This window comes from Nocardiopsis algeriensis (genome assembly GCF_014203695.1).
GTDB classification, from domain to species: domain Bacteria; phylum Actinomycetota; class Actinomycetes; order Streptosporangiales; family Streptosporangiaceae; genus Nocardiopsis; species Nocardiopsis algeriensis.
Map to the genome: position 1 here is coordinate 97,745 of NZ_JACHJO010000010.1, position 164,014 is coordinate 261,758.

Consider the following 164,014-nt stretch of genomic DNA (forward strand, 5'->3'; position numbering starts at 1 on the left):
GCTCGTCGCCGCCGTCCCGCTCGGAACCGCCGTCCGGCTCGGACCCGTCCTCCGGCTCGTCCGCGGCCTCGGCGGCCGGCCCGGCCTTCCCGGAGTCTTCCTCGGCGTCGTCGTCCTCACGGCCCGGAATGCTGTAGGCGAAGGGCTCGTCGCCGCCGTCCCGCTCGGAACCGCCGTCCGGCTCGGACCCGTCCTCCGGCTCGTCCGCGGCCTCGGCGGCCGGCCCGGCCTTCCCGGAGCTTTCCTCGGCGTCGTCGTCCTCACGGATCTCGTCACCGGTGTTGCGTTCGGCTGCCAGGGGCAGCTCCGCCGTGTCCGGCTCCCCGCCCTCCTCGGACGCGCCGGCGTCCCGGAGCCCGTGCTCCTCGGTCTCCCCGCCGATGTCCTCGGGGCCCTCCACGTCGCGAAGGCTCTCGGAGGGCTCGCCGGCCTCCACCGCCGGTTCGGGGTCGGCGGGGGCGGCCGGGGCCGGGTCGTCACCGGAGGCATCGGCCTCCGCGTCGACGGGCTGTTCGGTCTCCTCCGCCTCACGCCGGGCGAACCAGTTCAACGGCTCCACCATCGCGGTCTCCACCACGGGAACCGCATCGGTGGACTCCCCGTCACCGGAGGCATCGGCCTCCGGCTCGGCGGACTCGTGTGCGGGAGCCACCGCGAGGACGGCGGGCTCCTCGTCGTGCTCGTCCCGGTCGGGAACGGCGGAGGCGGGCGGATCGGGCAGGGGATCCTCCTCGTCCGCGGCGGGGATCCGGTCCTCGGGCTCACGGGGCAAGGGCGGGGCGGGCGTCGCCGTGTCCGGTTCCGACCACTGCTGGGCCGTGGGCGTCTGCCAGCGCGGGCCGTCGTACTCGGGCTCCCCCTGCCCGGACTCCTCCGGGTCGCCCCAGCTCGGGCCCTCCCGCACCGGCGCGGGGGCCGGTGCGGGGGCGATGCGCACAGAATCCTGTTCCGGCACCGTGTACGCGCCCCCGGCCCCGGAAACGGACGACTTCCCCAAACCGTCCGTTCGGACCGGAGCGGTCCCGCCGCGCCTGCCCTGGACGACCGCGCCCAGGAGGAGGAGGACGCTCACACCTGCCAGCCCCAGTGCGATGTACACGAGAAGGGGTTCGGCGAGGACCAGGGCAGCCGCGATGACGGCGAGGGCCGCCAGCACCGCGACGGTTGCGAGAACGCTGAGGATCACGGAGGACCTTTACACGTGTTGTGCCGGAGTCTTCAGTTGTTCGGTGCCAGAGACCGCGGGGTCAGCGGCGCTCGTGCGGAGCTTCGCCGGGGTGGAAACCGCCGTGCTGGGCGGGCTCGGGCTGGCCGAACGGGTTGCCGGGGCCGTGCTGGAGAGAAGGGCCTCCGGCCTGGGGGGCCATCGTCTGGAAGCCGCCCGTGGTGTTCGGGTTGGGCTGGTCGATGCCCTTGGCGCCCTCCTCCAGCTCGCGCAGCTGGCGCTCGAAGTAGTCCTTGAGACGGCTGCGGTACTCGCGCTCGAAGTCCTTGAGCACGTTGACCTTGTGCTCCAGTTCCTCGCGCTGCTGGACGAGGCTGCCCATGACCTGGCGGTGGCGCTCCTGGGCGTCCCGGTCGAGGTTCTCGGAGCGGGCGCGGGCCTCACCGATGATCTGCTCGGCCTGGCGGCGGGCCTTGCCGAGGATGTCCTCGGACTCGTGGCGGGCGCGGCCGAGGGTCTCGTCGGCCTCGCGGCGGGCGTCGGAGATCGCCTGGTCGGCGGTCTGCTGGGCGAGGGCCAGGACGCGGGCGGCCGTGTCCATGTTCTCCTCGCCGCCCATGCCCATGCCGGGCGACATCATCGGGGCGGGCATGGGAGGCTGGGGCTGCTCGACGGCCTGGGGTGGTTGGACAGGCTCCGGACGCGGGGGTTCGGGCTGCTCCTGGGGCTGCTGGAAGTCCTGCATCCCCGCGTTGGGCACCTTGCCCCGCAGGCATTCGGCAAGTTTGCCGCGCAGTTCCTCGTTCTCCTGGATCAGCCGGTCCAGCTCCGATTCGACCTCGTCGAGGAAGGCGTCGACCTCCTCTTCGTCGTAACCGGGCCGAAGCCGGGTCGTACTGAACTGCTTGTTCCGCACATCAGCGGGTGTCAGCGGCATCTTCGTCTCCTTGGCGCGCTTGGAGTCTGTCCGTAGGGACGCTACCTGATCGTGACCTTACGGCAATGCCGTTCATGACCAAGACCACATAACGGAATCGGGGGCTTCTTCTTGCCCCCCATAGCCCTAGGCGACCGTTTGCATCAGGCTCCCGATGAGTCCTGTCAGAATGTAGATTCCGATGAACAGGATCAACACGCTCAGATCGAGCATGACGCTCCCCAGCCTCACCGGCTTGATGAACCGACGCAGGAACCTCAGCGGTGGGTCGGTGATCGTGTACACGATCTCTGCGATCACGAGCATGAACCCCGTGGGACGCCAGGTCCGGGAGAAGGACTGCACCATCTCCAGGACAACCCTCGCAATCAGCACGAAGACGAACAGCTGAAGCGCGATAAGCACCACGGACAGGACGAAACTCACGGTCGTTCCTCGACCCAATCTCTGGACAAATGTGATGGTCTAGCTCTGATTGAAGAACCCTCGCTCAGCGATCCGCGCCTTGTCTTCGGCGGTCACCTCGACGTTGGCCGGGGACAGCAGGAACACCTTGTTGGTCACGCGCTCGATACTGCCATGCAGACCGAAGATCAGGCCAGCCGCGAAGTCGACAAGACGCTTCGCGTCGCTGTCGACCATCTCGGTCAGGTTCATGATCACCGGTGTGCCTTCCCGGAAGTGTTCTCCGATGGTACGCGCCTCGTTGTAGGTGCGCGGATGGAGCGTGGTGATCCGTGCGAGGTCGGCGGTGGAGGGGGCCGTGGTGGTACCGTTTCGGCGATCACCCGCACCCGGGTGGTCGCCGGTGTCGGTCACTGCCTCGCCCCGCGCTCCCTCGCCGTGCGGAGCCCCGGCCTCGCGCTGCTCCTCCACGACCTCGTCGAATTCGTCGAACTCATCATATTCGTCCGCATAGCGGTGATCGTAACGGTCGTCCTCCACGAGGCCGAGGTAGACCGCCATCTTGCGCATCGCGCCGGCCATCTCATGTCCTCCGTCGTCCCCGCGGCCTTCAACGCAGCCGACTCCTCCGTACTCGGCCGCCTTGCCCGCTCTCACGGGGGAAGACGCCCATTCGGGCGAACTCCAACAGACAGGCCCCAAGGTCCATGTGGGGACATTACCCCACGATCGACCTACGGTTGCCGAGCAACGCCGCGCCGAGTCGCAGATGTGTCGCGCCTCGCTCCACAGCAGCTTCCAGATCACCGCTCATACCCGCGGAGATCGCTGTCGCCCGAGGATATCGATCACGGATCCTGCTCGCGACCCCGTAGAGGCGGGAAAAAGCGGTGTAGGGGTCTCCTTCCCGCGGCGCCACGGCCATGACGCCCCCCAGCTCCAGCGCGTCGTGCTCGTCGATCCGGGCCGCCAGGTCGAGGGCGTCGGAGGGGTCGACCCCTCCGCGCGGGCCGATGACCCCGGCCCGGGAGTCGTCGTCGAGGTTGACCTGGACCAGGCAGGTCAGACGGCGTCCGGCCGCCTCGGCCCGGTCCCCGAGCGCCCGGGCGAGCCTGTCCCGGTCCACCGAGTGCACGCAGTCGGCGTAGGAGGCCACCGATCTGGCCTTGTTGGTCTGCAACTGGCCGACGAAGTGCCATGTCAGCCCCAGGTCCGCGGTCTCGGCGGCCTTGGGCGCGGCCTCCTGGTCGCGGTTCTCCCCGACATCGGTGACACCGAGTGAGGCGAGGATTCTCACGTCCTCTGCCGGGTAGGTCTTGGTGACCGCGATCAGCGACACCTCCTCGGGGCTGCGGTCGGCCTTGCGGCAGGCCGCCTCGATGCGTGCGCGCACCGTCTCCAGGTTGGCCCGGATCTGCGCGGCGCGGTCGGATCGTGACACTGTGCTCCTCAACTCCTGTCGGCCGGCCCTGTTCACGGGCCCTCGGTTCCTGCGTCCGCCGGACCGCTTCCGGCGCCTTCGGTCCCCGGGGCGTCCTCACGCCAGATCAGGGAGGCGAACCTGCCTGTGGGCGCGCCCCTCCTGTGGGAGAAGAGCTCGGGGCTCTCCAGGGTGCAGCGGCCGTCGGAACGGATGTCGGACACCCCCGCCCGGCGCAGCTGGGCGGTGACGGCGGCGACCATGTCCACGCCTGCGGTCCCCTGCCGGGTGGTGGAGGCCGCCTCGGGCGTGTGCCGGGCCGTCTCGGCCTGGAGCTCCGGCGGCACCTCGTAGCACTTGCCGCAGATCGCGGGGCCCAGGTAGGCGGTGATGCGGTCGGGCCGGGCACCTTGCGCCACCATCTCGCCGACGAGGTTGGCGGCCACCCCGTGCGCGGTCCCCAACCGCCCGGAGTGGGCGGCCCCCACGACGCCGGCCTCACCGTCGGCCGCCAGGACCGGGAGGCAGTCGGCCGACAGGGAGGCCAGGACGAGTCCCTTCCTCGTGGTCACCACCCCGTCGCAGGTGCCGACCCCGCCGGGTGCGTCGGCGACCACGACGTCGGCGCTGTGCACCTGGTCCATCCAGACGAACCGGTCGGCGTCCAACCCCAGGAGCTCGGCCGCGATGCGCCGGTTGGCCAGGACCGCCTCCCTCTCGTCACCCACGCCCAGACCCATGTTGAGCGAGTCGCGGGGCGGGGCGCTGACACCGCCGCGGCGCTCGGTGACGGCGACGCGTACGCCGCGGCCCAGATCGATGACGTTGCCCATCGGTGTGTTCGCAGTCCTTCCAGAGCGTGTTCGGTGGGTGCCGCCCGTCGCGGTCGGGACTCCGGTGCGTACCGCACGGCAGGAGCCCTCCTACCGCGTCCGCCCCGCAGACCTCGCAGGGCAGGGACCCCGGCGGTTCCCCACCGACCGGGAAGAGCGCACCGGAGGACGTGCCGGGGCACCGCGCCCGGGAGCGGGGGCGGTGCCCCGCACCCCGAACGAGGCGACGGCCCCGCCGTGTGGGTCGGGGCCGCTGACTCGTCGATCGTACCGGGGGCACGGGAGGGCTACTTCAGGAAGTCGGGCACGTCCAGGTCGTCGGGCTCCTCGAAGACGACCCGCCGCCGGGGCGTCGGGATGTCCGCGCGCCGCTCGGCGGAGGCGTCGGAGACCATGTGGACGGAGCTCGGCTGCTCCTCCTCCCGCGGCTCCTCGCGGACGGCGGGGCGCTCCTCCGTACGGGGGGACTCCTCCGGCTCCGCCTGCCCGGTGGAAGGGGCGGGCGCCGCCGGCGTCGGGGACTCGGGCTCCGCGGGCTCCTCCGCCCGCACGGGCTCCTCGGAGCGGTGCGCCTCGGGGCGGGCGGCCGGCGGCCGGGGCTGGGCGGGCGGCTGCACGGGCGGCTGCGCGGGCGGCTGAACCGCCGACCGGGCCGGCTGCTGGGACAGCGGCGGTACCTGCGGGCGAGCGGGTTCCGCGGCGGGCCGGCGCGTCTGGCCGAACCACGAGAGGCTGCCGGCCGACGCCCCGTTCCCGTCGGCGGCGGTCGCGGCCGGGGCAGCCGGCCTCTCCCCCCCGCCGGACGCGATACCCGCAGAGGGGGCGGCGGCCTCAGGAGGGTCCACCGGCTCCCGCTTGTGCACACTGGGCCCGGTGACCTCGGGTTCGTCGAACCCTGCCGCTATGACGGTGACCCGCACCTCGTCGCCGAGGGCGTCGTCGATGACGGCACCGAAGATGATGTTGGCCTCGGGTGCCGCCGAGTTCGAGACGAGCTGGGCCGCCTCGTTGATCTCGAACAGGCCCAGGTCGGACCCGCCCTGGATGGACAGCAGCACCCCGTGGGCGCCGTCGATACTGGCCTCCAGGAGCGGTGAGGAGATGGCCATCTCCGCGGCTGCCACCGCCCGGTCGTCTCCTCTGGCCGAACCGATGCCCATGAGGGCCGACCCCGCACCGGACATGACGGACTTGACGTCCGCGAAGTCGAGGTTGATCAGGCCCGGGGTGGTGATCAGGTCGGTGATGCCCTGGACACCCGAGAGGAGGACCTGGTCGGCCGCCTTGAAGGCGTCCAGGACACTGACCTGGCGGTCGGAGATGGACAGGAGCCGGTCGTTGGGGATCACGATGAGCGTGTCGACCTCCTCACGGAGCATCGCGATGCCGGACTCGGCCTGGGTGGCCCGCCGCTTGCCCTCGAAGCCGAAGGGGCGTGTGACCACTCCGATGGTGAGGGCTCCGAGGGAGCGGGCGATGTTGGCGACCACGGGCGCCCCGCCCGTACCGGTGCCGCCGCCCTCTCCCGCGGTGACGAAGACCATGTCGGCCCCCTTGAGGACCTCCTCGATCTCCTCCCGGTGGTCCTCGGCCGCCCTGCGGCCGACGTCGGGGTTGGCCCCCGCTCCCAGGCCGCGCGTGAGTTCGCGTCCGACATCGAGCTTGACGTCGGCGTCACTCATCAGCAGCGCCTGGGCATCGGTGTTGATCGCGATGAACTCGACGCCCTTGAGCCCCTCTTCGATCATTCGGTTGACGGCGTTGACACCGCCGCCGCCGATGCCGACGACTTTGATGACCGCGAGGTAATTTTGCGGTGCTGCCACGACGAGGGGCCTTTCCGCTCGCATACGCCGGTCCGTCACCGCTTCCGGGTGGCTGTGGCCACCGGGAGCGCCTACCGGACCGGCATCCGGTTCTACAGTGTGCGTTTCGGGTGTCCCCGGAAAGGCTGGCGCCGGGACCGGGGGACCCGGGGCGGCGCGTACCGCGGGCACCGGCCCGGGGAGGGCCGGCGCCTCCCGCACGCATCGGCGGGAGGGAACGGTTGCTGCGCGCCCCGAAAAGCGTGTTGTGCTACTCGGCTGACGTTGGTTGTGCCTCCCGACAGTAGGCGGAGCACCGACCCCCGGCAACCGGTAACGGCCTCAGCCTAACGTCGCCCAACACGGGGAAGCGATGTGCAGGCCCGGCGCGTCGCGTCTGGAATGTCCCCGCCGGGTGTTCGGGAGCCCCTGCGGGGGTGTCGTGCCGGGGCCAGGGGGAAGGCGCGCCCCGCCGCTCCTCCTCCGCGCGGCACGGTCGCCGCTTCACCGGACGATGGCCAGATCGGGGTTCGACACGTCGTAGACGGTCTCCGCACCGGGCGGGTGCTCACGCAGGAGGACGCGCAGGATCTCGCCCTTGTCGGCGGCAGCCTCGGCCGATCCCCACTCCACCGTCGCGCCGTCGACGAGGTGGAGGACGACGGCGTCGGGATCGGCGGCGTCGACGAGCTGGATCTGGGCGATCAGGGCCCCCGGGGCACCCTCGACGATGTCGGCGGCGGCCCGCACCCCGTCGTTCCCCTCCAGCTCACCGGTGACCTGGACCAGGGGGTGGGTGCCGGGCCGGGTCGGCGAGTCCTCGATGCGGACGCCGTCCCCGTCGACGAGGCGGTACTCGTCCCCCACCTGGACGGCCAGCACGGGTCGGCGCTCGACCACCTCGACCCGCAGGGTCGCGGGCCACCCCCGTGTCACCGTGGCCGACTCCACCAGTTCCAGGGACTCGGCCCGCCCCTCGCTCCTGTCGAGGTCGACCCGGATCAGGGGTGTCCCGGTGGGCACGGCCACGGCGTCGATCACCGCCTGGTCGGAGACCCTGTCCGTCCCGGTGACGGAGACCTCGCGCACCACCAGCAGGCGCGAGCCCAGCAGGAGCCAGGCGACCGCGCAGAGCAGGGAGACCACGAGCAGCGCCATGAAGGTGAACTTCCAGGGGTCGGACCGGCGGCCCTGCGGGGCCGGCCGGTCCCGGCGCCGTTCCCGGACCGCCGTGCCTGTCCGGACTCCGGTCCCGGCCTCCCGGTCCTCACCCACCCGATCCTCCCTCTCTGTTACTCCCCGCCCAGCTCCGCGGCCTCGGCCAGGCGGTCCACGATCAGCGGTCCGAGCTCGGTGACGTCGCCCGCGCCCATGGTCAGGACGATGTCCCCCGGCCGGGCCAGGTCGGCGGCCAGACGCACGGCGTCGCCGCGGTCGGGCGTGTAGTACACGTTGCCGTGCCCCACCCGGGAGGTGATCAGCTCGCCGGTGACACCGGGCTCGGGGTCCTCGCGGGCGGCGTAGACCTCCAGCACCACGACCTCGTCGGCCAGGGTCAGGGCGGCTCCGAACTGCTCGGCGAAGATGCGGGTGCGGCTGAACAGGTGCGGCTGGAACACCGCGACGATCCGCCCCCCGGACTCCTCGCCGCCGTCCTCGCGCGCCTCCTCGGCGAAGGACTCCAGGGCCGCGCGCGTGGCGCTCAGGTCGGCCTCGATCTCGGTGGGGTGGTGGGCGTAGCTGTCGTAGACGGCGATTCCGCCCGCCACACCCTTGGGCTCGAAGCGGCGTGCCGCTCCGGCGAAGTCGGCGATGCCCTCGGCGGCGACCTCGATGTCGTGGCCGAGCTCGTCGGCGACGGCGATCGCGGCGGCGGCGTTGAGCACGTTGTGCCGGCCCGGTACCGCCACGGCCCCGTCCACGCTCACGCCCCCCGCCTTGCTCAGGGTGAACTCCGTGGTGAAGCCGCGGGCGCGGATGCGGGTGATCCGGTAGTCGGCGTCCTCGGCCTCGCCGTAGGTGAGCACCTTCTTGCCGCGCTCGCGGGCGGTCTCGGCGACCCTGCGGGCACCGGGGTCGTCGATCCCCACGACGAGGGTGCGCCCGACGCGGTCGACGAAGGCGTCGAAGTTGGCGTGGATCTCGTCGATGCCGCTGTAGTTGTCGAGGTGGTCGGCCTCGACGTTGGTGACCACGGCGATCGTCGGGGAGAGCATGAGGAAGGATCCGTCGCTCTCGTCGGCCTCCACCGCGATGGGCCCGCCGATCCCCGCGTCGGCGCCGAGACCGGTGGTGACCAGCTTGCCGCCGATCACGTAGCCGGGCTCCACGCCCAGGTGCTGGAGCACCACGGTGACCATCGACGTGGTGGTGGTCTTGCCGTGGGTACCGGCGACGGCGATGCCCTCGCGGCCGAGCAGCAGGGCGCCCAGGGCCGCGGCGCGGGGCAGAATGCGCAGGCCGCGGCGGCGTGCCTCGGCCAGCTCGGGATTGGTCTCGCGGATGGCGGAGGAGATGACGAGCGTCTCGGCGTCGCCCAGGTTCTCGGCGGCGTGGCCGACGTGCACCTCGGCGCCCATCTCCTCCAGTTCACGCAGGGTGTCGCTGTCGCGGGCGTCGCTGCCCGACACCTCCGCGCCGGACTGGAGGAGGACGCGGGCGATGCCGGACATCCCGGCGCCGCCCAGTCCGATGAAGTGGGTACGGCCCAGCTTGTCGACGGGGACCGGGTCGGTCGGCTGCACCAGGCTCATCGGAGGTCCTTCCCGTCGTCCTCGAAGGCGTCGTCGCCCTCGTCCGCGGGGATCGGCATGTCGGGTGTGGGGCGCTCGCCCCGGGCGATGGCCGCCACCTCGCGGGCCAGTTCCATGTCGGCGTCGCGCCGGCCCATCCGCGAGGCGGCCTCGGACATGGCCACGACCCGGTCGGTGTCGGTGAGCAGCGGGATGAGGCGGTCGGTGATCCACTCGACGGAGATGTCGGCGTTGTGCACCATCAGGCCGCCGCCCGCCTGGACGATGGGTTCGGCGTTGAGGGCCTGCTCACCGTTGCCGATGGCCAGGGGCACGAAGGCGCCGGGAAGGCCGACCGCGGTGAGCTCGGCGCAGGTCATGGCACCGGAGCGGCACATCGCCATGTCGGCGGCCGCGTAGGCCATGTCCATGCGGTCCACGTAGGGCACGGCGACGTAGGGGATGCCGTCCTGGGTGAGGTCCTGGGGCTCCTCGGCGTTCTTGGGGCCGACGACGTGCAGGACCTGGACGCCGTTGTCGCGGAAGGCGCCCCGGGCGGCGAAGGCGGTCTCGTTGATGCGCTGGGCGCCCTGCGACCCGCCGAAGATCAGCAGGGTGGGCAGGTCGTGGCGCAGCCCGAAGTAGGCGCGGGCCTTGTCACCCATGGCCAGCCGGTCCAGGGTGCTGATCTGCCGGCGCAGAGGAATGCCGACGAAGCGCCCGTTGCGGATCTGGGTGTGGGGGTGGCCGGTGTAGACGTGCGGGGTCAGCCGCGCGCCCAGGCGGTTGGCCAGGCCCGGCAGGGGGTTGGCCTCGTGCACGACGATGGGGATGCGCCGCCGGCGGGCCGCCAGGTACCCGGGGGTGGCGACGTAGCCGCCGAAGCCGACGACGACGTCGGCCTGGATCCGGTCCAGGTGGTCGCCCGCCGCGCTGAGCGCTCCGGCGAGCTTGCCGGGGACACTGAGCAGCTGGGGGGTGATCTTGCGGGGCAGGGGCACCGCGGGGATCAGACCCAGTTCGTACCCCCGCATGGGCACCAGCCGGGTCTCCAGGCCCCGTTCTGTCCCCAGACAGATGATCTCGGTACCGGGATCGATGCGCCGCAGTGCATCCGCAAGGGAAAGCGCGGGCTCGATGTGCCCGGCCGTGCCGCCTCCGGCGAGGGCTACCCTCATCGTCGCAGATTCCTCCTTGGCCGGTCTCCCGCCGGGACCGGGCCGTTCCTGTGCTTGCTCCTGTCACCGCGGGGACCCGGCTTGCGCGGGCGGCGCGCCGCGATGCGCCCGGAGGGGGTCGCGCCGCCCCGGTTCTGTGCCGGAGTGGCGAGGTTTTCCAGACCAAGCCAGCTTAGGGCCCTTTGTACCCGTCCGGGACCTCGGGCCGCCAGGGCCTTCCTCGCCTGCGGCTCCTCCTTCGCGAGGGAGAGCAGCACGCCGAGGGCGACCATGGTCGTGATCAGCGACGAGCCTCCGTAGGAGACCAGCGGCAGCGGAACCCCGGTGACGGGCAGCAGGCCGATGACGGCGCCGATGTTGATCATGGTCTGGGCCATGATCCAGGTCACGACGGCGAACGCGGTCAGGCGGGCGAAGGGTTCCTTGACCCGGCCCGCCACGCGCAGGCCCGCACCGCACAGGACACCGAACAGGGCGATGACCAGCAGAGTGCCGACCAGGCCGAACTCCTCGCCGATGATGGCGAAGACGAAGTCGGACTCGGCGAAGGGCAGGAACCCCCACTTCTCCCGGCTCGCGCCGATACCGACGCCGAAGATGCCGCCGGTGCCCAGGGCGTAGAGCCCGTGCACGGACTGCATGGCGGGGCCCTGGGGGTCGGCGTTGGGGTCGAAGAGGGTGGTGACGCGCGTCATCCGGTAGGGCTCCACGGCGATGGCCATGACCGCCAGGCCCAGGACCAGCCCGAACATGGCCACGAAGAGCTTGCCCGGGGCGCCGACGACCCACAGCAGGCCCAGGAAGGTCGTCAGAAAGACGAGCGCGGTGGAGAGGTTGGAACCCAGAAGCACCAGCATGACGAGCAGGCCGCAGCCGGGCAGCAGCGGAAAGAGCAGGTGCCGCCACTCGGTCAGCTCCTTGAGCTCCTCCTTGCGGGCCAGGATCGCGGCGCCCCACAGGACGAAGGCCAGCTTGGCGGGCTCCGAGGGCTGGACGACCAGGCCGCCGATGTCGAGCCAGCGGGTGGCGCCGTTGACCTCGACCCCCTGGAAGACGGTGAGCAGGAGCAGGGCCGCGGAGACGATCATGGCCGGGTAGCCCACCAGGCGGAAGACCTGCTGGGGCAGGTGGGAGGCCAGGATCATGAGGGGCAGGCCGACGATCGCCGACACCAGCTGCTTCTGGAAGAGGGAGAAGGAGGAGCCGGTCTCGGTGATGGACTTGACCATGGTGGAGGAGAGCACCATGACCAGGCCCAGGGCGATGAGCAGGACCGCCGTGCCCAGGATCAGGTAGTAGGAGGTGAGCGGGCGGTCCAGGGACCGGGCCCACTCGCGCCACAGGACGCGCTCACGAGAACCGGTCGCCGTTCTTGCCCTGGGCGGGGCCGCCGCCCCGGGAACCACTGTCGTCGCCATCCACACCCTCCGCACGTCGGCGCCTCAATAGTGGCGCACGGCAACGACGGGAAGCGCGGACATTTTCCGCGTGTTGGCCATCTTTGGCGTAGGGATGCGTGGTGAAGGGCACAACCGGGTGCGACCGCGCGCGCTTTCTCACGCGCGGTCGCACCTCAGGAGCTCACAGTGCCCGTCGGACGGCTTCGGCGAAGAGGCGTCCCCGTTCGGGATAGTTGGCGAACATGTCCATGGAGGCCGCGGCCGGGGCCAGCAGCACGGTGTCGCCCTCGCGCGCCGCGGCCGAGGCCTCGGCGACGACGGCGTCCATGACGGTGCGGCCCTCGGGAAGGCCTGCCGCGTCGACCTCGACGACGGGCACGTGGGGTGCGTGCTTCTCGAGGGCCTCGCGCAGACGGGCGCGGTCGGCGCCGATGAGTACCGCCGCACGCAGCCTGTCCGCTGACTCCCTGACCAGGTCGTCGACCTCGGCGCCCTTGAGCAGGCCGCCCGCGATCCAGACCACGGACCTGTAGGACCCCAGCGACGCGGCAGCCGCGTGCGGGTTGGTGGCCTTGGAGTCGTCCACGTAGTCGACCCCGCCCGACGAGGCGACGAAGGCGATGCGGTGGGGTTCGGGTGTGAAGTCCCGCAGCCCGGCGCGCACCGACTCCGGCCGGACGCCCGCGGCCCGGGCCAGGGCGGCGGCGGCCAGTGCGTTGGCGACGTTGTGCGGGGCGCGGGGCTGCACGTCGGTCAGACCCGCGAGTTCCTCGGCGCTGGTGCCGGGGTCGTCGACGAAGGCCCGGTCGACCAGCAGGTCCTCCACGACCCCGAGCTCCCCGGCGCGCGGGGTCCCCAGACCGAAGCCGACCAGCGGTGCGTGGGGGTCGCCCTCCTCCTCGGCCAGGCGCACCGACCAGGTGTCGGCGGTGTTGACCACGCGGATGGTGTCCCGGGCGAAGATCCGGCCCTTGGCGCGGGCGTAGGGCTCGAGCCCGCCGTGCCAGTCCAGGTGGTCGGGGGCGACGTTGAGGACTGCGGCGGCGAAGGGCCGCAGGCTTTCCGACCAGTGCAGCTGGAAGCTGGAGAGTTCCACGGCCAGGATGTCGTGCACGTGTCCGCCGGCGTCGGGCAGGACCGCCTCGACGACGGGGGTGCCGACGTTGCCGACGGCAAGCGCGTCGCGGCCGTCGGCCCGCAGGATCGCCTCCAGCATCCGGACCGTGGTGGTCTTGCCGTTGGTGCCGGTGATGGCCAGCCACATCTGGTCGGCGGGCTTGAGCCGCCATGCCAGCTCGACGTCGCCGACGACCTCGACCCCCGCCTCGGCGGCCCGCACCAGCAGCGGGGAGTCGGGGCGCCAGCCGGGCGAGGTGACGACGAGGTCGCAGTCCTGGGGCAGCGGTGTGGCGCCGAGGACGACCTCGGCGCCGGCCGCGGTGAGCTCCGCGGCCACGGAGCGGGAGGCCTCGTCGTCGCGCCCGTCGACGACGGTCACGCGGGCCCCGCGGGCCAGGAGCGCCCTGGCCACCGGGGGCCCGGACACCCCCAGCCCGGCAACGCACACGTTCCGGCCGGAGAGGTCGCCCGCTCCGGTCCCGGCGGTGCCGCCGCCGGCCGTCACCTCGGCATCCATTCCAGGTAGAACAGACCGATGGCGATCGCCACGAACAGGCCCTGGATGATCCAGAAGCGGATGACGATGGTCTGTTCGGCCCAGCCCTTGAGTTCGAAGTGGTGCTGGAGGGGCGCCATGCGGAACACGCGTTTGCCGGTGAGGCGGAACGACGTGATCTGGATCATCACCGACAGGGTGATGACGACGAACAGGCCGCCGATGAGCAGCAGCAGGAGCTGGGTGCGGGTGGTGATGGCCAGGCCGACGATGAGGCCGCCCAGGGCCAGGGAGCCGGTGTCGCCCATGAAGATCTTCGCGGGAGGGGCGTTGAACCACAGGAAGGCGATGCACGAGCCCAGCACGGCCGAGGCCACCACAGCCAGGTCCAGGGGGTCGCGGACCGTGTAGCAGCTGTTGGACAGGTAGGCCACGCAGGACTGGCGCAGCTGCCAGTTGCCGATGATCACGTAGGCGACCAGGGAGAGGATGGTCGCGCCGGTGGCCAGGCCGTCCAGGCCGTCGGTGAGGTTGACGGCGTTGGAGAAGCCGACGATGAGGAACAGCGCCCAGAGGACGAACAGTCCGATCATCAGCGGGGGGCCGAAGTCGCGGAGGAGGGAGAGACTGGGGGCGGCGGGGGTGTAGCCGTAGCCGTTGGGGAACTGGGTGACGCCGTAGGCGAATCCGACGCCGACGACGGCCTGTCCGACCATCTTGGCACCGCTGCGCAGGCCCAGGCTGCGGCGCTTGTAGATCTTGATGAAGTCGTCCAGGAAGCCGACGCATCCCATGCCGACGAAGAGGAACATCACCAGCAGGCCGGAGGCGGTAGGCCCGGTGGCCCCCGGCTGGACCAGCCACAGCACCAGGTGGGAGCCGAAGTAACCCAGCACCGCGCCGAGGATGATGACGATGCCGCCCATGGTGGGCGTGCCCTGCTTGGTCTTGTGGCCCTCGGGGCCGTCGTCGCGTACCTCCTGGCCGAACTTGAAGCGGTAGAGGAGTTTGATCAGCGGCGGCATCAGCGCCATCGAGATGATCAGCGACAAGGCCGCCGCGATGGAGATGCCGATCACTGGTCATCACCCTTGGTGATGAGGTCGATAACCCTTTCGAGTGCTGCCACCCGCGATCCCTTCACAATGACGACATCTCCTGCGCGCATCAGGCCGCGCAGCGCCGCGGCGGCCGCTTCCGCGTCCGCCACCCGGACGGTCTCGCCCGACCACCGGCCCTGCTGTGCGGCGCGCTCGGCGCCGACGGCGATTCCCTCGGCCCCGTCGCCGACCACCAGGAGGTGGGACACACCGGTGTCGGCGGCGAGTTCGCCGATCCCCTCGTGCTCCGAACGGCCGTCCTCGCCCAGCTCGGCCATGTGGCCGAGCACGGCGACGGCGCGGCGTTCCCGGGCGAGGGCGCCCAGGGTGGCCAGCGCGGCCCGCATGGACTCGGGGTTGGCGTTGTAGGCGTCGTTGACCAGCGTGACGCCGGCGTGCTCGGTGACCTCCATGCGCCACCGGCTGGCCGGTGTCGCGGCGCCGAGCGCCTCGGCGATGCCGTCGGCGTCCATACCGAGCTCGTCGGCGACGGCGGCCGCCGCCAACGCGTTGTGCACCTGGTGGGCGCCCACGAGTGCGAGCTGCACTCGGGCGCTCTCTCCGCCCAGGTGAAGTGTGAAGGAGGGCGCTCCGGTGTCGCCCAGGACCACGTCCGAGGCCCGTACCTGCGCGTCCTCCGCCAGACCGTAGGTGACCGTGCGTGCGCGGGTGCGCGAGGACATCGCGGACACCTTGGGGTCGTCGGCGTTGAGGATCGCGACGCCGCCGCTGCCCTTGGGCCCGCCCTCGGGGAGCGCCTCGACGAGTTCGCCCTTGGCCTTGGCGATGGCGTCGCGGTCGCCGAACTCCCCCATGTGGGCGCTGCCGACGTTGAGGACCACGCCGATCCGGGGCGGGGCCACACGGCACAGGTGGGCGATGTGCCCGATGCCGCGGGCGGCGACCTCCAGGACCAGGTGGCGGGTGTCCTCGTCGGCGCGCAGAACGGTGAGGGGGTGGCCGATCTCGTTGTTGAACGAGCCGGCGGGGGCGATCGTGGCGCCCAGCCGCCCGACGACCTGGGCGATGAGGTCCTTGGTGGTGGTCTTGCCCGAGGACCCGGTCACGCCGATGATCTCGGCGGCCCGGTCCCCGCGCTCGGGGGAACCGAGCTCCCGGGCCGCGTGGCGCGCCAGACGGGCCAGCGCCTCGACGACCGCGTCGTCGCCGCCCGGGGCCAGCAGGTGCGGCACGGGGACCGGTCGTGAGGCCAGGACAGCGACGGCTCCGGCCGCGACGGCCGCCTCCGCGTAGTCGTGGCCGTCGACCCGCTCCCCGTTCAGGGCGACGAACAGCGATCCGGGCGCCGCTTGCCGGGAGTCGATGACGACGGGTCCGTCGACGACGCTCTCGGGGCGCACCGGTCCGCCGACGGCGGCTCCGGTGATCTCGGCGATCCGATCGAGCGTGAGCGCGATCAAATCCACTCCTCAGGTAAGGCCCGACCCACGGCGACCACAGGAACGGCTGGCCACCCGGCCGGAAGTCTCTCGAAAGCAGGGGGTGGCACCGCGGACTGCCGTGCGCGCGGTGCCGCGCCGGGCATCACCACGGTCAACGGTTCGTGCCGTGTCCGTGGGTGCCACCGTGGGCGGCACGTATCGGGCTGCGATTGCCGGACCTACCTTAGAACATCTTGGGGCGTCCGGAGTCCCCGACAGGGCCCGTGCGGAGCAATATGCTCCACTTCGTGATCCTGGGTGCCGGCCGGAGAGCACGGCGCGCGGGGCACGGGGCTGTCCCCGCGTCCCGCGCGCCGGTTCTCCCGCTTCCGGGCATGTCGCAGGTGTTTCCCCTGGTCAGGGAGGAGGGGTCTGGCCTGTGACCCGGTGGACGTCGCGGAGGGCGTCGCCCAGGCGCTCGCGCATGCTCACCCGCAGGCGGTCCTCGATGGCGGCCCTGAGCACCTCGCGGTCGTCGAAGGGCAGCACCTCGCCCTTGACGTACTGGCCCGTCTCGTGGCCCTTGCCCGCGACCACGACCACACCGCCCGGGCTGATCCTCTCCACGGCCAGGCGGATGGCCTCGGCCCTGTCGAGCTCGACGCTGACGCGGGCGCGCTGGTCCTCGGGAACCTTGGCCACCCCCTCCAGCATCGCGGCCGCGATGGCCACGGGGTCCTCCGAGCGCGGGTTGTCGTTGGTGACGATGAGCTGGTCGGCCAGGCGGGCCGCGGCCTCGCCCATGAGCGGGCGCTTGCCCCGGTCCCGGTCGCCGCCGCATCCGACGACCATGGTCACCCCGCCCTCGGCGACGGTGCGCACGGCCTTGAGGACCGCCTCGATGGCGCCGGGTTTGTGGGAGTAGTCGACGAGCGCGGTGAAGTCCTGGCCGGGGACTCCGTCGGCGACGACCTTCTCCATGCGCCCGGGGACACCGGGGGCCGCGGCGACGCCGGCGATCGCGGTCTCCAGGGGCAGCCCGGCCTCGACCAGTCCGATGACGGCGGCCATGGCGTTGGAGACGTTGAAGGGACCGGGGAGGGCGACGGAGGCGTCGGCCTCCATACCGCCCGGGCCGACGATGCGGAAGGTGCTGCCGGAGGCGCCCAGGCGCACGTCGACGGCCTTCCAGTCGGCCTCCATGGCCGTGGCGGGGGCGGCGTCGGAGAAGCCCTCCACACCGTAGGTGGTGACGGGGACGCTTCCCTCGCCCTGGATCATGTCGACGAGGGCGCGGCCGAACCGGTCGTCGGCGTTGACGACCGCGATGTCGCAGTACTCGGGCGTGAACAGGCGCGCCTTGGTCTCGAAGTAGTCGCGCAGGTCGGAGTGGAAGTCCAGGTGGTCCTGGGACAGGTTGGTGAAGACCGCGACACCGTAGCGGGCACCGCCGACCCGGTTCAGGGCGAGGGCGTGGCTGGAGACCTCCATGGCGGCGGCGGTGACGCCCTGCTCGCGCATGAGTGCGAACAGGCCGTGCAGGTCGGTGGCCTCGGGTGTGGTGAGGGAGGAGGAGACGCGCTCGTCGCCCACGCGCATCTCGACGGTGCCGATCAGGCCCGTGGCCCTGCCGGCGTGCCGCAGGCCCGACTCGACCAGGTAGGTGACAGTAGTCTTGCCGCTGGTGCCGGTGGTGCCGATGAGCAGCAGGTCCTGGACGGGGTCCTCGAAGACCCAGGAGGCCGCGAAGCCCAGGACGGCGCGCGCGTCGGGGACCACGAGCACGGGCAGGCCCGCGGCAGCGGCCCGCTCGGCGCCGTCCCGGTCGGTGAGAACGGCGGCGGCCCCCGCCTCGGCCGCCTGTTCGGCGAATTGCGCCCCGTGCGCGCGGGTTCCGGGCAGGGCGGCGTAGAGGTCGCCCGGCCCGACCTTGCGGGAGTCGTGGGTGATGCCGCGCACCTGGACCTCGCCGGCCGGGACCGGGTGGTCCGGCGGCAGGTCGGGGCGCAGCAGTTCCGCGTCCGGACCGAGCAGCGCCGCGAGGTCGGACAAGGGGCGGAGAGGTGTGTGTTCAGGTCGCATTTCCGGTGGCACGTGTGGAGGTTAACCCTTGGAGTCGGCGGGCCGGTAATTTCCACGCGGTGCCCGCACCGGTCCGCCGCCGGGGACGCCCCCGGCGGATCGGGGAAGCGGCCGGAGCAGCAGGAGCAGCAGGAAGGGGAGAACCGTGGACCGGTGGGACAGGGCGCTCGCGGGCGGACGCCCGCTGGTGCTGGACGCGGGCCTGGCGACGGGCCTGGAGGCGTACGGGCACGACCTGTCGGGTGGACTGTGGTCGGCGCGGCTGCTGGCCGAGGCGCCGCAGGAGATCCGGCGGGTGCACCGCGACCACCTGCGGGCGGGGGCCGACGTGGTGATCGCCGCGGGATACCAGGCGAGCATTCCGGCGCTGGTCGCGCGGGGCCGGACGCGTGCCGGGGCCACGAGGCTGCTTGCCCTGTCGGTGGAGCTGGCCGCGGCCGAGCGCGACGCCTTCGGGTCGGGGCTGGTGGCGGCCGGCGTCGGCCCCTACGGCGCCTTCCTGGCCGACGGTTCGGAGTACACCGGTGACTACGGAACGGACGAGGAAGAGCTGTACGCCTGGCACCGGGAGCGCTGGGAGGTCCTCGCGGACAGCGGGGCCGACCTCATCGCCTGCGAGACGGTGCCCTCCGCGGCCGAGGCGCGGGCGCTGGCGCGCCTGCTGGAGGAGACGCCCGGCGCGCGGGCCTGGATCAGCTTCTCGTGCCGCGACGGCCGGAGGATCGCCGACGGCACGGCGCTGCGCGCGCTCGCGGCCGAGCTGGCGCCGCTGCACGTCTCCGGGCGTCTGGTGGCGGTCGGGGTCAACTGCGTCCCGCCCCGCCTCGTCCCCGAGCTGCTGGGCGAGATCGCGGCGGCCGGGGTCCCGGCGGTCGCCTACCCCAACTCCGGTGAGGTCTGGGACCCCGTGGGGCGGCGCTGGGGCGGCACCTCCGACCCCGAGGGGTTCGGAAGGGCCGCGGTGTCGTGGGTGCGTGCCGGCGCGGTGCTCGTGGGCGGCTGCTGCCGGACCGGCCCCGAGCACGTGCGCTCGGTACGCGCCCACCTGGACAGGGAGTTCCGGGTGCACTGACCGCGCGGGCCCGGGCGCCCGCTCCCGGTGACGCAGGGGCGGGAGGGGTCGCGGTCGTCGGTACCGACCGCCGCGGCCCGCTCCCGCCCCCGCGTCACCGGCGTCTCGGAGCAGTACATCCAGCTAGGGTGTGCTCCCGCTCTCCTGGAGGCGGATGGCGGGCGGGTCGGTCTCCGTCGGGGGGACCTTCAGGGTCTTGAGCACGAACGACATGATGTCGTTGAAGACGGGGCCGGCCGCCTCACCGCCGTAGTAGATCTCCTGGGGGTTGTGCAGGACGACCTGGACGACGACCTGCGGGTCGTCGGCAGGAGCGAACCCGGCGAAGGTCGCGGTGTATCCGCCGTCCTCGTAGGTACCGGTCTCGGGGTTGATCCGGTTGGCGGTGCCCGTCTTGCCCGCGACGCGGTAGCCGTCGATGCGGGCCTGCGGCGCGGTGCCCTCGTCGCTGGTGACCGCCTCCAGCATGAGGGCGAGGTCGGCGGCGGTCCCCTCGCTGAGCACGCGCCTGCGCTCGGGGGGATCGGCGCGGGTGAAGGCACCGTCGGCGTCCACCGTGCCCGCGATCACGTTGGGCTCCACCCGCACGCCTCCGTTGGCGACGGTGGCGTAGACCGACGCCATCTGCACGGCGTTCACCGAGACGCTGTGACCGATGGACACCGAGGGCAGCTGGGTGCCCCACCAGTCGTCGGGGTCGGTGAGGACGCCCGTCGCCTCCCCGGGGAGGTCCAGGCCCGTGGGGCCGCCCAGTCCGAAGTCGGCCATGTAGCCGTGCAGGACACCGGCACCCACCTGGTCGGCGATCTTGATCGTCCCGACGTTGCTGGACTGCGCCATGATGCCGTTGACGGTCAGGCGCTGGGTGCCGTCGTTGCTGGAATTGCGGAAGACCTGGTCGTAGTACTCGATCGAGTAGGGCACGGTGTAGACCGTCTCGGGGGTGGTCAGCCCCTCCTCCAGGGCCGCCCCGATCGTGATGACCTTGTTGGTGCTGCCCGGCTCGAAGGTCTCGGCGACCGCGCCGTTGGACCGCTGCTCGGCACTGCTGGCGTCGATGTCGTTGGGCGAGTAGCTGGGGAAGTCGGCCATGCCGAGGATCTCGCCGGTGTCGGGGCGCATGGCGATGGCGCTGCCGCCCTCGGCGTCGAGCTCCTCCACCCGCTCGGCCAGGACCTGGGACATGTACCACTGGATGTCCTGGTCCAGGGTCAGGCGCACGTCCTGGCCGGGTACGGGTTCCTTGGCCAGGCCGCCCGCCATGGGGATCTGGGTGCCGTCCAGGCCGACCTCGACCTGGTGCGCGCCGGCCTCCCCCGCGAGGGTCTCGTCCAGGTAGCCCTCCAGCCCCTCCAGGCCGTAGCCCTCGGAGCCGACGAAGCCGACCAGGTCGGCGGCACCGGTCTCCTCGGGGTAGACGCGCTTGTAGTCGACCTGTGCGCCCACACCGCGCAGACCGAGCTCGCGCAGGGACTGCCAGTCCTCGGGCGGGACGTCGTGGGCGACCACCTGGTAGCGGCTGGGTTCGGCGTCGACCTTCTCGGCGACCTCCTCCGCGTCCAGGCCGAAGCGGGCGGAGAGTTCGTCGACGACCTCCTGCCGCTGGTCCTCCTGGATCTCCTCGGGGTCGACGAAGACCGTCCGCACCTCCACCGACATGGCGAACGGGTTGCCCTCGGCGTCGGTGATCGCCCCGCGCAGGGTGGGGATGTCGATGCTGCGCAGGCGCAGGTCGGAAGCGGCCGCGGCGTAGCCCTCGGCCTCGACGCCCTGGATCTGGACGAGCCTGCCGGCGAAGAGCAGCAGGACGGCCAGCACCAGTGCGCCCCCGATGCGGATGCGCTTGGCCGGGTCACCCCGCCGGAAGGTCCGGCGCAGCAGGGGCGGGGGCGGCGGCGGGGACGCGGGACGGCGGCGGGGGGTCCTGCGGGTCTCGCGGGCGGCGCCCCCGCGGGCCTCACGCGGCGCGCGGCCGGCCCCGCCGCGGGCCGCCGGGGCGCCCTCGGGCCGGTTCGAGGCCCGCTGCGGCCTCCTGGCCGGTCGGGATCCCGAGCGCCCGGTGGCTCCCGGCCTGCGGGGGTCCCTGGGTCGTCTGTCGCGGGGAGTGCTCAACCATCGCTCCCTGCGTCTCCGGAGACCCTGCCCCTGTCCGGGTCGAGGAAGAGCGGCGCCTCCCCCTGCTCCATACCCATCGCCTCGGCCTCCTGGGCGATGCGCTCCGAGCTCTCCAGGTGGGAGACGCTGCTGCGCAGGCGCTGCTCCTCGTAGGACAGCTCGCGGTTCTGCGACTGGAGGCTGGTGATGGTGAACGCCTCCTCCGCGATGACGCTGCGCAGGAGGAGGAGGCCGACCAGCGCCCCGCCCAGCAGGCTCAGGACGAGGAGGACGAACGGAATCCTGGGAGCCCTGCCCTGGGTGCGCGCACGCGACGCGGGACGTTCGGCCGCCCGCTTCCCGGGGGCGGGCGGCCGGGCCGCCCTCGTCGCGGTGCCGCTGCGGGCGGGTGCTCCCCGCCTGTCCTTCGTGGTCGGGCTCATGTGGTCTCCCTACTGCCGCGCGGGCCGTACGCGTTCGGCCGCACGGAGGCGGGCCGACCGGGCGCGCGGGTTGCGTTCGTTCTCTTCGTCCGTGGGGACCTCGGCTCCCCGGGTGAGGAGGCGCAGTTCCGGCTGCCGGTCCGGGAGCGGTACGGGCAGGTCGGCGGGGGTGGTGTCGGCGGTCAGGGCCGCGAAGGCCTTCTTGGTCGCGCGGTCCTCCAGCGAGTGGTAGGACAGCACGGCCGCGCGCCCGCCCACGGCCAGGCGCGAGATCGCCGCGGGAAGGGCGCTCTCGAGGATGGACAGCTCGGCGTTGACCTCGATGCGCAGTCCCTGGAAGGTGCGTTTGGCGGGGTGGCCGCCGGTGCGGCGGGTGGCCGCGGGAATGGACTCGCGGACGAGCTCGGCCAGCTCGCGTGTGGAGGAGATGGGGCTTTGGGCACGGCGGCGCTCGATGGCGCGGGCGACCCGGGGGGCGAAGCGCTCCTCGCCGTAGGAGCGCAGGACGCGGGTCAGTTCGGCAACAGGGTAGGTGTTGACGACCTCGGCCGCGGTGAGGGACTGCGTGCGGTCCATCCGCATGTCCAGGGGAGCGTCGTGGGCGTAGGCGAAGCCGCGGTCGGTCTCGTCCAGCTGCGGGGAGGAGACGCCCAGGTCCAGCAGGACGGCGTCGGCCAGGTCCGCGCCGGCCTCGTCGAGGGCGCGCGGGATCTCGGAGTAGACCGCGTGGACCAGGTGGACGCGGTCGGCGTAGGGGGCCAGGCGGGCGGCGCTGCGCTCGAGGGCCGTGGTGTCGCGGTCGACGCCGACCAGGCGCATCTCCGGGCAGGCCTTGAGCAGGGCCTCCGAGTGGCCTCCCAGACCCAGGGTGCCGTCGACGAGCACCGCTCCCGGACGGTCGAGTGCGGGGGCGAGCAGCTCCACGATGCGGTCGAGCATGACCGGCACGTGGAGAGGGTCGAGTCCGGCGCGAGCCGCCGCGATCCGGTCCTGTGTGCTGCGGCCGGTGTCCCCGTCCCCGTTCCCTCTGGTGTCCCCCATGCTCTGCTGCCCCTCCACGCTCTCGCCTTCTCCCCCGAATCGCCGCGGGGCGCGCCCCGATGGTGCGCCCCCGGGTGTTCTCCGTGCGGGCCGCCGTTCTCCGGCGGGCCTCCGAACACGTTCGCCATTGTCCACCTTCCGGCGGGCTCACGTCTGGCACCGGGGAAGTCGCGCCAGCTCGTGTGCGTCGCGTTCGGAGGCCGTGGCCGGGCTCCGGCTGTCAAGGGTGTGGACTGTCGTGCCGATCGCGCCGGCGGCTGCCGGCCTCACGGCACCCCGGGCAGCACCTCCTCCGAGAGTTGCGCGAACACCTGCTCCTGCTCGGTCTCGTAGTCGGACCACGCCACGGAGTCCCAGATCTCCAGGCGGGTGTTGGCCCCGATCACCACGCAGTCGCGGGTGAGCCCCGCGTAGGAGCGCAGGTTGGGCGGGACGGTGACCCTGCCCTGCTTGTCGCAGGCCTGGTCGGAGGCGCCGGCGAAGAGGATGCGGCCGTAGTCGCGGACGGTGCGGTCGGTGACCGGGGCGTCGGCGAGGGCCTCGGTGAGGCGGACGAACTCCTTCACCGGGAAGACGTAAAGGCAGCGTTCCTGGCCCTTGGTGATCACCACGCCTCCCGCCAGCTCGTCGCGGTACTTCGCGGGAAGGAACAGTCGTCCCTTCTGGTCGAGGCGAGGCGTGTGGGTCCCGAGAAACAAAAGCCCGACCTCCTCGTCCCCGAAGTGGAGAATTCGCCCTCTCCACGGTGCTCCACCTTACTCCACTCTTCCCCACCGTCAACAGCTCCAATCCGTACGCGCGCCCCGAATACCGGGCAAATACGCAGGTCATGACAGGTGTGTCGAAGTGGGGGAAGCGAAGCACGCCTCGGCGTGCCGAAGGGGGAAGTGTGCGCGGGTCCGGGCCGGAGGCGGCAGAGGGGACGCGGTTTCCGCCTCCGCTCCGCAGGCGTTTCTCGGCGTGCGCACGAGGGAGGGTCGGAACAGTTCCAGCCATTTCCCCCTTTTCTGGCATCATCTCCTTCCGCGCGATCGATTCCGGCACTTCGGTTTGCAGCCGGTCTGATTGGCTCTAGCCTCGGATCCGAACACCGGAACACAGGAGCGGGGGGTCTCGTGTCACTCGACACACACCACGGCGACCGAGGGGACGACGTCCGGGCGGACGTCGGCGAGGTCGCCGCGGTCGCCGACCGCGTCCGCGGCGCCATCGAGTCGGTCATCGAGGGCAAGCCCGAGGTGCTGCGGGTGGCTCTCACCGTCCTGCTCGCCGAGGGGCACCTGCTGGTCGAGGACGTGCCCGGGGTCGGCAAGACCATGCTGGCCAAGGCCCTGGCCCGGGCGGTGGACTGCTCGGTGCAGCGCATCCAGTTCACGCCCGACCTGCTGCCCAGCGACATCACCGGTGTCAGCGTCTACCACCAGGAGCGGCGCGAGTTCGAGTTCAACCCCGGCCCGGTGTTCGCCAACATCGTGGTGGGGGACGAGATCAACCGCGCCTCCCCCAAGACCCAGGCCGCGCTCCTGGAGTGCATGGCCGAGCGCCAGGTCAGCGTCGACGGGCGCACCCTCGCGCTGGAGCGGCCCTTCATGGTCGTGGCCACGCAGAACCCCTCCGACATGGAGGGCACCTACACCCTCCCCGAGGCGCAGAGGGACCGCTTCATGGCCCGCGTCTCGGTGGGCTACCCCTCCCCCCAGGCCGAGCTCGACATGATCGACTCGCACAGCGCCGGCTCCCCGTTGGAGGACCTGGCCCCCGTCACCGGCGCCGCCCAGCTGCGCGACCTGTCCGACCGCGTGCGCGAGGTGCACGTCGCCCCCGGGGTGCGCCGCTACATCGTCGACCTGGTGGGGGCGACACGGGTCGCCCCCGAGCTGCGTCTGGGCGCCTCTCCCCGGGCGACACTGCACCTGGTGCGGGCGGCCAGGGCCCACGCCGCCCTGGAAGGGCGCCACTACGTGGTCCCCGACGACGTCCAGGCACTGGCGGTCCCCGTTCTGGCGCACCGCCTGCTGCTCCACCCCCAGGCCCGGATGGAACACCTGTCCCCCGAGCAGATCGTCGCCAGGGCGGTCGCCCGCCTGCCCGTGCCGGGTCCCCGATAGGGCTCTTCCCCGCCCCTGTCCGGCGCCGCCTCCGCGGCCCCGGTGACCGCCCCGCGAGTTCCCCGAGGAAAGGGTCCATGCACCCGCGACGAGCCCTCACCGCACGAGGTATCTGCATGCTGGCCCTGGGAGCGGCCGCGCTCACCTTCGGGTCTCTCGTGGGCCAGCGCGAGCTCGTGGGCCTGGGTGTGCTGCTGGTCGCGCTCCCCGCGCTGTCGGCCCTGTCCCTGTCCGGCTCGATCGGCCGGATCACGCACCACCGCTCCCTCTCCCCCGAGCGCGTCCCGGCCGGGCACGACGCACGGGTCGGCGTACGGATCGGCAACATGTCGGCGACCTGGCCGGTGTCCTCGGTGTCGGTCCAGGACACCCTGCCCACCCTGCTGGGCCACGAGCCGCGCTACGGCATCGGCTTCCTGAGACCGGGCGCCACGCGCGACGTCAGCTACCTGGTGCGTCCGGCGGTGCGCGGCGTCTACCCGATCGGTCCCCTGTGGGTCTCGGTGAGCGACCCGCTGGGCTGTGTCCGGGTCAGCCGCCTGCTGGGCGCACCGGCTCCCCTGCTGGTCACCCCCGTCGCCCTGCCGCTGACCCGGGCGGGGACCTCCGACAGCCCCCGGGGCGAGGAACCGCCCCGGCGGCCGGTGGGCGGGATCGGTGAGCAGGACCCGATTCCCCGCGAGTACCGCCACGGCGACGAGATGCGCCGGGTGCACTGGCGCTCCACGGCCAGGCACGGCGAACTGATGGTGCGCCGGGAGGAGCAGGACCGGCGCGACCTCGGTGCCGTCCTGCTGGACACCCGCGCCTCGGCCCACCGCGGCCGCGGGGCCGACCACTCCCTGGAGACCGCGGTGGCGGTGGCCGCCTCCGTCGCGGTGCACCTGCTCGGCAGCAGCCACGAACTGCACCTGCACACCGACCGCGCGCGGATGGACGCCTCCGGCACCGACGCGGTCCTGGACGACCTCGCCCTCCTCACGCCCTCCGGCGGTACCAGCCTGCTGCCGGGGATCGCCGGGCTCCGCGCCGCCCCCGGAAGCCCCGCACTGACGGTGGCCGTCCTGGGGGCGCTGAGCGCGGAGGAGGCGACCGAGCTGGCTCGCACGGGCCGCGGCCGCCGCCTGGCGCTTCTGTGTTCCGAGGCCGCCTGGGCCGCCCCCGGTGCCTTGGCGGGCGCCGCCGACATCCTGTCCTCCGGCGGGTGGCAGGTCGCCGCTCTGGCCTCGCCCACCGAACTGCCCCCGCTGTGGCACGGCGCCGTCCTGTCACACTCTTTCGGGAAGGGTCCGCGTTGAGAGCCCTGATGCCCCTGTCCACCCTGGTCTGCCTGCTGTCGGCGCTGCCGCTGCTCTCCGCCCTGGTGCACGGCGGCGGGTGGTGGTTCCCCGCGGCGGTCCTGATGTGCGCGGCCGCCGCGGTGTCCGCGCTGTACCGGCTCGTCGGCCGGAGTTCGCTGCCGGTGCCGTTCCTGCAGCTACTGGCGGTCACCCTCCTGATGGCCCCCCTGTTCGCCTCCCACGTGGCCCCGCTGGGCCTCCTGCCCTCGGGCGCGGTGCTGGAGCACGTGGCCGAGCTCCTCTTCCAGGGGGCGGTGACCATCGACCGCGGCCTTCCCCCGGTGCCGGCCACCGCGGGGGTGAAGCTGCTCATCGCGCTGCTCTTCACCCTCTTCCTCCTCTCCTCGGACTTCCTCGCCGTGACCGCGCGCTGCCCCGGCATGGTCGGCGGCCCCCTGCTGCTGCTGGCCGCGATCCCGCTGTTCGTGGGGGACGGCGGGCTGTCCTGGCTGCCCGTGGCGGTCTGCGTCCTGGGATTCCTCCAGCTGCTGGCGGTCGACATGTGGCTGCGCGGCCGCGAGTGGGGTATGCGTGTGCCCGACCGCGAGGGCGGGCGGTTCCTCGGAGCCGCCTACCGGGCCGGATGGGCCGGACTGGTGTCGGGCGCGGCGCTGCTCCTGGCGCTGGCGGTACCGCTCGCCGTGCCGTCGCTGCGCAGTGACGTGCTCCACTCGATGGGCCAGGGCACCTACACCGGTCGGAGCGAGGACGCCATCACGACCACACATCCGCTGGTGTCGATGCGCCGGGAGCTGATGTCCTCCCACGACCGCACGGTGCTGACCTACCGCACCGAGGCCGAGAACCCCGGCTACCTGCGGCGCCACGTGCTGAACGAGTTCGACGGCGAGAACTGGACCATGCTGCCGCTCGACGCCTCCGCCGACACCCGCGTCGCGGGAGAGCTGCCGCCTCCCGCCGGACAGGAACCGGCACCGGAGGGGCGGACCGTGTCCACGAGGATCTCGCTGGACTCCGACACGCCGAGCACGGAGTTCCTTCCGCTGCCCTACTGGGCGCGCTCGGTGGAGATCTCGGGCGAGTGGTACGTGGATCCCCAGAGTCTGATGGTGTTCACCACCGAGGCACCTCCGACGGGTCTCAGCTTCACGGTGGAGGCGCTGGATCCCAGGGTCTCCGCGGAGGACCTGGCCGGGTCCGGCGCGCCCCGGGCGCTGCGGGGCGACCACCTGTCGCTGCCCGGCGGCCTGGACCCGCAGGTACGGACCCTCACCGACGCCGTGACCGCGAACGCCGACTCGGACTACGCGCGCGCCCTCGCCCTCCAGAAGTTCTTCACCTCCGGGGAGTTCTCCTACAGCCTGGCGCCTCCGGCCGTGCCCCAGGGCAGCGACCCGCTCCTGCATTTCCTGACCGTCGACAAGGTGGGCTACTGCCAGCAGTTCGCCGGGGCGATGGCGGTGATGGCCCGCCAGGCCGGCATCCCCGCCCGGGTCGCGGTGGGCTACACGGCGGGCGAGCGCCTCAACGACGGGAGCTGGAAGGTCACGACCGGGGACGCGCACGCCTGGCCGGAGCTGTACTTCGAGGGCGCGGGGTGGGTGCGTTTCGAGCCGACGCCGGCCGGCTCCTCCGGCCAGGGTTCGGCCTCCGCACCGGAGTACACGGCCGACGGCCGGGCCCCGGAGGTGCCCGACGAACCCGGGGAGGAGGCGAGCGGCTCCCCCGGTGAACCGTCCCCGGAGGAATCGGGGCGGGAGAGTCCGCCGGAGGAGGACCGGCCGAGCTCGCCCTCCCAGGAGAGCGAGCGGCCCGAGGAGGAACCGACGGATCCGGCGGCCGCCTCCGATGCGGACACAGGCCCCGGCACAGGGGCGGGGATGCCGCGGTGGCTGCCGGTGTCAGGCGCTCTGGCCGCGGTGCTCCTGCTCGCGGCGGCACCCGCGCTGGTGCGCGCGGCACTGCGCCGGTCCCGGACCGCGGCGCTGCCGGGGCCGGCGGGGACGGGGGCGCACACCGCCTGGCGGGAACTGCACGACACCTGCCTGGACCTGGGGATCCTCTGGAGCGCGGCGGAGAGCCCGCGGGCGGTGGCCGAGCGGCTGGTGCAGGTCCGGGACCCGAAGGGCGCACCGCTGCCCGAGGAGGCCCGGGAGGCGCTGCGGCGGCTGGCCGCCGCGGAGGAGGAGGCGCGCTACGCGCCCGCCGCTCCCGGGGGCGAAGGGCTGCGCGCGGACCTGTGCACGGCGGTGGCCGCCCTGGAGGCCGCATCCCCCGCCGGGGTGAGGCTGCGGGCCCGGCTGCTGCCGCGGTCCCTTCTCGTCCGCCGCCCGGGCGCGGTACCGAGCCCGGCCTGAGAGGTGCCGGCCCCGCCGCCCGGGCACGCGGGGCCGTCTGCGGGTGCGGGGCAGCCGCCGGCGCCGGACAGGGGGCACCGCGTCCGGGAGCGGTACCCGCCGGGCACCTCTGGGGCGGCGGTCTCCGGGGCAGCACCCCCGACACGACTGCGGGGCCCGCACAGATGTGCGTGGCCCCGCGATGTCATGGCCGAGCGCCCGGTGCGGACGCCGTCGGAGACGGTGCTACTCCTCGCCCTCCTGGCGTCGGCGCCACCGCTCCTCGAAACGGTTCATCATGCCCGGGCGTCCGCCGTCCCTGCGTTTGGGACGGGGTTCGGCGATCACCACCTCGGGCCCCCCGGAGGCCCTGCGCCACGAGGCGGCACCCCACAGGAAGCAGGCGAGCATGACCAGGAATCCGCTGACGCTGACGACGACCTGACCGACCACGTTGCCGATCAGGAGCCCTGCCAGGAGCAGGACGACGCCGAGCACGAATCCGATTCCGGCCTTGACGATCCGGCGCTTGTGATGGACCACGGGGTTCGTCTGTCGAACGGTGTCGGCGAACTTCGGGTCCTCGGCATACAGCGCCCGCTCGATCTGGTCGAGCATACGCTGCTCGTGTTCAGAGAGCGGCACGGCGCCTCCCTACGGCAGTCCCCGGTTGGGGTGACGGGTACTGGTGATCGGTCTCTTGTTCAGTGATATGCCCAGAATACGTCGCACTAGCGCATGGTGGAAAGAAAAGCTGCGTGCGTACCGGGCCCACTGAGGCCACGATACCCCCGCCCTGTCTCGGAAACACCGGCTTCCATGCCTCTCTGCCGTCCGACTCCGGTCCTACTGCTGTGAACGCTTCCCGAACCCGGAAAGTTGCGGCATCATACGTCGCGTTCATCACGCTTTGCCAGTACTGCCGACTGTATCGCCCCGGGTCCGAATCGTTCCCTCACCCGGTCCATTACCCGTTCAACGTCCCGCCATCCGGAGTCCTCTTCCCCCAGGGCCATCTGGCGATGGACCCTGTCCGCGGGAAGGACCCCCTCCACGCGCACCCCGACCAGCCGCAGCGGTACCCCCACCAGCCCGGAAGCGGCGTAGAGCTCCCTGGCGACGGCGTTGATCTCACGTCCTACGTCCGTGGCATCGGGCAGGGTTCGCGAACGCGTGACCGTCGAGAAGTCGCCGCGGCGGAGCTTGACGCTCACCGTGCGCCCCGCCTGCCCCGAGGCGCGCAAGCGGTGCCCCACCTTCTCCGAGAGCCTCAGCAGCTCCCTGCGCACCGTCTCGGGGTCGCTGACGTCCTCGTCGAAGGTCTCCTCCGTACCGATGCTCTTGTCGGCACTCTCGGGCTCGACAGGACTCTCGTCGATCCCGCGGGCCAGTTCCGACAGGCGTGTGCCCGCCTTGTCACCGAGTTCGAGGCGCAGCAGGTCCGCGTCGTAGCGCGCCAGGGCGCCCACCGTGCGCAGCCCCATCCGGGCCAGGACGCGCTCGGTCTTGTCACCGACCCCCGGCAGCGCTCCCACCGGCAGGGGGTCCAGGAAGGCGCGGACGCTCGCGGTGGGTACCAGGAGCAGTCCGTCGGGCTTGCAGTGGGTGGAGCCGAGCTTGGCGGTGAAGCGGGTGGCCGCCACTCCCACGGAACAGGTCAGCCCCTGTTCCTGTCGGACCCGCTCGCGGATGCGCGCGGCGATCCGCACCGGGCCGCCCAGGCGGCGGCGGGCCCCCGACACGTCGAGGAAGGCCTCGTCGAGGGAGAGCGGCTGTACCAGCGGCGTCACCGACCGCAGGATCTCCATGACCGATTCCGAGACCCTGCGGTAGGCCGGCCCGTCGGGCGGGAACACCGCCGCGTCCGGGCACAGGCGCAGCGCCTGCGCCATGGGCATCGCGGAGTGGACGCCCTTGGCACGGGCGGCGTAGTTCGCCGCGGCGACGACGCTGCGCGGCCCGGTTCCGCCGATGACGACGGGGCGGCCCCGCGTCTCGGGATGGCGCAGCTGCTCCACACTGGCGAAGAACGCGTCCATGTCCAGGTGCAGGATGTCGCAGTCGGCGTCCGGCCCCGACCCGTCCGGCGGGAAGTCCGCGCCCAGCGGCACGATGCCCTCGGGCGAGACCATCCCCCGCAGCGCGGTCCCCCGCTCCAACTGACGTCGGCTCATGCACCCAGGCTAGGCCGTGTCGTGTGGACGCTCTCACCGCATCGGCGAAGCCCGTCCTCCGGCGAACGGCCGGCCGGGAGGCTCCGCCCGAGGCGGAGGGCGCGGCTCGGCCCGGCCGGCCCCGCACACTCCTCCGACGCGCCGAGGGGGCGCCTGGTGACCGTGCGACCCGAGACGATCCGAAAAACACGACCCAGGGGGAGCGCCCACCGGACACACCCCGGGCCGGACGCTTCCGCGGGCCGGGCAGAGGAAGCTTCCCGGTCACCGCCTCGGCACGCGTCCTGCGGGCGTTGCGTCCCGCTCCCGGTTCAGGAGCGGTGGGCGAGGACGTGCAGCTGAGAGGCGATGCCCAGCAGCTCGGGGTGTTCGGCGGCGGCCCGCTCCAGCTCCACCAGATGGCGGCCCGCCTGGGCGTCGCCCTCCCAGACCTGGCCGGGGACCAGGTCGGTGAACACCCGCACCCCGCGGATCGACGCGCCGGTCAGTCCCGAGCGCTCGACCAGTTCCAGAAGTCCGCTCCGGGTGAAGCGGCGCGGCATCGGGTCGGTCTCGCCCCAGCGCCCCCCGGCGTCGCCGAGCAGGGTGCGGGCATCGGTGAGGTGTCCGCCCAGGGCCCGGTGCAGGGCGCCGGCCACGGCGTTGGCGGCCAGCACGCTCACCGCGCCGCCGGGGCGGACGACGCCGACGACATCGCCCAGGGCGGCCGCCGGGTCGTCCACGTACTCCAGGACGTTGTGCACCAGGACCAGGTCGGTGCTGCCAGGAGCGAACAGCCCGGACAGGTCGCCGAGTTCCCCCTGCACACCGCGCACCCGGACGCCGCGTTCGGCGGCGCGGCGCTCCAGTGCGGCCAGAGAGTCGGGGCTCGGTTCGACCACGGTCACGCGGTGACCCAGCTCGGCGAGCGGAACCGCGGCACCGCCGGTGCCGCCTCCCGCGTCGACGACGTCCAGGGGGCCGCCCCGCCCCAGCTTCTCCAGCAGGCCGGAGAGGGCGTCCCAGACGACCGCGGTCCGCGCCGTGTTGGCCGCCCGGGCGGGGCCGTCCGACCCTGCCCTGCCGGCACCGCCGGCTGCGGCGCTGGTCCTGTCAGTCACCTGCGTCCCCTCCATCACGTTGCCCGCGGGGTCAGAGCGCGAGCGTCGTCTTGTTCTCCATCAGCCTGGACAGGAGCCCGTTGACGAAGTTGGGAGATTCGTCGGTGGAGAGCTCCTTGGCCACCCCGACCGCCTCGGCGATCGCCACGGCGTCGGGGATGTCCTCCGCCCAGAGCAGCTCATAGGCCCCCATGCGCAGGATGTTGCGGTCCACGACCGGCATGCGCTCCAGGGTCCAGCCGATGGCGTACTCGTCCAGGAGCTCGTCGATGCGCGGGCGGCGCCCGTCGACGGAGCGGGCGAGGTTCTCGGTGAATTCGTTGATCGGCGGTTCGGGCTGGGCCCTGCGGCGCCTGATGACCTCCTCGACCGAGATACCGCGCACCTCGGCCTCGTAGAGGACCTCGACCGCTCTGCGCCGCGCCTTGCGCCGTGCTCCGCTCATCAGTTGACTCGGCCGAGGTAGTCGCCCGTGCGGGTGTCGACCTTGACGCGCTCGCCGGTGGAGATGAACAGGGGCACCTGGATGGTGGCGCCGGTCTGGACGGTGGCGGGCTTGGTCCCACCGGTGGAGCGGTCGCCCTGGACGCCCGGGTCGGTGTGGGTGATCTCCAGCTCGACCGCGGCGGGAAGCTCGATGTAGAGCGGGTTGCCCTCGTTGGTGGCCACCGTGACCTTGGTGTTCTCCAGGAGGAAGTCCTTGTCGTCGCCGACGACGGCCTCGGAGACCGGGATCTGGTCGTAGGTCTGGGTGTCCATGAAGATGTAGGACTCGCCGTCGTTGTACAGGTACTCCATGTCGCGGCGGTCGACGTTGGCGAACTCGACCTTGGTACCCGCGTTGAAGGTCTTGTCGACGATCTTTCCGGTGATGACGTTCTTCAGCTTGGTACGGACGAACGCGCCGCCCTTGCCCGGCTTGACGTGCTGGAACTCCAGGACGTTCCACAGAACGCCGTCCAGGCGCAGGGTCGAGCCGTTCTTGATGTCGTTCGTCGTGGCCACTTCGGTCGTCTCTCCCAGGGGTCTGACACGGCGGTACCGGACGCCAGGGACCGGTCCGGATTCGGTGGGGCCGGGCCCGCGGGTGCACCGGAAGCCTTCTCGGATGCACCGGCGCGCAGGCCGCCAGGGTGCAAGTCTAGTGGCTCCCCGGGCCCCGGGTGCCGTGTGTGAGCGCACGGTAGGCGTCGCCGAGCAGTTCCGGGGAGGGGCCGCTGAGGACGCCGGTCCTGCCCAGGCCCTCCAGGACGACGAAGCGCAGGGTGGTCCCGCGGGCCTTCTTGTCCACGCTCATGGCCGCGTGCAGCTCCGGCCAGGCCTCGGGGGCGTAGGAGACGGGAAGGCCGACCGAGGCGAGCAGGGAGCGGTGCCGCCCCACCAGGGCGTCGTCGATCCTGCCGTCGAGGCGGGCGAGCTCCGCGGCGAAGACCATGCCGATGGAGACGGCGTACCCGTGCCGGAAGGTGTAGTTCTCGGCCCGCTCGATGGCGTGGCCGAGGGTGTGTCCGTAGTTGAGGATCTCGCGGCGCCCGCTCTCCCGGAGGTCACCGGAGACCACGTCGGCCTTGACACGGACGGCGCGCTCGATGAGCTCGCGGGTGTGCCTGCCCTCAGGGGCGGCGGCGCCCTCGGGGTCGTCCTCGACGAGGTCGCAGATGGCGGGGTCGGCGATGAAGCCGGCCTTGACGACCTCGGCGAGGCCGCCGATGTAGTCGGCGCGGGGCATGCCCGCCAGGGTGTCCAGGTCGCACAGGACACCGGCCGGGGGGTGGAAGGCACCGACGAGGTTCTTGCCCTCGGGGGTGTTGATGCCGGTCTTGCCGCCGACAGCGGCGTCGACCATGCCGAGCAGGGTGGTGGGGACCAGGACCGCGCGCACGCCGCGCAGCCAAGTGGCGGCGACGAACCCGGCCAGGTCGGTGGTGGCGCCTCCTCCGAGCCCGACCACGGCGTCGCTGCGGGTGAAGGCGAGCCGGCCCAGGCGCGACCACAGGTCGGTGGCCACAGCCGCGCTCTTGGCGGCCTCTCCGTCGGGCACGGGCATGGGGTGGACCCGGTGTCCGGCGGCCTCCAGGGCCTCGACGGCGGGGCGGGCGAGCCTCTCCAGGCCTTCGGGGTGGACGACCGCGACCTGGGCAGCCCCTTCGACGAGGGAGGGAAGTTCGGAGAGGATTCCACTGCCGATCACGACGTCGTAGCGGTCGGCGGGGCCTCCCACCCCGATGCGGGTGACGGTCACGTGTCGGCCTTTCCGGAGTCGTCGGCGAGTTCGGGGAGGATCGCGTCGACGACCTCCTCGGGATGCATGCCGGTGGTGGGGACCGTGGTGTCCGCCAGGCGCTCGTAGACGGGAAGGCGCTCGTTCAGCAGCCGGCGCAGCTGGGTGCGGGGGTTGCCCAGCAGCAGCGGCCGCGCGGTGTCCATGCCCACGCGCCGGGCGGCCTCGGCGAACTCCACCTGGAGGTAGACCACGTGGTGCCCGGCGAGGTCGGCCTGGGTGTCCTCGTCCAGGACGGCTCCACCGCCGACGGCCACGACCCCCTCCCAGGAACGCAGCCCCTCGGCGACGACCTGGCGCTCGAGGGCGCGGAAGTGCGCCTCGCCGTCCTCCACGAAGATGTCGCCGATGGGTTTGCCCGCGCGCTTCTCGATCTCGGTGTCGGTGCACAGCAGGTCGACGCCCAGCCGCCTGGCCAGGGCCTCCCCCACCGTGGACTTGCCCGACCCCGGCGCACCGATGAGCACCGCGACCGCTCGTGCCGCGTCCGGCCTGTCCGGGGCGTGTTCTCCGGGCACCCGCTCTGCTGCTCGGTGTCCCGGCGCGCCACCCGCCGCGTTCTCGTCGGTCGACTGGGGAACCACTCTGACTCCTTCTTCGGCGTTGCGGGGACGCATCGGGACACCGGTGGCCGCGGGCGGCGCCCGCCGGACACGCCCCGGGGTCCCGCGGCGCGCCCCGCGGCGCGGGGTGTGCCGCTGTGTGCCTGCGCCCACCTGTCTGGCAGGGAAGTGCTCCCCGCCCCCGGTCCAAGCGGGCGGGGAGCCGGGTGTCAGCGGACGGCGAGGGAGTCCATGTAGCCGCGGAGGTTGCGGGCGGTCTCCTCGACGGAGTCGCCGCCGAACTTCTCGATCGCGGCCTCGGCGACGACCAGGGCGACCATCGCCTCGGCGACCACGCCCGCGGCCGGAACCGCGGTGACGTCGCTGCGCTGGTGATGGGCCTGGGCGGGTTCGCCGGTCCCGGTGTCGATTGTGTCCAGGGCACGGGGCACGGTGGCGATCGGCTTCATGGCGGCGCGCACACGCAGCGGGTCGCCGGTGCTCATACCGCCCTCGACGCCGCCGGCGCGGTTGGTGCGGCGGCGCACGCCGTCGGGGCCCGGCTCGATCTCGTCGTGGGCGACCGAGCCGCGGCGGGCGGCGGTGCGGAAGCCGTCGCCGACCTCGACGCCCTTGATCGCCTGGATGCCCATGAGCGCGGCGGCCAGGCGCGCGTCCAGGCGCCGGTCCCAGTGCACGTGGGTGCCCAGGCCCGGGGGAAGCCCGTAGGCGAGGACCTCGACCACGCCGCCGAGCGTGTCCCCGGACTTCTTGGTGTCGTCGACCTCCTCGACCATGCGGGCACTGGTGTCGGGGTCGAAGCAGCGGACGGGGTCGGCGTCGACGGCGGCCAGGTCCTCCGGGCGGGGCGCGGGTGCGTCCTCGGGCACGGCGACGGGTCCCATGGACACCACGTGGCTGAGGATCTCCACGCCGAGCGCCTGGCGGCAGAACCGGCGGGCGACCTCCCCGAGGGCGACGCGGGCCGCGGTCTCGCGGGCGCTGGCGCGTTCGAGGATCGGGCGGGCCTCGGAGTGCCCGTACTTCTGCATGCCGACCAGGTCCGCGTGCCCGGGCCGGGGACGGGTGAGCGGCGCGTTGCGGGCGAGGCGCTCCAGTTCCTCGGCGGGCACCGGGTCGGGGGACATCACCTGCTCCCACTTGGGCCACTCGGTGTTCCCGACCTCGACGGCGACGGGACCGCCGAGGGTCCGGCCGTGGCGGATGCCTCCGATGACGGAGACCTGGTCCTGTTCGAACTTCATCCGGGCGCCACGGCCGTACCCGGCGCGGCGGCGGAGCAGCGCGGCGGCGATGTCGTCAGAGGTGACGGACACACCGGCCGGGAGGCCCTCCAGAATCGCGACGAGTGCAGGTCCGTGGGACTCCCCTGCGGTCAGCCAACGCAACATGTGCACGATCTTTTCACGGATGGGTCCCCGGGGTGGAATCCGGGCCCGGATGGTGAGACGGGGCGGAGCCGCGGTCAGGGCAGGAGCGGCTGCCCGGCCAGAACGGTGGCCAGTGTGGCGGCGAGCATGAACGGCCCCAGGGGGAAGGGGTCGCGGCGGGTGAGGCGGCGCAGGGCCAGAAGGACCAGGCCGACGGCGGAGAAGGCGGCGAAGGCCCAGAACACGGAGACCAGGGCGCCGACCGGGCCGGCCGCCCAGCCGGCGTACAGGCCGGTGAGGCCGGAGAGCTTGACGTCCCCGAAGCCGAGCCCCCCGGGTTGGACGCGCCACAGCAGCCAGTAGAGAAGTGTGACCAGGACCATCGCGACGAGGGCGTCGGCACCGCGCCCCGGGTCGGGGCCGCCGGGCGGGAGCAGCACCGAGCCGGCGAGGAGCAGCGCGGCGACCGGGTAGGAGGGGGCGACGACGGCGTCGGGAAGGCGCATGACCCGCACGTCCACGACCGACAGCACGGCCCCGACGGCGGCCAGCCACAGGCAGGCCAGGGTTCCGAAGACGTCCCACTCGGGCTGGCGGACCGCGGCCAGGCCGACGGCCGCGAACAGCAGCGCGGTGATGGCGGACACTGCCGGGTGGGAGCGGACGGCCTGCTCGCAGTGCGGACAGGTCCCCCGCCTGTGGAAGGCGCGCGCCGCGACGGCGGGAAGCCGGCGCAGGAAGACCAGCTCCGCCCGGCAGTGGGGGCAGCGCGGCGGAGGAGGCCCCTCGTCGTCGTCCTCCCGGTCGCACACGGCGTCGCAGCCCCCCGGACCGGGAAGGGCCGCCGCGGGACCGTCCCGACCCGAGGAACCGAGACCGCTACTGTGCGTGTTGGCCGCCGTACGCGCGTCGGGGCGCGCGGGGCCGAAGAGGGGGACGAGGCGGCCGCTCAGCCGACCGACGGCCAGTCCGAGCAGGGCCAGGGAGATGACGACAGCGGATGTCCAGAGCTGCGGAGGCATCGCTGCGGCCGAGGGGGTGGGCATAGTGTGAAGTTACCGCCCACCGCACCCCGGCGACAGTTCCGGGTTCGGGCTGTGGAAAACTTCCGGCCTGTCACTCACCGTCACGGTGCGCACGCACGACCGCGCTCAGCTCGATGCCTCCCGGCAGGACGTGGCGCAGTTCGGCGGCGAGGCGCTCGGCCAGTCGGCGCAGCTGCGCGTCGTCGCGCTCGTCGAGCTCGAGGCGGATGCCGATGTCGGCGCGCTCGGACGTGTGGATGCGCACGCGCTCGATCCCGAACTCGGTGTGGGTGACCCGGTAGACGAGCGCGAGGACCTGGGGGTCGTCCTTGGGCTCGGGAACGGTCCCCTGCTCGGCGAGCATGGTGAGGAAGCGGCCCTGGATGGTGTAGGGCACGGGCCCGGAGACGTCGACGACGAGGGCGTCGGCACCCTCCTCCAGCGCGGCCTGGCAGGCGTCCCGGGTGGTGAAGGGCACCGGCCGGGCGTCGGACCGCCAGAGGCGGACGGAGTCGACGGAGGTGAAGGCGAGGACCCCGCGCCGCCCGTCCTTGCCGGTCATGACGGGGACCGCGACCTCGCTGTTCTTGTCCTTGGTGAGCCCGTCCGCACCCTGCTCGGTCTCCGTGGCCACCGCGACCACGGGGATGAGGACACGCGAGCCGCCCAACGCGGCCAGTACCTGGCGGTCGCCGATCTCACCGGAGGCGTGTGCACGCAGACGGGAGGCGACCTCCGGGTCGGCGCTGCCGTCGTCGTCGCGGAAGTTCTGGGCACCGATGATCGTTGGTCTGCTCACGACCTCCGACTCTACCGCCGCGCGGCCCCGGACTCGGCCCGGTCCGGCGGGAGCGGGCAGGAACGGCGCTCGGGCTCCCCCTTCCTCCTCGCGGCTCCGCGCGTCCGCCCTCGGGGCGCCGGCGGATCGGCCGCTCCCCCGCGTCCGGCCCCGCCGCGCCCTCCACGGCTGCCGTTCCGGGGCTTGTGCCGCCGGGAGGAGGCGTGTATTTTCCTTCCCAGGAAGAAATTTCCCATCCCGGGAAGATACTTCCAAAGAGCTTTGTTCTACATCAGTGAAAGCGGGCCCGGATCACGGGTCCACAGGATCCGAACCAGGGAGACATCCATGGCAGCGCAGGAACTGAAGACCGGCACCTGGACCATCGACGCGTCCCACTCCACCGTCGCCTTCTCCGTGCGGCACATGATGGTCAGCAAGGTCCGCGGCCGCTTCGAGAAGTTCGACGCGACCCTGACCGTTCCCGAGGACCCGATGCAGTCCTCCGTCACCGCGACCATCGACGCCGCCTCGATCAACACCGACAACGCCGACCGCGACAACCACGTCCGCTCGGCCGACTTCTTCGGTGTCGAGGACCACCCCGAGTTCTCCTTCCGCTCCACCGGTCTGGCCGTCGACGGCGAGGACTTCGTCCTCAAGGGCGACCTGACCGTCAAGGGCAACACCAAGCCGGTCGAGCTGAAGCTGGAGTTCAACGGCTCCACCCTGGACCCCTACGGCCTCGACCGCGCCGGCTTCTCCGCCACCACCCAGATCAGCCGCAAGGCCTTCGGCGTCGACATCGAGATGCCGATGGACGGCGGCGGCGTGGTCATCGGCGACAAGATCACCATCGAGATCGACGCCGAGTTCACCCGCCAGGCCTGACCCCCGGGACACGGCCCGATCCGGTGACCCACCACCGGCGGGGACCGCGTTCGGCTATCGTCGGCGGGGGAGGGCACGTGCCCTCCCCCGCTCTCGTGTGCCCGGACCCGCCGCAGGAGGAACCGTGCCCAACCCCTTCTCCCCCGAGGTCGTCACCGCCGTCACCGCCCACATGAACGGCGACCACCCGGAGGACACCCTTCTCATCTGCCGCGCCCTGGGCGGCGTACCGGAGGCCACCGCCGCCCGCATGACCGGCCTCGACGGCGAGGGCGGCGACTACGCGGCCACCGTCGACGGGGCCGAGCGCACCGTACGCATCCCCTGGGGCCGACCGCTCACCGAGCGCGCCCAGATCCGCCAGGAGGTCGTGCGCATGTACGAGGCGGCCTGCGCCGAGCTCGGCGTGGTCCCCCGCGGCAGGCACTGAGGCACCGGGAACCCCGAGCCGCTCCCGGGAGTCCCACCAGGGTGAAGGGGAAACTTTCCGCCACCGGTGGCCCGCACGGGCGCCCGGTCCGAAGGTCCTCCCCCCCGCACACGACACCGACTCCTACCCGAAGGACGGCCCAGGCCTCCATGGTCACGCCCGACCCCGGTGACGACAGCGCGCCGACACAGCGGATCGATCCCGACACGACCCGGAGCGGCCCCGCAGCGGGTGCCACCCGGTGGGTGACACGTGTGCTCCGCCCGGGTCCGACCGGCGGCGGAACCGCACCGACCCGTGTCACCGGCGCCGACCGGACCGAGGTCCTCGCCCCGGAGGACACCCGCGGAGAAGGGCCCGCCACCCCGACCGCCCGGGCGCCGGGGGCCGCGGCCCCCGGCGCGGGGCCGCACGCACCGTGGTGGCGGACCCTGTTCGGCCCCCTCCTGGACTGGCTGTCCCGCGTGCTCTTCCGCGTGGTCGTGGGTCCGGCCAGCGACCTCGACCACGCGGTCCCGGCCGAGCTGCGCCGCCGCTACCAGGTCCTGGACCGCATCGGCGCGGGCGGTGAGGCCGTCGTCTACCTCGTCGAGCCCACCGACTCCCCCGGGCGCAGACTGGCCCTGAAGGTCTACCGGCCCGGCCACGACATCAACCGCGAACTCCTGGACCGGCTGCGCGCCCGGGGCACCGCCTCCCCCCACGTGCCCGCCATCCAGGGCTACGGCACCGCTGCCAGCTCCTGGGGCGAGGACGTGGCCTGGGAGGCGCAGGAGTACTTCGCGCACGGATCGCTGCGCAGCCTGATCGACCGGGCACCGCTGGACGACGAGCGGGCCCGGCAGGTCGTCGCAGCCGTCGCCGAGTGCCTGCACCACTGGCAGGCCGAGCTCCAGCACAACCACACCGACGTCAAGCCCGAGAACCTCCTGATCCGCTCGCTCGACCCGCCGGTGCTGGCCCTCACCGACTTCGGCGGCGCGGTCCGCGCCACCATGAGCCGTGTCTACGGCGGCCTGGCCATCACCGAGGACTACGCCGCGCCCGAGGTCGTCGAAGGCCGCCGCGAGGCCCCCGCCGCCTGGTGGTCCCTGGGTGTGATGGCCCACGAGCTCGTGGCGGGGCGCCGTCCCGAGCGCGGCGGCAACTGGCTCACCGCGCGCAACACCGAGGTGGACATCTCCGCCGTCACCGACGAGCGCTGGCGCCTGCTCGTGCGCGGCCTGCTCACCCCGGCCCCCTCCGCCCGCTGGGGCCACGAGGAGGTCGTCCAGTGGCTGGCCGGGGAGCGGCCGCAGATCCGCACCGCCGGCCGCCGGCGCCCCATCACCTTCGCGGGGACCAGCCACGAGGACCCGCCCAGTCTGGCCTTCGACCTGCTCGACCGCTCCGAGGCCGGCGCGGTGTGGCTGCGCAGCCACTGGACGGAACTGCGCACGTGGCTGGACCGCGAGATCAAGGACCACACCTTCGACCGGGCCCACCTCACCGGTCTGGAGGCCCGTCCCGACCGTGCGCACGTGGCCATCAGCGCCCTGGCTGCCCGCTACGTCCCGGGGATGCCGCCGCGCTACCGGGGCCACGAGATCAGCGCCGACGGCCTGCTGGCACTGGCCACCGGCGAGGCGAGCCGCCACGCGGTGGTGCACGAGGCCGTGGAGACGGGGGCCGTCGGCCTGGCCGCCCAGCACTGGTGCCCGCACCCGGGCTGCCGAGCGGGGGGCTCGGGCCGCTGCGCCCTGCTCGAACGCGTCCAGCACGAGGTCCCGCTGCTGATGGGCCGGGTCACCGAGACCGTCGACCGCCTGTGCGGCGCGGGCGGGCACGCACCGCAGCGGCCCGCCGGGCACGAGACGGACACCACGTGGGCGCGCGCCGTCGAGCTCGTCCTGGAACCCGAGGCCGCCTCCCGGCACCGCGCCCTGCTGCGCCGCCAGTCCTGGCACCCGACCCAGCGCAGTTCCGCACCGCAGGCGACCTGGTGGGCGGAACTGCGCCGCGCAGCCCTGCGCGACGGCGGCGCCGATCCCCTGGCCGCCCCGGCCGCCCTGCTCACCGCCGTCCTGCTGCTGCCCGAGGCCGCCAGGATCGGTGCCGGCATCGCCGAACGCGAGCGCGCCGACGGCCGGGCCCGCCGCCAGGACCGCTGGGCGTCGCTGGCCGGGTCGGCACGCGAGCGCTGGGACGGTGCCAGGGACAGGATGGCCGACGCCCGCCGCAGGCGCGCCGAGGCCGCGGCCGGCGATCCCGCCGTACGCGGGCCGCAGGAGTCTCCCGGCCTCCGGTGGGGACGGCGCCGCCAGGACCCGGGGGCGCGGGGCTCCGACCGTAGCCGCCGTCTGGAGGAGCGGTCCCGGCGCCGGGTCGAGCGCACCATGCAGCAGATCCAGAAGGCGATGAGGGCCGGCCGGTGCCGCCGCTTCGCCTATCCGGCAGCGCTGCTGGGCATGGTCGACGGGCTCGGCAGGGCACTGCGGCCCGCCGAAGGCTTCTATCCCGAGAGCGACGTCGTCCTGGACGCCTACACAGGGCTCCTGGAGACCGCCCGGGGACCGGTCCTGAGCTGGACCTCCGAGATCGCCGGCGCGCTGACCGGTCTGGTTCCGGGCGGGGACGGCTGGTGGTTCCCGGTCCTGCTGTCGGTGGTCCTGGTGCTGCTGGGCCGCACCGCCGCCTCGACGAGGAACACCTCGCGGGCACGCCGCCGCCTGGCCGCGTTCCGTCTGGCCGTGGCCGGGTCCCTCCTGATGGTGGTGGTGCTGCTGTCCACGGGCCTGATCGCGCTGGGCTCGGGTGTGCTCATTCCGCTGGACGGGCTGCTGGGCTGATCCCGGGCCGCCTCCTCAGGCAGCCGAGCGTGTGTCCCTCACCGTCCGGGTCCAGGCTGCGGGTGGCCTGTTTGAACAGGTACTCGGCCCGCTCGTAGGAGAGCCGGCGCCGCCCCGTCTCGGGGCACAGGTCCTGGGGTGCCGGGGTACGGGCCGGTCCGGGGCGGCGGTCGGACAGGAACAGCGGGCCGCGTGTGCGCCCCTCCACCAGTGCGGGCAGGAGCCGGGCGGTCTCCGGCCCCCACGCCACCGGGACCGCGCCGGGAAAGGTGCGGCGCGCCCGCAGGTCCAGATCCTCCACGTTCAGGCCCAGAACGGCGGACACCGGGGCACCCGACTCGTGCAGGAGCCTCCACAGGGCGCGCTCGCGCGGGGAGGTCGCGGTGTCCTCCCACAGACGTGCCGGCAACGCGGGGGCGGTCCCGCGGTCGGCGCGCACGGGTTCGGCCCGCCGCTCCAGCCCCGCGTCCAGGCCTTCGAGGCCGGCCCAGGTCCCGAAGGAGCGCACGGCGGCGCGGTGGCGGTTCCAGGTGCGGGGCGCGGCCCCGGACCAGGCCGCGGTGAACACGCCCTCCACGTGCTCGGCGGTCAGGTCCGCCAGCGGCAGCCCCTCCCCGAGGGATCGGCACAGGCGCTCCAGCGTCTGGCGGTAGGAGCGGACGGTGGCCGCGCCCAGGCCGCTCCCGGCGAGGAACGCACGCGTCCTCTCGCCCAGGGCGGGCCCGGTCCCGGCCCCGGCCGCGGCCTCGGCCCGGCGCAGCAGGAAGGCCCGCTCGGCGGCGTTGCCGGTGAGCGCGGCGGCGCGCTCGAAATCCCGGCGCGCCTCCTCCCGCCGTTCCAGCCGCAGCAGCAGGTCACCGCGCACGCCGGGCAGCAGGTGGTAGTCGCGCAGGGCCGGATCGGCGACCAGCTCGTCCACCAGCTCCAGTGCCTCGGCGGGGCCCCGTGCGCGGCCGACCGCCACAGCCCGGTTGAGCCGCACCACGGGGGTGGGCAGGCGGACGGCCAGCAGGTCGTACAGCGCGGCGATCTGCGTCCAGTCGGTCTCCTCCTCGCTCCGCGCCCGGGCGTGGCACACCGCGATCGCCGCCTGGAGGACGTAGGGGCCCGGAGGGCCGCTCGCGCCGCGGGCGCGCAGCATCGAGGCGAAGCCGCGCCGGACGAGGAGGGGGTCCCAGCGTCCGCGGTTCTGCTCGTGCAGGGGCAGGAGCTCGCCACCGGGTCCGGTACGCGCCCCCGCACGGGACTGCTGGAGCTCCATGAGCGCCACCAGGCCGTGGACCTCGGGATCGTCGGGCACCAGCTGCGCCAGCGTCCGGCCCAGACGCAGTGCCTCCAGGCACAGGCCCGGCCGCAGGAGGTCCTCCCCCGAGGTGGCCGTGTAGCCCTCGTTGAAGACGAGGTAGACGACACCGAGCACCGAGGAGAGCCGTTCGGCGAGCTCGGCCCCGGCAGGCAGCTCGAATCCGACACCGTTCTCGGCGAGTGTCCTCCTGGCCGAGGCGACGAGCCGGACGACGCCCTGCTCACCGGTGAGCAGGGCGCGGGCGATCTCCGCGGCGGTGAGCCCGGCCACCAGCCGCAGGGTGAGGGCGACCCGCTGCGCCTCGGGCAGCACCGGGTGGCAGGTGACGAAGAGCAGGCGCAGGACGTCGTCGGGGTCGGGCTCCCCGTCCCCGCTGCGCCGCTCCGCGTCGCGGGCGGCCTGCTCGTGCCTGAGGTCCAGGCGCTGCTCCCGGCGCAGCCGGTCCAGGGCCCGGCGCCGGGCCGCGGTCGTGAGCCAGGCCCCGGGGTTGTCCGGCACCCCCTCGCGCGGCCACTGCTCCAGCGCGGCGACCAGAGCGTCCTGGGCGCATTCCTCGGCGGCCCCCACGTCGTGCGTGATCCGGGTGAGGGCGGCGATGATGCGGGCCGACTCCAGTTTCCAGACCGCGTCGACGGTGCTGTGCACATCGATCACCCGACGATGACAGCACCGCCCCGGGGTCGTCGGCAAGCCGGGGCGGTGCGGGCGGATCCGGCGGGGAGGTCAGAAGACCTGCTGGATGACGCCCTCGCCCTCGCCGATGATGCGGTAGAAGCGGCGGGCGATCTCGATCGCCTCCTCGCGGGAGGAGACCTCCACCAGGGCGAATCCGGCAACCGCCTCCTTGGCCTCGGTGAAGGGGCCGTCGGTGAAGGTGATCTCCCCGCCCTTGGCGTCGATGTGCACCCCGCCGGGCTCCAGGCCCCCGGTGGCCAGCAGGATGCCGGCGGCGGTCGTCTCCTCGACGAACCTGCCCATCTCGGCGAACATCTCCTCGTCGTTGCGGGCGTTCTCGGACGGGCGGGTCGTCATCAGGAAGCGCATGGTGGATCGTCCTCTCGGCGTGTTCTGTGCTGCTTTCACCCTTACGTCGTCCGGGGTGATGTGACAGGGAACGCGCTGCCGTTCCCTGCCACATCGCCCCGGACGACGTGGAGGTGGAAGGCAAGGAAGAACACCGGAAGGACATCTGCCGTGAAGCACACCACCGTCACCGACTACGTCGCAGGCCTGCCCGAGACCCAGCGCGAGATCGCCGGCCTGCTGCTCCCCCTGGTCGAGGAGGCCCTGCCCGGGACGGGGGCCGTCTGGCACGGCCACCCCGTGTGGAGCCTGGGCGACAGGCCGGGCATGTCTCCCGTCTGCTACCTCCGAGCCCACAGGTCCCACGTCTCGTTCGGCTTCTGGCAGGGGCAGGAGCTGTCCGACCCGTCGGGCCGCCTGGACGCCGGGGCCCGTTCCATGGCCCAGGTCAGGCTCCGCTCGCCGGAGGACGTCGACGCCGAGCTGTTCGCCGACTGGCTGTCCCAGGCGCGCGGGCTCCACGGGTGATCCCGGCGGAGGCCCCGCCAGGACCGGTGGGCTATGATCTCCCGGTTCGGCGCGGGGCCGGGCACCGGTCGAAGGGCGGCAAGGTGGGGAAGACGATCGAACTGCACTCGGGGGAGTTCCGGGCGCGGATCGGCCTCGTGGGCGCGGCACTGCAGGCGCTCACCTGGCAGGGGCGCGACGTGGTGTGGCCCTACACCGACGCCCCGATCGCCTTCCAGGGCCAGGTGCTCGCACCGTGGCCCAACCGCCTGAGCGGGGGCCGCTACCGCTTCGAGGGCACCGAGCACCGGCTTCCGGTCGACGAGCCCGCGACCGGCTCCGCGATCCACGGCCTGGTCCACGACCGCGTGTGGACACCCGAGGAGGTCTCCGGGGACACGGCCGTGCTGCGGCTGGACTTCGAGGGCGTCCCCGGCTACCCCTTCCCCCTGGCGCTCACGGTCTCCTACCGGCTGGACGGCGACGGCCTGACCGTGACCACCCTCGCACGCAACACCGGCGGCTCCCCCGCACCGTTCGGCCTGGGTTTCCACCCCTACCTCGCCTTCGGCGAGCCCCTGGGAGAACTGGCCGAACGGGGAGAGCTGCTCCTGGAGGTCCCCGCGTCCCTGCGCCAGCCGGTCGACGACCGCCTGCTGCCCTCCGGCGACCCCGTGCCCGTGGAGGGCGAGTACGACTTCCGCTCCCCCGGCCGCCGACCGGGCGGGACGGTGCTGGACACCGCCTTCACCGGGCTGGAGCGCGACGGCGACGGCCGCGCGTGGGTGCGGGTGAGCTGCCCCGACCGCCGCGTCTCGCTGTGGTGCGACAACAGCTTCGGCTGGCTCCAGCTGTTCAGCGCCGACACCCTGGGGGGCGAGGCCCGGCGCGCCCACCTCGCCGTAGAGCCGATGACCTGCCCGCCCGACGCCCTGTCCACCGGTACCGACCTCATCGTGCTGGCCCCCGGCTCCTCCACCCGCCACACCTTCGGCATCACCGCCGAGCCCACCCGCCCCGAGCCGAAGTAAAGCAGGAGCCCCACCCCCGCCCCAGCAAGGGGGCTGCGGCCGTAGGCCGTCCGTCGAGGGCGGTGGCGGGCGACGGGTGGGACGAAGCACCGACCACCCGCAAGCACACCTCAGCCCCAGGGGGTGTGCCGTGAGGGCGCCGGCGGGGTTCTGCAGGAGTGGAGCGAACATCCGAGGAACGAGGATGTGAGCGCAGCGACGAAGAACCGCGCCCGAAAGGCGCCCGAGCAGGGGCCGAAGCGAAGCGGAGGCCCCCGAAGGAGCAGGGGAGGGCGCCGGCGGGGTTCTGCAGGAGTGGAGCGAACATCCGAGGTACGAGGATGTGAGCGCAGTGACGAAGAACCGCGCCCTGAAGGCGCCCGAACCGGGGCCGAAGCGAAACGGAGGCCCCAAGCAAACACAGCGGAGGCCTCAGGCGGAAGGGCTGCCCAGGAGGCCGGCCAGGCGGGCCAGGTCCTCGGCGGTGTCGATGTCCTCGGGGCTGGCGACGTCGTCGCACTCCACCGGGGTCACCAGGTGGGAGTAGGCGCGCAGGAAGGGGCGCGCCCCCACGTCGTCGTGGGCCATCGCGTGCACCGCCGACCAGTGCTCGCGGCCCAGCAGGACGGGGTTGCGCTGGTTGCCGTGGTAGGTGGCCACCGCCGCCCGGGCGCCCTGCCGGTGGGCCTCCAGCAGGCGCTGCACGGCCTGGGGCGTGACCAGGGGCTGGTCGGCCAGGGCGACGATGACGGCGTCGAACTCGTCGGGAACCGCGTCGATTCCCGCCCGCACCGACGAGCCCAGGCCCGTGGCCCAGTCGGGGTTGATCACCGCGCAGGCGTCCGTGACATCGGTGTCCGCCGCCCCGAGCACCACCAGGACCTGCTCGCAGCCTCCCTCTCGCAGGGTGCGCACTCCCCGGTCGACCAGACGCTCACCGCCCACCTCGACCAGGGCCTTGGGCCGTCCGAGCCTGCTGCCGGCCCCCGCCGCGAGCAGAAGTCCCGCCACCGGCTCCCGGATGTCCTCAGTGTCCCCACTTCCCATGACGCGATGATGCCACGGGGACATGCCTCCGGTGTGCCACCCCGAAAAGTGTGTGCGACGACCTTTCCCGAAACCCCTGCCGCGTGCGGGATGACCTGCCGCTCCTCCGATGATCCCTTTTCGGTTCACACATCAGGCTGGCCGGAACCGGCCGAAACGAGAGGCCGGTCCCGGTGGATCCTCCCCGAGGTCTCGCGCAGCTCCCGTCCGGTGCCGCCCCACCGCGAGCGCACCAGCTCGGCCGCGATCGAGACCGCCGTCTCCTCCGGGGTGCGCGCGCCCAGGTCGAGGCCGATCGGCGAGTGCAGGCGCGCCAGCGCCTCCTCCCCCACCCCGGCCTCGCGCAGCCGCGCCATCCGGTCGTCGTGGGTGCGGCGAGAACCCATCGCGCCGACGTACCCGGCCCGGGTCGCCAGAGCGGCCTTGAGCACCGGCACGTCGAACTTGGGGTCGTGGGTGAGCACGCAGATCGCGGTCCGCTCGTCGATCTGGTCGGTGACCTCGTCCAGGTACACGTGCGGCCACTTGACCACCACCTCCTCGGCGGTGGGGAACCGCCTCGGGGTGGCGAACACCGGGCGGGCGTCGCACACCGTCACCCGGTAACCGAGGTAGGAACCCAGGTCGGCCACGGCGGCGGCAAAGTCGATCGCCCCGAACACCAGCATCCGCGGCGCCGGGGCGAAGCTCTGGACGAACACCTCCAGCCCGTCACCCCGCCGCTGGCCCTCCGTGCCGTAGCGCAGCAGCCCGGTCCTGCCCTGCGCCAGCATCCCGCGTACGTCGTCGTCCAGGGCCGCGGCCAGCCGCTCGCTCCCCGGGTCGCCCTCGGCACGGCCGCGCCACACCACGCGGCGGCGCCCCGCACGGTCGGCCGAGGAGGGGTCCGACACGACCGTGGCCACCGCCACCGGCCGGTGCTCCTCGATCGCGCCGAGGACCGCGCCCAGGTGGGGGTGGCTCTCCCGGTCGACCGGCTCGATGAACATGTGGAGGGTGCCTCCGCAGGTCAGGCCGACACTGAAGGCGTCCTCGTCGCTGACCCCGTAGGTGCGGCGCACCGGGACGCCCGTGCGGATGACCGCCACGGCCTCCTCGTAGACCGCTCCCTCGACGCATCCCCCCGACACGCTGCCGAACACCTCTCCCGAGGCACTGACCGCCATGGCCGCGCCGGCCTCGCGGGGTGCGCTCCGGTAGGTGTCGACCACCGTGGCCAGGGCGAATCTCTCACCTGAGGAGTACAGGTCCGACACGGCCGCTCGGATGTCGCGCACGTAATACCTCCCGGGGCGCCAGAGGGCCAGGGGGTGTTCGGCGCACACGCCCTGATGGCTTCGGACACCAAACTACGTGCCCCCGCGCCCGGGCGTGAAATCCCTTGTACGGCAGGGCCTGGAGCCGCCTTCTCAGGGGCGGTCGGGCTCCTGCGCCTCGCCGCGCTCGCGCAGCAGGTCGCGGAACTCCTCCACCCCGCGCCGGGCCGTCTCTCCGTCGGCGCTCTGGATACCCATCACCGCCAGGGTGGTGCCGTCGGACAGGTCGACCGACGGCCAGGGCTCTCCCACCGGCATGCGGATGTCCACGATCTCCGCCCACGACAGCACGTGCGTGCGGATGCTGTTGACCACCGTCACCGAGTCCTCGCCGGCGACCAGGCGGGGCCGGGCCATGAGGTGCAGCCCGGCCGCGATCAGCAGGCCCATGCCCACGAGCATGACCCGGTCCGTGGCCGACCAGTTCTCCGGGAGGAGCGCCGCGAGCACCGCCAGGGTGGCCACGATCAGCAGAGCCAGACCGTAGGCGACCCATCTCATCGCCCGGGGCCGCCAGGTCCTGGGCGGAACCGGTCGCTTCGACGCATCGTCCACGGGCTGTTCCCTCGTCCGCACAACTGCTCCTTCACAGAACGCCTGGCCGCGCGGCGGCGTTCACCGGCGCAGCCTCCTCAGGGCGAGCGCAGCGTCCAGGGCGGCCAGCGCCGCCTCGGCGCCCTTGTCCTCGGCGCTTCCCGGCAGGCCGGCGCGGTCGCGCGCCTGCTCCAGGGTGTCACACGTGAGCACACCGTTGCCCACAGGGGTGGACTCGCGGAGGGCCACCTCGGTGAGCCCGTGCGTCACCGACCGGCACACGTAGTCGAAGTGCGGGGTGCCGCCCCGGATCACGGCGCCCAGGGCGATCACCGCGTCGTGCCTGCGGGCCAGCTCCTGGGCGACCACCGGGATCTCGACCGCCCCGGCGACCATGACCACGACCGGATCCGCCGCGCCGGCGGCCTTCACCGCCTCCAGGGCGTTGGCCAGCATCGGTTCGACGACCTCCGCGTTCCAGCGGGTGGCCACGATGCCCACCGACAGGCCGGAGGCGTCCGTCTCCTGCTGCTCGGGACGTCCTTCACCGCTCATGGGTCCTGCTCCCTCTCGTCTCGTCCTCGTACCCGGCCGCCGCGCTCACTCGGCGGCCACGGCCAGGTCGTGGCCCATGCGGTCGCGCTTGGTCCGCAGATAGGCGATGTTGTCGGGGGTGGCGAACACGGGCATGGGCAGCCGCTCCTTGACCTGGATGCCGTACCGCTCCAGCGACTCGGCCTTGGCCGGGTTGTTGGACAGCAGCCGCACCGAGGTCACCCCCAGGTCGGCGAGGATCTGCGCCCCGGCGCCGAACTCGCGGGCGTCGGCGGGCAGGCCCAGGTCGAGGTTGGCGTCGACGGTGTCCGCGCCGCGGTCCTGGAGGCTGTAGGCGCGCAGCTTGTGCAGGAGGCCGATGCCGCGCCCCTCGTGGCCGCCGAGGTAGACGACCACGCCGCGGCCCTCCCGAGCGATGTCGGCCATGGCCGCGTCCAGCTGGGCACCGCAGTCGCAGCGGTGGGAGCCGAAGGCGTCGCCGGTGAGGCACTCCGAGTGCAGGCGGGCCAGCACTCCGGTGCCGTCGCCGAGGTCGCCGTGGACGAGTGCGACGTGCTCGGCCCCGTCCTCGGTGCCCTTGAACCCGACCGCGCGCCACTCGCCGTGCCGGTTGGGCATGCGCGTCTCGACCATGCGTGCGACCAGCGGCGGGCGACCCTGCTCCTCGGTGAGGCGCTCGCCGCGGGCGGCACGGTAGGCGGCCAGCTGCTCGACCGACACCAGCTTCAGGCCGTGCTCGTCGGCGAACTCGCGCAGACGGGGCAGGCGGGCCATCGTTCCGTCGTCGTTGACCACCTCGGCGAGCACCCCCGCCGGACGCAGGCCCGCCAGGCGGGCGAGGTCCACCGAGGCCTCGGTGTGTCCGCGGCGGGCGAGCACACCGCCCGGGCGGGCGCGCAGCGGCAGGATGTGGCCGGGTCGGACGAAGTCGGAGGGCCGGCTCCCCTCCGAGGCCAGCAGGCGGATCGTGCGGGCGCGGTCGGCGGCGGAGATACCGGTGCTGACCCCCTCGCGGGCGTCCACGGTCACCGTGTAGGCGGTGCGCAGGCTCTCCTCGTTGCGTGCGGTCATCAGCGGCAGGTCGAGGCGATCCAGGTCCCCGCCCTCCATCGGCACGCACACCACACCCGAGGTGTAGCGGATCATGAACGCCAGGAGCTCGGGAGTGGCGAGCTCGGCGGCGAAGATGATGTCGCCCTCGTTCTCCCGGTCCTCGTCGTCCACCACCACGACGGCGCGGCCGGCGGCGAAGTCGGCGACGGCCTCCTCGATCGGGTCGAGGACCACGGGCGCGGCGGTCTCTTCGGGGGTGGTGTCGATGGCGGTCATGACGGCTCCAGGTCGGTCTGCGGGTGGGATGGTGTCGGTGGCGGTGTGTCAGGCGCGCTCGGCCGCGGACACGGCGGCGATGCGCTCGACGTACTTGGCGACGACGTCCACCTCGAGGTTCACGGTGGCGCCGGTGGTGAGAGCTCCCAGGGTGGTGGCCCGCAGGGTCTCGGGGATGAGGCTGACCTCGAAGAACTCCTCGGTCGCGCCGGGCTCGCTGACGGCGGACACGGTGAGGCTGGTGCCGTCGACGGTGATCGAGCCCTTCTCCACGACGTAGCGGGAGAGCTCCGCGGGCAGGCTGAACCGTAGAACGTCCCAGTTGTCACCGGGATTCCGGGACAGGAGCCGCGCGGTGCCGTCGACGTGGCCCTGCACGATGTGGCCGCCCAGCCGGCCGTCGGCGGGGGTGGCGCGTTCCAGGTTGACGGGGGAGCCGGGGGCGAGGGAGCCGAGGGAGGAGCGGTCGAGCGATTCCTTCATGACGTCGGCGGTGAAGGTGCCCTCGCCGCGGCCGACGACGGTCAGGCACACGCCGTTGACCGCGATGGAGTCGCCGTGTCCGGCGTCGGAGCTGACCAGGGGGCCGCGCACGGTGAGCAGCACGGCCTCGCCCGCGGTACCCGCCGGTTCGAGGGAAACGACCTCGCCGAGCTCTTCCACGATTCCGGTGAACATGCCCTCGTCCTTCCGATGCCTCTGAGGGCTCCGGGGCGAGGGTGTGGAGAAGCCTCCACGGCAGGACCGGGCCTACGCCGGAGGCAGGGCGCGCGCCACGGCGGACGGACCGGTCCGACGCGTACTGCCTCCCATCCGGACTTTCACCGTCGGTACCGGAATTTCACCGGTTCAACCGGCCGATGGATCCGGCCGGGTCGCGGACTGTAACCGCCGGTTCGGACTTTCACCGACCCCGGAGCACGCGTATGACTGTCGTCTGAGGGCCGATCCTAGCCCTGCGGGGCCCCGGCGTACAGCCGGGGTGATGCGAATCACCCGCGCTCCGTGTTCTCGTCCGCGCCCTGACCAGCGGCTTCGGGGCGCTCGGCCAGGCCGCTGCGGACGAACAGCTCGGGTGCGCCGAACGACGCCCAGAACGCGATCAGCGCGTAGGCGGCGAACGACGCGACCGCCTCCGCCAGGCCGTCGGCACGCACGGTGAGGACGTCGAGGACCACCTGGACACACAGGACCCCGGAGATGCCCAGGGCGAAGCGGGCCGCGCGGGAGAGCAGGGTGCCGTCCGCGCCGTACCAGCCGCGGCCGGCCAGGAGGGTGAAGCCGACGAGGCCGCCCAGCAGCGCTCCGCAGACCCCGTAGAGGTCGGTGAGGGTGGCGCCGGCCGGATCGGTGGGCACGGCCCCGATCCACTCGGCGGGAACTGTCCAGTCACCGCGCACCAGGTGGTGCCACAGGGTCGCGGCCACGCAGGGCAGCACGGACGCCGCGACCGCCAGACCCGCCCAGCGGGGGGTGTCGAGGCCGCGCCACCAGGCCAGGATCCTGTCCTCCCAGCGCAGGGCCGCCCAGAGCAGGGCCGCACCCAGCAGCACCCCGACCAGGACGTCGCTGGGGAAGTGGGCACCCAGGTGGATCCGGGACAGGCAGATGAGGAGGACGAGCCCGGCGGCGGCCCACAGCCACGCGCGGCGGCCCGAGCGCACACCGAGGTAGCCCCACAGGACGGTGGAGTTCTGGGCGTGGCCGGAGGGCATCCCGAAGCTGGACTCGGCGACGTGGCGGGTCACGTGCGCGCTGTACCAGGAGGGGCGGGCACCGTAGAAAAGGGCCTTGAGAAGGAAGTTCAGCACCCCCGAGGTGACGACGACCGCGAAGAGCCGGGCTCCGGTGCCCGGATGCACGCACCAGAAGACGACGGCCATCAGGAGGATGGTGAAGGTCAGGGAGCCCAGCTCCGTGATCGCCCCGAAGGGGTGGGCGAGCCAGTCGCCCAGGCCCTGGAACCACAGGATGGGGCCGATCTCGGCCTCCCACACGGCGTCCATGGCCAGGTGCCCGGCGTTCCAAGCGTTCAACGCGCAACTCCACGTGTCCGCGCCTGGCAACGCGCTCACGCCGCGCCGCTCCCCCGGCCCGCGCCCACGCGCAGGGGAAGACGGAGCCGCGACCAAGCGAAATCAACGACTACGGTGCGCCAGCATAGGGGTGGGGCACCCGCGTGGCCAGGGGCACACGGGTGCCGTCCGCGATCGTTATGCGAGGGGCGAGGCCTTCGCCGCCAGGGCGCGCAGGGAGTCGACGGCCTTGGCCGGGTCCTGGGCGCCGTAGACGGCGGATCCGGCGACGAAGACGTCGGCACCCGCCTCGGCGGCGCGCTCGATGGTCTCGGTGCTGACGCCGCCGTCGACCTGGAGCCAGACGGAGGCCTGGCGGCTGTCGAGGATCTCGCGGGCACGGCGGATCTTGGGCAGGACCACGTCGAGGAAGCTCTGACCGCCGAAACCGGGCTCGACCGTCATGAGCAGGAGCATGTCCATCTCACCGACGAGGTCGGCATAGGGCTCGACGGGTTCGGCGGGGTTGAGGGCGAGCCCGGCGCGGGCTCCCTGGCGGCGGATCTCGCGCAGTGTGCGCACGGGAGCGCCGGCGGCCTTGGCATGGATGGTGACGCTGCCCGCCCCGGCCTCGGCGTAGGCGGGTGCCCAGCGGTCGGGGTCCTCGATCATGAGATGGCAGTCCAAGGGGGTGTCGGTGGCCTTGAGCAGGCTCTCGACGATGGGCAGCCCCAGAGTGAGGTTGGGGACGAAGTGCCCGTCCATGACGTCGACGTGGAGCCAGTCGGCGGACGGTGAGACGGCGTCCGCCTCGTCGGCGAGGCGCGCGAAGTCGGCGCTGAGGATGCTGGGTGAGATCTGGATTGCCACGTCAGGCAGTGTAGCCACGGGAGGGGGAGCCACCGCGGTCAGCACGGCGGAAATCGCACACGACCCGCCACCCTGACGGCGTAGATTCCGATTTGCGGGCTTTGTCCCCGATGTCGCGCCACGACATCGGGGAGCGCCCTGTCCGGTTCAGGACTCCTTGCGCAGAAGGGCGAGGAACATCGCGTCCGTGCCGTGCCGGTGCGGCCAGAACTGGACGTAGCGCCCCTCCGGCCCGGCGGCCAGGTCGGGGACCCCGTCCAGGTGGTCGGCGGCCCGCAGCAGGGTGAGGTCGTCCCGCTCGGACAGGACCCGGCCCACGATGCCGCCGGTCTCGTCCAGGTGCGGCGAGCACGTCACGTAGGCCACCACGCCTCCGGGCCGGACGGCCTCCGCGGCACTCGTCAGCAGGTCGTGCTGGAGGGAGGCGAGCTCGGACGCCGTGTGCTCGGTGCGGCGCCAGCGCGACTCGGGGCGGCGGCGCAGGGCACCCAGCCCGGTGCAGGGGGCGTCGACCAGGACGCGGTCGAACACACCCGGGCGCCAGGCGGGCCTGGTGCCGTCGGCCGCGATCGCGCGGCCGGCGTCGCGCGGTGCCCGCCGGACCGCCCTGGCGACCAGGCCGGCGCGGGCGGGCTGCACCTCGGAGGCCACCAGGCGGGCTCCCCGCTTTCCGGCCAGGGAGGCCAGCAGTCCCGCCTTCCCGCCCGGACCGGCGCACATGTCCAGCCAGAGGGTGTCGTCCCCGGGGACCTCCGGCCGGGTCAGGGCGAGCGCGACCAGTTGGCTGGCCTCGTCCTGGACCGCGGCGCGGCCCTGGTGGACCTCGCGGATCGCGGCCGGGTCGCCTTCGTTCAGGTAGGCGCCGAACGGCGAGTAGCGGGCCTCGACGGCACCGGCGGCCACCAGGTCGGCGACGGTGGCGCGGCCCGGCTTGGCCACGAGCGTCACCTTGGGGCGTTCGTTGTGGGCGCGCAGCAGGCGCTCGGTCTCGGGCAGGCCCTGGGCGGAGCGCTCCCCGAGGGCGCGGGCGAGCTCCTTGACCATCCAGCGGGGGTGGCTGTGCACCACCGACAGGTACCCGCTGGGATCGCGGTCGCGGTCGGGGGCCACCACGGCCGTCCAGGCGTCCAGGTCGCGCGCCGCCACCTTGCGCAGGACGGCGTTGACGAACCGGGAGCGGTGCTGCCCGACCACGCGCCGGGCCAGGTCCACGGTGGCGCTGACCGCGGCGTGCGGCGGGATCTTGGTGGACAGCAGCTGGTGGGCGCCCAGGCGCAGCAGGGGCAGCACCTCGGCGTCCACGGAGGCCAGTGTGCGGTCCACGCAGGTTTCCAGCACGGCGTCGTAGGTGCCCTGGTGCCGCAGGGTGCCGTAGGTGAGCTCCGTGGCCAGGGCGGCGTCGCGGCCGCTGATGCCGCGCTCGCCCAGCAGGGAGGGGAGGAGCAGGTTGGCGTAGGCGTCGCGCTGGTCGACCGCCCGCAGGACGTCGTAGGCGACGCGGCGGGACGGGTCGCGCGGCGCGGGCGGCTGCCCGGGCCCTCCCCGCGCACCGCCGCCGGGTTTCCTTCCCCGCCGGGGACCGCGGTAGGGGGATCGGGACTGCTCGCTCAACGTGGACTGCCTCACGGGAACCGGGGATCTGGACGGGCGGGGCGGAAAGAGAAACGCCCCGCCAGTGTGAGACTACGGCAGCTCAGCGGCCCATGCGGTCGTCCTCGGCGGGACGCACGCCGCGGGCCCAGTCGACGGCGGCCATCGCCCGCTTGCCCTGAGGCTGCACCTCGCCGAGCCGGACGGGGTGGGTGCTGGTGCCGACGAGGACGCGCTTCTTGTCGGCGTGCACCTGGCCCGGTTCGAGCGCCGGGGTGTCGGCGTCGGTGACGGGGGTGACCGGGCCGAGTTTGAGACGCGCTCCGCGGAACGTGGTCCAGGCGCCGGGTGCGGGCGTGCAGGCCCGGACGAGGCGGTCCACGCGCATGGCCGGGGCGGTGAGGTCGACCTCGGCGTCCTCGGAGTCGATCTTGGCGGCGTAGGAGACCTCGGCCTCGGGCTGGGGGACGGGGGTGAGCTGCCCGGAGGCGATGCCGTCGAGCGTGCGCACCAGCAGCTCGGCGCCGGAGACGGAGAGGCGGTCGAGCAGCTCGCCGCTGGTGTCGGTGGGGCGCACCGTCTCGGTGAGGGTGCCGAAGACCGGGCCGGCGTCGAGCTTCTCGACGATGCGGAAGGTGGAGGCCCCGGTGACGTCGTCGCCGTGCATGATCGCGTGCTGGACGGGGGCGGCGCCGCGCCAGGCCGGCAGCAGGGAGAAGTGCAGGTTGACCCAGCCGTGGCGGGGGATGTCCAGGGCCTCCCGGGGCAGGAGGGCGCCGTAGGCGACCACGGGGCAGCAGTCGGGGGCGATCTCGGTGAGGCGCTCCAGGAACTCGGGGTCGGAGGCCTTGGCGGGCTTGAGGACCTCGATGCCCTCGCTCTCGGCGAGTTCGGCGACGGGGCTCGCCGAGACCTTGCGGCCCCGCCCGGAGCGGGCGTCGGGACGGGTGACGACGGCGGCGACCTCGTGGTCGGAGTCGAGCAGCGCCCGCAGGGACGCCACCGCCACCTGCGGTGTTCCGGCAAAGACGAGTTTCATGGTCCCCTCCTCATCGCCCCGAGGACCCCCCGGCCCGCGGGGAGCGCGTGCCCGTCGGCCGCGGCCCTCTCTGTGGGCACTGGGTCTCCAGTTCTACCAGCCGCCGGGCGGCGCGGGCGCCGCGGCGCGGGAAAGGTGTCGGGGGGTTCTGGTAGACCTGGGACCGATGACAGCACAGCCCGGTGAACCCGGAGGGGCCCTGTTCGACCTGCCCGCACAGGCTCCGGAGAAGAAGGGGTCCGAGCGCCCGTCCCCGCGCCGGCCCGCCGAGCACCTGCCCGTCGCCCGCGTGGTCGTGGACACGCCGCTGCCCCACCTGGACCGGCCCTTCGACTACCGCGTACCCGCCGACATGGACGAGGCGGCGGTGCCGGGATGCCGGGTGCGGGTGCGGTTCAACAACCGCAAGCTGAACGGCTTTCTCGTCGAGCGGGTGGAGAGCTCGGAGTTCTCGGGCCGGCTGGCCTACCTGGACGCGGTGGTCTCCCCCGAGCCGGTCCTGACCCCCGAGGTCCTGGGCCTGGCCCGAGCGGTGGCCGACCGCTACGCCGGCACGCTCAGCGACGTCCTGCGCCTGGCGATCCCGCCGCGCCACGCCCGCGTGGAGAAGGAGGAGCCGGGGGAGGCCGCTGCCGGGCCTCCCGGCGACGAGGGGCCCGGGCCGTGGTCGGACTACCCCGAGGGCGAGGCGTTCCTGGAGGCGCTGCGCGAGGGCCGCCCCGCCCGGGCGGTGTGGAACGCGCTGCCGGGCGGCGGATGGGCCGACGCCGTGGCCGCCGCGGCGCACGCGGCCCTGGCCGCCGGTCGCGGAACCGTGGCGGTGGTGCCCGGCGGACGTGACGTCGAGGCCGTGGACGCCGCACTCACCGCGCGGCTCGGCGAGGGACGGCACGTGGCGCTGACGGCCGGGCTGGGTCCGGCGGAGCGCTACCGGCGGTGGCTGTCGGTGCTGCGCGGCCGCGTCCGGGTCGTGGTGGGCACCCGGGCGGCGGTCTTCGCGCCGGTGCGCGACCTGGGCCTGGCGGTGCTCTGGGACGACGGCGACGACGTCCACGCCGAACCGCACGCCCCTTACCCGCACGCGCGCACCGTGCTGTCGATGCGCGCCCACAGGGCCGGGGCCGGGATGCTGATCGGCGGCCACACCCGCACGACCGACGCGCAGATGCTGGTGGAGTCGGGCTGGGCGCTGCCGCTCTCAGCCGACCGGGCGACCCTGCGCCGGCGCGCACCGATCGTGCGGGCCGCGGGTGACGACCGCGAACTGGCCCGGGACGGGGCCGCCCGGACCGCGCGGATACCCAGCCTGGCACTACGGGTGGCCCGGGAGGCGTCCCGGACCGGTCCCGTGCTCTTCCAGGTGCCGCGCCGGGGCTACCTCAACACGCTGGCGTGCGCCCGGTGCCGCGAGCCGGCGCGCTGCGGCACCTGCCGCGGCCCGCTGGCCGTGCGCGGTGCCCATGCCCTGCCCTCGTGCGGCTGGTGCGGCCGGATGGCGGGGCAGTGGGCGTGCCCCGAGTGCGGTGCCGCGCGGATGCGCGCGACCGTGGTGGGCGCCCGGCGCACCGCGGAGGAACTGGGACGGGCGTTCCCGTCGCTGGCCGTGCGCACCTCCGGCCGGGACGAGGTCCTGGACCGGGTTCCGGACTCCCCCTCGCTGGTGGTGTCCACGCCGGGCGCCGAACCCTCGGCCGAGGGCGGGTTCGCCGCGGCGGTGCTGCTGGACGGCTGGGCGCTGCTCAACCGCGCGGACCTGCGCGCCTCGGAGGAGGCACTGCGGCGGTGGCTGAACGCGTCGGCGCTGGTGCGGCCCGGTGGCACGGTGGTGGTGTGTGCGGAGGCAACGCTGCCGGTGGTGCAGTCGCTCGTGCGCTGGGACCCGGCGGGGTTCGCCGAGCGGGAGCTGGCCGAGCGCCGGGAGCTGGGCTTTCCGCCGGCGGTGTCGATGGCCTCGGTCACCGGGGCTCCCGAGCACGTGCGCGAGCTGCTCGACCAGATCGACCTTCCGGAGGGTGTCGAGCTCCTGGGGCCGGTGCCGGTCGAGGGCCGCGCCGAGGGCCCTGGCGAGACCCGGCCGGTGGAGCGGGCCCTGCTGCGGGTACCGCGCGGCGGGGTGGGCGCCCTGACACGGGCGCTGAAGGCCGCCGCCTCCGCGCGCAGCGCGCGGCGCGACGAGCACCTGGCCCAGGTCCGGGTCGACCCCCTGCACGTGGTCTGAGGAAGGCGGTTCCGCACCGGGTCAGCGGGGGCGGCGGGCCGGGGCGCGGCCGAGCGCGCCCAGGGTCCCGCTCCCCCGGGCGGAGACGTCCTCGTCGGGGTAGGGCCACCAGGTGATGTCGGCGGCACCGGGGTCGACGGGGGCGAAGGGGCCCAGCGCCCGGACGAGCTCCCGGTGCGGGACCGCGGCGGACAGGACGAGGTAGCCGCCCCCGCGCATGGCCCGGTACAGGTCGGCGATCCCCTCGGGCGGCTCGCCTGCGGCGAAGGGGCGGGTCATGAGGACGGCGACGGGCTCGTCGAGGTCCAGGAGCCCGCGGGCGGTGAGCTCGTCCAGCTGGGCGGGGACACCGGCCCCGTCGGCGGCGACCACGGCGGTGTCGGCCGCGGAGAGCACCCCCGAGGTGCCTGCCGGGGCGATGTGGACGACGGAGGCCTCGGGTGCGGCCGCGCGGATGCGCTCGGCGGTTCCCGGGACGGGGCAGCCCCAGTCGACGAACTGGCGGATGCCCGCGTCGGCGCACAGGTAGGCGACGACCCGGCCGAGGAAGGCCTGGTGCACGCGGGTGCGCTCGGCGGAGGCGGGATCGGGCTCTGCCGAGTTCCTCAGGCCGACGACGCGGGTCCGCCGTCCCCGGAGCCCGAACCGGCCTCTGCTCACGGCCGCGAGCAGTCCCGCCTTGGTTCCTCGGACGTCCGTCACGTTGTCGCTCCCCCAGCCGGTTCGCTCGCGGGAGGCAGAGCGCGCCCCCGGGGACCGGTCGGATCCGCGGCACGCGCCTTGCCGTCAACGGCTGATGGTACAGCCAGGGAAAGTGATTCCCAGCACATGGGTGTGCCATATGTGCCACATTTCATCTTTTGCCGGGCACTGCGCCACCACTTTTCCCAGCCTTTGGCTGCAAACCGCCATAAAGAACACAAAAAAGAAGAAAGGCGAAAAACAAGACAACTCGCCCCCGAGTACCGGTCCTTCCTCCTCGTCCGGTACCACTGTCTCGGGGGCACCCGAGGCCGCCGCGGGCGGCGGAGGAGGACATACTTGGTCCCCGGTCGCCCTCGCGTCGCGGGTGTTCGGCTTCCCCGGCCGCCCGCCGGGCATGGAACTCCTGGTGCGGGGTCCCCGCGGCGGCGACCCGGCACGGAGGAGGAGGCGCACCAGTGACCGAGACCGACAGCCCCCTGCCGCTGGCGGGCGTGCGGATCGCCGACCTGTCCCGGATCCTGGCGGGGCCCTACGCCACCATGCTCCTGGCCGACATGGGCGCGGAGGTGGTCAAGGTGGAGCAGCCCGGCCGCGGCGACGACACCCGCGCCTGGGGGCCGCCCTGGGCGGGCTCCTCGGGGGAGGCCGCCTATTTCCTGTCGGTGAACAGGAACAAACGCAGCCTGGCCGTGGACCTGAAGGACCCCGACGGGCTGGCCGCCGTCCAGGAGCTGTGCGCGCGCTCCGACGTGGTCGTCCAGAACTTCCGGCCCGGCGTGGCCGAGCGCCTCGGCCTGGGCTATCCGGCGGTGAGCGCCCGCAACCCCGCGGTCGTCTACTGCTCGGTGAGCGGGTTCGGCCCCGAGCACGAGCCGCCCACGCGTCCGGGGTTCGACATCGTCGTGCAGGCCGAGAGCGGGCTGATGGCGTCCACCGGTCCGGCCGAGGGGCCCGCGAGCAAGGTGGGCGTGGCCGTCACCGACGTGCTGACCGGGCTCAACGCCGCCGTGGGCATCCTGGGCGCGCTCATGCGGGCCCGCGCCACGGGTCAGGGCGGGCAGGTCGACGTCTCCCTGATCAACTCCAGCCTCTCGGGCCTGGTCAACCTCACCCAGCAGGCGCTCGTGACCGGCACGGAGCCGGCCCGGGCCGGCAACGCCCACACCACGATCGTCCCCTACCAGGCCTTCCCCACCTCCGACGGCGAGATCGTCGTCGCCGCCGGCAACGACGGCCTCTACCAGAGGCTGTGCCGGGCCCTGGAGCGGCCCGACCTGGCCGAGGACCCGCGCTACGCCACCAACCCCGGCCGGGTGGCCCACCGGGAGGAGCTGGTCGGCGAGATCGGGGCGACCCTGCGCACCCGGCCCGCCGAGCACTGGCTAGCGCTGCTGGTGGAGGCCGGGGTCCCCGTGGGCCGGGTGCGCGGGGTGCTGGACGCGCTGCGCAGCTCCGACGCCGCCGGCGACGACGTCCTGCGAACCGTCGAGCACCCCACGGCCGGCCTGATCGAGCAGGTGCGCGCCGGATTCCGCCTGAAGGGCTCTCCCGCCCCGATGACCGCCCCGCCTCTGCTGGGACAGCACTCGCGCGAGGTGCTCACCGAGCTGGACCTGGCACCGGACATGATCGAGGCGATGGTCGGGCGCGGTGCCGCCCAGCAGGCCGACCTGCCTCCCCACCGACCGAAGCACGAAGGGAAACACCGCCCATGAGCGACCACCGCAAGCCTCCCGCACCGGACCCGCACGACTTCCTGGCCGTGGACTCGGATCTGTCCGACACCGAGCGCGACGTGCGCGACGCCGTGCGCACCTTCGCCCGGCGCGAGCTCCTGCCGAACGTGGCCGACTGGTTCGAGGCCGGGACGCTGCCCGACCCGCGCGGCCTCGCCAAGGCCTTCGGGGACCTCGGTGTGCTCGGCATGCACCTGGAGGGATACGGTTGCGGCGGGTCCGGCGCCGTCGCCTACGGCCTGGCCTGCCGCGAGCTGGAGGCCGTCGACTCCGGCCTGCGCAGCTTCGTGTCCGTGCAGGGATCCCTGGCGATGGCGGCGATCCACAAGTTCGGCTCCGAGGAGCAGAAGGGCGAGTGGCTCCCGAGGATGGCCGCCGGCGAGGCGATCGGCTGCTTCGGCCTGACCGAGCCCGACTCGGGCTCCGACCCCGGTTCCATGCGCACCCGGGCCCGCCGGGACGGCTCCGACTGGGTCCTCGACGGCACCAAGATGTGGATCACCAACGGCTCGGTGGCCGACGTGGCCGTGGTCTGGGCCGCCACCGACGAGGGGATCCGCGGCTTCGTCGTGCCCGCCGGGACGCCGGGGTTCTCGGCCAACACCGTCCACAAGAAGCTGTCCCTGCGCGCCTCCATCACCTCCGAACTGGTCCTGGAGGGAGTGCGGCTGCCCGCCGACGCGGTCCTGCCCGGCTCCCGGGGGCTGGGATCACCGCTGTCCTGCCTCAACGAGGCCCGCTACGGCATCGTGTGGGGGGCGGCGGGCGCGGCCCGCGCCTGCTACGAGGCCGCGCTGGAGTACGCGCTGAGCCGCGAGCAGTTCGGCCGGCCGATCGCGGGCTTCCAGCTGACCCAGCGCAAGCTCGCCGACATGGTCGTGGACGTCAACCACGCAGGTATGACGGCGCTGCGGATCGGCCGGCTCAAGGACGAGGGCAGGGCGCACCACAACCACGTGAGCTTCGGCAAGTTCGCGAACGTGGCGGCCGCCCAGCGGGTGGCGGCCGCGGCGCGGTCGGTGCACGGCGCCAACGGCATCACCCTGGAGTACCCCGTGATGCGGCACATGGTGAACCTGGAGACGGTGGCCACCTACGAGGGCACCGAGGAGATCCACGCGCTGAGCATCGGCCAGGCCGTGACGGGCGTCTCCGCCTTCAGGTAGGCCTTTTCGGGCGGGCCCCGTGCCGCCGGGGCCCGGGAGCCACCACAATGGGGGCATCCGACCAAGGGAGTAGCCAGATGGTGGACGAACCGACCAAGCGGTTCGAGATGACGCGGCTGCGGCGGGTGGCCAACGCCGTGATCGGCGGCTTCGTCAAGTACGGCGTGTGCCCGTCCGAGGTGCACCTGCTCACGACGCGCGGGCGCAAGTCGGGCTTCCTGCGCACCACTCCCGTCAGCGTGCTGGACAGCGACCGCGGCCGCTTCCTGGTCTCCCCCTACGGGGAGGTCGGCTGGGTGCGCAACATCCGCGCGGACGGCTTCGCCACCCTGCGCCAGGGCGGCTGGATCGAACTGGTCAGTGTGCGCGAGCTGGCACCCGAGGAGGCCGGCCCGGTCCTGCGGGAGTACGTCGCCTTTCCGCGGACCGCCGTGGTCGCGCCCTACTTCGAGGCACCGCCCGAGGCACCGGAGGAGGCCTTCACGGCCGAGGCCGACCGCCACCCGGTGTTCGAGATCGTGCGCTCGACCACCGTCCGCATCTGACCGGCGCCGCGGCCCCGGTCCCCGCGCGGGGGCCGGGGCCGCGGCGCGGCGGGACCCGGGTCAGTTGCGGACCCGGTAGACGTCGTAGACGCCGTCGACGTTGCGGACGGCGCGCAGGACGCTGCCCAGGTGGGCGGGGTCGGCCATCTCGAAGGTGAAGCGGCTCTGCGCGACGCGGTCGCGGCTGGTCTGAACGGTGGCCGACAGGATGTTGACGTGCTGGTCCGACAGCACCCGGGTGATGTCCGACAGCAGCCGGGAGCGGTCCAGGGCCTCGATCTGCAGCGCCACGAGGAACAAGGAGTCCTCCGTGGGCGACCATTCCACCCGGATCTTGCGGTCGTCGTCGAGAGTCGCGGCGTTGACGCAGTCGGCCCGGTGCACCGACACCCCGTGGCCCCGGGTCACGAAACCGACGATGTCGTCGCCGGGGACGGGGGTGCAGCACTTGGACAGGCGCGCCCACACGTCGGCGTCGCCCTCCACGGACACACCGGGGTTGCCCGGCTGGCGGCTGCGGGTCTGGGTCGGCAGCGCGGACTCGGCGATGTCCTCGGTGTGGCTCTCCAGCCCGCCCATCGACTCGACGAGCTTGCTCACCACGCTCTGCGCGCTGATCTGGCGCTCGCCGACGGCCGCGTAGAGGGCGTCGAGGTCGGGATAGCGCAGGTCGCCGGCCAGGCCGATGAGGGCCTCTCCGCTGAACAGGCGCTTGACCGGCAGCTCCTGCTTGCGCATGACCTTGGCGATCTCGTCCTTGCCCAGCTCGATCGCGGCCTCGCGGCGCTCCTTGGTGAACCAGTGCCGGATCTTGTTGCGGGCGCGGGCGCTCTTGACGAAACCCAGCCAGTCGCGGCTGGGCCCGGCGTCGGGGTCCTTGGAGGTGATGATCTCGACGGTCTCGCCGTTGTGCAGCTCGCTCTCCAGCGGCACCAGGCGCGCGTTGACGCGGGCGCCGACAGTCCGGTGTCCGACCTCGGTGTGCACGGCGTAGGCGAAGTCGACCGCGGTGGCGCCCTGGGGCAGGGAGATGACGTCACCCCGGGGGGTGAAGACGAACACCTCCTGCACCGACAGGTCGAAGCGCAGCGACTCCAGGAACTCGCCCGGGTCCTTGGTCTCCTGCTGCCAGTCGATGAGCTGGCGCAGCCAGGCCATGTCGGAGGTGCCCTTGGGCTTCTCGGCGCCCTTGCTGTTGCGGTCCTCCTTGTACTTCCAGTGCGCGGCGATGCCGTACTCGGCGCGCCGGTGCATGGCCCGGGTGCGGATCTGCAGCTCGACCGGGTTGCCCGAGGGACCGATGACCGTCGTGTGCAGCGACTGGTACATGTTGAACTTGGGCATCGCGATGTAGTCCTTGAACCGCCCCGGCACCGGGTTCCACCGGGCGTGGATACTGCCCAGGGCCGCGTAGCAGTCGCGGACGCTGTCCACCAGGACCCGCACGGCGATGAGGTCGTAGATCTCCTCGAAGCCGCAGTTGCGGGCGATCATCTTCTGGTAGATCGAGTAGTAGTGCTTGGGCCGGCCCTTGACCGTCGCCTTGATCTTGGCCTCGCGCAGGTCGTCGGAGACCGCCTCGACGACCTCCTGGAGGTAGACGTCGCGGCGGGGCGCGCGCTCGGACACCAGGCGGGCGATCTCGTCGAAGCGCTTGGGGTAGAGGGTGGCGAAGGCCAGGTCCTCCAGCTCCCACTTGATGGTGTTCATGCCCAGGCGGTGTGCGAGGGGGGCGTAGATCTCCAGGGTCTCGCGGGCCTTCTTCTCTCGTTTGGCCTTGGCGGGCAGGTAGCGCAGGGTGCGCATGTTGTGCAGGCGGTCGCACAGCTTGATGACCAGGACGCGGATGTCGCGGGCCATGGCCACGACCATCTTGCGGACCGTCTCTGCCTGGGTGGCCTCGCCGTACTTGACCTTGTCGAGCTTGGTGACACCGTCGACCAGTTCGGCGATCTCGTCGCCGAAGTCGGCGCGCAGCTCGTCCAGGGAGTACTCGGTGTCCTCGACGGTGTCGTGGAGGAGGGCGGCGGCGAGGGTGGCCTCCTGCATGCCCAGCTCGGCGAGGATGGTGGCCACCGCCAGGGGGTGGGTGATGTAGGGGTCGCCGCTCTTGCGCTTCTGGTGGCGATGGTGGTGGGCGGCCACCTCGTAGGCGCGCTCGATGAGCCGTACGTCCACCTTCGGATGGGTGGCGCGCACGGTCTTGATCAGTGGTTCGAGCACCGGGTTCATCGTCACTCCCCGCTGGGCGCCGAGTCGGGCGAGCCTCCTGCGTACTCGCACGGTGGAGGGCGTGGTGGAGAGGGCGTCCGCACGCGTCGCACCCGTCCCGGAGACGTCGGAGGGCGCCGCCAGGACAGCGGCGCCCTCCTCGTTCCCGGTCCGGGCGGCGGGCGTGCCGGGCCGGCCGCCCTCGTGCGCGGCCGGTGTCTCGGCACGGGAGGCCTCGGAGGCGTCCCGGTGTGTCACGCGCGTCGCCCCGGTCGAGACCACTTCGCCTGGCATGCCTACCTCCCGCGGTTCCTCCCGGCCGGCGCGGGCGTCGTCAGCGCCGCCCGTCCGCACCGGTACACGTGCGTCTGTCAGGGCCGGTCCTCGATGTGGCCGCCGCGGTCCCCCGTCCCGAATTCTTCCCCCTCGCCCCGGGAACAGTCAGGTGTCCGCGCCGTGCCCCGGACCGCGGAAGCGCCTGTGACGTAAGTCACATGCACGTCACGCCTTGTACGGGATCACTTCAACGGCGAGGCGCCCCCGCGCATTCCTGGGAACGGCGGCGGTGCGGATCGGCAAGGGACTCAGACCGAGAGGAGAGCGTGCAGCTCCACGTCGGACAGCTTCTCCCGCCCCGGGAGCGCGGAGAGCTCCATCAGGACGGAGAATCCAACGACCGTACCACCCGCTCTGCGCACCAGGTCCACCGCCGCCCTGCCGGTGCCGCCGGTGGCCAGCACGTCGTCGAGCACGAGTACGCGGCTGCCGGGTGTGATCGCGTCCGCATGGATCTCCAGGACCGCGGTCCCGTACTCCAGATCATAGGCCTGGCCGAGGGTGTCCGCGGGCAGTTTCCCGGCCTTGCGTGCCGGGACGAAGCCGGCGTCCAGCGCCAGGGCGGCCGGCGCCCCGAAGATGAACCCCCGGGCCTCCAGGCCGACGACGTGGTCCACTCCCCCGGCCCGGAAGGGGTCGACGAGTCCGGCCACGGCCGCTGCGAAGGCCTGCGGGTGGTTGAGCAGCGGCGTGATGTCCTTGAACAGGACACCCGGCCGGGGAAAGTCGGGGACGTCGCGGATGTGGGCCTGGATCAGCTCCAGGGCCGCGGCGCCGTCCGCGATCGTGGTGTCGTGGGCCATGTGTGGATCGGACCTTCTGATGTCATGGCGGTACCGGCCCCGCCGGGGCCGGTACCGAAACCTGTGGTGGGACGCCGTTCCCGCCCCGGAGAGGCGCTGCGGTCGCGGCCGTCCTCCGAAGGCGGCGGCCGGAGGCCGCGGACCGCCCCTGGGAAATCCGGCCGGGTCAGTCCTTGCCGGGCTTGTCGTCGTCGCCGAAGTCGGGCCGGTCCTCGACCGGGGTGTCGTCGGCCTGCGGGGTGAGGACGTCGCCCACACCGGCCTTGAGCATGCGGATGCGGGTGCCCGGAGAGATCTCCAGGACGATGTCCGTGTCCTGCACCTCGATCACGGTGGCGTAGATCCCGGCCTTGGTCATGACCTCGACCCCGGGGACCAGGGCGTTCTGCATCTGCGCCTCCTGCTGGCGGCGCTTCTGGGCCGGGCGCCAGAAGAGGAGCCAGAACACGAGAAGCATCAGCAGGAACGGGAACAGCATGCCGAAGATCCCGCCGCCGGCGGCGGGGTCGGCCTCGGCGGCGAAGTGGTAAAGGCCCTGCACGGGGGCGTCCTTCCTGACGACGTGGTCGGTGGCCGACCGCCCGGACGGGGCAGCGGCCACGCTCTTGGTACCGGGTGCCGACCTGCTCGGAGCGGTACCCGCAGGTACAACGCAGCGGGGGCCCAACTCGTTCCGCCGGTGCCCGATAACACTCCTGGGACTGCTGACCGGTTCGTGCCAGACTACGTGGCGGCGGTCACCGATTCCCCACCGCCCGGGATCGGAGTGTTAACGGTTCGGCCCCCTCACGGAGAGGCCGGCGCGCCTCCCCCGGCCGCCGCTGCCGCACCGAAGGCCGCGTCCGGCGGAGGTGTGAGGCCCATGTGCTGCCAGGCCATCGGCGTGGCGACCCGGCCGCGCGGGGTGCGGGCCAGGAAGCCCGACCGGACCAGGAAGGGTTCGGCGACGACCTCGACCGTCTCGGCCTCCTCCCCCACCGACACCGCCAGGGTGGACAGGCCCACGGGGCCGCCCCGGAAGCGGTGGAGGAGGACGTCGAGGATGGCCCGGTCCAGGCGGTCCAGGCCGAGCGCGTCGACCTCGTACAGGTCCAGCGCGGCCCGCGCGTTCTCCAGGTCCATGGCACCGCCCCCGCGCACCTCCGCGTAGTCGCGGACCCGGCGCAGCAGCCGGTTGGCGATGCGGGGCGTGCCGCGCGAGCGGCCGGCGATCTCGCGGGCGGCGTCGTCGTCCAGGGGTGCGCCGAGCAGGCCCGCCGAGCGGTGCAGGATCCGCTCCAGCTCCTCGGGGGTGTAGAAGTCCATGTGCGCAGTGAAGCCGAAGCGGTCGCGCAGGGGCGCGGGCAGCATGCCCGCCCGGGTCGTGGCCCCCACCAGTGTGAACGGCGCGATGTCCAGGGGGATGGCGGTGGCACCGGGCCCCTTGCCGACGACGACGTCGACGCGGAAATCCTCCATGGCGACGTAGAGCATCTCCTCCGCGGGGCGGGCCATCCGGTGGATCTCGTCGAGGAAGAGGACCTCTCCCTCCTGGAGGGTGGAGAGCACGGCGGCCAGGTCTCCGGAGCGCTCGATGGCCGGACCGGAGGTGATGCGCAGAGGCGCACCGAGCTCGGCGGCGATGATCATGGCCAGAGTGGTCTTGCCCAGACCGGGCCCGCCGGACATGAGGATGTGATCGGGGGCGCGGCCGCGGCGGCGCGCGCTGTCGAGCACGAGGGAGAGCTGTTCGCGCACCCGCTCCTGGCCGACGAACTCGTCGAGGGCGCGCGGGCGCAGCGCCCCCTCGATCTGGTGCTCGTCGATCCCGGCCTCGGGCGAGACGGCCTCGCGCCGGTGGTGGGGCCCGTCGTCGGGGTCGTACACGGTCCTCCTCCTTTCCTAGGCGCGGCTGAGCCTGCGCAGGGCGCTGCGCAGGAGGACGGCGACGTCGGTGGTCTCCTCGGCCTCATCGGCGACGGCGGCGGCCGCCGCCTCGGCGTCCTTGGCCGACCAGCCCAGGTTGACCAGGCCGGAGACGACCTGGGTGCGCCAGGCCCCGACCGGTCCGGCCGCCGCGGCGGAGCCGCCCGCGGGCGGGAGGGTGCCGTCGGTGAGCACGGGGGCGTCGAGCTTGCCGCGCAGTTCGAGGACGATCCGCTGGGCGCCCTTCTTGCCGATGCCGGGGACCCGGGTCAGGGCCGCGGTGTCCTCGGTGGCGACGGCCTGGCGCAGGGCGGCGGGGCTGTGCACGGAGAGCATGGCCAGGGCGAGGCGGGGTCCGACCCCGGAGGCCGTCTGGAGCTGCTCGAACAGGTGCTTCTCGTCGTCGTCGGCGAACCCGAAGAGGGTGAGGGACTCCTCGCGCACGACGAGGCTGGTGGAGAGGGTGCCGGTCTCGCCCACGTGCAGGCGCGAGAGCGCGCTGGGGGTGCACTGCACGGACATGCCGACCCCGCCCACGTCGAGGACGGCGCTGCCCGCGCCGCGGGCGGCCACCCGGCCGGTGAGGAACGCGATCATCTTGTACGGGCACCGGCGGTGCCCTTCTCCTTCCTGGGGGCGGAGGTCACCGGCCGCGGGCGCGCCGGGCCAGTTCCACCTTGCGGGCGAAGTCCTGCTGGGCCTGGGCGACGCGGGCCTGGGCCCCGCCGCGCCAGATGTGGCAGATGGCCAGGGCGACGGCGTCGGCCGCGTCGGCGGGCCGGGGAGGGCTGTCCAGTCCGAGGATACGCGCCACCATGGTGCCCACCTGCGCCTTGTCGGCGCGCCCGCTGCCGGTGATGGCGGCCTTGGCCTCGCTGGGGGTGTGCAGGGCGACGGGCAGGCCGCGGCGGGCGGCGCAGACCAGGGCGATCCCGCTGGCCTGGGCGGTGCCCATGACGGTGCTGAGGTTGTGCTGGGCGAAGACGCGCTCGACCGCGACGGCGTCGGGGCGGACCCGGTCGATCCACTCCTCGATGCCCCGCTCGATGCCCAGGAGCCGCTGGGGCAGGTCGGCGTCGGGGCTGGTGCGCAGGGCGTCGGCCCCCACGAGGGAGAGCGGCCTCCCGATCGACCCGTCGACCGCGGCGATGCCGCAGCGGGTGAGTCCCGGGTCGATCCCCAGCACGCGCAACGCTCCACACCCCATCGCTCTCGAACGCCAGTTCGCACCATGCTAGTGGAACCGGGCCGCGAAAAGGCGGTGGACGCGAGGGCGAACCCGCGCTAAGTTGCACTCATTCAGAGAAACACTCAGCTTGAGAAAAACGGAGGCGGACATGGCGACCGAGGACGGCGGAGCGGCGGGCGGGGACGAGGGCAGCTTCCTCGCCGGCTACGACCCGCACGCCTTCGCACCCGTGGCGGTCACCGTCGACGTCGCCGCGCTCACGATCCGACCCGGGACCGCCGGACGGGGCAGGGAGCCGCACGTGCTGCTCGTCCGCCGCGGCGAGCACCCCCAGCGCGGCCGGTGGGCCCTGCCCGGAGGGTTCGTCCGGGCGGAGGACACCCCGCAGGGGCCCGCCGACGACGACCTCCCCGACGCCGCCCTGCGCGTCCTGTCGGAGAAGACCCTGCTGCCCGGCCCCCTCCATCTGGAGCAGCTGGCCACCTACGGCGCACGCGGACGCGACCCGCGCATGCGCGTGGTCTCGGTGGCCTACCTGCTCATGGCTCCCGACCTGCCCGAACCGCACCGCGGACGCGGCATCGAGGAGGCCGCCTGGGTCCCCTTGCGCGAACTCGGCCACGGCATCGGCGGACGGTCCCGGCACGCACTGGCCTTCGACCACGACCGCGTGCTCGCCGACGCCGTCGAGCGCGCCCGCTCCAAGCTGGAGTACACCTCCCTGGCGACGGCCTTCCTCCCGCCGGTGTTCACCATCACCGAGCTGCGCGGGGTGTACGAGTCCGTCTGGGGCCGGGAGCTGCACGCCGCCAACTTCCACCGCAAGATCCTCGCGACCCCCGGCTTCGTCGAGGACACCGGCGAGCTCGCCGAGCGCGGCGGCACGGGCGGCGGACGCCGCCCCCGCCTCTACCGGGCGGGCGGCGCCGCCACCCTCCACCCTCCCCTGCTGCGCAGTACGCAGTGAACCGGAAGGAGGTCCCCGTGACCGCCCCCGTCCACGGCCGCGAGGACGCCCTGCGCGCGCTGTCCGCGGCCACCGCCCCCACCGACCTGTTCGGCCCCCTCCCCGCGGACGGCCGGACCGTCCCCCCGGAGGCGACCGCCCGCTACCGCAGGCTCGCCCTGCTGCTGCACCCCGACACCGCGCGAGGGGACGGCCGGGGCGCGGAGGCCTTCCTCCGCCTGGCGGAGCTGTGGGCGCGGTACCGCGCCGCCGCCACCGGGAGGGCGGGCGTCGCCGAGCAGACCCTCGTCACCCGGGAGCGCACCTACCGCACGAGCGGGGAGCCGCCCCTCTCCGGGCACGTCGCCGACCTCCACCCCGCGCACCACGAGAGGAACGGCGTCCGGCACGAGGTCCTGCTCAAGGTGCCCCGCTCCCCCCGGGACAACGACCTCATGGAGGCCGAGGCCGCCTCCCTGCGCCGGATCCGCGAGCACGGGCCCGAACGCGCCCGCGCCTTCTTCCCCGAACTGGTGGAGAGCTTCCGCCACCGCGACCCCGGGACCGGGACCGAGCGGCGGGTCAACGTCCTGGACCGGTTGGAGGGCTTCCGCGGCCTCGACGAGGTACGCCGCGCCTTTCCCGGCGGCATCGACCCGCGCGACGCCGCCTGGATGTGGCGCCGCCTGCTGGTCGCGCTGGGCGCCGCGGCGGCGGCCGGGGTCGTGCACGGCGCGGTCGTGCCCGAGCACGTGCTCATCCACCCCGAGAAGCACGGACTGGTCCTCGTCGGCTGGTGCTGCTCGGTGGCCGCGGGCGCACCGGGGAGCACCCCGCACATCCCCGCGACGGTGCCCGGCCGGGAGGAGTTCTACCCGCCCGAGGTGGCCGCGCGCCGCCCCGCCCGCCCCGAGACCGACATCTTCATGGCGACCCGGTGCATCGAGCACGTCACCGCCGGCCGCCTGCCCCGCGCACTGCGCGCCTTCGCCCGCGGCTGCACCCTGCCCGCACCCGAACGGCGCCCCTCCGACGGATTCGCCGTGCTCGGCGAACTCGACGAGGCCCTGGAGCGGCTCTACGGCCCGCGCCGGTTCCGCCCCTTCCACATGCCCTCCCCCGTCCGACCCCCGAAACCCCGCACCTGAGAGGACGTCTCCGAGAAGACGTCCCCGGCGAAGAAGGAGAAACCATGGGAAGCAGCCACTGGTCCACCGACGCCTACCGCGCCCGCCGCGCCTACAACGCCTCGGCCGGACGCAGCGACTTCGGCTACACCGACGACGTCCTGTCGGGCGTCCCCCGCTCGTCCTGGAAGGCCCACCCCACCCTCGACCCCCGGGGGGTGGCCTTCCGCGAGAGCCGCGACTCCGACGCGCACCCCGAGTCGCTGGCGGTCTCCGTCCTGTTCGACGTCACCGGCTCGATGGGTCGCGTTCCGCGCACCCTCCAGCGCAAGCTGCCCGACCTGTTCGGCCTGCTCCTGCGCAAGGGCTACGTCGAGCACCCCCAGATCCTGTTCGGCGCCGTCGGCGACGCCACCTGCGACCGCGTCCCCCTCCAGGTGGGGCAGTTCGAGTCCGGCAACGAGCTGGAGGACGACCTGGGCAACATCGTGCTCGAGGGCGGAGGAGGCGGCCAGAACACCGAGTCCTACGAGCTGGCCATGTACTTCATGGCCCGGCACACCTCCATGGACTGCCTGGAGAAGCGCGGCCGCCGCGGCTACCTGTTCCTCATCGGCGACGAGAGGGCCTACGGCGCCGTCAAGGCCCGGGAGGTGCGCTCGGTGATCGGCGACGACCTCACCGAGGACATCCCCTTCCCGGTGATCCTCGCCGAGCTGCGGAGCAGGTTCGAGGTGTACTTCGTCATGCCGAGCGGCAGCGCCCACTACCTCAGCGACGAGATCCGCGGCTTCTGGGACACCCACCTGGGCCAGAACGTCATCCACCTGGAGGACCTGGACGCGGTGTCGGAGACCATCGCGGTCACCATCGGGATGGCCGAGGAGGCCGTGGACCTGGACCGGGGGCTGGCCGACCTGGCCGACGCCGGCTCGGAGGCGGGCGACGTCGTCGGCAGGGCGCTTCGGCCCCTGGCCGAGGCGCGCGGGTCGGTGGTGCGCTCGGGCCGGCTGCCCGGTACGCCCGGCGGCGCGGGGGTCGAGCGGCTGTGAGCACCGCTGCCGAACGACGGGCCGACCAGCACGTCGTCGTCACCGACCTGGGTTTCGGCGACGCCGGCAAGGGCGTGACGGTCGACCTGCTGTGCGCACGACGGCGCTACGGTGCCGTCGTGCGCGCCAACGGGGGCGCCCAGGCCGCGCACAACGTGGTGACCCCCGACGGCCGCCACCACACCTTCGCCCAGTTCGGCGCGGGTACCCTGGCCCCGGGCGGGCCGGTGCCCACCCATCTGTCGCGGTTCGCGGTGGTGGATCCGTTCGCCCTGGCCGCCGAGGCCGTCCACCTGGCCTCGCTCGGCGTCGCCGACCCCTTCTCCCTGGTGACGGTGGACCGGCGGGCCCTGATCGCCACCCCGTGGCACCAGGCCGCCAACCGGGCGCGGGAGCGGGCCCGGGGCCGCGGACGCCACGGCTCGTGCGGCATGGGCGTGGGCGAGGCGGTCGCCTACTCGCTGGCCCGGCCGGAGGACGCGCCCACGGTCGGCGACTGCGCCGACCCCGCCGTGCTGCGCCGCAAGCTGCGCCGTCTGGCCGACCACCTCGACGCGGTGCGCCGCACGCTCGGCGACGCGGGGGACGAGGAGGACCCCGACCCGCAGGAGTGCCTGGAGGCCTATCTGGCGTTCGCCCGGCGGGTGCGGCTGGTGGACGAGGAGTACCTGCCCCGGCTGCTCGCCCGCGACCCCGTGGTGTTCGAAGGGGCGCAGGGCGTACTGCTGGACGAGTGGCACGGCTTCCACCCGTACACCACGTGGTCCACCACGACCACCGCCAACCCGCTGGCGCTGCTGGCCGAGGCGGGGCGGCCGGGCGACGCCCGCCGGATCGGGGTGCTGCGCACCTACACCACCCGGCACGGCGCGGGCCCGTTCGTGAGCGAGGACCCGGAGCTGGCGCCGCTGCTCACCGAGCGGCACAACGGGACGCACCCGTGGCAGGGCGCCTTCCGGGTGGGCCACCTGGACCTGGTGGCCCACCGGTACGCGCTGGAGGCCACCGGCGGGGTGGACGCACTGGTGGTGACGCACGCCGACGCCCCCGCGCGGGCACACGGGCGGCTGCGGTGGTGCACGGCCTACACCGGCGCCGACGGCACCCCGCTCGCCCTCTCCCCCGGCACCTCCCCCGACCTGGACCGCCAGGCCCGGCTCACCGCCGCCCTGGAAGGGGCCCGGCCGGTGCTGTCCGCGGCCCCCGACGATCCCGCGTCCGCGCTCGCCGGCGCGTTGGGCCTCCCCCTGGAGGCGGTGTTCTCGGGACCGACCCGCGCCGACGCCCGGATCCCCGCCGCTCCGTGAGGCCGCGGTGCCGCCGGCGTCCGGGGAGGTCACCGATCCGGGCGGGCCGCCCGCAGTTCGGCGCGGACCAGCTCCAGGAGCCGGCCCAGCCAGTTGCGTCCGCCCCCGCCCCAGAACGGGGAGTCGCCCTCGTTGTAGAGCAGCGTGGCGTTCCCTGTGGCCAGCAGCACCTCGGCCAGTTCCGGGTGCTGGTCGAACTTGGCCCTGAGCAGGCGGGTCATCACGGCGAGCCGGACGTCGGCCCAGTCCCCGCGCCGCGGGGACTCCCGGCCCAGCCGCTGCGCCTGGTACCCGTTCGGGGCCAGCCGGATCTGCTCGCGCCGCCGCTCGTCGTCGGTGGCCAGCGCCCAGTAGGCGTGCCACACGGTGCGGTGGACCGCGCCGTCGACCTCGATCGGCGCCGGGCACTCGTTGCGCAGCACCAGGACACCGGCATCGTCGGGCCATACGTCGGGGAAGAAACGCTGCTCCAGCGTGATCGCGGCGGCACGCCGCTCACGGGGTTCGTCGACCCCGTCCCGGCGCCGGATCTCCGCCGCTCCCCTCTTCCGCTCGGCGAAGTACTCCAGCGCCCCCTCGTAGTACTCCTCCGTGATCACCCGGCCCCCCAGCGGGTCGGTGCCGCCGGGGCCGTGGACCAGCGCCCGCAGAGGGCCGTCCTTGAGGTCCATGTCCCCCAGCACGTAGCGCCGCTGTGTCGGGGGGATCTCCAGATAGGCCTTGCGGAGCGCGGCCCGGTTCGGTTCGGTCGGATCGGCGAGAAAGGCGTCCAGGGCCTCCAGGCAGCGCCCGGAGGAGTCGGGGCGCCCGTTGAGCTCCTCGACCGTGTCCCGGACCTCGGCCAGCAGGGACTCGGCGTCGATGTAGGAGTCCGGCTCGGAGAACCGCCAGGCGACGATCCCGTGGAGGGAGCCCTCCGCGCCCTCCTCGAACTCGGTGGCCACCCAACCGCTCTCCAGCTTGGCCGCGAACTCCTCCAGGGTCATCAGTCCCCAGCAGTCCACCAGCCCGTCGGCGTACACCACCAGGTCCGTGAGGAAGTAGGTGCCCATGTTGCAAATGAACACGTTCCGCACGCTTCCGGGGATGCGCTCGCCGTCGGAGGTGCGGTAGGTCGGTCTGAGCAGCGTCATCGGGACAGGGTAGCGATGCCTTCCCGAGCCCCGTCCGCCCAGCTTGTATGCGCGACACAGAAACGCTCGGATCGATTGTGGCGTGTCGACAAGACCCCCGGCGCGGGAAGGAAGCATGGTGGTGGGCGGACCGGCGTACACAGACTAGGGAGACCAGGGGCGATGGCGAATACGGGACGTGCGGGCGAGGTCCGGCACGTACTGGTCGTGGGCGCGGGTGTGGTCGGACTGTCGACGGCCTGGTTCCTCCAGGAGCACGGTGTCCGCGTCACCGTGGTCGACCGCGACGAGCCGGCCGCCGGAGCCTCCTGGGGCAACGCCGGATGGGTCTCCCCCGGCCTGGCCATCCCCCTCAACGAACCCGGGGTGCTGCGCTACGGCATGCGCGCCCTGCTGGACCCCAACGCGCCGCTGTCGGTACCGGCCACCGCGTCGCCGGGGCTGTGGATGTTCCTGCTGCGCTTCGCCGCGCACTGCCGCTGGGACGCCTGGGAGCGCGCCGTGCGCGCCAACCTGCCGCTGAACACCGACTCCCTGGACGCCTTCGACGCCTTGTACAAGGGCGGGGTGGAGACCACGGCCACGTCCAGTCCCATCACCGCCCTCTTCCGCTCCCCGCGCGCGGCCGTGGGCCTGCTGCGCGAGTTGGAGCGGATCAGCGCCTCGGGCCTGACCATCGAGCACGCCGCCCTCAGCGGCGAGGACGCACGTGCCTTCCTGCCCCACGCCTCCACCGGTGTGGAGGCCGCGGTCCGCCTGGACGGACAGCGCTACGTGGACCCCGGCACGCTGGTGCGCAACCTGGCCGAGGCGGTGCGCGAGCGCGGCGGCGAGATCCGCTCCGGCTTCGAGGTCACCGACATCCACCGGGCCGACAACGCGGTCGTCACCACCTCCTCCGCCGACGAGCCGCTGTGCTCGGACGCGGTCGTGGTGGCCACCGGCTCCTGGTTCGACGGCCTGGTCGCCGGGCACGGGGTGCGCGCCGGCGTACGCGCCGGCCGCGGCTACTCCTTCACCGTCCCCACCGAGGAGCCGGTGACCGGCCCCGTCTACCTGCCCGAGGTCCGCGTGGCCTGCACCCCCTACCAGGGGGCGCTGCGGGTGGCGGGGACCATGGAGTTCCGCGGTCCCGACGACGAGATCGTCCCCCGGCGGGTGGAGGCCATCGAACGCTCGGCCCGCCCCTACCTGTCGGGGGTGCGCTGGGAGGAGCGCACCGACACCTGGGTGGGGCCCCGTCCGGTCACCGCGGACGGCATCCCCCTGGTGGGGGCCACCCGCACCCCCGGCGTCTACGTCGCCGGAGGCCACGGGATGTGGGGGCTCACCCACGGCCCCGCCACCGGAAGCCTGCTCGCCGAGCACATCGTCACGGGTGTGCGCCCGCGTGCCCTGGAGGCCCTCGACCCTCTGCGCTGACATCCTTGTTCCCGCCTGCCGGTGCCCCCCTGGGGTACCGGCCCTTTCGGTGCCCGACCCGCACCTCTTCCAGCGTCCCCGGCCCGGCCGGGGGCGTCCCTGTTTTCCAAGAAGGTGAACGATGCCGACGCTGTCCCCCGCCCGTGTCTACCGGTCCGATGCCGGTGAGATCGCGGTGCGTTCGTGGTGCGAGCAGGAACTGGGCCGTGCCCGTGACCTGAGCTCGCTGGGCGCGGTGGTGGCCGACGGCCGCCCCACGCGCGTCCACACCATGCCGGGCGGCCCCGCGACGCCGGTCCTGCTGCTGTCCGGCGCCTTCCTGGGATCGGCGAACCTGATCGGGGCCGCGCGCGTGCTCGCCGCCGACCGGCCCGTGCTCATGGCCGACCTTCCCGGGCTGCCGGGCACGAGCGACTCCCGTCGGCCCTCCCGTCCGATCGGCTACGGGGACTGGCTCGACGCCCTCTTACCCCTGGTCACGTCCGATCCCGTGATCGTGCTCGGACACTCCACCGGTGCGGCCGCCGCCCTGACCGCCCTGCCCTCGCCGCTCGTGGCGGGAATGCTCCTGGTCAACCCGGCGGGCCTGGCCGCTCCCGCCTCGGACGCCGAGTACATGCGCGCCTCCCTGGCCTGGCGGATCTCGCCCACCTGGCGGGCCGGGTCCCGCCTGCTCGACACGCTGAGCGCGCCCCGTCCCGCCGGCTCGGGCTCCCATCCGCTCACGGGATGGGCCACGCTGGTGGGCCGCCACTGCCGCTCCTGCCCGGTCCCGGGTCTGCTGCGCGGCGAGGACTTCCGCGACTGGACGGGCAAGCCGGTGGTCGTGGCCACAGGCGCCCACGACCGCCTCATGACACCGGCGCTGCTGGGCAGCCCCGCGCGCCGGCTCCTGGGCACGGACGTGCACGTGATCGAGGACGCCGGGCACCTGGCCCCCTACGAGGCGCCCGAGCGCGTACGCGACCTGCTGCGCGAGGTGGACCGCGGATGAGAACGCCGGCGGCCGCACCCCGGGGGGGTGCGGCCGCCGGCGCCGACGCGGACGGGTCAGCCGATCTCGGCCAGGACCTCGTCGGGGATGTCGGCGTTGGTGTAGACGTTCTGCACGTCGTCGGAGTCCTCCAGCGCGTCGACCACGCGCATGACCTTCTTGGCGGTCTCGGCGTCCACCGGAACCTCCATGGTCGGCAGCCAGCTGGAGTCGGCCGACTCGTAGTCGATGCCCGCCTCCTGCAGCGCGGTGCGGACCGGGACCAGGTCGGTGGCCTCGCAGACGATCTCGAAGGCCTCGCCGATGTCCTCGACCTCCTCGGCGCCCGCCTCCAGGACCGCCAGGGTGACGTCGTCCTCGCTCGTGCCCTCCTTGGGCACGATGACGACGCCCTTGCGGTTGAACAGGTAGGACACCGAGCCGGCGTCGGCCATGCTGCCGCCGTTGCGGGAGACCGCCACACGCACCTCGGAGGCGGCGCGGTTGCGGTTGTCGGTCAGGCACTCCACCAGCAGCGCCACACCACCGGGGGCGTAGCCCTCGTACATGATGGTCTCCCAGGCGGCGCCGCCGGCCTCCTCACCCGAACCGCGCTTGCGGGCGCGCTCGATGTTGTCGAGCGGCACCGAGTTCTTCTTCGCCTTCTGGATGGCGTCGTAGAGCGTCGGGTTGCCCTCGGGGTCACCTCCCCCGGTGCGGGCTGCCACCTCGACGTTCTTTACCAGCTTGGCGAAGAGCTTGCCTCGCTTGGCGTCGATGACGGCCTTCTTGTGCTTGGTGGTGGCCCACTTGGAGTGGCCGGCCATGGGAGTCCTTTCACGATGTCGACGAAAAGTCGGTGGATGCGCGCGTCTCCGGTGAGTTCGGGATGGAAGGAGGTGGCCATCAGGCCGCCCTGCCGTACGGCGACGATCCTACCGGCCCCGTCACCGCCCGGAACGCGGCCGAGGACGGAGACACCCGGCCCGACCTCCTCCACCCAGGGGGCCCGGATGAACAGCGCGTCGAAGGCGCCGCCCTCCAGGCCGTCGATGGGAACGGCCGCCTCGAACGACGCACTCTGGCGGCCGAAGGCGTTGCGGCGCACCGTCATGTCGATCCCGCCGACGGTCCGCTGCCCGTCGGCACCTCCCAGGATACGGTCGGCGAGCATGACCATCCCGGCGCAGGTTCCGTAGGCGGGCATCCCGGCGCGGACGCGCTCCCGCAGCGGCTCCAGCAGGCCCTGCCGGACGGCAATCCGGGACATGGCGGTGGACTCGCCGCCGGGGATCACGAGGGCGTCGACCGCGTCGAGGTGCCCGGGGGACACCACCTCGGCGGTGCGCACTTCCAACTCCTCCAGGACGCGCATGTGCTCGGCGACGTCGCCCTGCAGGGCCAGTACGCCGATGGTGGGTCGGGTCATCCGCATCTCGCTCGGGTCGGTCCGTGAAAGGGCGGAGCGGCGGGTCAGGGCCGCCCGGGTGGCGCTACCAGCCGCGGCCCGCGTAGCGCGGGCTCTCGGGGAGCTCGTCCAGGTTGATGCCGACCATGGCCTCGCCCAGGCCGCGGGACACTCGGGCGAGGACGGCGGGGTCGTCGTGGTGGAGGGTGGCCTGCACGATGGCCTCGGCACGCTTGGCGGGGTCACCGGACTTGAAGATGCCCGACCCCACGAAGACGCTCTCGGCACCGAGTTGGCGCATGAGCGCGGCATCGGCGGGGGTGGCCACGCCGCCGGCGGAGAACAGCGGGACGGGGAGCCTGCCCAGCTGGGCGACCTCCTTGACGATCTCGTAGGGGGCGCGCAGCTCCTTGGCGGCGCCGAACAGCTCGGCCTCGTCCAGGGTGCTCAGGCGCCGGATCCCCGCGCGGATGGAGCGCATGTGCCGGGTCGCCTCGACCACGTTGCCGGTACCGGCCTCGCCCTTGGAGCGGATCATCGCCGCCCCCTCGGCAATGCGGCGCAGTGCCTCGCCCAGTTCGGTGGCCCCGCACACGAAGGGAACGGTGAAGGCCCACTTGTCGATGTGGTGCACCTCGTCGGCGGGGGTGAGGACCTCCGACTCGTCGACGAAGTCGACACCCAGGGACTCCAGGATCTGGGCCTCGACGAAGTGGCCGATGCGGACCTTGGCCATGACGGGGATCGAGACCGCGTCGATGATGCCGTCGATCATGTCGGGGTCGGACATGCGGGCGACGCCTCCGTCGCGGCGGATGTCGGCGGGGACGCGCTCCAGCGCCATGACGGCGACGGCGCCGGCGTCCTCGGCGATCCTGGCCTGCTCGGGCGTGACGACGTCCATGATGACGCCGTTCTTGAGCTGTTCGGCCATGCCCCGCTTGACACGCTGGGTACCGACGGCGGCGTCGGAAGTGGTGTTGTCGGCCACGGTGATGGACTCCTGTCCCGCTGGGTGCTTCCGGTGGCGGCGGTCCCGGGCCGGCGGCCGAGGCCGTACGCGCGAGGGGTGCGCGGACGCCGTCGGCTCAGCGCACCCGGGGTCTACCGGGCCACCATGCTAGTTCCCGCCCTTTCGGGACTTTCGGCCAGACCGGTGTTCCCCGGGGCGGGCCTGTCGCTGCGCGGTCCGACACGGTCCGCGCAGCGCTTCCTCACGAGGCCTCGGAGCGCGCCGGGGCAACAGGGGCGCGGGGCGGCTGGTCGTCGATCTCGTAGAAGTCGGGAAGAGGCGCTCCGCCCGCCAGCCGCAGCAGCCGCACGGTCCGGGAGCGGCGGGCCCGGCGGGTGTCGGCGACGGCGTCGTTGTAGAAGGTGCGGGCCATGTGCAGGGACCTGGCCGTGTCTCCGGCCGCGGCCACCAGGGCGCGCCGGCGGGGGGTGCTGCTCCCGGCGCTTCCGGCAGCGGCACGGCGCAGCGCACGCGAGAGCCTGCTCTCGGCCAGGTCGCCGTCGGCACCGGCGAGCGTCTCCTCGACCGCGGCCGCCAGTTCCCGGCCCGCCTCGGGGCCGAGCGCCTCCGCCAGGTCGCGGGCGGCCCGGCGGCGGCGTTCCAGGGCGGTCTCCAGCGCGGTCCGGGACAGCTCGACCCTCTGGTGCAGCCGGTGCAGCCGGGTGGCCCTCCACCACAGGTAGACCCCGTAGAGCAGCAGGGCCGGAAGGAGCACGAAGGCGGAGGACAAGGCGGAGGACACCGTCAGACACCCCTCCTCGTACCGAGCCCGGGCAGGGCCCCGGTCCGCAGGCCCGGGTCCAGGCGGACGCCGGCCGGGCGTCCGTGCCGGATGCCGTCCCACAGCAGGACCGTCTCGTAGACGCGGACGACGTCGGCGGCGACGGTCTCCCAGTCGTAGGCGCGTACGGCCCGGGAAGCGGCCCGCGACAGCTCGGCGCGCCGAGCGGGGTCGTCCAGCAGGTCGGCCGCCTGCGCCGCCAGGTCGGCGGCGTCGCCGGCGGCGAAGAGCCGGCCGGCGCGGCCTCCGTCCAGGACGGCGGTGAAGGCGGGGATGTCGCTGGCCAGGACCGCGGCCCCGGCCGCCATCGCCTCGGCCACGACGATGCCGAAGCTCTCCCCGCCCAGGTTGGGGGCGCAGAAGACGTCGGCGGAGTGGTAGGCGCGCACCCTGTCGGCGTCGTCGAGGCGGCCCAGGAGCGAGATCCGTTCCCTGAGTCCCTCGGGGACGGCCGAGAGCGCGGGTCCGGGATCTCCGGGGCCGGCCACCAGCAGCCGCAGCCCCGGGCGGCGGGGTGCCAGGAGCGTGAACGCCTCCAGGAGGAGGGCCAGGCCCTTGCGGGGCTCGTCCAGCCGCCCCAGGAAGCCGATGGATCCGCCCTCCCCGGGCCAGCCGGGCAGCGGCTCGGCCTCGGCGAAGGAGCGTACCGACACCCCGTTGGGGATGAGGACGGCATCGCCTCCCATGTGCTCGACCAGGGTCCGGCGGGCCGCCTCGGACACCGCGATACGGGCGTCGAACTTCTCCAGGGCCGAGCGCAGCGCCCTCGATCCGGCCGCCATCGCCCGCGACCGCGGGTTGGAGGTGTGGAAGGTCGCCACCATCGGGCCGTCGGCGGCCCAGCAGGACAGCAGCGAGACGCTGGGCGCCGCGGGCTCGTGGACGTGCAGGACGTCGAACCCGCCCTCGGCGATCCAGCGGCGCACGCGGGCGGCGGTGCGCGGCCCGAAGCTGAGCCGGGCGACCGACCCGTTGTAGGGCACGGGGATCGGCCGCCCCGCCGGGACGAGGTGGTCGGGAACCGGTGCGGTGCCGCCGAAGGGCGCGAGGACGGACACCTCGTGGCCCATGCCGGTGAGGGCCTCGGCGAGGTCACCGACGTGCTGCTGGACCCCGCCGGGCACGTCCCAGGCATAGGGGCAGACCAGACCGACCCGGATACCCACGGCTCACACCCGCCCGTGGTCCGGGGAACCCGGCTCCGCGGCTTCCTCCCGTCCGCGCAGGCGGGCCCGGTCCTCCTCGATGTCGCGGCTGAACACCGGCTGGAGCATGTGCCAGTCCTCGGGATGCTCGGCGATGGCCCCCTCGAACACGCGCACGAGCTGCTGCGTGGTGCGCAGGATCCGCTCGGAGCGCGTGGCGCCGTCGGCGACGGGGATCTCGTCGTGGATCCGGATGTTCCAGTACGGGCCGTCGTACCAGAGGGAGACCGGCATGAGGGCGGCACCGGTGTTCAGGGCCAGGGCTGCCGGCCCCGGGGGCACGCGCGCCGGCTCGCCGAAGAGGTCGACCTCGATCCCGGCGCCGTGGATGTCCCGGTCGGCGAGCAGGCACACCAGCCCGCCTGCGCGCAGGCGCCGCGACAGCGTCCTGACGGTGTCGGTGGAGCCGCCGGTCAGCGGCAGCACCTCCATCCCCAGGGAGGCGCGGTAGGAGGTGAACCGCTGGTAGAGGCTCTCGGGCCGCAACCGCTGGGCGACCGTGGTCAGCGGAGTCCCGCGCAGGGTGATCCACGCCCCGGCGTGGTCCCAGTTGCCCATGTGCGGCAGGGCGGCGATCACGCCGCGCCCGTCGCGGACGTGCTTCTCCAGGACCTCCTCGCCGCTGGAGCGGGTGCGGCCGAGGATGTACTCCCGGTCCATGGCCGGCAGTCGGAACATCTCGTAGAAGTAGCGCATGTAGGAGCGCATGCCCGCGCGGGACAGGGCGCGCAGTTCGGCGTCGGTGGCGGCGGGCCCGACCAGGCGGCGCAGGTTGCGCTCCAGGCCGCGCGTACCGCTGTCATGGGCGCGCCACGAGCGGTCCGCGATGTGCCGGAACACCGCCCTGCCCGCACCCTCGGGTGCACGGCGGACCGCCGCCCATCCGGCGGCGTAGGCCAGTGCGGCTGTGCGTTCGTCCACGTCGTGTCCCGACTCCTCGTCCGTCTCGTGTGCCTGTCGTCAGTTCTCCGCCGCGGGCTCGTCGACCCCCGGGCCGTCGGCCGTGGCGACCTCGTCCAGGCGGGCGCGGGTCTCCAGGAGCCTCTGGAGGACGGTCACCAGGTTCATCGCGGCGAGCACCCACAGGCCTCCGGCCAGGATGTAGGGAACCCCGAGCTCGCCAAGGCCGACGGAGACCAGGAGCACCACCAGGCGTTCGGTGCGCTCGGCAACGCCCACGTCGCAGTTGACACCCAGTCCCTCGGCGCGGGCCTTGAGGTAGGACACCATGAAACCGCTGACGAGGCAGAACAGGGTGAGCCCGGCGAGGAGGGGATCCTCCCCTCCGCTGACGAACCACCACATGAGCCCTGCCAGGATCGCGGCGTCGGCGATGCGGTCGAGGCTGGAATCGAGGAAGGCACCGAAGGCGCTGGCGCGGTCACTCGCGCGGGCGACGGCTCCGTCGAGCATGTCGAAGAGCACGAAGACGGTGACGACCACCGACCCCGCGTACAGCTCTCCCCGGGGGTAGAAGTAGAGGGCGCCGGCCACGACTCCGACCGTGCCGATGACGGTGACGGCGTTGGGCGTCAGTCCGATCCGGGCCAGGCTCCTGCCGAGCGGAGCGGTGACCCGGGAGACCAGGGGGCGAAGAGTTCTCAGCATGGCTTCTTGTGATCGTAGGACGGGACCGGCCGCGGTGGTGGGAGCCGCGCCCGGAGGAATGCCTGTGGTGCGAACGAACGGCGAGGGTCGGGGGTTCCGGCCGCCGGTCAGCCCGTCGGCCAGTGCTCGGCCACTCTGGCCCTGGTCTGCTCCAGGAGCTCGGGCAGCACCTTGGTGCGGCCGATGACCGGCATGAAGTTGGCGTCGCCGCCCCAGCGCGGGACCACGTGCTGGTGCAGATGCGCGGCGATGCCGGCGCCCGCCGCGTCGCCCAGGTTCATCCCCACGTTGAAGCCCTGGGGGCCGTAGGCGGCGGCCAGCGCGCGGATCGCGGCCTGGGTGAGCGCGGCGACCTCCGCGGTCTCGGTGGCGTCCAGGTCGGTGTAGGAGGACACGTGGCGATAGGGGCACACCAGGAGGTGGCCGCTGTTGTAGGGGTAGAGGTTGAGCAGCACGAAGGCGCTCTCGCCGCGGACGACCACGAGGCCCTCCGGGTCCTCCAGGCCGGGGGCCCGGCAGAACGGGCAGTCGTCCTGCGCCCGGACTCCGGTGGGCCTGTCCTCCCCTTCGACATAGGCCATCCGGTGGGGTGTCCACAGACGCTCCAGCCCGTCGGGGGTCCCGACCACCGCCCGGGGGAGGTGCGGTCGGCCGGCCTGTCCCCCGCCCGCCCCGTTCTCGGCACCGATCATGGCCCGTCCGTTCCCGTCGCCCGCCCTGTCCCCTCAAGCATAGAAGCGCCCCGCCGTACCCGCGCCGGACACCGCGTACCGGGACGGGTGTCCGCCGGACAGACCCCAGGTGTCCCCGGCACACGCATCGACGGCGCCCACCCCACCCCCGCGGGCCGCCTCCCTCGCCACAACCCCCGTGGGCGGTCCGGTCCGTGTTCTACGGTCCACACAACAGGGCCTAGAGGCCCAGGAGGGTGCGCAGATGGCGCGGCGGCGGGGAGCCGTGGGCGAGCATCGCGTCGTGGCGCTCGCGTTCGCCCAGGGAGGGCCGGGCCTCGGCCAGGTCACGGGCGATGTCGGCGACCTCGACGGCTCCCACGTAGTAGGTGGACAGCTGGGCGCTGGTCAACTGGGCGCGGCGCCACTTGCCCGCCGCCTCCCCCTCCTCCTGGTGGCCGCGTCCGGTGAGCAGGGCGACGGCCTCGGTCTCGGTCAGGTCGCCGGCGTGCAGACGCACGTCCAGGACGGCGTTGAGGACGACGCGCAGGCGGGTCTTGAGCTGGAACAGGCGCAGCCGCAGGTTCTCGCGGGGGTTCTCGGACCAGCCGTGGCGGGCCATGAGCTCCTCTGCGTGGACCGCCCAGCCCTCGGTGAACGTCCCGCTGGACAGGACCCGCCCGACCCGGGTCCCGCCGCTGTGGCGGGCCGCGTGGGCGAGCTGGAGCGCATGTCCCGGCAGGGCCTCGTGAACCATGAGGTTGCGCAGCATGTGGGAGTTGTACTCGCGGAAGAAGGAGTCGCGGCGCTCGGCGGGCCAGTCTTCGGGAGGCGGCGCCACGGCGATCAGGGTGTCCTGGCCGTACGCCCGGGGGCCGAGCGGCCCGGGCGGGTCGCAGTAGGCGACGGCGACGCCGCGCCTGGCCTCGGGCATGGGGATGATCCGTACCGGGTCGTCGTGCACGGTGACCAGGTCCAGTTCCCGTACGCGGCGGTCCAGGGCGGTGAGGGCGTCGGCGCAGACCTGGCGGACGGTGTCCGGGCCGGTGGCGCCCTCCCTGGCCAGCCGGTCCAGGACCTCTGCCGCCTGGCCCGGGCGGCGGGGCCCGCCCTCGTACTCGGCGGCGGCCTCGGCGAGGGCCTCCTCTGTGGCGATCAGGTCGCTCTCCGCGCGGACCAGCAGGGAGGCCGGGGACAGCTCGGAGTCGAGGGTGTACCACAGCTGGGCGGCGTAGGTGCGCTCACCGAGGCGGGGGTCGGCGGTCGCCCCCGGCAGCTGCCCGCGCAGCCAGGCCCCGTACTCCTCGACGGCGGCCAGGGCAGCCAGGCGCGCGCTCTCCAGGACACCGGGGGCGGAGGGCTCTCCGGCGGCGAGCGCGGGCAGCGTGTCGGCCAGGAGGGTGCGGGCCCCGTCGATCTGGGCCAGGGCCGTCTCGACGTGCACGCGGGGCATGCCGGGGCCGTCCGCCAGGCGGGCACGCGCGTTGGCCAGGTGGTCCGGAAGTGCGGAGCAGCGCGCCGCCAGGGCACGCAGCCGCTCGGGCATCGGCAGGGTGTCGCGCTCCAGGAGCGCGTACACGGCCTCGCCCGGCGAGTACAGAAGGGGGTCCCACGACTGCGGGCGCAGCTCGGAGACGCGCCACAGGTCGGCGCTCACCCGGGTGCGCAGCACCTCGAGGTCGACGCGGTCCCCCTCGGGAAGGAGGTCGTCGTCGATGTCGTCGAGGGAGGCCAGGGCGTCACCGAGCATCCCCGCCCGGCGCACGTCCGCCTCCGGGGAGCGGTCCGTCAGGCGTGAGGCCCCGCGGGCGTCGCCGAGGTCCAGGGCCCACTCCGGGGAATCGTCGAGAAGCGCGTCGATCACCCGTTCGGCCACCTCGCGGAAGCGGCGGGTCATGTCGGTCCGGGAGGAAGAGCTCATCCCGCCATGATGCCAGCACGGACGCCCGGTTCCCGCAGTGCGGGAACCGGGCCGTGCTTTGTGCGGGACCCCGGCCCGGAACCGGATCCTAGCGCCAGGAGTTCTGGCCTCCGGTGGAGGTGGGCTGCTGTCCTGCGGCGCCCTCGGGGTCCCCCACCGTAATGGCGTGCTCGACGAGGGTGATGAGCGTCGACTTGGTGGAGGCCCGGTCACGGGCGTCCACCTGGACGATCGGGATCTCCGGGCTCAGCGTGAGAGCGTCCCGGACCTCGTCCGCGGCGTGCGGGTAGTACCCGTCGAACCCGTTGATCGCCACGATGAAGGGCAGACGCGCCTCTTCGAAGTAGTCGATCGCGGGGAAGCAGTCCGCGAGACGGCGGGTGTCGACCAGGACCACGGCGCCGATGGCGCCTTTGACCAGGTCGTCCCACATGAACCAGAACCGGTGCTGACCGGGGGTACCGAACAGGTACAGGATCAGGTCCGAGTCGAGGGAGACACGGCCGAAGTCCATCGCGACGGTCGTGGTCTGCTTGTCCGGCGTCTTGGCGAGGTCGTCGACCCCGACGCTGGCGCTGGTCATGACCGCCTCGGTGGTCAGCGGCACGATCTCGGAGACAGAGCCAACGAATGTCGTCTTTCCGACACCGAAGCCCCCCGCGACGACGATCTTGACAGATGTCATCGCGTTGCCCCCAGCACCGCCTTCCTCGGCTGGGCTAGAGCTTGCGAAGTCCACTGAGCACCCTTTCAAGCAGGTTGGTGTTCGGGCGGGCGTCGTTGTTGAGCGAAGACCTGATTTGGACCAGTCCCTGCTCGGACATGTCCGCCACAAGCACCCGCGCCACACCGAGCGGCATCCGCAGAAGCGCGGAGATCTCCGCCACGGAACGCCATTCCCGGCACAGGTCACTGATCGCCTGCCATTCGGGCGTCAGCGTCCCTGACTCGTTTCGGGCCGCCGGGGTCGCCGAGATCAGAGCTTCCAGGGGAAGCTGCGACTTCGGCTTGGTACGGCCCTTGGTCACCGCGTAGGGGCGGACCAGAGAACTGGGCGCGCTACCTGCCGCGGAACGTTGATCGTACGGTTGTTGGATTGGTCGGGGAACATCTCCGCCGCCCGGAAGCGCCGGCATCCCCCCGGTGGGGGGACCGCCCGGCTGCTGTCCGAACCACGAGGCGCTCCCGGCATCTCTACTGTGAGGTGCCACCACTTCCTCCTGTCGGTGTGGTGGATCAGTGGATTCCCGAGGTGCGGGCCGCTGGTGTCAGCGCCCGCCCCGCCCGCTCGACGAGCAGGGTCATCTCGTACGCGACCAGGCCGAGGTCGCTCTCCGCCGCCGCCAGTACCGCCAGGCAGGAGCCGTCGCTGATGGCCATGATGAGCATCAGCCCCCGCTCCATCTCCACGACGGTCTGCGCGACCGCGCCGCCCTCGAACACCCGGGCCGCGCCCTGCGTGAGGCTGGACAGACCGGAGGCGATGGCCGCCAGCTGGTCGGCCCGGTCCGTGGGGAACCCCGCGGAGGACGCCAGGGGAAGGCCGTCCGAGGAGACGACGATCGCATGCGCGACATCGGGAACCCGATCGGCAAAGTCAGTGATCAACCAGTTGAGCTCATTGATCTGTCGACTCATCTGATCTCCTGTCCAAGTTCACCGGCTGGTCTTTCGGCACTGCTACCGCCGGCACGGCATGTGACAGCACTGCCTCTGCGAACTGCCCGGTCCCCCTCATGGCGACCGGGAATCTGGTGCTCCGCTCTCGTCATGCGACGGGTGTGGCGCGTCCGAGAAGCTCGGTAGATGCTATTGCATCCCGCGCCCAGGGATAAGGGGGACCCTGTCCCACCGGTTTCCACTGAGATCTCACTCCTCCGTCGAGCCTTCGCCAAGCCTGCTGCGGCCTTCCCTGACGCCCTTCTGGAACCCGGAGAACCGGTTGCGGACGCGGTCCGCGCTGCGCACGGGCATCTGCTTGAAGTTCTCCGGCTTGGGGGCGGTCCCCGGCACAAGGTTTGCCTTGGGAACTCGTTTTGGCAAGCCCGAGGTGGTCAGGCCGCCGGCGGTGGGCTCCACCACGGAGCGCGCCGCCTTCCAGCCGCGGTCGGCGGCGGAGTTCCACTCCGACTCCGAGGCGGCGGAGGTGCGGGAGCTCTGCTGCGGCTCGGGGCGCTGGGCCTCCGGACGCTGCTTCGGCTCCGGGGAGACCTGCTTGATCGGGCCGGTCTCGGTGGTGTCCACGGTGGGGCTGCCGCTGCGCCGCTTGAACCAGTTGGACTCGATCGCGTCGAAGATCGGCAGCGAGTCGTTGTCCTCACCCGCCGGGCTCGGCGGGACGACCGTGTTGCTCGGTCCCTGGGCCGCGCCGTAGCGGCGCGAGAGGTAGGCGGTGGAGCCGTAGCCCTCGCGGGTCTCTCCCAGACCCGAGCGCCAGTTGCCCGCGCTGCCGCCCGTACCGCCGGTGCTGTCGGAGGCGTTGCCCGCCACCGGACGCTCCGGCTTGCGGGAGTCGGTACCCCAGCTGTCGGAGGACGACGGGGAGACGGCCGGGAAGGTCTCGGTCTCGTCCCCGCGGTAGGCGTCGCCGCCGGAGAGGACGTCCGAGGAGGAGTCGCGGCCGGACTCCGAGCCGCCGAAGGCGTCGTCGGCCCCGACCGGGCGGCGGAACGCCCCCGTTTCGGTGGTGGGACGGCGGAACGCTCCCGTGTCCGAGGTCCGGCTGAAGGAGCCGGTGTCGGAGGGACGGCTGAAGGAACCGGTGTCCGAGGTCCGGCTGAAGGAGCCGGTGTCGGTGGAGCGCTCGGCGGGGCGGTCGAAGAGCGACCCGCCGCTGTCCTGGCGCGGGGCCGGGTCGAAGAGGCTCCGACCGGTGCTCTCCTGCTGCTCCTCCTGGGAGTCGTAGGAGTCGGCGACCGGGGAGGGGCCGGCGGACGGGCGCTCGGGCTTGTCCCACACCGAGGTGGAGCCGGAGGAGCCGCTGCTCCACAGGTCCTGGCCGCTGGGCGGGTGCTCGTCGGCGCGCGAGGTTCCGGGGTTGCGCTTGGGTAGGCCGCTCATGTCGCCCACGCCGCCCTCCTGGCTCTGCCAGGGGTCGGAGGGGTCGGCCGGAGCCGAGCTGGAGGCGAAGGCCGCCTCGGCGTCGGCGTAGGTGGAGGGTCCGCCGGAGGCCAGCTCCAGGCGGCTGTCGGCACCGCCCAGCGCGTGCTGGCCCTCGACCGGGGTGATGAGCAGGTCCGGGGGCACGATGGCGACCGCGGTGGTGCCGCCGCCGTGCGCCTCCTTCAGGTTGACCTTGATGCCGTGGCGGTGGGCCAGGCGCGAGACCACGAAGAGGCCCATGCGGCGCGAGACCGCGACGTCGATGACCGGCGGCGAGGCCAGGCGGGCGTTGATCGCCGCCAGGTCCTCGGCGGCCATGCCGATACCGCTGTCGGTGATCTCGACCTGGACGCTGCCGTTGTCGAGGGCCTTGGCGCTGACCAGCACCTCGGTGTCGTGCGGGGAGAACGAGGTGGCGTTCTCCACCAGCTCGGCGACGAGGTGGATGACGTCGTTGACCGGGCGGCCGAGCACCGAGATGTGGGAGGGGGCGCGCACGTTGACGCGCTCGTACTGCTCGACCTCGGAGACGGCGCCGCGGAGGACGTCGACCAGCGGGACGGGCTGGGCCCACTTGCGGGTGTTGTCCTGGCCGGAGAGGACCAGGAGGTTCTCGTTGTTGCGGCGCATACGCGTCGCGAGGTGGTCCAGCTGGAACAGGTCGGAGAGGCGGTCCGAGTCCTGCTCGGACTGCTCCAGACCGTCGATGAGGCGCAGCTGCCGTTCCACCAGGGTCTGGCTTCGGCGGGACAGGTTGACGAACATCGCGTTGACGTTGCTGCGCAGCGCGGCCTCGTCGGAGGCCAGCGTGAGGGCGACGCGGTGGACGTCGTCGAAGGCGTGCGCCACCTCGCTGATCTCGTCGTTGGTGTCGACCTCGATCGGGGTGATCTTGACCTGGTCCGGGACCGCTCCCTCCTCCTGCATCCGGGCGATGGCGTCCGGCAGGTCGCGCTCGGCGACGCGGCGGGCACCGTCCTCCAGGGTGCGCAGGGGGCGCACCAGGGAGCGGACCACGAGGGAGGTGAGCAGGAAGACGGCCAGGAGGACGGCCGCGACGACGACGAGGTCGATGAGGGCGCGGACCAGAGCGGCACCGCGCAGGTCCTCGGCCTCGGCCGCGATGCCCTCGGCGATCTGCTCCTCGACCGTCTGGAGGCGTTCCAGGGCCGTGTCGGCGACCTTCTGGTAGTCCTCGGGACCGTCGTTGGAGGTGACGCCGCTCAGGTCGGCGTCCCGCTCCGCGCGGTACATGACGCGCATGCGCATCGTGGAGACCTGGCTGACCTCGAGACCGGTGAAGTGGGTGTCGAAGATCGTCCGCTGCTCCGGCGACGCGGACTCCACGAAGTTGGAGATCTCGTTGTCGTAGCGCGCGCGGCTGGAGTCGATGGCCTCGGAGATACCGCCGGTCATGGTGTTGCGGACCAGGGCGTGGCTCATGAGGGCGGTCTCGTAGGACAGCTGGTCACGGGCGTTGGACAGCGCGTCGAGGGTGTTCACGCTCTCGCGCAGGTCCGGGTCGTCGGTCGCGTCGGCGATCGTCTGGTTGAACTCGGCGAGCGAGCGCGTGACCGTGCGGTACTTGGTGACGACCGGAAGGACCGTGATGCGGGTCTCGTCGACCTCGGTGCGCAGCGCCTCCAAGGTGCTGAGCTGGGTACGCACGCTCTGGAGCCGGCTGTTGGCCAGGTCGCCGTCGACCTCGCCCAGGTCGTCCAGACGTGCGGTGAGGGACTGCTGGAGGCTGCGGCTCTCGGACCGCTCCTCCTCCAGTGTCTGCCTCAGTTCGTCCGAGCGCCGGGTGGGGTCGGCGTCGTCGGAGATGTAGATGGCGCTGGCGCTGCGCTCACGACCGAGCTGGTTGGCCAGCTTCACGATGAGGACGCCGACCTCGGCACGGTCCTGGATCTGGGAGTGGGTGACCGTGGAGACCGAAGCCTCGTAGACCCGTAGACCGCCGAGCGCGAGCGCGACGGCAGTGGGGATGACGATGAGTGCCACCAGTCGGGAACGCACCCGCCAGTTACGTGGCCGCCACCAGTCGGGTCTGCGCTGAGGCGTGGCATCGGCGTGTTCGGCCTGCGCTGCCTCGCTCTGCGCGCTGGCCCCGTTTTTTGTCGCTCGTGTCGACACGGACCCTCGCAACCTTTCGTGTCACCGCTGGGAACGGCTGTCGGTACCCAGGAACGATCGCTTCGGGCCGCGGGGACCCGTAGAAGCGGTGCGCCACCGGGCCGCCTGGCAGAGAAGCGGTGGGAGTGTGGGGAATGTGAAGACTGTCCGCCGGACTCGCCTGGGAAGAGAAGAGCCGCCCACCCGACGAAACATTCCAGCGGGTGCGCGTGCGGTGCATAGCGTATCAATGGGTGCGAAGGGTTCGCTTCGGTCCATCGGCGGAGCACCGGCAGGATCATCCTCGCCCGCCCTGCCCCATAGTGCCTACCTTGTCAGCATTATGACCAATTTTCCTGGTCAGGTACAGGGACCGAAATCCCGTCCGGGAGGTAGGTAACTTTTTGAGCACACGATCGGTGCCCCACCACGGCCCCTCCGACACGGGATTGTGATCCTACGTATACGCAGGTCCCGGGGAAGAGGAGGAAGGGATGCTCGCACGGCACCTCCGCAGGCACTCTCCGTGATGACCGAAAAGCGGGGCGCTCCGGCCGGGCAGAACCGCGGTGACTCTTGTTTCGGACACCGCCTTCCCCCGGCCCGAAACGGGGCCCGCCCCGGGTCTCCGGGTTCCCGCGACCCCCGCGACACCTCAGACCTGTGATCCGACCCTGACCTCGAACGAGCCCAGTTCCCCCGCGTCCACGAACAACTCGTCCCCCTGCTCCAGCGGCGGAGTGGCCACCGGGAGCAGGGCGCGCACCTCGCCCGGCCCGGGGGCCAGCCACGAATGCGCGAGGTCGACCGTGCCGCGCCCCAGCTCCCGCTCGTCGTCCTCGGCTCCGACCGGCAGCGGGCCCGACACCTCGTCGGCGGTGGTCAGGACCGGCCCCAGGCACAGCTGGAGGGGGCGGCCCCCGCCGTCCAGCCACAGGCAGGCGGGTGTGTAGGCGGCGGTCCCGTCCGCTCCTCCGACCGCGGCCGCGCCCACACGGGCCGAGCGGGTCCCGGCCGGGACCGGGTCGTCCACGGCGCGTACCAGTCCGGGGGCGATCTCCCACGCGTCGTCACCCGAGCGGACCGGTACCGGCAGTGCGGGAGACACGGGCGCGCACATCCGCGCCTCGGGTTCGACGATGATCTCCACCGGCTCCGCGACCGCCCGGTCGAACGCCTCGGCCAGCGCGTCGCCGCCGGCGGCCACCAGGTCGGCCAGTGCCCTGCGGTCCGGGCTGCCGAGCACGTCGCCGTCGTCCAGGGCCCCGGCGCGCTCGCCGCCGCCGCTCGGGGACAGGTAGGTCACCCAGCGCATCGTCGTCCTCCCTCGTTCGGAGCGGGAGCGGGAAGGCCCCGCACACACCTCAGAGGGCGGCGACCGGGCTGTGCTCCTTGCCCGTGCCCGCGCAACCGCGGCAGGGTTCGTCGACCCTGAGCCAGACGATCACCCCGCTGCCGTCCCGGTGCGGCCGCTCGGGACGCCACCAGCCGGTTCCCGAGCAGAAGCGGCACTCCATGCCGTCCCTGTCGCACCAGGTGCACGAAGAGATCGCACACCGCGTGTGCGTCGGTTCCCGCATCGGCTCCATGCGCCCCCACCGTCTCCCGCGAATCGCGACCAGATTCGCACATGCACGTGCACACGTCCACCCGGGGGCCCGTGTTCGGGAGGGGCGGCCGGATCAGGCCGACTCGCGCACCACCAGCCCGGTCTCCAGGATGACCGTCTCGGAGTCGGAGGTGCGCGGAATGGCGACGTCCACGAGCAGGCGGGCCATCTCCCGCCCCATCTGGACCGTGGGCTGGTGGACGGTGGTGAGGGCGGGATCGCTGTGCCGGGCCATGATCGTGTCGTCGTAGCCGACCAGGGCGACGTCCTCGGGCACCCGCAGGCCGCGGGACCGCAGGACGCGCAGGCCGCCGATGGCCATCATGTCGGAGGCGGCGAAGACGGCGTCGGGGCGGGATCCTCCGTCCAGCAACTCCTCCATGGCCCGGGCGCCGCCCTCGGAGCTGAAGTCACCCTGGACGACGAGGCGCTCGTCGAAGCCGATCCCGGCCTCCTCCAGCACCTTCCGGTAACCGCGCAGGCGCTCCACCCCGGCGTTCATGTCGAGGGGGCCGGTGATGGTCGCCACCCGCCGGCGGCCGCTCTCCAGCAGGTAGCGGACCGCCTCCTCGGCACCGCCGGCGTTGTCCGTGTCCACGCAGTAGGGGGCGGGCTGGTCGGGCGAGTGGGGCCGGCCTCCGTGCACGACCGGCACGCCGGCCGCCGACAGCCGGGCGGAGAGCGGGTCGTCGCTGTGCAGCGAGACCAGCAGCGCGCCGTCGACGTGGAACCCGGTGAGGTAGTCGCCGACCCTCTTGTGCTCGCTCTCCCCCCGGGCGGTGGTGAGCATGAGCTGGAGGTCGCGCTCGTGCAGCACCGAGCTGACGCCGCGGATGATGTCGGCGAAGAACGGGTCGGCGAACAGCCGGTCACGGGGTTCGGAGACCACCAGGGCGATCGTGTCGGTACGGCGGGTGACGAGGGTGCGCGCGGCCTGGTTGGGGCTGTAGCCCAGCTCGGCGATCGCGTTGTGCACGGCCTCCCTGGTGCGCGGGCTCACCTGGGCGGATCCGTTGATCACCCGGGAGACGGTACCGCGGCCGACTCCGGCGCGCTCCGCCACCATCTCCAGGGTCGGGCGCTGCCGACCGCCTCCGTTCTTGGCCACTTCTGGTCTCCCTCTGGGAAGTCGTGTTCCGCCGCGCCGGCACTCCTCCGGAAGCGGCGGTGGAATCGACGGGCCACACCCCCGCCGCGACGGCGCGGGGCGCCCCGGAGGGACGCCCCGACCGTCGGTGCAGAAGGGTGTGTCTAGCGCTCCGGGAACCGTCCCGTCGCGGCCAGCTGGGAGTACCAGAGCCCGCTGTCCTTGACCGTGCGGACCTGGCTCTCGTAGTCCACGTGCACGATCCCGAACCGGCGGGAGTATCCCCATGCCCACTCGAAATTATCCAGAAGCGACCACGCGAAGTACCCGCGCAGCGGCACACCCGACAGCAGGGCCTCCTTTGCGGCCCGCAGGTGGCCCTCGTAGTAGTCGAGGCGGTCGGTGTCGTGGACGCGCCCCTCGGGGGTGACGGTGTCCTCGAAGGCGCAGCCGTTCTCGGTGACGTAGATGTCGATGCCGCCGCTCTCGGCGGCCATCCTCGTCAGGACGTCGTACATGCCGGTGGGGTCGATCTCCCAGCCCATGTGGGTGACGGGCAGGCCCTGGGAGACGTGGACCTCCTCGGGCTCGGCGCCCAGCCAGGCACCGCCCTCGCCGCTGACCAGCGCCGGGTCCAGGCCCTTGGCGGAGGCGGCCACGAACTCGGGCGAGTAGTAGTTGATGCCCAGGAAGTCCAGCGGCGCGGAGATGGTCTCCAGGTCCCCCTCCCGGACGAAGGAGAAGTCGCTGATCTCGGCGAGGTCGGCCACGACGTCGGCCGGGTAGCGGCCCTTGAACAGGGGGTCGGTGAAGATGCGGTTGCGCACCCCGTCGGCCCTGCGCGCGGCGCGCGCGTCGGCGGCGCTGGGGCCGTGGGGGCGGATGACCGCCTGGTTGTGGGCGAGGCCGACCCGGGCGGGGTGCCCGGTGGAGCGCAGCGCCTCGACCGCCAGGCCGTGGCCCAGGAGCAGGTGGTGGGTCGCGGCCAGGGCGGCGGCCGGGTCCTGGTGGCCGGGCGCGTGGTGGCCGTCGTAGTAGCCCAGGAAGGCCGAGCACCAGGGCTCGTTGATGGTCATCCAGTCGTTGACGCGGTCGCCGAGGGCCTCGGCCACCACGCGCGCGTACTCCTGGAAGCGGTAGGCGGTGTCGCGGGCGGGCCAGCCGCCGGCGTCCTCCAGGGGCTGGGGCAGGTCCCAGTGGTAGAGGGTGGCCCAGGGCCGGATCCCGGCCTCGAGCAGTGTGTCCACGAGGCGGTCGTAGAAGTCGATGCCGGCCTGGTTGACCTTGCCGCTGCCCTCGGGGAGGATCCGGGGCCAGGCGATCGAGAAGCGGTAGGCGTCGAGGTTGAGGCTCTTCATGAGCTCGACGTCCTCGGCGTAGCGGTTGTAGTGGTCGTCGGCGGGGTCACCGGTGTCGCCGCCGAGGACCTTGCCGGGGGTCTCGGCGAAGGTGTCCCAGATACTGCGGCCGCGGCCGTCCGCCGTGGTCGCGCCTTCGATCTGGAACGAGGCGGTCGCCGCCCCCCAGAGGAAGCCCTCAGGGAAATCGTTGCGGTTGCTCACTGCTTCGGTAGCACCTTCCAGGACGAGGGGGAATCTTTATGGGAGCGCTCCCATAAAAGAAGCAGAGAAGCACCCCGGGTGTCAATCGGCTCGGTGTACCCCGAAACCCAACCGTTACGACTCCGGAACGGGCGGCCCTGCCGCCGGGCCGCCCGTCGGGAAGAACCGGCTACTCCCCCGGCCGCGCGGACGGAGGAGCGCCTTCCGGGCCCCCGAGGGGAATGACCACTCCCTCCCAGCGCTCCTCCATGAAGCGCTGGACCTCCGCGCTGTGCAGCAGCTCGTCCAGGCGGACGACGTCCTCGGCCTCCGCGTCCTCCGAGCGCACCACCAGGCCGTTCGCGTACGGGTTGTCCTCGGTCTCCTCCCAGGCCAGCACGTCCGCCGACGAGGGCAGGTCCGCCTCCAGGGCGTAGTTGCCGTTGACCACGGCGGCGTCCAGGTCCTCGAGCGAACGCGGCAGCTGGGCCGCCTCCACCGGTGTGACGGTGATGCCGAGCGGGTTCTCCTCCACGTCGTCCTCCGTGGGCGAGTCCCCCGCGTCCTCGGCCAGCACGACCAGGCCGGACTCGGCCAGCAGGTTCAGCGCCCGCCCCATGTTCGAGGCGTCGTTGGGGACCCCGATCTCCGCTCCCTCCGGCAGATCGTCCAGTTCCGCGGCGGTACGGGAGTACAGCCCGAACGCCTCCAGGTGCACGTCCGACACGTAGGTGAGATCGGCACCGGTGTTGCCCTCGAGGTACTCCTCCAGGAACGGCGCCGTCTGGTAGTAGTTGGCGTCCAGCTCCCCCTCGGCCAGGGCCGCGTTGGGCTGGTTGTAGTCGGTGTACTCCACGATCTCCAGCCGCAGACCCGCGTCCTCGGCCATGTTCTCCGCGACGAACTCCAGGATCTCGGCGTGGGGGGTCGGCGTGGCACCCACGCGCAGCGGGGTGAGCCCGTCCTCCCCGGTCCCCTCGCCCGCCCGCTCGCTGGGACTGCCGCACGCCGCCAGCAGGACCGCCGCGCCCGTCACAGCGGCGGCCCGCGCCGCGCGCACCCTCGTTCTCCCTGTCATCCCTGTCTCCTTCCGGTTCGGTCTCGGACGGCATCGGCGGGGTGGGGGGAGGGAGGAGGGGGTCAGTCAGCGGCGGGAGAGCCTGCGCACCAGCAGGTCGCCCAGGCTCTGGACGGCCTGCACGATGACCACGAGCAGGATGACGGTGGCCCACAGGTAGTGGTCGTTGAAGCGCTGGTAGCCCTCGCGGATGGCCAGGTCGCCCAGTCCCCCGCCGCCGATGGCGCCGGCCATCGCCGAGTAGGAGATGAGGGTGACCACGGTCATGACCAGGCTCGCGATGAGCCCGGGCAGCGCCTCGGGGAGCATCACCTTGCCCACGATGGTGGCGCGGCGGGTGCCCATGGCGTGCGCGGCCTCGATCACGCCGCGGTCCACCTCGCGCAGGGCCGTCTCCACCAGGCGCGCGAAGAAGGGGATGGCGCCGATGCTCAGCGGGACGATCGCGGCGGTCGGCCCCAGGGTGGTGCCGACCAGGAACCGCGTCAGCGACAGCACGGCCACCATCAGCACGATGAAGGGAAGCGAGCGGCCGATGTTGACGATCGCGCCCAGCACCGCCCGGACGGCGGGGGCCGGAGTGAGTCCGCCCTTGTCGGTGGTGACCAGCAGCACGCCCAGCGGCAGGCCGACCAGGAGGCTGACGAGGGTCGCCCACACCACCATGTAGACGGTGTCCAGGGTGGACAGCCACAGGTCGGGCCACATGTTCGGCCACTCGCGGAGGAAGTCGGTGACGGCGCCCACGGGTCCGGCCCCGGCGGCAAGGAGGAGATCGGCAGGGAGGGTGTTCACTTTCCGACCTCCTCGACCAGCAGGCCGCTGGTGGACAGGTAGCTGAGGGCCTCGGCCCGGCGGTCGCCGCGGATGGCCACGCCCAGGCGGCCGACCGACTGGCCGGCGACCTGCTCCACGCCGCCGCCGAGGATGTTGACGTCCACGTCGAAGCGGCGGGTGAGCTCGGACATGACCGGCATGTCGAAGGAGCGCGGGTAGGTCACGACCACCGTGTCGGATCCGCCGAGTTCGGGCAGGGGGAAGAGCGAGCGCGCCAGCAGGGAGCCGGGGGTGCCGATGAGGTCCAGCACCCGGCCCGACTCCAGGAAGGCGCCGTCCTCCATGATCGCGGCGGAGTCGCAGATCTTCTTGATCACGTCCATCTCGTGGGTGATCAGCAGGATGGTCAGGCCCAGCTCGTCGCGCAGCCTGCGCAGCAGGGACAGGATGGAGTCGGTGGTGGCGGGGTCGAGCGCGGAGGTGGCCTCGTCGCTCAGCAGCACCTTGGGGCGTGAGGCCAGGGCACGGGCGATGCCGACCCGCTGCTTCTGGCCGCCGGAGAGCTGCGAGGGGTAGGCGCGGGCCTTGTCGGCCAGGCCGACCAGCTCCAGGAGCTCTCCCACGCGCGCACGGCGTTCGGCGCGCCCGACCCCGGAGACCTCCAGGGGGAAGCCGACGTTGCCCGCGACGGTGCGCGAGGACAGCAGCGCGAAGTGCTGGTGGACCATACCGATGCCGCGGCGGGCGGCGCGCAGCCGGGCACCGCGCAGGGCGGTGAGCTCCTCGCCGTCCACGGTGACGGTGCCCGTGTCGGGGCGCTCCAGGAGGTTGACGGAGCGCAGGAGGGTGCTCTTGCCCGCACCGCTCTGACCCACGACCCCGAAGATCTCACCGGGTTCCACGCGCAGGTCGACCCCGCGCAACGCGGCCACCCGGCTCTTCTTCAACCTGTAGACCTTGTGCAGGCCCACTGCGTCAATCACGGTCTTCCCATCGACGTCTCGGCGGTGGTCACGGCGCCTCTCGGAGGAGCGGGCGGCGGGATTCGGCGTGGGCTCGTGTCCGAGCGTACGGAGCGTGCTCGGCGCGGGCGGTGGCGACGCGCCGGGCGCGGTGCCGTGCACGGGAGCCCGGAATATTACATGCAGGCCGGTGTCGGCCAGGGCCGGGAGGCGGGGGCGGCGCGCCGCCTCGCGGCGGCGGACGCTTCCCGACCGGAGCCGTTCGCGCTGATGGCGGCGGACGTACCGTCAGAGACCTCCACGATTTCCACCCAACCACGGAGCGCGGGCCTTCCCGACGAAATTCCCCGGCCAAAGATGGTTATTTGCGCCACATCGACCTCTTCGTCCGTTATGAAGCTGTGCCGTCTCCCCCACCGCTCTCCGGGAGTGCCTACACTCATGACCGTCCCCGTTGTCATCGCCCCCGGTCCGTGGTGTGTGCGAGGCCCGGGGCCCGACGATCAGCTGTCGCGCCGGGGTCCGGGTCCCGTCAGAGAAGAACGAAGAGCAGTGCCCGCTCCGTCCCTCCTCCCTCGAGGGTCCGCGCGGGCTCGAGGAGCGACCACACCGTGCAGTCCGACGATCTGAGCCGAGTGGACGATTTCGCCGACTTCTGGGCGCCCGACCCGCCGGCCCTCACGTGGCAGGAGGCCGCGGCCTCGGCCGGAGCTGCCGTCGTCCGCCCGCGCGGCACCTGGAAGCGCGTGCGCGCGGCGGCCCTCACCCTGTCCCTGGGCGCGATGCTCACCGCCGTTCCCCAGGCGCCCGCCCTGGCCGCACCGATGCAGCCCGAGGACCTGGACTCCCTGCGGCAGCAGGCCGAGACGCTGAGCGAGGAGTACCAGGGCGAGCTTCGCGACATGGAGGGCGTGATCCAGGAGGCCGAACGGGCCGAGGAGCGCGCCGACGGCACACGCGAAGAGGTGGAGAAGGCCCGGGAACAGGTGCGCGCCCTCGCCGTCGCCACCTACACCAGCAGCGGCATCGACCCGTCCATGTCGCTGTTCGTCGAGTCCGACCCCGACGAGATCATCGAGCGCGCGGTGGTGGTCAACTACCTGTCCACGAGCAACCAGGACAAGATCGACCAGCTGACCGAGGCCCTGGAGCGCGACGAGAAGGCGCAGGAGAGCGCCGACGAGAAGCTCCAGGAGGCCAAGGAGGACCTGGAGGAGCTGGAGGGGCGCCGCAGCGAGGTCCAGGAGATGATCGCGGACCACCCGGTCCAGACGATGCAGCCGCCGGACAACCTCACCCCCCGCACCCGCCAGATGCGCGACCTGGTCATCGAGGAGTTCGGCCGCGGCGACGAGGTCGGCGGTGTCGGCTGCTACCGCGCCGTCGGCGGCTGGGTGGTCGGCGAGCACCCCCTGGGCCGGGCCTGCGACTTCATGGTCGACCCCAACGGCAGCATGCCCTCGCAGGAGCAGGTCGACCGGGGCTGGGCGATCGCCGAGTGGGCCCAGGAGAACGCCGACCGCCTGGGCATCATGTACATCATCTACCGCCAGCAGATCTGGGACGTGCGGCGCGGCGGCGAGGGATGGCGGCAGATGGCCGACCGCGGCAGCGTCACCGAGAACCACTTCGACCACGTCCACATCTCCATGTTCTGACCGCTCTCCGCCCGGCACGGCGCGGAGATCACGGTCAGATCACGCGACGTGGCGGATTCTGCGCAGGCGACACGAAACAGTGACGATTCGCCTCGTTATCCCTGGTCCTGCCTGTCTTCGGACAAGAGGGCACGGTTAGGATGCTGGGAGTCCCGTCCGGGATGGGGGCGCCCCCCGCTCCCGGCGGTCGGCGCCCCGGAGCCGCCCGGGCCTCCCGGCGGCACAGGGGACGCCCTGCTCCGCGGTCTTGTCCTTCTCCGGACCATGGCAGGCGCGCCCCGGCGTCGGCGTCTCCCCTGTCCCGGCACGCGCCCGAGGCACAGGACACACGGAAACCCGCACGAACCCGGGGGCGCGCACGCGCGTCTCAGACAACAGCCAGTACAGCAGCGGGCGAGGGAAGCCATGAGTGAAAACGGACCTTACAACCAGCCACCGCACAATCCCTACGGCGGTGGCGACGGGACCGGCGGCCAGCCGCCCTACGGTCCTCCCCCGGGGGGCGGCCCCTACGGCGGCGACCCGGGCACCGGCGGGCAGCCGGGGTACGGCGCCCCGATGGGTCCGGGCGCTCCCGGCGGCCCCTACCCGGGCCACGAGCAGCAGATGTACGCGGGCGGCCAGCCCGGCTACGGGCAGCCCGGCGCCTATCCGCCGCCGCAGCAGCCCAAGAACGGGAGCAAGGCCGGTCTGTGGTTCGTGATCGCCGGCAGCGTGGTGATCGTCGTCCTGGTGATCGCGGTCGTCGTCATGCTCGCGACCAACGGAAACCGCGGCGGCGACGTGGCGGTCGGGGACCCGACCCCGTCCACCCCGGCCGAGGAGACCACCGAGCCCGGAGGGGACGAGACCGAGGCACCCGCCGGCGGCGGCACGACCCCCTCGGGTGAGCCCCCGTACGCGGTGCCCACCGAGCCCTGCGACGCCTTCACCGAGCAGGTGCGCGCGGACTTCCACATCGAGGACGAGCCCAGCAAGTCGGTCCAGAACGAGACCTCCTACTGCGACCTCATCATGGCCGGCGCGCCCGAGGGCAACCCGGACGGCGCCTACGGCTCCTTCTCGATCGAGTACAGCGTCCCCTACTCGGCCGCCGACTCCGTCGACGCCGCCAGCTCCGACTACCACGACGAGCTGTCCTACGTCCGGGGCGAGGGCAGCTACACCCTCTACTTCGCCGACGGCCTGAAGGACGACAAGGAGGTCGACCTCGGGGACGAGGCCCAGTACATCACCACCGAGTACGACTTCGTCGGAAGCCGCATCCCCGTCTCCATCCTGCTCATCCGCACGGCCAACCTCAACATCCTCATCGAGTACCAGCTGCACGAGGGGTACGAGGGCGGCGAGGCCGAGGACCTGAAGCTTCCCGACAACACCGAGGAGATCATGCTCGGTGCCGGTGAGGCCGCCCTGTCCATCGTCGGCCAGTAGCACCCGGCACCGCGACAGCGGGACGAGGGGGCCGCGGCACACGCCGCGGCCCCCTCTCGCGTCACCGCCCCAGAGCCGCGCGGACCCGGCGGGCCGCCTCGACCATGTTGCGCAGGGCCTGCCCGACCTCCTCGTAGCCGCGTGTCTTCAGACCGCAGTCGGGGTTGACCCACAGGCGCTCCGGGCCGACGTGCCGCACGGCCAGCCGCAGCGCGGCCTCGATCTCCTCCACCGAAGGCACACGCGGCGAGTGGATGTCGTACACACCGGGGCCGATGCCCCTCTTGTAGCCCCGGCGCCCCAGCTCCTCCACCAGCTCCATGCGGGAGCGCGCGGCCTCGATGCTGGTGACGTCGGCGTCGAGGGCCTCGACGGCCCCCACGACGGCCCCGAACTCCGAGTAGCACATGTGCGTGTGGACGGTGGTGGACGGCGAGAGCCCGGACGTGGCCAGGCGGAAGGCCCCCACGGCCCACTCCAGGTACCGCGCACGGTGCTCCTCGCGCAGGGGCAGCAGCTCCCGCAGCGCCGCCTCGTCCACCTGGATGTGCCGGATGCCCGCGCGCTCCAGGTCGGCCGCCTCGTCCCGCAGGGCCAGGGCCACCTGCCGGGCCGTGTCCCCCAGCGGCTGGTCCGTCCGCACGAACGACCACGCGAGCATCGTGACCGGTCCGGTCAGCATGCCCTTCACCGGCTTGTCGGTGCGCGACTGGGCGTAGGAGGTCCACTCGACGGTCATCGCCCGGGGCCGGGAGACGTCCCCGAACAGGATCGGCGGGCGCACGCACCGGGAGCCGTAGGACTGCACCCAGCCGTTCTCGGTGGTGGCGAAGCCCTCCAACTGCTCGGCGAAGTACTGCACCATGTCGTTGCGCTCGGGCTCCCCGTGGACCAGTACGTCCAGGCCGATGTCCTCCTGCAGCGCGATGACGCGGTCGATCTCCCTGCGCAGGACCTCGTCGTACTCCTCGCGGGTCGTCTCCCCCCTCCGGTGCGCGGCACGGGCCCGGCGCAGCTCGGAGGTCTGCGGGAACGACCCGATGGTGGTCGTGGCAAGGGGGCCGACCGCGGGCACGTCCCGGTCCGCCGGGCGTTCGAGGGCCTCGGGACGCAGGGCGTCCAGGCGGGCGCGCACCCGCGCGTCGGTGAAGGAGGGAGCGGGCGGTGGGCTCCCGGCACCTTCCTCCGCGGCCTGTCCCGACAGCATGCGCCCGAGCAGGACCACTTCCCGCGCCTTCTGCTCCGCGAAGGCCAGGGCGCCGCGCAGCTCGGGCGGGAGGGAGGTCTCGGCGTCCAGGTCCAGGGGCACGTGCATCAGCGAGCACGAGGTGCTCACGGTGAGCTCGTCGGTGAGGGCGAGCAAGGTGCCCAGTGTGGCGCTCGCCGCCGGGACGTCGGTGCGCCACACGTTGCGGCCGTCGACGACCCCGGCCACGAGGCCGGTTCCGCCCAGCCCCGAGACCGCCGCCAGGTCGGCGATGCCCTCGGCGTCGGTGACCAGGTCCAGGCCGACCGCCTCGACCGGGGACTCCTTGAGCACGCGCAGGGCCTCGGCCCCGATCGAGCCGAAGTAGGAGGAGACCAGGATGCGGGGGCGGCCGGTGAGGGCGCCCAGGGTCCGGTAGGCGTGCCCGAGGCGGTCGGTGGCGCGGCGCCCGGCATCGGTGGCCAGGATCGGCTCGTCGAACCGGACCTGCTCGGCCCCGACCTCCCCCAGCCGCACCAGCAGCTGACCGTAGGCGTCCAGGAGCTGGTCGAGCAGCTCGACCGGCTCCCAGCCCGGAGGCGCCTCGTCGGCGGGCTTGGAGAGCATGAGGAACGTGAGCGGTCCGACCAGGACGGGCCGGGTGCGGTATCCGGCTTCGGCCGCCTCGAGGAACTCGGCGACGGGCTTGTCCCCGACGAGCCGGGGGCGGGTCCCCGGAGCCAGTTCGGGGACCAGGTAGTGGTAGTTGGTGTCGAACCACTTGGTCATCTCCAGGGGCGGGGCCCCCTGGAGCCCGCGGGCGAGGGCGAAGTAGCGGCGCAGTTCCTCGTCGCGGTCCCCCGCGGCCGCGGGAGACGCGAAACGCGCGGGAACCAGGTCGAACATGACCGCGGTGTCCAGCACGTGGTCGTAGTGGGAGAACGTGTTGGAGGGGATGTCGTCGACACCGGCCGCGCGCAGCCGGGCGTAGACGTCCTTGCGCAGGCGGGCCGAGACCTCGTCGAGCTCGGCCGCGGTGGTCTCGCCCTTCCAATAGGACTCGCAGGCGCGTTTGAGCTCGCGGTCCGGGCCGATCCTGGGGTAGCCGTGCACCGCGGTGCGCACGGTGGGGCCGGGGGTGGTCATGAAAGCTTCTCTCCCTCGTCGAAAGCCGGGTACCGGGCCCGGGGACGGGGAGGAGGGCGCGGCCTCGCGCAAGACGCGGGGCGACGCCCTTCCTCGCACCCTCCCTCGGGGCACGGGACCGCCGCGGGCGCGGTGCGCCTGCGGGTGGAGGCAGGTCTTCGGACTCACGGGCCCTGCCGGTGGGGTTTCCACCGACCGCCTACTGGTCGCCGCTTCCCGGCCTCCGACCTTCTCCGTCGGGTGGGCCAGTGCTTCTGGCGACGTTCGTTCCCGTTCACCGCTGCGGGGCAGTCCCGGACTCGCACCGGGTTCCCTCTTGCGACACACGCCCTCCCCGCCGGGACACTCCCGGCGCGGAAAGGCGCATGAACCTTCCACTGCTGCGAGTATAGGGAGCGGCCGGCCGCTCCGCGCCGAGCACTTCCCCGTTTTCCTCCGAGTGCGCGCGGACCCGCCGGAACCCCCGCCGCGAAGGCGGCATCACAGAGAGCACAAAGCGTTGCGGGAACGAGCCTCCCTCGGCTCCCCCGCATGCGTTCACCTGCATATGGAATGCGGAGAACCCCTGGTGAACAAGCAGAGCAAACCCACCACCGCACCCGACCGCCCCCTGGTCACAGCCGCAGCGGCGATGGTGGTCCTGGCCGGCATGGTGCTGTTCACCGTCCGGCCCCCCGGTGACACCGAACCCGTCTCGGCGGACGGTGTCTCCCACAGCGCCGAACCCGCCTCGACGCACCTGCCCGCCTCCGGAGAGCCCGACGGTCTGACCGTGGTGGACGCCTCCGCCCTGACCGGGCTGGAGGAGGCCGAGATCACCCACGAGGGTGTCCCGACGGCGGTGTCCTACCCGGTCGTGCCCAACGCCGAGCCCCTGTCCTCCTTCCTGGAGGAGGAGCTGGGCGCACGGGTCCGCGCCTTCGAGGCGGCCAACCCGGGTGCGAGCTCCTACGAGGCGGAGTGGAACGTCACCGCTGCCGCCGAAGGGCTGCTCGGCATACGCGTGACCAGCGTCGAGACCGACTCCGAAGGCCCTCGGGAGGGATACACGACCTACTGGTACGACACCGAGACCGGGCAGACCCACGGCTCGCAGTCGCTGCTGGCCGACCAGGGGGCACTCGAGGCCCTCAACGGGCTCGTCGGGGAGCAGCTCTCCGGCGACGCCGACCCCGGCGCGGTCCTGCCGGTCGCGGCGCTGTACGACTCGGTGGGCTTCAACCCCGGGGGCGACCTGGTGGTGGAGTTCGACGCCGGCCAGGTGGGGCAGGGAGGCGAGCGCGTGTCCGCCGTCGTGGACCGCGCCGAGGCCGAGCCCCTGCTGTCGGAACTGGGCCTGCGGGCGCGCGAGGCGGCCACCGTCGGCGTGGCGGAGTTCTCGGTCCCCGAGGCGCCCGAGGCGCCGTCGGAGGCCTCCGGCGGGCCCGTGCCGGGCGTGCTGCCCCCGGTGGACCCGTCCGTGGACTGCTCGGCCCCCGAGGTCAGGTGCGTGGCCCTGACCTACGACGACGGGCCCGGCGGACGCACCCCCGAGCTGCTCGACATGCTCGCGGAGCACGACGCGCGCGCGACGTTCTTCCTCACCGGGGTCCCGGTGATGGAGCACCCCGGTACGGTGCGGCGCGCCTACGCCGAGGGGCACGAGCTGGCCAACCACACCCTGGGCCATCCCGATCTGGCCGGCCTGAGCGCCGAGGGGGTCCGAGCCGAGCTGGAGACCGTACAGGCCCTGGTGTACCGCGAGACCGGCTACACCATGGACCTGATGCGCCCGCCGTACGGATCGACCAACGGCAACGTGGCGGCGGTGACCGAGGAGATGGGCCTGGCCCAGATCCTGTGGAACCTGGACACCAACGACTGGCGCGACCGCGACGCCTCGCTGGTGGCCGACCGGGCGGTCGAGGCCGGCCACGGGACGATCGTCCTCATGCACGACATCCACAGCAGCACCGTCGACGCCTCGCGGGAGATCATCCGTGAGCTGGACTCCCGCGGCTACACGATGGTGACGGTCTCCCAGCTGCTGGGCACCACGGTCCCCGGCCAGGTCTACACCGACGGGATCCCCGACGCCCCCTCCGCGGAGGCCGAGGAGGCTCCGGAGGTCTAGGCCCTGGCCTCGGCCCTGCTCCCCGCATCGTCTCGGGCCGCACGGCCGGGCGGGTCCGGCGGAAGCCGCCCTGGACGGACAAAACGCCCGGGCCCTGTTCCGAGGAACAGGGCCCGGGCGCGTTCGTGCCCGGCCGTCTCAGACCCGGGTCGGGTCCGGGGCCGGGACATCGGTGCCGACGGCCTCGCCGACGGAGCGGTGCCCCGAGGCGCGGACCAGGCGGGCCAGGCCGCGGTGGATACGGCGCGGCCAGAGAGGTCCGCCGTAGATCAGACCCGTGTAGCCCTGGACGAGGGTGGCGCCCGCGCGGATGCGGGCCCAGGCGTCCTCGGGTGTCTCGATACCGCCCACCGCGATCAGGGTGACGCGGTCGCCGACCCTGGCGCGCAGGCGGCGCAGGACCTGGAGGGAGCGTTCCTTGAGCGGGGCGCCCGACAGGCCGCCGGCCCCCGCGGCCGCGACCTCCTCGGCCGGGGTGGACAGGCCCTCGCGGGAGATGGTGGTGTTCGTGGCGATGATGCCGTCCAGTCCCTCGGAGAGGGCCAGGTCGGCGACGGCGTCCACGTCCTCGTCGGCCAGATCGGGGGCGATCTTGACCAGCAGCGGCAGATCGGGGCGCCCGGCCTCGGCCAGCGCGCCGCGCACCGCCGCCAGGAGCGGGCGGAGCCGCTCGACGCTCTGGAGGTCGCGCAGGCCCGGGGTGTTGGGCGAACTGACGTTGACCACCATGTAGTCGGCGTACCCCGCCAGGCGGCGGGCGCTGAGGGCGTAGTCGGCCGGGGCCTCCTCCTCCGGGGTGACCTTGGTCTTGCCGATGTTGATGCCCAGCACCGGCCGGCGGGTGCCGCGGCTGCGGTGGAGGCGTTCGGCGACCAGGGCCGAGCCCTCGTTGTTGAAGCCCATGCGGTTGACGATCGCGCGGTCCCGGACCAGGCGGAACAGCCGCGGTGCGGGGTTGCCCTGCTGCGGCTGGGCGGTGACCGTGCCGACCTCGACGAACCCGAACCCGAGGGCGGCCAGGGCCTCGGGGGCCTCGGCGTTCTTGTCGAACCCGGCGGCGAGCCCGAGCGGACCGGGGAACTCGCGGCCCAGGGCGCGTACCTTCAGCTCGGGCTCGCGCGGGCCCAGGGCCTTGCCCACCGCGGCGGCGACACCGGGCACGGCGGTCGCACCGCGCAGCCCGGCGAAGGCCAGGCGGTGGACGGTCTCGGCGTCCATGTGGCGCAGGATCGAGCTGAACAGGATCTGGTAGAACACGGTCATCCGTTTCCGTCGCCCTCGCGCTCTGCGAGGAAGCGTTCGAGTTCCGCGCCGAGTTCGTCGGCGGTGGGCAGGGCGGCCTCGTCGTCGGCCAGGGGGAGCACCGTGCGCTCTTGCGGGTCGGTCCTGGAGGACATGATGTCGTCGTACTGGCGCTCCAGGTTGACCACGACGCGCTGGATCTCCTCCGAGGCGGCCACCTGCTCGGCGATGTCGACGTCGGTGGAACGGGCGGCCTCCTCCAGTTCCCCGAGGGGCAGGGCCAGCCCGGTGGCGCCGGCGACGTACCCCAGGGCGGCCAGGGCCGCGCGCGGGTACTGCGACTGGGCGAGGTAGCTGGGGACGTGGACGGCGTAGCCGAGGAAGTCGTGGCCCGCCTCCCCCATGCGGTACTCCAGGAGCGCGGCGGCGCTGCCCGGGACCTCCACCCTGCCGATCCACGGGGTGTGCCCCTCGACCAGCTCGGGCCGGGTGGCGTGCGGGGTGGAGGTGACCGGCCGCGTGTGCGGCACCGACATGGGCACGCCGTGGACGCTGACGGCCAGCGACACCGAGAAGCGTTCGACCAGCGCGATGACGGCGGCGGTGAAGGCCTCCCACTCCCGGTCCGGTTCGGGGCCGTGCAGGAGCAGGAAGGGCTGCCCCTCCTGGTCGTGCATCCGGTAGAGGGCCAGCTTGGGGGCCCGGTAGTCGGTCCAGGTGTTCTCGACGAAGGTCATCGTCGGCCTGCGTGCGCGGTAGTCCACGAGGCGGTCGGCGTCGAAGGTCGCGACCTCCTCCGCGGAGAAGCGCTCGAACAACTCCTCGGCCATCTGGCGTCCGGTGTGCCCGGCGTCCATGTAGCCGTCCAGGCAGACCAGCATCACCAGGCCGGCGACGCCGTCGAAACCGGGATGGAGTTCGTACAGATCTGCTGGGTCACGCACCGGTGTCTCGTCTCCAAGAAGGGTCGGGGTCGCGGGGGGCGGCTCTGCTGTCCGAACAACGGGAGGGGGCGCTGTGTTCCGCCCGCAGCAGCTCCGGGGCCGTCCTCCCCCGCCCGGGAAAAGGTCCGGATGGTCGGGTTCGGGGCCGCTCTGTCCTGCTTTTCCACAATACCGACCCGCGGCCGGGGAAACCCGGCCTCGTCCCTCAGCGCTGTCCGGCGACGGCGAGGGTGCGCAGCCGGTTGAGGACGGCGGCGACCTCGTGGCGGCGCGGCAGGACGTAGTCCCCCGCGAAGTCGGTGCCGAGGAGGAGGACGCCCTTCTCCGCCAGGGCCCGGTCCAGGCGGTCCAGGGCCTCGGCGAGGGTCCGGCTGCCGTCGAGGTGGCCGCCGCGGACGAGTTCGCGCAGGGCGAGCCCGGCCCCGACGATCTGCCCGGGGTCGGCGAACTGCTCGACGGAGCGGACGTCGATGTCGCTGTCGCCGAACACCAGCACGTCGGTGTCGCGGCGCTTGACCCTGCCCCGCCCCCGGTTTCCGGTGCCGTCCACGGAGGCGGGGTCGACGATCCGCGCCCGGGGCGGGGAGAAGGCGGCGTCGGTGCGCTCACGGGCGAGGGTGCGGGCCCGCCCGGTGACGTCGTACGGACGGTAGGAGTCCATCATGACGACGTGGTCGGCGACGTCGAAGTAGTCGCCGCTGCCGCCCATGACCAGGACGGTGGAGACGCCGTGCTCGCGGTACAGGGGCCGGACGAGGTCGACGAACGGGACGAGGGGCTCCCGTTCGCCGTGGACGAGGGCCTGCATGCGCTCGTCGCGGATCATCAGGTTGGTGGCGGTGGAGTCCTCGTCGACCAGGAGGGTGCGCGATCCGGCCTCCACAGCCTCGCAGATGTTGGCGGCCTGCGAGGTGGACCCCGAGGCGTTCTCTGTGCGGAAGTCGGCCGTGTCGGCGCCGGTGGGCAGGTTGCGCACGAAGGGGCTGACGTCGACGCGTTCGACGCGGCGGCCCTCCTCCGCGCGGATCTTGACGGCGTCGGCCCGGGTGACCACGAGCTCGCGGCCGTCGCCGGGGACGTGGTCGTAGACGCCGCGCTCCAAGGCGTGCAGCAGGGTGGACTTGCCGTGGAAGCCGCCTCCGACGACGAGGGTGATGCCCTCGGGGATGCCCATGCCGGTGACGGTGCCCCGATGCGGCAGGTCGACGCTCACACGCAGGCTCTCGGGCGACGAGAAGGGGACCGCGCCCTCGGCCAGGGGTTCGTCGCTGACACCGCTGCGCCGGGGCAGGATCGCGCCGTCGGCGACGAAGGCGACCAGTCCCAGGTCCTCGAGGGCGGCGCGCAGGGCGACCGTGTCGGCGACGCCGTCGGCGAAGGCGACGGCCTCCTTCCGGTCGACGGCGTCCCAGTCGAGGCCGTCGACGAGCCTCGGGACGGTCTCGCACAGCTCGCGCTCGGCGGTGCGGCCGTCGATGCGCCTGCCCCGTCCGGGCAGGTCGACACCCAGGCGCAGTTCGATTCCGCCGCCCTCGGTGATCCGGCACGAGGAGCGCTCGATCACCTCCTGGCCGCCCGCGTCGATGCGCAGCAGCGACCCCCTGAGCAGCCGCCGCGCCCGCCGGCAGAGGTGGTCGGCGGTGGCGCGGCGCCGGACCGGATCGCCCCAGGCACTCTCGGGGACGCCGAGGTCGGCCACGGTGATCCGCACGCGCGAGGGCGGCGCGAACGGGTCGGCCTGGACCCGTTCCACGGTGAGGGTGAAGTCGCCGAAGTCCCAGTCCCCCCGCAGGGACTTGTAGCGGCCGTAGGACTCGCCGTCCATCCGCAGCAGCTCCTGCGACAGGCGCGCGTCGTCGCGCACCCCGCGGATGGGCTCGGGCTCGGGCCTGCGGCCCCCTCCGCCGCCTCCGCCGCGGCGCCCTCCCCCGTACCGTCCCGACATCGCTCCCCCTGTTCTCCGGTCGGCCGTCCAGGCCAGCGTAGGCGCTCCCCGCCGCGCCCGGCGGATCCGCCGGGCGGGGCGGGCGGGGCGGAGGAGGTCAGCGCCGCAGTGCCTCGCGCAGGGCGCGGTCGTGTCGGTCGACCGGTTCGTCGGTGATGTCGCCGACGAACACCGCGACCAGTTGCCCGCCCTTCTCCCCGATCTCTTCCAGCAGGTCCCGCCAGTGGTGGAGGTTGGGGTGCGCGTAGTCGGTGCAGGCCTCGGCCGGGGCGAGCCCCTCGATCGCCGTCCTGAGCTGCTCGGCCGACATCGGGTAGGTGGCGGTGCCGGAGGTGTGTCCCAGCGTGCGGGCGAGGACGATCGCGGGCAGGTGGTTGGCGGCCTCGTTGACCAGGCCGAACCCCGTCCTCCCGTCGCGGTCGACACCGACGGCGTAGGCCGCCGGGCGCCGCCAGCCCTCGTGTCCGGACTCCAGCCGCTCCCGCGCGGCGGCGATCTCTTCCTTGGTGGCCCACTGCTCCACGGGTCCTCCCTCACGTCGGATGCGCCTCGCACGATAGCGGGACGCGCCCCGCCGCGTCAGAGGTCGAGCTGCCCGCGGGCCACCGAGACGGCGCGGCCGCCGATGAGCACCCTCTGCCCCCGGTTCTCCAGGAGGAGGTCGCCGCCGCGGGCCGACGCCTGGTGGGCGGTCAGCCGGGTGCGGCCGAGCCGTTCGGACCAGAAGGGTGCGAGGACGGTGTGGGCGCGGCCGGTGACGGGGTCCTCGGGGACGCCGACGCGGGGGGCGAACACGCGGGAGACGAAGTCGGGGCCCGTCCGTGCCCGCGCGGTGGGGACGACCAGGTGGTAGGGCAGGCGCGCGACCGCCGCGAGGTCGGGCTCCAGGGCGCGCAGCACCGCCTCGTCGGCGACCTCCACGAGCAGGTCGTCCTGTCCGCCGACACCGGTCCACAGGGGCTCGGTTCCCAGGGCGTCGGCCAGGCTCTCGGGGGTGTCGATCCGCCGGGGCGGCTTGGCGGGGAAGTCCATCCACAGGAGGCCGTCGCGCTGCTCGACGGTGAGCACGCCGCTGAGGGTGGTGAAGCGGTAGGGCCCCGGCACACCCGCCTCGGTGAGGGCGTGTGCGGTGGCGAGTGTGGCGTGACCGCACAGGTCGATCTCGACGGTCGGGGTGAACCAGCGCAGTTCGTAGTCGGCGTCGGGGGAGTCGACGGGGCGGGCGAAGGCGGTCTCGGACAGGTTGAACTCGGCGGCCACCGCCTGTGCCCACGCGTCGGGGTAGGCGTCGTCCATGACGAGGACGGCTGCGGGGTTCCCTGCCAGGGGGCGGTCGGTGAAGGCGTCGATCACGCGGTACTCGGGCATGGACACATTCTCGCCTGCCGGGGCGGGCCGGGGCGGGGTGCCGGGCGGACCGGGCCTCACAGGGGCGGCTCGTCCAGGATGAACATGGTCTGGGTGCTCTTGACCTCGGGCAGGCGCTGGAGGCGTTCGAGGACGAAGGTCCGCAGCGCGGCGGCGTCGGCCACCCGGACCAGGAGCAGCAGGTCGACGTCGCCGGAGACCAGGGCGGCGTGGTCGACCTCGGGGATGTCGCGCAGATAGCCCCGGAAGCGTTCCCAGGAATGCTGTTCGATACGCACCGACACGTAGGCCGACAGTCCGGTGCCGTACTTCTCGGGGTCGATCACGGCGGTGAAGCCGCGGATGACACCCTCCTCGCGGAGGCGTTCCAAACGGGAGTAGGCGTTGGCGCGGGAGATGTGCGCCTGCTGTGCGACCGCGCGGATGGACATCCGCCCGTCCTCGCGCAGCAGGGAGATGATCCGGCGGTCGGTCTCGTCCAGCGGCACAGCCATGTGTCTTCCCTCATACCGCTCATGTGGCGGCCGGTCGGGAGCATAGAGACCGCTGTGTGGCCTTACTGAGCAGTTCGTCCAGTATCAGCATGGAAGCATCGACACTATGGGGTATTTCACTTCCGGTTCAAGGCAGGAAGCGCATCGATGCGCGATCTCTACCCGGGCCCCGGCCCGGACACGGCAGGGGGCCGCGGCCGGATCCGGCCGCGGCCCCCTGTGCGGGAGAACCCTTGCCTACTTGTCGTCCTCGCCGTCCTTCTTTCCGCGCACGCGGTCGATCAGGGAGCCGAGGCTGTGGTCACCCGCGCTCGCGGCCAGCAGGCCGCGGCCCTGGTCGTCGGCCTCACCCGCGTGGGCGCCGGCCGGGCGGCGGCTCCAGGCGAAGAAGAGGGCGACGAGGATGGCCGGAACGAGGGCCAGGGCGAGCAGGCCGGTGCTGCTCAGGACACCGCTGTCGGCACCGGTGAGCCCGACGCCGGACAGGTCGTTCACGGCCGTCTCGGCGGTCACTCCGCCCTCGCCCCCGTCGTCGGAGGCGGCCGCGGCCTGCTCCTCGGCGTCCTCGGAGTCCTTGTCCTCGGACTTCTCCCCGCCCTCGGAGTCCTTGCCCCCGGACTCCTTCTTGTCGTCCTTCTTGTCTTCCTTCTCGTCCGCCTGGGAGGTGTCGAGCGCCTCCTCGGGGATGGGGGAGACCGCGTTCTCGCACTTGTTCTCGGGCTGCATGAAGGGGTGGGGAGCGCCTTCTGTACCCGCGCCGTCGCCCCATTCGGTGATGTAGTACTCGACGTCGTAGAGGTGGCCGTTGCCGCCGCTCACGGTGTAGTTGGTGTCGTTCCAGGTCTCACCGGTCAGCTCGGCGAAGGTCTTGCCGTCCATGTCGAGCAGGACGTCGCAGTCGTGGGAGGGGACACCGGGACCGCGGTCACCGATGAAGAACTCCGCCTTCTTGCCCTCGTGGACCACGTAGCCCTCGGTGCCGAGGGGCCAGCTCGGGCTGGAGAAGAGGCCCTTCTGCATCGGCTCGCCGCTCGCGGGCGCGCCGGTGTCACCGTTGATGCCGGAACCGTCGTCCCAGAAATAGGTGGCGGTGACCTTGCCGTACTGAATGGGAGTGTCGTTGCTCATGAGAGAAATAGCCAGGTAGGCGACAGGGCCGAGAAGACCGTGGACACGGCTGGGCCGGGTTCCGAGGCGTCCTCGGGGCACACCCCGGTCCGGGTGTCGTGCAGGGATCTCCCGCGTCGCTGGCTGCGAGGTGCGGGGTGGGAACGGGTCGCGCCGATGGACTTCGGCACTCCTCTGGCTCGGGCGCTCGAACGCGCACGGCTCAGTTCCCGGGAAGGGTCTCGATTCCCCTGCGGCACTCTGGCCGATCAAGGGCTCGGCACCGGTTCGTCAAAGACCAATAACGAACCGGTCACGAAGGACACTAACCCACGCTCAGGCAAAAAAGGCAAGCCCGCCAGGTAAAATGACAGAAAGACACTTGACCGGCACTCTTCGGAGTTCCCCCGCCCACCCCCGAAAATGCCGAAAGCCCCTGCACACAGGGGCTCGGCGCGTTCGCCCGGTGACGGCGGACGCGCCCGTCCGTGGCGCGGCTCACGGTGTGGCGGGCGCACCGGGGTCGGGCGGAGGGCCGTGACCGGGGCCACGGTCAAGCCCGGGTCACGTCACCTCGGACCGCAGGGAAAAACGCTCCTGGCGCCACTCCCCTGTCTCCACGACCTCGCGCAGCGCCTCGGCGGCGTCCCACACGTCCACGTGGCGCAGGTACAGCGGGGTGAAGCCGAAGCGCATGACGTCGGGGGCCCGGAAGTCCCCGACCACCCCGCGGGCGATGAGCGCCTGCACGATCGGGTAGCCGGCGCCCTCCTCGGGCTCCACCAGCGCCACCTGGCTCCCGCGCCGCCCGTGCTCGGCCGGGGTGATCGAGGAGATCCCCGCCGCGGCGGCGCGGTCCAGGAAGAGGTCGGTCATCGCCAGGCTCTTGGCCCGCACCAGCGCCATGTCGGCCCTGGCCCACACGTCCAGGCTCGCCTCCAGGGCGGCGGCGGCCAGCAGGGGCTGCGAACCGCTGAGGAAGCGGGACACCCCCGGAGCGGGCTCGTAGTCGGCGCTGAACTCGAAGGGCCGGGCGTGCCCGTGCCAGCCGCTCAGCGGCTGCTCGGCCGCGGCGTGGTGGCGCCGGGCCGCGTACAGGAACGAGGGAGAGCCCGGACCGGCGTTGAGGTACTTGTAGGTGCACCCCACCGCGAAGTCGGCTCCGCTGCCGGACAGGTCGACCGGGACCGCGCCGGCGCTGTGGCACAGGTCCCAGACCACCAGGGCGCCGTGCTCGTGCGCCAGGCGGGTGATGCCGGCCATGTCGCGCATCGTGCCGCTGCGGTAGTCGACGTGGCTGAGCAGCAGCACGGCGACGTCGCCGGCCGCCAGCGCCTCGGCCAGGCCGGGGCCGTCGGGGTCCACGCGCCGCTGCACGGCGCCCGTCAGCGAGGCCGCTCCCTCGGCGACGTAGAGGTCGGTGGGGAAGTTGCCCGCCTCACCCAGCACGACCGACCGGTCGGACATGCGCAGCGCGGCGACCAGTGTCTTGAACAGGTTGGCGGAGGTGCCGTCGCCGACGACGACCTCGTCGGGGCCGGCCCCGACCAGGGGGGCGATCCGGGCGCCCAGAGTGCGCGGCTTGTCCCACCATCCGGCGTCGTTCCAGCTGCGGACGAGGCCTTGGCCCCACTCCCGCTCGACCATGTCGGCGATCCGCCCGGGGGTGGCGCGCGGCAGCGCGCCCAGCGAGTTCCCGTCGAGGTAGACCATGCCCTCGGGGAGGACGAACTCGTCGCGGAGCGGGGCGAGGGGGTCGGCCGCGTCGAGCGCGGCGCATTCCTCACGGGTGGTGGGTGTCATCGGTGCCTCGTTCTTCCTTCTCGGGTGGCGGGTGCGGCAGGCTCCTCGGGGAGCTCGCCTCAGAGGGAGCTGCGCAGCGACCACAGCTCGGGGAACACGTCCTGTTCGACGATGCGGGCCAGCCAGGTGAGGCCGTTGGAGCCGCCGCTGCCCGTCTTGCCCCCCATCGCGCGCTTGACCGCCGTGTAGTGGAGGTGGCGCCACCTGGTCATCCTCTCGGCGACGTCGACCAGGGCCTCGGCCAGGAGGTAGAGCTCGTTGCCGGGCCTGTCGTCGGCGTACACCAGCGCCCAGGCCCGTTCGACCTCCGGGCTCGCCTCGTAGCCGGCGGTCCAGTCCCGCTCGACGCGGTCGGCGGGGACGGGCAGGCCGCGGCGGTACAGCAGCCGCAGCGCCGCGTCGTACAGGCTCGGCCGCTCCAGGAGACCGGTGAGCTCCTCCGCGACGCGGTCCATGGCCTTGTGCGGGCGGACCATGGCCGCGGACTTGTTCCCCAGCACGAACTCCAGTTTCCGGTAGCCGTAGGACTGGAAGCCCGAGGCCTGGCCGAAGGCGTCCCGGAACCGGTTGAACTCCGTGGGGCTCATGTCGGAGATCAGCTTCCAGGAGTCGTTGAGCACGTCCTGGGCGGCGGCCGCGCGGCGCAGCCAGGCCAGGGCCCCGGGCACGTCGTCCGCTTCCAGGCGGTCGCGGGCCTCCTCCCAGCGCTCCCGTACGAGCACGAACACCAGCTCCATCACCTGGGTGGCGATGATGAAAGCGGACTCGGCGGGCTCGTCCGTGCGCGGGTTCTGGAGCCGCAGCAGGGTGTCGACACCCACGTAGTCGACGTAGGGGGTGGTGCGCTCGAAGGAGAGCGTGGGCCGCCCCTCGTCCTCCGGGTCGCCGGGGAGGTAGGGGCACTGCTGGGCGGTGGTCGTGGAGAGCATCGGAAGGACCCCTCGTGGTACGGAACTGCTGCGGCGGTCAAGTGCCATGTGGTCACATGATCGGACAGTCCGACTCGGAAAGGAATGGACGTCGGCCCCTCCCACGGGGTTCGAACCTAGTGTTCGTTGTGTATCCAGCAACATTGCTTTGCAGACGAAAGGCGCGGCCTTGCACCTGACAACTCCCCTCGACGGGGTGGACCGACGTATTCTCACCGAGCTCCAGCGCGACGGCCGGCTGTCCTTCAACGAGCTGTCGCGCCGGGTGAACCTCTCGGCCCCGGCCGTCGCCGACCGCGTACGCCGCCTCACCGACCGGGGCGTGATCACCGGCTACCACGCACACGTGGACCCGGCCGCGGCGGGCCTGCCGGTGACCGCGCTGGTGCGCATGCAGTGCTTCGGCGCACATTGCCTGCTGCGCGAACCGGAGTCGCTGGAGCTTCCGGAGATCCTGCAGGTCCACCGGGTGACCGGTGACGACTGCTGCGTGCTGCTCATCGCGGTGCGCTCCATGGAGCACTTCGAGGAGGTCATCGACCGCCTCGCGGCGCACGGCCGCCCCTCCAGCACCATGATCCTGTCCAGCCCGGTGCCCTGGCGCCCGGTCACCGCGCCGGAGGCCCCCTGAACCCCGACGGCTCGGACCGGCCGTCCGCCTCCAGGCGTTCGAGCTCGGCGGACATGTTGGCCCGCGCCCGGGGCTCCCAGTGGAGACGGCCGAAACCGGTGGAGTACAGGTGCGGGGAATCCAGCAGCCGCCTCAGCACGCCGGCCCTGCCCCGCCGGAACTCCTCGTCCGAGAAGCGGCCGTACTCGGCGCGCACCGCGGCGTTGTAGGTCAGGTACTCGTCGGCGGGACCGGCCAGGACCGACAGGTCGGCGTCGCAGAGCACCGCGGCGTCGGCGTCGCCCGGCTCGGGGCGGTGGTCGCGGGTGACCAGGACCAGGCGCGCCACCTCCAGGGTCCGTGCCGGGTCGGTGCCCGTCATGGGCAACCGGTCCAGGGCCAGTGCCGCGCTCTGCTCCTCGTCGTCGGAGGAGCCCTGGTGGACCGCGTCGTGGAACCAGGCCGCCAGGCGGACCAGATCGGGATCCGCGGCCTCCTCCGCCAGCACGTCGACCGCGCAGAGCACCTGCCACAGATGCCGGACCGTGTGGTGGCGCCGGTGCGGTTCCCCCCACCGGTCCAGGAGCTCCTCCCCCACCGCCCTGGCCTCCGGTCCGGACCCGACGAGACGTTCCCAGGCCGCCCGGAGCAGGGGCGCCTCCTCGTTCCGCATCCTTCCGCCCTTCCTGTCGGGGTGCACCGCTTCCTCTCCCCTCGGTCTTCCCGGGCAGGCCGCCCGCCGCACGGGCCGGGGTGTGTTCGGGGCCGACGGCAGAAGAAGCGCCATATCATGGGACGAATTTGGTCCCTCCTCGATCGATCCGCCGACCGCCGTGCCGACGTCCTGGAAGGACCGGCACGGAACAGACACGAACGAGGGCGGATGTCACCACTGCAGACCCTGCGGCGCATGCACGAGATCGCCGGATGGCCCCTTCTTCTCGCGACCTTCATGGCCCGCCTGCCCGTCTCCATGTCCCTGATCGGGCTCCTCACCCTGGTGACGGTCACCACCGGGAGCGTGGCCACGGCCGGAATGGTGACCGGCGCCTTCGCGGTCGGCGAGGCGGTCGGCGGACCGGTCATCGCCCGCTTCGCCGACCGCCACGGCCAGCGCCTCCCCGTCCTGGTCATGTCGCTCGTGGACACCGTCCTCATCGCCCTGCTCGTGGCGGCGGTCCTGACCGGCCGACCGACGCCGGTCCTGGCCGTCCTGGCCGCGGTGGCGGGCGCGTGCCTGCCCCAGATCGCCCCGATGGCGCGCACCCGGTGGGTGGTGCTCATCCGCAAGGGTCCGCACACCGGCCTGGAGCGGGAGCGGTCCCTGTCCGCGGCGATGTCGGTGGAGGGCGTGCTCGACGAGGCCGCGTTCGTGCTCGGGCCGGCGCTGGTGGGCCTGCTCACCGTCGCGGTCTCCCCTGCCGCGAGCGTGCTCGGCGCGTCCGTGCTCATCGGTGTGTTCGGCACCGTCTTCGCCCTGCACCCCACCGCCCCGCCCGGATCTCTTCCGGTGCACGGCGAGAACAGCCGGATCGCCACACCCGCCCTGCTGGTACTGGCCGTGCCCATGTTCTGCCAGGGGATGTTCTTCGGCGCGATGTCCACCGCCGTGACCGCCTTCGCCGACGAGGCGGGCCACAGCGAGCTGTCGGGCCTGATGTACGCGGTGATGGGTATCAGCAGTGCCACCGCAGGGCTGCTGATGGCCTCGCTGCCTGTGGGATTCGGCCTGACCGCACGCGCGCGGGTCGCGGCGGGAGGCCTCTTCCTGCTCACCCTGCCGCTGTACCTGGACCACAGCGCCGCCACGCTCGCGGGGGTGATCTTCGTCCTGGGCGCCGCCGTGGGGCCGCACATCGTCACCCTGTTCGCACTCACCGAACGCGCGGCGCCGCCCAGCCGCCTGTCCCAGTCGATGGCGATCATCCTGAGCTGCCTCATCCTGGGCCAGGCAGCGGGTTCGGCCCTGTCGGGGCCGCTCGCCGAGAGCTCCGGGCACATGGCGGCGTTCGTACCGGCCACGATCGGCGGCCTGGTGTCGCTGGCGGTGTCGACCGCGGTGATGCGCAGCCGCTGGTACACCCTCGACCGGGACCGCGGTCCCCGACGTGAGACGGGGAACATATCGCGTTAAGCACACGTTAAAGAGCGGCCGACAGTTACTCCTCCGCCCCTAGGCTCGTGGACCGTGCTCGAACTTCTGACCAGTCTCCATCAGAGAAGCCCGCGCCGTCGAAGAGAGGCAGAAGTGCCCCAGCTCACCGGACTCGCCCGCATCACCCTGTCGGTGCGCGACAGGGACGCGAGCGTGGCGTTCTACCGCGACGTCCTCGGGTTCAAGGTGCGTGCCAGACGCGATCAGGACGGAACGCTGCGCACGGAGTGCCGCCACCAGGCCTCGGGGGTGCTCCTGGCCCTGATCCAGCACAGGGACAACTTCAAGAACCGCTTCGACCGCCGCCACTGCGGCCTGGACCGCCTCACCCTGGGGGTGGCCAACCTGGGCGAGCTGGAGGCGTGGGAGGAGCGGTTCGGCGAGATGGACGTGGACCACCTGCCGATCGTGCACAGGGAGGAGGGCTCCACCCTCCTCTTCTACGATCCCGACGGCACCGAGCTCGCCCTGTTCGCCCCGGCCGAGCTGGACGAGGAGGGGTAGGGGCCGGTCAGCCCTCGCACTCGACGAGTTCGAGGCGCACGTCGCGCTCGGCCAGCTCGTCCACGGCCGAGCGCGGCAGCCTGTCGTCGGTGATGATCAGGTCGAACTCCTCCAGGCGGGCCACCCTGAAGGTGCCGAACTTGCCGTACTTGGTGCTGTCGACGGTGAGCACGCTCTTGGAGGAGATCCGCAGCAGTTCCTGCTTCGCGATCACCTTGGCCTCGGAGGGGGTGGTCGAGCCGCGCTCGGCGTCCCAGGAGCTGCTGGCGATGAAGGCCAGGTCGACGTTCACCTGGCGCAGGAACTCCGCGGTGAACCGCCCCACCGAGGAGTGGTCGGAGTGCGACACCAGGCCGCCGGTGTGGATGAGCTCGATACCGGGGTACTCCATGAGGTGGCCGACGACGTTGAAGTCACTGGTGATGACGGTGAGCCCCACCTTGTCGGTCAGCAGCGGCACCATCTGGAGCGTGGTGGTGCCCGCGTCCAGGTAGATGGTGAAGTTCTCCCGCACCAGGTCGGCCGCGGCCCGCGCGATCGCGCGCTTGGCCGGCACCTCCAGCTGGGCCTTGGCCAGGTAGGACGGCTCGCTCTTGAGCCGCGCCGCGAGCCGCACCCCTCCGGTGACCGACAGGACCTTGCCGTCGTTCTCCAGTGCCTGGATGTCGCGCCGGACCGTCATGTGGGAGACCGACAGCATCGACGTGAGCTCGTTGATACTCAGCACGTGGCGCTCCTGGAGGAGCTTGAGGATGTGCTCTCGCCGCTGGTCCGGGATCATCGTTCGCCTCACACTAGGGGCCGGGGCGGGCACCGTGCAGCCACGGCGCCTTGTAACAAAGTTTCCCAGCTCGGCGCCCCGGTTCGGTGCTCAGGGGACGTGAATCCTCTCGCACTCGGCCGACGGCCCCGGACGGGCAGGGCGGCGGAGGAGCGGACGACTCACTCAAAAGGGCGTTTTCGCTGTTCGCGCCACATGGGACGGGGATCTTTGCCACCCTGGTCACCATGACGCTGTCCATCGCCCTGCGCGGAGACACCGCCCGCTTCCCCGGGAACACGCTTCCGGCCCTGCGCGCGGCCTGGCGTGCCGGGGCCGACCTGGTCAAGGTCGACGTCCACCTGACCCGTGACGGCTACCCCGTCCTGGCCGGTGAGAGAACCGCGGAGCTCCGGAACCGGCCGCCGCGCCCGCTGGCCGACCTCAGCCTCGCCGAGCTGGCCGCCGCCCGCGACGACGTGGAGCACCGCATCCCCACACTGCTGGAGGTGCTCTCCGAGTTCCGGGACGGGGACGTGCCCGCCCTCGTGCTCGACTCGGCCTCCGCCGAGGCCGCCCTGGCCTCGGACGCGCTGCTGCGCGAGCGGGGGTTCGCCGAACACGTGCTGCACACCGGTTCCGTGGAGGCCCTGGGCAGCCTGAGCGCCCAGAACCCCTCGGCCCGCCTCCTGCTGCCCTGGGACCAGGAGGTGCTGCCCTCGGCCGCGGCCCTGCACGGGCTGCGGCCCACCTACCTGGGAATGCGCTCCCCGCTGCTGACCCGCGAGGGGATCGTCGAGGCCCACCGCTCGGGGTACCTGGTCGCGGCCTGGGACGTGGAGGACTTCTCGGAGATGGCGCGCCTGGTCGGCACGGGCGTGGACGCCATCGCCGCCGAGAGGTTGGACGACCTGGTCGCGGTGGTGAGCGGCCGGGCCCAGGACGAGGTGCAGGTGTCCGGGGTCTGACCCCGGTCAGCCGACGAGCTGGTACAGGTTCACCGACTCGGCCAGTGCCCGCAGCCCGGCGTCGCCGGGGTGCAGGTGGTCGCCCGAGTCGTAGGCCGGCAGCAGGCGTTCGGGTGCCTCGGGGTCGCGCAGGACCGCGTCGAAGTCCCACACGCCGTCGAAGGGGGATCCGGGGTCCTCGGCCGCGGCGCGCAGACGGGCGTTGACCTGCTGACGGCCCCGCTCCACCTCCTCGGTGCAGCGTGCCTCGCCCCCGCAGGGGGCCAGCGTGGCGACGAACACCCGCAGGCCGCGCTCCCGGGCCCGGCGGCCCAGCTCCTCCAGACCGGCGGCCACCGTCTCGGCCGGCACGCCCGAGCGCAGGTCGTTGATCCCGGCGAAGACCACGACGGCCCGCACCCCGTTGTGGGCGAACACGTCGCGCGGAGCCCGGTGGAGCATGGAGACCCCGCCCACATGGGGGGCCACCCCCTCCCCCGGGTAGAGGTCGCGGGTCACGCGGTTGCCCGCGATCCCGGCGTTGAGCACGCCCATGGTCGGCAGGCCGGCCCCGGCGTCCAGGCGCGCGGCGAGCACGTCGGGCCAGCGGGCGTGGGCGTCGCGGGTGGATCCCGCGCCGTCGGTGATGGAGTCCCCGAGGGCGACGACGGCCCCGGGCCCGCCGAGCACCTCGACACCGGTGAGGAAGGGCCACGTGTACAGGCGGCCGGTGAAGGGGGCGCCCGTGGCGTCCAGGGTCCGGTCGCCGCTGCCGGCCTCGCTGGTGTAGCTGGTGTCCCCCGCGGCGGAGTGGACCGGGGCCGCGTGCACGGGTTCGGGCAGGTGGAGGCTCACCAGGACGTCGCTCCGCGGCGGCAGGAGGATCTCGACAGGGTCGCTGAAAACCTGTCCGCCCGCAGGCAGGGAAACGTCCGCGCGGCCCTCGAAGGTGAGCGGCACGGGCTCCCCGAGGGGAGCGGCGCCGGTGCCGCGCAGGGCCAGCGAGGCGGCACCGATCATGACCGGCTCGGCGGCGAAGGTGTTCTCCAGCCGGATGCGGACCCTGTGCCCGCCGGCGGTGGTGCGCACCGCCAGACGCAGGGTCTGGTCCTGCCAGGGGCCGACCTCCGTGTAGCCGGAGACCGCCCGCGCCCAGGTCCCGGTCCACTGCCGGTCGGCGGCGCGGCCGCCCACGGCGAAGACGTGGAGGGAACCCTGACCGGTACGGGGCAGCACGACGTGGTCGACCTCCCGCCCGGGGTCGGCGGGCACACTGCGGGCGTACAGGCGGGCCGACCCCAGCAGCAGACTCGGACCGCCCTCGGCCGCGGAGTTGACGCCGGGCAGCACGAGGGCGGCGTCGCCCGCGGGGCCCTCGAGCCAGTCGTGGACGGTGAGGCGGAACTCCTCCTCCGTGCCGTCCGTGTAGACGATCCGGCCGGTGCCCGTGACGGCGGCGCCGCCGGCGCCGGTGGCGGTGGCGAGGACGACGACCGCGTCGTGGCGCCCCCGCAGTCCCACCCGCTGGCCGTCGGAGACCACGTGGTCGGGGCGGCCGAGCGCGTAGTCGGGGAGCTCGATCGGGGCACCCAGCAGCACGACCTCGCGGCCGGGGGTCCAGCCGGCGGCGGCCAGGTGCTGCGCGGACAGGCTGTTGCCCCGGCCGTCGAGGTCGGCGCCGGCCCGGGAGCCGTCCCGGGAGATGCCGATCCGGTCGAGGAGGACGGCGAGAGGAGGCACCGGAGGAGCTGCCGCACCGTCCGTCGGCTCTTCGGTTCCGCCCGACCGCAGGACCCAGGTCAGGCCCGCGGCGACGCAGACCGCGAGCACGGCCGCGGCGACCGCCAGGGGTCCGCGCGTCCGGCCGCCCCCGTGCCGCCCCCGTGTGCGTTCCGCGCCCACCGCCGCCTCTTCCGCTCTCCGTCTCCCGCAGAACTTCAACGTGTATTCCCCGCAGCCACCCGGCCGGGGCCCTGGAAAGCCGTACACGCCACCACGCACAACAGAAGCGCCGTCGGCCTGTATCCGCAGGTCGGCGGCGCTTTTCGCGTACGTGGAGGGGGTAGGCCGGGCAGGACTCGAACCCGCGACCCAGGGATTATGAGTCCCCTGCTCTGACCAACTGAGCTACCGGCCCGCCGTCATCGGCCAGGCCATCCTAACAGGGTGTGTCCGGCGCCATTACTCCGAATACCCGACGGCACGGGGGTTCCCGGCACCGTGCCGGCCGGGGGCGTGTTGAACCGCCCCTGGGGCTCGGTCGGCGGAGCGAGGAGGTCTAGGGTGTGTTCGGTGGATGCCGCCCCTCGCGAGCGGTGTCCCGGGGCGGCCGTCGCAAGGGCCGGAGAAGAGGTCGCGGCGGTTCCCCTGCCGACCGGTGGGGACGCAGCGGGGAACGCGTCCGGGCGCCGCGCGGTCCCGGACCGGGGCCACCCCTACCCGTTGGTAACATCTCGGGTCGCACATCGTCGTCAGGAGAGTTCACGCATGTCCACAGCACCTGTCAACGTCACCGTCACCGGCGCGGCCGGCCAGATCGGCTACGCCCTGCTGTTCCGCATCGCCTCGGGTCAGCTCCTGGGTGCCGACACCCCGGTGAAGCTGCGCCTGCTCGAGATCCCCCAGGGCGTCAAGGCCGCCGAGGGCACCGCGATGGAGCTCGACGACTGCGCCTTCCCCCTGCTCCGGGGCATCGACATCTTCGACGACCCCCGCCAGGGCTTCGAGGGCGCCAACATCGCCCTGCTCGTCGGTGCCCGCCCCCGCGGCAAGGGTATGGAGCGCGGCGACCTGCTGGAGGCCAACGGCGGCATCTTCAAGCCCCAGGGCGAGGCCATCAACGCCGGCGCCGCCGACGACATCCGCGTCCTCGTGGTCGGCAACCCCGCCAACACCAACGCCCTCATCGCGCAGAACCACGCCCCGGACGTCCCGGCCGAGCGCTTCACCGCGATGACCCGCCTCGACCACAACCGCGCGCTCACCCAGCTCGCCAAGAAGCTGGACGTGTCGATCAACGACATCAAGAAGCTGACGATCTGGGGCAACCACTCCGCCACCCAGTACCCCGACCTGTTCCACGCCGAGGTGAACGGCGCCAACGCCGCCCAGGCCGTGAACGACCAGGCCTGGCTGGAGAACGACTTCATCCCGACCGTCGCCAAGCGCGGCGCCGCCATCATCGAGGCCCGCGGCGCCTCCTCGGCCGCCTCGGCCGCCAACGCCGCCATCGACCACGTCCACGACTGGGTCAACGGCACCCCCGAGGGCGACTGGACTTCCGCCGCCATCCCCTCCGACGGCTCCTACGGCGTGCCCGAGGGCCTCATCTCCTCCTTCCCGGTCGTCTCCCGCAACGGCAGGTGGGAGATCGTCCAGGGCCTGGAGATCGACGAGTTCTCCCGCAGCCGCATCGACGCCTCCGTCCAGGAGCTCGTCGAGGAGCGCGACACCGTCCGCAAGCTCGGCCTCGTGAAGTAGCGGGCAGGCTCACGAAGGAGCGGACAGGGCTCCCGAGGAGGAGCGGTCCGGGGCACGTCCCTTCCGGGGCGTGCCCCTTCGCGTCCCGAAGGGGGTGGGGGAGCAGGCAGTATAGAGACCGTGAGTCTCATAGATGCGCTTCCGGCCGAACCAGAACCCGATGCCCTCTTCGAGGCGTTCGCCTCCTGGGCCGAAGAGCGGGGCCTCACGCTCTACCCCCACCAGGAGGAAGCCCTCATCGAGGTCGTCTCCGGGTCCAACGTCATCCTCAACACCCCCACCGGATCGGGCAAGAGCATGGTCGCCACCGGCGCCCTGTTCGCCGCTCTGGCCCGGAACGAGTGCGCGTTCTACACCGCGCCCATCAAGGCCCTGGTGTCGGAGAAGTTCTTCGACCTGTGCAAGATCTTCGGCACGGAGAACGTCGGCATGATGACCGGCGACGCCAGCGTCAACGCCGACGCCCCCATCGTGTGCTGCACCGCGGAGGTCCTGGCCCAGATCGCGCTGGCCGAGGGCGAGCACGCGGACATCAACACCGTCGTCATGGACGAGTTCCACTTCTACGCCGAGCCCGACCGCGGCTGGGCCTGGCAGGTGCCGCTGCTGGAGATGCCGCAGGCGCAGTTCCTGCTGATGTCGGCCACGCTGGGCGACGTCAGCCGTTTCGAGGAGGACCTGGAGAAGCGCACCGGCCGCTCCACCGCCGTGGTCGTCTCCGCCGAGCGCCCCGTCCCCCTCTACTACGACTACCGGGTCACGGCGCTGCACGAGACGCTCGAACAGCTGCTGGAGACCGGCGACGCCCCCGTGTACATCGTCCACTTCACCCAGGCGCAGGCCGTGGAGCGCGCCCAGTCGCTCACGAGCATCAACATGTGCACCAAGGAGGAGAAGGCGGCGATCGCGGCGGAGATCGGCAATTTCCGCTTCACCACCAAGTTCGGCCGCAACCTGTCCCGGTACGTGCGTCACGGCATCGGCGTCCACCACGCGGGCATGCTGCCCAAGTACCGGCGCCTGGTCGAGCGCCTGGCCCAGGCCGGCCTGCTCAAGGTCATCTGCGGCACCGACACCCTGGGGGTCGGCGTCAACGTCCCCATCCGCACGGTGCTGTTCACCGCCCTGAGCAAGTACGACGGCATCCGCGTGCGCCGGCTGCGCGCCCGCGAGTTCCACCAGATCGCCGGCCGCGCGGGCCGGGCCGGCTTCGACACCGTCGGCAACGTGGTCGCCCTCGCCCCCGAGCACGTCATCGAGAACGAGAAGGCACTGGCCAAGGCGGGCGAGGACCCCAAGAAGCGGCGCAAGGTCGTCCGGAAGAAGGCGCCCGAGGGATTCGTGTCGTGGGACAAGTCCACGTTCGACAAGCTCATCGAGGCCGAGCCCGAACCGCTGACCTCCCGCTTCCGGGTGAGCAACGCGATGCTGCTGAGCGTGATCGCCCGGCCCGGCAACTGCTTCAAGGCCATGAAGCACCTGCTCACCGAGAACCACGACGACCGCAAGCAGCAGCGCCGCCACATCCGCGAGGCGATCGCGATCTACCGCTCGCTGCTGGACGGCGGAATCGTCGAGACCCTGCCCGAGCCCGACGCGCAGGGGCGCACCGCGCGCCTGACCGTGGACCTGCAGTCGGACTTCGCGCTCAACCAGCCGCTGTCCACCTTCGCGCTGGCGTGCCTGGAGCTGCTGGACAAGGACTCCCCCACCTACCCGCTGGACGTGCTCACCGTCGTGGAGTCGACCCTGGACGACCCGCGCCAGATCCTGGGTGCCCAGCTCAACAAGGCGCGCGGCGAGGCCGTCCAGCGGATGAAGGAGGAGGGGATCGAGTACGAGGAGCGCATGGAGCTCCTGGAGGACGTCGACTACCCCAAGCCGCTGGAGGACCTGCTCACCCACGCCTACGAGACCTACCGGCGCGGGCACCCGTGGGTGGGCGACCACCCGCTGCGGCCCAAGACGGTGGCCCGCGACATGTACGAGCGGGCGATGACCTTCACCGAGTACGTGGGGCACTACGAGCTGGCCCGCTCCGAGGGGCTGGTGCTGCGCTACCTGGCCAGCGCCTACAAGGCGCTCAACCAGACCGTGCCCGACGACGCCAAGACCGAGGAGCTGCGCGACCTCGTCGAGTGGCTGGGCGAGCTGGTCCGCCAGGTCGACTCCAGCCTGCTGGACGAGTGGGAGCAGCTGACCAACCCGGAGGAGGAGGTCCCCGACCAGGAACCGGTCGAGGAGAGGGTCCGCCCGGTCACCGCCAACGCCCGCGCCTTCCGCGTGCTGGTGCGCAACGAGATGTTCCGCCGCGTGGAGCTTGCCGCCCGGCGCCGCTACAGCGAGCTCGCCGCCCTCGGGGAGGGCGACGACTGGGACGCCGAGGACTGGGAGGAGGCACTGGAGGCCTACTTCGAGGAGCACGACGAGATCGGCATCGGTCCCGACGCCCGCAGCCCCAAGATGCTCCTCATCGAGGAGGAGACCGGGCTCTGGCGGGTCCGGCAGGTGTTCGCCGACCCCGCGGGCGACCACGACTGGGGCATCGGCGCCGAGGTGGACCTGGCCGCCTCCGACGCCGAGGGCCGCGCGGTCGTACGCGTGGTGGACGTCGACCGGCTCTAGACCCTGAACAGGGCCTAGCCGACCCGTGGCGGCTGCGCCCCGCCGCACGCTCCCGGTCCCCGGAGGAGATGCGCGTTGGCCTCGCGGGCGGCGTCCGCGAGGTCGGGGCGCTCCACCACGGTGCGGCCCGCCGCGCGCAGGCGCTCGGCGCCGTCGCAGTCGACGAAGACGGCGGGCTCGCGCCAGGCGAAGACCACGCGCGGCACGGGCGTGGACAGCACGAGGGCCGAGCAGGAGCGCGGACGCGAGGAGCGGGAGCTGCACGGCTCCAGGGACGAGTACAGCGTGGCCCCGGCCAAGCGGGGATCGTCCGGGTCGACGCCGCGCAGAGCGGCCTCCTCGGCGTGGTCGCGGGGGTCGTCGCGGCGCGAGTACCCCTCACCGAGCACGGTGCCGTCGGCGGCGACCACGACGGCGCCGACGGAGAAGGCCGTGTCCGAGGGCGGGCACAGCCGGGACAGCTCGGCGGTGCGGCGCAGCCAGGAGGTGTCGGCGGCGCCCTCGGCGGGCACGGGCCCCTTCATCTCCGCTCTCCCAGGCGGTAGCGCAGGACGGCCACGTCGCCCAGCGCACGGGCCTCCAGCAGGCGCATGGGGGCAGCGGGGCCGTGCGGATAGGCGCCGGGCAGGACGAAGCGCGGTGCGCCCTCCTCTCCCACGAAGAACGGCGCGACGGCCAGCCGCAGCTCGTCGGCCAGCCCCGAGGTGAGGAACATGGTGTGGATGTGGCCGCCGCCCTCCACCAGGAGGCGCTCCACCCCGCGGGCGGCCAGGTCGGCCAGGATCGCAGCCGCCGAGGGCGGGTCCCCGGCGTCCACGACGTCGGCGGGCGGGTCTCCGGCGGGCCTGGCGGCCAACCTGCTCCGTGCGACGGCGGTTCCGTCCCCTCCCGTGTAGACGACCGCCCCCGCGTCTCCGGTGGCGAAGAGGCGGGCGCCGGGGTCGACATCACCACTGCGGGTGACCACGGCCTTGAGCAGGTGGGCGGTCCGGCCCCGGGCGCGGCGGCGCTCCTGCCGCTCGGGTGAGCGCACCAGAAGCCGGGGGTCGTCGGCGCGCAGGGTGCCCGCTCCGACGAGGATGGCGTCGCACGTGGCGCGCAGCTCGTCGATCTCGTCGAAGTCGGCCTCGTTGGACAGACGCAACCGCTCGGGGCCCGTGTCGTCGATACGGCCGTCGACCGACACTGCGCAGCTCAGGATGGTGTAGGGGCGGTCCATCCCTCCAGGTTAGGCCGTGTCGGTGGATGTCGCCCGTCGCGGGCACCGCCCCGGGGCGCGTCCGGCCGTTCTCCGGGTGTTCCCCTTGCGGGAACAGCGCATTCACAACACCATTGCCGCAGGAAGCAGGCACACCCGGAATTCACCGGCCGCATCCCTGTATTCGGCATGAACATATTTCGGCGCACTCCGGAGGACACGTCCCGCTGTCGGAGCACACAGAAAACATAGGAGACCCCAAGGTCACCACATGTTTCACATGAGCCACATAAGACGTCTACAGTCACACGAACCGACGGCGGCACACAGGGTTTCGCCACCTGGTCACCCTTGACAGAATTCCTCACAAAAAGAACATCGGGTATATAAGAGCCAGGCACCCCAAGAAGGCCTCAACATGCAGCCAAGTGCACTTCGAACACACACGCGTCCTCTTTTCCGACCGAAGTGCCGAGTGTGGTCAACAACACTCCGAACGATGAATAGAATCCTGGTGTCGAGCACCTTCCCCACCTCCGACAGAGGACGTCGATGTCGCGATTCACTTCCCCCGATTTCCTGAGGCGGGCGGGGGCCAAGGGCACCCGGGCCAATCCCCCGCCGGCCGTCGACCTCACCAGGCCGAGCCTGGCCCGGCTGCACTCCTTCCACCTCAAGGGCAAGGACCACTTCGAGGCCGATCGCGAACTGGCGTTCAAGGCGGAACACGCCGTCCCCGGTTTCCAGGACCTCGTCCTCGGCGAGCGCGCCTTCCTCCAACGGGCGGTCCGCCACCTCGTCGAGGAGGTCGGCATCCGCCAGTTCGTCCAGATCGGCTGCGGGCTGCCCGCCCCCGGCGACCCGCACGAGATCGCACACGAGGCGGAGCATCCCACCGCCGGGGACACCCGTGTGGTCTACGCGACCGACGACCTCATGGTGCTGGCCCACCACCGCGCCCTGCTGCGCGACGAGCGCACCATCGCGGTGGAGGGCCGCCTCACCGAACCCCGCGCGCTGCTGTCCGCCGCCGAGCTCCGCGGCTTCCTGGACCTGGAGCGCCCCGTGGGGCTCCTGCTCGCCGGCACGCTCTCCCACGTCCCCGATCTGGACGCTCCCGGGGAGCACCTGGCCGCACTGCGCGATCTCCTCGCCCCGGGCAGCCATCTGGTCCTCAGCCACTACTGCCGCCCCGACGCCGGCCCCTTCCCCCGCGACGCGGCGCGCGCCGACAAGCTGGAGCGGGTCTTCCGCGAACACCGGCTGACCGGTTACTGGCGCACGAAGGACCGGATCCAGGGCTTCCTCGACGGCTGGGACGTCACCGCGCCGGGCCTGATCGAGGTCCAGTCCTGGCGAACCCTCCCTGTGGCCCCGCCGGTCCCCGGCAGCTACCAGATGCCGCACCGCAACCGCCGCCTGCTCGTCGGGGCCCTCGCCCGTATCTGACCCGCCCGTCCCCTCTCTCCGCCCCGCGCCGGGGCCCTCGCGGCCCGGCAGCGGGAGGCGGACCGCTCCTCCGTGAGGACAGCGGACAGACTTGTGCGCAGACACGGAAAAGGCCCGCCGCGAACGACGGGCCCTGCTCTGCTCCCGCGATTGGACTCGAACCAATAACCTGCCGGTTAACAGCCGGCTGCTCTGCCGATTGAGCTACGCGGGATCGCGTTGTCCCGATCGAGGACCGGGGTTCACGAGACAGCCTAGCGCCTCCGAAGAGTGACCGCCACGGCCTTTCGTGGCTCCCGCGATTGGACTCGAACCAATAACCTGCCGGTTAACAGCCGGCTGCTCTGCCGATTGAGCTACGCGGGATCGCGTTGTCCCCCGGGCGCTTCGCTCCGGGGCGACACCCATAGACTAGCGCTCTTCCGGAGTGCTCGTGACCAGTGATGCCCCGTGTGGGCGGGAACGCTTCGGGGTAGCGTGCGAGGCGAAAGCCTCCGACCGACATCTGAAGAGGGACCCATGCGCCACCGGATCACATTCGCAGCCGGACTCGCCGTCGGATACGTCCTGGGAGCCAAGGCGGGCAGGGCCCGCTACGAGCAGCTCGTCCGCTCCGCCCGCAAGGTGGCCGACAACCCCGTCGTCCAGGAGGTCGCCGGTCTCGTCGGCGCCCAGGTGGGCAACGCCGGCCGCCTCGTCTACGACAAGACCGTGGAGAAGATGCCGGTCACGTCGCTGCGCGACTTCCTCGCCCGGCCGACGGCGGAGGAGGAGGCCGAGATCGTCGGCTGGGACGCCTCCGCCAACGGCAGCGCATCGCATCGGAACGGATCGGCGGAGCGGTAGTGGCCTTCCTCCGCAGGGGTGTCCCCGACTCCGTACGCTCCCGGCTGGAGCGGGGCGAGCGCGTTCTGGCACACGCACCCGTGGCCGGGCAGGAAGCGGCCCTGGTGGCCACCACCCGCGCCCTGCACCTGCCCGGCGGACGGGCCGTGGCGTGGCAGGACATCGGTCAGGCCCGGTGGTCGCAGCAGGAGTTCACCTTCACCGAGGAGGGCGCCGGGGAGCGCACGGTGCGCCTGCGCCCGGCCGGCGCGCAGGGAGCGGTGGACTACCGCCGCCTGGCCGAGACCGTCTCCGAGCGCGTCACCGCGACCATTCTGGTGAACCGCTTCGTGCCCTTCCCCTCCCCCGAGGCGTCCACGGGGTTCCGGCTCGTGGCACGCCGCGCCCCCGGCGGCACCGAGGTCGCCTGGCGCGTCCACCTGGGCGAAGGTGTGGACCAGGGGGACCCGCGCCTGTCCGGCGCCGTCTCGCGGGCCCTGGACGTCCTCCGCGACCAGATGGGCGTCTGACCGCTCCCGCGGACCGTTCGGGAGCCGGCCCCGTTCGCCCGCGCCTCCCGAGCGGTCGCGGGCGCGCCGGCTCCCGGACGGTGGCGCACGGTCCGCACACCGGCCACCGCCGCCCCGCGTCCCCGGGCGCCCGTACGCACCCGTACGCACTCAGCGGTCGGCGGTTCCCGCCTCCTGCCGTCGCCCCCGGTCCAGACCCCGGGCCAGCAGCTCCGCCAGGTGCAGGGGCCTGCGGCCCGCGCCTTGGAGGATCTGGGTCCGGCAGCTGTAGCCGTCGGCCAGGACCACCGTGCCGGCGTCCGCCTCACGCACCCGGGGCAGCAGTTCGCGCTCGCCGATCGCGGCGGACACCTCGTAGTGCCCCTCGGTGAATCCGAAGTCGCCCGCCAGCCCGCAGCAGCCCGCGTCCAGCACCTCGCCGTCCACGCCCGCCCGGGCGAGCACCTCGCGGTCGTCGCCGAAGCCCATGACGGCGTGCTGGTGGCAGTGCACCTGGGTCAGCGCGGCACCCGCGACCCGCGGCACCTCCCAGTCGGGCGCGTACCGGTTGAGGAAGCCCGCGAGGGTGTGCACGGCGGCCGCGACCCGCTCGCTCTCCTCCCCGGGCAGCAGCTCCAGCAGGTCGTGGCGCAGCGCGGCGGTGCAGCTGGGCTCCAGACCCACCACGGGCAGCCCCTGTTCGACCAGGGGCGCCAGCGCCCGCACCGCGCGGCGCATCACCGCCCGCGCGATGTCGAGCTGGCCGGTGGACACCCACGTCAGGCCGCAGCACACCTGTCCCTCCGGCAGGACCACGGTGAACCCCGCGTCCTCCAGCACGCGGACCGCGGCGGCGGGGATCTGCGGGTCGAAGTGGTTGCCGAAGGTGTCGGGCCACAGCACCACACGCGGCCCGCCGGTGCGCGCGCGGCCCCGGGCCGCGCGCCGCCGGAAGGCCCTGGTGAACGTCGTACGGGCGAACAGGGGCAGGTCGCGCCGGGCGGCCACCCCCGCGGCCTTCTTGGCCAGGCGCGAGAGGCCCGGCAGGCGGGTCGCGCGGTTGACCTCGGACGGCGCCGCCGAGGCCAGGCGCGCCCACAGCGGCAGCCACCCCATCGAATAGTGCGCCGCGGGGCGTACCCTGCCCCGGTAGTGCCGGTGCAGGAACTCGGCCTTGTAGGAGGCCATGTCCACGTTGACCGGGCAGTCGCTCAGGCAGCCCTTGCAGGACAGGCACAGGTCGAGGCTCTCGCGGACCTCCTCCGAGCGCCACCCGTCGGTGATCACCTCCCCGTTGGCCATCTCGAACAGCAGGTGGGCCCGCCCCCGGGTGGAGTGCCTCTCCTCCTGGGTGACCTGGTAGCTGGGGCACATGACGCCGGTCCCGCTCTGGCGCCGGCACTTGCCCACCCCTGAGCAGCGGCGCAGTGCCCGCGCGACATCACCGTGGTCGTCGCGGTAGGCCAGGGACGTCTGCGACAGCAGAGGCAGATTCATGCGGGCGCCCACCCGGACGTCGTCGTCCAGCGGCAGCGGGTCGACGATGATGCCGGGGTTCATGATCCCTGCGGGGTCCCACAGCTTCTTGAACTCGCCGAAGGCCCGCAGCAGGCCCGCCGGGTACATGCGGGCGAGCAGCTCGGACCGGGCCCGGCCGTCCCCGTGCTCCCCCGACGGGGACCCGCCGTGCCGCACGACGAGCTCGGCCGCCTCCTCCAGGAACGCCCGGTACTCGGCACGGCCCCGCTCGTGGGTGAGGGCGAAGTCGATGCGCACGTGCAGGCAGCCGTCGCCGAAGTGGCCGTAGACGACCCCGGAGCGGCCGTGGCGCTCCATCAGGTCCTCGAAGTCGCGCAGATAGCCGCCGAGGTTCTCCGGTGGCACCGCGGCGTCCTCCCAGCCCGACCACGCCTCCTCGCCGCCGGGGGTGCGCTGGGTCAGTCCGGCGCCGTCCTCGCGGATGCGCCACAGGGCCTTGCGGTGGGCGGGGTCGGCGACCACGACCGCGTCGGTCGGCCGGGACGCTCCCTCCAGGTCGGCGAGCATGCGCTCGGCCGCAGCGGCGGCCTCCTCCGGATCCGGGCCGGCGACCTCCACCAGGAGCCAGGCGCCGCCGTCGGGCAGCGGCACGCGCGACCGCGTCCCCGCCCGGTCCAGGGCGGCGACCATCCGGTCGTTGATGCCCTCGACGGTGAGCGGGGAGTGCCCCAGCAGGTCGGGGACCGCGTCGGCGGCGGACGGGGCGTCGGGATACCCCAGGACGGCCAGGGCCCGGGCAGGCGGCGACTCGACCAGCCGCACGGTGGCGCCCAGCACGAACGCGCACGTGCCCTCCGTGCCCACGAGCGCGGCGGCGACGTTGCGCCCCTTCTCGGGCAGGAGCCGGTCCAGTGCGTAGCCCGAGACACGGCGCCGGAAGTCGGGCATGGCGGTGCGCAGTTCGGCGCGGTGCTCCGCCACCAGGCGCGCCAGGCCCCTGTAGATCTCTCCCTCGCGTCCGGGGCGGCGGGTGAGCGCCTCGAACTCCTCCGCGGTGTGGGAGGAGCCGACGGTGATCCGGGTGCCGTCGCCGAGCAGCAGGTCGAGGGAGACGATGTTGTCGGCGGTGGTGCCCCAGGCCACCGAGTGGGATCCGCAGGCGTTGTTGCCGACCATGCCGCCGATCGTGCAGCGGCTGTGGGTCGAGGGGTCGGGGGCGAAGGTGAGTCCGTGCTCGGCCGCCGCCGCCTGCAGGTCGTCGAGGATCACGCCGGGCTGCACGGTCGCCGTGCGGGCGACGGGGTCGACGGCCTCCACGGCACGCAGGTGGCGTGAGGTGTCGATGACCACGCCGGTTCCGATGGCGTTGCCGGCGATGGAGGTGCCGCCGCCGCGCGGCACCACGGGGACCCCGTGTCCGGCGCAGACGCGGACGGCCGCCACGCAGTCCTCGACGGTCCGCGGAACGACGACCATGAGGGGGACGCAGCGGTAGTTGGAGGCGTCGGAGGTGTAGAGGGCCAGGGTGCCGGGGTCCGAGGAGACCGTGCCCTGTACCACGGCCTCCAGGTCGCGGTACAGATCGGCGGTGCGGGACGGAGCGGAGTGCGGGTCGGCCATGCTGCACAGACTGTCCTCGCGCCGCCGGTGCCGCAACCGTCCGCGCGGACCCGGCCCGGATCCGGTCCCGCCGCCCGCTCCCCGTCTCCCCGGGGAACGCCCGGCCGGCCGTTCGCCGGAGGATCGGCTCCGCCGCTGCGGCGAGAGGGTCCGAAGAACACGGCCTAGCCGTTCAGGGAGCGGTCCATGGCGCGGACGAGCTCCCCGTCGGCGTCCATGTCCAGGTTCCACACCATGAGGCCGCCGAGACCGTGATCCAGCACGTACTCGCCCTTGAGGGCGACGACGTCGGGGTTGTCGTAGGCCCACCAGTGGTCGCCGTCGCGGATCCAGTAGGCGCCCGCCTCCTCGTCGAGATGGCGCTCGCCGTCGAGCTCCTCGAGGTCGGAGAAGGCCATGGTCGCCCCGTCGTAGACGTCGTCCGCGGGATCGGCGGGCACGCCCAGGCCGTCACCGCCGCCCTCGACCCCCTGCCAGCCGCGGCCGAAGGCGGGCAGGCCCAGCACCAGCTTGTGCGGGGGCGCGCCCAGGTCGAGGTAGCGCCGGACGGCCGCGTCGGCGCTGTTGGCGTCGGGGTCGCTCGCCGTCGGGTAGAGGTTGGAGTGGGGAGCGGTCTCGTCGCTCCAGGACCCGGCGAAGTCGTAGCCCTGGACGGAGACGAAATCGGCGTACTCGAACATCTCGTCGGTGTGCGCCTCGGTCTGCGACGCCGACCCCGAGACGGAGACGGACAGGGTGTACTCCCGTCCGGTCTCGTCGGAGAGCTCGTCGAGCCCGCGGCGGAACTCGGCCAGCAGGAGGTCGAAGTTGGCCGGATCGTCCGGATGCTCGACGTTGTGCGAGTTCCCGCCTCCCCCCGGCCACTCCCAGTCCAGGTCGATGCCGTCGAAGACCCCTTCGGCGCTGCCCTCTCCCCCCTGGGGTTCGTCATCGGTCTCGGGCAGGTCGCCGCGCAGCCAGAGATCGATGCAGGAGTCGACGAAGGCCCGCCGGGACTCCTCGGTACGGGCCGCGACGGAGAAGTGGCGCGACCAGTTCCATCCGCCGAGGGAGATGCTCGCCCCCAGGTCGGGGTGGCGCTCCCGGAGCTGGCGGAGCTGGTTGAGGCTTCCCGCGAGCGGCTGGTCGTAGGCGTCCTCCTCGCCGCTGACGCTCCCGTCCGCCTCGTAGCGGCGCTGGTACAGCTCCCAGCGCTGCCCGTCGGGGACGTGGCACAGGCCGTCGCCGCTGACGTCGCCGAAGGCCCACAGGAGGCGGGTCAGACGCCGAGCCGCCCCGCTGTCGTCCACGTCCTTGATCGTGTACCCGCGGTTGGCGACGTTCCAGTCGGCGAAGTAGCCGATGCGCTGGGGCCTGTGCGTGTCCACCGCCGCGAACACACCGATCATCAGCACCCCGGCGGCGGCCGCCGCCCCTGCGGCGAGCAGGGGGCGCCGGCCTGCGCGCGGTCCGTGGTGTCCTGAACGGCTGGGTCTCACAGCACGACCGTAGGCTCGGCAGATCACGAAAACGCGGCGCCCACGCCGAAGCGGCCACATGAGGCCGCGTTCGCCGCGTACGGGAACCCCTGCCCCTGCCCGCACGTTGGACAGAGGCCCGGAAGGCATCCCCTAGAGGTAGTCCCGCAGGGTTCCGGCGCGGGAGGGGTGCCGGAGCTTGGCCAAGGTCTTGGCCTCGATCTGGCGGATGCGCTCGCGGGTCACCCCGAACTCCCGGCCCACCTCCTCCAGGGTGTGCTGGTGGCCGTCGGCCATCCCGAAGCGCAGCCCGATGACCCGTCTCTCCCTCTCGGACAGGCCCTCCAGGACGGCCCGCAGCTCTTCCTGGAGAAGGGTGAACGCCGCCGCTTCGAGCGGCACGACCGCGTCGGTGTCCTCGATGAAGTCACCGAGGTCGGATTCCTCCTCGCCGATGGGCGCCTGGAGGGAGACGGGATCGCGGGAGACCCGCTGGATCTCCAGGACCCGGTCGCGGTCCAGGCCGGCGGCGTGCGCGATCTCCTCCACATCCGGTTCACGGCCGAGTTCCTGGTGGAGCAGGCGCCGTACGCGGACGACCTTGTTGACGGCCTCGACCATGTGCACCGGGATGCGGATGGTGCGGGCCTGGTCGGCGATGGCCCGGGTGATGGCCTGGCGGATCCACCACGTGGCGTAGGTGGAGAACTTGAAGCCCTTGGTGTAGTCGAACTTCTCCACCGCGCGGATCAGCCCCAGGTTGCCCTCCTGGACGAGGTCGAGGATCAGCAGTCCCCTGCCCATGTACCGCTTGGCGACCGACACCACCAGGCGCAGGTTCGACTCGATGAGGCTCCGCCGGGCCCTGCGTCCCTCCTCCACGAGGGCGGCGAGTTCCTCGGCGGTGCACTCGCCCTCCTTCGGACGGCGGTGGCGGGCGTACAGCCCCGCCTCGATCGCCTTGGCCAGGTCGACCTCCTGCTCGGCCGTGAGCAGGGGGACCCGACCGATCTCGCGGAGGTAGAGGCGCACCAGGTCCGAGCCCGGACGCCGTCCCGATTCCAGGACCGGCTCGGTCTCCTGCGGCTCGTCCGGCCAGACGGGGACGTTCTCCGAAATCGGGGTGCGAACTGCTGGAATTCGTTTGGTTGCAGCGGAGGGAGGCACGCACCCATTGTGCCTTTCACGGCACCGGAAAGGGGAGGGCTATTATTGTCACCCCTTCGCTACATGCCGCGGTAGGACTCTTCCTGAAGTGCTCGTTTCTGCTGTTGAAGAGCGATGAGCTCGGTCAGCAACCGCTGCTGTTCCTCCATCTGGCCGGCACCCTCCAGCCGCGAGAGCTCCGATTTCAGGTTTGCCTCGCGCCGGTTGATGGAATGAGTTCTGACTGTGCCCAGAATTTGCCGGGCAGAATGTTCGTCGAGTTCTCCGTAGAACTCCAGCTCCTCCACCGCCAAACGGGTCAGGAAATCGCGCTGCACCTCATTGGGGGCGGCCTCGCGCAGGGCGCTCACCCACGCGGCCGGGTCCTGGGCCGAGGCCGTTCCGCCCTGCTCGGCGACGAGCCGCACCACCGCCTTGTGCTGGGGAACGGTGAAGTCGTCCTCGGTGAAGGCGTCGAACCCGGCGGCCAGGGAGGGGAACTGCACGGCGATCTTGAGGGCCTGCCGTTCGCGCGCCACCGACGGGTCGCGCAGGTCGTAGGGTGCCTCTCGGGCGTCGGGGGTGGGTGCCGGGCGCGCCGGGGCCGCCCTGCCGCGCGAGGGCCCCTGGCGCATGTGCCGGGCGACCCGGTTGAGCACGAAGGACTCGTCCAGGATTCCCAGCCAGCGGTCCAGGTTGATGCCGTAGAGCTTGCGCACCCCGGCGTTGCGGATGCCGGCGACCACGGGGGCAGCGGCGTCGAGCGCGGCGATGCGCCCCTCGGGGGTGGACAGGTCGTAACCCTCGATGACGTTGCGGATCATGAACTCGTACAGCGGCACGGGATGGTCCACCAGGTCGGCCACGGCCTGGTCGCCGCGTTGGATGCGCAGGTCGCACGGGTCGAGCCCGTCGGGCTGGACGGCGACGAAGGTCTCGGAGGCGAAGCCGTGCTCCTCGGCGAAGGCGCGCACGGCGGCCTTCTGTCCGGCGGCGTCGCCGTCGAAGGTGAACACCACCCGGCCGCCCTGGTTGGACCGCCCCAGCAGCAGGCGGCGCAGGATCTTCAGGTGGTCCTCACCGAAGGCCGTGCCGCAGGTGGCGACCGCCGTGGTCACCCCGGCCAGATGGCAGGCCATGACGTCGGTGTACCCCTCGACGATGACCGCCTGGCTCTTCTGGGAGATGTCGCGCTTGGCGAGGTCGAGCCCGTACAACAAGCGCCCCTTGTGGAAGATGGGGCTCTCGGGTGAGTTGAGGTACTTGGGCCCGTCCTCGTCGGGGTCGAGCTTGCGGGCGCCGAACCCCACGACCTCGCCGGTCACCTCGCGCACCGGCCACAGCAGCCGGTTGCGGAAGCGGTCGTAGGCACCGCGGCGACCCTGGCTGGCCAGTCCGGCCGTGACGAGCTCCTGGTCGGTGAATCCCTTGCGGCGCAGGTGGGAGGTGAGGTTCTCCCATCCCGCAGGGGCGTAGCCGAGCCCGAAGTGCTCGGCGTGGACGCGGTTGAACCCGCGCTCGGACAGGAAGCGCCGCGCCTCGACCGCCCCCGGTGAGAGCAGCTGCTCGGCGTAGAACTCGGCAGCCGCACGGTGCGCGTCCAGCAGCCGCCGGCGCTGCCCCTCGTCGCGGCGGGTGCTGCGCCCGCCCTCCTCGTAGCGCAGCGTCACCCCGATCTGCCGCGCCAGTGACTCGACGGCCTCGGCGAAACTCAGCCCGTCGATCTGCTGCACGAAGGAGATGACGTCCCCGCCCTCTCCGCAGCCGAAGCAGTTCCCGGTGAGGATGTTGTCCTCGAGGACGAAGGCGTGCCCGTCGTCGACGACGGCGCAGTACACCTCCTCGAACCGCTCGGTCTCCTCCACCGAGAGCACGGTCCAGCCCCGGTGCGCGCGCCTCCCTGTCGACGAGGCGAAGAGCACGCGGTGTTCCTCGCGGAGGAACGCCTCCTCGGTGAGGTCGCCGTCGGCGAGGTCCAGGCGGAAGGTCGTCGAGGGTTCTCCGGCAGGGGGTTCCTCCCGCACCTGTTCGGTGATGCCGTAGGTGCCGATCCCCAGGCGGGCGCAGACCGCTCCGACGTGCTCCAGGACGTCCCGGTCCGGGCGGTGCAGCGCCACGGCGCCGTCCTCGGCCACGTGTCCGTCCACGGCGAGCAGGCCGGCGAGCCACCCGTACAGATAGGACGCGGGCTCCTCCGGGGAGGGCGGGTCCCCGAAGGACGCCGGAAGGTCGTGCACCAGGACCTGGCGCCCGCTCCGGTCGGCCCTGCTGCGGGGAAACCACCTCAGCAGCGCGGCGTCCTCCTCCGCGTCGAACCGGACCGTGCCGCCGGGTCCCTGTCCCGTACCGCGGCCGAAGGCGATGCCGTGGCAGACACCGGAGGGCGAGGGCGCGGTGATCTGCCGGGGAGGAGAGACGTGGGCCAGCCTGTGCTCCGGTTCCAGATCCCGGGTGACGACCTCCCGCAGTTCGTGCCGGTCTCCGCCGGAATGGACGAACCAGCGGTGCTCGGGGGTCGCGTGGATCACCTTGGTCCGGTCGTTGCGGCTCAGGGTGATCCGCATGAGCGCCTGCTCGCCGAACGAGTGGAACGGGGCCTCCACCCACGTGGCCCTCCTGGTGAGGACCGTGTGTCTGCCTCCGGCCAGCTCCCGGATGGGACGCACCCCCTCACGGGTGAGGACCCCGGTCTCCCCCGCCAGGCAGTAGTAGAGGTTCTTCGAAGGGGTGACGTTGAAGGAGGGGGACTTCTCGTCGTGGAAGGGGCACAGTCCCTTCAGCGAGCCTCCTCCGGCGCTGCGCAGCTGGAGGTACTCGCCGACCACGTCCGCGATGGGGGTGCGCTCGCGCACCAGGGCGATGTCTTCGTCTCTGATCCGGCCTGCCACGGTCCTCAGGGTAGTTCTTCCCGTGGACGGACACCGCCGGGGCCGTGGCGTCGCACCCGCGCAGGAGTTCCGGCGCAAGGCCCGGGGCCGCCGGCGGCCCCGGGCACCCGGCCTCAGGAGGGGGCGGCCCGGGCGGGACCGGGCACGGACCCGGCGCCGTCCCGCCCTCCCCCGGCCTCTCCCCCGCCGCGCCGCCGCGCACGGGCCGGGCGGACAGGGCGCCCGGAGGTGGCGCGGCGCTTGTTGTAGATGTCGAAGGCCACGGCGAGCAGCAGCACGAGCCCCTTGATGAGCTGCTGCCAGTCCACGCCCAGGCCGATCAGCGACATGCCGTTGTTGAGCACGCCCATGACCAGGGCGCCGATGACGGCTCCCACGACGGTGCCCACTCCCCCGAAGGCGGAGGCGCCGCCGATGAAGGCGGCCGCGATCGCGTCGAGCTCGAACATGGTCCCGGCACCGGGTGTGGCCGCGTTGAGCCGGGCGGTGAACACCAGTCCGGCCAGCGCGGAGAGCACGCCCATGTTGACGAACACCCAGAACGCGGTGCGCCGGGTGCGGATGCCCGACAGCGCGGCGGCCTGTTCGCTGCCGCCGACGGCGTACACGCGCCGACCCATGGTGGTGGAGCGCATGAGGAACGAGTACCCGGCGATGAGCACGACCAGCAGCACGCCCACGACGGGAAGCCCGTTGTACCGGGCCAGGACGTAGGTGAAGGCGAGCACGGCCGCGACCACGACCGCCGAGGTGGCGGCGGTGGCCCCCGCGGACGGGACCGGCAGCCCGTACCCGAGCGAGCGCGACCGCGCGCGCCACCGGATCCACACGATGGCGGCGGCGCCTGCCGCGCCCAGCAGCAGGGTGGGCAGGTGGAGGCCCTCGCCCTGACCGGGCAGGAAGCCGCTGGACAGGGAGCGCAGGGCCTCGGGCAGGGGGGCGATGGACTCGCCGCCCAGCACCGCCAGGGTCGCGCCGCGGAACACGAGCATCCCCGCGAGGGTGACGATGAAGGAGGGCACGCGCACATAGGCGACCCAGAAGCCCTGCCAGGCGCCGATGAGGGCGCCCAGGAGCAGGGCCAGGGGCACGACCGCGAGGGTCGGCAGGCCCCAGGAGGTGAGCATGACCGCCGACACCGCGCCGGTGAACGCCACCACCGAGCCGACCGACAGGTCGATGTGCCCGGTGATGATGACCAGCATCATCCCGATCGCCAGGATCAGGATGTAGGAGTTCTGCATGATCAGGTTGGTGACGTTGAGCGGGGTGAGCAGCAGTCCCCCGGTCAGGATCTGGAACAGCACGACGATGGCCACCAGGGCGATGACCATGCCGTACTGGCGGACGTTGTCCCGCATCAGGGCCGCTCCGAGCCGGGACAGGCGCGAGCTGGCGGTCGACTCTTTCACGGGTGGCCCCCGGTTCGTGTCATCAGTCTCATGAGGGTCTCCTGGTCGGCCTCCGCCCGGGGGACCTCTCCGGTGATGCGCCCTTCGCACATCGTGTAGATCCGGTCGCACATGCCGAGGATCTCGGGCAGTTCGGAGGAGATGAGCAGCACACAGGCGCCCGCGGCGGCGAGCCGGCGCACGATGAGGTAGATCTCGTACTTGGCACCCACGTCGATGCCCCGGGTGGGCTCGTCGAGGATCAGCAGGTCGGGCTCGGTGAACATCCACTTGCCGAGGACGACCTTCTGCTGGTTGCCGCCGCTGAGGGTGCGCACGATCTGCGTGGTGCCGTGGCTCCTGACCCGCATCCGCTCGCTCATCCGCGCGGCCTCCACGGCCTCCAGCCCGGGATCCAGGACCCCGTGCCGCGAGACCCTGCCCAGCGCCGCCATCGTGGTGTTGTGGCGGATGTCGCCGTCGAGCAGCAGGCCGAGTGTCTTGCGGTCCTCGGGCACGTAGGCGATGCCGCCGCGGACGGCCGCGGCGACGTCGCCGGTGTCGAGTTCCCTCCCGTCCTTGAGCACGCTGCCGCGGACGTGGCGGCCGTAGGAGCGGCCGAACAGGCTCATGGCGAACTCGGTGCGCCCGGCGCCCATGAGGCCCGCCATCCCCACCACCTCCCCCGCGCGGACGGTGAGGGAGGCCCCGTCCACCACACGCCGCCCGAGCTGGGTGGGGTGGTCCACGGTCCAGTCCCGCACCTCGAAGCGCACCGGACCGATCTCCCCGCTCCGGCCGGGGTGGCGCTGGTCGAGTGCGCGGCCGACCATGCCCCGGATGACGCGGTCCTCGTCCACGGAGGGTGTCCCGTCCGCGTCGCGCTCCACCTCCAGGGTCTCGATGGTGCGCCCGTCGCGCAGGATGGTGACCTCGTCGCACACCCGCATGACCTCGCCGAGCTTGTGCGAGATGAGGATGCAGGTCACACCCTGTTCGCGCAGGTCCAGGAGCAGTTCCAGCAGGCGGGCGCTCTCCGCCTCGTTCAGCGCCGAGGTCGGTTCGTCCAGGATGAGCAGCCGCACCCGTTTGGCCAGGGCCTTGGCGATCTCCACGAGCTGGCGTGCGCCCACGCTGAGCGCGGAGACGGGTGTGGCCGGGTTCTCGTCCAGTCCGACCCGGCGCAGCAGTTCCCGGGCCCGGGCGTGGGTGGAGCCCCAGTCGACGATGCCGAAGCGCGACCGCTCGTGGCCGAGGAAGATGTTCTCGCTGACGGACAGCTGCGGAATGAGCGCCAGTTCCTGGTGGATGATGGCGATTCCGGCGCGTTCGCTGTCGGCGACCCCGGAGAAGGCGCAGGGACGTCCGTCCACGAGGATCTCCCCGGTGTAGGAACCCGCCGGGTGGACGCCGCTGAGCACCTTCATCAGGGTGGACTTGCCGGCGCCGTTCTCCCCCATGAGGGCGTGGATGCGGCCGTGCCCCACGCTCAGGGACACCCCGTCCAGGGCGCGTACCCCGGGGAACTCCTTCTGGATGCCGCGCATCAGCAGGAGCGGCCCGCCCGGGGAGGCGGGCCGCCTCTCCCGTTCTGTCATCGGAGGTCGGACTCCTCGTAGTAGCCGCTGCCGATCAGCACGTCGCTGTAGTTGCCGGCGTCGACCGAGACGGGCTCGAGCAGGTAGGCGGGGACGACCTTGACACCGTTGTCGTAGGTCTCGGTGTCGTTGACCGGGACCTCCTCGCCCTCGACGAGTGCCTCGACCATGTCGACCGTCTGTTCGGCCAGGGCCCGGGTGTCCTTGAACACCGTCTGGGTCTGCTCCCCGGCGATGATCGACTTGACCGAGGCGAGTTCGGCGTCCTGGCCGGTGATCACCGGCAGGGGCTTGTCCTCCGTGCCGTAGCCGACCGCGCGCAGGGACTCGATGACACCGAGGCTGATGCCGTCGTAGGGCGAGAGCACCGCGTCCACGTCCTCGTCGGAGTAGTGGGCGCTGAGCAGGTTGTCCATGCGGTCCTGGGCGAGGGCGCCGTCCCAGCGCTGGGTGGCGATCTGCTCCATGGAGGTCTGGCCGCTGCGGACCTCCAGGGTGCCGTCGTCGATGTAGGGCTGCAGGACCGACATCGAGCCGTCGTTGAAGAAGTAGGCGTTGTTGTCGTCGGGCGAGCCGCCGAACAGCTCGATGTCGAAGGGGCCCTCCTCGTTCTCCAGGTCCAGGGCGTCGGCGATGTACCGGCCTTGGAGGACGCCCACCTCGAAGTTGTCGAAGGTGGCGTAGTAGTCGACGTTCTCGCTGCCCCGGATGAGGCGGTCGTAGGCGATGACCGGGATGTCACCGGCCGCTGCCATGTCCAGGACGTCGCCGAGCGCCTCGCCGTCGACGGCGGCGATGACCAGGACGTCGGCGCCCCGGGTGATCATGTTCTCGATCTGGGCGACCTGGTCCTCCACGACGTCCTCGGCGTACTGCAGGTCGGCGCCGAAGCCGCGGGCCTCGAACTCGGCGACCATGTTCCGGCCGTCGCTGATCCAGCGTTCGGAGGACTGGGTGGGCATGGAGATGCCGACGATGCCGGCCTCGCCCTCGGGGCGGGCGGCGTCGCCGACGCCGCCGCAGCCGGTGAGCAGGAGCGCGGCACCGAGCAGCGCCGTCGCCTTGGTGGTACGGGGGGTCATGGGGGGTGCCTTTCGTTCGTCGCGGGGGTGGCTCGGAAACATCGGGTCCGGTCGGTGAGGCCTCGGGCCCCTCATGCGGTCGCCTGCGATACTGCCCGCCGGCGGCCCGGTTCTCCCCGACCGCCACGGGATGTGGCCGGACCCGGACAGGGCGTGCGGAAGCGCCGCGTGCGTTCAGACACGGACGTACTCGACACCGGTGAGCTCGCACAGGACCCGCCAGTCCTCGGCGCGGGCCCCGGTGTTCATCGCCATGTGGTGGGTGCCGCCCGCGCGCAGCCAGGCGTCCATGCACGCGCGCAGGCCGTTCTCGGGGCGGAACTGGCCGTAGGGCATCTCCAGGGAGGGCAGTTCGGGGGCGTCGATGACCTCGCCCTCGGTCACGACCAGGCGGAAGCGGTCACCTCCCAGGGCCACCAGGGAGGCCAGGGTGGCCGGCCCCGGCCGGTAGCGGAACAGGATCGTGGGCGGGTCGTCCAGTCCGCCGATGCCCAGGGGCCGTTTGATGAGGCGGACCGGTTCGTCCTCGCGCGCGATGCGCCAGTTGCCCTCGCCCATGTGGCTCATGAGGACGGAGTCGCTGGGGAAGTCCATGGCGTACATCTCGGTGAAGTGGCCGTCCCCGGCGAGCTGGTGTGCGGCGTAGACCGCGGAGGCGGCCAGGACGTCGCCCTCGCCGGCGAACCCGTACCCCTTGGCCATGAGGGTGGAGGCGGCGGCCATCGGCAGGCGGGCGAAGCGGCCGTCCTCCCCGATCGCGTCGAAATGAGTGGAGTAGGCGCCGCACCCCGACTCCTCCAGGAGCTGTTCGATGCCCAGCTGCATGCGGGCGTGGTCGGTGCGCTCCTCCGCGGACAGGCGTCCGTCGACCTCGAAGACACCATCCTCCCACTCCATGAGGTCCGCCACCGCCCTCTCGGGCAGACCTGCCATCGTCCGGTGCAGGGTGCCCGGTGCGATGACGTGGACCTCGGGGCCGAGCACGCGCATCAGGGCGGTCTCGTCCACGCGGGCGTCTCCCATGCCGTTCATGGGGTAGCCGAAGACACCGACGCGCAGGGAGCGCAGCGAGGTGACGGCGCGGGCGGCACGGGCCCAGCGGTCGATGCGGACGGCGAACGCGGGGTCCTGCCAGTCCCCGGTGACGACCTCGAAGGGCAGGCCCGCGCGCACCATGGCGTTGGCGGTGTCCTGGGCTCCGTGGATGCCCTGGTTGTAGGTCATGTCGGCCATGTCCCAGGAGGCCCCGACCCGGGGGTCGGGCTGGATGTTGGCCAGGGCCACGGGCAGGCGCATCCGGCTGAGTACCGGGGTGAGCCGCAGGGAGGGACCGTAGGTGAGCATGACGACCAGGACGCCGTCGAGCCCGGCGGCCTCGAAGCCGCGCACGGTGTCCTCGGCGTCGGCGCGACCGCGCACCGGCGGGCCGACGGTCCAGTCGGCGACCTCGGAGAGCTGTTCGGCGACCCTGGCGGCATAGGCCGCCTGGTGCTCGGTGATACCGGGGATCATGTCGTCGTAGAGGGGCTGCATGACGCCGAGCAGTCCGATGCGGGGTCTGGCGACCCGCACGGGCGGGTGCTCGGTGGCCGGGGCTGCGGGTACGGGCACGGTGCGCGCTCCTTATTGGCCGTAGGCGTTCTGGTACCGGTCGTGGAGCGCGTCGATGTGCTCCTGGGGCAGGCGTTCGAGGGGACCGCCCTGACGGGCGATGTGGACGGTGCGGGCGACGTCCTCGCACATCACCGCGGCCTTGACCGCGGCCTCGGCGCCGGCACCGACCGTGAAGACGCCGTGGCCGCGCATGAGGACGGCGGGCGAGCGCAGGCCCTCCAGGGCGGCGACCACCCCCCTGCCGATGTCGTCGCCCCCGATGAGGGCGAAGGGGCCGACGGGGATGTCACCGCCGAACTCGTCGGCCATCGCGGTGAGGACGCAGGGGATGGCCTCGCCTCGGGCAGCCCAGGCGGTGGCATAGGGGCTGTGGGTGTGTGCGACCCCGCCGATGTCGGGTCGGGCCCGGTAGACGTAGGCGTGCGAGCCGGTGTCGCTGGAGGGTGTGCGGTGCCCCTCCACGACCTGTCCGTACAGGTCGCACACCACCATGTCCTGCGGGGACAGGTCACCGTAGGGGACACCGCTGGGCTTGATCACCATCAGGTCCGCCCCGGGGACCCGGGCCGAGACGTTGCCGCTGGTCCAGGCGACCAGGTTCCAGCGGGGCAGCTCCGCGTGCAGGCCGCACACCCGTGCGCGCAGGCGGTCCACCTCCTCGCGGAGCTCCTCGGGGACTGCCCGGGGGGTCGGGGTGCTCATCGGTCTCCCTTCTCGGTGCCGCCCCCGGCGAGGGCGGCGTTGCGCAGGGCGCGCAGCCGGTGCAGGCTCCGGCTGCCGCCCCGGCCGAAGTGGTCGTGGAGCTCGCGGTAGAGGGCGTAGAGCTCCTCGTAGGCGGCGGCCCGGACGGGATCGGGGTCGACGGTCTCCTCGCGGACCCGGCCCATGGCCGCGGAGGCGGTGTGGATGTCGGGGTGGGCACCCGCGGCGACGGCGGCGTGGACGGCGGCTCCGACCGCGCAGCCGTGTTCGGAGGCCACGACGCGCAGCGGCCGGTTCAGGACGTCGGCGTAGACCTGCAGGACGAAGGGGTTGCGGACCATACCGCCGCCGACGGTGAGGTCGCGCACCGGGACGCCGGAGGCGGAAAAGGCCTCGACGACGGTCCGGGTGCCGAACGCGGTGGCCTCGACGAGGGCCCGGTAGACCTCCTCGGGCCGGGTCGCCAGGGTCATGCCGGCCAGGACGCCGGACAGGTCGTGGTCCACCAGGACGGAGCGGTTGCCGCTGTGCCAGTCCAGGGCGACCAGTCCGTGGGCGCCCACGGGTGCGACGGCGGCCTTGGCGGAGAGCAGTTCGTGCAGGCCCGTGCCCTGTGCGCGGGCCTCGTCGTGGTAGGCGGGAGGCACGTAGTTGTCGGCGAACCATCCGAAGATGTCGCCGACACCGCTCTGTCCGGCCTCGTAGCCCCACGCGCCGGGGGTGATGCCGCCCAGGACCAGCCCGCACATGCCGGGCACCTCGGCCCGGACGTCGGAGTTCATGACGTGGCAGGTGCTGGTGCCCATGATGGCGAGCATCCGGCCGGGCCCGGTGGTCCGCGCGGCGGCGGCGGTGACGTGGGCGTCGATGTTCCCGACGGCCACGGGCAGGCCCTCGGGCAGGCCGGTCCAGGCCGCCGCCTCGGCGGTCAGGCCGCCCGCGCGTTCGCCGAGCTGGGACAGGGGGTGGTCGATCTTCCGGACGAAATCCGAGAAGCCGGGGTCCAGCGCGGCGAGGAAGTCCTCCGAGGGCCAGGCCCCGTCCTGGTGGAGGCCCTTGTAGCCGGCGGTGGCGACGTTGCGGGTCTCACGCCCGCACAGCTGCCACACGATCCAGTCGGCCGCCTCGATCCAGCGGTCGGTGCGCCGGTAGACCTCCGGGTCGTCGCGCAGGACCTGCAGGGCCTTGGCGAACTGCCACTCGGAGGAGACCCTGCCGCCGTAGCGGGCGAGCCACTTCTCACCGCGCTCGGCTGCCAGCGCGTTGATCTCGTCGGCCTCGGGCTGGGCGGCGTGGTGGCGCCAGAGTTTGGGCCAGGCGTGCGGGCGCCGGGCCTGCCCGGGCAGCTCGCACAGGGGGGTGCCGTCCGCCGTGACCGGAAGGACGGTGCAGGCCGTGAAGTCGGTACCGATGCCGACGACCTGCTCGGGGGAGGCTCCCGAGGCACGCAGCGCCTCGGGGACGGCGGTGCGCAGGACCTCGCGGTAGTCCTCGGGAGACTGCAGCGCGGTCTCCGGTTCCAGGTCGATGTCCGTTCCGGGAAGGCGGTCGGTGATGACGCCGTGCCGGTAGGTGTGGGCGGCGCAGGCGAGTTCGGCGCCGTCGCTCACGCGCACCACGACGGCGCGGCCGGACAGGGTTCCGAAGTCGACCCCGACGGCCACGGCGTCGCGCGGGAGCTTCCGCTCGGCCGGAGGCGAATTGTTAGCGTTAACATCTTGGTCCACGGCAAGGTCCCTTTCGGCGGGTCGGGGGTCGGCGAGAGGGCGGAGGTCGTCGGGGGCCGGAGGGGGTCGGGGTCGGGGCCGGGGTCGGACGGGGGTCGGGAGTGATCGGGTTCACGGGGGCGGGGGGCCGCTGCTGCCCCGGATCCGCAGCCGTGCCGGGACGACCCGGCGCACGTCCCCGGGGGGCGGCGCCGAACCGCCGCGCTCCGCGCCGATCCGGCCCAGCAGCAGCGCCAGGCTCTCCTTTCCCACCTGGGCGAAGTCCTGGAAGACGGTGGTCAGCGAGGGAGTGAGGAACTCCGCCTCGGGCACGTCGTCGAAACCGGCCACACTGACGTCCCCCGGCACGTCCAGCCCCGCCTCGTGAAGGGCGCGCAGCACCCCGACGGCCATCTGGTCGTTGGCCACGAAGACCGCGGTGACGCGCTCCCCCGCGGCACGCCGCTGCACCAGGCGGCGGCCGAGGTCGTAGCCCGAGCGGGGGCTCCAGTCGCCCTGGAGCGGTTCGGGAACCGGCGCTCCGGCCCGCTCCAGCTCCCGGCGCCACCCGGAGGCCCGGGCCTCCGACTCCAGCCAGGAGGGAGGGCCCTCGATGTGGTGGACGGTCGCGTGTCCGAGGTCGAGCAGGTGGCGGACGGCCTCGCGGGCGCCCTGGACCTGGTCCACGCACACCACGGGCAGCCCCGACCCCTCCCCGCCCTCCACCGCGACCAGGGGGCGCGGGCCGGGCAGGCCCGCCAGCGCCTCGACCAGGCTGCGCTGGGGGGCGATGGCCACGCAGCCCTCCACCGACTGCTCGACGAGGTACTCGGCCGCCGCGACGACGCCGCCCGGGGAGACGTCGTCGAGGCTGACGATGCTGACGAAGTAGCCCGCCTCGCGTGCCGCACGCTCGATCCCGGACAGGGTCCGGGCCGGGCCGAAGAGAGTGGTGTCGAAGGCGATGACGCCGAGCACGTTGGTCCGGCGGGTGACCAGGGCACGCGCGGTGGAGTTGCGGTGGTAGCCCAGCTCCTCGATGGCGCGCCGCACCCGCAGCACCGTCTCCTCACGGACGTTGGGGTGTCCGTTGACGACCCGGGACACCGTCTGGTGGGAGACTCCGGCCAGCCGGGCCACGTCCGCCATGACCGGGGTACGGCCGCCTGGGGGGCTCATGCGGAGGGCACCTCCGTTCCGCGCGGGGCGCATCTGTGACGCAGACAACAGTGTTAGCGCTCACATCACACATGTCAACCCCCGTCCGGATGAAGGGCGGCGGCCTCCTCAGTCCACCAGGCGGGCGTGCAGGGCGGTGGCGGAGGTGTCGGTGAGGGAGGCCACCTGGTCGACGACCACGCGCAGGGCGGCCGCGTCGTCGGCCGCCTCCAGGAAGGGGCCGCGGAACTGGGGATCGAGGGCCCCCGGCGCCTCCCTCCACAGGGCGTCGACGAGTTCGGTGACCGTGCGGCGTTCCTCGGCCTGGTAGGCCAGTGCCTCCTCGCGCGACATGACGAAGTGGGCGGCAACGGCCTTGAGCAGGGCGCATTCGAGCAGGGTGCGGCGGGGGACGATGAGGTCGGCGCCGTAGCGGGTGAGGCGCCCCGGACCGGAGGCGGCACGGGTGGCGTGCTCGGCGGCCCGGCAGAAGCGGCCGATGAGCTCGCTGGTGAGGTTCTTCAGGGCGGCGAGCGAGGCGAGGTCGCCGGTGAACTCGTCGGGCCAGACCGGCTGGGCCAGCAGATCGGCGAAGACCTGTTCGAGTTCGGCGGGGTCGGCGTCGCAGTAGCGCTCGGCAGCCGTGCGCACCACCTCGGCGCGCTCCGCGGGGCTGCGGAGCGCGGCCATGCTCACGAGTCCGGCGTGCAGGGCGTCCTCGACGTCGTGCACGGAATAGGCGACGTCGTCGGACCAGTCCATCACCTGCGCCTCGAAGCAGGTGCGCCCCGGAGGTGCGTCCCGGCGCAGCCAGTCGAAGACCTCGGTGTCGTCGGGGTAGCAGTTGAACTTGCCGGTGCGGCCGCCTTCGCCCCGGCGCCACGGATACTTGACGGTGGCGTCGAGCGTGGCGCGGGTGAGGTTGAGGCCGGCGCTGCGCCCGTCGGGGCCGACGATCTTGCCCTCGAGGCGCACCAGCAGCCGCAGGCTCTGGGCGTTGCCCTCGAAGCCGCCGCACGCGGCGGCGGCCTCGTCCAGAGCGCGTTCGCCGTTGTGCCCGAAGGGCGGGTGGCCCAGGTCGTGGGAGAGGCAGGCGGCCTCCACCAGGTCGGGGTCGCAGCCGAGGGCCTGGCCGAGTTCGCGACCGATCTGGGCGCACTCCAGGGAGTGGGTGAGGCGGGTCCGGGGGAAGTCGCTGACACCGGGCTGGACGACCTGGGTCTTGGCGGCCAGGCGGCGCAGGGCGGAGCTGTGCAGGACGCGGGCCCGGTCGCGCTCGAAGGGGCCGCGGGCCCGGTTCTTGCGGTTCTCCCGGGTCCTGCGTTCGGTGTCGGCACGGGTGTAGCCGGGAACGGTGCCCTCGGCCGGCGGGGTGGTCTGCATCGTCGTGGCCCCTGTTGCGCAGCGGAACTGCTTCTCGTCCGGACGCCGGTCAGGCGGCGTTGACCCGGATGTCGCTGCTGTCGTTGAAGATCCAGTAGTACCAGAGCGAGGCGGTCTCCCTCGTGATGTACCAGAGCTGGGTGCGCCGTTCGATGACGGCCGGTCCCGAGCGTGCGGGCGAGGTGGTGGCGTCGATGCCGTGGTCGGAGGCCATCACGCTCGAGCGCAGGCTGTGCCAGGGGTCGGAGACCACGGTGGCGGTGTCCCAGCCGTTGGCCTCGAAGACCTCGGAGACCGCGCGGAAGCTCTGGAGGGTGTCGCTCCCCTCCTCGACGGCGACCACCTGTTCGGCGGGGACGCCGACCTCGATCAGCCAGTTGCGTCCGGCGGCGGCCTCGGTGTAGTTGTCACCGGGCTGCTTGCCGCCGACGGTGACGATGACGGGGGCCACACCCTCCAGGTAGAGGACCTGGGCATGGCGCAGGCGTGCCTCGAAGACGGGTGAGGGCGTGCCGTTGTACTGGCTGGCCCCGAGGACGACGAGGGCGTCGGTGGGGACGCGCTCGTCCTGGCGGGCGACGTACCAGACCGTGCCCCAGGTCCCCGCGGGCAGTGCCAGGGCGAGGACCAGGAGGAGGGCGACGGCCCAGCGCAGGCGGAAGCGGCGCCTGCGCGGGCGGGGAACGGTGGTGCGACGACCGGGCGGAGGCGCGGGGCGGCGCCCTCCGGGGCGGGAACCGCGCGGACGCGCCCCCTCGGGCCGGGAGCGGCGGGGCCGGGGGTTGCCGGGCTCGTCGGTGCCGAGACTGCGCGGCAGGGGCCGGTCGCGCACGAACTCGCGGGTGAGGGAGGCGGAGGCGCCCGGGCCGGGGTCGCCCTCCGGATCGGGGCGGGAGAACTCGCGGGTGGCCGCCGGGTCCGCGGCCTCCCCGCGTCCCATCACCCGGGTGGCGTCGGGGTCGGCAGGGCAGTGGTCCTTCCTGGTGAAGACACGGGTGGCCTCGTCATCGGGGGAGGCCCCGGCGGCGAAACCGCTCCGCGGCTCGTTTCCGCCTCCGTCATTCGCCGTTCGCACCGGCCCACCTCCGCACTGCTTCCTGACCTGGGTCATCACGCGACTGGGACGGCACCGGCCCGCTGCTGGTTCCGGGGACTTCCGGACCGCGCGGGCCCGGTGATGCGGAAACGACGCCCGTGATCGGCGCCGGAAGGGGGAGAGCGGGGGACGGTGGCCGTATCGACCCCCAGAACAATATCACGAAAAGGTCACAGGGGATTTTTCCACCGGGACCTGCGCGGGCCACGGGGGCGGAGCCCCCGCACGGCGGCAGGTCTCCCGCCGGGTGCGAGGGGCGGCGGCCCCCGCCGCCGCCCCTCCGGCCCCTCCCCCGGTGTCAGCCCGCAGTGCGGCCGGCGGCGCGGCCCGCCTCCAGGCGGGCGACCGGGACACGGAACGGCGAGCAGGACACGTAGTCCAGACCGACCTCGTGGAAGAAGTGCACCGAGGCCGGGTCGCCGCCGTGCTCGCCGCACACGCCGAGCTTGATGTCCGGGCGGGCGGCCCGGCCCTCCTCGGCGGCGATGCGGACGAGTCGGCCCACGCCGTCCACGTCCAGCGACTCGAACGGGGACACCCCGAACACGCCCTTCTCCAGGTAGGCGGAGAAGAAGGAGGCCTCGACGTCGTCGCGGGAGAATCCCCACACCGTCTGGGTGAGGTCGTTGGTGCCGAAGGAGAAGAACTCGGCGTTCTCCGCGATCTGCCCGGCGGTGAGCGCGGCCCGGGGCAGCTCGATCATGGTGCCGACGGGGAGGTCGAGCTCCACACCGTGCTCCCGGCCCACCTCGCGCAGCACGCGCTGGGCCTCGTCGCGGATGATCTCCAGCTCCTGGACCGTGCCCACCAGCGGAATCATGATCTCGGGGCGGGGGCGTCCGCCCTCCCGGATCCGGTCCACCGCGGCCAGGGCGACGGCCCGCACCTGCATGGTGAACAGGCCGGGCACCACGAGGCCGAGACGCACTCCGCGCAGGCCCAGCATCGGGTTCTGCTCGTGGAGCTTGTGCACGGCCTGGAGCAGGCGCAGATCGTTCTCGTGGCTCTCGCCGCGGGCCTCGGCCACGGCGACGCGCACCGACAGTTCGGTGATGTCGGGCAGGAACTCGTGCAGCGGCGGGTCGAGCAGGCGCACCGTGACGGGCAGGCCGTCCATGGACTCCAGGATGCCGGTGAAGTCGGCGCGCTGCATCGGGAGCAGCGCGTCGAGGGCCTCGACCTGCTCCGCCTCGGTGTCGGCGAGGATGAGCCTCTCCACGAGCTGGCGCCGGTCGCCCAGGAACATGTGCTCGGTACGGCACAGGCCGATGCCCTGGGCTCCCATGCGCCGGGCGCGGGCGGCGTCCTCGGGGGTGTCGGCGTTGGCGCGCACGCGCATGCGGCGGGCGGCGTCCACGTAGTGCATGAGCCGGTCGACGGCGCACACCAGGTCGTCGGCCTCATCGGAGGCGGGGTCGATCTCGCCCTCGAAGTAGCGCACGACCGGGGAGTCGACCACGGGTACCTCGCCGAGGAAGACCTCGCCGCTGGCCCCGTCGATGGAGATGACGTCGCCTTCCTCGATCACCTGGCCGCCGGGGGCGGTCAGGCGCCGGTTCTTGGTGTCGACGTCGAGCTCCTCGGCTCCGCAGACGCAGGTCTTGCCCATGCCGCGGGCGACGACGGCGGCGTGGGAGGTCTTGCCTCCGCGGCTGGTGAGGATGCCCTCGGCGGCGATCATGCCCTCGAGGTCGTCGGGGTTGGTCTCGCGGCGGCAGAGGATGACCTTCTCGCCGCTGCGCGACCACTTGACGGCGGTGTAGGAGTCGAAGACGGCCTTTCCGACGGCCGCGCCCGGGGAGGCGTTCATGCCGCGGCCGAGGCGCCGCACACCGCCCGACGCGACGGCCTTCTCGTCGAAGCGGGGGAACATCAGCTGGGCGAGCTGGTCGCCGGTGACGCGCTGGACCGCCTCGTCGAGGGTGATCATGCCCTGGTCGACGAGCTGGTCGGCGATGCGGAAGGCCGCGGCGGCGGTGCGCTTGCCCACACGTGTCTGGAGCATCCACAGCTTGCCGCGCTCGATCGTGAACTCGATGTCGCACAGGTCGCGGTAGTGGTTCTCCAGGGTCTCCATGATCCCCATCAGCTCGCGGTAGCTGTCGGGGTCGATGTCCTCCAGGTCGGCGAGGGGGACGGTGTTGCGGATGCCCGCCACCACGTCCTCGCCCTGGGCGTTCTGGAGGTAGTCGCCGTAGACGCCCTGCCGGCCCGAGGCGGGGTCGCGGGTGAAGGCGACACCGGTGCCGGAGTCCATCCCGAGGTTGCCGAAGACCATGGAGCAGATGTTGACGGCGGTGCCGAGGTCGGCGGGGATGCGCTCCTGCCGGCGGTAGAGGACGGCGCGGGGCGCGTTCCAGGAGTCGAACACGGCCTTGACGGCCAGGTCCATCTGCTCGCGGGGGTCGGTGGGGAAGGGCCGGCCGGTCTGCTCCCGTACGACGTCCTTGAAGCGGTCGACAAGGCCGCGGAAGTCGTCGGCGTCCAGGTCGAGGTCGCTGGTGACGCCCTTGGCTGCCTTGCGCTCGTCGATGGCGTCCTCGAACAGTTCGCCGTCGATGCCCAGGACGGTCTTGCCGAACATCTGCACCAGGCGCCGGTAGGAGTCCCAGGCGAAGCGCTCGTCACCGCCCTGGCGGGCCAGGCCGACCACGGACTCGTCGTTGAGGCCGATGTTGAGGACGGTCTCCATCATGCCCGGCATGGAGAAGCGCGCACCCGAGCGTACGCTCACCAGCAGGGGGTCGTCGGGCTGACCGAGGCGGCGCCCCATGGCCTTCTCGAGTTCCGCGAGGTGCTCCTCGATCTCGGTGTCCAGTCCGTCGGGGACGCTTCCGCTGTCGAGGTAGTGGCGGCAGGCCTCGGTGGTGATGGTGAATCCGGGCGGTACCGGCAGGCCGAGATTGGTCATCTCCGCCAGGTTCGCGCCCTTGCCGCCGAGAAGGTCCTTGAGGTCCTTGTTGCCCTCGGTGAACTTGTAGACGTACTTGGCCACGGGGGCTCTCCTCCTCGACTCGTCGGAGCCGTGCGGTCCGACCCCTGTCCGAATGGGCGAGACTCTACTCATTCTCTGCGGGCAAGAAGCCCCATGAACTCCCCCTTCCGAGCATATTCCCAGTTCAGAAGCATCGTAGAGGTCTATACCAATGGTCCAGCGGGAAAAGCGCGTGCGACGCGCGCCCTCCCGAGCACCCCGCGCATCGGGACACCGGCTTCTGCGCAGGTCACCAGGGGGAAAGGACGGCAAACCCCACGGTCCCCACCGCTCCGGGGAAGGCTTCCTCGGGCCGTCCGACCAATTTTCCGACAACCCCTCCGGCGGAGTCCGTTGTGCGGGGGGACACACCTCTACCGTCAAGTAACCTACGGTTGCGTAAGTTAGGCTTCTCGCAAGGTCCGCAGCGGCGCGGACCCCGGCAGGGAAGGACGTGACGTGTCAGGGGAAGATGCCGGATACGCGAACGAGGAGAGGCCGGGGCGCGGCAGCGTGTCGGCGCCCGAACGCGCCGCCGCCGCGGCCGGGGAGTTCCTGGACGCGGTCAAACCGCGATTGCGCGGCTGGCTGCACCTGGGTACGGCGCCGCTGGCCCTGGCCGCGGGCATCGTCCTGGTGTGCCTGTCCCCCACACCGCCGGCGTTCTTCGCCAGCGCGGTGTACGCGCTCAGCTCGGTGATGCTCTTCAGCACCTCGGCGATCTACCACGTGGGGCGCTGGTCCCCGCGCGCGCAGAAGGTACTGCGCCGCATGGACCACTCGAACATCTACCTCATCATCGCGGGAACCTACACGCCCTTCGTGGTGCTGGTCCTGGAGGGCGGCCTGCGCACGGCCATGCTCGTGCTGATCTGGGGCGGGGCGATCGCCGGGGTCGGGTTCAAGCTCCTGTGGCTGGGTGCGCCGCGCTGGCTGTCCACGGCCCTGTACCTGGCGATCGGCTGGGTGGCCGTGCTGTTCATCCCCGACCTGGTCGGCGGCACGCACCCTGCGACGTGGATCCTCGTCCTGGTCGGCGGTGTGCTCTACAGCGTGGGCGCCGTGGTCTACGGCCTCAAGCGGCCCGACCCGGCACCGCGCTGGTTCGGCTTCCACGAGATCTTCCACTCGCTGACCATCGCGGCCTTCGTGTGCCACTACATCGCGGTGTCGTTCGTGGTCTACACCGCGGGCTGACCGCTCCGGGGCGGAACGGACGCGGCGCGCCACCGACGCACGGGGGCCGGCTCCCGCACCGGGAAACGGCAGCGGCCGCCCGCCCCTTCGCCGGGGCGGGCGGCCGTGCGGCCCGAGATGATCCCGGGAACAGGCCCTAGCAGCCGGGCAGACGCTCGAAGAGGTAGGTCTCCACCCGGTCGAGGGAGACGCGCTCCTGGGACATGGTGTCGCGCTCGCGCACGGTGACCGCGCCGTCCTCCAGGGTGTCGAAGTCCACCGTCACGCAGAACGGGGTGCCGATCTCGTCCTGGCGGCGGTAGCGGCGGCCGATCGCGCCGGCGTCGTCGAACTCCACGTTCCAGCGGCGGCGCAGCTGGGCGGCGAGGTCGCGGGCCTTGGGCGACAGGTCGGTGTTGCGCGACAGCGGCAGCACCGCGACCTTGACCGGGGCCAGGCGCGGGTCCAGGCGCATGACGGCGCGCTTTTCCAGCTTGCCCTTGGCATTGGGTGCCTCGTCGACGTTGTAGGCGTCCAGCATGAACGTCAGGACCGCCCGGTCGACACCCGCCGCGGGCTCGATGACGTACGGGAAGTAGCGCTCGTTGTTGACCTGGTCGAAGTAGGACAGGTCGACGCCGGAGGCCTCGGAGTGCGTCTTCAGGTCGTAGTCGGTGCGGTTGGCGATGCCTTCCAGCTCGCCCCACTCACTGCCCACGAAGTTGAAGCGGTACTCGATGTCCACCGTGCGCTTGGAGTAGTGGGACAGCTTCTCCTGCGGGTGCTCGTACAGGCGAAGGTCGTCCTTGGCGATGCCCAGGTCGACGTACCACTGCATGCGGGTGTCGATCCAGTACTCGTGCCACTCCTCGTCGCTGCCCGGCTTGCAGAAGAACTCCATCTCCATCTGCTCGAACTCGCGGGTGCGGAAGATGAAGTTGCCGGGCGTGATCTCGTTGCGGAACGACTTGCCGATCTGGCCGATGCCGAAGGGGATCTTGCGGCGGGAGCTCTGCTCGACGTTCTTGTAGTTGACGAAGATGCCCTGCGCGGTTTCGGGGCGCAGGTAGGCCAGGCCCTTCTCGTCCTGGACCGGGCCCAGGAAGGTGCGCAGCAGGCCGTTGAACATGCGCGGCTCGGTGAAGGAATCCTTCGCGCCGCAGCTGGGGCAGGCGAGCGCGGACAGGCCGCCCTCGGGCTCCTTGCCGTGCTTCTCCTCGTAGGCCTCGACGAGGTGGTCGGCTCGGAAGCGCTTGTGGCAGGACTGGCACTCGGTGAGGGGGTCGACGAACGCCGTCACGTGGCCGGAGGCCTCCCAGACCTCGCGGGCCAGGATGACACTGGAGTCGAGGCCCACGACGTCCTCGCGCTCCTGCACCATCGCGCGCCACCACTGGCGCTTGACGTTGTTCTTCAGCTCCACACCCAGGGGGCCGTAGTCCCAGGCGGCGCGCAGGCCACCGTAGATCTCGCTCGAGGGGTAGACCAGTCCTCGGCGCTTGGCGAGGTTGACCAGTGCGTCGACTGCCTCTGACTTGACGGCCATGGCGTGACTCTCCATCCGGCTGGCGGTCGGTGGATCGCGGTGCGCGATACATCGCTCGGTTAAGGGAACGGGAGGGCGGTACGCCACCGCAGGAAGCGGCGGCGATCGCCCGTGTTCCCCCAGGCTAGGGCAAGAACCGGATGCCCGGGCCCCGGCGGCCCGGCCGCAGGGGGGTTTCAGGCCGGTTCGCGCCCGTCGAGGACCTCGAACGCGGTCGGCTCGTCGACGGCGCGCGACAGCAGCGGCACGGCGGTCACCTTGACCTCGAAGTCGGACAGCGCCCTGCGGTAGAACCCGGCGCCGTCCCACTCCGTGACCACGGTCCACAGCGAGGGGTCGTCGGCGGCCCGGCCGATCCGGTGGCCCCGGTAGCCGGGTCGCCGGGAGAGCACCTCCACCGCCGCCGCGGCGTCGCTTCGGAAGGCCTCGGTCTCGGCCTCGGGCACGGAGTAGCGGGTGATGACGATCACGCCGCCCATTCTCCCCTATCCGCCGAAGACCCTCTCCACGACCCTGGTGGCGGCGCCTCCGTCGTCGAGGGGACAGAACCGCTCGACGAAGGAGCGGTAGGCGCCGCGGCTGCGCTCGGCCACCGCGTCGATGTCGAGCAGGGCGGAGACGACGTCGTCGGACTCGGTCAGCAGCGGCCCCGGCGCGGTCTCCTCGAAGTCGAAGTAGAACCCGCGCAGGTTGTCCCGGTAGCTCTCCAGGTCGTAGGTGAAGAAGAGCATCGGACGGCCGGTGTTGGCGAAGTCGAACATCATCGACGAGTAGTCGGTGACGAGCACGTCGGTGACGAGGAACAGCTCCATGACCTCGGGGTAGAGGGACACGTCGCGGACGAAGTCCCGGCCCACGACGGGGACGCTGTCGACCACGCGCGGGTGGCGGCGCACGAGCAGCACGTGGTCCCGGCCGAGCTTGTCGTACATGTGCTGCAGGTCGAGGTGGAGGTCGAGCTTGTGCTTGCCCCGCGTGTAGTACTTGTCGTCGCGCCAGGTGGGCGCGTACAGCACGACCCTCTTGCCCTGGGGCAGGCCGAGCCTGCGCCGGGTGCGCTCGGCGATCGCGTCGCGCTCGGGTGAGTGGAAGACGTCGTTGCGCGGGTAGCCGGTCTCCAGGATCTCGCCCTCGAAGCGGAAGGCGCTGCGCAGGATGGGGGTCGCCCACGGGCTGGGCGAGACCAGGTAGTCCCACTGCCGGGTCTCCCAGGCGAGCTTGTCGAAGTAGTCGCGGGACTTGCCCCGGATGTTCTCCACGTCGAAGCCGATGCGCTTGAGCATCGACCCGTGCCAGGTCTGGACGACCACCTGGCCGGGGCGGCGGTGGAACCAGGCGGGCTGGCGGGAGTTGGTGACCAGGTAGCGGCTGCGCGCGAGCGCCTCGTAGTACTCCCGTCCCCGGTGGCGTACCGGCCTCAGGTCCGCGGGCGGGCGCACCTGCCCGTCGGCGACCAGCCACGACATCGGGTACTCGGCCCAGCGCTCCCGCTTGCGCAGCTCGGCGTGGATGCTGCTGGGGCTGTCGGAGTACTGGCGGCCGGTGTAGCTGTCGAACAGGACGTCCTCGATGATCGGTTCCCCGCGCCGGGCCGGGTAGAACGTCTCGCGCAGTTCCCGCTGGGCGAAGGTGCCGCGCTCGGAGGCCCGCAGGTCGCTCGCGACCTGGAGCACCGGGATGCCCGCCCCGTGGTAGGAGAGCGTGTAGGCGCGCTCGGAGGTCCGCATCTCCAGGGGCATGCCGCTGATCACGGTGTCGGTGAAGTCCACGCCCGCGTCGATGTCGGCTGCGCCCGTGGGAGGGCCGATCCGCGCGCACAGCTGATAGGTGCCCGCGGGCAGGGAGAGGACCCCCGAGAGCGTCGGGACGTCCGCGGGGGCGAAGCGGGCGGTGAAGCGGTCCCCCGAGCGCTCGACGGTGAGCGGGTGCTCGGCGTCGCGGCCCCGGGCCCGGAGCACCATCTCCATCCCGCTGTCCGCGCGGAAGCTCCCCGACAGCAGGAGGGCCCGGCCTTCCCAGGCCGCGCTGTCCACGACGGGACGGGCGTGTCCGGCGCGCAGCTTCATGCGGCCGGTGACCGTACGCAGCACCGCCAGCTCCTGCCTGCTGCCGACCCCGGTGTAGGAGGCGGTTCCGGCGTCCCCAGCCAGGATCAGGTCGACGGTCTCCCTCGCCGGGGTGAGGAGGTGCACGTCCCACTCCTCCTGGCGGATGACACCGCCGCACTCGCTGACGCCGAGGGCGAAGAGCTCATCGGCCCCGACACGGGCGGTGAAGCGGTCGCCGTCGACCGTGAGCGGGCGGACCAGGACGGCGGTCCCCGGGCGGCGGACGAGCCGCAGCTCGACCGCCTCACCGGCGGGGGGCGAGAGCAGGTCTCCCTCGATCTCCAGGGTCCGGGACGCGGCGTCGAGGCGGTGGGCGGTGACGCGGGCACGGGTGTGCTCGACGCTCACGGCCAGGTGGTGGTCGCGGTCCCAGTGGGGGCGGATCCACACCCCGTCGCCGACATGGAGGGCCTCGGGGCGCTCCGGCGGCCCCGGGACGGGGTTGGAGACGAACCGGCGGCGGGTCAGGCCGCGGTTGCGGACGACCAGTTCGATCTTCCATGCGCCCTCCGCCCACCGGCCGGAGGAGCGCAGCCTGCGGGGGTCGAGGACGACGGTGAAGCCGCCGAGGTCGTGGCGGGCGGCATCGGCGACGTCGGGCAGGCGGTACTCCGCGGCACGGCGCACGCGCACGGGCAGGCGGAGGCGGCGGCCTCCGGGTCCGACGGCGAAGGCGGCCACGTGCTGGTGCCAGCGGCGGTGGGCGCGCAGGTGGCGGATGCCGAGTCTGCCGCTGACGTGCAGGCGCCCCTCCTCCCAGTGGATCCGCTCCGTCTTCTGGCGGACCTTGATCTCCTCGTCGACCCGGTAGATCTCGCGGGGCACCGCCTTGGCGGGGTCGCGGGACTCGAAGAAGGGGTAGCGGAGGTAGTAGGACAGGCCGCGGCGGGCGAGTGTGGCCTTGGTGATCTCCACGCTGCGGGCAAAGGTGGCGACCTCCATCAGGTCGTCGACGCGGTGCCTGCGGACGAGGTGGTAGAGGAGCCGGTCCAGAGTGCCCAGACCACGCAGGAGGGAGTCCGGGACGTGGTCGAGGTAGGCGTTGACCTGGACGACCGCGGCGGCGCGCGCCTCCTCGTCCGCGTCGCCGAGCCGCAGCAGGAGGTGGTGGATCTCCCCCTTCAGGAGGGTGCGGTCCCACAGTTCGCGGTCGGCTCCGGGAAGGGTGGCCGCGAGCCGGGTCATCGCGGTGAGGCGCCGGGTGAGGGCCCTCGCCTCCAACCGGGGCCCGGACGCCTGCCGTTCGCGCCGCAGCAGGACGGGGCCGGGCAGGACGTCGACGGAGCGGGCGGCCATGGCGGCGCGCCGCAGGGCGAGGTCGGCGTCCTCGGGGGCCAGTCCGTGATCCGGAAGGGACTCCCAGAAGTCCCGGCGCCACAGCTTGTTGCCGACGGCTCGGTCGGCGGCCAGCCCGGGGACGTGGCGCGGGTCCTCGGCGACGCGGTGCCTCCCGTAGTACCTGCGGTGCCGCTTGGAGGGCGCGGCACCCAGCTCGTTGAACTTGTGGACATTGCCGACGACGAGGTCGGAGCGGGTGTCGGCGGCGCTGCCCGCGAGGTAGGAGAGGGCGTAGCCGGTGAGCGCGTCGCAGCCTTCGAGGAAGAGCAGGTGGGTGCCGTGCGCGGCGGCGGCCCCCAGGGCCCGGGCGGCGGCGTGGTCGGAGGCGGGGCCGTCGGCCAGGAGGACGGCGAGGACGCCGGGCGGCGGCGTCCCGGCCCAGGCCTCGGCGGCCGCGAGCCCGTTCTCACGGGCGGTGTCGGTCGTCTCGTCCCCGTGTTCGTCCTCCCCGCCCCCCGGATCCTCCTCCGCGTCGGTGCGTACCGGTACGAGGACGACCTCCGTCCTCTCCCCCGGACGGGGGCTTCCGCCGGAGGCTCCCGCGGCCGCGCTCTGGCGGGCCAGGGAGTCGAGGCAGTACTGCAGGTGCGGCTCGGTGACGTCGAACGTCACGATGGCTGTCGGGGTCACGAAAGTTGGCACTCTCCGGGCGGCCGCCGCGGGGGGCATGCGAGGCGGGCTGATGTGGTCTGACAGGCTATGACAACCGACTGTAGAGGATTACCTACTTCGCGTGAGCGAAATGCGCATGAAAGACCGGTAGGTTCTGGGTAGGACGGACCTGGACCGGCCCGAGGCACGGGCCCCCTGAGCGGAACGGACAGCATGGCCCTTCCTGAGCACGGCGACGAGCAGCAGAGTCAGGACCCGGGAAGCGCCCCGCCCTCGGGGAGCGCCCCCAGGGGCGCGGTGCGCCGGATGGTGGAGCGCCGCAGCGCGGTGCCGCTCGTGTGGCTGACGCGGGGCCCGCGCCGACTGGTGCTGCCGGCCATGGGTCTCCTCTTCATCGCGGGGCTGGCGGCCCCCGGGCCCGCGAGCGCGCTCTGCCTCGTGCTGGTCGCCGCCTTCCTCGGGTGGCTGGCGTTCCTGGCATGGCCCTCCCTCGACCGGCGGCAGCGGCTTCCCCGGGTCCTCGTCGTCGTGGTCGTGCTGTTCCTCGCACTGGCACGGGCGCTCGGCCACTGAGCCTCCGACCTGCGCGGAGGACGTCGTTCCACCTCGCGCGTATTTTGACAACCATTTTCGTTTTCGCGATACTGAGGGTGTGTCTGTCCAGTCCAGCGGCGCTCCCGCACCCCTCGCCTTCCAAACCGTCGACGCCCGCGTCGCCTACGACGGTGACCTCGTTCTCGACGGGGTGAGCGTCGACATACCGGCGGGTCAGACCGTCGCGGTGCTGGGCGCCAACGGCTCGGGCAAGTCCACCCTGATGCGCGCGATGCTCGGCATCGTGCCGCTCGCCTCCGGCGAGATCCGCCTCCACGGCACACCGCTGCGGCGCTTCCGCGACTGGAGGCGCATCGGCTACGTCCCCCAGAGGCTCACCGCCGGAGGCGGTGTGCCCGCGACCGTGCGCGAGGTCGTCTCCTCGGGGCGGGTCGCCGCGCGCCGCCGCCTCTCCCTCCCCGGCCGCGCCGACCGGGTCGCCGTCGACGAGGCCCTGGAGGCCGTCGGCCTGGCCGACCGGGCCGGGGCCTCGGTGCGCGAACTGTCGGGCGGGCAGCAGCAGCGTGTGCTCATCGCCCGCGCCCTGGCCGGGCGGCCCGACACCTTCGTCATGGACGAGCCGATGGCCGGCGTGGACGCCGAGAGCCAGGGCGCGCTCGCCCGCAGCCTCTCCCGCCTGCGCGCCTCCGGTTCCACCGTCGTCCTGGTCCTGCACGAGCTGGGGCCGCTGGAGGACGTCATCGAGCGCGCCGTGGTGCTGGAAGGCGGCCGTGTCGTGCACGACGGCATCCCGCCGAAGCCCTCCGGGGAGTGCGCCCGGCCCGGGCACGAGCACCAACACCCCCATCCCGATCCCAACGCCCCGGAGGCGGCCGAGAGCCAGAGCCCCGCGGACCTGATCAGACTCGAGGTACCCGGCCGTGACTGAACTGCTCCAGTACGACTTCATGCGGCGGGCGCTCGTCGCCGCGGTGCTGGTCGGCCTGGCCACCCCGGTCATCGGCACCTACCTCGTCCAGCGCCGCCTCTCCCTGCTGGGAGACGGCATCGGTCACGTCGCCCTGACCGGTGTGGCACTGGGAGTGCTCACCAACACCTCCCCCGTCCTGACCGCCGCCGTGGTGGCCACGCTCGGGGCCGTCCTCATCGAGGTGGTGCGCGAGCACACCCGTGCCAGCGGCGACGTCGCACTGGCCCTGCTGTTCTACGGCGGTATCGCGGGAGGCGTGCTGCTCATCGGCCTGGCCCCGGGTGCCGGCAGCGCCACCCTGACGTCGTTCCTCTTCGGTTCGGTGAGCACCGTGAGCGAGGAGGAGGTCTGGATCGTGGGCGGACTCGCCGTCTGCGTCGCCCTGGTCGTGGCGGTGTTCGGCCGCGAGCTGTTCGTGCTGTGCCACGACGAGGAGGTCGCCAAGGCACACGGGCTGCCGGTGCGCTTCCTGAGCATCCTCCTGGCGGTGACCGCGGCGCTGACCGTCGTCATCGCGATGCGGGTGGTGGGTGTGCTCATGGTCAGCGCACTGATGATCATCCCCGTCGCCGCGGCCCAGCAGCTCACCCGCAGCTTCCGGGTGACCATGGGGCTGGCCGTCCTGATCGGACTGCTGTCCTCACTGGGCGGCCTGACCACGGCGTTCCACTCCGATCTCTCCCCGGGTGCCACGATCGTGCTCCTGGCCCTGGCCGTGTTCTGCGTCTGCGTGGCGGTCGGCCGCGTGCTGCGCCGCACACTGGGGCGCCGCCCCCCGACGGCCCCGCCGAGGGGGGACGGGGAGACTGTCGGTACGATGCCCGCAACAACTGGGGGAGGGTGAGGAAATGAGTGCACGACGTGAGGCCGTCCGTGAGGCCCTGAGCGCTTCCCCGGAGTTCCGCAGCGCCCAGGAGCTGTACGCCGCCCTTCGCGCCGGCGGCTCCAAGATCGGCCTGACCACCGTCTACAGGGCGCTCCAGGCCCTGAGTGACTCCGGTGAGGTCGACGTGCTGCGCACCGACGACGGCGAGGCCGTCTACCGCGCCTGCGACACGGAGAGCCACCACCACCACCTCGTGTGCCGGGTGTGCTCCACCGCTGTCGAGATCGAGGGGCCGACCGTGGAGCGCTGGGCCGCGGAGATGGGTGACAAGCACGGCTTCACCGGCGTCACCCATACCGTGGAGGTCTTCGGTACCTGCGCCCGCTGCTCCCGCTCCTGAGCCCCGTCAGGCCGTGATCCCGTGCCTGCGGCCCCTTCCACCGCGCGAGACGCGGTGAGGACGGCCGCAGGTACGGGACCAGCGGATCAGTTGCGGCGGAGCGGTTCCAGGACCGGGCGCTTGGGCCGGACGTTGTCGCCGGAGGAGCGGCCGGTCAGCCGGCGGCCGATCCACGGGACCAGGAACTCGCGGGCCCAGTACAGGTCGTCCTGGCGAGCGGCACGCCAGGGACGCGCGGCGACCGGCGGCCAGGGCTCGTTCCAGTCCCCTTCGACCGGTACGCCGAGCACCTCGGCCACCCTCAGGGCCATCCGGCGGTGGCCCTCCGAGGACAGGTGGAGCCGGTCCCAGCTCCAGGCGCGCTGGTCGTCGAGGATGCGCATGCTCCACAGGTCGACGACGTCGCAGCCGTACGTGTCGGCGACGGCGCGCACGTTCATGTTGTAGGTGGCGATCTTGCCGCGCATGTGGCGCATGACCGGCTGCCAGTTGGTGTCGAACCCGGTGAAGACGACGACGTGCGCGCCGGTGCGGCTCAGTTCGCGTACGGCGCCCTCGAAGACGGAGGCCACCGCGTCGGGGTCGCTGCCGGGGCGGATGATGTCGTTGCCGCCCGCGCACAGGGTGACCAGGTCCGGAGCGAGCTCGACGGCCCGGGGAAGCTGCTCGTCGACGATCTGCCCGACGAGCTTGCCGCGCACGGCCAGGTTGGCGTAGCGCACCTCCGCGACGTGGTCGGCGAGATGCTCCGCGAGCCGGTCCGCCCACCCCCGGTAGCGCCCGTTCGGAACGGTGTCGCTGTCGGGGTAGGGGTCACTCATGCCCTCGGTGAAGCTGTCACCGAGGGCCACGTAGGAGACGATGTCCTCTTTCACCAGATGCGCACCAAAACCGCTCATGGCACCCGATCATGCAACTCAAAGCCCTGGTTACGCGACAGTAGGTTGATGCCCCGAGCATTTTTGAGCTCCAGCTCACAGTGAGAACCCCGCCCTCAAGACTCCCGAACCGGGGCCGAGGCGAAGCGCCGGTTCCCCGCACGCCCACCCGCGCCCCAGGGGGTGTGCCGTGAGGGCG

Annotated in this window: 137 protein-coding genes, 3 tRNA genes, 1 pseudogene and 2 riboswitches; of the genes and pseudogenes, 36 read left to right on the top strand and 105 right to left on the bottom strand. The window is 72.6% G+C overall.

All coding sequences use genetic code 11. From position 1 onward, the window contains the following. The 15 genes and pseudogenes from FHS13_RS16810 to FHS13_RS16880 all read right to left on the bottom strand — a co-directional run. A pseudogene (locus tag FHS13_RS16810) lies at window positions 1-1,186 on the bottom strand (hypothetical protein); the annotation flags it as partial. Between the two features lie 61 nt (window positions 1,187-1,247). Continuing rightward, the gene (locus FHS13_RS16815) at window positions 1,248-2,102 is read right to left on the bottom strand and encodes a DivIVA domain-containing protein (RefSeq protein WP_184292879.1); all 855 of its coding nucleotides are present in this window, start codon (window positions 2,100-2,102) and stop codon (window positions 1,248-1,250) included. Window positions 2,103-2,228: 126 nt separating this feature from the next. Then, complete coding sequence (locus FHS13_RS16820) at window positions 2,229-2,528, bottom strand: YggT family protein (protein ID WP_184292880.1); 300 nt, start codon at window positions 2,526-2,528, stop codon at window positions 2,229-2,231. A 39-nt stretch (window positions 2,529-2,567) separates the two neighbouring features. Continuing rightward, window positions 2,568-3,089, bottom strand: a complete 522-nt coding sequence (locus tag FHS13_RS16825; RefSeq protein ID WP_184292881.1) for a cell division protein SepF — start codon at window positions 3,087-3,089, stop codon at window positions 2,568-2,570. Between the two features lie 136 nt (window positions 3,090-3,225). Continuing rightward, window positions 3,226-3,948, bottom strand: coding sequence for a YggS family pyridoxal phosphate-dependent enzyme (locus FHS13_RS16830; protein ID WP_184292882.1), 723 nt, complete (start codon window positions 3,946-3,948; stop codon window positions 3,226-3,228). A 32-nt stretch (window positions 3,949-3,980) separates the two neighbouring features. After that, window positions 3,981-4,760, bottom strand: a complete 780-nt coding sequence (gene pgeF / locus FHS13_RS16835) for a peptidoglycan editing factor PgeF (protein WP_184292883.1) — start codon at window positions 4,758-4,760, stop codon at window positions 3,981-3,983. 287 nt (window positions 4,761-5,047) lie between these two features. Next, window positions 5,048-6,586: a cell division protein FtsZ gene (gene ftsZ, locus FHS13_RS16840; protein ID WP_184292884.1), complete on the bottom strand. Its 1,539-nt coding sequence runs from the start codon at window positions 6,584-6,586 to the stop codon at window positions 5,048-5,050. Window positions 6,587-7,069: 483 nt separating this feature from the next. Then, window positions 7,070-7,840, bottom strand: a complete 771-nt coding sequence (locus FHS13_RS16845) for a cell division protein FtsQ/DivIB (protein ID WP_343065063.1) — start codon at window positions 7,838-7,840, stop codon at window positions 7,070-7,072. 17 nt (window positions 7,841-7,857) lie between these two features. Next, window positions 7,858-9,318, bottom strand: a complete 1,461-nt coding sequence (gene murC / locus FHS13_RS16850) for a UDP-N-acetylmuramate--L-alanine ligase (RefSeq protein ID WP_184292885.1) — start codon at window positions 9,316-9,318, stop codon at window positions 7,858-7,860. Next, window positions 9,315-10,475: an undecaprenyldiphospho-muramoylpentapeptide beta-N-acetylglucosaminyltransferase gene (murG, locus tag FHS13_RS16855; protein WP_184292886.1), complete on the bottom strand. Its 1,161-nt coding sequence runs from the start codon at window positions 10,473-10,475 to the stop codon at window positions 9,315-9,317. The genes murC and murG overlap by 4 nt, the downstream gene beginning before the upstream one ends. Then, entirely contained in the window at window positions 10,472-11,893 is a 1,422-nt protein-coding gene (gene ftsW, locus FHS13_RS16860; protein WP_184292887.1) for a putative lipid II flippase FtsW, read from the bottom strand. The genes murG and ftsW overlap by 4 nt, the downstream gene beginning before the upstream one ends. A 163-nt stretch (window positions 11,894-12,056) precedes the next feature. Next, window positions 12,057-13,511: a UDP-N-acetylmuramoyl-L-alanine--D-glutamate ligase gene (gene murD / locus FHS13_RS16865; RefSeq protein WP_184292888.1), complete on the bottom strand. Its 1,455-nt coding sequence runs from the start codon at window positions 13,509-13,511 to the stop codon at window positions 12,057-12,059. Further along, a complete protein-coding gene (gene mraY / locus FHS13_RS16870) occupies window positions 13,496-14,569 on the bottom strand; it encodes a phospho-N-acetylmuramoyl-pentapeptide-transferase (RefSeq protein ID WP_184292889.1) in 1,074 nt (357 codons plus the stop codon). The genes murD and mraY overlap by 16 nt, the downstream gene beginning before the upstream one ends. Beyond that, window positions 14,566-16,011, bottom strand: coding sequence for a UDP-N-acetylmuramoyl-tripeptide--D-alanyl-D-alanine ligase (locus FHS13_RS16875; RefSeq protein WP_184292890.1), 1,446 nt, complete (start codon window positions 16,009-16,011; stop codon window positions 14,566-14,568). Before FHS13_RS16875 ends, mraY begins: the two co-directional genes overlap by 4 nt. Window positions 16,012-16,389: 378 nt before the next feature. Beyond that, on the bottom strand, window positions 16,390-18,054 hold the full coding sequence (locus FHS13_RS16880; protein WP_184292891.1) for a UDP-N-acetylmuramoyl-L-alanyl-D-glutamate--2,6-diaminopimelate ligase: 1,665 nt from the start codon (window positions 18,052-18,054) through the stop codon (window positions 16,390-16,392). A gap of 145 nt (window positions 18,055-18,199) precedes the next feature. On the opposite strand from FHS13_RS16880, the gene mmuM reads away from it, so the two are divergent. After that, window positions 18,200-19,126, top strand: coding sequence for a homocysteine S-methyltransferase (mmuM, locus tag FHS13_RS16885; RefSeq protein ID WP_184292892.1), 927 nt, complete (start codon window positions 18,200-18,202; stop codon window positions 19,124-19,126). A gap of 123 nt (window positions 19,127-19,249) precedes the next feature. On the opposite strand, the gene FHS13_RS16890 is transcribed toward mmuM, so the two are convergent. The 4 genes from FHS13_RS16890 to mraZ form a co-directional block, all read right to left on the bottom strand. Next, entirely contained in the window at window positions 19,250-21,238 is a 1,989-nt protein-coding gene (locus tag FHS13_RS16890; RefSeq protein WP_184292893.1) for a peptidoglycan D,D-transpeptidase FtsI family protein, read from the bottom strand. Then, window positions 21,235-21,663: a cell division protein FtsL gene (ftsL, locus tag FHS13_RS16895; RefSeq protein ID WP_184292894.1), complete on the bottom strand. Its 429-nt coding sequence runs from the start codon at window positions 21,661-21,663 to the stop codon at window positions 21,235-21,237. The genes FHS13_RS16890 and ftsL overlap by 4 nt, the downstream gene beginning before the upstream one ends. 9 nt (window positions 21,664-21,672) lie before the next feature. Continuing rightward, entirely contained in the window at window positions 21,673-22,704 is a 1,032-nt protein-coding gene (gene rsmH / locus FHS13_RS16900) for a 16S rRNA (cytosine(1402)-N(4))-methyltransferase RsmH (protein ID WP_184292895.1), read from the bottom strand. A 266-nt stretch (window positions 22,705-22,970) separates the two neighbouring features. After that, window positions 22,971-23,402, bottom strand: a complete 432-nt coding sequence (gene mraZ / locus FHS13_RS16905) for a division/cell wall cluster transcriptional repressor MraZ (protein ID WP_184292896.1) — start codon at window positions 23,400-23,402, stop codon at window positions 22,971-22,973. A 417-nt stretch (window positions 23,403-23,819) separates the two neighbouring features. Between mraZ and FHS13_RS16910 the strand changes: the two genes are divergently transcribed. The 3 genes from FHS13_RS16910 to FHS13_RS16920 all read left to right on the top strand — a co-directional run bounded on the left by FHS13_RS16910 (window position 23,820) and on the right by FHS13_RS16920 (window position 28,470). Next, entirely contained in the window at window positions 23,820-24,812 is a 993-nt protein-coding gene (locus FHS13_RS16910) for an AAA family ATPase (RefSeq protein WP_184292897.1), read from the top strand. A 77-nt stretch (window positions 24,813-24,889) separates the two neighbouring features. Further along, on the top strand, window positions 24,890-26,110 hold the full coding sequence (locus FHS13_RS16915) for a DUF58 domain-containing protein (protein ID WP_184292898.1): 1,221 nt from the start codon (window positions 24,890-24,892) through the stop codon (window positions 26,108-26,110). 8 nt (window positions 26,111-26,118) lie between these two features. Beyond that, complete coding sequence (locus FHS13_RS16920; protein ID WP_184292899.1) at window positions 26,119-28,470, top strand: transglutaminase TgpA family protein; 2,352 nt, start codon at window positions 26,119-26,121, stop codon at window positions 28,468-28,470. Window positions 28,471-28,695: 225 nt separating this feature from the next. Here FHS13_RS16920 and FHS13_RS16925 read toward each other — a convergent pair whose 3' ends face one another. From FHS13_RS16925 to FHS13_RS16970, 10 genes are all read right to left on the bottom strand, one after another. Further along, window positions 28,696-29,094, bottom strand: coding sequence for a DUF3040 domain-containing protein (locus tag FHS13_RS16925; protein WP_184292900.1), 399 nt, complete (start codon window positions 29,092-29,094; stop codon window positions 28,696-28,698). A gap of 242 nt (window positions 29,095-29,336) precedes the next feature. Continuing rightward, on the bottom strand, window positions 29,337-30,623 hold the full coding sequence (gene dinB / locus FHS13_RS16930; RefSeq protein WP_184292901.1) for a DNA polymerase IV: 1,287 nt from the start codon (window positions 30,621-30,623) through the stop codon (window positions 29,337-29,339). 311 nt (window positions 30,624-30,934) lie between these two features. Further along, a complete protein-coding gene (locus tag FHS13_RS16935; protein ID WP_184292902.1) occupies window positions 30,935-31,723 on the bottom strand; it encodes a methyltransferase domain-containing protein in 789 nt (262 codons plus the stop codon). Window positions 31,724-31,754: 31 nt separating this feature from the next. Further along, complete coding sequence (gene nusB, locus FHS13_RS16940; protein WP_184292903.1) at window positions 31,755-32,168, bottom strand: transcription antitermination factor NusB; 414 nt, start codon at window positions 32,166-32,168, stop codon at window positions 31,755-31,757. Then, window positions 32,168-32,728 (bottom strand): elongation factor P, encoded by a 561-nt coding sequence (efp, locus tag FHS13_RS16945; RefSeq protein WP_184292904.1) that lies wholly within the window; start codon window positions 32,726-32,728, stop codon window positions 32,168-32,170. The genes nusB and efp overlap by 1 nt, the downstream gene beginning before the upstream one ends. Before the next feature lie 136 nt (window positions 32,729-32,864). Further along, window positions 32,865-33,965 (bottom strand): 3-dehydroquinate synthase, encoded by a 1,101-nt coding sequence (aroB, locus tag FHS13_RS16950; RefSeq protein ID WP_184292905.1) that lies wholly within the window; start codon window positions 33,963-33,965, stop codon window positions 32,865-32,867. Beyond that, on the bottom strand, window positions 33,962-34,471 hold the full coding sequence (locus tag FHS13_RS16955; RefSeq protein WP_184293006.1) for a shikimate kinase: 510 nt from the start codon (window positions 34,469-34,471) through the stop codon (window positions 33,962-33,964). The genes aroB and FHS13_RS16955 overlap by 4 nt, the downstream gene beginning before the upstream one ends. 305 nt (window positions 34,472-34,776) lie before the next feature. Continuing rightward, window positions 34,777-35,958: a chorismate synthase gene (gene aroC, locus FHS13_RS16960; RefSeq protein WP_184292906.1), complete on the bottom strand. Its 1,182-nt coding sequence runs from the start codon at window positions 35,956-35,958 to the stop codon at window positions 34,777-34,779. Between the two features lie 74 nt (window positions 35,959-36,032). Continuing rightward, the gene (locus tag FHS13_RS16965) at window positions 36,033-36,983 is read right to left on the bottom strand and encodes a prepilin peptidase (protein ID WP_184292907.1); all 951 of its coding nucleotides are present in this window, start codon (window positions 36,981-36,983) and stop codon (window positions 36,033-36,035) included. A gap of 70 nt (window positions 36,984-37,053) precedes the next feature. Then, the gene (locus tag FHS13_RS16970; RefSeq protein ID WP_184292908.1) at window positions 37,054-37,761 is read right to left on the bottom strand and encodes an SseB family protein; all 708 of its coding nucleotides are present in this window, start codon (window positions 37,759-37,761) and stop codon (window positions 37,054-37,056) included. Between the two features lie 327 nt (window positions 37,762-38,088). On the opposite strand from FHS13_RS16970, the gene FHS13_RS16975 reads away from it, so the two are divergent. The 3 genes from FHS13_RS16975 (at window position 38,089) to FHS13_RS16985 (ending at window position 41,889) form a co-directional block, all read left to right on the top strand. Then, entirely contained in the window at window positions 38,089-38,631 is a 543-nt protein-coding gene (locus FHS13_RS16975) for a YceI family protein (RefSeq protein WP_184292909.1), read from the top strand. A 172-nt stretch (window positions 38,632-38,803) separates the two neighbouring features. Then, window positions 38,804-39,061 carry a DUF2470 domain-containing protein gene (locus FHS13_RS16980; RefSeq protein WP_184293007.1) on the top strand — a complete coding sequence of 86 codons (258 nt, stop codon included), beginning with the start codon at window positions 38,804-38,806 and terminating at the stop codon, window positions 39,059-39,061. A gap of 149 nt (window positions 39,062-39,210) precedes the next feature. Continuing rightward, window positions 39,211-41,889, top strand: a complete 2,679-nt coding sequence (locus tag FHS13_RS16985) for a protein kinase domain-containing protein (protein ID WP_184292910.1) — start codon at window positions 39,211-39,213, stop codon at window positions 41,887-41,889. Here FHS13_RS16985 and FHS13_RS16990 read toward each other — a convergent pair. Further along, complete coding sequence (locus FHS13_RS16990; protein ID WP_184292911.1) at window positions 41,861-43,849, bottom strand: sigma-70 family RNA polymerase sigma factor; 1,989 nt, start codon at window positions 43,847-43,849, stop codon at window positions 41,861-41,863. The two genes, FHS13_RS16985 and FHS13_RS16990, sit on opposite strands and share 29 nt — an antisense overlap. Window positions 43,850-43,918: 69 nt before the next feature. Continuing rightward, entirely contained in the window at window positions 43,919-44,239 is a 321-nt protein-coding gene (locus FHS13_RS16995; protein WP_184292912.1) for a YciI family protein, read from the bottom strand. A gap of 150 nt (window positions 44,240-44,389) precedes the next feature. Between FHS13_RS16995 and FHS13_RS17000 the strand changes: the two genes are divergently transcribed. Together FHS13_RS17000 and FHS13_RS17005 are read left to right on the top strand one after the other, a co-directional pair. Continuing rightward, on the top strand, window positions 44,390-44,746 hold the full coding sequence (locus FHS13_RS17000; protein WP_184292913.1) for a DUF1801 domain-containing protein: 357 nt from the start codon (window positions 44,390-44,392) through the stop codon (window positions 44,744-44,746). 83 nt (window positions 44,747-44,829) lie between these two features. Beyond that, entirely contained in the window at window positions 44,830-45,756 is a 927-nt protein-coding gene (locus tag FHS13_RS17005; RefSeq protein ID WP_184292914.1) for an aldose epimerase family protein, read from the top strand. A gap of 411 nt (window positions 45,757-46,167) precedes the next feature. Here the strand turns inward: FHS13_RS17005 and FHS13_RS17010 are convergent, their stop codons facing one another. The 10 genes from FHS13_RS17010 to fmt all read right to left on the bottom strand — a co-directional run bounded on the left by FHS13_RS17010 (window position 46,168) and on the right by fmt (window position 56,030). Beyond that, window positions 46,168-46,746: an NTP transferase domain-containing protein gene (locus FHS13_RS17010; protein ID WP_184293008.1), complete on the bottom strand. Its 579-nt coding sequence runs from the start codon at window positions 46,744-46,746 to the stop codon at window positions 46,168-46,170. Window positions 46,747-46,907: 161 nt separating this feature from the next. Further along, on the bottom strand, window positions 46,908-48,059 hold the full coding sequence (locus tag FHS13_RS17015; protein ID WP_184292915.1) for an XdhC family protein: 1,152 nt from the start codon (window positions 48,057-48,059) through the stop codon (window positions 46,908-46,910). Window positions 48,060-48,191: 132 nt separating this feature from the next. Then, the gene (locus tag FHS13_RS17020; protein ID WP_184292916.1) at window positions 48,192-48,653 is read right to left on the bottom strand and encodes a PH domain-containing protein; all 462 of its coding nucleotides are present in this window, start codon (window positions 48,651-48,653) and stop codon (window positions 48,192-48,194) included. A 60-nt stretch (window positions 48,654-48,713) separates the two neighbouring features. Further along, complete coding sequence (gene ribH, locus FHS13_RS17025) at window positions 48,714-49,187, bottom strand: 6,7-dimethyl-8-ribityllumazine synthase (RefSeq protein WP_184292917.1); 474 nt, start codon at window positions 49,185-49,187, stop codon at window positions 48,714-48,716. 45 nt (window positions 49,188-49,232) lie between these two features. Beyond that, entirely contained in the window at window positions 49,233-50,516 is a 1,284-nt protein-coding gene (locus FHS13_RS17030; RefSeq protein ID WP_184292918.1) for a bifunctional 3,4-dihydroxy-2-butanone-4-phosphate synthase/GTP cyclohydrolase II, read from the bottom strand. A gap of 48 nt (window positions 50,517-50,564) precedes the next feature. Continuing rightward, window positions 50,565-51,194, bottom strand: coding sequence for a riboflavin synthase (locus FHS13_RS17035; protein WP_184292919.1), 630 nt, complete (start codon window positions 51,192-51,194; stop codon window positions 50,565-50,567). Window positions 51,195-51,311: 117 nt separating this feature from the next. Further along, window positions 51,312-51,442, bottom strand: a riboswitch (FMN riboswitch). Between the two features lie 66 nt (window positions 51,443-51,508). Next, complete coding sequence (locus FHS13_RS17040) at window positions 51,509-52,552, bottom strand: phosphatase PAP2 family protein (protein ID WP_246405360.1); 1,044 nt, start codon at window positions 52,550-52,552, stop codon at window positions 51,509-51,511. A 177-nt stretch (window positions 52,553-52,729) separates the two neighbouring features. Then, window positions 52,730-53,401 carry a ribulose-phosphate 3-epimerase gene (rpe, locus tag FHS13_RS17045; RefSeq protein WP_184292920.1) on the bottom strand — a complete coding sequence of 224 codons (672 nt, stop codon included), beginning with the start codon at window positions 53,399-53,401 and terminating at the stop codon, window positions 52,730-52,732. Between the two features lie 147 nt (window positions 53,402-53,548). Continuing rightward, window positions 53,549-55,012, bottom strand: coding sequence for an RsmB/NOP family class I SAM-dependent RNA methyltransferase (locus tag FHS13_RS17050; protein WP_184292921.1), 1,464 nt, complete (start codon window positions 55,010-55,012; stop codon window positions 53,549-53,551). An 82-nt stretch (window positions 55,013-55,094) separates the two neighbouring features. Continuing rightward, a complete protein-coding gene (fmt, locus tag FHS13_RS17055; protein WP_184292922.1) occupies window positions 55,095-56,030 on the bottom strand; it encodes a methionyl-tRNA formyltransferase in 936 nt (311 codons plus the stop codon). Between the two features lie 166 nt (window positions 56,031-56,196). On the opposite strand from fmt, the gene FHS13_RS17060 reads away from it, so the two are divergent. Beyond that, window positions 56,197-58,248, top strand: coding sequence for a primosomal protein N' (locus FHS13_RS17060; RefSeq protein WP_184292923.1), 2,052 nt, complete (start codon window positions 56,197-56,199; stop codon window positions 58,246-58,248). A gap of 21 nt (window positions 58,249-58,269) precedes the next feature. Here the strand turns inward: FHS13_RS17060 and FHS13_RS17065 are convergent, their stop codons facing one another. Next, window positions 58,270-58,950 carry an SAM-dependent methyltransferase gene (locus FHS13_RS17065; protein WP_184292924.1) on the bottom strand — a complete coding sequence of 227 codons (681 nt, stop codon included), beginning with the start codon at window positions 58,948-58,950 and terminating at the stop codon, window positions 58,270-58,272. Between the two features lie 458 nt (window positions 58,951-59,408). Between FHS13_RS17065 and FHS13_RS17070 the strand changes: the two genes are divergently transcribed. The 3 genes from FHS13_RS17070 to FHS13_RS17080 all read left to right on the top strand — a co-directional run bounded on the left by FHS13_RS17070 (window position 59,409) and on the right by FHS13_RS17080 (window position 62,400). Further along, entirely contained in the window at window positions 59,409-60,668 is a 1,260-nt protein-coding gene (locus FHS13_RS17070; RefSeq protein ID WP_184292925.1) for a CoA transferase, read from the top strand. Next, window positions 60,665-61,855 carry an acyl-CoA dehydrogenase family protein gene (locus tag FHS13_RS17075; RefSeq protein ID WP_184292926.1) on the top strand — a complete coding sequence of 397 codons (1,191 nt, stop codon included), beginning with the start codon at window positions 60,665-60,667 and terminating at the stop codon, window positions 61,853-61,855. The genes FHS13_RS17070 and FHS13_RS17075 overlap by 4 nt, the downstream gene beginning before the upstream one ends. A gap of 77 nt (window positions 61,856-61,932) precedes the next feature. After that, the gene (locus FHS13_RS17080; protein WP_184292927.1) at window positions 61,933-62,400 is read left to right on the top strand and encodes a nitroreductase family deazaflavin-dependent oxidoreductase; all 468 of its coding nucleotides are present in this window, start codon (window positions 61,933-61,935) and stop codon (window positions 62,398-62,400) included. 60 nt (window positions 62,401-62,460) lie between these two features. Here FHS13_RS17080 and FHS13_RS17085 read toward each other — a convergent pair whose 3' ends face one another. The 6 genes from FHS13_RS17085 to ruvC form a co-directional block, all read right to left on the bottom strand. After that, complete coding sequence (locus FHS13_RS17085; RefSeq protein ID WP_184293010.1) at window positions 62,461-64,632, bottom strand: RelA/SpoT family protein; 2,172 nt, start codon at window positions 64,630-64,632, stop codon at window positions 62,461-62,463. 563 nt (window positions 64,633-65,195) lie between these two features. Continuing rightward, window positions 65,196-65,750: an adenine phosphoribosyltransferase gene (locus tag FHS13_RS17090; RefSeq protein WP_184292928.1), complete on the bottom strand. Its 555-nt coding sequence runs from the start codon at window positions 65,748-65,750 to the stop codon at window positions 65,196-65,198. A 166-nt stretch (window positions 65,751-65,916) separates the two neighbouring features. After that, the gene (gene yajC / locus FHS13_RS17095; RefSeq protein WP_343065068.1) at window positions 65,917-66,291 is read right to left on the bottom strand and encodes a preprotein translocase subunit YajC; all 375 of its coding nucleotides are present in this window, start codon (window positions 66,289-66,291) and stop codon (window positions 65,917-65,919) included. 245 nt (window positions 66,292-66,536) lie between these two features. Next, the gene (ruvB, locus tag FHS13_RS17100; protein ID WP_184292929.1) at window positions 66,537-67,616 is read right to left on the bottom strand and encodes a Holliday junction branch migration DNA helicase RuvB; all 1,080 of its coding nucleotides are present in this window, start codon (window positions 67,614-67,616) and stop codon (window positions 66,537-66,539) included. Window positions 67,617-67,631: 15 nt separating this feature from the next. Continuing rightward, window positions 67,632-68,252 (bottom strand): Holliday junction branch migration protein RuvA, encoded by a 621-nt coding sequence (gene ruvA / locus FHS13_RS17105; protein ID WP_184292930.1) that lies wholly within the window; start codon window positions 68,250-68,252, stop codon window positions 67,632-67,634. 46 nt (window positions 68,253-68,298) lie between these two features. Next, a complete protein-coding gene (gene ruvC, locus FHS13_RS17110) occupies window positions 68,299-68,847 on the bottom strand; it encodes a crossover junction endodeoxyribonuclease RuvC (protein ID WP_184292931.1) in 549 nt (182 codons plus the stop codon). A 145-nt stretch (window positions 68,848-68,992) separates the two neighbouring features. On the opposite strand from ruvC, the gene FHS13_RS17115 reads away from it, so the two are divergent. From FHS13_RS17115 to FHS13_RS17130, 4 genes are read left to right on the top strand one after another with little or no spacing between them, the layout of a single operon-like run. Continuing rightward, the gene (locus FHS13_RS17115) at window positions 68,993-69,811 is read left to right on the top strand and encodes an NUDIX hydrolase (RefSeq protein WP_184292932.1); all 819 of its coding nucleotides are present in this window, start codon (window positions 68,993-68,995) and stop codon (window positions 69,809-69,811) included. A gap of 17 nt (window positions 69,812-69,828) precedes the next feature. After that, on the top strand, window positions 69,829-70,938 hold the full coding sequence (locus FHS13_RS17120; RefSeq protein ID WP_343065064.1) for a J domain-containing protein: 1,110 nt from the start codon (window positions 69,829-69,831) through the stop codon (window positions 70,936-70,938). A gap of 44 nt (window positions 70,939-70,982) precedes the next feature. Next, window positions 70,983-71,969, top strand: coding sequence for a hypothetical protein (locus FHS13_RS17125; RefSeq protein ID WP_184292934.1), 987 nt, complete (start codon window positions 70,983-70,985; stop codon window positions 71,967-71,969). Further along, entirely contained in the window at window positions 71,966-73,276 is a 1,311-nt protein-coding gene (locus FHS13_RS17130) for an adenylosuccinate synthetase (protein ID WP_184292935.1), read from the top strand. Before FHS13_RS17125 ends, FHS13_RS17130 begins: the two co-directional genes overlap by 4 nt. A gap of 29 nt (window positions 73,277-73,305) precedes the next feature. Here the strand turns inward: FHS13_RS17130 and FHS13_RS17135 are convergent, their stop codons facing one another. Beyond that, complete coding sequence (locus FHS13_RS17135) at window positions 73,306-74,409, bottom strand: NADAR family protein (RefSeq protein WP_184292936.1); 1,104 nt, start codon at window positions 74,407-74,409, stop codon at window positions 73,306-73,308. Window positions 74,410-74,571: 162 nt separating this feature from the next. On the opposite strand from FHS13_RS17135, the gene FHS13_RS17140 reads away from it, so the two are divergent. Continuing rightward, window positions 74,572-75,831: an NAD(P)/FAD-dependent oxidoreductase gene (locus tag FHS13_RS17140; protein ID WP_184292937.1), complete on the top strand. Its 1,260-nt coding sequence runs from the start codon at window positions 74,572-74,574 to the stop codon at window positions 75,829-75,831. A 121-nt stretch (window positions 75,832-75,952) separates the two neighbouring features. Further along, the gene (locus FHS13_RS17145; RefSeq protein WP_184292938.1) at window positions 75,953-76,825 is read left to right on the top strand and encodes an alpha/beta fold hydrolase; all 873 of its coding nucleotides are present in this window, start codon (window positions 75,953-75,955) and stop codon (window positions 76,823-76,825) included. Window positions 76,826-76,881: 56 nt separating this feature from the next. Here the strand turns inward: FHS13_RS17145 and FHS13_RS17150 are convergent, their stop codons facing one another. The 20 genes from FHS13_RS17150 to FHS13_RS17245 all read right to left on the bottom strand — a co-directional run bounded on the left by FHS13_RS17150 (window position 76,882) and on the right by FHS13_RS17245 (window position 97,690). Further along, window positions 76,882-77,631 carry a YebC/PmpR family DNA-binding transcriptional regulator gene (locus FHS13_RS17150; RefSeq protein WP_184292939.1) on the bottom strand — a complete coding sequence of 250 codons (750 nt, stop codon included), beginning with the start codon at window positions 77,629-77,631 and terminating at the stop codon, window positions 76,882-76,884. Then, complete coding sequence (gene pdxT / locus FHS13_RS17155) at window positions 77,544-78,233, bottom strand: pyridoxal 5'-phosphate synthase glutaminase subunit PdxT (RefSeq protein WP_184292940.1); 690 nt, start codon at window positions 78,231-78,233, stop codon at window positions 77,544-77,546. The genes FHS13_RS17150 and pdxT overlap by 88 nt, the downstream gene beginning before the upstream one ends. Before the next feature lie 64 nt (window positions 78,234-78,297). Next, on the bottom strand, window positions 78,298-79,209 hold the full coding sequence (gene pdxS / locus FHS13_RS17160) for a pyridoxal 5'-phosphate synthase lyase subunit PdxS (protein WP_425491180.1): 912 nt from the start codon (window positions 79,207-79,209) through the stop codon (window positions 78,298-78,300). A gap of 217 nt (window positions 79,210-79,426) precedes the next feature. Further along, a complete protein-coding gene (locus FHS13_RS17165) occupies window positions 79,427-79,966 on the bottom strand; it encodes a hypothetical protein (RefSeq protein ID WP_343065065.1) in 540 nt (179 codons plus the stop codon). Window positions 79,967-79,968: 2 nt separating this feature from the next. Continuing rightward, window positions 79,969-81,171 carry a glycosyltransferase family 4 protein gene (locus FHS13_RS17170; RefSeq protein WP_343065066.1) on the bottom strand — a complete coding sequence of 401 codons (1,203 nt, stop codon included), beginning with the start codon at window positions 81,169-81,171 and terminating at the stop codon, window positions 79,969-79,971. 3 nt (window positions 81,172-81,174) lie between these two features. Continuing rightward, on the bottom strand, window positions 81,175-82,131 hold the full coding sequence (locus FHS13_RS17175) for a phosphatidylinositol mannoside acyltransferase (RefSeq protein WP_184292942.1): 957 nt from the start codon (window positions 82,129-82,131) through the stop codon (window positions 81,175-81,177). 39 nt (window positions 82,132-82,170) lie between these two features. Then, window positions 82,171-82,797, bottom strand: a complete 627-nt coding sequence (gene pgsA / locus FHS13_RS17180) for a phosphatidylinositol phosphate synthase (RefSeq protein WP_184293014.1) — start codon at window positions 82,795-82,797, stop codon at window positions 82,171-82,173. A 128-nt stretch (window positions 82,798-82,925) separates the two neighbouring features. Beyond that, window positions 82,926-83,510, bottom strand: a complete 585-nt coding sequence (locus FHS13_RS17185; protein ID WP_184292943.1) for an HIT family protein — start codon at window positions 83,508-83,510, stop codon at window positions 82,926-82,928. Between the two features lie 220 nt (window positions 83,511-83,730). Next, entirely contained in the window at window positions 83,731-85,410 is a 1,680-nt protein-coding gene (locus tag FHS13_RS17190; protein WP_246405361.1) for a DUF885 domain-containing protein, read from the bottom strand. Between the two features lie 88 nt (window positions 85,411-85,498). Beyond that, entirely contained in the window at window positions 85,499-86,095 is a 597-nt protein-coding gene (locus FHS13_RS17195; RefSeq protein ID WP_017604594.1) for a GTP-binding protein, read from the bottom strand. A gap of 34 nt (window positions 86,096-86,129) precedes the next feature. Continuing rightward, window positions 86,130-86,546: a DUF742 domain-containing protein gene (locus FHS13_RS17200; RefSeq protein WP_246405387.1), complete on the bottom strand. Its 417-nt coding sequence runs from the start codon at window positions 86,544-86,546 to the stop codon at window positions 86,130-86,132. Window positions 86,547-86,646: 100 nt separating this feature from the next. Further along, window positions 86,647-87,048, bottom strand: coding sequence for a roadblock/LC7 domain-containing protein (locus tag FHS13_RS17205; RefSeq protein WP_184292944.1), 402 nt, complete (start codon window positions 87,046-87,048; stop codon window positions 86,647-86,649). A 231-nt stretch (window positions 87,049-87,279) separates the two neighbouring features. Then, entirely contained in the window at window positions 87,280-90,531 is a 3,252-nt protein-coding gene (locus tag FHS13_RS17210) for a nitrate- and nitrite sensing domain-containing protein (protein WP_184292945.1), read from the bottom strand. Window positions 90,532-91,282: 751 nt separating this feature from the next. Then, window positions 91,283-91,942 carry a hypothetical protein gene (locus FHS13_RS17215; RefSeq protein WP_184292946.1) on the bottom strand — a complete coding sequence of 220 codons (660 nt, stop codon included), beginning with the start codon at window positions 91,940-91,942 and terminating at the stop codon, window positions 91,283-91,285. A gap of 49 nt (window positions 91,943-91,991) precedes the next feature. Next, window positions 91,992-92,216: a hypothetical protein gene (locus FHS13_RS17220; RefSeq protein ID WP_184292947.1), complete on the bottom strand. Its 225-nt coding sequence runs from the start codon at window positions 92,214-92,216 to the stop codon at window positions 91,992-91,994. A 93-nt stretch (window positions 92,217-92,309) separates the two neighbouring features. Next, on the bottom strand, window positions 92,310-93,344 hold the full coding sequence (locus tag FHS13_RS17225; protein WP_184292948.1) for a substrate-binding domain-containing protein: 1,035 nt from the start codon (window positions 93,342-93,344) through the stop codon (window positions 92,310-92,312). Window positions 93,345-93,487: 143 nt separating this feature from the next. Further along, the gene (locus FHS13_RS17230) at window positions 93,488-94,885 is read right to left on the bottom strand and encodes a GH1 family beta-glucosidase (protein ID WP_184292949.1); all 1,398 of its coding nucleotides are present in this window, start codon (window positions 94,883-94,885) and stop codon (window positions 93,488-93,490) included. 169 nt (window positions 94,886-95,054) lie between these two features. Further along, window positions 95,055-95,942: a MetQ/NlpA family ABC transporter substrate-binding protein gene (locus FHS13_RS17235; RefSeq protein WP_184292950.1), complete on the bottom strand. Its 888-nt coding sequence runs from the start codon at window positions 95,940-95,942 to the stop codon at window positions 95,055-95,057. 66 nt (window positions 95,943-96,008) lie between these two features. Then, entirely contained in the window at window positions 96,009-96,737 is a 729-nt protein-coding gene (locus tag FHS13_RS17240) for an ABC transporter permease subunit (RefSeq protein WP_184292951.1), read from the bottom strand. After that, window positions 96,734-97,690, bottom strand: coding sequence for an ATP-binding cassette domain-containing protein (locus tag FHS13_RS17245; RefSeq protein WP_184293017.1), 957 nt, complete (start codon window positions 97,688-97,690; stop codon window positions 96,734-96,736). Before FHS13_RS17245 ends, FHS13_RS17240 begins: the two co-directional genes overlap by 4 nt. Before the next feature lie 602 nt (window positions 97,691-98,292). Here FHS13_RS17245 and FHS13_RS17250 point away from each other — a divergent pair. Then, a complete protein-coding gene (locus tag FHS13_RS17250; protein WP_184292952.1) occupies window positions 98,293-99,339 on the top strand; it encodes a VldE C-terminal domain-containing protein in 1,047 nt (348 codons plus the stop codon). 405 nt (window positions 99,340-99,744) lie between these two features. Further along, window positions 99,745-100,773: a DUF3558 domain-containing protein gene (locus FHS13_RS17255; RefSeq protein WP_184292953.1), complete on the top strand. Its 1,029-nt coding sequence runs from the start codon at window positions 99,745-99,747 to the stop codon at window positions 100,771-100,773. A gap of 61 nt (window positions 100,774-100,834) precedes the next feature. Here the strand turns inward: FHS13_RS17255 and metE are convergent, their stop codons facing one another. Continuing rightward, window positions 100,835-103,105: a 5-methyltetrahydropteroyltriglutamate--homocysteine S-methyltransferase gene (gene metE, locus FHS13_RS17260; protein WP_184292954.1), complete on the bottom strand. Its 2,271-nt coding sequence runs from the start codon at window positions 103,103-103,105 to the stop codon at window positions 100,835-100,837. Between the two features lie 132 nt (window positions 103,106-103,237). After that, window positions 103,238-103,453, bottom strand: a riboswitch (cobalamin riboswitch). A 199-nt stretch (window positions 103,454-103,652) separates the two neighbouring features. Here metE and FHS13_RS17265 point away from each other — a divergent pair. After that, on the top strand, window positions 103,653-105,218 hold the full coding sequence (locus FHS13_RS17265; protein ID WP_184292955.1) for a polysaccharide deacetylase family protein: 1,566 nt from the start codon (window positions 103,653-103,655) through the stop codon (window positions 105,216-105,218). 138 nt (window positions 105,219-105,356) lie between these two features. On the opposite strand, the gene FHS13_RS17270 is transcribed toward FHS13_RS17265, so the two are convergent. The 9 genes from FHS13_RS17270 to FHS13_RS17310 form a co-directional block, all read right to left on the bottom strand. After that, window positions 105,357-106,481: a quinone-dependent dihydroorotate dehydrogenase gene (locus FHS13_RS17270; RefSeq protein ID WP_184292956.1), complete on the bottom strand. Its 1,125-nt coding sequence runs from the start codon at window positions 106,479-106,481 to the stop codon at window positions 105,357-105,359. After that, a complete protein-coding gene (locus FHS13_RS17275) occupies window positions 106,478-107,404 on the bottom strand; it encodes a PAC2 family protein (RefSeq protein ID WP_184292957.1) in 927 nt (308 codons plus the stop codon). Before FHS13_RS17275 ends, FHS13_RS17270 begins: the two co-directional genes overlap by 4 nt. 205 nt (window positions 107,405-107,609) lie before the next feature. Then, entirely contained in the window at window positions 107,610-109,349 is a 1,740-nt protein-coding gene (locus tag FHS13_RS17280; RefSeq protein WP_184292958.1) for an ABC-ATPase domain-containing protein, read from the bottom strand. Between the two features lie 97 nt (window positions 109,350-109,446). Continuing rightward, the gene (locus FHS13_RS17285) at window positions 109,447-109,872 is read right to left on the bottom strand and encodes a hypothetical protein (RefSeq protein ID WP_184292959.1); all 426 of its coding nucleotides are present in this window, start codon (window positions 109,870-109,872) and stop codon (window positions 109,447-109,449) included. Between the two features lie 56 nt (window positions 109,873-109,928). Next, window positions 109,929-110,717, bottom strand: coding sequence for a PhzF family phenazine biosynthesis protein (locus FHS13_RS17290; RefSeq protein ID WP_184292960.1), 789 nt, complete (start codon window positions 110,715-110,717; stop codon window positions 109,929-109,931). A gap of 56 nt (window positions 110,718-110,773) precedes the next feature. Beyond that, entirely contained in the window at window positions 110,774-111,211 is a 438-nt protein-coding gene (locus FHS13_RS17295) for an Lrp/AsnC family transcriptional regulator (RefSeq protein WP_184292961.1), read from the bottom strand. Between the two features lie 237 nt (window positions 111,212-111,448). Continuing rightward, window positions 111,449-112,339 (bottom strand): hypothetical protein, encoded by an 891-nt coding sequence (locus FHS13_RS17300; RefSeq protein ID WP_184292962.1) that lies wholly within the window; start codon window positions 112,337-112,339, stop codon window positions 111,449-111,451. A gap of 543 nt (window positions 112,340-112,882) precedes the next feature. Beyond that, window positions 112,883-114,121, bottom strand: a complete 1,239-nt coding sequence (gene kynU / locus FHS13_RS17305; RefSeq protein WP_184292963.1) for a kynureninase — start codon at window positions 114,119-114,121, stop codon at window positions 112,883-112,885. 59 nt (window positions 114,122-114,180) lie between these two features. Then, window positions 114,181-115,050, bottom strand: a complete 870-nt coding sequence (locus tag FHS13_RS17310) for a tryptophan 2,3-dioxygenase (protein WP_184292964.1) — start codon at window positions 115,048-115,050, stop codon at window positions 114,181-114,183. A gap of 175 nt (window positions 115,051-115,225) precedes the next feature. Here FHS13_RS17310 and FHS13_RS17315 point away from each other — a divergent pair, with 175 nt between their 5' ends. Beyond that, entirely contained in the window at window positions 115,226-115,681 is a 456-nt protein-coding gene (locus FHS13_RS17315; protein ID WP_184293018.1) for an Lrp/AsnC family transcriptional regulator, read from the top strand. Here the strand turns inward: FHS13_RS17315 and FHS13_RS17320 are convergent. Then, entirely contained in the window at window positions 115,659-116,333 is a 675-nt protein-coding gene (locus tag FHS13_RS17320) for an HD domain-containing protein (RefSeq protein ID WP_184292965.1), read from the bottom strand. The two genes, FHS13_RS17315 and FHS13_RS17320, sit on opposite strands and share 23 nt — an antisense overlap. 210 nt (window positions 116,334-116,543) lie before the next feature. On the opposite strand from FHS13_RS17320, the gene FHS13_RS17325 reads away from it, so the two are divergent. Then, window positions 116,544-117,794: an MFS transporter gene (locus FHS13_RS17325; protein ID WP_184292966.1), complete on the top strand. Its 1,251-nt coding sequence runs from the start codon at window positions 116,544-116,546 to the stop codon at window positions 117,792-117,794. A 114-nt stretch (window positions 117,795-117,908) separates the two neighbouring features. Then, window positions 117,909-118,319 carry a VOC family protein gene (locus FHS13_RS17330; protein WP_184292967.1) on the top strand — a complete coding sequence of 137 codons (411 nt, stop codon included), beginning with the start codon at window positions 117,909-117,911 and terminating at the stop codon, window positions 118,317-118,319. A gap of 7 nt (window positions 118,320-118,326) precedes the next feature. Here the strand turns inward: FHS13_RS17330 and FHS13_RS17335 are convergent, their stop codons facing one another. Beyond that, entirely contained in the window at window positions 118,327-119,100 is a 774-nt protein-coding gene (locus tag FHS13_RS17335) for a DeoR/GlpR family DNA-binding transcription regulator (protein ID WP_184292968.1), read from the bottom strand. Between the two features lie 227 nt (window positions 119,101-119,327). On the opposite strand from FHS13_RS17335, the gene FHS13_RS17340 reads away from it, so the two are divergent. Further along, window positions 119,328-120,047: a glycerophosphodiester phosphodiesterase gene (locus FHS13_RS17340; RefSeq protein ID WP_184292969.1), complete on the top strand. Its 720-nt coding sequence runs from the start codon at window positions 119,328-119,330 to the stop codon at window positions 120,045-120,047. Between the two features lie 6 nt (window positions 120,048-120,053). Here the strand turns inward: FHS13_RS17340 and FHS13_RS17345 are convergent, their stop codons facing one another. Together FHS13_RS17345 and FHS13_RS17350 are read right to left on the bottom strand one after the other, a co-directional pair. After that, window positions 120,054-121,928 (bottom strand): GDSL-type esterase/lipase family protein, encoded by a 1,875-nt coding sequence (locus FHS13_RS17345; protein WP_184292970.1) that lies wholly within the window; start codon window positions 121,926-121,928, stop codon window positions 120,054-120,056. Between the two features lie 161 nt (window positions 121,929-122,089). Then, window positions 122,090-122,163: transfer RNA gene (locus FHS13_RS17350), tRNA-Ile, on the bottom strand. A gap of 350 nt (window positions 122,164-122,513) precedes the next feature. Between FHS13_RS17350 and FHS13_RS17355 the strand changes: the two genes are divergently transcribed. Next, window positions 122,514-123,506, top strand: a complete 993-nt coding sequence (locus FHS13_RS17355; RefSeq protein WP_184292971.1) for a malate dehydrogenase — start codon at window positions 122,514-122,516, stop codon at window positions 123,504-123,506. Window positions 123,507-123,626: 120 nt separating this feature from the next. Continuing rightward, on the top strand, window positions 123,627-126,131 hold the full coding sequence (locus FHS13_RS17360; protein ID WP_184292972.1) for a DUF3516 domain-containing protein: 2,505 nt from the start codon (window positions 123,627-123,629) through the stop codon (window positions 126,129-126,131). Window positions 126,132-126,145: 14 nt separating this feature from the next. Here FHS13_RS17360 and FHS13_RS17365 read toward each other — a convergent pair whose 3' ends face one another. Together FHS13_RS17365 and FHS13_RS17370 are read right to left on the bottom strand one after the other, a co-directional pair. Beyond that, window positions 126,146-126,655: a cytidine/deoxycytidylate deaminase family protein gene (locus FHS13_RS17365; protein WP_184292973.1), complete on the bottom strand. Its 510-nt coding sequence runs from the start codon at window positions 126,653-126,655 to the stop codon at window positions 126,146-126,148. Further along, a complete protein-coding gene (locus FHS13_RS17370) occupies window positions 126,652-127,350 on the bottom strand; it encodes a RibD family protein (protein ID WP_184292974.1) in 699 nt (232 codons plus the stop codon). The genes FHS13_RS17365 and FHS13_RS17370 overlap by 4 nt, the downstream gene beginning before the upstream one ends. A 531-nt stretch (window positions 127,351-127,881) precedes the next feature. On the opposite strand from FHS13_RS17370, the gene FHS13_RS17375 reads away from it, so the two are divergent. Continuing rightward, a complete protein-coding gene (locus FHS13_RS17375; RefSeq protein WP_184292975.1) occupies window positions 127,882-128,778 on the top strand; it encodes an SAM-dependent methyltransferase in 897 nt (298 codons plus the stop codon). Window positions 128,779-128,919: 141 nt separating this feature from the next. On the opposite strand, the gene FHS13_RS17380 is transcribed toward FHS13_RS17375, so the two are convergent. After that, window positions 128,920-128,992: transfer RNA gene (locus tag FHS13_RS17380), tRNA-Asn, on the bottom strand. A gap of 76 nt (window positions 128,993-129,068) precedes the next feature. Beyond that, window positions 129,069-129,144, bottom strand: a tRNA-Asn gene (locus FHS13_RS17385). Between the two features lie 153 nt (window positions 129,145-129,297). Here FHS13_RS17385 and FHS13_RS17390 point away from each other — a divergent pair. Both FHS13_RS17390 and FHS13_RS17395 read left to right on the top strand, forming a co-directional pair. Then, the gene (locus FHS13_RS17390; RefSeq protein WP_184292976.1) at window positions 129,298-129,624 is read left to right on the top strand and encodes a hypothetical protein; all 327 of its coding nucleotides are present in this window, start codon (window positions 129,298-129,300) and stop codon (window positions 129,622-129,624) included. Further along, window positions 129,624-130,133, top strand: a complete 510-nt coding sequence (locus FHS13_RS17395; RefSeq protein WP_184292977.1) for a hypothetical protein — start codon at window positions 129,624-129,626, stop codon at window positions 130,131-130,133. Before FHS13_RS17390 ends, FHS13_RS17395 begins: the two co-directional genes overlap by 1 nt. A 150-nt stretch (window positions 130,134-130,283) precedes the next feature. Here the strand turns inward: FHS13_RS17395 and FHS13_RS17400 are convergent, their stop codons facing one another. The 14 genes from FHS13_RS17400 to ppdK form a co-directional block, all read right to left on the bottom strand. Continuing rightward, window positions 130,284-133,211, bottom strand: coding sequence for an FAD-binding and (Fe-S)-binding domain-containing protein (locus tag FHS13_RS17400; RefSeq protein ID WP_184292978.1), 2,928 nt, complete (start codon window positions 133,209-133,211; stop codon window positions 130,284-130,286). Between the two features lie 164 nt (window positions 133,212-133,375). After that, entirely contained in the window at window positions 133,376-134,689 is a 1,314-nt protein-coding gene (locus tag FHS13_RS17405; RefSeq protein WP_484549406.1) for a glycoside hydrolase family 18 protein, read from the bottom strand. Window positions 134,690-134,821: 132 nt separating this feature from the next. Next, window positions 134,822-135,787: an RNA polymerase sigma factor RpoD gene (gene rpoD / locus FHS13_RS17410; protein ID WP_184293020.1), complete on the bottom strand. Its 966-nt coding sequence runs from the start codon at window positions 135,785-135,787 to the stop codon at window positions 134,822-134,824. Between the two features lie 107 nt (window positions 135,788-135,894). Then, window positions 135,895-138,702, bottom strand: a complete 2,808-nt coding sequence (gene dnaG / locus FHS13_RS17415) for a DNA primase (RefSeq protein ID WP_184292979.1) — start codon at window positions 138,700-138,702, stop codon at window positions 135,895-135,897. Window positions 138,703-138,815: 113 nt separating this feature from the next. Continuing rightward, on the bottom strand, window positions 138,816-140,114 hold the full coding sequence (gene mmsB / locus FHS13_RS17420) for a multiple monosaccharide ABC transporter permease (RefSeq protein WP_184292980.1): 1,299 nt from the start codon (window positions 140,112-140,114) through the stop codon (window positions 138,816-138,818). Continuing rightward, a complete protein-coding gene (locus tag FHS13_RS17425; RefSeq protein ID WP_184292981.1) occupies window positions 140,111-141,691 on the bottom strand; it encodes a sugar ABC transporter ATP-binding protein in 1,581 nt (526 codons plus the stop codon). The genes mmsB and FHS13_RS17425 overlap by 4 nt, the downstream gene beginning before the upstream one ends. After that, on the bottom strand, window positions 141,688-142,773 hold the full coding sequence (gene chvE, locus FHS13_RS17430; protein ID WP_184292982.1) for a multiple monosaccharide ABC transporter substrate-binding protein: 1,086 nt from the start codon (window positions 142,771-142,773) through the stop codon (window positions 141,688-141,690). The genes FHS13_RS17425 and chvE overlap by 4 nt, the downstream gene beginning before the upstream one ends. Before the next feature lie 174 nt (window positions 142,774-142,947). Next, window positions 142,948-144,384: an L-arabinose isomerase family protein gene (locus tag FHS13_RS17435; RefSeq protein WP_184292983.1), complete on the bottom strand. Its 1,437-nt coding sequence runs from the start codon at window positions 144,382-144,384 to the stop codon at window positions 142,948-142,950. 12 nt (window positions 144,385-144,396) lie between these two features. Then, the gene (locus FHS13_RS17440) at window positions 144,397-145,089 is read right to left on the bottom strand and encodes an L-ribulose-5-phosphate 4-epimerase (protein WP_184292984.1); all 693 of its coding nucleotides are present in this window, start codon (window positions 145,087-145,089) and stop codon (window positions 144,397-144,399) included. Then, complete coding sequence (gene araB, locus FHS13_RS17445) at window positions 145,086-146,753, bottom strand: ribulokinase (protein WP_184293021.1); 1,668 nt, start codon at window positions 146,751-146,753, stop codon at window positions 145,086-145,088. The genes FHS13_RS17440 and araB overlap by 4 nt, the downstream gene beginning before the upstream one ends. 174 nt (window positions 146,754-146,927) lie before the next feature. Further along, a complete protein-coding gene (locus tag FHS13_RS17450; RefSeq protein ID WP_246405362.1) occupies window positions 146,928-147,974 on the bottom strand; it encodes a LacI family DNA-binding transcriptional regulator in 1,047 nt (348 codons plus the stop codon). Window positions 147,975-148,082: 108 nt separating this feature from the next. Next, window positions 148,083-149,336 carry a deoxyguanosinetriphosphate triphosphohydrolase gene (locus FHS13_RS17455; protein ID WP_184292985.1) on the bottom strand — a complete coding sequence of 418 codons (1,254 nt, stop codon included), beginning with the start codon at window positions 149,334-149,336 and terminating at the stop codon, window positions 148,083-148,085. A gap of 49 nt (window positions 149,337-149,385) precedes the next feature. Continuing rightward, window positions 149,386-150,411, bottom strand: coding sequence for an ElyC/SanA/YdcF family protein (locus tag FHS13_RS17460; RefSeq protein WP_184292986.1), 1,026 nt, complete (start codon window positions 150,409-150,411; stop codon window positions 149,386-149,388). A 319-nt stretch (window positions 150,412-150,730) separates the two neighbouring features. Next, the gene (ppdK, locus tag FHS13_RS17465) at window positions 150,731-153,427 is read right to left on the bottom strand and encodes a pyruvate, phosphate dikinase (protein ID WP_184292987.1); all 2,697 of its coding nucleotides are present in this window, start codon (window positions 153,425-153,427) and stop codon (window positions 150,731-150,733) included. 438 nt (window positions 153,428-153,865) lie between these two features. On the opposite strand from ppdK, the gene trhA reads away from it, so the two are divergent. Beyond that, on the top strand, window positions 153,866-154,603 hold the full coding sequence (trhA, locus tag FHS13_RS17470) for a PAQR family membrane homeostasis protein TrhA (protein ID WP_420220848.1): 738 nt from the start codon (window positions 153,866-153,868) through the stop codon (window positions 154,601-154,603). 136 nt (window positions 154,604-154,739) lie between these two features. Here the strand turns inward: trhA and FHS13_RS17475 are convergent, their stop codons facing one another. From FHS13_RS17475 to FHS13_RS17485, 3 genes are all read right to left on the bottom strand, one after another. Continuing rightward, window positions 154,740-156,128 (bottom strand): glycine--tRNA ligase, encoded by a 1,389-nt coding sequence (locus tag FHS13_RS17475; RefSeq protein ID WP_184292988.1) that lies wholly within the window; start codon window positions 156,126-156,128, stop codon window positions 154,740-154,742. 176 nt (window positions 156,129-156,304) lie between these two features. Continuing rightward, window positions 156,305-156,598 carry an antibiotic biosynthesis monooxygenase gene (locus tag FHS13_RS17480; protein ID WP_184292989.1) on the bottom strand — a complete coding sequence of 98 codons (294 nt, stop codon included), beginning with the start codon at window positions 156,596-156,598 and terminating at the stop codon, window positions 156,305-156,307. 15 nt (window positions 156,599-156,613) lie between these two features. Further along, window positions 156,614-160,243, bottom strand: a complete 3,630-nt coding sequence (locus tag FHS13_RS17485) for a CDP-glycerol glycerophosphotransferase family protein (protein WP_184292990.1) — start codon at window positions 160,241-160,243, stop codon at window positions 156,614-156,616. Window positions 160,244-160,399: 156 nt separating this feature from the next. Between FHS13_RS17485 and FHS13_RS17490 the strand changes: the two genes are divergently transcribed. The 4 genes from FHS13_RS17490 (at window position 160,400) to FHS13_RS17505 (ending at window position 162,937) form a co-directional block, all read left to right on the top strand. Beyond that, entirely contained in the window at window positions 160,400-160,759 is a 360-nt protein-coding gene (locus FHS13_RS17490) for a DUF6703 family protein (protein WP_184292991.1), read from the top strand. A gap of 79 nt (window positions 160,760-160,838) precedes the next feature. Then, window positions 160,839-161,669 carry an ATP-binding cassette domain-containing protein gene (locus FHS13_RS17495; protein WP_184292992.1) on the top strand — a complete coding sequence of 277 codons (831 nt, stop codon included), beginning with the start codon at window positions 160,839-160,841 and terminating at the stop codon, window positions 161,667-161,669. After that, complete coding sequence (locus FHS13_RS17500; protein ID WP_184292993.1) at window positions 161,662-162,555, top strand: iron chelate uptake ABC transporter family permease subunit; 894 nt, start codon at window positions 161,662-161,664, stop codon at window positions 162,553-162,555. The genes FHS13_RS17495 and FHS13_RS17500 overlap by 8 nt, the downstream gene beginning before the upstream one ends. 4 nt (window positions 162,556-162,559) lie before the next feature. Continuing rightward, on the top strand, window positions 162,560-162,937 hold the full coding sequence (locus FHS13_RS17505) for a Fur family transcriptional regulator (RefSeq protein WP_184292994.1): 378 nt from the start codon (window positions 162,560-162,562) through the stop codon (window positions 162,935-162,937). Window positions 162,938-163,023: 86 nt separating this feature from the next. On the opposite strand, the gene FHS13_RS17510 is transcribed toward FHS13_RS17505, so the two are convergent. Next, window positions 163,024-163,836 carry an SGNH/GDSL hydrolase family protein gene (locus FHS13_RS17510; RefSeq protein ID WP_184292995.1) on the bottom strand — a complete coding sequence of 271 codons (813 nt, stop codon included), beginning with the start codon at window positions 163,834-163,836 and terminating at the stop codon, window positions 163,024-163,026. Window positions 163,837-164,014 lie beyond the last annotated feature (178 nt).

Bases quoted from the DNA above. Each gene is read 5' to 3' on its own strand.
- FHS13_RS16815 (WP_184292879.1), bottom strand. From the start codon at position 2,102: ATGCCGCTGACACCCGCTGATGTGCGGAACAAGCAGTTCAGTACGACC.
- FHS13_RS16825 (WP_184292881.1), bottom strand. From the start codon at position 3,089: ATGGCCGGCGCGATGCGCAAGATGGCGGTCTACCTCGGCCTCGTGGAG.
- pgeF (WP_184292883.1), bottom strand. From the start codon at position 4,760: ATGGGCAACGTCATCGATCTGGGCCGCGGCGTACGCGTCGCCGTCACC.
- murC (WP_184292885.1), bottom strand. From the start codon at position 9,318: ATGAGCCTGGTGCAGCCGACCGACCCGGTCCCCGTCGACAAGCTGGGC.
- murG (WP_184292886.1), bottom strand. From the start codon at position 10,475: ATGAGGGTAGCCCTCGCCGGAGGCGGCACGGCCGGGCACATCGAGCCC.
- ftsW (WP_184292887.1), bottom strand. From the start codon at position 11,893: ATGGCGACGACAGTGGTTCCCGGGGCGGCGGCCCCGCCCAGGGCAAGA.
- murD (WP_184292888.1), bottom strand. From the start codon at position 13,511: ATGGATGCCGAGGTGACGGCCGGCGGCGGCACCGCCGGGACCGGAGCG.
- FHS13_RS16880 (WP_184292891.1), bottom strand. From the start codon at position 18,054: ATGCGACCTGAACACACACCTCTCCGCCCCTTGTCCGACCTCGCGGCG.
- ftsL (WP_184292894.1), bottom strand. From the start codon at position 21,663: ATGAGCCCGACCACGAAGGACAGGCGGGGAGCACCCGCCCGCAGCGGC.
- rsmH (WP_184292895.1), bottom strand. From the start codon at position 22,704: ATGGGGGACACCAGAGGGAACGGGGACGGGGACACCGGCCGCAGCACA.
- FHS13_RS16915 (WP_184292898.1), top strand. From the start codon at position 24,890: ATGCACCCGCGACGAGCCCTCACCGCACGAGGTATCTGCATGCTGGCC.
- FHS13_RS16920 (WP_184292899.1), top strand. From the start codon at position 26,119: ATGCCCCTGTCCACCCTGGTCTGCCTGCTGTCGGCGCTGCCGCTGCTC.
- dinB (WP_184292901.1), bottom strand. From the start codon at position 30,623: ATGAGCCGACGTCAGTTGGAGCGGGGGACCGCGCTGCGGGGGATGGTC.
- nusB (WP_184292903.1), bottom strand. From the start codon at position 32,168: ATGAGCGGAGCACGGCGCAAGGCGCGGCGCAGAGCGGTCGAGGTCCTC.
- aroC (WP_184292906.1), bottom strand. From the start codon at position 35,958: ATGTTGCGTTGGCTGACCGCAGGGGAGTCCCACGGACCTGCACTCGTC.
- FHS13_RS16965 (WP_184292907.1), bottom strand. From the start codon at position 36,983: ATGCCCACCCCCTCGGCCGCAGCGATGCCTCCGCAGCTCTGGACATCC.
- FHS13_RS16975 (WP_184292909.1), top strand. From the start codon at position 38,089: ATGGCAGCGCAGGAACTGAAGACCGGCACCTGGACCATCGACGCGTCC.
- FHS13_RS16980 (WP_184293007.1), top strand. From the start codon at position 38,804: ATGAACGGCGACCACCCGGAGGACACCCTTCTCATCTGCCGCGCCCTG.
- FHS13_RS16985 (WP_184292910.1), top strand. From the start codon at position 39,211: ATGGTCACGCCCGACCCCGGTGACGACAGCGCGCCGACACAGCGGATC.
- FHS13_RS16995 (WP_184292912.1), bottom strand. From the start codon at position 44,239: ATGCGCTTCCTGATGACGACCCGCCCGTCCGAGAACGCCCGCAACGAC.
- ribH (WP_184292917.1), bottom strand. From the start codon at position 49,187: ATGAGCGGTGAAGGACGTCCCGAGCAGCAGGAGACGGACGCCTCCGGC.
- FHS13_RS17030 (WP_184292918.1), bottom strand. From the start codon at position 50,516: ATGACCGCCATCGACACCACCCCCGAAGAGACCGCCGCGCCCGTGGTC.
- FHS13_RS17035 (WP_184292919.1), bottom strand. From the start codon at position 51,194: ATGTTCACCGGAATCGTGGAAGAGCTCGGCGAGGTCGTTTCCCTCGAA.
- fmt (WP_184292922.1), bottom strand. From the start codon at position 56,030: ATGAAACTCGTCTTTGCCGGAACACCGCAGGTGGCGGTGGCGTCCCTG.
- FHS13_RS17060 (WP_184292923.1), top strand. From the start codon at position 56,197: ATGACAGCACAGCCCGGTGAACCCGGAGGGGCCCTGTTCGACCTGCCC.
- FHS13_RS17075 (WP_184292926.1), top strand. From the start codon at position 60,665: ATGAGCGACCACCGCAAGCCTCCCGCACCGGACCCGCACGACTTCCTG.
- FHS13_RS17080 (WP_184292927.1), top strand. From the start codon at position 61,933: ATGGTGGACGAACCGACCAAGCGGTTCGAGATGACGCGGCTGCGGCGG.
- FHS13_RS17085 (WP_184293010.1), bottom strand. From the start codon at position 64,632: ATGAACCCGGTGCTCGAACCACTGATCAAGACCGTGCGCGCCACCCAT.
- FHS13_RS17090 (WP_184292928.1), bottom strand. From the start codon at position 65,750: ATGGCCCACGACACCACGATCGCGGACGGCGCCGCGGCCCTGGAGCTG.
- ruvA (WP_184292930.1), bottom strand. From the start codon at position 68,252: ATGATCGCGTTCCTCACCGGCCGGGTGGCCGCCCGCGGCGCGGGCAGC.
- FHS13_RS17115 (WP_184292932.1), top strand. From the start codon at position 68,993: ATGGCGACCGAGGACGGCGGAGCGGCGGGCGGGGACGAGGGCAGCTTC.
- FHS13_RS17125 (WP_184292934.1), top strand. From the start codon at position 70,983: ATGGGAAGCAGCCACTGGTCCACCGACGCCTACCGCGCCCGCCGCGCC.
- FHS13_RS17135 (WP_184292936.1), bottom strand. From the start codon at position 74,409: ATGACGCTGCTCAGACCGACCTACCGCACCTCCGACGGCGAGCGCATC.
- FHS13_RS17140 (WP_184292937.1), top strand. From the start codon at position 74,572: ATGGCGAATACGGGACGTGCGGGCGAGGTCCGGCACGTACTGGTCGTG.
- FHS13_RS17145 (WP_184292938.1), top strand. From the start codon at position 75,953: ATGCCGACGCTGTCCCCCGCCCGTGTCTACCGGTCCGATGCCGGTGAG.
- FHS13_RS17150 (WP_184292939.1), bottom strand. From the start codon at position 77,631: ATGGCCGGCCACTCCAAGTGGGCCACCACCAAGCACAAGAAGGCCGTC.
- pdxT (WP_184292940.1), bottom strand. From the start codon at position 78,233: ATGACCCGACCCACCATCGGCGTACTGGCCCTGCAGGGCGACGTCGCC.
- FHS13_RS17185 (WP_184292943.1), bottom strand. From the start codon at position 83,510: ATGATCGGTGCCGAGAACGGGGCGGGCGGGGGACAGGCCGGCCGACCG.
- FHS13_RS17190 (WP_246405361.1), bottom strand. From the start codon at position 85,410: ATGAGCTCTTCCTCCCGGACCGACATGACCCGCCGCTTCCGCGAGGTG.
- FHS13_RS17195 (WP_017604594.1), bottom strand. From the start codon at position 86,095: ATGACATCTGTCAAGATCGTCGTCGCGGGGGGCTTCGGTGTCGGAAAG.
- FHS13_RS17200 (WP_246405387.1), bottom strand. From the start codon at position 86,546: ATGCCGGCGCTTCCGGGCGGCGGAGATGTTCCCCGACCAATCCAACAA.
- FHS13_RS17205 (WP_184292944.1), bottom strand. From the start codon at position 87,048: ATGAGTCGACAGATCAATGAGCTCAACTGGTTGATCACTGACTTTGCC.
- FHS13_RS17215 (WP_184292946.1), bottom strand. From the start codon at position 91,942: ATGCGCTGGGTGACCTACCTGTCCCCGAGCGGCGGCGGCGAGCGCGCC.
- FHS13_RS17220 (WP_184292947.1), bottom strand. From the start codon at position 92,216: ATGGAGCCGATGCGGGAACCGACGCACACGCGGTGTGCGATCTCTTCG.
- FHS13_RS17235 (WP_184292950.1), bottom strand. From the start codon at position 95,942: ATGACAGGGAGAACGAGGGTGCGCGCGGCGCGGGCCGCCGCTGTGACG.
- FHS13_RS17255 (WP_184292953.1), top strand. From the start codon at position 99,745: ATGAGTGAAAACGGACCTTACAACCAGCCACCGCACAATCCCTACGGC.
- metE (WP_184292954.1), bottom strand. From the start codon at position 103,105: ATGACCACCCCCGGCCCCACCGTGCGCACCGCGGTGCACGGCTACCCC.
- FHS13_RS17265 (WP_184292955.1), top strand. From the start codon at position 103,653: ATGGAATGCGGAGAACCCCTGGTGAACAAGCAGAGCAAACCCACCACC.
- FHS13_RS17270 (WP_184292956.1), bottom strand. From the start codon at position 106,481: ATGACCGTGTTCTACCAGATCCTGTTCAGCTCGATCCTGCGCCACATG.
- FHS13_RS17280 (WP_184292958.1), bottom strand. From the start codon at position 109,349: ATGTCGGGACGGTACGGGGGAGGGCGCCGCGGCGGAGGCGGCGGAGGG.
- FHS13_RS17290 (WP_184292960.1), bottom strand. From the start codon at position 110,717: ATGCCCGAGTACCGCGTGATCGACGCCTTCACCGACCGCCCCCTGGCA.
- FHS13_RS17295 (WP_184292961.1), bottom strand. From the start codon at position 111,211: ATGGCTGTGCCGCTGGACGAGACCGACCGCCGGATCATCTCCCTGCTG.
- FHS13_RS17300 (WP_184292962.1), bottom strand. From the start codon at position 112,339: ATGAGCAACGACACTCCCATTCAGTACGGCAAGGTCACCGCCACCTAT.
- kynU (WP_184292963.1), bottom strand. From the start codon at position 114,121: ATGACACCCACCACCCGTGAGGAATGCGCCGCGCTCGACGCGGCCGAC.
- FHS13_RS17310 (WP_184292964.1), bottom strand. From the start codon at position 115,050: ATGCTCTCCACGACCACCGCCCAGCAGTGCCCCTACCTCCCCGGCGAC.
- FHS13_RS17320 (WP_184292965.1), bottom strand. From the start codon at position 116,333: ATGCGGAACGAGGAGGCGCCCCTGCTCCGGGCGGCCTGGGAACGTCTC.
- FHS13_RS17325 (WP_184292966.1), top strand. From the start codon at position 116,544: ATGTCACCACTGCAGACCCTGCGGCGCATGCACGAGATCGCCGGATGG.
- FHS13_RS17335 (WP_184292968.1), bottom strand. From the start codon at position 119,100: ATGATCCCGGACCAGCGGCGAGAGCACATCCTCAAGCTCCTCCAGGAG.
- FHS13_RS17340 (WP_184292969.1), top strand. From the start codon at position 119,328: ATGACGCTGTCCATCGCCCTGCGCGGAGACACCGCCCGCTTCCCCGGG.
- FHS13_RS17355 (WP_184292971.1), top strand. From the start codon at position 122,514: ATGTCCACAGCACCTGTCAACGTCACCGTCACCGGCGCGGCCGGCCAG.
- FHS13_RS17365 (WP_184292973.1), bottom strand. From the start codon at position 126,655: ATGAAGGGGCCCGTGCCCGCCGAGGGCGCCGCCGACACCTCCTGGCTG.
- FHS13_RS17370 (WP_184292974.1), bottom strand. From the start codon at position 127,350: ATGGACCGCCCCTACACCATCCTGAGCTGCGCAGTGTCGGTCGACGGC.
- FHS13_RS17375 (WP_184292975.1), top strand. From the start codon at position 127,882: ATGTCGCGATTCACTTCCCCCGATTTCCTGAGGCGGGCGGGGGCCAAG.
- FHS13_RS17390 (WP_184292976.1), top strand. From the start codon at position 129,298: ATGCGCCACCGGATCACATTCGCAGCCGGACTCGCCGTCGGATACGTC.
- FHS13_RS17400 (WP_184292978.1), bottom strand. From the start codon at position 133,211: ATGGCCGACCCGCACTCCGCTCCGTCCCGCACCGCCGATCTGTACCGC.
- FHS13_RS17425 (WP_184292981.1), bottom strand. From the start codon at position 141,691: ATGACAGAACGGGAGAGGCGGCCCGCCTCCCCGGGCGGGCCGCTCCTG.
- chvE (WP_184292982.1), bottom strand. From the start codon at position 142,773: ATGACCCCCCGTACCACCAAGGCGACGGCGCTGCTCGGTGCCGCGCTC.
- FHS13_RS17440 (WP_184292984.1), bottom strand. From the start codon at position 145,089: ATGAGCACCCCGACCCCCCGGGCAGTCCCCGAGGAGCTCCGCGAGGAG.
- FHS13_RS17450 (WP_246405362.1), bottom strand. From the start codon at position 147,974: ATGAGCCCCCCAGGCGGCCGTACCCCGGTCATGGCGGACGTGGCCCGG.
- FHS13_RS17455 (WP_184292985.1), bottom strand. From the start codon at position 149,336: ATGCAGACCACCCCGCCGGCCGAGGGCACCGTTCCCGGCTACACCCGT.
- FHS13_RS17475 (WP_184292988.1), bottom strand. From the start codon at position 156,128: ATGGCCGTCAAGTCAGAGGCAGTCGACGCACTGGTCAACCTCGCCAAG.
- FHS13_RS17485 (WP_184292990.1), bottom strand. From the start codon at position 160,243: ATGCCCCCCGCGGCGGCCGCCCGGAGAGTGCCAACTTTCGTGACCCCG.
- FHS13_RS17490 (WP_184292991.1), top strand. From the start codon at position 160,400: ATGGCCCTTCCTGAGCACGGCGACGAGCAGCAGAGTCAGGACCCGGGA.
- FHS13_RS17505 (WP_184292994.1), top strand. From the start codon at position 162,560: ATGAGTGCACGACGTGAGGCCGTCCGTGAGGCCCTGAGCGCTTCCCCG.
- FHS13_RS17510 (WP_184292995.1), bottom strand. From the start codon at position 163,836: ATGAGCGGTTTTGGTGCGCATCTGGTGAAAGAGGACATCGTCTCCTAC.